This is a genomic window from Devosia sp. LjRoot16, from assembly GCF_964252795.1.
Classification (GTDB): Bacteria; Pseudomonadota; Alphaproteobacteria; order Rhizobiales; family Devosiaceae; genus Devosia_A.
In genome coordinates, this window is sequence record NZ_CAXUPH020000001.1 from 1,130,402 (window position 1) to 1,361,087 (window position 230,686).

197 protein-coding genes and 2 tRNA genes (2 of these 199 cut by a window edge) are annotated in these 230,686 nt (G+C 65.4%); 91 read left to right on the top strand and 108 right to left on the bottom strand.

The annotated features are described in order from the left end of the window. The 6 genes from ACSQ23_RS05295 to ACSQ23_RS05320 form a co-directional block, all read right to left on the bottom strand. Positions 1–920: the 5' portion of an FGGY-family carbohydrate kinase gene (locus ACSQ23_RS05295; RefSeq protein ID WP_436089977.1), read on the bottom strand. It extends 445 nt beyond the left edge of the window; only the first 920 of its 1,365 coding nucleotides appear in the window; its start codon is at positions 918–920; its stop codon lies beyond the left edge, outside the window. Then, the gene (locus ACSQ23_RS05300) at positions 917–1,909 is read right to left on the bottom strand and encodes an ABC transporter permease (protein ID WP_055873606.1); all 993 of its coding nucleotides are present in this window, start codon (positions 1,907–1,909) and stop codon (positions 917–919) included. Before ACSQ23_RS05300 ends, ACSQ23_RS05295 begins: the two co-directional genes overlap by 4 nt. Positions 1,910–2,054: 145 nt before the next feature. Further along, positions 2,055–3,062, bottom strand: a complete 1,008-nt coding sequence (locus ACSQ23_RS05305) for an ABC transporter permease (protein ID WP_244488388.1) — start codon at positions 3,060–3,062, stop codon at positions 2,055–2,057. Beyond that, positions 3,059–4,564, bottom strand: a complete 1,506-nt coding sequence (locus tag ACSQ23_RS05310) for a sugar ABC transporter ATP-binding protein (RefSeq protein WP_055994667.1) — start codon at positions 4,562–4,564, stop codon at positions 3,059–3,061. Before ACSQ23_RS05310 ends, ACSQ23_RS05305 begins: the two co-directional genes overlap by 4 nt. 232 nt (positions 4,565–4,796) lie before the next feature. Further along, positions 4,797–5,792: a rhamnose ABC transporter substrate-binding protein gene (rhaS, locus tag ACSQ23_RS05315; protein ID WP_055873612.1), complete on the bottom strand. Its 996-nt coding sequence runs from the start codon at positions 5,790–5,792 to the stop codon at positions 4,797–4,799. Positions 5,793–5,888: 96 nt separating this feature from the next. Beyond that, on the bottom strand, positions 5,889–6,689 hold the full coding sequence (locus ACSQ23_RS05320; RefSeq protein ID WP_055873616.1) for a DeoR/GlpR family DNA-binding transcription regulator: 801 nt from the start codon (positions 6,687–6,689) through the stop codon (positions 5,889–5,891). A gap of 170 nt (positions 6,690–6,859) precedes the next feature. Between ACSQ23_RS05320 and ACSQ23_RS05325 the strand changes: the two genes are divergently transcribed. Both ACSQ23_RS05325 and rhaI read left to right on the top strand, forming a co-directional pair. After that, entirely contained in the window at positions 6,860–8,959 is a 2,100-nt protein-coding gene (locus ACSQ23_RS05325) for a bifunctional rhamnulose-1-phosphate aldolase/short-chain dehydrogenase (RefSeq protein WP_436089978.1), read from the top strand. Positions 8,960–9,126: 167 nt separating this feature from the next. Continuing rightward, positions 9,127–10,419, top strand: a complete 1,293-nt coding sequence (gene rhaI, locus ACSQ23_RS05330) for an L-rhamnose catabolism isomerase (RefSeq protein WP_436089979.1) — start codon at positions 9,127–9,129, stop codon at positions 10,417–10,419. A gap of 157 nt (positions 10,420–10,576) precedes the next feature. On the opposite strand, the gene ACSQ23_RS05335 is transcribed toward rhaI, so the two are convergent. From ACSQ23_RS05335 to ACSQ23_RS05345, 3 genes are read right to left on the bottom strand one after another with little or no spacing between them, the layout of a single operon-like run. Beyond that, entirely contained in the window at positions 10,577–11,554 is a 978-nt protein-coding gene (locus ACSQ23_RS05335) for an aldo/keto reductase (protein WP_436089980.1), read from the bottom strand. A 13-nt stretch (positions 11,555–11,567) separates the two neighbouring features. Beyond that, the gene (locus ACSQ23_RS05340) at positions 11,568–12,551 is read right to left on the bottom strand and encodes an aldo/keto reductase (protein ID WP_436089981.1); all 984 of its coding nucleotides are present in this window, start codon (positions 12,549–12,551) and stop codon (positions 11,568–11,570) included. Continuing rightward, positions 12,548–12,697 (bottom strand): DUF1127 domain-containing protein, encoded by a 150-nt coding sequence (locus tag ACSQ23_RS05345; protein WP_162247897.1) that lies wholly within the window; start codon positions 12,695–12,697, stop codon positions 12,548–12,550. Before ACSQ23_RS05345 ends, ACSQ23_RS05340 begins: the two co-directional genes overlap by 4 nt. A 205-nt stretch (positions 12,698–12,902) precedes the next feature. On the opposite strand from ACSQ23_RS05345, the gene ACSQ23_RS05350 reads away from it, so the two are divergent. From ACSQ23_RS05350 to ACSQ23_RS05375, 6 genes are all read left to right on the top strand, one after another. Then, on the top strand, positions 12,903–13,790 hold the full coding sequence (locus tag ACSQ23_RS05350) for a LysR family transcriptional regulator (protein WP_055873626.1): 888 nt from the start codon (positions 12,903–12,905) through the stop codon (positions 13,788–13,790). A gap of 63 nt (positions 13,791–13,853) precedes the next feature. Then, positions 13,854–14,387 (top strand): hypothetical protein, encoded by a 534-nt coding sequence (locus tag ACSQ23_RS05355; protein ID WP_436089982.1) that lies wholly within the window; start codon positions 13,854–13,856, stop codon positions 14,385–14,387. Positions 14,388–14,756: 369 nt separating this feature from the next. Next, positions 14,757–15,926 (top strand): MFS transporter, encoded by a 1,170-nt coding sequence (locus ACSQ23_RS05360; protein ID WP_055873632.1) that lies wholly within the window; start codon positions 14,757–14,759, stop codon positions 15,924–15,926. Beyond that, entirely contained in the window at positions 15,926–17,110 is a 1,185-nt protein-coding gene (locus tag ACSQ23_RS05365; RefSeq protein ID WP_407065052.1) for an MFS transporter, read from the top strand. The genes ACSQ23_RS05360 and ACSQ23_RS05365 overlap by 1 nt, the downstream gene beginning before the upstream one ends. After that, positions 17,103–17,564, top strand: coding sequence for an MmcB family DNA repair protein (locus ACSQ23_RS05370; protein WP_069912371.1), 462 nt, complete (start codon positions 17,103–17,105; stop codon positions 17,562–17,564). Before ACSQ23_RS05365 ends, ACSQ23_RS05370 begins: the two co-directional genes overlap by 8 nt. Positions 17,565–17,603: 39 nt before the next feature. Next, positions 17,604–18,746, top strand: coding sequence for an MFS transporter (locus ACSQ23_RS05375; RefSeq protein ID WP_436089983.1), 1,143 nt, complete (start codon positions 17,604–17,606; stop codon positions 18,744–18,746). A 185-nt stretch (positions 18,747–18,931) separates the two neighbouring features. Here the strand turns inward: ACSQ23_RS05375 and ACSQ23_RS05380 are convergent, their stop codons facing one another. From ACSQ23_RS05380 to ACSQ23_RS05390, 3 genes are all read right to left on the bottom strand, one after another. Further along, positions 18,932–20,602 carry an MBL fold metallo-hydrolase RNA specificity domain-containing protein gene (locus ACSQ23_RS05380; protein WP_436089984.1) on the bottom strand — a complete coding sequence of 557 codons (1,671 nt, stop codon included), beginning with the start codon at positions 20,600–20,602 and terminating at the stop codon, positions 18,932–18,934. Between the two features lie 42 nt (positions 20,603–20,644). Further along, entirely contained in the window at positions 20,645–21,196 is a 552-nt protein-coding gene (locus tag ACSQ23_RS05385; RefSeq protein WP_055873645.1) for an ActR/PrrA/RegA family redox response regulator transcription factor, read from the bottom strand. Between the two features lie 227 nt (positions 21,197–21,423). Continuing rightward, positions 21,424–22,722, bottom strand: a complete 1,299-nt coding sequence (locus ACSQ23_RS05390; protein WP_055994644.1) for an ActS/PrrB/RegB family redox-sensitive histidine kinase — start codon at positions 22,720–22,722, stop codon at positions 21,424–21,426. Positions 22,723–22,866: 144 nt separating this feature from the next. Here ACSQ23_RS05390 and ACSQ23_RS05395 point away from each other — a divergent pair, with 144 nt between their 5' ends. Continuing rightward, positions 22,867–23,316 (top strand): DUF2852 domain-containing protein, encoded by a 450-nt coding sequence (locus ACSQ23_RS05395; protein ID WP_055994641.1) that lies wholly within the window; start codon positions 22,867–22,869, stop codon positions 23,314–23,316. Between the two features lie 142 nt (positions 23,317–23,458). Then, entirely contained in the window at positions 23,459–24,214 is a 756-nt protein-coding gene (locus ACSQ23_RS05400; RefSeq protein ID WP_436089985.1) for a M48 family metallopeptidase, read from the top strand. Between the two features lie 172 nt (positions 24,215–24,386). On the opposite strand, the gene lpdA is transcribed toward ACSQ23_RS05400, so the two are convergent. The 4 genes from lpdA to ACSQ23_RS05420 form a co-directional block, all read right to left on the bottom strand. Beyond that, the gene (lpdA, locus tag ACSQ23_RS05405) at positions 24,387–25,793 is read right to left on the bottom strand and encodes a dihydrolipoyl dehydrogenase (protein WP_055873660.1); all 1,407 of its coding nucleotides are present in this window, start codon (positions 25,791–25,793) and stop codon (positions 24,387–24,389) included. Positions 25,794–25,935: 142 nt separating this feature from the next. Then, the gene (locus ACSQ23_RS05410) at positions 25,936–26,439 is read right to left on the bottom strand and encodes a hypothetical protein (protein WP_436089986.1); all 504 of its coding nucleotides are present in this window, start codon (positions 26,437–26,439) and stop codon (positions 25,936–25,938) included. A gap of 52 nt (positions 26,440–26,491) precedes the next feature. Continuing rightward, the gene (locus tag ACSQ23_RS05415; RefSeq protein ID WP_055873667.1) at positions 26,492–27,250 is read right to left on the bottom strand and encodes an SDR family oxidoreductase; all 759 of its coding nucleotides are present in this window, start codon (positions 27,248–27,250) and stop codon (positions 26,492–26,494) included. A 99-nt stretch (positions 27,251–27,349) separates the two neighbouring features. Next, positions 27,350–29,527, bottom strand: a complete 2,178-nt coding sequence (locus tag ACSQ23_RS05420; protein WP_055873670.1) for a transglycosylase domain-containing protein — start codon at positions 29,525–29,527, stop codon at positions 27,350–27,352. A gap of 311 nt (positions 29,528–29,838) precedes the next feature. Between ACSQ23_RS05420 and ACSQ23_RS05425 the strand changes: the two genes are divergently transcribed. After that, positions 29,839–30,924, top strand: coding sequence for a MerR family transcriptional regulator (locus tag ACSQ23_RS05425; protein WP_055994632.1), 1,086 nt, complete (start codon positions 29,839–29,841; stop codon positions 30,922–30,924). A 23-nt stretch (positions 30,925–30,947) separates the two neighbouring features. Here ACSQ23_RS05425 and ACSQ23_RS05430 read toward each other — a convergent pair whose 3' ends face one another. Next, the gene (locus ACSQ23_RS05430) at positions 30,948–31,850 is read right to left on the bottom strand and encodes an AraC family transcriptional regulator (protein WP_055994629.1); all 903 of its coding nucleotides are present in this window, start codon (positions 31,848–31,850) and stop codon (positions 30,948–30,950) included. 188 nt (positions 31,851–32,038) lie between these two features. On the opposite strand from ACSQ23_RS05430, the gene ACSQ23_RS05435 reads away from it, so the two are divergent. From ACSQ23_RS05435 to ACSQ23_RS05445, 3 genes are all read left to right on the top strand, one after another. Further along, positions 32,039–32,173, top strand: a complete 135-nt coding sequence (locus tag ACSQ23_RS05435; protein ID WP_274532681.1) for a hypothetical protein — start codon at positions 32,039–32,041, stop codon at positions 32,171–32,173. A gap of 11 nt (positions 32,174–32,184) precedes the next feature. After that, positions 32,185–32,571, top strand: coding sequence for an Atu4866 domain-containing protein (locus tag ACSQ23_RS05440; protein WP_407065051.1), 387 nt, complete (start codon positions 32,185–32,187; stop codon positions 32,569–32,571). A gap of 218 nt (positions 32,572–32,789) precedes the next feature. After that, entirely contained in the window at positions 32,790–33,551 is a 762-nt protein-coding gene (locus ACSQ23_RS05445) for a nucleotidyltransferase domain-containing protein (RefSeq protein ID WP_436089987.1), read from the top strand. A 3-nt stretch (positions 33,552–33,554) separates the two neighbouring features. Here the strand turns inward: ACSQ23_RS05445 and ACSQ23_RS05450 are convergent, their stop codons facing one another. The 4 genes from ACSQ23_RS05450 to dnaN all read right to left on the bottom strand — a co-directional run bounded on the left by ACSQ23_RS05450 (position 33,555) and on the right by dnaN (position 38,918). Then, a complete protein-coding gene (locus tag ACSQ23_RS05450) occupies positions 33,555–33,890 on the bottom strand; it encodes a hypothetical protein (RefSeq protein ID WP_055994621.1) in 336 nt (111 codons plus the stop codon). Positions 33,891–33,950: 60 nt separating this feature from the next. Then, a complete protein-coding gene (gene gyrB / locus ACSQ23_RS05455; protein WP_055994617.1) occupies positions 33,951–36,407 on the bottom strand; it encodes a DNA topoisomerase (ATP-hydrolyzing) subunit B in 2,457 nt (818 codons plus the stop codon). A gap of 183 nt (positions 36,408–36,590) precedes the next feature. Continuing rightward, complete coding sequence (gene recF, locus ACSQ23_RS05460; RefSeq protein ID WP_436089988.1) at positions 36,591–37,715, bottom strand: DNA replication/repair protein RecF; 1,125 nt, start codon at positions 37,713–37,715, stop codon at positions 36,591–36,593. Positions 37,716–37,799: 84 nt separating this feature from the next. Then, a complete protein-coding gene (gene dnaN / locus ACSQ23_RS05465) occupies positions 37,800–38,918 on the bottom strand; it encodes a DNA polymerase III subunit beta (RefSeq protein WP_055873696.1) in 1,119 nt (372 codons plus the stop codon). A 219-nt stretch (positions 38,919–39,137) separates the two neighbouring features. Here dnaN and ACSQ23_RS05470 point away from each other — a divergent pair, with 219 nt between their 5' ends. Beyond that, complete coding sequence (locus ACSQ23_RS05470) at positions 39,138–40,202, top strand: S66 family peptidase (protein WP_436089989.1); 1,065 nt, start codon at positions 39,138–39,140, stop codon at positions 40,200–40,202. Positions 40,203–40,215: 13 nt separating this feature from the next. Here ACSQ23_RS05470 and ACSQ23_RS05475 read toward each other — a convergent pair whose 3' ends face one another. From ACSQ23_RS05475 to mutM, 4 genes are all read right to left on the bottom strand, one after another. Continuing rightward, positions 40,216–40,383, bottom strand: coding sequence for a hypothetical protein (locus ACSQ23_RS05475; protein ID WP_156384483.1), 168 nt, complete (start codon positions 40,381–40,383; stop codon positions 40,216–40,218). A gap of 130 nt (positions 40,384–40,513) precedes the next feature. Next, entirely contained in the window at positions 40,514–41,962 is a 1,449-nt protein-coding gene (dnaA, locus tag ACSQ23_RS05480; protein ID WP_055873702.1) for a chromosomal replication initiator protein DnaA, read from the bottom strand. An 880-nt stretch (positions 41,963–42,842) separates the two neighbouring features. Further along, positions 42,843–43,109 carry a 30S ribosomal protein S20 gene (rpsT, locus tag ACSQ23_RS05485; protein WP_055047341.1) on the bottom strand — a complete coding sequence of 89 codons (267 nt, stop codon included), beginning with the start codon at positions 43,107–43,109 and terminating at the stop codon, positions 42,843–42,845. A 150-nt stretch (positions 43,110–43,259) separates the two neighbouring features. Further along, positions 43,260–44,141, bottom strand: coding sequence for a bifunctional DNA-formamidopyrimidine glycosylase/DNA-(apurinic or apyrimidinic site) lyase (gene mutM / locus ACSQ23_RS05490; protein WP_055873705.1), 882 nt, complete (start codon positions 44,139–44,141; stop codon positions 43,260–43,262). Between the two features lie 181 nt (positions 44,142–44,322). Here mutM and ubiE point away from each other — a divergent pair, with 181 nt between their 5' ends. From ubiE to ACSQ23_RS05520, 6 genes are all read left to right on the top strand, one after another. After that, positions 44,323–45,078 carry a bifunctional demethylmenaquinone methyltransferase/2-methoxy-6-polyprenyl-1,4-benzoquinol methylase UbiE gene (ubiE, locus tag ACSQ23_RS05495; protein WP_055873708.1) on the top strand — a complete coding sequence of 252 codons (756 nt, stop codon included), beginning with the start codon at positions 44,323–44,325 and terminating at the stop codon, positions 45,076–45,078. A 4-nt stretch (positions 45,079–45,082) separates the two neighbouring features. Continuing rightward, entirely contained in the window at positions 45,083–46,621 is a 1,539-nt protein-coding gene (gene ubiB / locus ACSQ23_RS05500) for a 2-polyprenylphenol 6-hydroxylase (protein WP_436089990.1), read from the top strand. A gap of 173 nt (positions 46,622–46,794) precedes the next feature. Continuing rightward, on the top strand, positions 46,795–47,418 hold the full coding sequence (locus ACSQ23_RS05505) for a hypothetical protein (protein ID WP_055873714.1): 624 nt from the start codon (positions 46,795–46,797) through the stop codon (positions 47,416–47,418). Positions 47,419–47,420: 2 nt separating this feature from the next. Next, on the top strand, positions 47,421–47,879 hold the full coding sequence (gene dut / locus ACSQ23_RS05510; RefSeq protein WP_055994602.1) for a dUTP diphosphatase: 459 nt from the start codon (positions 47,421–47,423) through the stop codon (positions 47,877–47,879). After that, positions 47,833–48,585 (top strand): DUF2259 domain-containing protein, encoded by a 753-nt coding sequence (locus ACSQ23_RS05515; RefSeq protein ID WP_055994599.1) that lies wholly within the window; start codon positions 47,833–47,835, stop codon positions 48,583–48,585. The genes dut and ACSQ23_RS05515 overlap by 47 nt, the downstream gene beginning before the upstream one ends. Further along, on the top strand, positions 48,582–49,313 hold the full coding sequence (locus ACSQ23_RS05520) for a HesA/MoeB/ThiF family protein (RefSeq protein ID WP_055994597.1): 732 nt from the start codon (positions 48,582–48,584) through the stop codon (positions 49,311–49,313). The genes ACSQ23_RS05515 and ACSQ23_RS05520 overlap by 4 nt, the downstream gene beginning before the upstream one ends. 17 nt (positions 49,314–49,330) lie before the next feature. Here ACSQ23_RS05520 and ACSQ23_RS05525 read toward each other — a convergent pair whose 3' ends face one another. Continuing rightward, a complete protein-coding gene (locus tag ACSQ23_RS05525) occupies positions 49,331–50,260 on the bottom strand; it encodes a LysR family transcriptional regulator (RefSeq protein WP_055994594.1) in 930 nt (309 codons plus the stop codon). A gap of 223 nt (positions 50,261–50,483) precedes the next feature. Here ACSQ23_RS05525 and ACSQ23_RS05530 point away from each other — a divergent pair, with 223 nt between their 5' ends. Next, the gene (locus ACSQ23_RS05530) at positions 50,484–51,683 is read left to right on the top strand and encodes an MFS transporter (RefSeq protein ID WP_055994957.1); all 1,200 of its coding nucleotides are present in this window, start codon (positions 50,484–50,486) and stop codon (positions 51,681–51,683) included. Then, positions 51,680–52,111: a cyclophilin-like fold protein gene (locus ACSQ23_RS05535; RefSeq protein WP_200940404.1), complete on the top strand. Its 432-nt coding sequence runs from the start codon at positions 51,680–51,682 to the stop codon at positions 52,109–52,111. Before ACSQ23_RS05530 ends, ACSQ23_RS05535 begins: the two co-directional genes overlap by 4 nt. Positions 52,112–52,215: 104 nt before the next feature. Here ACSQ23_RS05535 and ACSQ23_RS05540 read toward each other — a convergent pair whose 3' ends face one another. From ACSQ23_RS05540 to ACSQ23_RS05565, 6 genes are all read right to left on the bottom strand, one after another. Next, on the bottom strand, positions 52,216–53,160 hold the full coding sequence (locus tag ACSQ23_RS05540; protein WP_055873729.1) for an ABC transporter permease: 945 nt from the start codon (positions 53,158–53,160) through the stop codon (positions 52,216–52,218). Continuing rightward, entirely contained in the window at positions 53,157–54,284 is a 1,128-nt protein-coding gene (locus ACSQ23_RS05545) for an ABC transporter permease (RefSeq protein WP_436089991.1), read from the bottom strand. Before ACSQ23_RS05545 ends, ACSQ23_RS05540 begins: the two co-directional genes overlap by 4 nt. Further along, a complete protein-coding gene (locus ACSQ23_RS05550; RefSeq protein ID WP_436089992.1) occupies positions 54,281–55,825 on the bottom strand; it encodes an ABC transporter ATP-binding protein in 1,545 nt (514 codons plus the stop codon). The genes ACSQ23_RS05545 and ACSQ23_RS05550 overlap by 4 nt, the downstream gene beginning before the upstream one ends. A gap of 65 nt (positions 55,826–55,890) precedes the next feature. Beyond that, on the bottom strand, positions 55,891–56,940 hold the full coding sequence (locus ACSQ23_RS05555; protein ID WP_055873738.1) for a BMP family lipoprotein: 1,050 nt from the start codon (positions 56,938–56,940) through the stop codon (positions 55,891–55,893). A 23-nt stretch (positions 56,941–56,963) separates the two neighbouring features. Then, positions 56,964–57,917 carry a nucleoside hydrolase gene (locus ACSQ23_RS05560; protein WP_436089993.1) on the bottom strand — a complete coding sequence of 318 codons (954 nt, stop codon included), beginning with the start codon at positions 57,915–57,917 and terminating at the stop codon, positions 56,964–56,966. Then, a complete protein-coding gene (locus ACSQ23_RS05565) occupies positions 57,914–59,239 on the bottom strand; it encodes an amidohydrolase family protein (protein WP_197421004.1) in 1,326 nt (441 codons plus the stop codon). Before ACSQ23_RS05565 ends, ACSQ23_RS05560 begins: the two co-directional genes overlap by 4 nt. A 134-nt stretch (positions 59,240–59,373) precedes the next feature. Between ACSQ23_RS05565 and ACSQ23_RS05570 the strand changes: the two genes are divergently transcribed. The 8 genes from ACSQ23_RS05570 (at position 59,374) to ACSQ23_RS05605 (ending at position 68,188) form a co-directional block, all read left to right on the top strand. Beyond that, a complete protein-coding gene (locus ACSQ23_RS05570; protein WP_436089994.1) occupies positions 59,374–60,330 on the top strand; it encodes a hypothetical protein in 957 nt (318 codons plus the stop codon). Next, a complete protein-coding gene (locus tag ACSQ23_RS05575) occupies positions 60,330–61,061 on the top strand; it encodes a creatininase family protein (RefSeq protein ID WP_055873747.1) in 732 nt (243 codons plus the stop codon). Before ACSQ23_RS05570 ends, ACSQ23_RS05575 begins: the two co-directional genes overlap by 1 nt. 235 nt (positions 61,062–61,296) lie before the next feature. Further along, a complete protein-coding gene (locus ACSQ23_RS05580; protein WP_436089995.1) occupies positions 61,297–63,162 on the top strand; it encodes an adenine deaminase in 1,866 nt (621 codons plus the stop codon). A gap of 270 nt (positions 63,163–63,432) precedes the next feature. Continuing rightward, positions 63,433–64,449, top strand: coding sequence for a LacI family DNA-binding transcriptional regulator (locus tag ACSQ23_RS05585; RefSeq protein WP_082527818.1), 1,017 nt, complete (start codon positions 63,433–63,435; stop codon positions 64,447–64,449). Then, positions 64,446–65,195 carry a glutamine amidotransferase gene (locus tag ACSQ23_RS05590; protein ID WP_436089996.1) on the top strand — a complete coding sequence of 250 codons (750 nt, stop codon included), beginning with the start codon at positions 64,446–64,448 and terminating at the stop codon, positions 65,193–65,195. Before ACSQ23_RS05585 ends, ACSQ23_RS05590 begins: the two co-directional genes overlap by 4 nt. Next, positions 65,192–65,782: an AAA family ATPase gene (locus tag ACSQ23_RS05595; RefSeq protein ID WP_436089997.1), complete on the top strand. Its 591-nt coding sequence runs from the start codon at positions 65,192–65,194 to the stop codon at positions 65,780–65,782. Before ACSQ23_RS05590 ends, ACSQ23_RS05595 begins: the two co-directional genes overlap by 4 nt. A gap of 115 nt (positions 65,783–65,897) precedes the next feature. Next, positions 65,898–66,830: a ribokinase gene (gene rbsK / locus ACSQ23_RS05600; protein ID WP_436089998.1), complete on the top strand. Its 933-nt coding sequence runs from the start codon at positions 65,898–65,900 to the stop codon at positions 66,828–66,830. Positions 66,831–66,937: 107 nt separating this feature from the next. Next, positions 66,938–68,188 (top strand): glycoside hydrolase family 27 protein, encoded by a 1,251-nt coding sequence (locus ACSQ23_RS05605; RefSeq protein ID WP_436089999.1) that lies wholly within the window; start codon positions 66,938–66,940, stop codon positions 68,186–68,188. Positions 68,189–68,453: 265 nt separating this feature from the next. On the opposite strand, the gene ACSQ23_RS05610 is transcribed toward ACSQ23_RS05605, so the two are convergent. The 3 genes from ACSQ23_RS05610 to ACSQ23_RS05620 are packed head-to-tail and all read right to left on the bottom strand — an operon-like array spanning position 68,454 to position 71,958. After that, complete coding sequence (locus tag ACSQ23_RS05610; protein WP_436090000.1) at positions 68,454–69,449, bottom strand: ABC transporter permease; 996 nt, start codon at positions 69,447–69,449, stop codon at positions 68,454–68,456. Further along, the gene (locus ACSQ23_RS05615) at positions 69,449–70,939 is read right to left on the bottom strand and encodes a sugar ABC transporter ATP-binding protein (protein ID WP_436090001.1); all 1,491 of its coding nucleotides are present in this window, start codon (positions 70,937–70,939) and stop codon (positions 69,449–69,451) included. The genes ACSQ23_RS05610 and ACSQ23_RS05615 overlap by 1 nt, the downstream gene beginning before the upstream one ends. 50 nt (positions 70,940–70,989) lie before the next feature. After that, entirely contained in the window at positions 70,990–71,958 is a 969-nt protein-coding gene (locus ACSQ23_RS05620; RefSeq protein WP_436090002.1) for a substrate-binding domain-containing protein, read from the bottom strand. A 281-nt stretch (positions 71,959–72,239) separates the two neighbouring features. Here ACSQ23_RS05620 and ACSQ23_RS05625 point away from each other — a divergent pair, with 281 nt between their 5' ends. Further along, complete coding sequence (locus ACSQ23_RS05625; RefSeq protein ID WP_436090003.1) at positions 72,240–73,259, top strand: GntR family transcriptional regulator; 1,020 nt, start codon at positions 72,240–72,242, stop codon at positions 73,257–73,259. Positions 73,260–73,409: 150 nt separating this feature from the next. Beyond that, positions 73,410–74,318, top strand: a complete 909-nt coding sequence (locus tag ACSQ23_RS05630; protein WP_436090004.1) for a glycosyltransferase family 2 protein — start codon at positions 73,410–73,412, stop codon at positions 74,316–74,318. Between the two features lie 46 nt (positions 74,319–74,364). Here ACSQ23_RS05630 and ACSQ23_RS05635 read toward each other — a convergent pair whose 3' ends face one another. The 4 genes from ACSQ23_RS05635 to ACSQ23_RS05650 form a co-directional block, all read right to left on the bottom strand. Continuing rightward, positions 74,365–75,609 (bottom strand): MFS transporter, encoded by a 1,245-nt coding sequence (locus ACSQ23_RS05635; protein ID WP_436090005.1) that lies wholly within the window; start codon positions 75,607–75,609, stop codon positions 74,365–74,367. A gap of 174 nt (positions 75,610–75,783) precedes the next feature. Further along, positions 75,784–76,125 carry a type II toxin-antitoxin system HicB family antitoxin gene (locus ACSQ23_RS05640; protein WP_436090006.1) on the bottom strand — a complete coding sequence of 114 codons (342 nt, stop codon included), beginning with the start codon at positions 76,123–76,125 and terminating at the stop codon, positions 75,784–75,786. Further along, on the bottom strand, positions 76,122–76,376 hold the full coding sequence (locus tag ACSQ23_RS05645) for a type II toxin-antitoxin system HicA family toxin (protein ID WP_436090007.1): 255 nt from the start codon (positions 76,374–76,376) through the stop codon (positions 76,122–76,124). The genes ACSQ23_RS05640 and ACSQ23_RS05645 overlap by 4 nt, the downstream gene beginning before the upstream one ends. A gap of 449 nt (positions 76,377–76,825) precedes the next feature. Further along, a complete protein-coding gene (locus ACSQ23_RS05650) occupies positions 76,826–77,095 on the bottom strand; it encodes a hypothetical protein (protein WP_436090008.1) in 270 nt (89 codons plus the stop codon). A 395-nt stretch (positions 77,096–77,490) separates the two neighbouring features. Here ACSQ23_RS05650 and ACSQ23_RS05655 point away from each other — a divergent pair, with 395 nt between their 5' ends. Beyond that, positions 77,491–80,478, top strand: a complete 2,988-nt coding sequence (locus tag ACSQ23_RS05655) for an AfsR/SARP family transcriptional regulator (protein ID WP_436090009.1) — start codon at positions 77,491–77,493, stop codon at positions 80,476–80,478. A gap of 151 nt (positions 80,479–80,629) precedes the next feature. On the opposite strand, the gene ACSQ23_RS05660 is transcribed toward ACSQ23_RS05655, so the two are convergent. Then, on the bottom strand, positions 80,630–81,619 hold the full coding sequence (locus ACSQ23_RS05660) for an AraC family transcriptional regulator (RefSeq protein WP_436090010.1): 990 nt from the start codon (positions 81,617–81,619) through the stop codon (positions 80,630–80,632). A gap of 76 nt (positions 81,620–81,695) precedes the next feature. Here ACSQ23_RS05660 and ACSQ23_RS05665 point away from each other — a divergent pair, with 76 nt between their 5' ends. Then, on the top strand, positions 81,696–82,757 hold the full coding sequence (locus ACSQ23_RS05665) for an SDR family oxidoreductase (protein WP_436090011.1): 1,062 nt from the start codon (positions 81,696–81,698) through the stop codon (positions 82,755–82,757). Positions 82,758–83,204: 447 nt separating this feature from the next. After that, the gene (locus ACSQ23_RS05670; protein WP_436090012.1) at positions 83,205–84,005 is read left to right on the top strand and encodes a class I SAM-dependent methyltransferase; all 801 of its coding nucleotides are present in this window, start codon (positions 83,205–83,207) and stop codon (positions 84,003–84,005) included. An 82-nt stretch (positions 84,006–84,087) separates the two neighbouring features. On the opposite strand, the gene ACSQ23_RS05675 is transcribed toward ACSQ23_RS05670, so the two are convergent. From ACSQ23_RS05675 to ACSQ23_RS05700, 6 genes are all read right to left on the bottom strand, one after another. Continuing rightward, positions 84,088–84,510 carry a cupin domain-containing protein gene (locus ACSQ23_RS05675; RefSeq protein ID WP_436090569.1) on the bottom strand — a complete coding sequence of 141 codons (423 nt, stop codon included), beginning with the start codon at positions 84,508–84,510 and terminating at the stop codon, positions 84,088–84,090. A gap of 234 nt (positions 84,511–84,744) precedes the next feature. Next, a complete protein-coding gene (locus ACSQ23_RS05680; protein ID WP_436090013.1) occupies positions 84,745–85,374 on the bottom strand; it encodes an NAD(P)-dependent oxidoreductase in 630 nt (209 codons plus the stop codon). A 38-nt stretch (positions 85,375–85,412) separates the two neighbouring features. Next, positions 85,413–85,616 carry a hypothetical protein gene (locus tag ACSQ23_RS05685; protein WP_436090014.1) on the bottom strand — a complete coding sequence of 68 codons (204 nt, stop codon included), beginning with the start codon at positions 85,614–85,616 and terminating at the stop codon, positions 85,413–85,415. Next, the gene (locus ACSQ23_RS05690) at positions 85,613–86,179 is read right to left on the bottom strand and encodes a DUF2269 family protein (RefSeq protein ID WP_436090015.1); all 567 of its coding nucleotides are present in this window, start codon (positions 86,177–86,179) and stop codon (positions 85,613–85,615) included. The genes ACSQ23_RS05685 and ACSQ23_RS05690 overlap by 4 nt, the downstream gene beginning before the upstream one ends. A 337-nt stretch (positions 86,180–86,516) precedes the next feature. Beyond that, positions 86,517–86,786: a hypothetical protein gene (locus ACSQ23_RS05695; protein WP_436090016.1), complete on the bottom strand. Its 270-nt coding sequence runs from the start codon at positions 86,784–86,786 to the stop codon at positions 86,517–86,519. 23 nt (positions 86,787–86,809) lie between these two features. After that, positions 86,810–87,328: a DUF924 family protein gene (locus tag ACSQ23_RS05700; protein WP_436090570.1), complete on the bottom strand. Its 519-nt coding sequence runs from the start codon at positions 87,326–87,328 to the stop codon at positions 86,810–86,812. Between the two features lie 347 nt (positions 87,329–87,675). Between ACSQ23_RS05700 and ACSQ23_RS05705 the strand changes: the two genes are divergently transcribed. Beyond that, the gene (locus tag ACSQ23_RS05705; protein WP_436090017.1) at positions 87,676–88,626 is read left to right on the top strand and encodes a LysR family transcriptional regulator; all 951 of its coding nucleotides are present in this window, start codon (positions 87,676–87,678) and stop codon (positions 88,624–88,626) included. 284 nt (positions 88,627–88,910) lie between these two features. Here the strand turns inward: ACSQ23_RS05705 and ACSQ23_RS05710 are convergent. Continuing rightward, positions 88,911–88,987, bottom strand: a tRNA-Pro gene (locus tag ACSQ23_RS05710). Positions 88,988–89,154: 167 nt separating this feature from the next. On the opposite strand from ACSQ23_RS05710, the gene ACSQ23_RS05715 reads away from it, so the two are divergent. Further along, positions 89,155–89,229: transfer RNA gene (locus ACSQ23_RS05715), tRNA-Gln, on the top strand. Positions 89,230–89,279: 50 nt separating this feature from the next. Here the strand turns inward: ACSQ23_RS05715 and ACSQ23_RS05720 are convergent. Beyond that, positions 89,280–90,140, bottom strand: a complete 861-nt coding sequence (locus ACSQ23_RS05720; protein WP_436090018.1) for an SDR family oxidoreductase — start codon at positions 90,138–90,140, stop codon at positions 89,280–89,282. Between the two features lie 127 nt (positions 90,141–90,267). Here ACSQ23_RS05720 and ACSQ23_RS05725 point away from each other — a divergent pair, with 127 nt between their 5' ends. Then, positions 90,268–90,672, top strand: a complete 405-nt coding sequence (locus tag ACSQ23_RS05725) for a winged helix-turn-helix transcriptional regulator (RefSeq protein WP_055873792.1) — start codon at positions 90,268–90,270, stop codon at positions 90,670–90,672. A 20-nt stretch (positions 90,673–90,692) separates the two neighbouring features. On the opposite strand, the gene ACSQ23_RS05730 is transcribed toward ACSQ23_RS05725, so the two are convergent. Continuing rightward, on the bottom strand, positions 90,693–92,189 hold the full coding sequence (locus tag ACSQ23_RS05730; RefSeq protein ID WP_055873794.1) for a CoA-acylating methylmalonate-semialdehyde dehydrogenase: 1,497 nt from the start codon (positions 92,187–92,189) through the stop codon (positions 90,693–90,695). A 92-nt stretch (positions 92,190–92,281) separates the two neighbouring features. Between ACSQ23_RS05730 and ACSQ23_RS05735 the strand changes: the two genes are divergently transcribed. From ACSQ23_RS05735 to ACSQ23_RS05780, 10 genes are all read left to right on the top strand, one after another. After that, the gene (locus ACSQ23_RS05735; RefSeq protein ID WP_055873796.1) at positions 92,282–93,163 is read left to right on the top strand and encodes a LysR family transcriptional regulator; all 882 of its coding nucleotides are present in this window, start codon (positions 92,282–92,284) and stop codon (positions 93,161–93,163) included. Positions 93,164–93,343: 180 nt separating this feature from the next. Then, on the top strand, positions 93,344–94,372 hold the full coding sequence (locus ACSQ23_RS05740) for a substrate-binding domain-containing protein (protein ID WP_055873799.1): 1,029 nt from the start codon (positions 93,344–93,346) through the stop codon (positions 94,370–94,372). Positions 94,373–94,427: 55 nt separating this feature from the next. Next, a complete protein-coding gene (locus tag ACSQ23_RS05745) occupies positions 94,428–95,939 on the top strand; it encodes a sugar ABC transporter ATP-binding protein (RefSeq protein WP_055873802.1) in 1,512 nt (503 codons plus the stop codon). A gap of 64 nt (positions 95,940–96,003) precedes the next feature. Continuing rightward, positions 96,004–96,927, top strand: a complete 924-nt coding sequence (locus ACSQ23_RS05750; protein WP_197421061.1) for an ABC transporter permease — start codon at positions 96,004–96,006, stop codon at positions 96,925–96,927. A gap of 25 nt (positions 96,928–96,952) precedes the next feature. Beyond that, positions 96,953–97,930 (top strand): sugar-binding transcriptional regulator, encoded by a 978-nt coding sequence (locus ACSQ23_RS05755; protein WP_436090019.1) that lies wholly within the window; start codon positions 96,953–96,955, stop codon positions 97,928–97,930. Next, positions 97,927–98,913 (top strand): aldo/keto reductase, encoded by a 987-nt coding sequence (locus ACSQ23_RS05760; RefSeq protein ID WP_436090020.1) that lies wholly within the window; start codon positions 97,927–97,929, stop codon positions 98,911–98,913. Before ACSQ23_RS05755 ends, ACSQ23_RS05760 begins: the two co-directional genes overlap by 4 nt. Then, on the top strand, positions 98,910–100,625 hold the full coding sequence (locus ACSQ23_RS05765) for a glycerol-3-phosphate dehydrogenase/oxidase (protein WP_436090021.1): 1,716 nt from the start codon (positions 98,910–98,912) through the stop codon (positions 100,623–100,625). The genes ACSQ23_RS05760 and ACSQ23_RS05765 overlap by 4 nt, the downstream gene beginning before the upstream one ends. Further along, on the top strand, positions 100,601–101,440 hold the full coding sequence (locus ACSQ23_RS05770; RefSeq protein WP_436090022.1) for a class I fructose-bisphosphate aldolase: 840 nt from the start codon (positions 100,601–100,603) through the stop codon (positions 101,438–101,440). Before ACSQ23_RS05765 ends, ACSQ23_RS05770 begins: the two co-directional genes overlap by 25 nt. Before the next feature lie 2 nt (positions 101,441–101,442). Next, positions 101,443–102,933, top strand: a complete 1,491-nt coding sequence (locus ACSQ23_RS05775; protein WP_436090023.1) for an FGGY-family carbohydrate kinase — start codon at positions 101,443–101,445, stop codon at positions 102,931–102,933. Continuing rightward, a complete protein-coding gene (locus ACSQ23_RS05780; protein ID WP_436090024.1) occupies positions 102,933–104,537 on the top strand; it encodes a GMC family oxidoreductase in 1,605 nt (534 codons plus the stop codon). Before ACSQ23_RS05775 ends, ACSQ23_RS05780 begins: the two co-directional genes overlap by 1 nt. A gap of 28 nt (positions 104,538–104,565) precedes the next feature. On the opposite strand, the gene ACSQ23_RS05785 is transcribed toward ACSQ23_RS05780, so the two are convergent. The 12 genes from ACSQ23_RS05785 to ACSQ23_RS05840 all read right to left on the bottom strand — a co-directional run bounded on the left by ACSQ23_RS05785 (position 104,566) and on the right by ACSQ23_RS05840 (position 147,493). Next, entirely contained in the window at positions 104,566–105,381 is an 816-nt protein-coding gene (locus tag ACSQ23_RS05785; RefSeq protein WP_436090025.1) for an efflux RND transporter periplasmic adaptor subunit, read from the bottom strand. 2 nt (positions 105,382–105,383) lie between these two features. Continuing rightward, the gene (locus tag ACSQ23_RS05790) at positions 105,384–107,378 is read right to left on the bottom strand and encodes a prepilin peptidase (RefSeq protein WP_436090026.1); all 1,995 of its coding nucleotides are present in this window, start codon (positions 107,376–107,378) and stop codon (positions 105,384–105,386) included. Next, the gene (locus ACSQ23_RS05795; RefSeq protein ID WP_436090027.1) at positions 107,371–109,515 is read right to left on the bottom strand and encodes a peptidase M50; all 2,145 of its coding nucleotides are present in this window, start codon (positions 109,513–109,515) and stop codon (positions 107,371–107,373) included. Before ACSQ23_RS05795 ends, ACSQ23_RS05790 begins: the two co-directional genes overlap by 8 nt. Before the next feature lie 7 nt (positions 109,516–109,522). Continuing rightward, positions 109,523–111,394: an efflux RND transporter periplasmic adaptor subunit gene (locus tag ACSQ23_RS05800; RefSeq protein ID WP_436090028.1), complete on the bottom strand. Its 1,872-nt coding sequence runs from the start codon at positions 111,392–111,394 to the stop codon at positions 109,523–109,525. A gap of 12 nt (positions 111,395–111,406) precedes the next feature. Next, complete coding sequence (locus tag ACSQ23_RS05805) at positions 111,407–111,709, bottom strand: DUF3467 domain-containing protein (RefSeq protein WP_055873839.1); 303 nt, start codon at positions 111,707–111,709, stop codon at positions 111,407–111,409. 99 nt (positions 111,710–111,808) lie between these two features. Next, complete coding sequence (locus ACSQ23_RS05810) at positions 111,809–113,137, bottom strand: outer membrane protein (RefSeq protein ID WP_436090029.1); 1,329 nt, start codon at positions 113,135–113,137, stop codon at positions 111,809–111,811. Between the two features lie 217 nt (positions 113,138–113,354). After that, a complete protein-coding gene (locus tag ACSQ23_RS05815; RefSeq protein WP_436090030.1) occupies positions 113,355–142,601 on the bottom strand; it encodes an LEPR-XLL domain-containing protein in 29,247 nt (9,748 codons plus the stop codon). Positions 142,602–142,921: 320 nt separating this feature from the next. Beyond that, the gene (locus ACSQ23_RS05820) at positions 142,922–143,689 is read right to left on the bottom strand and encodes a SapC family protein (RefSeq protein WP_436090031.1); all 768 of its coding nucleotides are present in this window, start codon (positions 143,687–143,689) and stop codon (positions 142,922–142,924) included. A gap of 165 nt (positions 143,690–143,854) precedes the next feature. After that, a complete protein-coding gene (locus ACSQ23_RS05825) occupies positions 143,855–144,760 on the bottom strand; it encodes a radical SAM protein (protein WP_055873852.1) in 906 nt (301 codons plus the stop codon). A 15-nt stretch (positions 144,761–144,775) separates the two neighbouring features. Further along, a complete protein-coding gene (locus ACSQ23_RS05830; protein WP_436090032.1) occupies positions 144,776–145,651 on the bottom strand; it encodes a hypothetical protein in 876 nt (291 codons plus the stop codon). Next, on the bottom strand, positions 145,638–146,453 hold the full coding sequence (locus ACSQ23_RS05835; protein ID WP_436090033.1) for a hypothetical protein: 816 nt from the start codon (positions 146,451–146,453) through the stop codon (positions 145,638–145,640). The genes ACSQ23_RS05830 and ACSQ23_RS05835 overlap by 14 nt, the downstream gene beginning before the upstream one ends. An 11-nt stretch (positions 146,454–146,464) precedes the next feature. Next, complete coding sequence (locus ACSQ23_RS05840) at positions 146,465–147,493, bottom strand: methyltransferase (RefSeq protein WP_436090034.1); 1,029 nt, start codon at positions 147,491–147,493, stop codon at positions 146,465–146,467. Positions 147,494–147,721: 228 nt separating this feature from the next. On the opposite strand from ACSQ23_RS05840, the gene ACSQ23_RS05845 reads away from it, so the two are divergent. Further along, entirely contained in the window at positions 147,722–148,237 is a 516-nt protein-coding gene (locus ACSQ23_RS05845; protein WP_055994490.1) for a tetratricopeptide repeat protein, read from the top strand. 77 nt (positions 148,238–148,314) lie between these two features. Here ACSQ23_RS05845 and ACSQ23_RS05850 read toward each other — a convergent pair whose 3' ends face one another. The 6 genes from ACSQ23_RS05850 to ACSQ23_RS05875 form a co-directional block, all read right to left on the bottom strand. After that, on the bottom strand, positions 148,315–148,551 hold the full coding sequence (locus tag ACSQ23_RS05850) for a hypothetical protein (RefSeq protein WP_055994487.1): 237 nt from the start codon (positions 148,549–148,551) through the stop codon (positions 148,315–148,317). Further along, on the bottom strand, positions 148,548–149,954 hold the full coding sequence (locus ACSQ23_RS05855) for a type II and III secretion system protein family protein (protein ID WP_436090035.1): 1,407 nt from the start codon (positions 149,952–149,954) through the stop codon (positions 148,548–148,550). The genes ACSQ23_RS05850 and ACSQ23_RS05855 overlap by 4 nt, the downstream gene beginning before the upstream one ends. A gap of 114 nt (positions 149,955–150,068) precedes the next feature. Further along, positions 150,069–151,157, bottom strand: coding sequence for a Flp pilus assembly protein CpaB (cpaB, locus tag ACSQ23_RS05860; protein ID WP_436090036.1), 1,089 nt, complete (start codon positions 151,155–151,157; stop codon positions 150,069–150,071). 187 nt (positions 151,158–151,344) lie between these two features. Continuing rightward, positions 151,345–152,700 (bottom strand): sensor histidine kinase, encoded by a 1,356-nt coding sequence (locus ACSQ23_RS05865; protein WP_436090037.1) that lies wholly within the window; start codon positions 152,698–152,700, stop codon positions 151,345–151,347. Continuing rightward, complete coding sequence (locus ACSQ23_RS05870) at positions 152,697–153,362, bottom strand: response regulator transcription factor (RefSeq protein WP_055873879.1); 666 nt, start codon at positions 153,360–153,362, stop codon at positions 152,697–152,699. The genes ACSQ23_RS05865 and ACSQ23_RS05870 overlap by 4 nt, the downstream gene beginning before the upstream one ends. A 7-nt stretch (positions 153,363–153,369) precedes the next feature. After that, positions 153,370–153,831 (bottom strand): PepSY domain-containing protein, encoded by a 462-nt coding sequence (locus ACSQ23_RS05875; protein ID WP_156384479.1) that lies wholly within the window; start codon positions 153,829–153,831, stop codon positions 153,370–153,372. 142 nt (positions 153,832–153,973) lie between these two features. Here ACSQ23_RS05875 and ACSQ23_RS05880 point away from each other — a divergent pair, with 142 nt between their 5' ends. Continuing rightward, positions 153,974–154,525 carry a hypothetical protein gene (locus ACSQ23_RS05880; RefSeq protein WP_436090038.1) on the top strand — a complete coding sequence of 184 codons (552 nt, stop codon included), beginning with the start codon at positions 153,974–153,976 and terminating at the stop codon, positions 154,523–154,525. A gap of 155 nt (positions 154,526–154,680) precedes the next feature. Here ACSQ23_RS05880 and ACSQ23_RS05885 read toward each other — a convergent pair whose 3' ends face one another. After that, positions 154,681–155,319, bottom strand: coding sequence for a biotin transporter BioY (locus tag ACSQ23_RS05885; protein ID WP_055873888.1), 639 nt, complete (start codon positions 155,317–155,319; stop codon positions 154,681–154,683). A 66-nt stretch (positions 155,320–155,385) separates the two neighbouring features. On the opposite strand from ACSQ23_RS05885, the gene ACSQ23_RS05890 reads away from it, so the two are divergent. Continuing rightward, positions 155,386–156,309, top strand: coding sequence for an MBL fold metallo-hydrolase (locus ACSQ23_RS05890; RefSeq protein WP_436090039.1), 924 nt, complete (start codon positions 155,386–155,388; stop codon positions 156,307–156,309). A gap of 138 nt (positions 156,310–156,447) precedes the next feature. Here ACSQ23_RS05890 and ACSQ23_RS05895 read toward each other — a convergent pair whose 3' ends face one another. The 4 genes from ACSQ23_RS05895 to pdxH form a co-directional block, all read right to left on the bottom strand. Next, positions 156,448–157,272, bottom strand: a complete 825-nt coding sequence (locus ACSQ23_RS05895) for a DUF1499 domain-containing protein (protein ID WP_436090040.1) — start codon at positions 157,270–157,272, stop codon at positions 156,448–156,450. Between the two features lie 238 nt (positions 157,273–157,510). After that, positions 157,511–158,623 (bottom strand): M48 family metallopeptidase, encoded by a 1,113-nt coding sequence (locus tag ACSQ23_RS05900; RefSeq protein ID WP_055873895.1) that lies wholly within the window; start codon positions 158,621–158,623, stop codon positions 157,511–157,513. Then, positions 158,623–159,789, bottom strand: coding sequence for a DUF898 family protein (locus ACSQ23_RS05905; RefSeq protein WP_436090041.1), 1,167 nt, complete (start codon positions 159,787–159,789; stop codon positions 158,623–158,625). Before ACSQ23_RS05905 ends, ACSQ23_RS05900 begins: the two co-directional genes overlap by 1 nt. Positions 159,790–159,889: 100 nt before the next feature. Next, entirely contained in the window at positions 159,890–160,525 is a 636-nt protein-coding gene (gene pdxH, locus ACSQ23_RS05910; protein WP_055873901.1) for a pyridoxamine 5'-phosphate oxidase, read from the bottom strand. A 109-nt stretch (positions 160,526–160,634) separates the two neighbouring features. Between pdxH and ACSQ23_RS05915 the strand changes: the two genes are divergently transcribed. Next, a complete protein-coding gene (locus ACSQ23_RS05915) occupies positions 160,635–161,591 on the top strand; it encodes a DnaJ C-terminal domain-containing protein (RefSeq protein ID WP_055873904.1) in 957 nt (318 codons plus the stop codon). A 177-nt stretch (positions 161,592–161,768) separates the two neighbouring features. On the opposite strand, the gene ACSQ23_RS05920 is transcribed toward ACSQ23_RS05915, so the two are convergent. After that, on the bottom strand, positions 161,769–162,698 hold the full coding sequence (locus tag ACSQ23_RS05920; protein WP_436090042.1) for an L-threonylcarbamoyladenylate synthase: 930 nt from the start codon (positions 162,696–162,698) through the stop codon (positions 161,769–161,771). 67 nt (positions 162,699–162,765) lie between these two features. Between ACSQ23_RS05920 and ACSQ23_RS05925 the strand changes: the two genes are divergently transcribed. From ACSQ23_RS05925 to ACSQ23_RS05940, 4 genes are all read left to right on the top strand, one after another. Continuing rightward, positions 162,766–163,695: a histone deacetylase family protein gene (locus ACSQ23_RS05925; protein ID WP_055873909.1), complete on the top strand. Its 930-nt coding sequence runs from the start codon at positions 162,766–162,768 to the stop codon at positions 163,693–163,695. Positions 163,696–163,721: 26 nt separating this feature from the next. Next, positions 163,722–163,976 carry an exodeoxyribonuclease VII small subunit gene (locus tag ACSQ23_RS05930; RefSeq protein ID WP_055873912.1) on the top strand — a complete coding sequence of 85 codons (255 nt, stop codon included), beginning with the start codon at positions 163,722–163,724 and terminating at the stop codon, positions 163,974–163,976. Between the two features lie 90 nt (positions 163,977–164,066). Then, positions 164,067–164,669, top strand: coding sequence for an SCO family protein (locus ACSQ23_RS05935; RefSeq protein ID WP_055873916.1), 603 nt, complete (start codon positions 164,067–164,069; stop codon positions 164,667–164,669). Then, on the top strand, positions 164,666–165,406 hold the full coding sequence (locus tag ACSQ23_RS05940) for a TlyA family RNA methyltransferase (RefSeq protein WP_436090043.1): 741 nt from the start codon (positions 164,666–164,668) through the stop codon (positions 165,404–165,406). The genes ACSQ23_RS05935 and ACSQ23_RS05940 overlap by 4 nt, the downstream gene beginning before the upstream one ends. 25 nt (positions 165,407–165,431) lie before the next feature. Here the strand turns inward: ACSQ23_RS05940 and ACSQ23_RS05945 are convergent, their stop codons facing one another. The 5 genes from ACSQ23_RS05945 to ACSQ23_RS05965 all read right to left on the bottom strand — a co-directional run bounded on the left by ACSQ23_RS05945 (position 165,432) and on the right by ACSQ23_RS05965 (position 169,825). Further along, positions 165,432–166,037 carry a hypothetical protein gene (locus tag ACSQ23_RS05945; protein ID WP_436090044.1) on the bottom strand — a complete coding sequence of 202 codons (606 nt, stop codon included), beginning with the start codon at positions 166,035–166,037 and terminating at the stop codon, positions 165,432–165,434. 271 nt (positions 166,038–166,308) lie between these two features. After that, positions 166,309–167,415, bottom strand: a complete 1,107-nt coding sequence (aroC, locus tag ACSQ23_RS05950; protein WP_055873928.1) for a chorismate synthase — start codon at positions 167,413–167,415, stop codon at positions 166,309–166,311. 345 nt (positions 167,416–167,760) lie between these two features. Beyond that, the gene (locus ACSQ23_RS05955) at positions 167,761–168,309 is read right to left on the bottom strand and encodes a GNAT family N-acetyltransferase (protein WP_436090045.1); all 549 of its coding nucleotides are present in this window, start codon (positions 168,307–168,309) and stop codon (positions 167,761–167,763) included. Positions 168,310–168,332: 23 nt separating this feature from the next. Beyond that, positions 168,333–168,962, bottom strand: coding sequence for a histidine phosphatase family protein (locus ACSQ23_RS05960; protein ID WP_055873932.1), 630 nt, complete (start codon positions 168,960–168,962; stop codon positions 168,333–168,335). A 50-nt stretch (positions 168,963–169,012) separates the two neighbouring features. Further along, positions 169,013–169,825, bottom strand: a complete 813-nt coding sequence (locus ACSQ23_RS05965) for an enoyl-ACP reductase FabI (RefSeq protein ID WP_436090046.1) — start codon at positions 169,823–169,825, stop codon at positions 169,013–169,015. A gap of 108 nt (positions 169,826–169,933) precedes the next feature. Between ACSQ23_RS05965 and ACSQ23_RS05970 the strand changes: the two genes are divergently transcribed. Continuing rightward, positions 169,934–171,349: an FAD-binding oxidoreductase gene (locus ACSQ23_RS05970; protein ID WP_055873938.1), complete on the top strand. Its 1,416-nt coding sequence runs from the start codon at positions 169,934–169,936 to the stop codon at positions 171,347–171,349. Positions 171,350–171,541: 192 nt separating this feature from the next. Here the strand turns inward: ACSQ23_RS05970 and ACSQ23_RS05975 are convergent, their stop codons facing one another. The 9 genes from ACSQ23_RS05975 to ACSQ23_RS06015 all read right to left on the bottom strand — a co-directional run bounded on the left by ACSQ23_RS05975 (position 171,542) and on the right by ACSQ23_RS06015 (position 180,336). After that, positions 171,542–172,960, bottom strand: a complete 1,419-nt coding sequence (locus tag ACSQ23_RS05975; protein ID WP_436090047.1) for an amidohydrolase family protein — start codon at positions 172,958–172,960, stop codon at positions 171,542–171,544. A 68-nt stretch (positions 172,961–173,028) separates the two neighbouring features. After that, positions 173,029–173,505, bottom strand: coding sequence for a hypothetical protein (locus ACSQ23_RS05980; RefSeq protein ID WP_055873941.1), 477 nt, complete (start codon positions 173,503–173,505; stop codon positions 173,029–173,031). Positions 173,506–173,554: 49 nt separating this feature from the next. Next, on the bottom strand, positions 173,555–173,869 hold the full coding sequence (locus ACSQ23_RS05985; RefSeq protein WP_055873942.1) for a hypothetical protein: 315 nt from the start codon (positions 173,867–173,869) through the stop codon (positions 173,555–173,557). Between the two features lie 8 nt (positions 173,870–173,877). Then, the gene (locus ACSQ23_RS05990) at positions 173,878–174,558 is read right to left on the bottom strand and encodes a L,D-transpeptidase (RefSeq protein ID WP_055873945.1); all 681 of its coding nucleotides are present in this window, start codon (positions 174,556–174,558) and stop codon (positions 173,878–173,880) included. Then, positions 174,555–175,469: an ABC transporter substrate-binding protein gene (locus ACSQ23_RS05995; RefSeq protein WP_436090048.1), complete on the bottom strand. Its 915-nt coding sequence runs from the start codon at positions 175,467–175,469 to the stop codon at positions 174,555–174,557. The genes ACSQ23_RS05990 and ACSQ23_RS05995 overlap by 4 nt, the downstream gene beginning before the upstream one ends. Positions 175,470–175,876: 407 nt before the next feature. After that, the gene (locus ACSQ23_RS06000) at positions 175,877–176,143 is read right to left on the bottom strand and encodes a helix-turn-helix domain-containing protein (protein ID WP_436090049.1); all 267 of its coding nucleotides are present in this window, start codon (positions 176,141–176,143) and stop codon (positions 175,877–175,879) included. Between the two features lie 22 nt (positions 176,144–176,165). Then, positions 176,166–177,197 (bottom strand): helix-turn-helix domain-containing protein, encoded by a 1,032-nt coding sequence (locus ACSQ23_RS06005; RefSeq protein ID WP_436090050.1) that lies wholly within the window; start codon positions 177,195–177,197, stop codon positions 176,166–176,168. Positions 177,198–177,645: 448 nt separating this feature from the next. Then, positions 177,646–178,881, bottom strand: a complete 1,236-nt coding sequence (gene arcA / locus ACSQ23_RS06010; protein WP_436090051.1) for an arginine deiminase — start codon at positions 178,879–178,881, stop codon at positions 177,646–177,648. Between the two features lie 18 nt (positions 178,882–178,899). Then, positions 178,900–180,336: a basic amino acid/polyamine antiporter gene (locus tag ACSQ23_RS06015; RefSeq protein WP_436090052.1), complete on the bottom strand. Its 1,437-nt coding sequence runs from the start codon at positions 180,334–180,336 to the stop codon at positions 178,900–178,902. 359 nt (positions 180,337–180,695) lie between these two features. Here ACSQ23_RS06015 and ACSQ23_RS06020 point away from each other — a divergent pair, with 359 nt between their 5' ends. The 6 genes from ACSQ23_RS06020 to ACSQ23_RS06045 all read left to right on the top strand — a co-directional run bounded on the left by ACSQ23_RS06020 (position 180,696) and on the right by ACSQ23_RS06045 (position 186,346). Beyond that, entirely contained in the window at positions 180,696–181,016 is a 321-nt protein-coding gene (locus ACSQ23_RS06020) for a hypothetical protein (protein WP_055873961.1), read from the top strand. Positions 181,017–181,119: 103 nt separating this feature from the next. Next, on the top strand, positions 181,120–181,533 hold the full coding sequence (locus tag ACSQ23_RS06025) for a hypothetical protein (protein ID WP_055994472.1): 414 nt from the start codon (positions 181,120–181,122) through the stop codon (positions 181,531–181,533). Between the two features lie 215 nt (positions 181,534–181,748). Then, complete coding sequence (locus tag ACSQ23_RS06030) at positions 181,749–182,726, top strand: helix-turn-helix domain-containing protein (RefSeq protein ID WP_436090053.1); 978 nt, start codon at positions 181,749–181,751, stop codon at positions 182,724–182,726. A 320-nt stretch (positions 182,727–183,046) separates the two neighbouring features. Further along, positions 183,047–184,072: a helix-turn-helix domain-containing protein gene (locus tag ACSQ23_RS06035; protein ID WP_436090054.1), complete on the top strand. Its 1,026-nt coding sequence runs from the start codon at positions 183,047–183,049 to the stop codon at positions 184,070–184,072. Between the two features lie 223 nt (positions 184,073–184,295). Then, positions 184,296–185,480, top strand: a complete 1,185-nt coding sequence (locus ACSQ23_RS06040) for a succinylglutamate desuccinylase/aspartoacylase family protein (protein WP_436090055.1) — start codon at positions 184,296–184,298, stop codon at positions 185,478–185,480. A gap of 308 nt (positions 185,481–185,788) precedes the next feature. After that, complete coding sequence (locus ACSQ23_RS06045; RefSeq protein WP_436090056.1) at positions 185,789–186,346, top strand: hemerythrin domain-containing protein; 558 nt, start codon at positions 185,789–185,791, stop codon at positions 186,344–186,346. Here ACSQ23_RS06045 and ACSQ23_RS06050 read toward each other — a convergent pair. Further along, positions 186,343–187,098: an SOS response-associated peptidase gene (locus ACSQ23_RS06050; protein ID WP_055873979.1), complete on the bottom strand. Its 756-nt coding sequence runs from the start codon at positions 187,096–187,098 to the stop codon at positions 186,343–186,345. The two genes, ACSQ23_RS06045 and ACSQ23_RS06050, sit on opposite strands and share 4 nt — an antisense overlap. 67 nt (positions 187,099–187,165) lie before the next feature. Between ACSQ23_RS06050 and ACSQ23_RS06055 the strand changes: the two genes are divergently transcribed. The 3 genes from ACSQ23_RS06055 to ACSQ23_RS06065 all read left to right on the top strand — a co-directional run bounded on the left by ACSQ23_RS06055 (position 187,166) and on the right by ACSQ23_RS06065 (position 188,415). Next, entirely contained in the window at positions 187,166–187,570 is a 405-nt protein-coding gene (locus ACSQ23_RS06055; protein ID WP_436090057.1) for an NUDIX hydrolase, read from the top strand. Positions 187,571–187,602: 32 nt separating this feature from the next. Further along, positions 187,603–187,974 (top strand): TIGR02301 family protein, encoded by a 372-nt coding sequence (locus ACSQ23_RS06060; RefSeq protein WP_055873986.1) that lies wholly within the window; start codon positions 187,603–187,605, stop codon positions 187,972–187,974. A 159-nt stretch (positions 187,975–188,133) separates the two neighbouring features. After that, on the top strand, positions 188,134–188,415 hold the full coding sequence (locus ACSQ23_RS06065) for a hypothetical protein (RefSeq protein ID WP_055873989.1): 282 nt from the start codon (positions 188,134–188,136) through the stop codon (positions 188,413–188,415). A 276-nt stretch (positions 188,416–188,691) separates the two neighbouring features. On the opposite strand, the gene ACSQ23_RS06070 is transcribed toward ACSQ23_RS06065, so the two are convergent. Beyond that, a complete protein-coding gene (locus ACSQ23_RS06070; protein WP_436090058.1) occupies positions 188,692–190,014 on the bottom strand; it encodes a dihydroorotase in 1,323 nt (440 codons plus the stop codon). A 45-nt stretch (positions 190,015–190,059) separates the two neighbouring features. On the opposite strand from ACSQ23_RS06070, the gene ygfZ reads away from it, so the two are divergent. From ygfZ to ACSQ23_RS06085, 3 genes are all read left to right on the top strand, one after another. After that, positions 190,060–190,878: a CAF17-like 4Fe-4S cluster assembly/insertion protein YgfZ gene (ygfZ, locus tag ACSQ23_RS06075; protein WP_055873995.1), complete on the top strand. Its 819-nt coding sequence runs from the start codon at positions 190,060–190,062 to the stop codon at positions 190,876–190,878. A 168-nt stretch (positions 190,879–191,046) separates the two neighbouring features. Next, positions 191,047–191,658: an HD domain-containing protein gene (locus ACSQ23_RS06080; protein WP_055875912.1), complete on the top strand. Its 612-nt coding sequence runs from the start codon at positions 191,047–191,049 to the stop codon at positions 191,656–191,658. Positions 191,659–191,771: 113 nt separating this feature from the next. Next, entirely contained in the window at positions 191,772–192,287 is a 516-nt protein-coding gene (locus tag ACSQ23_RS06085; RefSeq protein ID WP_436090059.1) for a hypothetical protein, read from the top strand. A 242-nt stretch (positions 192,288–192,529) separates the two neighbouring features. On the opposite strand, the gene ACSQ23_RS06090 is transcribed toward ACSQ23_RS06085, so the two are convergent. Continuing rightward, on the bottom strand, positions 192,530–193,735 hold the full coding sequence (locus ACSQ23_RS06090) for a penicillin-binding protein activator (RefSeq protein WP_197421010.1): 1,206 nt from the start codon (positions 193,733–193,735) through the stop codon (positions 192,530–192,532). Positions 193,736–193,859: 124 nt separating this feature from the next. On the opposite strand from ACSQ23_RS06090, the gene rsmI reads away from it, so the two are divergent. Genes rsmI through ACSQ23_RS06115 form a run of 5 tightly spaced genes read left to right on the top strand, consistent with a single transcriptional unit; the run spans position 193,860 to position 197,381 of the window. Beyond that, positions 193,860–194,744, top strand: coding sequence for a 16S rRNA (cytidine(1402)-2'-O)-methyltransferase (gene rsmI, locus ACSQ23_RS06095; RefSeq protein ID WP_436090060.1), 885 nt, complete (start codon positions 193,860–193,862; stop codon positions 194,742–194,744). Continuing rightward, on the top strand, positions 194,745–195,104 hold the full coding sequence (locus ACSQ23_RS06100) for a hypothetical protein (protein ID WP_436090061.1): 360 nt from the start codon (positions 194,745–194,747) through the stop codon (positions 195,102–195,104). Continuing rightward, positions 195,094–195,459 (top strand): YraN family protein, encoded by a 366-nt coding sequence (locus tag ACSQ23_RS06105; RefSeq protein WP_436090062.1) that lies wholly within the window; start codon positions 195,094–195,096, stop codon positions 195,457–195,459. The genes ACSQ23_RS06100 and ACSQ23_RS06105 overlap by 11 nt, the downstream gene beginning before the upstream one ends. Positions 195,460–195,501: 42 nt before the next feature. Then, positions 195,502–196,446 (top strand): glutathione synthase, encoded by a 945-nt coding sequence (gene gshB / locus ACSQ23_RS06110; protein ID WP_436090063.1) that lies wholly within the window; start codon positions 195,502–195,504, stop codon positions 196,444–196,446. Between the two features lie 5 nt (positions 196,447–196,451). Next, positions 196,452–197,381 carry a serine hydrolase domain-containing protein gene (locus tag ACSQ23_RS06115; RefSeq protein ID WP_436090064.1) on the top strand — a complete coding sequence of 310 codons (930 nt, stop codon included), beginning with the start codon at positions 196,452–196,454 and terminating at the stop codon, positions 197,379–197,381. Here ACSQ23_RS06115 and ACSQ23_RS06120 read toward each other — a convergent pair whose 3' ends face one another. Next, positions 197,382–198,077, bottom strand: a complete 696-nt coding sequence (locus tag ACSQ23_RS06120) for a DUF930 domain-containing protein (RefSeq protein WP_436090065.1) — start codon at positions 198,075–198,077, stop codon at positions 197,382–197,384. 115 nt (positions 198,078–198,192) lie between these two features. On the opposite strand from ACSQ23_RS06120, the gene ACSQ23_RS06125 reads away from it, so the two are divergent. After that, positions 198,193–198,837 carry a MarC family protein gene (locus ACSQ23_RS06125; protein ID WP_436090066.1) on the top strand — a complete coding sequence of 215 codons (645 nt, stop codon included), beginning with the start codon at positions 198,193–198,195 and terminating at the stop codon, positions 198,835–198,837. Positions 198,838–199,184: 347 nt separating this feature from the next. Here ACSQ23_RS06125 and ACSQ23_RS06130 read toward each other — a convergent pair whose 3' ends face one another. Further along, positions 199,185–200,015, bottom strand: a complete 831-nt coding sequence (locus ACSQ23_RS06130) for a GH25 family lysozyme (RefSeq protein WP_055874025.1) — start codon at positions 200,013–200,015, stop codon at positions 199,185–199,187. Positions 200,016–200,181: 166 nt separating this feature from the next. Here ACSQ23_RS06130 and ACSQ23_RS06135 point away from each other — a divergent pair, with 166 nt between their 5' ends. The 3 genes from ACSQ23_RS06135 to ACSQ23_RS06145 all read left to right on the top strand — a co-directional run bounded on the left by ACSQ23_RS06135 (position 200,182) and on the right by ACSQ23_RS06145 (position 202,408). Continuing rightward, positions 200,182–201,039, top strand: a complete 858-nt coding sequence (locus ACSQ23_RS06135) for a glycosyltransferase family 2 protein (protein WP_436090067.1) — start codon at positions 200,182–200,184, stop codon at positions 201,037–201,039. Positions 201,040–201,299: 260 nt separating this feature from the next. Then, positions 201,300–201,815 (top strand): hypothetical protein, encoded by a 516-nt coding sequence (locus ACSQ23_RS06140; protein WP_055994435.1) that lies wholly within the window; start codon positions 201,300–201,302, stop codon positions 201,813–201,815. Positions 201,816–201,895: 80 nt separating this feature from the next. After that, positions 201,896–202,408 carry a GNAT family N-acetyltransferase gene (locus ACSQ23_RS06145; protein WP_055994433.1) on the top strand — a complete coding sequence of 171 codons (513 nt, stop codon included), beginning with the start codon at positions 201,896–201,898 and terminating at the stop codon, positions 202,406–202,408. On the opposite strand, the gene ACSQ23_RS06150 is transcribed toward ACSQ23_RS06145, so the two are convergent. The 3 genes from ACSQ23_RS06150 to ACSQ23_RS06160 form a co-directional block, all read right to left on the bottom strand. Further along, on the bottom strand, positions 202,362–202,763 hold the full coding sequence (locus ACSQ23_RS06150) for a winged helix-turn-helix transcriptional regulator (RefSeq protein WP_055994430.1): 402 nt from the start codon (positions 202,761–202,763) through the stop codon (positions 202,362–202,364). The two genes, ACSQ23_RS06145 and ACSQ23_RS06150, sit on opposite strands and share 47 nt — an antisense overlap. 108 nt (positions 202,764–202,871) lie before the next feature. Next, positions 202,872–203,276: a GFA family protein gene (locus ACSQ23_RS06155; protein WP_055994427.1), complete on the bottom strand. Its 405-nt coding sequence runs from the start codon at positions 203,274–203,276 to the stop codon at positions 202,872–202,874. Positions 203,277–203,379: 103 nt separating this feature from the next. Beyond that, entirely contained in the window at positions 203,380–204,276 is an 897-nt protein-coding gene (locus tag ACSQ23_RS06160; RefSeq protein WP_200940403.1) for a LysR substrate-binding domain-containing protein, read from the bottom strand. Positions 204,277–204,327: 51 nt separating this feature from the next. On the opposite strand from ACSQ23_RS06160, the gene ACSQ23_RS06165 reads away from it, so the two are divergent. Continuing rightward, positions 204,328–205,086, top strand: coding sequence for a glutathione S-transferase family protein (locus ACSQ23_RS06165; RefSeq protein WP_436090068.1), 759 nt, complete (start codon positions 204,328–204,330; stop codon positions 205,084–205,086). Between the two features lie 295 nt (positions 205,087–205,381). Here ACSQ23_RS06165 and ACSQ23_RS06170 read toward each other — a convergent pair whose 3' ends face one another. The 6 genes from ACSQ23_RS06170 to ACSQ23_RS06195 all read right to left on the bottom strand — a co-directional run bounded on the left by ACSQ23_RS06170 (position 205,382) and on the right by ACSQ23_RS06195 (position 211,481). Continuing rightward, complete coding sequence (locus tag ACSQ23_RS06170; RefSeq protein ID WP_436090069.1) at positions 205,382–206,278, bottom strand: NAD-dependent epimerase/dehydratase family protein; 897 nt, start codon at positions 206,276–206,278, stop codon at positions 205,382–205,384. A gap of 128 nt (positions 206,279–206,406) precedes the next feature. Continuing rightward, positions 206,407–206,874, bottom strand: a complete 468-nt coding sequence (locus ACSQ23_RS06175) for a VOC family protein (protein WP_436090070.1) — start codon at positions 206,872–206,874, stop codon at positions 206,407–206,409. A gap of 186 nt (positions 206,875–207,060) precedes the next feature. Next, positions 207,061–208,308: an ABC transporter substrate-binding protein gene (locus ACSQ23_RS06180; RefSeq protein ID WP_436090071.1), complete on the bottom strand. Its 1,248-nt coding sequence runs from the start codon at positions 208,306–208,308 to the stop codon at positions 207,061–207,063. Positions 208,309–208,596: 288 nt separating this feature from the next. After that, positions 208,597–209,694, bottom strand: a complete 1,098-nt coding sequence (locus ACSQ23_RS06185; protein ID WP_436090072.1) for an ABC transporter ATP-binding protein — start codon at positions 209,692–209,694, stop codon at positions 208,597–208,599. Between the two features lie 6 nt (positions 209,695–209,700). Continuing rightward, on the bottom strand, positions 209,701–210,618 hold the full coding sequence (locus tag ACSQ23_RS06190; RefSeq protein ID WP_436090073.1) for a carbohydrate ABC transporter permease: 918 nt from the start codon (positions 210,616–210,618) through the stop codon (positions 209,701–209,703). After that, a complete protein-coding gene (locus ACSQ23_RS06195) occupies positions 210,615–211,481 on the bottom strand; it encodes a carbohydrate ABC transporter permease (RefSeq protein WP_244488384.1) in 867 nt (288 codons plus the stop codon). Before ACSQ23_RS06195 ends, ACSQ23_RS06190 begins: the two co-directional genes overlap by 4 nt. A 413-nt stretch (positions 211,482–211,894) precedes the next feature. On the opposite strand from ACSQ23_RS06195, the gene ACSQ23_RS06200 reads away from it, so the two are divergent. The 4 genes from ACSQ23_RS06200 (at position 211,895) to ACSQ23_RS06215 (ending at position 216,067) form a co-directional block, all read left to right on the top strand. After that, on the top strand, positions 211,895–212,341 hold the full coding sequence (locus ACSQ23_RS06200) for a VOC family protein (protein WP_055874056.1): 447 nt from the start codon (positions 211,895–211,897) through the stop codon (positions 212,339–212,341). Positions 212,342–212,473: 132 nt separating this feature from the next. Continuing rightward, the gene (locus tag ACSQ23_RS06205) at positions 212,474–213,466 is read left to right on the top strand and encodes a LacI family DNA-binding transcriptional regulator (protein ID WP_244488383.1); all 993 of its coding nucleotides are present in this window, start codon (positions 212,474–212,476) and stop codon (positions 213,464–213,466) included. Between the two features lie 12 nt (positions 213,467–213,478). Further along, positions 213,479–214,435, top strand: a complete 957-nt coding sequence (locus ACSQ23_RS06210; RefSeq protein WP_055994422.1) for an aldo/keto reductase — start codon at positions 213,479–213,481, stop codon at positions 214,433–214,435. 111 nt (positions 214,436–214,546) lie between these two features. Then, complete coding sequence (locus ACSQ23_RS06215; RefSeq protein ID WP_055994420.1) at positions 214,547–216,067, top strand: YifB family Mg chelatase-like AAA ATPase; 1,521 nt, start codon at positions 214,547–214,549, stop codon at positions 216,065–216,067. Positions 216,068–216,204: 137 nt separating this feature from the next. Here ACSQ23_RS06215 and ACSQ23_RS06220 read toward each other — a convergent pair whose 3' ends face one another. Next, positions 216,205–217,107, bottom strand: a complete 903-nt coding sequence (locus ACSQ23_RS06220) for a LysR substrate-binding domain-containing protein (protein ID WP_055994417.1) — start codon at positions 217,105–217,107, stop codon at positions 216,205–216,207. Positions 217,108–217,248: 141 nt separating this feature from the next. Here ACSQ23_RS06220 and ACSQ23_RS06225 point away from each other — a divergent pair, with 141 nt between their 5' ends. The 6 genes from ACSQ23_RS06225 (at position 217,249) to ACSQ23_RS06250 (ending at position 222,408) form a co-directional block, all read left to right on the top strand. Further along, positions 217,249–217,581, top strand: coding sequence for a nuclear transport factor 2 family protein (locus ACSQ23_RS06225; protein ID WP_436090074.1), 333 nt, complete (start codon positions 217,249–217,251; stop codon positions 217,579–217,581). Further along, on the top strand, positions 217,578–218,357 hold the full coding sequence (locus ACSQ23_RS06230; protein WP_436090075.1) for an SDR family oxidoreductase: 780 nt from the start codon (positions 217,578–217,580) through the stop codon (positions 218,355–218,357). Before ACSQ23_RS06225 ends, ACSQ23_RS06230 begins: the two co-directional genes overlap by 4 nt. 259 nt (positions 218,358–218,616) lie before the next feature. After that, positions 218,617–219,231 carry a TetR/AcrR family transcriptional regulator gene (locus ACSQ23_RS06235; RefSeq protein ID WP_436090076.1) on the top strand — a complete coding sequence of 205 codons (615 nt, stop codon included), beginning with the start codon at positions 218,617–218,619 and terminating at the stop codon, positions 219,229–219,231. Positions 219,232–219,354: 123 nt separating this feature from the next. Continuing rightward, the gene (locus ACSQ23_RS06240) at positions 219,355–219,942 is read left to right on the top strand and encodes a hypothetical protein (protein ID WP_436090077.1); all 588 of its coding nucleotides are present in this window, start codon (positions 219,355–219,357) and stop codon (positions 219,940–219,942) included. A 12-nt stretch (positions 219,943–219,954) separates the two neighbouring features. Further along, positions 219,955–221,304: a Dyp-type peroxidase gene (locus tag ACSQ23_RS06245; RefSeq protein ID WP_436090078.1), complete on the top strand. Its 1,350-nt coding sequence runs from the start codon at positions 219,955–219,957 to the stop codon at positions 221,302–221,304. Positions 221,305–221,313: 9 nt separating this feature from the next. Then, positions 221,314–222,408 (top strand): catalase family protein, encoded by a 1,095-nt coding sequence (locus tag ACSQ23_RS06250; protein ID WP_436090079.1) that lies wholly within the window; start codon positions 221,314–221,316, stop codon positions 222,406–222,408. Positions 222,409–222,570: 162 nt separating this feature from the next. Here ACSQ23_RS06250 and ACSQ23_RS06255 read toward each other — a convergent pair whose 3' ends face one another. The 5 genes from ACSQ23_RS06255 to ACSQ23_RS06275 all read right to left on the bottom strand — a co-directional run bounded on the left by ACSQ23_RS06255 (position 222,571) and on the right by ACSQ23_RS06275 (position 228,688). After that, positions 222,571–224,247, bottom strand: coding sequence for a glycoside hydrolase family 32 protein (locus ACSQ23_RS06255; protein ID WP_436090080.1), 1,677 nt, complete (start codon positions 224,245–224,247; stop codon positions 222,571–222,573). Beyond that, on the bottom strand, positions 224,244–225,656 hold the full coding sequence (locus ACSQ23_RS06260; protein WP_436090571.1) for a NosD domain-containing protein: 1,413 nt from the start codon (positions 225,654–225,656) through the stop codon (positions 224,244–224,246). Before ACSQ23_RS06260 ends, ACSQ23_RS06255 begins: the two co-directional genes overlap by 4 nt. A gap of 13 nt (positions 225,657–225,669) precedes the next feature. Next, positions 225,670–226,506: a carbohydrate ABC transporter permease gene (locus ACSQ23_RS06265; RefSeq protein WP_436090081.1), complete on the bottom strand. Its 837-nt coding sequence runs from the start codon at positions 226,504–226,506 to the stop codon at positions 225,670–225,672. Further along, positions 226,499–227,377: a carbohydrate ABC transporter permease gene (locus ACSQ23_RS06270; RefSeq protein ID WP_436090082.1), complete on the bottom strand. Its 879-nt coding sequence runs from the start codon at positions 227,375–227,377 to the stop codon at positions 226,499–226,501. The genes ACSQ23_RS06265 and ACSQ23_RS06270 overlap by 8 nt, the downstream gene beginning before the upstream one ends. Positions 227,378–227,446: 69 nt before the next feature. Beyond that, positions 227,447–228,688, bottom strand: coding sequence for an ABC transporter substrate-binding protein (locus ACSQ23_RS06275; RefSeq protein ID WP_436090083.1), 1,242 nt, complete (start codon positions 228,686–228,688; stop codon positions 227,447–227,449). A 173-nt stretch (positions 228,689–228,861) separates the two neighbouring features. Here ACSQ23_RS06275 and ACSQ23_RS06280 point away from each other — a divergent pair, with 173 nt between their 5' ends. Next, positions 228,862–229,920 (top strand): LacI family DNA-binding transcriptional regulator, encoded by a 1,059-nt coding sequence (locus tag ACSQ23_RS06280; RefSeq protein WP_436090084.1) that lies wholly within the window; start codon positions 228,862–228,864, stop codon positions 229,918–229,920. Positions 229,921–230,105: 185 nt separating this feature from the next. Here ACSQ23_RS06280 and ACSQ23_RS06285 read toward each other — a convergent pair whose 3' ends face one another. Beyond that, positions 230,106–230,686, bottom strand: partial view of a LacI family DNA-binding transcriptional regulator gene (locus ACSQ23_RS06285; RefSeq protein ID WP_436090085.1) — the 3' portion only. It continues 448 nt past the right edge of the window; 581 of the gene's 1,029 nt are visible here — the last part of the coding sequence; its start codon lies beyond the right edge, outside the window; its stop codon occupies positions 230,106–230,108.

Sequence of the window (230,686 nt, forward strand, 5' to 3'; positions counted from 1 at the left end):
CGCGGCGTGGTCAGCATCTCGAATTCGCGTCCGCCCATGAAGCGCGCCGACGGCACCGGACGGCCCAGCGCATCGATATTGGCGAGGCAGTCGCGCTTGAGGTCGAGATTGTCGATGTCGCCGCCGGGCGAAGCGACGATCACCCAGGTGCCGGTCGAGACCAGCCCGAATGGCGGATCGCGCTCGAGGATGTGCGGCAGCAGCGAAGCGTTGGAATCGTGGATGCCAGAATAGACCGGCAGCGGGCGTTTGAGCCCCAGTGCCGCCGTCACTTCGGGCAAGGTCACGCCGAGCACGTCGGAGGCCGGCCGCACCTCGGCGAACTTTTCGAGCCACCCCTGTTTCATCACCAGCGACGAATAGAGGTTGGTGGTGAAATCCCACAGGTCAGTGTGGCAGCCGAGCGAGGTGATCTCCTCGGCGGCGACGCCGGTCAGCCGGAACGACCAGTATTGCGGATAGGTCAGGATCCAGCGGGTGCGGGCGAACTCGGCGGGGAAGGCCCGCGCCTGCCAGAACAGCTGCGCTCCGACATTGAGCCCGCCGGGCAGCCGCGGGGTGAAGCTCTCGGAGAAATCCGGACGGGCCCGGTCGTACTCACCCCAGAACTGGTCGGGACCGGCGAACTCGTAATCGAGCACCGGCAGCGACAGTTCGCCATCGGCGTCGAGCAGCGCCGCCGAGGCGCCATGGGTGGTGACGCTGATGGCATCGAGCGGGAACTCGGCGTTGAGCTCGCGCAATGCGCCGATGACGAAGTCCCAGAGGCCGTCGATGTCGAAATGCGGATACTTGCCGTCGCGCAGCACAGTATTCGGCCGCTTGCGCACAGCGATCTCGGTGCGGCTGTCGAGATCGACGACCGCCACTTTCGCATTGGACTTGCCAATGTCGATGACCCCGACGGTGCTGACGGTCACTTGCGAACCATCCGGTAGACGATGGGCAGGGCGATCACCACGATGAGCAACAGTCCGATAAAGATCGACATGACGATACCGGGGACATTCAAGAGCCCGAGGCCGAAGGTGACAAGCCCCATGATGAAGGCGGCGATCACCACGCCGACGATCGAACCGGCGCCGCCAAGGATGGAGACGCCACCCAGTACAACCATGGTGATGACCTCGAGTTCCCAGCCCTGGGCGATCGACGGACGGGTGGAGCCGAGGCGGCTGGTCAGCAGCACCGAGGCGATGCCGGCCATCAGCCCGGTCAGACAGAACAGCACGAACTTGACGCGCTCGACGCGGACGCCGGAGAACTGGGCGGCGGTCGCATTGTTGCCGATGACGAAGATGCGGCGGCCGAAGCTCGTCCGGTGCAGCGCCACGTAGTAGATGGCGGCCGCTGCGATAAAGAGCACGAACTCGAACGACACCACCCACCAGACATAGCCCTGGCCGAAAAAGGCGAAGCTTTCGGGGTAGCCCTTGAAGGCCTGGTCGCCCAGGACGATGAAGCTGATGCCGCGGAACAGGCTCATCGTGCCGATGGTGACGACGATCGAAGGCAACCCCAGCCGGGTGACGAGGAAGCCGTTAAAGGCACCGCAGGCGAGCCCCGTGCCGATGCCGATGGCGACAAGCCCCGGCGTATCGATGCCGAACTGCAGCGCAAAGCCCATCGCCGTCGAGGCCAGTGCGATGATTGCCGCGACCGACAGATCGATCTCGCCCGAGATGATCAGCAGCGCCATGGCGAGCGCGATCAGCGCCTTCTCGGTGAAGTTGAAGGTCGCATCGCTGAGCGACCAGGGCGACAGGAAATAGGGCGAAGCCAGCGAGTTGACGATAAAGATCGCCACCGCGACGACGAGCAGCAGACTGGGCCAGCTGAACAGCGCCGAGCGCAGCGGATTGTCGAGCCGATCCGGAACGTGGCGGGTGGTGGGGGTCTGGTCGTTCATTTCAGGAAATCCAAGGGGCCAGCCCCAAACGCGGTGTCATTCCCGCGAAAGCGGGAAACTCTGTTTTCGCGCGCGCCGAGGGTCCGGTAAACGGAGGTTCCCGCTTTCGCGGGAATGACCCGGTGGGTGGCAAGCGAGCAGTGCATCATGCTGCGCCTCCCTCCGCCCGCTTCAGAATGATGCGGCCGGTCTTCTTGCCGGCGCGGGCGTTGAGGATGACGGCGAGGATGATCGCGGCGCCCGAAATGGCCATCTGCCAGAACGGTGAGACACCGATCACCGGCAAAGCCGAGCTGATGACGCCGAGGAACAGCGCCCCGAGCAGTGCACTGCCGACCGTACCGACGCCACCGGCGATCGAGACGCCGCCGATAACGCAGGCGGCGATCACCTGCAGCTCATAGCCCACTGCCGTTTCGGAGGAGGCGATGACGTAACGCGACACCCAGAGGTAGCCGCAGAGCCCGGCGACGAGCCCCGAGATACAGAAGGCGATGAACTTGGTGCGCCCCACGTTGATGCCGGCATAGACCGAGGCGGTCGGGTTGACGCCAATGGCGTAGATCGAGCGGCCGATCGGTGTGCGGGTCATCAGCACATAGAATGCGGCGGCAATGAGCACCGCGGACCAGCTGAGCAGCGGTAGGCCGAGCAGTTCAAGGCGGGTGATGGAAATGAAGTCAGGCGTCATCTCGGCGGCGTTCACCCACTGCCCGCCAGCGACCAGAAAGGTGGTGCCGCGATAGATGGTGAGGGTGCCCAGCGTTACGACGATCGCCGGGATATCGAGCTTCCAGACGAGGAAGCCGTTGATGGCGCCGAGCGCCAGCCCGAGCAGCGGCGCCGCGACGATCAGCAGCGGCACCGGGATCCACGGCATGGTGGAATTGAGCAGGGCGATGACCATGCCCGAGAGCGCCACGTTGGCGGCAATCGACAGGTCGATCGAGCGGGTCAGGATCACCACCATCTGGCCGAGCGCCAGGATCATCAGGATGGCGGTGTTGTTGAAGATATCGGCAAGATTGGCCGGAGCAGCAAAGCTCGGGGCGCGGGTGGCGATGGCGCCGATCATCACGGCGATGCCGATGGCGAGCCAGAACTCGCGAAGACGCAGCACGCGCGGCGCGAGCGCAAAGATGTTGCGCATCATGCCGCCACCTCATGGGCGCCGATGGCGCGCTTGACCAGGCCGTCGGCGGTCAGGTCCCGGTTGTCGAGCACGGCGTCGATGCGGCCGGCGCGCATCACCACGACGCGGTCGGACATGCCCATCACTTCGGGCAGTTCGGACGAGACCATGATCACCGCCAGCCCCTCGGCCACCAGTTCGGCCATGAAGGCGTGGACGGCGGCCTTGGAGCCGATATCGATGCCCTTGGTCGGCTCGTCGAGGATGATCACCTTGGGTTGCGTCGCCAGCCACTTGGCGATCACCACCTTCTGCTGGTTGCCGCCCGACAGCGTGCCGGCGTTCTGGCTCAGCGAGGCGGCGCGCAGGTCGAGCCGCTCGGTATATTTTCGGGTCAGCGCAAACTCCTCGGCCATCCGCAGAAAGCCCTGGCGCGACGTCTTCTTGAGCGAGGGCAGCGAGACGTTCTGGACGATCGGCAGGTCGACCACGACGCCCTGCTTGCCGCGCTCCTCGGGCACATAGACGATGCCCGCTGCGATGGCGTCGGCGGGTGAGCGCGGCTCGAACGGCGCGCCGTCGAGCGTCATCGCGCCACGTGACGTCCGGGTCAGCCCGAAGATCGCCTGCATCACCTCGGAGCGGCCGGCGCCGACGAGGCCGTAAAAGCCGAGGATCTCGCCGCGCCGGAGCTCGAAGCCGATATCGTCGAACTCGGTGGGGTGGCTCAGGCCATCGAGCTTCAGCACCGTGTCGCCGATGGCCGGAGCCCGCTGGGGGAAGATGTGATCGACCGAGCGGCCGACCATCATGCGGATAATGTCGTTCTGCGGCGTCTCGCCGATCAGGCCCTTGCCGACCATCTCGCCGTCGCGGAACACGGTGAAGCGGTCGGCGATGCGGTAGATCTCGTCGAACTTGTGGCTGATGAACAGCACGGCCTTGCCGTCCTCCTTCAAGAGCTCGATGAGGACGAACAGGTCCTCGATCTCCTTGTGGGAGAGCGCCGCAGTCGGCTCGTCCATGATCACCACTTCGGCGTCGATCGACATAGCGCGGGCGACCGCGACGAGGTGCTTGTTGGCGATCGACAGGTCGCGCAACCGGGCCTCGGCATCGATGTGGCCGGCGCCCATGTCGGAGAGCACGCGGCGGGCATTGCTGCGCATCAGCGTCCAGTCGATGGTGCCGAAGCGGGTTTTTGGCGCATGGCCCAGGTAGATGTTCTCGGCAACGCTCAGATCGTCGAACAGCACGGTTTCCTGGTGGATGGCGGTGATGCCGAGCTCGAACGCCTTGTGGGCGGAGCTGAGGCTTACCGGCTTGCCGTCGAGCACGATCTCGCCGGCATCGGGCTGGTAGATGCCGGTGAGGACTTTCACCAGCGTCGACTTGCCGGCGCCGTTCTCGCCGATCAGCGCGGTCACCTCTCCCGGATAGAGCTCGAGGCTCACCTCATGCAGCGCCCGCACGCCGGGAAAGGACTTGGTGACGCCGGAAAGGGTGAGCTTGGGTTGGGACATGCTTGTCATTCTACTTGGTAAGGCACCACGTGGCGCCACCACACCAGCTGTCATCCCTGCGAAAGCAGGGACCCAACTCCGCGGCGAGGGCCTTGCCCTCGTCCGCCAGCTGGGTGCGGGCGGTGACATGGGTCCCTGCTTTCGCAGGGATGACAGCCCGTGGGCTGGGTGAGACCGGGGCCCCAATGTAGAAGCCCGGCGACCAGAGCCGCCGGGCCTATTCATCCTCGGATCAATAGATCTTCGAGAACTCTTCAATGTTCGACTTGTCGAACTGGAACGGCGCGGCCATGGCGGCCGAGTTGGTGTCGTCCAGGGTGATCGAGCCGACGCGGCCGATCGAGATGGTGGCGCCGGGCTTGGCTTCGGCCTTCTTGGTCGCGAGCTGGTAGGCGATCTGCACGGCCGAGTAGCCGAGGTCGATCGGGTTCCACAGCGCCACGGCCTGCGAAGCGCCGTTGTCGATGAACTGCTTGAACTCGGACGGGAGCGCCAGGCCAGTGACGTTGATCTTGCCGATCAGGTTGTCATCGGTCACCACCTGCGCGGCGGCAACGACGCCGACGGTGGTCGGGGCGATGATCGCCTTGAGGTTCGGGTAGGAGGCGATCAGGCCCTTGGCTTCGTTGGTGGATTTCACCGAGTCGTCGTCGCCGTAGACGGTGGCGACGAGGTTGATCTTGGGGAACTTCTCGGGCAGCACTTTCTTGGCCGCTTCGATCCAGGCGTTCTGGTTGGTCGCGGTGGAGGAGGCCGACAGGATCGCCACATCGCCGCCATCCGGCAGATAGTCGGCGGCCAGCTTGATGATGGTCTCGCCGATCAGGTTGGTGTCGGACGGGTTGAGGTGCACCGAACGGCCCTCAGGCGCGACGCCCGAATCCCAGCTGATCACGGTGATGCCGCGTTCCATCGCCTTCTTCAGTGCCGGAACCAGTGCATCCGGATCGTTGGCCGAAATCGCGATGGCGTTGACGTTCTGGGCGATCAGCGAGTTGATGATCTCGATCTGGCCTTCGGCGGTCGCCGTGGTCGGGCCGGTATAGATCACCTCGACATCGCCGAGTTCCTTGGCAGCTTCCTGGGCGCCCTTGTTGGCGGCATCGAAAAAGCCGTTGCCGAGCGACTTCACGACGAGCGCGATCTTGGTCTGGGCCATGGCGGCCGGAGCACTCAGCAGCACGGCGGTCAGCGCCGTGGCAGCTGCCAGTTTCTTCAACAGGCTCATTGTATTCCTCCCTGAGTGGTTCGTGGTCGTTTAGTTGGCGCTCTCGAACCGGAAAGGTCCTGCGACCTTCCTGACAGCGCTTCTATTGCCAGCCGGTCACGCGACCGACTGGGACTTCTGCTCTGCGGCCTCCACCACGGTGAGCATGACGCCCGCCTTTTCCAGCATGGCGCGATCCTCGTCGCGGATGCCGTTATCGGTGATGACTGAGTGGATGCGATCGAGTCCGCACAGAATGAGGCTCGAGCGGCCGGAGAATTTCGAGCTGTCGGCGAGGACGATCAGTTCCTCGGCCTGGTTGATCAGCGCCAGTTCGGACTGCACCACCATCGGATCGGCCTCCATCAGGCCGTGCGCGCCCAGACCCTGGCAGCCGATGAACATGCGCTTGGCATAAAAGTGCGAGGCGACCACGCCGCCGAACGGCGACAGGATGACGTTCTGCTCGCGATAGATGGTGCCGCCGGGGATGACCACCGAGTTGCGAGAATTGTGGATCAGGAACTCGGCAATGCCAAAGCTGTTGGTGAACACCGAAAGCCGGCGGCCGGTCAGGTAGTGCACCATCTGGTAGGTGGTGGTGCCGCCATTGATGATGATCGGCTCACCATCCTTGCAGAGCTCGGCGGCGGCGCGGGCGATGGCACGCTTCTGGGCGATATTAATGGTTTCGTTGACCGAGAACGGCCGACCCATCAGCCCGCCCTGCTCGGGCGGATTGATCGCCTCGGCGCCGCCGCGCACCCGGCGCAGGCGGCCCTCGACATGCAGCGCGGCGATATCGCGGCGGATCGTCGCCTCGGACGTGCCGGTGATCTCGACCAGCTCGGCGACAGTCGCCAGCGGCCGCGCCTGGACAGCGGCAAGGATCACCCTGTGGCGTTCGGTTTCGTGCATTTGCTCTCCCTGGATCGACTCATTTTCACCAAAATCTGTCAGTGTCAATCAGATCATGCGACTTTCGTGGCGATGCTGACGGTTTCTGATGGTTTCTGATTGACAGCGGCAAGCTACGGGAGCTAGTCCCGTGCTCAATAACTGCCATACATCTCTACGGGAGGGGTCCAATGTCCAGCACCGCGCCAGCGCGCCTTCAAAACCTTTGGGACGACGCCAAGGCGGCCGGCATGAGCGAGCCCGAACGGCTGGTCTACCGCTCCAATATCCTCGGCTCGGACAAGCGCGTTACCAACTATGGCGGCGGCAATACCTCGTCGAAGATCTTCCAGAAGGACCCGCTGAGCGGGCAAGACGTCGAAGTGCTGTGGGTGAAGGGCTCGGGCGGCGACTCCGCCTCGATCAAGCTCGACGGTTTCGCCACGCTCTATATGGATAAGCTGCGCGCGTTGAAGGGCCTCTATCGCGGCCTCGCGCATGAAGACGAGATGGTCGGCTACCTGCCGCACGCGACGTTCAACCTCAACCCGCGCGCCGCCTCGATCGATACGCCGCTGCACGCCTATGTGCCGCACGCCTTCGTAGACCACATGCATCCTGACGCCATCATCGCCATTGCGGCGAGCAGGGATTCGAAGGCGCTGACCCAGGAAATCTTCGGCGACGAGATCGGCTGGCTGCCGTGGAAGCGGCCGGGCTTCGAGCTCGGGCTGTGGCTGGAAAAGTTCTGCCTCGACAACCCCGGGGCCAAGGGCGTGATCCTCGAGAGCCACGGGCTCTTCACCTGGGGCGACACCCCCCGGGAGTGCTACGAGCAGACCATCAACACCATCAACAAGGCGATCGCCTGGTTTGAGGTGAAGACCGCGGGCAAGCCGGCCTTTGGCGGGCAGGCGGTGGCGCCGCTGCCGGCCGAGGAGCGCCGGGCCATCGCGGCGCGGCTGATGCCGAAAATCCGCGGGTTGATCTCCAACGAATTCAAGATGCTCGGGCATTTCGACGACAGCGCCGCGGTGCTGGAGTTCGTCGGATCGCGCGACTTGCGGCCGCTGGCGGCATTGGGCACCTCCTGCCCCGACCATTTCCTGCGCACCAAGATCCGGCCGCTGGTGATCGAGTTCGATCCGACCAAGCCCGATATCGACGCCGTGGTTGCCGGCCTCGAACAGGCGACGGCGGATTACCGCGCCGACTACGCGGGCTACTACAACCGGTGCAAGCACCCGGACAGCCCCGCCATCCGCGACGCCAATGCGGTGGTCTACCTGATGCCGGGCGTCGGCATGTTCACCTTCGCCAAGGACAAGGCGACCGCCCGCATTTCGGGTGAGTTCTACGTCAACGCCATCAACGTGATGCGCGGCTCGTCAGCGGTCTCCACCTACCAGGGGCTCCCGGAGCAGGAAGCCTTCGACATCGAGTACTGGCTGCTCGAGGAAGCCAAGCTCCTGCGCATGCCGAAGCCGAAATCACTGGCCGGCCACATCGCGCTGGTCACCGGCGGGGCCGGCGGCATCGGCAAGGCCACGGCAGTGCGGCTGTTGCGCGAAGGTGCCTGTGTCGTGCTCGCCGACATCGACGAAGCGGCGCTCGCCTCGGCCAGCGAGGAACTCGGCAAGGCGTTCGGCAAGGACGTGGTCCGGCCGGTCAACCTCAACGTCACCAGCGAAGCGGCGGTCATTTCGGGCTTTGCCCACACCGCGGTGGAGTTCGGCGGCATCGATATCCTCGTTTCCAATGCCGGGCTCGCCAGCTCCGCGCCGATCGAGGAGACGACGCTCGAGCTCTGGAACAAGAACATGGACATCCTGTCGACGGGCTATTTCCTCGTCAGCCGGGAAGCCTTCCGGATGTTCCGCGCGCAGAAGATCGGCGGCAACGTGGTGTTCGTGGCATCGAAGAACGGCCTCGCCGCTTCGCCCAACGCCGCGGCCTACTGCACCGCCAAGGCCGCCGAAATCCACCTCGCCCGCTGCCTGGCGCTGGAAGGCGCGGCCGAGCAGATCCGCGTCAATGTGGTGAACCCGGATGCGGTGCTGCGCGGCTCGAAGATCTGGGCCGGCGAGTGGCTGGAACAGCGCGCCTCGACTTACAAGACCGACAAGGAGGGGCTCGAGGAAATGTATCGCCAGCGCTCCATGCTGAAGCTGAGCGTCTTCCCCGAGGACATCGCCGAGGCGATCTACTTCTTCGCCTCCGACATGTCGGCCAAATCCACCGGCAACATCATCAACGTCGACGCGGGCAACGCGCAGTCGTTCACACGGTAACAGCCTAGCGGGGGGGCGCCCCTCACCCCGACCCTCTCCCCAGAGGGGCGAGGGGGCGATGGGGCCGCGCGTTCGACGGCTGAAGTAACGAAGGCCGGCGCCACATGGTCCCCTCGCCCCTCTGGGGAGAGGGACAGGGTGAGGGGCGCCAAGGGAGGAGAACTCGAATGACCGACCAACTCATCGACCAGTCCGTGGTCGACCAGACCAACGAGGCCAACCGCAAGGCGTTGGATGCCGACTACGCGCATCTGGGCGAGCAACTCAGCCGGCGCGGCATCGACATCGACGCCATCCTGAAGAAAGTTTCGGCCTATACCGTTGCCGTCCCTTCCTGGGGTGTCGGTACCGGCGGCACGCGCTTTGCGAAATTCCCTGGCACCGGTGAGCCGCGCGACATCTTCGACAAGCTCGAGGATTGCTCGGTGATCAACCAGTTGACCCGCGCCACGCCGAACGTGTCGCTGCATATTCCGTGGGACAAGGCCGATCCGAACCGGCTGAAGCAGGCGGCCTCGCGCTTTGGGCTGGGGTTCGACGCGATGAACTCCAACACCTTCTCGGACGCGCCGGGCCAGCAGCACTCCTACCGTTTCGGCTCGCTCGCCAACTACGCCAAAGAGACGCGCCAGCAGGCGATCGAGCACAATCTCGAATGCATCGAGATCGGCCAGACCATCGGCTCGAAGGCGCTGACGGTGTGGATCGGCGACGGCTCGAACTTCCCCGGCCAGGTCAATTTCACCAAGGTGTTCGAGTACTACCTCGATGCGATGAAGGCGATCTATGCGGACCTTCCCGCCGACTGGAAGCTCTTCACCGAGCACAAGATGTATGAGCCGGCGTTCTATTCGACGGTGGTGCAGGACTGGGGCACCAACTACCTGATCGCCACCGAACTCGGTGCCAAGGCGCAGTGCCTCGTCGACCTCGGGCACCATGCGCCCAACGTCAATATCGAGATGATCGTCGCCCGGCTGATCCAGTTCAAGAAGCTGGGCGGCTTCCATTTCAACGACAGCAAATATGGCGACGACGACCTCGATACCGGCTCGATCGACCCGTACCGGCTGTTCCTGGTGTTCAACGAACTGGTCGATGCCGAGCTCCGCAAGGCCGACGGGTTCGAGCCGGCCCATATGCTGGACCAGAGCCACAACGTCACCGACCCGATCGAGTCGCTGATCCGCTCGGCCAACGAGGTGCGGCGCGCCTATGCGCTGGCGCTGCTGGTCGACCGCAAGGCGCTCGAGGGCTACCAGCAGTCGGACGACGCACTGATGGCGTCGGAAACGCTGAAGCTGGCGTTCCGCACCGATGTGGAACCGATCCTCGCCAAGGCCCGGCTCGACGCCAACGGCGCCATCGACCCGATCGCCGCCTACCGCAAGGCCGGCTACCGCCAGCGCGTTGCAGCGGTGCGTCCGGCTGTAGCGGCGGGTGGTGGCGGGATCGTGTGATCACTCGGGGGTCCGGTGGCTGTGGACCCCCCACCCCTGTCCCCTCCCCGCAAGCAAGGGAAGGGAGACCTCACACTGACATCGCGACTATCGTCCTCCTCCCCGCTGCGGGGAGGGGTTAGGGGTGGGGGTCAGCCCGCACCGGCCCGTCGATCGACTAGGCCAGCACCTCCCGCAATCCCAGCGCCTCGATCGCCTTGAGCTGCTCAGCCTCCAGTGGCCCCGCGCGCTCGGCATCCAGCGCATCCGACAGCTCGTCGCGGTTCTTCACCCCCAGCACCAGCGTCTCGACGCCGGCCATCCCCAACGCGTAGCGATAGGCGATGATTGCCGGGTCCTCGCCCCATTTGGCGCAGAGGGAGCGGTACGGAGCGGCGAGCCGGAAATCCTCGGTGTCGCGATCATGCAGCGACTTACGGTCGAAGTTGCGGGTCAGCGCCCCGGCCTGCACCGCACGGATCGCCATCACCCCGACGCCGTTGAGATGCGCCGCGGCGATGATTTCGCGGGCTCGAGAGGGCGTCGAGAAGCTGATCAGCCCACCCGGACTGTCGAGGAGGTTCGCCACTGCCTGCACGGCGTGCGGGCGCGGCGCCAGGGTCAGCACGTCGAGAATGGTCGCCGGCACGCTCACCCCGGTTATCCCCCAGCCACCGATCAGCCCGTCGCGCTGCAATTGCTGGAACGCCGGCACCACCGCATCGCGATAGCTCGACCAGGTGCTGGCGATTTCGCTGCGCCGCTCGTTCTCCAAGGGATAAACGAAATCATCGGGGCAGATCTGGTTGTGGAGGAAGAACAGGTCGACCTGTTCGAGCCGCATCGCCCTGAGGCTCTGTTCCAGCGAGGCGCGGAGGCGGCGGTAGACCTGCTCGTCGGGCAGCGTGCCGATGCCGCATTTGGTGGTGACCTTGACGCCGCTGGGCAGGCGCCCCGCGAAGGCTTCGCCGATCAGCGCCTCGCACACCTTGTAGCCGGGCGCCGCGTCGATCACGTCGATGCCTTCGTCAACCGCCATGTGCAACGTGGCGATGCCCTCGTCGCGGCTGGTCTCGCCCCAGACCTGGCCGATGCCACCACCGCCGAGCGTCAGGCAACTGACCTCGCCGATGCTACCGAACTGTCGCTTTTCCATCTGCAGCCTCCTCTCAGGCAAGTTCACGCGCCAGCAGCGCGTCGATTTCGGCCATCGCGGCCATGGGAAGCGGGCCCTTGTCGAGTGCCCCCAGATTATCGCGGATCTGCGCCTCGGTTTTGAAGCCGGGGATCGGGATGGTCTGCGGCGAGCGGGCCAGCACCCAGCCGAGCGCCCCCTGCGCCACACTCCTCCCGCCACTGGTCAGCACGTCGCGAATGGCGTCGAGCTTTTTGAGCGACTCCGCCGAGGGACGCCCATCCTTGAAGTCACGCACCCAGCTGTGGCCGGCGCCGCGCACGTCGTCGGTCGAGACCTGCGACTCCCGCGTGAACTTGCCGGTCAAAAACCCCATGGCGAGGGGCGAGCGGATCAGGTTGGGCAGACGGTAGCGATCGCAGAGCGCCACCATTTCAGGCCCGTCGCGGAACACATCGAGGCCCTGCTGCACGGCCTTGAAGTGCGGGTAATGCAGCACGCGGGACACCGCCGCGGCATCGTCGGTGCTCCAGCCCCAGGCGGCGATGTCGCCCGCGTCGGCGCGGCGCTCGAGCGCCGGCGCCAGCCGGTCCATCGCCTCGGCCGAGGCATCGCCGACATGCAACTGATAAAGGTCGATGCGATCGCGTTTGAGGCGTTTGAGCGAGGCGCTGAGCGCCTCTTCCATATAGGCGGGCGTGACGTTGGTGCCGGTCAGTTCGCGCTTTTCCCGATCGTGGGTGAAGCCGAACTTGCTGGCGATCACCACGTCGGCGCGGTTGCCGAAGGCCTCGCCCAGCACCTCCTCGCTATGGCCGGTGCCATAGGCATCGGCAGTATCGAACAGGCGGGCGCCGAGTTCATGGGCAAGGGCCAACGCCTTGAGCGACTGCGCATCGTCGATCTCACCCCAGCCATCCTGCCGGCCGTCCATCTTGAACGGCCCGCCGATGGCCCAGCAGCCGATACCGACGCGGGGAACCTCCTGCCCGTCCCACAGGCGTAGCGTCACGCTCATTTCTCACCTGTGCGGGCGCTGTGGGTGATGCATTGGCGCTCGATGCCGAGATCAGCCAACAGGTGATCGTCGAGCTGCTTCAGCCGCTGGATGTCGCGGCGGAGGCGCGACCATTCGGTGAGGCGTCGGGTCAGGGTTCTGAACATTTTCGGTCTCCTTTCAACAACGCAAAGCGACATCGGCTCCGCTCCAGCTAAGAAGCGGACATTCCCTGCGATGGCGCTGTGCTTGATGGAGCGGCGCGGCGGCCAAGTCGTTGACCAGAAAGCGTGCTCCGAACGACCCATACTTGCCCACTCGAGGCTTGAAGCGATACAAGCAAGTCCGCAACGTGCTTTGCAGGAATGAAAGATGAGCGTCGGCGACACCATCTCCTGGGATGACCTGCGGCTGTTCCTCGACGTGGCGCGGCTTGGCGGCCTCAGCGCCGCGACCAGCACCACGGGGCTCAGCGCCGCGACGCTGGGCCGACGGGTCACGGCACTCGAACAGCAGATCGGCGAGCCGTTGTTCATCCGGCGGCAGACCGGCTACCAGCTCACTCCGGCCGGGGAAGAACTGCTGGCCCGAGCCGAGGATGTCGAGGCGGCGATGCGGGCGCTGACCCGCTGGCGCGACGGCTCGGTGGGCGAGCAGATCGTCCGCATCTCGGCCGGCACCTGGACCTCGGCCTTCCTCGCCCGGCACATCGGCGAGCTCTGGCACGTCGACGACAATATCCGGATCGAGTTCGCCACCGCTTATGCCAAGCTCGATATCGGCCGGCGGGCCGCCGATATCGGGGTGCGCTCGGAGCGGCCGCTCGACCCCAACCTCGCCGGCCGGCAGATCGGCCGGGTGGCGCATGCGCTCTATTCCGGCCTCAACCTGATCAACGGCATTGCGGCCGGATTGTTCGTCGGGGTGACCGGCGAGGCCGCCAATGTCGCCTCGGCCCGCTGGCTGATGGCACATCACGGCGATCGCATTAGCGTGCGCGGCAACGATGTGCAGAGCGTGCGCGAACTGGTGGCGGCCGGCGCCGGGCTCGGGGTGTTTCCCTGCTTTGCCGGCGACAGCGACGCCCGGCTGGTGCGGGTGGCGATGCCGATCACCGAACTCGAAACCGAGCAATGGCTGGTGACGCACCATGAGGACCGCCACCGCCCGGAGGTCCGGCTGGTCGCCGACCGCATCGCCACCTTGATGCGCGAGCACGGGCCGCTGTTCCGCGGCGAGCGCCGCCGGCCGCCCTCTTAACCTCGTCGCAAGCGCTCCCCGGCGATAATGCAGCCGGGAATGCAATCGTCTGGAGTGCCTTGAATGCGGGCCTGCGCCTATGTGGTCGGCCGCCCGGATGGTCCGGGGGCAGCGCTGACGGATCTGGCGCGCGGGTTGGGCTTCCCGATCGTCCAGAGTTATGCCGGCATCGCCAGCGCCGAAAACCAGGCGCAGCAGACGCCGCTGCTGTTCTTCCTGTTCGCCGCCGTCGACGAGGTGAGCGGGCTCAAAACCGTCGCCGATGCGATCCGCTTCTCGCCCAGCCGCCGTATCCGCTTCTCGCCGATGGTCTACTTTTCCGAGAGCCCGCTGGTCGAAGCGATCAGGACCTGCGTCGAGATGGGGTTCGACGACGTGCTGACCCTGCCGTTCACCCAGCAGCGGGTGGCGAGCCGGCTGGAGCGGCTGGTCGACCACACCCAGGTCTACTTCGAGACCGCCACCTATCTCGGCCCCGATCGCGGCGCGCAGCAGACGCATGGCCGCTCCGGCATGCAATATCGCCGCCTGGAGATCATCCGCTCGCCGGCACGCGGGGTGAGCGTGATGCGCGACGAGATGCAGGTGGCGGTGTAGTCGCTGGAAAATCCCACGGCCACCGGCGTCATTCCCGCGAAGGCGGGAACCTAGTGGGATGTCACTCATCGCACTACGTCCCGTCCGTGTTTGACACCCGGCAGCGCCCGAAACTCGGTGTCATCCCAGCGAAAGCTGGGACCCAACTCACAGCCCGCGCAAGTGGATGGATGGGTCCCAGCTTTCGCTGGGATGACAGCCGGTGGGTGGGCACGATCGTAACTTATCGCCTTTGCGCCTGCGGGGGATGACGCCGGCAAGCTGGCTGCGTATCCAGGCCCACCAATGCTCCCCATCACAAACCCCGCCTTGCCCCTTTGAACCGATTTTACTAGGGTCGCGGCGTTTCCTACCCGCGAGTTCCCCACAATGAGATTCGGTATCGAGTTGCCGCCGCAGCAGCGGGTGTATGGCGGCTTCTTCATCTATTCGTTCTGCATGGGGAGCCTGCCGCCGCGCCTGCCTGATATCCAGCACGCCATGGGGATCGAGGAAGGGGCGCTCGGCCTCGGGCTGATCGGGGCGGCATTGGGCACGCTGATCTCGCTGAGCTTTGCCGGGGCGCTGCTCGACCGCTTCGGCTATCGCCGCGCCATCCTGACGCTGATCCCGTTGCTGGCGCTGGGCTATGCGCTCGCCTCGTTCGCCACCGGGCCGCTGGCCTTCTTCCTCCTCCTCGTGCCGGTCGGCCTGGTCATCGGCGGCATCGAGATCATCCTCAACCTCGAGGCGGATCGGACCGAGCACATGATCGGGCGCCGCATCATGAACCGCTCGCATGCCTTCTGGAGTTTTGGCTTCTTTTCGGCCGGCATCGTCAGCGCCGGGATCGCGCAGACCGGGCTCAGCGTGCAGCTGCATCTCTTACTGATGATCCCCGTCGTCATCCTCGGGGTGGCGCTGCTGCTCGGCCGCTTCACCCCTGCGCCGCACCGCACCGGCGCCTCGACCGAGGAAGCGCCGCGCTTTGCCGCGCCGACCCTTGCCATAATGGTGCTGGTGGCGGTGACGCTCTCGGCCATGATCATGGAAGGCGCCGGCATCGACTGGTCGGCGATTTACATGCGGGACGAGTTCCAGGTGTCGCCGTTCCTTGCCGGGTTCGCGGTGGCGCTCGGCGCCTTCACCCAGGCGGTGACGCGGTTCTTCGCCGATCCGTTCGTCGAGCGCTACAGCCCGACGCTGGTGTCGCGCGTGCTGCTCAGCGTGCTCGGGGTCGGCGCGGTGATCGTGTTCTTCTCGCCCGTCGACTGGCTGTCGCTGGTCGGCTTCGGGCTGATGGGGGTGGGCACCTCGGTGATCTTCCCGCTCGCCATGTCGGCGGCGGCGCAGCGCACCGATCGCCCGGCGGCAACCAATGTGGCCTCCTTGGCGCAGATTTCGTTCGTTGCCTTCCTCCTCGGGCCGCCGCTTCTGGGTTATGTTGCCGAACATTTCGGCATCCGCTGGTCGTTCGGTATCGGCATCCCGCTGGTTATTTTGAGCCTGGTTTTCGCCGGGGCGCTGGGCGCCAAGCCGATCCGGCATGAGGTTGATTGATGTTTAGTCTGAAGCCGCATCAGCGGGTCTATGGGATTTTCTTCATCTTCGCGCTGTCGATGGGGGCGCTGTTAAGCCGCCTGCCGGACCTGCAGCGCTCGCTCAACCTCACCGAAAGCCAGCTCGGCCTGACGCTGATCGCCATGTCGATCGGCGCCTTGTTCGGCCTCACCTTCTCGAGCCCCTTGATCGAGAAGTACGGCGCCCGCACCACGGCGTTCGTCACGGTGTTCGGCGCTTCAATCATGTACGCGATCGTGCCATGGATCCCCTCGGCGATCCTCTTACTGCCGGTGTTCTTCATCGCCGGATTGTTCGCCGGGGCGCTCGAGATCAACGTCAACCTCGAGACCGACCGGCACGAGGCCCAACTCGGCACCCGGATCATGAGCCGGGCGCACGGCATGTGGAGCCTCGGCTTCTTCGTCACTGCGTTCATCGCGGCCGGCGTGCGGCAGGCCGGCATCTCGGTGCACATGCACACCTTCGTCGCCCTGGTGGTGGTAGTGATCGCCGGCACCTTCGTCTTCTCCAAGATCGAGAACGCTCCAGCGCGCGCCGACAGCCACGAGGGCAAGATGCCGCTCGTCGCTTTCCCCACCATCGGGCTGTTGCCGCTCTGCCTGATCGGCGCCGCGCCGCTCCTCGTCGAAGGCGCCGGCATCGACTGGTCGGCGATCTATATGCGCGACGTGTTCGACGTGGCGCCGTTCATCGGCGGGCTGTCGATCACCATCTTCTCGCTGTTCATGGCGCTGGCCCGGCTGTTCATGGACCCGGTGGTGGAGCGCTACAGCCCGCGCGTCGTCGCCGGCGCGCTGCTCGGCATCGCCGCGCTGGGGTTGATCATCGTCGGCTTTGCGCCGCACCCCTATGTGGCGCTGTTCGGCTTCATGCTGATGGGGCTCGGCTGTTCGTCGGTCTATCCGCTGGCCGTCTCTGCGGCGGCACAGCGCACCGACCGGCCGGCCTCGGTCAATGTCGCTTCGCTCGGGCAGATGACGTTCGTCGTGTTCTTCCTCGGGCCGCCGCTGCTCGGCTTCGTCGCCCAGAGCTACGGCATTCGCATGTCGTATTTCGTCTGCGTGCCGCTGATCATCGCGGCGCTGCTGGTGATCCGGGCGCTGTCGGCCAAGCCGACGCCGCTCATCACCGAGCCGGAGCCTGCCACGCCCCATGGCTGAGCTGCCGCCGATCGTCGATCTCCGGCAATCGCCGACGGCGCTTCGGGTGCAACGCGGGGTGATGCGGTTCCTGCGCAACGCCCATGATTTCTGCTGCTACGCCGAGGTGCCGCTCAGCAACGGGCGGCGCGCCGACGTGCTGGCGGTGGGGCCCAAGGGTGAGATCTGGATCGTCGAGATCAAGTCCTCACTGGTCGACTTCCAGGTCGACCGCAAGTGGCCGAACTACAAGGAATTCTGCGACCGCTTCTTTTTCGCCAAGCCGCCCGAGCTCGACCCCGACATCTTCCCGCAAAGCGAGGGCCTGATGGTCGGCGACGGGCACGATGCGGCGATCCTCCGCATGGCTGAGGAGACGCCGCTGCCGCCGGCCCGGCGCAAGGCCATGCTGCTGAAACTCACCCGCCTCGGCGCCGATCGCATCCACGTGCTGATGGACCCCAATGACCTCTGAGCGCCTGGCTCCCAGCGCTTCCCACCGATTGCACCACCCGTGACCCTGCCGCCGCCGATCGTCATCGTGTTCTTCCTGCATGCACTGGCGCAGGGCGGCATGTTCAGCCGGATCCCCGACATGCAGCTGGCACTCGGGCTGAACGAGGCGCAGCTCGGCATCGCGCTACTGGGGCAGCCGGCCGGGGCCATCGTCGCGTTCCTGTTCGCCAGCCAGGTGGTCGAGCGGTTCGGCACCCGGGTGATCATCCTTACGACGATTCCGCTCCTCGGGCTGGTGCTGGTCGGTATCGCTTTGGCGCCGAGCCTTGTCGTCATGTGGTTCGGCTTCGCGGTGTTCGGCGTGGTCTTTGCGCTCAGCAACGTCTCGATCAATGTCGAGGCCGACCGGGTGGAAGCCGCGTCGGGCCGGCGGCTGATGAACACCTGCCACGGCATCTGGAGCATCGGGCTGCTCACCGCCTCGCTGATCGGCACGGCAATGCGCGGCGCCAATATCGCGCCGGCGCTGCACTTCGCCCTGGTGCTCGTACCGGTGCTGGTCGGGATGGCGCTGTTCGCCTGGCCGATGCAGGCGGCGCCGGCGCGGCCGCACAGCGCCACGACCAGGGGCTTCCGCATCACGCTACCGACGTCGATGACGCTGCTGCTGCTCGGTTATGCCATTGGCGCCTCGCTGCTCGAAGGGGGCCTCCGCAACTGGTCGGTGATCTTCATGCGCGACAGTTTCGTCGCCCCCGACTGGGTCGATACGCTGACGCTGCCGGCCTTCATGACGGCGCAGTCGATCGGCCGGCTGCTCGCCGACCGCGCCGTGCACCGCTGGGGCCCGGTGGCGCTGGCGCGCGGGCTGACGGTGGTGGCCCTGGTCGGGCTGCTGCTGGTGGTGTTCTCGCCCAACCTGATCGTGGCGCTCTGCGGCTTCACGCTGATCGGCTTCGGGGTCTGCGTGTCGTTCCCGCTCTCGGCCTCGGCAGCGGCGCGACTCGGCGATCGGCCGGCCTCGGAGAATGTCGCGGCGCTGACCATGAGCCAGCAATTGCTGCTGCTCGGCGCCCCGGCGCTGCTGGGCTGGATCGCCGACGTGGCGTCGATCCGCATCACCTTCGCCGTGCTGCTACCGCCGCTGCTGCTGGCGTTCTACCTGGCGCGGTATCTGGCGCCGCGGAAGGCGGATGCTTGACGGCAGCTCCTGAGCGTGGGGCCACCCCCACCCTCATTCCCTCCCCACAAGGGGACGCGGTGGCGCCCCGCGGGGAGGGAAGCCGATCGAGTCCGTCGAAACCATCAGTCGTCTCTCCCTCCCCTTGATGGGGAGGGATCAAGGGTGGGGTGGGGCAGCCCACTCAGGCCGTACTGCCAGGCCGCCTACTCGCCGCTCGGCTCGCCGTGCAGCACCGGGGCGCTGCCGGCCTGCGTCTTCATCGGCAGCGGCGGGGTCACCGGGCCGGTGCCGGCCAGCGTCGCTTTCAGCGAGTCCATCACCGCGACGCGCCAGGCATCGTTGGGCGCATCCTGGAGCTGGTGGCTCAGATCGATGATGAAGCTGGCATAGGCATTGTGCCAGTCGGCCGTAACCTGCGTCATGTCGATGCGTCGCTCGGCCGGTTTCTCCACCCCGCCAATACCCTCGGCCCTCAGCTCGAAGGCATCATCGAGCAGCGGCATCAGCACCTGGTCGCCGGCGAGGCCATCATCGTGCATCAGCGCGGCGCGCAGGGCCTTGCGCTCCTCGTCCTCGCCATGGGTCAGGAACACCGCGCCATGCGCCGGCAGGCGCCTGGTGACCCAGGCGACGAGCTCGGAGTGGTCGGCATGCGCCGAGTAGTTGCCAAGCGAGCGCACGTGCGCTCGCACCGGCACCAGTTCGGAATGGATGCGCACTTCCTTGGCGCCCGACTGGATGATCTGGCCGAGCGTGCCCGGCGCCTGGTAGCCGACGAACAGCACGGTGGCATTGGCGCGCGGCAAGTTGTTCCTCAGATGGTGCTTGATGCGACCGGCATCGGCCATGCCGGAGGCCGACATGATGATGGCGCCGCCGCGAATCGAGTTGATCGCCTTGCTCTCATCGACGCTCTCGACGATGCGGAAGCGGGAATCGTTGAACAGCTCGTCGGCGCTCAGTTCGACATCATCGAACATCGAAGCGTATTTGCGATAGACGCCGGTGACTTTGGAGGCGAGCGGGCTATCGAGGAAGACGAGGCTGGGGCTGATCTCACCGGTCTTGATCAGATAGCCGATGTCATGCAGCAGCTCCTGGCTGCGCTCGACGGCGAAGGTCGGGATCACCAGGTTGCCGCCGCGGGCGAGCGCGGTGTTGATCTCGGTCTTCAGCGCTTCCTGGCGCTGCTTGAGGGTATAGTCCTCGCGCTCGCGGCCGCCATAGGTCGATTCCGAGAGGATGTAGTCGTAGCCGGCCGGCGCATCGGGCGCCTCCCAGAACACTTTTACGTCCGGCCCGAGATCGCCGGAGAACAGGATGCGGATGGGCTTACCGTTGCTGTCCTCGACCTCCACTTCGATCGAGGCCGAGCCGAGGATGTGGCCGGCATTCCAGTAGCGCGCGCGCACGCCGGGGCCGGGGGTAATCCATTCCTCGTATTTGAGGCCCTTGGTGAGCTTCAGCGCCTCGTTGGCATCTTCCATGATGTAGAGCGGCTGGAACGGCTCTTCGGCGCGGCGGCTGCGCTTCTTGGTCTCGCGGTCGGCCTCGCTCTCCTGGATGCCGGCGGCATCGGGGAGCAGATATTCGAGCAGTCCGTTGGTCGGCTCGGTGGCCCAGATGGGCTTGCGGTAGCCCAGATGGGTCAACCGCGGCAGCAGGCCCGCATGGTCGATGTGCGCATGCGTCAGGAGCAGGAAATCGATCGCCTTGGGATCGAACGGGAACGGCTTGTAATTGAGATCGCGGACGGTCTTGTTGCCCTGGAACATGCCGCAATCGACGAGGAACTGCCCTTTGGGGTGCACCACGCGATAGCACGAGCCGGTCACGGTGCCCGACGCCCCGTGGAAGTGTAGCGTGACGGTCATCGTGGCCTCCCAGGCGGACTATCTGATCTCAGTGTGACGGGCTTATTTCGGCGCGCGCTTGGCGAGAATGCGCTGCAGCGTGCGGCGATGCATGTTGAGCCGGCGCGCCGTCTCCGAGACATTGCGGTCGCAGAGCTCATAGACCCGCTGGATGTGCTCCCAGCGCACCCGGTCGGCCGACATCGGGTTTTCCGGCGGCTCGGGTGGCTTGTTGCCGGTGGCGAGCAGCGCGTTGATCACATCCTCGGCGTCGGCCGGCTTACTCAGGTAATCCACCGCGCCGAGCTTCACCGCGGTCACCGCGGTGGCGATATTGCCGTAGCCGGTGAGGACCACCGCACGGGCATCGCCGCGCTTCTGGTGCAAAGCCGCGACCACGTCGAGGCCGTTGCCATCCTCGAGCCGCAGGTCGACCACGGCATAGGCGGGGGGCGCTTCGGAGACGGCGGCGAGGCCGCCGGCCACGGTGTCGGCAATGCGGACATCGAAGCCGCGTTTCTGCATGGCCCGCTCGAGGCGGGTCAGGAAGGTCTTGTCGTCATCGACCAGAAGCAGGGTACGGTCGGCCGCAAGGAGTTCATCGACTGTGCTCATCGCCGCCTCATGTAGGGTCTTTTGGGCAAAAGGTCAAAATATGGGCAGGGTGGAACGATGCTCGCTCTGCTCCCCTCCCCCTTGAGGGGTGGGGCTGGGGTGGGGGTGGTGAGGCGGGCACGGTGCTGACCGCATCACCCCCTCCCTCAATCCCTCCCCTCCTAGCGGACGCGGTAGCGCCGCGGGGGAGGGAAGCAGACGGTGTGGGGTGCAGACCAAGTGGTACCTCACACCTGCTCGATGGCGGCCCGCGGCCAGATCAAACGCACCCGGGCATGGCCATCGGCCGCCTCGTTCTCGAAGCTGAGCTTGGCGCCGGTGCGCTCCAGCAGGGTTTTGGAGATGAAGATGCCGAGCCCCAGCCCGCCCGGCTCGCCATCGTCGGCGTTACGCGGCCTGGTGGTGAGATAGGGTTCGCCCAGCCGGGTGATGAGATCGGTGGGAAAGCCCGGACCATCGTCGGTGATCGTGACGGTCAGCGCCTGCTTATCCCAGCTGGCCTCGACCAGCACGGCGCGCTGGGCAAACTGCGCGGCGTTGTCGATGAGATTGCCGAGCCCATAGAGCAGCCCGGCATTGCGGCGGATCACCGGCTCGCTGCCATTGCCCGCGCCGGTCCGCACCGAGATCACCTTGCCGCCGCCTTCGAGGGGCTTCACCACCTCGGCGAGCAGCGCTGAAACCGGCACGGCGGCGAACGGGTCGCCCGGCGTATCGCGCAGGCTCCTCAGTTTACCGAGGATTTCGCGGCAGCGCGCCGCCTGCGACATGATCAGCTCGATATCCTCGCGCACCGGCCCTTCCGGCACCTCATCGCGAATCTCGCGTGCCGCCAGCGCAATGGTCGAAAGCGGGGTGCCGAGCTCATGCGCCGCTGCTGCCGCGAGGCCATCGAGGGCGCTCAGCTGCTCATGCCGCGACAGCGCCAGTTCGGTCGCGGCCAGCGCATCGGCGAGCTGGCGCGCCTCGTGCGCCACCCGATTGGTATAGGCAGCGATGAAAATGGTGCCGCAAAGGATCGAGACCCAGATGCCGATGACATAGACGCGGTCGAAGACAATGCGGGCATCGGGGTCCCAGGGCAGGTCCATGTGATAGACCGAGAGCAGCGAGGCGAGCGCGATGGCGAGCGTTGCGAGGATCACCGTCGAGCGCTGCGGCAGGGTCGTCGCCGACACCGAAACGGGCGCCAGGAGCAGCAGCGAGAACGGGTTCTGCAACCCGCCGGTCAGCGCCAGCAGCGCCGCCAGCTGGCAGAGATCGAAACTCAGATGCACCGTCGCGACCCTCGCGGTGGTGCGATAGCCCTCGCCGAGCCGGAAGATCACCCACAGGTTGAGCAGCACCGACAGGCCGATCAGCATCAGGCACTCGGTCAAGGGCAGCGGAAAGTTGAGCCCGAACTGCACGAACAGCACACCGACGGTCTGCCCGACAATCGCCAGCCAGCGCAGCCCGACCAGCGTCGCCAGCCTGAGGGGCCGCCAATTGCCCGGCAGGATTGCCGAGGTGTCCGCCAATGCCATGGAATCATCCTTTCCGGGCACGTGATTTCGGCCCGCATGGGAAGTCTAGCATGGCATTTCAAGGGCAAAAAAGCGTGAGCGAAACGCTTGACCCCCAGTCTGGTGGGACCACATCGGAGCTGTTCGTGACTGGGAGAAAGTCCAATGCACACTGCGATTATCAAACCGCAATGGGGCCCGCTGACCATCGCTTTGATGGTCCTGGGCTTCGTCCTCTGGTGGCCGATCGGCCTCGCCATTCTCGCCTACATCCTGTGGGGCGAAATGTTCGGCGGCTCGGCGGAAAAGGCTCAGGGGTTCGTCAACCGATCCCGCAGCTGGGCCGAAAACTGCGGTCCCCGCGCCAACGGGTTCCGTCACCACGGCTTCCGCAACTCGAGCGGCAATGCCGCCTTCGACGACTACCGCGCCGAGCAGCTCAAGCGCCTCGAAGAGGAACGCCGCCGGCTCGATGAAGAGATCAACGCCTTCCATGAGTACATGCGTAACCTCCGCATGGCCAAGGATCGCGAAGAGTTCGACCGCTTCATGCGCGACAAGAATGGCAGCCGCCCGAACTATGGCGGCGACCAGAATAACGGGACCAACGTCTGACGTTTCATGTGGACGTGACCGACCTCGCAAGGCTGTCGCAAGCCTTGCCGGTCACGCTGCAGGTCCCATGCCCCTCCTCCTGACGACTACGCCCCTTTCGAGGGGCGTTTTTTTGTCGTCAGCGTTTCACCTCGAATCGGTGATGATCAGCCGTATGAACTTCCTGTTCCCCGCCAAGGCGCCGAAAGTGCCGGCCGCGACCAGCCTTGTCATCGACGGCGAGCCGGTCGAGATCACGGTGAAGGTGAGCCCGCGGGCCAAGAGCTACCGGCTGACCGTGCCGCATCACGGCAACCCGGTGCTGACATTGCCGAGGACCGGCCGCTGGCCCGAGGCCGAAGGCTTCCTCAACCGGCATCGCGGCTGGCTGGCGGCGCGGCTGAAGCGCAGCGCCCCGCGCACCGCCTTCGCCGACGGCGAAGTGCTGCCGCTGCGCGGCGTGCCGCATCGCATCCATGCGACGGGCCGGCTGCGCGGCCGGGTCGAGGTGTCGGAGATCGATGGCGAACTGTCGCTGCTGGTGCCCGGCGAAGCCGCGCATATCCCGCGCCGGCTGACCGAATGGCTGAAGGCCGAGGCGCAGCGCGACCTCGCCGAACGCTCGGACATCCATGCGGCGACGCTTGGGGTGGAAGTCAAATCGGTGTCGATGCGCAGCCAGGCGACCCGCTGGGGCTCGTGCTCGTCGTCAGGGCGGCTCAACTACAACTGGCGGCTGATCCTCGCCCCGCCCTTCGTCCTCGACTACGTGGCGGCGCACGAAGTGGCGCACCTCGTCCACATGAACCACTCGCCGAACTTCTGGAAGGCGGTCGAGAAAGCCCTGCCCGACATGACCAAAGGCAAGGCCTGGCTCAAGGCGCATGGCAAGGTGCTGATGGGGTATGGGCTGGAGTAGGGGTGGGACACACGCCCGCAAGCCCGGTGGCTGTGGACCCCCACCCTTGATCCCTCCCCGCAAGGGGGAGGGAGACGCAAACTGAAATGCTGGTGAGAGGGTCTCCCTCCCCCTTGCGGGGAGGGGACAGGGGTGGGGGGCAGCCCGCACCGGCCTGACGAATTAGCCTCGATCAAATATGAATCGCGCCGTCGCCGCACATCAAGGCGGCTTCCTTCACTGCCTCCGACAGGGTCGGGTGCGCGTGGGTGGTGCGGCCGAGGTCCTCGGCGGAGCCGGAGAACTCCATCAGGACGACGATCTCGTGGATCATCTCACCGGCGTTCTTGGCGATGATCTGGGCGCCGAGCACCCGGTCGGTGGCGACATCGGCGAGGATCTTCACATAGCCCTGCGTCGCCAGCATCGCCTTGGCGCGGCCATTGGCGGTGAAGGGGAACTTGCCGGCCTTGTACTCGATGCCGGCGGCCTTCAGCTCGTCCTCGGACTTGCCGACCCAGGCGACTTCGGGGCTGGTGTACATCACCGAGGGAATGGTGCCGTAGTTCACGTGCGGCTGCTGGCCGGCGATGATCTCGGCCACCGCGTGGCCTTCGTCCATCGCCTTGTGCGCCAGCATGGCGCCCGCCACCACATCGCCGATGGCATAGATGCCCGGCACGTTGGTCTTGAACTGCGCATCGGTGCGGACCCGGCCGCGCTCATCGAGCGCCACGCCGGCGCCCTCGAGCCCGAGCCCTTCGGTGAAGGGCTTGCGGCCCACCGCCACCAGCACCGCATCGGCTTCGGCGAAGCTCGCCTCGCCACCGCCTGCCGGCTCGAGCCGGGCGCGGACCGAACCGTCACCCTGCTTCTCGATCGCCGTCACCTTGGTCGAGAGCTTGAACTCCATGCCCTGCTTCTGCAGGTTCCGCTGGGTCTGGCGCGCCGCCTCGCTGTCGAGGCCGGGGAGGATCCGGTCGAGGAACTCGACCACCTGCACCTTGGAACCGAGCCGGCCCCAGACCGAGCCGAGCTCCAGGCCGATGATACCGCCGCCGATCACCAGCAGGCGCTTGGGCACTTCCTGGAACGCCAGCGCGCCGGTCGAGGACACCACCTTGTTCTCGTCGATCTCGATGCCCGGCAGGCTGATCGGCACCGAGCCGGTGGCGATCAGGATGTTCTTGGTTTCGATGGTGGTGGGCGCGCCGCTTTCCGGCGTCACCAGCACCTTGCCCTCGGCCGGGATCGAGCCGGTGCCGCGGAAGGTAGTGATCTTGTTCTTCTTGAACAGGAACTCGATGCCCGAGACGTTGGCGGTGACGGTGTCGTCCTTGTGCGCCAGCATCTGCTTGAGGTTCAGTTGCGGCGTCACGTCGATGCCGAACTGGCGGAACTGGTGGCCGGCTTCCTCGAACAGCTCCGAAGCATGCAGCAGCGCTTTACTTGGAATGCAGCCGATGTTGAGGCAGGTACCGCCGAAGGTCGGCCACTTCTCGACCACCGCGACCTTCATGCCGAGCTGGGCCGCCCGGATTGCCGCGACGTATCCACCCGGGCCGGAGCCGATTACGGTGAGGTCGAAAGTGTCCGCCATGATGTCTCCGAGAGGCTCAAACGGCGCCTGAGGAGTGGCGCCCGCGCTGCCGATATAGGACTGCCAAACGGGTTAAACTACCCGCCGTTAGGAGGGAACCCCTGTCGCGAGAGAGCCATGCGAAATGCGCATGATTCCGACGCTACTTGGCGCAGGCGGCGAGGGTGAAGGTATCGAGCACGTTGCGCTCGTCTGCGAAGGCGTCCTGCCTGAGCAGTGAGTACCAGACGTTGACGGCGAACTGCGGCAAGAGTACCTGGCGCGGCGCCATTTGCGCCGCGAGCCCGATCTCGGCGTCATGCGGATATTCCTCGATGCCGTCGCCGCCGAGCGCGTAGACCACACCTTCCCAGAAGCCGCATTGCTCGCCGTCGGCACCGGTGCAGTCGAGCCCTACCACGCCATTCGGCTGGCCGAAGCCGTTGGGCAGGTAGATGGCGCCGTCGAACTTCGCCGTGACACCGTCTATGGCGATGCTGAAGGCGGCGATCTGGTTGACCGCCGCGTCCTCCGGCAGCGCCGTGAAGCGCAGGCTGACGTCGCCTCCGGGCTGCTCGTAAATGGCGTGGGAGATCGGACACTCGATGGCGAGCGCCGGTGCGGCAGAGAAGGCTACGACGAGTACCGCGGCAAGTCGTTTCAGCATTCGCTGCCCCCATTGTTCGACCTGAGACGCCCGCGGCATGCCGATCCTTGGGTCAGGGCGCTGCTGCCCGTCCGCCGGTTACCGCGAGGGTCGTGCCGGTGACATAGGCCGCATCGTCGGAGAGCAGCCACAGGATGGCGCTGGCCACCTCCTCGGCGGTACCGACGCGGCCGAGCGGCACGCTGGGCGCCAGCTGCTGCGCCCGGTCGGGCACGCCGCCAGTGGCGTGGAATTCGGTGTCGATCACTCCGGGCCGGACACCGTTGACGCGGATGCCCTCCGCCGCCACTTCGAGGGCGAGGCCGACGGTGAAAGTATCGATGGCGCCTTTACTCGCCGCATAGTCGACATAGACACCGGGCGCCCCGAGCTTGGCGGCGGCCGAGCTGACATTGACGATGCCGCCGCCTTTGCCGCCGTGCCTGGTGGACATCCGCCTGACCGCGGCGCCGGCGCAGAGGATCGAGCCGGTGACGTTGACCGCGAAGATGCGGGCGATCCGTTCGGCATCCATCGCATCGACGCGTGAGGAGGTGGCGATGGTGCCGGCATTGTTCACCAGACCAGCTACGGGGCCCAGGCGGTCGGCGGCGCGGAAGATGTGCTCGACATCCTCGGCGATGCTGACATCGCCGCGCACCGCCACCGCTTCGCCGCCGCGCGAATGGATCTGGGCGCACACCGCCTCGGCGGCCGCGACATTGCCGGCATAGTTCACCACCACGCCATAGCCGCGCGCTGCGGCCAGCAGGCATACGGCCGCCCCGATGCCGCGGCTGCCGCCGGTGACGACAAGTACTTTATCGGACATGAGGTCCCTCCCTTGGGAGGCGACTGTACGGCGCGGGCCGCGAATGCAAAAGGCGGAACCTCATGTCCCGCCTCGCAACTTTGGGTAGATGTCGTCCGGTCAGTTGCCGCCGAAGATGTCGCCCAGCAGGTCGACCAGGGTCCGGCGCGGGCGCTCGGCCTGCGGCTGTTCCATCGGCTGCAGCGGTTGCTGCTCGAGCCCAGGCTGGGTCATGGCGCCCGGCAGTTCGGCCACCGGAATGCCTTCGTGGGCCTTGGTCATGAACTGGCTCCAGATCTCGACCGGCACGTTGCCGCCCGAGAGCTTGGTGCCGACGTCGTCGTCGTTGCCGAGCCAGACGCCGGCCACCATGCGCGAGGTATAGCCGACGAACAGCGCGTCGCGGGCCTTCTGGCTGGTGCCGGTCTTGCCGGCCATCGGCCAGCCATTGAGCTGGGCCCGCTTGCCGGTGCCGATCTCGACTGCGGCATGCAGCATGTCGTTCATCTCGGCGACGATATTGGGCTCGATCACCCGGCCCGGACCGGCGGCCACCGCATCGTATAGCACCTTGCCGTCGGCGGTTTCGATGCGGGTGATGACATTGGCGATGACGCCGATGCCGCCATTGGCGAACGGCGCATAGGCCGCGGTCAATTCGAGCAGCGAGACTTCCTGGGTGCCGAGGGCAATCGAGGGCACCGCCTGCAACGGCGAGGAAATGCCCATGCGCATCGCAGCTTCCACCACCTTGTCGGGGCCGACATCGTTGGCGAGCAGCGCCGAGACGGTGTTGCGCGACAGCGCCAGCGCCTGGCGCAGCGTCATGTCGCCGCCATACTTGCCGTCGGCGTTGGAGGGCTGCCAGCCATTGATATCGATCGGGCCGTCGGTGGCGATGGTGTCGGGGGTGTAGCCCTTCTCCATGCCGGCGAGATAGACGAACGGCTTGAAGGTCGAGCCGGGCTGGCGGCGCGCCGTGACGGCGCGGTTGTACTGGCTCGCCTGGTAATCGACGCCGCCGACCAGCGCCCGCACCGAGCCATCGACATCCATGGCGACGAGGGCGCCCTGGGTGAAGGCCTTGTCCTTGCCGTACTTGGCGACGGCTTCCTTGACCACGAACTCGGCCTCCTTCTGGAGATCCCAGTTGATGGTGGTGTGGACGATCACGTCCTGCTTCACTTCGCCCAGATAGGCGGTCATCAGGCTTTCGACCCAGTCGGCGACATAGGATTCGCCGCCCACCACCTTGGTGCGCACCGTCTGGTTGGGGTCGATCGCCGCAGCCTTGCTCTCAGCCGGGGTGATGTAGCCTTCCTTGGCCATGGCGGCGAGCACCAGGCCCTGGCGGGTCTTCACCGCATCGGCATTGCCCTTGGGGTTGAGCCGCGAGGGTGCCTGCAGCGAGCCGGCGAGCATCGCCGCTTCACCGAGCGACAGGTTGCGCGCCGATTTGCCGAAATAGCGCTGCGACGCAGCCTCGATGCCGTAGGACTCGTGGCCGAAGAACATGCGGTTGAGGTAGAGGTCGAGGATATCGTCCTTGGAATAGTTCTGCTCCAGCCACACGGCGAGCAGAGCTTCCTGCACCTTGCGGCCGAGCGTCTGGTCGGGGGTGAGGAAGAGGTTCTTGGCCACCTGCTGGGTGATGGTCGAGGCGCCGCGGGTCACTTCACCCGCCTGCACGCTTTCGAGCGCCACCGAGACGAGGCCAACCACGTCGATGCCGAAATGGTCGTAGAAGCGCCGGTCTTCGATGGCGACGAAGGCAGCCGGTACATAATAGGGCAGTTCGCGCAGCGACACGGCCTCGCCGCCGGTCTTGCCGCGGTTGGAAATCAGCTGCCCATTGGCGGCGACGATGCGGATATTGGCGGCCCGGTCGGGCACCTTCCAGGTGTCGGCCGAAGGCAGCTGCACGGCGTAGTAGACCACCACCGCACCGGCGGCGAGGGCGCCCCAGATGCCGAGGATGAACAGCCACGAGATCAGCTTCCAGATGATCCCGAACAGCGTCAGCGGGCGGCGTTCACGCCGGCCGCGGGTCTTTTTCTGTTTGGGAGCACGGCCGCGTGGCGCCTTGCCCTTGGGCGCGCGTCCACCGCGTTCGCTGCGCTCGTCGTCGACATGGATGTCGCCGTCCGAAAAGCCCGGCTCGATCCGGGCGCCGCGCGCCAGCTTCTTGGCCGGCGCCGATCGCTCCGAACGCGTGCCCTTTTTGGGCGTGGCGCCGACGCGATCATCAGGCGAGACGTGAAAATCCATAAACAGGGCCCCGGCATTCTTCTTGCGCATGGCGTATGTCCGGCGGCCGGTTCCCTAGGAGGGGCGGCATGCGGACGCCATCGGGCATCCGACCGTCTCGCCAAGCCCAAGCCAACCCGGAAGAACCCGGGCCTTCGACCAGCGCGGTCCCCTTGGCTATCCAAGTTAAATGTGGCCGGTTTATGTGGGCTTAAGCGGGCTGACGAAGTGGTGTTGCGGGTGAGAGACAGCTACGCGGTCCCGGCTCCCCGAGATCGGAACGCTAGGGATCCGCCGCACCAACAAATCGCTTGAGCCGCCCCTTACGTCATACCGTAAGACGATACCGGAGGGAGCCGCCGATGGATAACCAGCAGCAGAGCGAAGCCTGGCTGAGCGCCGCCGAATGCGCGCAGCGGATCGGCTTGAGCGTTCGGGCACTCCGCCACTACGAGCGCCATGGCCTGGTCACACCGCGGCGAACCGACAAGCAATGGCGGCTCTACGGTCCGGAGGACATCACCCGACTCAATGAGGTGCTCGCCCTCAAGGGCCTGGGCCTCAGTCTGTCGAGCATCGCGGCCCTGTTGCGTGGGCACACAACGGACCTGGGCAGAACGCTCACCCTGCAGGACGACGCGTTGCGCGCAGCGCGCGGACGGGCTGAACGCGGCCTCGCACTGATTGAGGCGCTGCGCTCGAAGATCACCGCAGGCATCCCCGTATCGATCGATGACCTCACGCGATTGGCAAAGGAGACCAAGATGACGGACAGCACGAACGACACAGTGGCCTGGCGCCGATACGAGCAGAATCGTCCGCGTACCGAGGTCGCGATCGATACCTCGCTCTATGACGACTATGCCGGTTACTACCGGCTCGAGGAGGGACAGTTCTACGTCGTATCCCATCGAGATGGCCGGATCTTTACCCGGGTCGTCGGCCAGTCGGATATCGAGATCTTTCCGGAAAGCCCGACCCTGTTCTTCATGAAGGTCCTGCCGGTGCAGGTGAGCTTTGTTCGCGATCCTGACGGAGTGGTTCGCAGCCTCGTTCATCACCAGAACGGTGCTGAAATACCGGCCCGGCGGGTCGACGCCGAGCCGGTCAGGCAAGCCGAGGAACAGCTGCAAAAACGGATCCGCGACAAGGTCGCGGCGCCCGACAGTGAGGCCATCCTGCGCCGGACCATCGCCGAGCACATGCGCGGCGAGCCGGATTTCGACAACATGGCGCCGCCGCTGGCGGCGCTGGCCCGGGAACAGAAGGACACGGTCCGGGCCATGCTCGACGCCGCCGGACCGCTGCAGGCGCTTACCTTCAAGGGCGTCGGACAGGCAGGTTTCGACGTCTATCACGTGCGCTTTGAGAACGCCGAGATGGAATGGGGGTTTGCCCTGGCCGACGATGGGAAACTGGGTGGCCTGTACCTGCGACCCTGGCCCTAAGCGCGACCGCTCCGCTTGCGAGATCAGCCGGCCGACAGCAGGTCGCCGGCTTTCAGCCGGGCGACGTCGCGCAGTGGCGGGGCGCCGAAGGTGCGGGCATATTCGCGGCTGAACTGGCTCGGGCTGTCATAGCCGACGCGGTGCCCGGCGGTCGCCGCATCGAGCGCCTCGGACAGCATCAGCCGGCGGGCCTCCTGCAGCCGCAGCTGCTTCTGATATTGCAGCGGGCTCATCGCCGTCACCGCCTTGAAATGCAGGTGCAGCGCCGAAGGACTCATCCGCGCTTCGGCCGCCACCGTCTCGATGGCGAAGCCGTCGCGATAGTTGAGCTTGATCCAGCCGATGGCGCGGTTGACCTGCTGCAACCGGCTCTCGGCCAGCGCAATCTGCTGCAGCTTGGTCGCCTGGTCGGAGCGCAGCAGCCGATAGAGGATCTCGCGCTTCACCATCGGGCCGAGCACCGCGAGATCCTCGGGCCGCTCGAGCAGCTTCACCAGCCGGATCGCCGCATCGAGCAGCTCGGGCATGATCGGGCTCACCGTGACGCTCGGCTCGGCCTCGGCGGCCGCCGCGGCGGTGACGCCGCCGACCTCGATCAGCAGCGCGCCGATCTCGGCCGCATCGAGCTCGAGCTTCATGCAGAGATAGGGCGCCTCCGGCGTCGCCTCGACCACCTGGCCGATGACCGGGGTATCCACCGAGACGACGAGGACGTTCGCTGCGTCATAGTTGAGCACGCGGTCGCCGGCGATCACCCGCTTCCTGCCCTGCGCCACGATGCAGAGCGCCGGGTGGTGTACGGCATGCATCGGCTCGGACGGATGCGAGATCCGCACCAGCGACAGGCCCTCGATCGGCGTTGCCTGAATACCATCGGCGCTTGCGAACTGTGCAATCAGGTCCCTGAGCTCATCCATGCGATCCATGGCCAATTCCTTCGTTCTCTTGTGCAGCCTACATAGCAGTTCGCGCGGGCGAGTCACGTCCGATCACGGAGTTTTGGAGGATTGTGCAATCACTCTGGAGGATCGGTCTACCGCCTCCACGGTGCTGTGCGCGATATAGCTGTCACCGCCAGACGCCACAAAGTCGGCGGCAGAAAGCGAGGACCCAAATGAACATCGATCTTTCCAACATCGCCCGGCGCCTGCAGCCCGCGGCCATCCTCGCCATCACCAGCAAGCTCTTGAAGCCGGTGAACACCCAGCCGCGCCGGCCACGCCGCGAGCGGCGGAGCATGAATGGCTAAGGGGCAACTGGTTGCGATGCTGGCCGGCGTGGCGCTGGTCGCCGCGCTCGCCTTCGTCGCCGGCACCACGCTCGGCCTGCGCTAGCGCTTTCGGGACTTTTTCTGTCCGAAATCTAAAGCGAGCCGACCACCTCCTCCAGCACGGAGATACACCAATGGGTACCAGACACGATTACACCGGCCTCTGGGTCACCGAAGACGGCGAGATCCGCCAGGCCCTCCTGCCCAACGGCCGCTACATCGAGGCGCGCGGCCACCTCGACGTGGCCTACCAGGGCAACTACCAGATCGTCGGCAACCACATCGAATACCAGGACGACACCGGCTTTGCGGCCGACGGCGACTTCATTGCCGGGGTGCTGCACCACGCCGGCATGGTGATGTACGCCCGCGACTGAACTTGGCGGCGGGGCCTTTGACGGCTTCGCCGGCCTCGACTAGGCTATGGCGCATGCACATGAACCGGCCAGCTTCGACCACCTCTACCACCACCGCATCGCGGCGGTCGGTTGGCGCATGAACTAGCCCGTTCATCTGACTGCGCAGACCAACCCCGCCCGGATACGAGCGGGGTTTTTCTTTGTCCCGGCGTATCCCGACCCAAGGAGACACCGCCGTGAACGAGCAGAACAACATCGCCAGCCACGCACTCGCCGCAGCCGAGGTGGCTCTGGCCAGCCGATTCGCCGGAGCCGCCTGCGCCTTCGTCGCCGGATCGATCATGCGGGCCGAAGGCACCATCGGCTCCGACATCGACCTCGTCGTGCTGTTCCCGCGCCTCGAGCGGGCCTGGCGGGAATCGTTTGTCGCCGACGATTTTCCGATCGAGGCGTTCGTCCACGATCCGGAGACACTTGCCTATTACCTCGACAAGGATATCGAGAGCGGCCGTCCGATCATGCTCGACATGGTGACCTCAGGCGTGGTCATCGGACCGCAGCGCACGCTGGCCGAGCCGATCCGGGCCACTGCGGCACGAGCTCTCGCCGCGGGGCCTCGCCCGCTGGATGGGCCCGCCTACGACACGATGCGCTACATGGCCAGCGACCTGATCGATGACCTGAGGGGGCGGCGGCCGCCAGCGGAAATCGCGGCCATTGCCGCGCAGCTTCATCCGCGGCTGATCGATCTGATGCTGCTTGGGCGAGGCGCATGGACGGGCGCGGGCAAATGGGGCCCACGGCTGCTGCGGCGGCTCGACGGCCAGCTCGCGGACCGTTTCGATGCGGCGTTCCGGACTGCGGCTCTTGGGGATGGCGCTGCGCTGATGGCGCTGGCCGAGGCGGAACTCGGCCGGCACGGTGGTCATTGCTTCGATGGTTACAAACAGCAGGCGCCGCTGGACGCGCGCATCCCGAGCGGCACGCGAGACCAGTGAACCCTATTTCTGGTCCCAGCCGACGATCACGCCGTCTTCCAGCGTGACCTTGTCGCGGTAACGGTTGGCGGCGACCGGACGGTATTTGAAGACCTGCTTGATCTTGGTCTTCATCACCTTTTCCTCGATCGAGGCCGGCTCGCCCCAGCTGTCGCGCAGCTGCTCGGCGGTCATCCCCTGCCAGATGGTTTTGCTCATCAGCGCATCGGCCAGCTTCTCGTCGCCGCCGTATTTCTCGAGCAGCCGACTGTAGCGGCTGCGTTTGGCCAGCGCGAAGGCGGCGAAACCCAGCACGGCAACAGCCACGACGATCAGGATGCCCGCGACGACCCATTCCATCGCAAGTTTCCTATGGGAGCGTGATCAGGACAGGAGGGCGATGCAACGCAGCGTCCTCCCTTACACGTCGAGGTTGGCGACGCTCAGCGCGTTGTCCTGGATGAAGTCGCGACGCGGTTCGACCAGGTCGCCCATCAGGTTGGAGAACAGCCGGTCGTGATCGTCGCTTTCCTTGATCTGCACCTGCAGCAGGGTGCGGACGTTCGGATCGAGTGTCGTCTCCCACAGCTGGCCGGGGTTCATTTCGCCCAGGCCCTTATAGCGCTGCAGCGAGATGCCCTTGCGGCCGACGGTGTTGATGGCGCCGAACAGCGAGGACGGGCCGTAAATGTCGAAACTCTGATCCTTGCGAGTGAGCTTGGCGACACCGCCATAGAGGTCGGAGAGCTTATCGACCGTGGCGCGGACCTTGCGGGCATCGGCGCTAGCCAGCAGCTGGGCATCGATGGCGTGGCTTTCGGTGACGCCACGGATGGTGCGGGTGAAGATCAGCCCGCCCTGGCCATCGGACACACCGCTCCAGCCGCGCTCGACCTCGTCGGCAAGCCGGTCGAGCCGGCGCACCACGCGTTCGATCACCGTCGCGGTACGGGCCGGATCGAGCAGCGCCTCGGCATCGAGGCCACCAACGATCGCCGCCTGTTCGATCAGCGAGCGGTTGTAGCGGGTGTTCACCCCCTCGATGGCGTGCACGATTTCGCGCGCCTGGCGGACGATCGAGAGCAGGTCCTCGCCGGCATGCTCGACCCCGTCCCGGGTCTTCAGTACGGCGTCGTCGGTGCCGGTGCCGATCAGGTAATCCTCGAGGGCCCGTTCGTCCTTGAGGTACTGCTCGGATGAGCCGCGCTTGATCTTATAGAGCGGCGGCTGGGCGATGTAGATGTGGCCGCGGTCGATCAGCTCGCGCATCTGCCGGTAGAAGAAGGTCAGCAGCAGGGTGCGGATATGGGCGCCGTCGACGTCGGCGTCCGTCATGATGATGATCTTGTGGTAGCGCAGCTTGTCCGGGTTGAACTCTTCGCGGCCGATCGAGGTGCCGAGCGCCATCACCAGATTGCCGATCTGCTCGGAGCCCAGCATGCGGTCGAAGCGAGCCCGCTCGACGTTGAGGATCTTGCCGCGCAGCGGCAGCACGGCCTGGGTGTAGCGGTCGCGACCCTGCGAGGCGGAGCCACCGGCGGAATCACCCTCGACGAGGAAGATTTCCGACTTGGCGGGATCCTTCTCCGAGCAATCCTTGAGCTTGCCGGCGAGGAAGTTTACGTCGAGCGCCGACTTGCGGCGGGTGAGTTCGCGCGCCTTGCGGGCGGCTTCACGCGCCGCGGCGGCTTCCGCCACCTTGCCGACCACCGATTTGGCCTCGCCCGGGTGTTCTTCCAGCCACTGCTGCAGCTTGTCGTTGACGCCGTTCTCGACCACCGGACGGACTTCGGACGAGACCAGCTTGTCCTTGGTCTGGCTCGAGAATTTCGGATCCGGCACCTTTACCGAGAGCACGCAGGTCAGCCCTTCGCGGATGTCGTCACCCGAGACCTCGACCTTCTCGCGCTTCAGGATGCCGCTCTCCTCGGCATATTTGGTGACCTGCCGGGTCAGCGCCGCACGCAGGCCCGCCAGGTGCGTGCCGCCATCGCGCTGCGGGATGTTGTTGGTGAAGCACAGCACGTTCTCGTGGTAGCTGTCGTTCCACCACATCGCCACTTCGACGGTGATGCCGTCCCGCTCCGACGCCAGCATGATCGGCGCACTGATCAGCGGGGTCTTGGCGTTATCGAGATAGCGCACGAAGGCCTCGAGACCGCCTTCATAGTGGAGCTCGATCTCCACCGGCTCGGGATGGCGCAGGTCCTTGAGGATGATGCGGACGCCGGAATTGAGGAAGGCGAGCTCGCGCAGCCGGTGCTCCAGCGTCTTGAAGTCGAACTCCACCATGGTGAAGGTTTCGGTCGAGGGCAGGAAGGTGACCAGCGTGCCCGAACGGCCTTCATAGGTGCCCGGCTGGTGGTTGGGCACATAGGTGCCGACCTGCTGCAGCGGCGCCACCGCGTTGCCGTGCGAGAACTCCATCTCGTGGATCTCGCCGTCGCGACGGATATTGAGCTTCAGCGACACCGACAGCGCGTTGACCACCGAAACGCCGACGCCGTGCAGGCCACCCGACACCTTGTAGGAGTTCTGGTCGAACTTCCCGCCGGCATGCAGCTGGGTCATGATGACCTCGGCGGCCGAGACGCCCTCTTCGGCGTGGATACCGGTGGGGATGCCGCGGCCATTGTCGTTGACCGAGACCGAGCCTTCGGCATTGAGCGTCACGGTCACGAGGTCGGCATGGCCTGCCAGCGCCTCGTCGATGGCGTTATCGACCACCTCATAGACCATGTGATGCAGGCCCGAGCCGTCATCGGTGTCACCGATATACATGCCAGGGCGTTTGCGCACCGCATCGAGGCCCTTCAGGACCTTGATGGAATCGGCGCCATATTCGTTCGGATCGGAGGGGGTCTCGGAGGTGCTCAAGGGGGTCCCGAATCAGGTCAGCAGGTCCGCTGGAATCGGTCTAGCGGATCGGGTGCTCATACCCAAGGGAAATGGCTATTTTTAGCCCGTTTTACAAGGCTTAGGGCTGGGTTGTGGATGGGTTCGGTGGGCAGGCCGCCTGGTTAGGCCGGTGGCTGTGGCCCCCCACCGGCCCGTCGACAGTCACGGCTCCCGACTGAGCCGTCCGTCCTTGACGATCACCCGCTGTGCGGCATCGGCCAGCGCCTCGAACAGCATGGGGTCGGTGCCGGTCATGAAACACTGGGTGCCGAGGCCGTCGAGCGCGGCGAACAGGGCGGCGCGGCGGCCGGGATCGAGATGCGCCGCCACCTCGTCGAGCAGCAGGAACGGCGCAATGCCGGCCGAGCGCTTGACCAGCCGGGCATGGGCGAGGATCAGCCCGATCAGCAGCGCCTTCTGCTCGCCCGTGGAGCCGAGCGCCGCCGGCATAGCCTTTTGCGCGTGGCGCACTTCTAGGTCGATGCGATGCGGGCCAACCAGGGTGCGCCCCGCGGCGCGATCGAGGTTGCGGTTCGAACGCCACAGTGCCCTCAGGTCCGCTTCGAGCGAGGCCGATGACTGGGCCTCGTGCCGGTCCTCGAACAGCGGCGTCAGCGCCAGCTGGGCCGCGGGAAAGTTGGCCTCGTCGACCCCCGCCGCGATCAGCGCCTGCAACTCGCCGAGGCTGTCGGTGCGCGCGAAATGTACGGCCGCCGCCGCAGCCGCCATCTGCGCTTCGACGGCATCGATCCAGATCGGGTCGGCATCCTCGTCGAGCAGCCGGTTGCGCTGCCGCATGGTCTTTTCGAAGTCCGACACCTGAGCCGAGTGGCCGGGGATGAGCGTCGTCACCAGCCGGTCGAGGAAGCGCCGGCGCTCGCTGGCCGGGCCGGTGAACAGCCCATCCATCGCCGGGGTCAGCCAGAGCACGCGCAGGTAGGCGCTCATCTCCTCGATGGTGCGGGCGTTGGCGCCATTGATGCGCACCCGTCGGCCGCCTTCCGGGCCACCGGCGCCGGTGCCGATATCGACCGGCCCTTGCGGCGTTTCGACCGTCGCCGCCACCGCCCAGAGCCCATCCGAGCCCTGCGCCGCCACCTCTTCGAATGGCGCGCCACGCAGGCCGCGACCGGGCGAAAGCAGCGAAACGGCTTCCATGAGGTTGGTCTTGCCCGCGCCGTTCGAGCCGACCAGCACCAGGTGCCGCCCGTCGAGATCGAGCGCCGCCGACGCATAGTTGCGGAAGTGGGAGAGACGAAGTCGGGAGATGTGGCGGGAGGGATGCATCAGCGAATAGTGAGTAGCGAATAGCGAACAGGGAAAGAACCCCCTATTCGCTACTCGTTATTGGCTGTTCGCTCGGCGCGCCGCCTACACCCGCATCGGCATCAGCACATAGAGCGCCTTGGCGTCGCCATCCTCACGCACCAAGGTGGGCGAGCCGGCGTCGTTGAACAGGAACACGGCGTTTTCCGAGCGGATCTGGCTGATGATGTCGAGCAGATAGCGGGCGTTGAAGCCGATTTCGAAGCTCTCGGGCTCGAACTCGACGGCCAGCTCTTCGCTGGCCGTGCCATGGTCTGGGTTGGTGACGGATAGCTCGAGCTGGCCCTCCTTCATCGACAGCTTCACCGCCTTGCCGCCGCGATCGGACGCGATGGTCGAGACGCGATCCACCGCCGTGGCGAAGGTCTGCTTGTCGACGTTCATCTGCTTGTCGTTGTTCTTGGGCGTCACCCGGTCGTAGTCGGGGAAGGTGCCCTCGATCAGCTTCGAAAGCAGCACCACGCCGCCGAGGGTAAAGCGGATCTTGGTGTCGGAGAGTTCGACCTCGACCTCGCCTTCGGCGCCTTCGAGGAGCTTTTGCACTTCCGACACGGTCTTTTTCGGCACGATGATGCCCGGCATGCCCTTGGCGCCATCCGGCGCATCGGACTCGGCGCGTGCCATGCGGTGGCCGTCGGTGGCGACGGCGCGCAGCGTCGGGGTGCCGCCGACATCCAGCATGTGCATGTAGATGCCGTTGAGATAGTAGCGCGTCTCCTCGTTGGAGATGGCGAACTGGGTGCGTTCGATCAGTTCGCGCAGGATCGGCGCGGCAACCGGGAAGGTATGGGTGAAGGTGCCGGACTTCAGGTCCGGGAAGCTGTCGGGCGACAGGCACGCCAGGTGGAAGCGCGAGCGGCCGGAGGTCACCAGCAGCTGCTCGGTGCCCTCGTTCTCGAGCCGCACTTCGGCGCCGTCCGAGAGCTTCCTGACAATTTCATAGAGGGTGTGTGCGGGCACCGTGGTGGTGCCGGCCTGGCCGACCATCGCCGGCACGCTCTCGGTGACCTCGATGTCGAGGTCGGTGGCGCGCAGGTCGAGCTTGCCGTCGGAGGCCTTGAGCAGCACGTTGGCGAGGATGGGGTAAGTATTGCGGCGCTCCACCACCCGGTGGACGTGCCCCAGCGACTTGAGCAGATGGTTGCGCTCGAGAGTGACTTTCATAAACCCAAAACCCCTACCCCAGACAGTCCGTGCCCGGCCAAAATCCGGTCAAAACCATGCGGAAACCGGGCTGCGACATTACAATTCAAGGGACAAAAGGCAAGGGACAGGCCGAAGCGTGGTGTCGCGTTCCACGGAAATCCCGTCCGGCCGGTCGAAGTGATGGCCCACGGCGCCACGAGAAGCTATCAGAACCCTCAAGAAACGGCAGGAACCCAAATGACTGGTGACCACAAGGGAGCGCTGATCAAGCCCCGCCGGCTCGGGGCCGGAGACCGGATCGCGGCGGTCAGTCCGTCCTGGGGTGGTCCCGGAGCCGTTCCCGCGCGCTATGCGGCCGGCAAGCGCCAGTTCGAACAAAGCTTCGGCATCGAGCTGGTTGAGATGGCGCACACGCTGGCGCCGGCCGACTGGGTGCGGGCCAACCCGAAGGCCCGGGCCGAGGACCTGATGGCGGCCTTCGCCGATCCTGATATTGCGGGGATCGTCGCCAGCATCGGCGGCGACGACGCCATCCGGCTGGTCCCCTATCTCGACCTCGAGGTGATCCGTCGCAACCCCAAGGTGTTCATCGGCTTTTCCGATACCACGAGCCTCCACCTCGCCTGCTATGCCGCCGGCGTCACCTCGTTCTACGGCCCCAGCCTGATGGCAGGCTTTGCCGAGAATGGCGGCATGCATCGCTTCACTGCCGAGGGGGTGCGCAAGGCGCTGTTCGAAGTCGAGCCGATCGGCCTCGTCACCCCGAATGAAGAGGGCTGGAGCGCCGAGCGGACCGACTGGAACGACCCGGCCGTGCAGGCGCAACCTCGCCGACTGCACCCGGCCGACCCGCCACGCCTGCTGCAGGGCAGCGGCATCGCATCGGGCCGGCTGCTCGGCGGCTGCGCGGAAGTGCTGGAGATGGCGAAGGGCACCGCCTGGTGGCCGCCGCTCGGCGCCTGGGATGGGGCGATGCTGTTTTATGAAACGTCCGAGGATGCACCTGACCCCGGCTTCATCCGCTACTGGCTGCGTAACTTCGCGGCGCAGGGCATCCTGGGGCGGCTCAGCGGCATGCTGCTGGCGCGCCCCGACCCCGGCAATGACGCGACCTATGGCGCCCGGCTCGAAGCCGCGGTCATCGAGACGCTGGCTGAGGAAGGGCTCGCTGAGTTGCCGGTGCTGTCGGGCCTCGATTTCGGCCACACCCAGCCGATGCTGACCTTGCCCTACGGCGCCATGGCCCAGATCGACTGCGCGGCCGCAACGCTCACGATCAGCGAATCCGGGGTCACGCCGTAGGGTGGGGTGGTGCTCACCGATCGCCGTTGAGGGCCCGTTCCATGGCCTCAAGGCGCCGTTCGGCATCTTCGGCATCGAGGCGCACCAACATCTCGTGCCAGGCCCGGTCAGGCGGCAGCGGCTGGGGTTCGGGACGCGCCCCGAGATCGAGGCGCTTCAGACCTTTTCTGATCCGCAGCAACAGCCGCGGAGTTCTACGCGATGTCGGCAACGCTACTAACCTACTAAGAGACCCTACTGGGTCGAAACTCAAATAGCCGCCGGATGGTTCAGCCGGCGGCGCCCTCTCCCGCAGGAGAGGGCCTCAAATCTCATTCTTCGAGCATGCGCTTCAACAGTTCGATCTCCTGCGCCAGCTCGCCGTCGTCCTTGATCATCTGCTCGACCTTGCGGACCGAGTGCAGCACGGTGGTGTGGTCGCGACCGCCGAAGCGCCGGCCGATTTCCGGCAGCGAGCGCGAGGTCAGGGCCTTGGCCAGATACATGGCGATCTGGCGCGGGCGGACCACGTCGCGCGAACGGCGCGAGGAGAGCAGGTCGTTGCGCGGCACCTTGTAGTGGCGCGACACGATGCGAAGGATATCCTCGATGCGGACGCGGCGGGCATCGCGCTGGCGCACCAGGTCGGCCAGCGTGCGCTCGGCCAGCGCCACGGTGATCGGCTCCTTGGTCAGCTGGTTGGCGGCCAGGAGGCGGTTTACCGCCCCGTCGAGGTCGCGGCCGTGGCTCACCACGACGCGCGCCACATAGTCCAGTACCGCCGGGGCGAAATGCGCATCGGAGAAGCGGGAGACCGCCTGCTCGGCGCGCCGGGTGACGATGGCGCGGCGGAGGTCGAGGTCGAACGAATTGATCGGCACCACCAGCCCGCCTGAGAGGCGCGAGCGGACGCGCTCGTCGAGCATTTCGAGGTCGCGCGGCGGCGCATCGCCGGCCACCACTACCTGCTTGGCGCCGGTCAGGAGCGTCCCCAGCGTATGGCCGAACTCGGTGGCGGATTTGCCCTGCAGGAACTGCATGTCGTCGATCAGCAGCAGGTCGACGCGGCGGAGCCACTCCTTGAAGCCGAGCGCCGACTGGCGCTGCACGGCAGTGATGAAGTGGTACATGAAATGGTCGGCCGTCAGGTAGACGATGTTCCGACCCGGCTCGGCCGCCCCGGCGGCCCAGGCGATGGCGTTGAGCAGGTGGGATTTGCCCAGGCCCACGCTCGAATGGATGTAGATCGGGTTGAAGCTGACGGTGTTGTTGGCAGCTGCATGCGCCACCTGTTTGGCCACCTGCAGCGCCATCTCGTTGGCGGAGCCGACAACGAAGCTGTCGAAGGTCATCTTGGGATCGAGCGCCGAGCCCGAGAGCGCGTCGCCGCGCGGCGACGGCACAGCCGCCACCGGCTCACGCACGGTGCGCGGGGTCGCCGGAATGGCGGGCACCTCGGTCTCGACAGCCTCAGTCGCCGCCTCGGCCTGATGCAGGCGCGGCCGGGCCTGGCCGTTGACGCGCACGGTGAAATGCAGACGGGCGAGGCCGGCGGCCTCGGAGCGGAACGCCTCGAGAATCTTCTCGGCGTAGTTGGATTGGACCCAGGACGACAGGAACCGGGTGGGGACGCTCAGATGGGCAAGATCGTCGACGATCTCTTCGAGCTCCAGCCGGGCGAACCAGGAATTGAACACATCCTCGCCGACGGCGGCCTTGAGCCGGGCGCGGACCCGCTGGAACAGTTCGTTCGAACCGAGTGGCTGGCCGTCCTTGCCCATCATTACTATTCCCCCCTTGTCGCCGCCCTGCCCCTTTCCGTTACCTCTATCCGATACCCAATCGGCACGACCCGCCGCCGCGTTCATCGCCATCGTGTGTGACCCCAAATCCTGTTCTATGCTGCCCCGTATGGGCACAGCGCCGCCAACCTAGCTGCCCGTTTTTCGGACAGACCTGTCCTGCCCGCGAACTTCGCCGCGGTTCAGTCTAACCAAACTTTCAATTGAGCCGAGCCGCTGATCGCGCCCGGGCTACCGCAACGTCTTACGATCCCGCAAGACCAGAACTAATACTAATCAAACCAGACTACGAATGGAGTTTCCCCAAGACTGCCGGCTGCGTCCATACCGCCTCAGCCACGATCTCAAAGTTCAGCATTCCTGCCAGTCATGTCGTCTCATTACTCGGTTCTGGCGCCGGGTGTTCCTGAGCGACGAGAGGCATCTTAGAGGGGCGGAATTTTCCAATCAACGGGGGTTTTTCACCAAGAGGGGGTTGACTCTCACCCTTTGCAAAAACCTTTCCGCGGCACTTTGTCCGGGTCGAAATCCAAGGCGCTGTGACTCAAGGGGGAATCGGGGTTTCGTGAGATTTTCGGCGCTTCCGCACTAAGTGGTTGCACCACCTCAATTGCGGCAATTCATTCCTGACAGGCAGATGAAATTCTGATGACGGACCTCGGCAAAGTCCCGGAAACGCAGGGCTTTCCAAAGGGGAAAACTCTTCACCCAGGTGTCGCAAAGCTGTCACACTGGGCGCGCCCATTCCCGGGACGTCCCGAGGAAGCCATCAAAACAGAAAAGCTCCCCGGAGGGAGCCCTTCACATTCACAAAGCTGTCGTCAAACCATCTTGACGATGGTTCGAACTCGGCGGCCGATCAGGCCTGCAGAGCCTTCACGCGGGAGTTGAGGCGGCTCACCTTGCGGGCGGCCACGTTGGCGTGGACGATGCCCTTCTGCGAGGCGCGGACGATCTCGGGCTCGGCGGCCTTGAGAGCGGCGACGGCAACCGCGTGGTCACCGGCAGTGATGGCTTCCTCGACCTTACGGACGAAGGTGCGCATGCGCGAGCGGCGCGACTTGTTCACTTCGGTGCGGGCCGCGATCTTGCGCGTGGCCTTCTTGGCGGAAGCAGTATTGGCCATCAATTCCTCTTTGGCGCTCAACCCGCTGGCCCAGCCGAGGCCGGTTTTCCAGGGGCGATGAAATGAAATCGGCGGCATCTCGGGCCGCCAAGTTGGGCGCTGTATAGTCGCGACGACCGGGGACGTCAACTGGAATCCCCGGCAGCCGGGCTAGTGCTGGCATACCGGGCAGAAGAAGGTCGAGCGACCCGACTGCACGATGCGCTTGATCACCCCGCGACAGCCCGGCGTCGGGCATGGCTCGTTCTCGCGATCATAGACGGCGAAGCGGTGCTGGAAATAGCCCGAATTGCCATCGGCATTGCGAAAGTCCCTGAGCGTCGAGCCGCCGGCATCGATCGCCTCGATCAACACGGTGCGCACGCCATCCGCCAGGTCTTCGAGGCGCTTGCTCGGTTTTCCCGATTTCAGCACCAGCGTCCGCGCCTCGATGTCGGGCCGGATATGGGCGCGGTGCAACGCCTCGCTGACATAGATGTTGCCCAGGCCCGCGACGACGCGCTGGTCGAGCAGCGCCGCCTTCATCGGGGCTTTCTTGCCGGCAAAGCGCTCCGCCATCTCGGCGGCGTTGAAGGCATTGGACAGCGGCTCGGGCCCCAGCCCCTCGAGATAGGGGCTATCGGCTTCGTGCTCATAGAGGTCGACGAAGCCGAAGCGGCGGGCGTCGTTGTAGATGAGCTTCATCGTGCCGTGCTCGGGATGGGTGAGCTCCAGCACCAGGTGGTCGTGCTTCCGGTCCTCGTCGGGCTCATAATAGCGCGACGGTTCCTTGAACTTGAAATCCTCGAAGCGATAGGCGCCGGTCATGCCCAGGTGGCTGAGCCAGGTTTTGCCGTTCGACAGCCGGAACAGCAAGTACTTGGCCCGCCGCCCGGTGCTCTCGATAGTGGCGCCTTCGAGCGCTCCCTTGAACCCCTCGGGGAACGGAAAGCGCAGGTCCTTGCGGTTGAGCGTCACCTTGTCGATATGCGCGCCGGTCACATAGGGCTCGAGCCCGCGGCGGACGGTTTCGACCTCTGGCAATTCGGGCATCAGGGGATTCCTTTCGAGCGCAGTATGTGGCCGCCCTGAATAACCGAAACAAGCGTCACCTGATGTCAGTGTTCGCTTTGACCCGGCAATCTTCACAGGGGCCCGCGCAACCATGCGCCCGTTTCCCGCATGGCAAGCCTCCGCCCCATCCGCTATAACGCCGGCAATCCGGAGACAGAGCATGGGCGAGACCACGCATTTCGGCGAACAGACGGTCGCCCTCGACGACAAGCAGGGCCTCGTCAACGAGGTGTTCCACCGCGTCGCCGATCGCTACGACCTGATGAACGACCTGATGAGCGGCGGCGTGCACCGCGTCTGGAAAGACGCCATGGTGGCGCGACTGGCGCCGCCCAAGCAGGGCAGCGTGCCCTACCGCGTGCTCGATATGGCCGGCGGCACCGGCGACATTGCCGAGCGCATCGTCAACGCCTCGGTCGGCTATGCCGAGGTCACGGTTTCCGACATCAATGCCGACATGCTCAGGGTCGGCGAGGAGCGTTCGCACAAGTGGCGCTTCCCGGCCCAGGTGAAGTTCGTCGAAGCCAATGCCGAAGACCTGCCGTTCGAAGACGAGAGCTTCGACGCCTATACCATCGCCTTCGGCATCCGGAACGTGCCGCGCATCGCCCTGGCGCTGAAGGAAGCGCAGCGCGTCTTGAAGCGCGGCGGGCGGTTCCTCTGCCTCGAGTTCAGCCAGGTCGATACCCCGGTGCTGTCGGAGGTCTACAAGGCGTTTTCCGACCGGGTGATCCCGCCGATCGGCCGGGCGGTGACCGGCGACGCGCAGCCCTACCAGTACCTGGTGGAATCGATCCGCAAGTTCCCCACCCCCGAGCATTTTTCGAAGATGATTGCCGATGCCGGGTTCAGGCGCGTCACCCACACGCCGTTCACCGGCAATATTGCGGCGCTGCACGCGGCCTGGAAGCTCTGACACCATGGGGCTCGCTGCCTATCTCCGCCTGGCCCGGGCCGGCTTCGTGTTGGCGCGCGAAGGCGCGCTGTCGATCTTCGATAACGATGCGCTGCCGCCGGTGATGCAGGCCGGGGTGCGCTTTGGCCGGCTGTTCGAACGCGGCGAGGTGAAGCGCTCCGGCCGGGTCGAGCGGCTGACCCGCGCGCTCAACCGGCTCGGCCCCACCTATGTAAAGCTCGGCCAGACGCTCGCCACCCGCCCCGATATCGTCGGCGCGGAGGTCGCCGCCGATCTCGCGGTGCTGCAGGACAAGATGGACCCGTTCGACGACAAGCTCGTCCCGGGGCTGCTCGCGGAAGCCCTGGGCGCACGGGCCGAAGAGTTCACCGATTTCTCGGCGCCGGTCGCCGCCGCTTCCATTGCCCAGGTGCACAAGGCCACCCTCACCGATGAGGACGGCCGGCGCACCGTGGCCGTGAAGATCCTCAGACCCGGCATCCGCGAGCGCTTCCGCGCCGATATCGAGAGCCAGTATGCCGGCGCAAAACTCGCCGAGACGCTGGTGCCCAAGCTGAAGCGGCTGCGGCCGGTCGACGTGGTGGCGACGCTCGACCGCTCGGCCCGCATCGAACTCGACCTTCGGCTCGAGGCGGCGGCGATCTCGGAGTTCTACGAGAACATCAAGGACGATACCGGCTTCGTCATCCCCAAGGTGATGTGGGATTTTACCTCCGATACCGTGCTCACCACCACCTGGGTCGACGGCATCCCGATCCGCGACAACGCGGCGCTCGATGCGGCGGGTGTCGATCGCAAGGCGCTGGCGAAGAACCTCCTGCAATCCTTCCTCCGCCACACCGTGCGCGACGGCTTCTTTCACGCCGACCTGCACCCGGGGAACCTGTTCGCCGACCCCAAAACGCAGAACATCGTTGCTGTCGATTTCGGCATCATGGGCCGCATCACCCGGCGCGAGCGGCGCTTTCTCGCCGACATCCTCTACGGTTTCATCACCCGCAATTACCGGCTGATCGCCGAGCGGCATTTCGAGATCGGCTATGTGCCGCGCAGCCAGTCGATCGACGAGTTCGCGCTGGCGCTGCGCGCCATCGGCGAGCCGCAGCATGGCCGGCGCGTTTCCGACATCTCGATGGCGAAGGTGCTGGGGCAGCTGTTTGCCACCACCGAGCTGTTCGAGATGCAGACCCGCCCGGAGCTGATCCTCCTCCAAAAATCCATGGTGCTGGTCGAAGGCGTGGCGCGGGCGCTCGACCCGGAGCTCGATATCTGGACCATCTCGGAGCCGATCGTCGGCGACTGGGTGCGCCGTTCGGCCGGGCCGCTCGGCCGGCTCGAGGAACTGAAGGATCACTTCGACACCGTGGTGACGACGCTGGGCCGGCTGCCGGCCATCGCCAGCAAGGCCGAGACCGCGCTCGACGACTATGAACGTGACAAGAATTCGCCCGATCGCAAGTTCAACCGCTTCATGCTGGTCAGCGGATTCTGGCTCGCGGCGGCGGTCCTCCTGGTCGCCTTGTGGCGGCTTCTCGGGCTGTGATTTACCACGCCCCTTCCGGGAAGAGGCAGAGCCCGGTGGGGGTAGACGGCCGGTGAACGACGGTTCATCAAGCGTTCATCACTGGGGCAATACCGAGGCGGCATGAGCTTGCGGCGCTTGGGACCGGCTCCTACAACGGGGGCGATGCGGCGGGCGATGTTGAGGAGAATTTCATGACCCTGAAGACCATTTCCCGGCTGGCCGGCATCGTGCTGCTGAGCGCCGGGCTTGCCGGTTGCATGGACGTTACGGCCGAAATCGACGTGCTGAGCGAGACTACCGGTAAGACCACCACCGTCATGACGGTGGGCTCCGAGTTCTATCCAATGATCAAGCAGATGGCCGAGGCCGGCGGCGAGAAGGCCGATTCGTCCGATGCGTTCTGCAAGGAAGAAGGCGACGTGCTGACCGAGAATGCGGATGGCAGCGGCACCTGTACCTCGATCAAGGAAGGCGACCTCACCACGCTGACCGCCGATAGTGACGGCCCGAACTCCGACACCAGCATCACCGTGGTGAGCCCGGGCGTGGTGCGCGTGGCCTTCAAGACCAACGAGATGACCAGCCAGATCAGTGAAGGCGCCGGTGGTGAACAGGATGCCCAGACCAAGGCGATGATGAAGACCTATTTCGAGGGTCACACCGCCACCATCCGCATCAAGGGCAAGCGCATCACCGAGACCAACATGACCAAGGTCGGCGACAACACCGCCGAGATGGTGCTGAACTTCACCGAACTGCTCGACGGCAACGCCAACCTGCCCGAAGAGCTGTTCGCGATCGTCGATACCCGCTGACCATGACGGATCGGGTCACAGTCGATTTCATCTGGCTCGATCACGGCCGGGGCCTCGAGCCCCCGCGGCAACAGAGCGCGGGCGCGGCAGGAGTGGATCTCCTCGCCGCGCTCGGCGCTTCCGAGACCGTCATCATCGAGGCAGGCAAACGGGCGCTGGTGCCAACGGGCATGGCAATCGCGCTTCCCACCGGCTACGAGGCGCAGGTGCGGCCGCGTTCCGGCCTCGCCGCCAAGCACGGCGTTACCGTGCTCAATACGCCCGGCACGATCGATGCCGACTATCGCGGAGAGATCAAAGTCATCCTGATCAATCACGGCGACGCCCCATTCACCATCCAGCGTGGCGACCGCATCGCCCAGATGGTGGTGGCGCCGGTTTCGCGCATAGATTTCGAACTCAGGGAGAGCCTCGATGCGACTGAGCGTGGTGCAGGCGGTTTCGGTTCGACTGGTCGCTAGCTTTCTGGTTCTGATGGCCGCCCCGGCGTTTGCCGGCGACGCCGCCGATTTTGCCGCACTCGGGTTTTCCGCCGATGGCCGCTACCTCGCCTACGAGGAATTCGGCGTCCAGGACGGCTCGGGCTTTCCCTATTCCAACATCTTCATCCTCGACGTCGCCGAGGACAAATGGGCCGGCGGCTCGCCGTTCCGAGTGCGGCTCGAGGAAGAGCAGCCCGGTCTTGCCGGGGTGCGCGCCAAATCGGCAGCTGCCGCCGCGGCAGCACTCGCCAAGCTCGAGATCACCGAGCCGGCGGTGTTCGCCGCGATGCATGCCGACGCGGAGCCGGTCGAGGATCGCAAGGTCATCAGGTTCGGGACGCCCGGCTTCGGGCTCTCGGAACCGGACGATACCGCGACGCTCAGCCTCACGACCTTCCCCTCGACCTCCACGGTTCGCTGCGTCGAGGATTTCGGCTTCGAGCCGCCGGTGGGCTTTGCCCTGACGTTCGAGCCCTCCGACCGCATGGCGACGCAGATGTATCGTGACGAATCCGTCCCCGCGTCGCGCAACTGCACTGTCGACTACCAGCTGAGCGCCGTGGTCGCGCCGGTCAACTGGGCGTGGCGAAACCTGACGCCGGTCGCCATCGTCTCGGTGTTCTCGCGTGGCTTCGAGGGTCCCGACCGGCGCTTCATTGCCGTGCCGATCGTGAACCGTCCATGACGGACGCTGCCGCGGCTGCGCTCAGCCCCGAGGAAATCAAGCGCTATGCGCGCCACATCGTGCTGCGCGGGGTCGGCGGCGATGGCCAGCAGAAGCTGAAAGCGGCCCGCGTGCTGGTGATCGGCGCCGGTGGGCTGGGGAGCCCGCTGATCGCCTACCTGGCGGCGGCGGGGGTGGGGACGCTCGGGGTGGTCGACCATGACACGGTGTCGCTCTCCAACCTGCAGCGCCAGATGATCCATCAGAGCATCGGCATCGGCACGCCCAAGGCCGAGAGCGCCGGGACATTCGTTGCCGGGCTCAATGCGCATGTCGAATACATCCCGCATATCGAGCGCATCAACTCGGAGAACGCGGCGCGGCTGCTCGCCGGCTACGACATGGTGATCGACGGCACCGACAATTTCGGCACCCGCCAGACCGTCGCCGAAGCCGCCGAGGCGGCGAAGCTCCCGCTGGTCTCGGGGGCCGTCTCGATGTTCGACGGCCAGGTCACGGTGTTCATGCCGGATGGCAAGCAGTTCCGCGACCTCTACCCCGATACGCCTGATGAAGCCGACCTGCCGTCCTGCGAAGTGGTCGGCGTCATCGGCGCCGTCACCGGCGTCATCGGCACGCTGATGGCGATGGAAGCGATCAAGCTGATCACCGGCGTGGGCGAGCCGCTGGTCGGCCGGCTGCTGCTCTATGATGGGCGGGCCGCAAGGTTCACTGAATTGAACTATTAAGGCCCCACGCTCGATGCTCATCCCCCTGCAGCGGAGATGGGGGCGGCACTTCCTTCACCCCGCACGCGCAGCGCCTCCACCACCACCGAAAATGCCGGCGAGTTCTGGCGGCGGCTGGGGTAATAAAGGTAGTAGCCGGCGAACATTGGCGACCAGTCGTCGAGCACCTGGACCAGCCGGCCCGAGGCGATGTGCGCCTCGACCAGGTTTTCCGGCAGGTAAGCGATACCGTAGCCGCCGATCGCCGCATCGATCTGCGCGTAAGACGTGTTGAAGATGAGCTGTCCGTCCACCCGGACCCGCAGCTCGCGGCCGTCTCGCGCGAATTCCCAGGCATAGAGCCCGCCCGAGCGGATCTGCCGCTGGTTGATGCAGATGTGGTTGACCAGCTCCTGCGGATGCTGCGGCGGCGGCCGCCGCGCGAAATAATCCGGCGAGCCGACGGCGACGAGCCGCCAATCCGGCCCAATGCGCACCGCGATCATATCCTTGTCGAGACTTTCGCCCAGCCGCACACCCGCATCGAACCGTTCCTCGACGATATTGCGAAAGCCGTTATCGCTGTTGAGCTCGAGCCGGATATCCGGATAGTCACGCATCAGCTGCCTGAGCTTAGGCCACACCACACTTTCCAGCGCGTGGTCGGAGAGGGTGATCCGTATCGTCCCGGACGGCTTGTCGCGGATCGCCATCAAGGCGTCGATATCGGTTTCCAGCCCCTCGATGCGTGGCGCCAGCGCTTCAAGCAGCCGCTCGCCGGCTTCGGTGGGGGCGACGGAGCGGGTGGTGCGAGTCAGGAGGCGAAGGCCCAGCCGCGCCTCGAGCTGCTTGATCGCCTGACTCAGCGTCGGCTGCGAGGTGCCGAGCCGGGCTGCCGCCCGGGTGAAACTCCGCTCCTCGGCCACCGCCAGGAACCACAGCATGTCGGTCAGGTCGCGCCGTTGCATCGGATCATCTCCGCTCGATTGATATCAAGAGCCGATAAGTCCAAGACAATTACAGCGGATAATCGGCGAAGTCAGCGGGGACTATGTTCCCTGCATGCCGAAACCCGATCACCAACCGATGACCCACGAAGCGTTCTGGGAACGCGCCTTGACCGGCGGGGTCGGCGCCCAGTTCGACTGGCTGGCCGCGGCCACGGTGCTCGCCCCGATCAAGAGCTCATCCATGCCAGCGCCAACGGACGACCTTACCCTGCCCCGCTCCCGCACGTCCTGGGGGGCAGTGGTTTGCATGTCGCTGCTCACCTTCGTGCTCATCGCCTCGGAATTCATGCCGGTGAGCCTGCTCACCCCGATCGCTGCGGACCTCCTGATCACCGAAGGGCAGGCTGGCCAGGCCATCGCCGTCTCCGGCTTCTTTGCGGTGCTGACCAGCCTGTTCGGTAACAGCCTGTTGTCGCGGCTCGATCGCCGCACGGTAGTGCTCGGCTACACCGTGGTGCTGATCGCCTCCGGGCTGGCAGTGACCTTCGCGCCCGATTACCTGGTGTTCATGCTCGGGCGCGCTTTGGTCGGGGTGGCCATCGGCGGCTTCTGGTCGCTCTCGACGGCCATCCTCGCCCGGCTGTCGATGCCCGCTGACCTGCCCAAGGCGCTCGCCATGCTGCAGGGCGGCACCGCCTTCGCCGCGGTCATCGCCGCCCCACTCGGCAGCTTTCTCGGTGGGCTGGTGGGCTGGCGCGGCGCCTTCGCCATTGTCGTGCCGATCGGGCTTTTGGGCCTTATCTGGCAGTGGCTGGTGCTGCCGCGCCTCGCCCCCGACCGGCAAGTTTCGCCACGGCGCATGCTCGGCCTGCTCCGCACCCCAGTCGTCGCGGTCGGCATGGCCGCCACGGCGCTGGCCTTCATGGGCCAGTTCGCGCTCTCCACGTACTTGCGGCCTTTCCTCGAACTGGTGACCGGCCTCGACGTCAACGCGCTGTCGCTGGTGATGCTCGGCCTCGGCCTCGGCGGCCTCCTCGGCACGGCGCTTGCCGGCTACCTGATGCGCACGCACCTGAAGCTGGTGCTCGTCGCAGTGCCGGGTCTCCTTGCCGTGTTAGCCGTGCTGTTGATCCCGCTGGGGCATATCGCGGGGCTCACCGCGGCGTTGCTCGTTCTCTGGGGCGTCCTGACCACCCCGATCCCCGTCGCCTGGGGGACCTGGATGACCCGGGTCATGCCGCACGAGCTCGAGGCCGGCGGCGGCTTGCAGGTGGCGCTGGTCCAGGTGGCCATTACGCTCGGAGCCTTCGGTGGCGGCCTGCTGTTCGACACCGAGGGATGGTGGGCGCCCTTCGTCCTCGCGGCGCTGCTGTTGGCCGCCGCGACGGCGCTGGCGGCGCGGGCCGCGTCCAATCCACAACTCGCCGGCGAGGTGGCATGATGCGGCGGCGCGAAGTGCTTCGCGGACTGATGCTCGGTGCGGCGTTGCCGGGCGTCAGCCAGGGGCAGGAAGGTGGGGCGATGAGAATTCATATTGCATTCGACGACCAGCGTTTCACCGCGAGCCTCGAGGACAACGCCTCGGCCCGCGAATTCGCCGCCATGCTGCCGCTCGACCTGACGATGTCGGATTTCGGCGGCAACGAGAAGATCTCCTACCTGCCGGAGAAACTCACCGCGCTGGTGCGCGGCCCGGTCCCGGACGCCGCCCCAGGAGACCTTTGCTACTACGTGCCGTGGGGCAACCTGGCGTTCTTCCACGGTAGATACGAAAGTACCCGCGACCTGGTCCGGCTTGGCCGGTTGGAGGGGAGCGTGGGGCCACTGCTGGTGCGCGGGGAGTTTGCGGTGCGGATCGAGGGGGTGTGAGCGGGCACGGTGGCTCCGCACGCCCCCCTCTCTGGCGAAAACTAAGGACTTAGCTGCGCTAAGCCCAAGTTTTCGCTTGAGGGCATCGCGCTTCGGCGCGCCGCCTACTTCACCCCACGCAAAGCCAGCGCCCGCTGGGCCCGGATCGAGAACAGCACCAGTGCGGCGATGGTCACGACGAACGGGATCATGCGGATGAGTTCGGCCGGGATGTCGTTGAAGAGGCCCGGCATCACCACCGCCAGCGCCTCGAAGGCGCCGAACAGCAGCGCGGCGAGCAGCGCTCCGACCGGGTGGCGGGCGCCGAGCAGCACCGCGCCGAGCGCGATAAAGCCGCGGCCGGCGGTCATGTCGCGGGTGAAGCCGACATAGTTGAACATGGCGAGCTGCGCACCGCCGAGGCCGGCCAGCGCGCCCGAGACGATGAGGCTCCAGGTGCGGATCTTGTTGACCGGGATGCCGGCCGCTTCCGGCGCCGCCGGATACTCACCGACGCCGCGCAGCCACAGGCCCCAGGGCGTGCGGTAGAGGAAGTACCAGACCGCAAAGACCAGGAAGGCCGCGAGCCAGCTCAGCACCGAGTGGCCGGAGAGGAACGACTTGAGCACCGGGCCGATGCCGGGGATGGCGCTGAGGAAGCTGAGGTCGACCGCCGGAACGGCCTTGCTCTGGAGATTGATCGAGGTGCCCTTGTCGCCACCGGTAGCGATGGCCAGTGCGAACACCGTGCCGCCGGCCGCGAGGATGTTGATGGCGAAGCCGACAAGGATGATGTCGGCCTTCAGGCGGAAGGCGAAGAACGCCATGATCAGCCCGAGCAGCGCCCCGGCGCCGAGCCCGGCGGCGACCGCGACGTACCACGGGGCATAGACCGAGACGATCACCGCGGTGAGGCAGCCGATCAGCATCATGCCCTCGAGCGCCACGTTCAGCGCCCCGCCGAGATCGGCGATGAGGCCGCCCAGCGTCGCCAGCAGCAAAGGCGTCGTGGTGCGGATGATGGTGACGAAGAAGGTGGCCGAAAAGACAGTGATGAGCAGTTCCATCATTTGGCGGCACCCCCGACGGCAGCAGGCGCAACTGATGGCGACGGGCTGCGCTTCAACAGCCTGGTGATGAAGTTGAGCGAGAAGGACGACGAGACCAAGAGGATGATGATCGCGGTGACGACGCCGATCACCTCGGCCGGCACGTCGGTGCGGATGTTCATCAGTTGCGCGCCCTGCCTGAGATAACCGTAGAACAGCGCGACAACCGGCACCGCCAACGGCCGGCTGCGGGCGACGATGGCGACGAGGATGCCCTCGAAGGCGAGGCCGCCTTCGAACAGCACCGTCAGCTTGCCATAGCCCTGGCCCTGCACGAACATCGAGCCGAGCAGGCCGCCCAGCGCGCCGGAGGCGGTCATCGCCGAGACCATGATGAAGGTCGCCTTGATGCCCGAGTATTCGGCGAAGCGTGCGTTATGGCCAACCAGCCGGAGCTTCAGGCCCCAGCTGGTGCGATAGAGCGCGAACCACACCACCAGCACCGCGACCAGCGCGAAGACGAGGCCGAGATCAAGCCGGGTGACGTTGAGCCCCTCGAGCTTGATCAGTTGCGGGAACATGGCGCTGTCAGGGAAATCATTGGTGGTCAGCACCCCCGCCTGCGGCTTGGGCAGGCTGGTGCGGACGAGGAAATTGCACACCTCGATGGCGATGTAGTTCAGCATCAGCGAGGAGACGATCTCGTTGGCGCCGAGCTTGGCCTTGGCGATGCCGGGCAGGAACCCGTAGATGGCGCCGGCCAGCATGGCGGCGGTGATGCCCAGGGGAATGCCGGCCCAGCTGGCGCCGAGCGGCGACAGCGCCACGTAGCTGGCGGCCAGGGCGCCGATATAGACCTGCCCCTGCACCCCCATGGCGAACTGCCGGGCCTGGAACACCAGCGAGAAGGCGAGCCCGGTGATGGTGAGCTTGGCGACATCGTCGAGCCACAGCCCGATAGTGCGCGGCTTTGAGGCCGGGGCGGTGAGCAGCTGGGTGATAGCGTCAAGCGGCGCTTTGGAGGTGAGCAGCACGACGATGAAGGTGACCAGCAGCGCAATCGCCAGGGCGCCGACGGCGCGGCCGACTTCGCGGCGGATGGTCTTGAAACGGGAGTTGCGGTCGATGGCGGGAATGTTGCTCATTTGAGGGCCGCCTGCATTTCGTCTGCCGTCTGGGTCGAAAGCCCGAGCATGTAAGTGCCGAGCGTTTCGGGGGTGAGGTCGGGAGTATTGAGGAAGGCGGCAACGATCTTGCCGCGATAGAGCACCAGCAGCCGGTCGCTGAGCGCCAGCAATTCGCTGAGGTCGGCCGAGCTCAACAGCACCGCGGCGCCCTTGTCGCGGGCATCGGTGATGGTGCGCCAGATGAACTGCGTGGCGCCGAGGTCAACGCCGCGGGTGGGCTGGTTGACGAGGAGCAGTTTCGGCTGCTCGCTCAGTTCGCGCGCCACCACCACCTTCTGCATGTTGCCGCCCGAGAGCGTGCCCACGGCCGAGCCGGGCCCGCCGACGCGGATCGAGAACTGCTCGATCAGCCGCAGCGCGTTGGCCTTGATCGCCTTGAGGTCGAGCAGGCCACCACGCACATAACGGCTGTCATTGAGCCGGGTGGCGACGAGGTTCTCGGCCACGGTCGAGCCGGTGGAGAGCCCCTCGGCGATGCGATCCTCGGGAATCGAAGCGAGGCCGAGGCCGCGCCGTTGCAGTACGGTCAGCGGGCCGGCGTTCTGGTTGGCGACGACGATGTCGCCGGCCGCCACATGCCGCAGCCCGGCGATGGCCTCGAGCGTCTCGGCCTGCCCGTTGCCCTCGACGCCCACCAGCCCGACGATCTCGCCGGCATAGACGTTGAGGTCGAGCCCAGCGACCACTTCAGTGCCGCGCGCATTGACGATGCGGAGGCCACTGACCGACGCGACCCGCTCGGTCTGCTCGGTCGGCTTGCGCTCGACCCGGAGGCTCACTTCGCGCCCCACCATCATGGCGGCGAGGCTTTTCTCGGTGACCTCTTTGGTCTTGACCTGTCCGACCGTCTTGCCCTGCCGCATCACGGTGATGGAGTTCGAGATCTCCAGCACTTCGGGCAGTTTGTGGGCGATGAAGATCACCGTCTTGCCCTGCGCCACCAGCGAGCGGATGGCGACGAACAGCTCCTGCACTTCCTGCGGCGCCAGCACGGCCGTGGGCTCGTCGAGGATCAGGATGCGGGCATTGCGGTAGAGCGCCTTGAGGATCTCGACACGCTGCTGCTGGCCGACGGGGAGCGAGCCCACGGGCGGCAGCGGATCGACCTTCAGGCGGAACTTGTCGCTGAGCGCCTGCACCTCGGCGATCGCCTTGTTGCGATCGAGCCGGATGCCGGCCCGGGGCTCGGAACCGAGCACCACGTTCTCGTAGACGGAAAAACTCGGAACCAGCGAAAAGTGCTGGAACACCATGCCGATGCCGGCATCGATGGCTTCGCGTGGCTTCGAAAAATGCACCTGCTTGTTGTCGAGCAGGAGCGTACCGGCATTGGGCTGTTCGATGCCGAACAGGATCTTCATCAGGGTGGATTTGCCCGCGCCGTTCTCGCCGACCACGGCGTGAACCTCGCCCGGCTCGATGACGAGGTTCACCCCGTCATTGGCCACAACCCCGCCGGGATAGGTCTTGCCGATCCCGATTGCTTCCAGAAGCGCCATGCTGCCCCGCTCTGCGCACCGTCAAAACAAAGTGGGCCCCGCGTTTTGCCGCGGGGCCCGTCAGATTACTTCATATCGGTGGCGACTTCGATCTCGCCAGCGATGATCTTGGCTTCGATGGCGTCGACTTCGGCGCGCACGTCAGCCGGCACGAGCTTCTCGTACCAGGCGTTCTTGGCGATGCCGACGGCGCCGTCCTTGATGCCGAGCAGCTGGCGCGAGCCATAGGGGGCGGAGCCATCGATGGTCTGGCCGAGCGCCAGGTACAGCGAGTGGCCGACTTTCTTCAGCACCGAGGTGAAGATCACATCGGCCTGGGCCGGGTCGGAGGTGGCAAAGATGGTGGCCTGGTCGCTATCGACGCCGACGGCGAGCTTGCCCGAATCCTTGACCGCCTGGAGCGAGCCGATACCGGTGCCGCCGGCGATCGGGAACACCACGTCAGCGCCCTGGTTGATCTGGGCGAGCGCGATTTCCTTGCCCTTGGCAGGGTCGTTGAACGAACCGGCCACGGCGTTGAGGATGTTGATCGAGGGGTTGGCCGCCTTGGCGCCCTGGTCGAAACCAGTCTTGAAGTCGGTGACGGTCGGGAATTCCATGCCGATGATGGTGCCCAGCGTTGCCGACTTCGAGATCTTGGCGGCGGCGTAGCCGGCGAGATAACCCGCGGCGGCCGTGGTGTACTGCACGCCGAGCACGTTCTTGCACTCGCAGGCGCTGTAGTCGGGCGAATCGTCGAAATCGATGAACTTCACGTCCGGATATTCCGGCGACAGCTCAGCGATGTAGCCGGTCATGTCGAAGGTGCCGGCGATGATCACGTCGTAGCCCGAGTCAGCGGCATCGGCGAGGCCGGCCTGCCACTTGGAACGGTCATAGCCCAGCTCGATGATCTTAACGGTCACCGGCAGCTCGGCCTCGGCCGTCTTCATGCCCTCGGCGGCGTCATCGAAGAAGCTCTTGTCACCGAGCGTGCCGTGCAGCACCAGCGCGACTTTGAGCGGGTTGTCCTTGGTGTATTCCTGGGCGGCGGCGGGGATCGCCGTCGACATCATCATCGAGGCGGCGAGCAGAGTACCTGCTGCGGCCTTGGCCAAAGTCGAGATCAGAGACATGCGCACTCCTGTTTGCGTTTGTTCTAATGCTTGGGGGAATAGGCGGCGGATACGGCGTAGAGCGCGTCGACCTTTGCGACGTCGACCTCCTCGACGAACGTAATCTTGGGGGTGCCGAGGCGCCCGGACGGATCGACCAGCGTCATGCCGCGGGTGATCCCCGGGGCGAGCGCCACGCTCGACGATGCCTCGATCGACTTGGTGACCATCGAGGGATCGAGCACCACGGCGGCAGCCAGCGGGTCGACATAGAGGAAGCGATCGGGCAGGCCACGGCGGATACCGTTCTCGCGGGCATGCTTCTGCAGCGCCTCGTTGAAAGTCTTGAACGGCGAGGCCGGGATCCCGGCAAACAGCGCGTCGAGCTTCTCGCCCACCATGAAGTGGGTGAGGCACGGCTCCCAGGGGATGACAACCGTCTCGATGCCGGCGGTCAGCACCACATGGGCGCCCTCGGGGTCGGCATAGATGTTGAACTCGGCGGCCGGCGTGGTGTTGCCGCGGCCATAGACATTGCCGCCCATGATGGTGAGCGTGCCGATGCCGTCGACGATCGAGGGGTCGAGGCGAAGCGCCAGCGCCAGATTGGTCAGGGGACCGATCATCAGGATGTCGGCCTTCTCGCCCTTGGCTTTGGCCGCATTGAAGGTGCGGATCAGAATGCCGATCCCATCGTCGGAGGCATGGGTTTCCTGGCTCACGGGACGCGGCGCGCCGCCGAGGCCATCGTCGCCATGCACGTATTTGGCATCGATGACCGGCTGGGTCAGCGGGCGATCGGCGCCGCGATGCACCGGAATCGAAACACCGAGCTGGGCGCAGGTGGCGAGGAGATTGGTGGTTGCCTGGTCACGGCCGACATTACCGAACACCGTGGTGATCAGGTCCGGCACCTTGCCGTTGGCGACCAGCAGAATAAGCGCCTGGGCGTCGTCGACGCCGCCGTCGCTGTCAAAAATGAAAGTACGTTTGGTCAAGCTACTGCTTTCTTGTTCTTGGCGTCCGTCTTGGCTTGCTGGACGCGGTTCCAGAACTCGGCGTAAGTCGCCGAGTAAGCCTGTCGGATGTCGGCAAAGGGCCGGCGCGTCAAGCTGCGGTTCTGCACCAATTGCTCTCCACCCACCCAAAGGTGGCGCAGATCGCGCCCGCTGCCCGAATAGACCAGCAGGGTTTCGGGATCCGGCGTCTCGGAATAACCAGCGCCGCTGAGGTCGAACGCTGCAATGTCGGCGGCCTTGCCGACTTCGAGGCTGCCGATCTCGTGCTCGAGACCGAGCGCCTTCGCCCCTTCGATGGTCGCCATGCGCACGAGGTCGCGGCTCGACAGCGGCTGCGCCACGCCTTCGCGATGGCTGGCAACCAGGCCCGCGACGCGCATCTCGGAGACCATGTCGTAGGAATTGTTGGCCGCGACATTGTCAGTGCCGAGCGCCACGGTGACCCCGGCGGCCCTCAGATCCACCGCCGGGCAGATGCCTGCGCGGCCCGACCGCAGCCCGGCCGAGGCGTTGTAGGACACCGAGGCGTGCGGGGCGCGGGCGAACACCGCGATATCCTCATCGCTGAGGTCGATGCAGTGCGCCGCATGGATGCGGCCTTTGAAGAAGCCGAGCTGCTCGAGCGCCACCGCCGCCGTGGTGCCGTAGCGACGCTCAGTCTCCTCGTTGTCCTCCGGACCGCAGGCCATATGGAGGTGGAGGCCGACGCCGTATTTGTTGGCGACCGCCACTTCCTCGACCAAGAGGGCCTCGGTGTTATCGACATAAGGGGCGTGCGGGCCGAACCATGGGATGATGCGGCCATCGGCCGAGCGCTGCTGCTCGAGGAAGGCGGTGGCTTTCGCCAGCTCCTCCGCGCCGCGCCGCTCGTCGCCCAGCTGCACGATGCCGTAGGCGATGACGGCGCGCAGCCCTGCGTCTTTCACCGCGTCGGCGATCTCCTCGGCGAAGAAATACTGGTCGCAGAAAGTGGTGGTGCCCGAAAGCGCCATCTCGGCGCAGCTCAGCGTCACCGCAGGCCCGACATCGGAGGCGACGAGCGATAGTTCAGGCTCGCGGATCGAGTTGTACCAGCCCGCCATGGTGAGCAGGCTCTGGCCTTCCGAGCGGCCGCGGAACAGCACCATTACCGAGTGGGTATGGGCATTCACCAGGCCCGGCATGACGAGGTGTCCGGTCAGGTCGAACACCTCGTCGAAGCCGGACGGGTTGGGAGTGCCGTCGCGAGGTCCTACACCGCTGATCCGACCGTCGCGGATGGCGACGAAGCCACCCTCGAACACCCGATTTTCAGCGTCCACGGAAAGAACCGTCGCCCCGTGGATAAGCGTTGAACCCATTTGACCCCCGTCCGGTAAACCGGTTTACATGACGATCTAACGACACTCAAAAGCCGCTTGTCAAATGCAATCGCGGCAGGACACAGGCACCTGAAGTGAGCCTCAATCCGTTCCAGGCGGACCCCGACATCGCCGCCCGATTTGACCGCCAGAGTGCTGAAATCGGCGACAGGCTCAGCGCAGAAATCACGAGGCTGGTGGCAGCAAAAGCCCGCCGACCGGAAGATAATCTGGGCAGCATCGTGCTCGCCGCCGAAGTGACGATACTGCGCCAAAGCTTCGGGCTCGGCAGCGTCGAGGAGTTGATGCTTCTGGCGCTGGCCCCGGCACGGGGGATCGCAAGGCCGCCGATTTCAAACTTCTTCGTCGGTGCAGTGGGGCTGGAACGCGAAACCGGCAACCTGATCCTGGGCGGCAATGTCGAATTCCCCGGCACGCATCTGGGCTTCACCATCCACGGCGAGGGGTTCGTGTTCACCCGCGCCGCCTCGCGCGGCACCACGGTCGAAACCATCGCCATCGGGGAAGCGCATCCCTGCGCCCATTGCCGGCAGTACATTTCGGAGTTTGCCGGCAGCCGCGAGCTGACACTGATCGACCCGCTCGGGCATCGGCTGAGCATGGCGCAGCTCTATCCGTGGCCGTTCGACCCGGACTATCTGGGCGAGCGCGGCGCCATCGCCGGCGCCTACGACGCGACGCTCAACCTCACCGCCAATGACTGGCCCACGACCATCGCCGACCGGCTGCTCGATGCCGGCCGCCGCGCCCATGCGCCCTACAGCAAATGCCCGGGCGCCGTGGTGCTGGCGCTCAATGACGGGCAAATTATCTCGGGCTTCTCGGTGGAGAGCGTTGCGTTCAATCCGACCATGGGCCCCTTGCAGGCGGCGATCATCAACCTTATCGCCCACGGCTACGAGGCATCCGACATCGCCGAGGCGGCGCTGGGGACACGCCTCGGTGGCAATGTCGACTATGCGCTTGGTGTGACGGAGCTCTTCGGCAAGCTTGCTCCTCGTGCGCCGTTGTCAATCGTAGGGTGGGCTTGATGCTCGATACTCAAAGCGCCAGTTGGGAAGACGTCTCCGCCGCCATTGCCCGGGGGCTGATCGCCGTGCTGCCGGTGGGCGCAGTGGAGCAGCATGGCGCGCACCTGCCGCTCCTCACCGACACGGTGCTGGCGAGCGGCGTCGCCCAGCGCATCGCCGAGGGTTTTGGCGGGCTGCTGCTACCGGCCATCGCCTATGGCGATGCCTGGACGGCGGAAGACTGGGCCGGAACGCTGTCGCTGTCGCCCGAAACGCTGCGCGCCACGATCACCGATATCGGCCGCGGACTGCAGCGCATGGGGGTGAAAGGGCTGATCACCGTCAACGGGCATTTCGGCAACCGCGAACCGATCAATCTCGCGGCGCGGGCGTTGAGCGAAGCGGGTTTTCCGGTGCTGCATCTCGACTATCCCAGGCTCGAAGCGCTGGCCGCCGAGCTGATGGAGAGCGAGCCGGCCGGGCCGGGCTTTTACCACGCCGACGAGGTGGAGACCTCGATGATGCTGGCGCTGGCGCCCGAGACCGTGCGCATGGAGCGCGCCGCACCGGAATATCCAGAGTTCCCGGAGCTGTTCGGCGCCGAGCCGATGAAACTCTCGGCCTTCAACAGATCGGGCGTCTTCGGCGACCCGCGACCGGCTACGGCGCAGAAGGGTGAAGAGCTGATCGCGGGGATCGCGGCGGAGTCGCTGCGATTGATCGGGATCTGGAAGAAGAAGTACGGAATTTGAGCCCAACTGAAGCAGACGGCCCCCTCCCTCGCCATTCGAGCATGGCTCTCATGGCCTTCTCGCCTCAAATCGCTCCACTGGAGCGATTTGCCCTACGGGACGGCTCGAAGTCCGCCATGAAGGGGGAGGTGAAGAGTCGAGGCTGCGGCTCGATCGTGCCAAACACGCTGGCGGGGCACCTCCCCCTTCATGAGGGAGGATGGGAGGGGGCCGTCTCTATCAATAGGATATCTCTATGACCTCCCTCCCCGACGACCTCCTCATCACCGCCGCCGACGAAGTCAAAATCCGGCAGGACCTGCTGCTGGTGGCGTTGGGCAAGCGCCCGGCCGACCGCTCGGTGCGGGTCGGCAAGCTCCTCGACGTCCATTCGCGCACCTGGATGCACGACCAGGAGATCGTCATGCGCGGCAAGCGCATCGCCTGGGTCGGGCCGACGGGCGAGTACCAGGGGCAGGTCAAGGAGCGTTTCCACGAGCCGAAGCTCGCCGCAGTGCCCGGCTTCGGCGAGGTGCACAAGCATATCGAGAGCTCGCACCTGACGCCGGAATGGGAAGCGGCCTTGGTGATGCCGCGCGGCAATACCTGGACCTGCGAGGCGAGCCACGAATTCTCCAATGTCGATGGCCCGCACAACCTCGAATTCTGGCTGACGGCGCGGCAAGCGGGCTCGCCGCTGAAGGTTTTCCCGCAGCCCGGCTCGGCCGTGCCGCCCACAGCGTACGAGTGGGGCGGTGGGTATTTCGGCCATGACGAGCAGGCAAAGTTTATGGCCGCCAGCCCGATGGTCACCGGGCTCGACGAGGTGATGGACTGGCCGGCGGTGTGGAACCCGGAAAACCCCTCGCACCAACGGCTATGGGGGATGATCGAGGCGACTTTCGCGGCGCGTGGCGTGGTCGAAGGCCACGGCGCGGGCCTCCGCACGCTCGGCGAAATCAACGCCTTCGCCGCGGCCGGCCTCGCCTCCGACCATGAGATGATGACGGCCGACGAGGCCTGGGACAAGCTCAGGCACGGCCTGTTCATCGAGATCCGCATCCACTCGATGACCGAGATCGTCACCGGGCTGCTGCAGAAGGGACTGGTCGACTGGAGCCAGGTCGCCTTCGCCACCGACGACCGCAGCGCCACGCTGACGCTCGAGACCGGCGCCACCGACCACAATATCCGCACCGCCATCGCCGCGGGCCTGCCGGCCGAGATCGCCATCCAGTGCGCGACGATCAACCCGGCGCGGCACATGCGACTCACGCCCTGGGTCGGCTCGATCTCGCCTGGGCGGTTCGCCGACATGGTGCTGCTCGGCGATGTCTCGTCGCTGAAGATCGCCAAGGTCTGGGCCGATGGGGCGCAGATTTCGGAAGGCACGAAGTTCATCGGCAAGGTGCCGGATATCGCCTGGCCGGAATGGGCAACGCGAACCATCAATATCCAGCGCGAGATCACCGCCGGGGACTTTGCCATCAAGGCGGCGCCGGGGCGGAAGACCATGCAGTCGGCGGTGATCCGACCGTTCCACTGGCATCCGGAGTTCTACACCATGGAGCTGCCGGTCGTGGACGGCGAGGTGCAGCGGCTCGAAAGCGAGAACCTCACCAAGTTCGCCATCGTCGATCGCTTCTCCGGTGAGGGGAAAGTGGCGAAGATGTTCTGGCGCGGCTGCGGCCCCCGCGATCCGGACACCGCCGTCGCCTGCTCGGTGGCGCACGACAAACACAATATCTGGACCTGTGGTTCATCGGACGCCGCCATGGCGCTGGCGGTCAACACGCTGCGGGAGACACAGGGCGGCTGGGCGCTGGTGCACAAGGGCAAGGTCACGGCAACGGTGCGGTTCGAGATCGGCGGGCTGATGAGTAAGCGCCCGGCAGCAGAGCTCGACGCCGACATGCAGGCTCTCTACCGCGCCGCAGAAGCGGTCGACTGGATGTACGAGCCGACCTTCCGGCCGCGCTGGAACCCGGGCTTTCCGGAACGGCTGATGTTCGCGACGCTCACCTGCGCGCCCTGGACCTGGGTGCTGGTGGCGCCCTCGCCGCTGGCGCCGGACGGCTTCGTCAACGTCTCGACCGGCGAGGTGCATCCGGTGGTTTGGTAGTCCGGCGTCCACCGGCCGCGAGCTCCCCTCCCCCTTGAGGGGAGGGGTGGGGGTGGGGGTGGGGGTCCATCGGTGATCACCGCCCCACCCCCTCCCTCAATCCCTCCCCTCCTAGCGGACGCGTAGCGCCGCGGGGGGAGGGAGGCGATCACACCGTCCTTCGGCGAAAGCGGAGATGGCAGAGGACAACAAACGCAGGGAATCCGGTTACGAAACCGCTTTACTAAAGCGTTTGCATCGATCTAGCTTACCTGTGCGAGTGGGGGTGCAATGGCAACAATCCATGATGTGGCGCAGGATGCCGGGGTGTCGCCGACAACGGTGTCCCGGTACTTGAACAATCGTATCGAGTTGCCGCCCTCGACGGCGGGGCGGATCGATGCGGCGATCGCCAAGCTCGACTACCGGCCGAACCTCCTCGCCAAACGCCTCTCCACCGGCAAGACCGAGGCGGTCGGCCTGGTGACGCCGGAAATCCGTGAGCCGTTCTTCGCCGAGCTCGCCTCAGCCTTCGAGGACGAGGCGGACCGGCACGGCTACACCGTGTTCATGAGCTCGACCCGCTCGGACCGCGACCGCGAGATCGCCTCGCTGGAGCGGCTGCACGACCGCCATATCGATGGCCTGGTGATGATGACCAACACCCCCGATGATGGGACGCTCGCCAACCTGATCGGCAAGCGGAAGAACGTCGTCATCGTCGACGAGGACATCCCGGGCGTCAGCGTGCCGCGGCTGTTCGTCGAGAACACCGAGGGGGCGCATACGGCGACCCGCCACCTGATCGAAGCCGGCCACCGGCGCATCGCCTATCTCGGCGGCCCGCATGGCCTGTTGACGGTGACCGAGCGGCGCGAGGGGTTTCTGCTGGCGATGAACGAGGCCGGCATCGCGGTGCGGCCGGAATATGTCGCGATGGGCAGCTTCGCACCGGAACTGGCGCGCGCCGCGACGCGAAAGTTCCTCGAGCTGCCGCTGCCGCCGACCGCTATTTTTGCCTCTTCCGATTACCTCGCCATCGGCGCCGTGATGGGGCTCAAGGAGGCCGGGGTGAGCGTCCCCGACGACATCTCGCTGATCGGCTTCGACGACATGCCGTTCGGCGCGCTGCTGACGCCGCCGCTGACCGCCATCCGTCAGCCGGTCGAGCAGCTCGGCCGCCAGGGCTTTTTGACGTTGCTGGCGTTGCTCAACGGCGAGGCGCCGCCGCTGCTGACGCGGCTGCCGGTCGAACTCATTGTGCGCCAGTCGGTCGGCGCACCCACTCAGAAGGACTTTACAGCGTGAGCAAGCGCGTACTGATTGCCGGGGAATCCTGGGTCACCCATTCGATCCACACCAAGGGTTTCGACAGCTTCACCACCACCGAATACAACGAGGGCGTCCGCTGGCTGAAGGCGGCGCTCGAGGGCGGCGGTTGGGAGGTGACGTTCCTCCCCAACCACCTCGCCGCCCGCGATTTCCCGCAGACCGCCGAGGCGCTCGCCGCCTATGACGTGGTGATGCTGTCGGACATCGGCGCCAACACGCTGCTGCTCCACCCCGACACGTTCGTGCGCTCGGTACCGCTGCCCAACCGGCTGACCGCCATCAAGGACTACGTGCTCAATGGCGGGGGCCTCGTGATGATCGGCGGCTACCTGACCTTCCAGGGCATCGACGCCAAGGGGCAATATGCCGGCACGGCGATCGAAGAGGTGCTGCCGGTGACGCTTTCCCGTCATGACGACCGCCGGGAGAACCCGCAGGGCGTCGTCGCCCATGTCGGCGACCCCGGCCATCCGATCACCAAGGGGATTGCGGGCGAGTGGCCGGCGCTGCTCGGCTATAACGAAGTGGCGGCCAAGCCCGATGCCGAAGTGCTGGTGCGGGTCGGCGGCGATCCGCTGATCGCGGTGGCCGAGTTCGGCAAAGGCCGCTCCGCCGTGTTCACCTCCGATTGCGGGCCGCACTGGGCCCCGCCGCCCTTCGTCGACTGGGCCGGCTATGCGCCCTTGTGGAACAACATCGCCAACTGGGTGAGCGGCAAATGACCGATGCGACCAAGGTCAAGCAGGCGCCCGACCCGTGGCAGCGCACCACCACCGAAAACGGCTTTCCCGCCGACGAGGTGATTTCGGCGCTGCAGAAATCCATCCGCCGCGGCCTCACTGAGAATGCCGTGCTGCTCGGCTGGGAGATGTACCTCACCAGCCCCGAGCTCGAGCAGAAGCTGTGGGATCGGCTGGCGGTGATATCCGTCGAAGATGTCGGCTTCGGCAACCTCGATGCGCCGGTGCTGGTCGATACGCTCTATCGCACCCACCAGCGCTTCGACCGGCCGACGCATGACCGGTTTCTGTTCGCGGCGCACGCCATCCGCGTGCTCGCCTCGGGCAAGAAGGACCGCACCACCGACGACATGGTCAACTGGGCCAAGCACGCCATGGCTTTCGGCGAACGCCTGCCGGAGATTCCGGATTTCGCCGTCGACATGCATACCGGCCGCGGCGAGGCGATGGGGCGGGACTACCTTTACTTCATGACCGAAGCCAGCAAGGTTTCCCCCGAGATCGAGAACAAGGACCAGACCTATCGCGACTGGATCCTTGCGGCGTTGAAGGCGGGCAAGCTCAGCTAGGGCGGTCCGTTATGAGTATCAGGTGGGAGGAGATGCATTGCGCTCTCCCCATCCTCGGTGTCATCCCAGCGAGTTCTGGGCAACGGTGCGGCACAGCACTGGATAGGGAGGAATCATGCGCGCACCTGTTGCAGTGCTCGGGATTTTCGTGGCGGATCTGGCGTTCCGGGCGCCGCGGCTGCCGCTGATGGGCGAGACCATTCTCGGCCAGGGTTTCAAGGACGGGCCGGGCGGCAAGGGCTCGAACCAGGCGATCGCCGCGGCGCGGGCCGGCGGCGACGCGCGGATGATCACCCGGATCGGCCGCGACACCTTTGGCGACATGGCGCAGAAGGCCTGGGCGGCCGACGGCATCGACATTTCGGCGGTGGCGATTGACGACCAGCTGCCCACCGGCGCGGCCTTCATCTTCGTTTCCACCGAGACCGGCAATAACGCCATCATCGTCGAGAGCGGCGCGGCGGCAAAGCTGTCGCCGGCCGACGTGGCGGCGGCCGAGAGCGTGATCCGCGGCAGCAAGGTGCTGATCACCCAGTTCGAGCAACCGGTCGAAACGGCGATCGCCGGGCTGTCGCTGGCCCGCCAGCACGGGGTGATCACCATCCTCAACCCGGCCCCGGCGCTGCCGGTGGACGACGCGATCTACGCGCTCTGCGACTATGTCACGCCGAACGAAACCGAGGCGGCAACGCTGACCGGATTGCGGGTCGAGACCGAAGCCGATGCGCTGGCCGCTGCCAGGGAGTTCGTCCGCCGCGGCGCGAAGAATGCGCTGATCACCCTGGGCGAGAAGGGCGCACTGCTCCATGGCGAAGCCGGCACGCACATGGTGCCGGCCTTCAAGGTGGAGAAGGTGGTCGAGACCACCGGCGCCGGCGACGCCTTCAATGGCGGCTTCGCCGTGGCGCTGGCCGAGGGCCAATCGCCGGTCGATGCCATCCGCTTCGGCTGCGCCACCGCCGGCCTCTCAGTGCAGAAACCCGGCACCGCACCGTCGATGCCTGTTCGAGCCGAGATCGAGGCGATGCTGGCAGGCGCGGGCTCCTGAAATCGGGCAAATGCTTTCGGGTTCGCCCGGTCGGCGGTGGCGACGCTTGACGTCGCAGCCGGCTGGGGGTTGGCGTCGCGGTCTCAGTAACTGGATCGACGCCAACCATGACCATTCTCGCCCCGACCCCGCCGATGGGCTGGAACAGCTGGAACAGCTTTGCCACCACGATCACCGAGGCGCAGGCGCTCGAGACCGCAGCGATCATGGCCGAGAAGCTGCTGCCCTTCGGCTATAACGTCTTCACCGTCGACATCCAGTGGTACGAGCCGGAAGCCCGGAGCTACAACTACAACACCAAGCCGGTGCCGACGATGGACGGGTTTGGGCGGGTCACGCCGGCGCTGAACCGCTTCCCCTCGGCTGCCAACGGGGTTGGCTTCGCCGAGCTGGCGCGGCAGGTGCATGGGCTGGGACTGCAATTCGGCATCCACATCATGCGCGGCATCCCGCGGCTGGCGGTCGAGCAGAACCTGCCCGTCCTCGGCACAACGGTGCGAGCCGCCGATATCGCCGACACCTCCAGCATCTGCAGCTGGAACCCCGACATGTACGGCGTCGATATGCAGAAGCCCGGGGCGCAGGCCTATTATGACAGCATATTTGCGCTCTACGCCGAGTGGGGCGTCGACTTCATCAAGATGGACGACATGAGCCGTCCCTACGATGCGCACGCTGCCGAGATCGAGGCGGCGCACGATGCCATCGTGAAGACCGGCCGGCCGATGGTGCTATCGCTGTCGCCGGGCGAGACGCCGGTGATCCGGGCCGAACATGTGCGCGAGTACGCGCAGCTGTGGCGGATCAGTGATGATTTCTGGGACGAGTGGGCGATGCTCGAGGCGCAGTTCGTGCGGCTGGAGAACTGGAACCCGTGGCGCCGCCCCGGCGCCTGGCCGGATGCCGATATGCTGCCGCTCGGCCGGCTGGCGCTCGGCGACCGCGACACGCGCTTCACCCCCGCAGAGCAGCGGACGGTGATGACGCTCTGGGCCATTGCCCGCTCGCCGCTGATCATGGGCGGCGACCTGCGCCACCTCGATGCCCCAACCCTGGCGTTGCTGACCAACCGCGAGGTGCTGGCGGTCAACCAGTCGAGCACCGACAACCAGCCGCATTTCGTCATGGACGGTACCCGGGTGTGGACGGCGCGGGCTACGAACGGCGATGCCTATCTGGCGCTGTTCAACACCGGCAAGGCGGAGCGCGAGGTCGGCTTCAAACTTGCGCCACTTGGCATCGACAGCGCCGAGGTAACGGACCTGTGGACGGGGCGGCCGCTCGGCCGGCACGCCGGCAGCTTCGTCGCGACGTTGCCGAGCCATGGCGCCGGGTTGTATCGGCTGAGGGCATCCTAGGCTGTCACAGGTGCTTCCTGGGGATTGCCGCTGCTTTGATGCAGGCCCTTCGGCGAACTTGCCACCAAACAGCGCCCCGAACTCGGTGTCATCCCTGCGAAAGCAGGAACCCAACTCGCCACAGCGCAAGCGGATAGATGGGTCCCAGCTTTCGCTGGGATGACAGCCGGTGGGTGGGCACGACCATAACTACAACAGTAACCTGGCGCATATGGGCCTGCGCCAGGATGACATCGGAACCTTGGGTGCCGCTGGTGGCAGACACTCAGCGCTTGATGCCGCGCTCCAGCACCTGGTTGAGCAGCACGGCGGCGAGGATGGTGGCGCCGGAGACGACGAGTCGCCAATACTCGGAGACGTTCATCAGCACCATGCCGTTGTTGATGCAGCCGAGGAACAACACGCCCAGCAGGGTGCCCCAGATACGGCCCTTGCCACCGAAGAGGCTGGTGCCGCCGATGATCACCGCCGCGATGACGTTGAGCTCCATGCCGGTGGCAGCAGTGCCGTTGCCCGAGCCGATCTGGCTGGCGATCAGCATGCCGCTGAGCGCCGTAAGGCCGCCGGTAATGGCGAGGGCCAAAGTCTTGGTACCGTAGACGTCAATCCCTGACAGACGCGAGGCCTCGGCATTGCCGCCGACGGCGTAAACGGCGCGGCCGAAGCTCGTATATTTCATCAGCACATGCATGGCAGCGAACACCGCCAGAAAGAAGAACACCGGGGTCGGCGCGCCACCGACATTGCCGGCGCCGAAGAAGTTGAAGCCCTTGGGAAAGCTGGTGATCGGAAAGCCGCCCGAGATGAGGTTGGCGATGCCGCGCAGCCCCGCCAGCATGGCCAGCGTGGTGATGAAGCTCGGCACGTTGAACCATTGCCGCATCTTGCCGGTGAACACCCCGCAGCCGATGCCGACGGCGATGGCAGCCAGCGCGCCGATAGCGACCGCCGGCCAGGGGCCGATGCTGTCGGTGAGAGCGCCGCAGGTCCAGCCGAGGATGCAGCCGGCCAGCGCCGCACCGGCGCCGACCGAGAGATCGATCTCGCCGGCAATGATCACCGCGGTCATGCCGAAGGCGATGATCCCCAGCATCGAGACGGCGCGCAGCACATTGAGCAGGTTTGGCAGGCTGGCAAAGCCCGGCGCGGCGACGACCAGCACGAGGATCAGGGCGACGAGGATCAGCTCCATGACGAAGTAGCGCAGCATGGTGAGGCTGAGGCCGCCTCGCGGCGTGGTACGTTCGGCGTCGGCGCTCATCAGGGATGTCCCTCCATGCAGAGCTGGTAGAGTTCGGTAAGGTTGGTGGTCTCGGGCGTCACTTCGGCGACGAGGCGACCGTGATTCAGCACGAGGATGCGGTCTGCGACATCGAGCAGTTCCTCGAGTTCGCTGGACACAAAGATCGAAGAGAGGCCCGCGTCGGCCTCAGCCCACATGATCTCGAAGATCTGCTGCTTGGCCTGGAGATCGACGCCGCGGCTCGGCTCATCGAAGAACATTACCCTGGGCGCAGTGTTGAGCCAGTTGCCGATCACCACCTTCTGCTGGTTGCCGCCCGAGAGGGTCGACACCGGCAGCCGCGGATCGGCCACCTTGATGCCGAGATTGCGGATCTGGCGGGTGACCGACGGGGTTTCGCGGGCGCGATTGGTGAAACCGGCGCGGGCAATGCGATCGAGGCTGGCGAGGATCAGGTTGTCGTGGATGGCGGTCATCTGCACCAGCCCGACTTCCTTGCGGTTTTCGGGGGTATAGCCGAGCCCCAGCGCCTTCATGCGCTTAGGGGTCGGCCGCTCGACACGCTGGCCGGCAAAGCTGATCTCGCCACCCTCGAGCGGATCGGCGCCGAAGATGGCGCGCAGCACCTCGGTGCGACCGGCGCCGAGCAGGCCGGCCATCCCCAGCACTTCGCCGGGATAGAGCTCGAACGAGATGTCGGTGAAAGCCGGGGCCCGGCTGAGGTGACGAACCGAAAGGACCGGCGCCGCGCGATTGACCGCCCGGCGGGCGGGGCGCGAGGCTTTCGCCACGTCGCCGAACATCATCTCGACGATCTTGGCTGGCGTCGCATCTGATATCTCGATGGTGCCGACATAGTGGCCGTCGCGGACCACGGTGCAGGTATCGGCCAGCTCGAACAGCTCGTTCATCCGGTGGGTGATGTAGATCACCGTCACGCCGCGCGCCTTGAGCCGGCGCACCAGATCGAACAGGTGCTGGACCTCGCGCGCCGCCAGCGCCGAGGTCGGCTCATCGAGGATCAGCACCGATGGGGCAAAGCTCATCGCCTTGACGATTTCGACCATCTGCTGCTGGCCGAGGCTCAGGGTCTCGACCAGCCGGCGCGGTTCGATCTCGAGCTCCATTTCGGTGAGCAGCGCCGCCGCCCGCTTGTGCAGCTCGGCCCAATCGACGAAGCGGCCACGCTTGGGCAGCCGACCCAGAAAGATGTTCTCGCCCACCGACAGCGAGGGCACCAGTGACAGCTCCTGGTGCACGGTGACGATGCCGGCGGCAAAGGCTTCAGAGGGTGTTGCAAAGCTCACCTCGTGGCCATTCACCGACATCGTGCCGGAGGTCGGCTGCACCGCGCCGGCGAGGATTTTGATGGCGGTGGATTTGCCGGAACCGTTGCGCCCCATCAGAGCATGCACGCGGCCGGGCGCAAAGGCATGCGAGAAATGCGACAGCGCCAGCGTGCCGTCATAGGCCTTGCTGACGTCGCGGAATTCGATGGCGCCGCGCATCTGAAGCTCCCGAAAAGAGCCGCCGGCGCCGAAGCACCGGCGGCGACGTCTTACTGCTTCACGCTCGCCGCATAGGCTTTGACCGCCTCGAGGTCGTAGCGGGAAAGCGCCAGCGGCGGGATGTCGTAGGCCTTTTCGGTGGCCTCGCCCTTGGCGGCGGCGAGCGCCACGTCGGTGGCTTTCTTGCCCATCTCGAAGGGCTGCTGCGCCGTGGTGGCGATCAGCACATTGTCTTCATCGAGCAGGAACCCGGCCAGCTGCTCCGAGCCATCGGTGCCGAACACGAACACCTTGCCCTGGAGGCCCGCAGCGCGCACCGCCTGCACGGCGCCGACGGTGCCGCCTTCGTTGGCGGCATAGATCACCTGCAGCCCGGGATTGGCGGTGAGGATGTCGGTGGCGACGGTCACGGCATTCTCGGCGAGCCAGGCATCCTGCGTCGCGACGATGTCGAGTTCGGCGCCGGCCTTGGCCTTTTCGAGGAAGCCATTGGTGCGGTCGTCACTCATCTGCTGCAGCTGCGAGCGGAAGCCGAGCAGCGCCACCTTGGCCTTGCCGCCGAAAGTCTCGGTGATGAAGCGGGCCGCCGCCTCGCCGGTGAAGCGGCCGATATCGAGCTGGCTGGTGCCGATATCGGCGACCTGGAAATCGGAATTGATCGAGGTGCCGTAGAGCACCACTTTGACGCCGGCGTCACGGGCGCGCTCCAGCGCCGGGATCGAGGCATCGCCATTGAGCGGGGCGAGGACGATCGCCTTGGCGCCGCGGGCGATGAAGGTGTCGACCAGCTCGGCTTCCTTTTCGAGCTTGTTCTCGGAATTGCCCTGCAACAGCGTCGCGCCGCCATCCTTGGCGCTCTGCTCCATGCCGAGCTGGATGCCGCGGAAGAACTGATCCTGCTGGAAGATCATGCCGCCGATCACCGTCTCCTGCGCCAAGGCGCCGCCAGCATAAAGGCCAGCGCCGGACAAAAGGGTAGCGAGGCCGGCCGAGGCCAGCACCAAACGTGCGAACTTCATCGAAACTCTCCTCCGGCGTCCGGGGGAACGCCATGTCACGGCCGGCAAGGCGGCCGCCTCCCTCGTCGCTTCCTCCAGCGACGGCAACACTCTTGCAAATCGCTGCGACGAGAGTCAATGCATATTGCATGCAGAGTGCGTCACGATAGAATGGTGCGCGCGAAGCAATGCAGCGCGCTGCCCAAAGCGCGATGGTGGGCGGGGATCGGCGACTTATGGATATCGCAAGCAGTTGCCGGAAATATGCGATCTTCAGCGCCGACTGACAGAGGGGCACCCAAATGGTAGAACGACGCCCGATGTCGCCCAAGCCCGAAGCGCCGCTGTACCAGACCATCTATACGGTGCTCCGTGAGCACCTCGAAGCGGGGGCGTTTCCGGCCGGGCTGGTGCTCGGCGAGGCCAATGTGGCGCGGGCCTTCAAGGCGAGCCGCATCCCGGCCGCCGCCGCGCTGAAGCGGCTGAGCGACGAAGGGCTGATCGGCAGTTTTGCCGGACGCGGCTTCATTGCCCGCGGCGGCGAGACGGCGCCAAAACCGCTGCGGCTCGAGCTCAGCGAAGCGGGCCTGGTGCTGCCCGCGGCGCTGGAGGCCGACGGCTCGCCGCGCAATATCGGGCTGAAGATTTATCCCGAGGTCGAGCACGCCGTAGCCGCCAGCCTCGCCTATGGCCGGTTCATGCTGAACGAATCGGCGCTGGCCGAGCATTACGGGGTCAGCCGGACCATCGCGCACGAAGTGCTGACCCGGCTGGCCCGCACCGGCATTATCGTCCAGGAGGCCAACCAGCGCTGGTATGCCGGGCCGCTGACCGCCGAATCGATCCGCGAGCATTACGAGATGCGCTGGATCCTCGAGCCGGTAGCGCTGCGCCAGGCGTTTCCGAAATTCACCGAGGCGGAGCTGACCGCCCGCCGCGACCGGGTGATGCGGGCGCAGGGTGGCGATCGCGGCATCATGGAGCTCGAGGGGATCGAGCAGGACCTGCACATCGACACCGTAGCACGCTGCAATAACCGGCAGCTGCTGCAGGCGGTGCAGCGCAGCCAGCTGCTGCTGATCGCCACGCACGCCACCTTCCGCAGCCACCGCACCGGCACCGAAATCTCCACCATGCTGGAGGAGCACCGGAACATCTACGACCTGCTGCTCGACGGCGATCTCGACAGCGCCTGCCGCATGCTGGAGACGCATCTCCACCGCTCGATGCACCCCAATATCGAGATGATCGCCCGGCTCGGCCCGATGCCGGAGGCGGCGCGGCTGCCCTACCTGACGCCGGTGGACCGCGGCGCAAGCTGAGGCAAGCCGCATTGGATGTATCGTCCAGTAACGGATGTCGCGGTAAGCGGCCCGACGCCCCCGGACATTTGCACCCCAGCATCGTGGACAGAATCAGCGACTGCTGGTCCACATCTGGCACAATAGTACCGCCCGGACGCCTCGCCTTCGATGATCAACCAACAGGCATACATCTACGACCGGAGCCTCAGGGGGACCTCGAGTCGAGTCACGCCCGACCGCCTGATTGCCACCACGGGCAGCACGACGGGGCCGCTGGTTTCATGCCTTATGGTAACGCGGGGCGATGTTGCCCGGGTCCGCGCCTCGATCGGCTATTTCAGGAGGCAGACTTATCGTAACAAAGAGCTGATCGTCGTCTGCGGCACGACGACTGCCGCGCTGCAGCATCTCGTCGAGCAGAGCGGAGCCGATGTGCGTCTCGTCCCCGCTGACCGGCAACTGTCGCTCGGACTGCTCAGAAACGTCAGCGTAGATCAGGCGCGGGGCGAGATCGTCTGCGTGTGGGACGATGACGATATCTATGGTGTCCATCGCCTTGAGCGTGGCGTCGGGGCGCTGCTGCAGGCCAGGGCCGATGCCGTCTTCCTGCGGCAACTATGCCTGTGGTCGCCCCACGAGAGGCTGCTGAGACTGTCGAATACGCGCGTCTGGGAGGGCTCGATGATCGCCTTCAAGAACGTGCTGCCCCGCTATCCGGATGCTGCCCGGGGTGAAGATACGGCGCTGGTCGAGGCAATGCTCCAGGCGCGCTCGTTGGCGCTGATGGATGACCCGCTATCCTACTGTTACTGCATCCACGGCCAGAACACCTCCGGCGCGCCACTCTTCCAGGGCATTTTCAACGATGCGAGTCTCAAGTTCAGCTATGGCAGGGCGCTCGCGGCGTTCTCGGCGCTCCTCGCGTTTGACGAGCACCCGGCTTTCGGCGAGCCGGACCGCAAGCTGCTCGCCGAGAACGCCGGCGATGTCGGCCAGTTGCGGCGACTGGAGACCTATGTGGGCGTCAACCAGTTCCTGCGGCGCCTGCGCTACCGCTTCAAACGCCGTGCGGCATAGCGGCCGGCCGTGCTCGTGGGCCGATGAAGCCCGCCTCACCGCAGCGCTAGGCCGACGCGTCGGTCGGCATCGAAGCGCCGCGAAAACGGGAGAACAGCAGCACCGTCCCGGTCCCCAGCATCGTCGCTCCGGCAATGGCCAGCGCCGTGCGGTCGCCGAACTGCAGGGCCAACCAGCCGCCGAACGGGGCGGCCAGTGCGATGAGGCCCCAGTTGATCGAACGGATGGTGGTGTTCATTCGCCCCCGCAACCGCGAGGGCGTCACGGCGTTGCGGAAACTCATCTCGAGCGGGCCGCGCAAGCCGAAGCCGACGCCGTAAACGAGCTGCGCCGCGATGAGCGCATAGAGCGCGAGCCCCGATTGTGGCGCTGCCGCCACCAGCAGCCACCCCGCCCCGGTCAGGTAATCGCAGAAGAGGATGGCCTTGCCAGTCCCGAGCACCCTCGCCGCCCACTCCGCCAATCCGGCCCCCAGCATGCCGGCCAACCCCGCCACTCCCAGGGTCAATCCGACGGCGCCGGCATCGAGCCCGAGCTTGGTCGCATGGAAGATGTAGACCGTGCCGGCGATCGCATTGGCGATGAACCAGGCATGGAGGCAAAGCGCGTAGGGTGCGAGGAAGGGGTGCCGGTAGACCCAGGCAATCCCCTCCCTGAGATCGGCGCCGACCGAAGCTGGCGCCCGCTGCTCGGATGGCTGCGGATCCGGAACGCCGGCGAGCAGCACTGCCGAGGCGGCGTAGGTGAAAGCGTTGATCAGCATGGTGACCGGGGCCCCGACCACCCCCGCCAGCAGGCCGGCGAGCAAGGGCCCCAGCGTCTGCGCGGCGGTGTAGGTCTGGGTCATGACCACGCTCCCCGAGGCCAGGAGGTTCGGCGGCAACAGGTCGGCGGTGAACGACTGATGCGCCCCGCCCTGCAGCACCGCCGCGGTGCCGAGCAGGAACACCAGCACCGCCAGCCCCAGTGGCGAGAGCGCCCCCAGGATGCCGAGCCCGGCGATCGCCAGCAGCAAAAGGCAACTTGCAATATCGGTGGCGATCAGCAGCTTCCTGCGCCGCACCCGATCGACGATCACCCCCGCCGCCAGGCCGAACAGCAGCGAGGGCAGCCACTGCGCCGACCGGACCCAGCCGATCTCCAGCTGATCGGCGTCGAGGGCGTGGATCAGCAACAGTTGCAGCGACAGACCGAAAATGAACGTCCCGAACGTCGACAGCCCGTCCGCAAGCCACAGGCGCACGAAGCCGGGATAGCGCAGCAACTGACCAAATGAGGACCGCTCAACCATAAGGCGCCTGTCTCACGTACGCCTGGCCACCGTGTCGCATTCATCGTGATCGCCGCAAGGGGGTGTCTCCGGCGGGCAAAGCGGACGCCTTCGCACGCAGAGTCAGAGGTCGTGCCACGCCGTCAATTCTACATCGTGGAGACGGCGTGGCACGGTTGAGCCGGCCCAGCTAGATCACATTAAGACCCTGGACGCAGCCTCCGCCAAAACTTCCTCGCTCCACTGGTTCAGGCTCTTGCCCGACAACTCAGCGGCGATCGAAACTCTCGCGTGAACCGTGGCGTCCACGCGAAGCATCATGTTGCCCGAGAACGGCTTCTGCGGGTCTTTCCCAACCTTCGCGCAGGTCTCCAAATAGTCGTCCACCGCCTCATGGAACGCTTTGGTCAGATCAGCGACCGTATCCGCGTGAAAGCCGACCACGTCGCGGATGCCGGCAACGTGGCCGACGAACAACCCATCCTCCGCATCGAACTCCACTCGCGCGCTATAGCCCTTGTGGCTCATTGCCTTCATGGCTTCACTCCAATCTGCGTTAAGAACTCCCGCGCGTCCTTCACTTGATACCGCTTCGCTTCCTTTTCGGGGTGCGGGCGGTGAAAGCTGGCCACGTGGGTCTTGAACACGAAGCGGACGCGAGACCCGTTGCCTTCGACAACCTCGCAGCCGACTGCCACCAGCAGGCTTTCGATAGCAGCCCACTCGATAGTCCCCGAAACCGGGTCCGTGAAAATTGCTGCCAGCGTCTTGCGCTGCTTGCCGTTCATGCAATCAGAATATGCAAGCACGACGGGAAATACAATGAGAACGATTGCAAAAAATGCAATCACCTCATCTGCAATATGAGATCGGAAATGAAGGGCTGGTAGACAGCATTTTGGTTCAACTCTCGGGCTGTTGCCCGGCCGCTGACCAGATCTCGTTCATCCCTTATGAGGGAGGGAACGAGCCGGAGCCTGCCCCCAGGGTTGAGCGACATCGACCGTTCGGGCGGCGCCGAGGTCGGAGCGACCGTCGCCACGCCGACCCAGAGGTCGCGCAGTAATCACCTTTCAATGGTGCGTTGCGTCCGGTTGTGCGCGTGAGTCGTAGCGCCGTAACGCTCGCCTCACGGCCTGCGACATAGCCTGAAACTCGGCCAGGTCCCTGTTGCGCCGGGCCTGCAGCCGGCCGCTTGAAGCCACCCAAGCGCCGGCTGCGTCACCAAAGCGCTCCCCTATCGCGACGGTGCCGGGACGGCAAACGGCGTTGCGACCGATCCATCGTGATAGAGCAGCACGCGCTCTTCATCGCCGTCGGGGGTGAGATACGAAACCTCCGCGAAGATGTTTTCCGGCTCACCTAACAGGTAGAGCCTGGTCCGCATCACCCTTTCGGCCGCCGCTATGGGGTGGGCGGCAATGGCCCGCACCGGTTTGTCGAAAGCAATTCCGCCACGCCCACCGATATATCGCGCCACCTGGAAGGCGAACTGAACATCACCCATCTATGCCTCCCCGCGAACGCAGGATTGCTGTGCGATAGCCTTGGGTACCGTGCACACGCGGCCAGAATTGAAACTCATGGTGCCTACCTCCTTCCGTCGCGACAGTTGGCCAGGGACGATGAGGCAGATCCGCTGATACGCGCATGCGCTGCACCGTTCCCGGCGAGGCCTGGAAAGACTCTGACCAAGCCAGGATAGTCGCGTCGCGAGCTGTGGCCCGCCAGCGGCGCAAGCAATGCCACTCTTCAGGCTTCACGCCAGAACGGCATCGGGCATTAAAGGTATGGCTCAGACGTAATGGCCACGTGATCCCGGCATGCGAGTAACGTGATTTGCTCGTGATTTTCTGTCTGCTACGGTTCACCTAGTCGATAGAACAGTGAGCGAAACGGGCCGTGACCTCGCCCCATCTGTATCTCAACCTCCTGGGCCCGTTCGAAGCACGGTTGCAAGACGGAGGCGTGGTCGAGCTCAGGCTCAAGACGGCGCGTCTCATACTGGCATGGCTGGCGCTCCGTCCAAGGCAAAGCGGCAGCCGCGAAGAGATTGCGGCTTTGCTGTGGAGCGAGCGAAGCGAGGCCCAGGCGCACCAGAGCCTGCGCCAGACCCTGGCCGTGCTTCGGCGGTCCCTCAATGCAGAGGCCAGCGAGGTGCTCAAGGTCGACCGTGAGAAGCTGAGCTTTGCCTCGGGCATGGTGCAGTCCGACGTCGCATTGCTTGAGGTCGAGGCCGATAGCCCCGTTGCGGACCTGGAGCAGGCGGTGGCTCAGTACAAGGGGGAATTCCTCGAGGGATTGAACGTTCGCGATCCTCTTGGCCAGCAATGGCTCGAGGCCCGGCGCGCCGAACTCCGGGCGATCGCGACCAAACGCTTCGAATGGCTGCTTGGTGCCTACGAACGGACGGCACGCCACAAGGATGCCGAACCCATCGCCTCCCGCCTGGTCGAGATCGACCCGCTCGCCGAACCGGGGCATCGCGCCTTGATCCGGGCGCACCTCGCCGCAGGTGAGCGGGCCCTCGCCGTTCGGCAATACCAGCGTTGTCGCGATATCCTCTTGCGCGAACTGTCCGTCGAGCCGGCCGCCGAGACGAAGGCATTGCTGCGGCTGGCGGCCGACCCGGCGCCATACCACCTGGATGCCGCGCCGACGGTGCGAGACCAGTCCCTCGGCCGGACGCAACAAACGCATAACCTGCCGCGTCAGATGACCTCGCTGGTCGGTCGCGACGGCGAGGTGGAGGAGGTTCTCGCCCGCCTCCGCCGATACCGGCTGGTGACGCTCACCGGACCGGGTGGCGCGGGTAAGACCCGCATGGCCGTTGAAACCGGCTTCCGGCTCGCCGGGGGATATGCGGACGGGGTTTGGCTGGTCGAACTGGCTTCGATTGCCGATCCACAATTGGTTGGAGAAGCGCTGTGTGGTGCGTTGGGGGTGCCCGTGGCCGGCGATCGGCCAGCCATCGAGAGCGCAATCGCCCATTTGCAGCAGCGAGACGTGCTGCTCATTCTCGACAACTGCGAGCACCTGGTCACAGCCTCGGCAAGGCTCGTCGAGATGCTGCTGGGCGCCTGCCCGTCGGTTTCGATCCTCGTGACCAGCCGCGAGAGCCTGGCGGTTTCCGGTGAGAGCCAATATCGGGTGCCGAGCCTCGCCTATCCGGCCCGCTCGGAGGCAATAAGCCCGGCTGTCGCGGTCGCTCACAGCGCCGTGCAATTGTTCGTCGATCGCGCCGCCGCCATGATCGACGGGTTCGTGCTTGATGAGGGCAATGCGCCCGCTATCGCCAGCATCTGCAAACAGGTCGACGGCATCCCCCTGGCCATCGAGCTGGCGGTCGGGCGTCTCAAGATGATGGGTCCCGATTGGCTGGCCAGCAATCTCGGCGCGTCGTTCATGACGCTGCGTCGGTCGACGAGGGCCGGCCCGCGACATCACCAGACGCTGCGCGCCATGCTCGACTGGAGCTACGATCTGCTGCAGGCCGAAGAACAGGCGCTGCTGCGCCGGCTTGCGGTTTTCGCCGGCGGCTGCTCGCTGGCATCGGCGATGCGGGTCGCCAGCGGCGAGCCGATAGCCGAGGATGAGGTGTTCGACCTGTTATCCTCGCTGGTGGAAAAGTCGCTGGTGGCAGTGGATCTGACGGAGGCCGAGCCGCGTTATCGGCTGCTCGAGACGACGCGCAGATATGCCCTGGAGAAGCAAGGCGAGACTGGCGAGCCGGGTCGGCAGCGAGAGCTCGCGGCCTATCTGATTGATCGATTTACCGAGGCCCGGGAGACCTGGCCCAGGACGCCGACCGTCACCTGGTTGGGTCGATATGAACCGGAACTCGACAATGTGCGTGCCTCGCTCGAATGGGCCTTTGGAGCTGAAGGCGAGGCCAAGCTCGGTGTTCAGCTTGCCGCGCTAAGCATCCGGCTCTGGGATGAGCTTTCGCTGTTCCGGGAACGCGAGCGCTGGAGCGAGGCGGCGATGCTCCAGATCGACAAAGCTACCCCGCCCGAAATCGCCGCGCGCCTCTATCTGTCGAGGACATCCAACAGCGCGCACGGCGATCATTCCGGCTTTTCCTTTGCCGATCAGGCGGTGCAGCTGTTCCGGTCCGCCGGCCGCGATCTCGAGCTCGGCGAAGCCCTGGCCCGCGCCGGGGCCGCGCTGCTGACCATGGAGACAATCGGACAAGCGCTGCCGTATCTGGAGGATGCCCTGAAGGTGCTTGAGCCGCTTGGCCCCACTAAGCCATTGTCGAGTTGCCTCCGCTCGAAAGGCGTGGCGGCATATCTGGGTGGTGACGTCGCGGCGGCTCGAACCTTGATCGGCAGATCCATGGCCGTGTGCAGGAGCGTCGGCGATTCCCGTGGTGTCGCAAGCGCGCAGATCGCGCTCGCAGAAATGGACTTCATTGCCGGCGACGTGGCGAATGCCATCGATGGGATCCGACGCATGCTCGGCGGCCCGGACCACAACCGCCGGCAGGCGACCCTGGGCCTCAGCAACCTCGCCTCATACCTGCTGTCGGATGGCAAGACGGAACTGGCGCGCCAGGCGGCAAGCGAGAGCTTGCGAGAGGCGAGAGCGCTCGGCTGGCCGGCAGCAATCGTTCGTGCCGGGGAACACCTGGCACTGGTGGCCGCCCTCGAAGGAGAAGCGGAGCTCGCCGCCCGGCTGCTGGGGTTTACCGAGGCCTTCTATGCCAAAGGCAGCGCCAGCCGGGAGTGGACCGAACAGGTCACCCACCAACGCCTGGTGGCCGAACTGTCCAAACGGCTACCGCCGCCACGCCTGAACGCAGCTATGCAGGAAGGCGCCGGCTGGGGCGAGCAACAGGCGATAGAGGCAGCGGTCATCGTGGGCCAGGGGTCGCGTGCGGAGAGTTAGGCGGGCCGGACACTGGGCTCTTCATCGGCGCTTACAACCAAGCTCCTGCGCGCCCAGCAGAGCGGACAGTCACCAGAGTCCGCTTCTGGCCCCAAGCGGTCGTTGGCGCGCCAGCGCGTCGACCCCCAGGGTGGGCCTGGCTGGCTCCGGATTATGTCCAGCCGAGGCCAACTTCGGCGGCCGGAGGATCGAGCGACGACGAAGCGGACGGCTGGTCCGATCGCCGGAAGGTCTTTGGCGACCTCCCAGTGACGCGCTTAAAGGCGTTGCTGAATGCACTCTCCGACGCATAACCCAGCCTCTGCGCTATGCTGGCCATCGGGGTGGCCGTTTCGCGCAGGGCCTGCTCGGCCAGGCGCATACGCCAGTCAGTAAGATAGGTTAGGGGCGGAACGCCGGCGGTTTCCCTGAAATGAGAGGCGAACGTCGTTCTGGACATGCCGCAAGCGCGGGCAAGCTCCTCGAGACCCCACGGACGATCGGGCGACCCGTGCATTAGTCGAAGGGCAGGAGCTATCCGCGCATCAGCGAGGGCGCGTAGCCATCCGGCGGCCATTGGGCCTCCCGATTTCAGATGCGCTCGCAGAATATGGATGAAGAGCAGCTGGGTGAGCTGCGTCGAGGCAAGCTGTCCGCCGGGTCTAGCGTCGGCGCGCTCGATGACCAGCTGCGAGAACAATGCCCGGAAAGCAACGGCCTCGGGGGATGTCGCTCGGATGTGGATCCAAGCCGGAAGAACATTCCTCACGAGCGATGCTTGCGCCGGATCGAATAGCACGTGCCCACCGAAATGCTCGAACGCGCTGCCGTCGCCAATCACGGCAGTGGTGCGACCGGCACCGGAGAAGAGTGTCACTGCGTCCACAGGTGTCACGCTCGGTGCGCTGCTCAGGACGAATGGACGCTGCTCAGCAAGCAGTCCTACGTCGCCCGTCTCGAATTTGACTGCCTCGCCTCTGTCTTCGACGCGGGCCCAGCACTCCCCTCTAACGACACCAAAGAACTTGACTTTGTCGCGCGCCGGAAAGCGGATTGCCCAAGGACCGCCCGCGGTGAAGCCGCCGGTTACTGTAGGTTCCGCTTTGATCAGTCTCAAAACGTCGGAAAGGGGATCGATCTCCATTTCCGTACTATCGCGCATGAATAGCGCACTTTCAATTATTCAACGTACGGTAGCGCGGCATTATTTTGCTCCTCATGGAAAACGGAGCCGACAAATGAACGAACTCGTCCTGGTCACCGGCGGCACTGGCTTTATTGCCCAGCACTGCATGCTGTCCCTCTTGGCGGCGGGCTACCGCATCAAGACGACGGTGCGCGACCTCTCACGGGATGAAGAAGTCCGCCGCAACCTGAAGACCGGCGGCGCCGAACCCGGCGAGCGGCTCTCGTTTGTGCACGCCGACCTCGCCTCGGATGAGGGCTGGAACGAGGCCACACGAGACTGCACCTATGTGTTCCACGGCGCCTCGCCCACCCCGTCCGGCAACCACCAGACAGAAGACGACTGGGTGCGGCCGGCCGTTGACGGCAACCTGCGGGTACTTCGCGCAGCGCGCGCCGCCAACGTGAAGCGTGTGGTTCTCACCTCCGCGTTCGGTGCGATCGGCCTCGGCTACAAAACCCTCGACCGCCCCTTCGTCGAAACCGACTGGAGCGATCTCAGCGGCAACGTCGCACCCTACCAAAAATCGAAGACGCTCGCAGAGCGTGCCTCATGGGATTTTATCGCAGCGGAAGGGCAAGGAATGCAGCTCGCGGCGGTGAATCCCACCATGGTGCTCGGTCCGGCTCTGGGGCCGGACTATTCTCACTCAATCCGGACCATCAAGGAGATGATGGACGGACAGCCGGGCTATCCCAGGATCAAGAGCTGTGTCGTCGATGTGCGTGATGTGGCGGACCTTCATCTGCGGGCTATGACCGATCCGGCGGCAAACGGCGAACGCTTCCTAGCAACCTCGGGCGACAGCCTCTTTCTGGCCGAGATCGCGAAGATCCTGAAAGAGAACATGGGAGCAGCAGGCGCCAAAATTTCTACGAACCAGATCCCCGACGTGGTCATCAAGACCATGGCCCTCACCAATGCAGCAATGAAGGGCCTGGTGCCGCTCCTCGGTGTCAAACTGGACGCGAGCGGGGAAAAGGCGCAGCGCCTTCTGGGTTGGAAACCGCGCGCGCCGAAAGAAGCCATCCTAGCGACCGGCGAGAGTCTCGTCCGGCTGGGCCTTGTCGGTTCACAATACAGCCGCGGCACCGGGGTCGCAGCGGGACGCTAGGGTCATTGAGCCAGGGGCGGCCAGCCGGCTGTTGGCAGCCCTTCGAGCGCTTCACCGGCGTCCAGATTGACTAACTTCGAAGAGCGCGCCTTGCCTTTTCGAAGGCGAGACCGTCCGCACCCCTCGCCCCGCGCCTGCCTTAGGTGGAGCGACGGCAGTATGTGACCCTGTCGTCACTAGGTCCGCTTCTGGCGCGGAGCAGACCCGTATCCCGCCGATTTCACCAGTCGATGGCCGTTTGAATAATGGTCTACAACCTTAACACGTCACCGCCGCCCGCATGTAAAGTATGGTGCAAGCATTTCCGGGCTTCTCGCGCGTTCGATCCGGGCGTTCCGGCGTACACAACCGTGCTGATTTCGGCGCGCCGGACCATCGCGTCTTGGCGCGCTGGGCCTCGTGTTCTAGGTTGTCCAACTCGTTCCAGGCCATTCCGGGAGTGCTAAGATGGCGTCCACATTCACCGTGCACGAGGCGTCCGGGTATGAGCAACTCATGGGGCGATGGAGTCGCAAGCTGGCACCCGCATTCGTCGAGTTTGCGGGGCTCGCTGCCGGCGAGAAGCTGCTCGACGTCGGGTGTGGTACGGGCAGCCTGACATTTGAACTCGCCACACGAAGCGAGCCCGTCGAGATCCGAGCCATCGACTACGCTCCGGCATTCGTCGAGGCCGCGCGGCAGGCTAATACCGATCCGCGGGTCACGATCGAACAGGCGGACGCTACTGCATTGCCCTTTGGGGATCGGACATTTGATCGTGCGATGGCGATGCTGGTATTGCACTTTGTCCCGGATACGCCGCTGGCAATCAGAGAAATGCGCCGAGTCGTCAGGCCAGGCGGCGTCGTGGCGGCGGTGGTGTGGGACCATCTGGGTGGCATGTCCGGGATGCGTATGATCGTGGACACCATCGCAATGCTGTCGGAAGGTGGGCGCCAGCTTCGCAACCGCTATGTCTTCCAGCCAATGATGCAGCCTGGCGAAATGAAACGAGCCTTCGTCGACCAAGGACTGGACAACGTGGCGGAGGAACAGCTGATGGTCCGCATGGACTACCGCGACTTCAATGACCTGTGGGCGCCCATAGCTGCCGGCGAAGGACCGCTTGGCAAGTTTGTTGGCCAACTCGAAGCAGAGGAGCTCAATAGAGCAACCGCCGCAGTTCGAGATGCATACGAAAGCGGGAGACCTGACGGCCCGCGTTCGTTCGCCAGTTTGGCGTGGGCCTGCCGCGGGATTGTTCCGTAACCGGCGGCACTTCGGCGGTCCCACCCTCGATCGCGCGACACGGGTTTCTCCTTTTGGCGCTTGGGGACGGTGGGGCGCCCCGTCAAGGGGAGGTTGCTTGAACCCCCCGAGCATCCAGATGCGGGAGCAGCAGAACGCTTTCCTGCTCGTTGGGATCTGTTCGGGCAACTATGGCGGAAGCCGGTGACGCGGTCAGGTTGGCCGGTAGGTGCGGCACCCCTGCAGGGATGTAGAACAGATCCCCGGCGTCGGCTGCGATGTGGTGTTCCAGCTGTTCCCCGTACCAGGCGTCAATCCGACCCGAAAGCACGTAGATCGCCGTCTCGTGGTGTTCGTGGAGGTGTGGTTTGGCGCGGGCACCCGGCGGCATAGTCAGCACGTGCATGCAGATTGCCTGCGCACCCACTGTTTCCTTGGATATGCCATGCAGGTAGGTCAGGTCCTGCTTCCCCTGGTAGGTCGAACCAGCGCGAATGAGCTGGCAGGTAGGGCTCGCCTCATTCATTCGAATTTCCTTTATTGAAGGTTGTGGAAGGAGCGCCGGCGCCTGCGGCGGAAGCTTTTCCGGCGGGTTGCTGCGGTGAATCGTCATGATTAGACTCCTTTTGATCTTTTGTGCCCGACCAGCAATTCAGCGCCGCGCCCCGTTTGGCGACCTCGATCAGTTCTCTCACGCTAACTGCCGACTCTACGCCGCCGCGACGCTGATCGGTTTCCACGTCAGAGGCGGTCAGAACGCCTAATACGCGAGCGCGGGGAGTTTGCCCTTGAACGGTGAATCGATGAGTTGCTTGAGCATGAAGTCGGCGACGTCTGCGCTTGAAATGCGCGTGCCACCGTTCGGCAGGCCGTCGCGGACGACGCGATAGTTCCTGGTGCGGGGCCCATCTGTGAGCGCCATCGGCCGGACCGCGGTCCAGTCGAGGGTCGATCGCTGTAGGTACCGCAGCGCGAGACGGTGGTCGGCGAGCGTGTGGCGGATGCCGAGGCGTACGGCCCACACGAGTAGCGCGGTCAGGGGATGATGCGAGCTTTCGGACAAGACGCCGAAATTTGAGAGGACGATGAGCCGGCTGACGTCGGCGCTGCTCATGGCCTCTATGAGATTGGTGGTCGCGGTCGAATAGAGTTGCGTCGGCCCACGGCGATGGTCGCTACCCAAGGCACTGATGACAGCGTCGTGGCCCGCGACTGCCTTGCGGACATCGGCATCGTTCGTCGCATCGCCCTGTGCCAAGGTGAGGTGCTCATGGATTGGCAATGACGATGGATTGCGTGCGAATGCCGTCACGTGATGACCTGCATCGAGCGCCTGCTCGACAGCAAGACGTCCAACACCTCGGCTCGCGCCGATGATCAGGATGTTCATGGGAAGGGTCCTTTGGTAGGTCTGGTTATGTCGCTCGCTCAGCCGGCGTACCCGCCCTCGTCGCGAAACTCGCGGTCGAAATCGAGGTTCGCGGCGAACCATTCCGTGGGTCCGGCTTGCCACCAATATCGGATAACGGCGATGGCCTCGGCCGGCACTGCTACCGGATCCGGTGCAGGATCGATGTTCTGTTCCAATGTCGGAATCTCGGTGTGCTGGAGAAGTCGGGCTATTGTGGTCATGGTCTGTGTTCCTCAAGCGCATGAGGTGATGGTGCGGCGAGCGCGCGGGGCACAAGAACCAAGACGGCGACCAGGGCGATTGCGCCCAGGCCGGCGAGGATCGGCCAATCGTCGAGGGTCGGCTTCAGCACCATGTCGATGACGACCAAGACGAGGATCGTGCCGTCGAACGACGCCGCAAGAAGTACCTGACGGGCGAGCCGAACTGCGTCCGCGGACCGTCCCGCCGCGCGGAGCGCAAGGATGCGCTCGATGCGCGGCCCGAGAACAGTTGCGCCGAGAACTATGACGGCGGCGATGCCACACAAACCAATCAGCACCCAGAGGTCCAGCCAGTGGTCGCCAAGCCAGGTCATGCCCAGGCCGAAGGCGAGGGTCGCCAAGGAGGGGGGCACGAAGATGCGCTGGGCACACCATTTGAGCTGCGCGATCGTGTCCAGCAGTTGCTCGTCGCTACGGCTTCGAGCGGCCATCATACCGAGCGCGGTGCCAAGGAGGCCGCCGCCCACCCATGCGGTTGCGGACAAGACGTGAAGCGTCTTGAGAACAGAAAAGAGGTCCATATCTACCTCCACCGTGCGGAGGGTGCGATGGGGCGAAGCACGGCCTCGCGGGGGTCGTCGTGGACGACCAACAGCGCGCCCTGGCCGCGTTCTTGGCTACTGGAGAAGTAGTGGCGCGGCGGGGCGGCGCGCGCGTCCCTTGTCCGTTGACGATTGGTCATGAGCTCCTCGTTTGTGGAGTGCGGCGAACGTCCGCTTGTGGCGCGAGGCAGACCTCGTTCGAGAGCAACGATGTTAGAAGCGCCGGGTCGAGGCCCGCGCCCTCTGTGCTGACTCGGGCGCACGCGTTGGAAAGGTCCCGGGCATTCGCTCGGGGCCCTTTTCGTTCAAGGCTTGGCTAGGGCGTTACCACCGCGTGGAGCGGCTGGAACGTCACCTTGGGATGAATGCCCGCCGGCAGGTTGGGGGCAACGTGGGCTGCAAAGAACTGCGCCGAATTCTCCCTGGCCTCCCACACCTCGATCACGCGCCAACCGGTTTCGGTCTGGTGCGCGCTGTGCATCAGGAAGCCGGGCGCGCTCTTCATCGCCTCCGAGACGGCCTTGAGCGTTGCTTCGTAACCGCCCGGCGTCTGGCCGGCGATTTCGGCGATCATCATGATGGCCATGTTGTTACTCCGTGTCGGTAATTTCAGCCGGCGAAGCCGCCGGCATCGAGAAAGGCCTGCTCCTCGTCAGTGGTAGGTCGGCCGAGGATGGCGTTGCGGTGCGGGAAGCGCCCGAAGCGCTGGATGATCTCGCGGTGGTGCTGCGCTCGGACCGAATGGGGCGGGCCGAGGTGCCAACTGAGTCGCACCGAGCGGTCCTGGTCGACCATGTCCTCCGAGTGTGCGAAGGGCAGATAGAAAAACACGCGCAGCGCTGCTTCCACCGCGAGGTCGTATCCCCAGTCAACTGCCGCGGTCGCCACGTATCGCGCGAGGGGGTCGGTGGTGTACATGCACGGCGTGCCACGGAAGGCGTTGCGCGGGAATTGGTCGAGCAACAGTACCAGGGCAAGTGCGCCATAGGGGGCATCTGCCCAGTCGGCCAGCTCATCGCGCGCGGCCATCTCGTGCAGGCCGAGGAAGCGGGATCGAAACCGTTCGTCGAAGGCTGTGTCCTTGGCGAACCAAAGTCCGGGCCCGGATTCCTTCCAGAACCCGACCATCGCGGCCGCGTCACCAGGAATATCCGGGTATGGCCGGGTGGCGACGTCCGCGGGGGTTTTTCTCAGCGCGAGCGCTTGGCGGAAGGCCATCATCCTGAGAACCCTCCGTTGCGGAGGAACAATTCCACGTCTGCGAGCGCTTCCTGCTTGGCTGGCTTGCGTGCAGGGCGGCGAGGCCGCTTGGGAGCGGCGGCGTCGGGACGGGAGACATAGTCTCGCGTCGCTATGCGATCGCCGATAAGCATCAGGTTCTTGTACATTCGATAGATTCCAGTTGATCGCCCAACCCGCGGTCGTCTGATTGCCAGATTGCCGTATTCTGAAGCCAGTGATATGATTTCAGCATTATGCTGCACGAAATTGATCTCTCTCGTATCGATCTGAACCTGCTGGTGCTTTTCGAGGTCGTTCTCGATGAACTCAACGTGGGGCGAGCTGCTCTTCGCCTCAATCTGTCGCCCTCGGCGGTCAGTCACGGGCTCGGCCGGCTGCGTTCGCAGCTCAACGATCCGTTGTTCCTGAAGACGCCGAAGGGTGTCGTCGCCACCGAGCGGGCGCTGGCTTTGGCTGAGCCGGTGGCCGATATCCTGGCGCGCGTGCGACGCGTCATGGCCACGGCCGAGCCGTTCGATCCCCTGACTTCACGACGCCGTTTCATCATAGGGTCGCCGGACGGCAGCGCCATCGTGCCGCTGCCGATGCTGCTCGCCGACCTCGCGGCCAAGGGGCCGGGCATCGATATTGGCACACGCCAGCTCATGCCCGACCCCGCACAGCTACGGCCGTGGGATCCGGTGTTCGAGGAACTGGACGCCCGGCGCGTCGATATCGCCGCGGTCACCTTTGGTGAGGTGCCGTCGCGCTTCGTGGCGCGAACGCTCTACACCGACGAATTCGTCGTCGTTGCGCGCAAGGGGCATCCGTTCCTTGCAGAGCCCACGCTCGACGCCTATTGCGCCGCCAACCACGTCGTCGTCTCGGGTCGCGCCGACCCCGCGAGCTACACCGGCGAAGTTCTGGCATCGCTCGGGCGGTCACGCCGTGTGCAACTTACCGTACCGCTTTTCGTCGTGGCGCTGGCTACGATCGCGGAGTCGGATCTCATCGGCTCCATGCCCAAGCGACTGGTCGCGAGTCTCTCCGATCGCTTCGGGCTGGCCAGTGCACCCCTGCCGTTCGACCATGGGCGGCCCAGCCAGGTGAGCCTGGTCGTGCCGCGCGTAGCGCTGATGGATGCCGGACTCGCCTGGCTCGTCGGCCGCATCGAGCAGCTCGTGATGGAAACTGTCGTCGTGTGACCGTTGCTAGGCGATTCCAGCCTCGCCCTACAGATGTGCAGAGCCGGCGCCCGACAGCTTTCTCAGCGACCGCTTGTGGCGCTAAGCGGACCTAACGACGGGCGAAACAGTCTGACGTTGGCGCTGCTTCTGAGATTACCCCCTCCGCGGCACTCTCGGATGTTCTGGCGAATGCAAGAAACTGCCAACGACGGTCGACGACACGCTAGCTTCTGATTGCCGAGCCCGTCCGGCAAACCCGTCGCCAACGAAAAACCCCGGCCTCGCGGGAGGCCGGGGTTGATTGGTCGGAGTAGAGTGATTCGAACACTCGACCCCCTGCTCCCGAAGCAGGTGCGCTACCAGGCTGCGCTATACTCCGTCAGATTGCCTCTGGACCCGTGGTGCCGAACTCCGGGACGGTGCGGCGGGCGGCCAGTGGCTAACGAGGCGCGTTATAGACTCGGTCCCGAGGCAACTCAAGCGCCTAACTGCGGCGATTTCCGATTGGTTGCGTCGGTATTGTGAAGCGTGTAGGAACGCGCGCGTTGGGGCGTCGCCAAGTGGTAAGGCAGCGGTTTTTGGTACCGCCATTCCTAGGTTCGAATCCTAGCGCCCCAGCCAGTCCAACGGAAGTGAGCAAGATGAGCGGCTTGACCCTTGTTTTGCGGTCCTCAGTTCACCGATGGCTTGAAACGCTCTGACACCAGGTCGCGGAGCTCCCGCGGCGGTCGCCCGGCCAGCTTCTCGATGTCCCCCGTGACGATGTCGAGGGCGCCATCGGCGAAGATGCTCTGGATGCTGACTACGGCGTTGGCGACGAAATCGGGAAGGCCAGCCTCGATCATTCCGGCGCGAAGCGTCTCGGCCGGGACCGTGATGTAGCCGAGGGGCTTGCCCATCACCTCCGAGATGAGGGCAGCCCGCTCAGCCCCGGTATAGCTGCGTGAACCCGTGGCGTTGTAGATGGCGCCGGCGTGGCCGTCGCCTATGAGGATGCCGGCTGCCGCTGCCGCGATGTCGTCGCGCGAGACGAATGCAACGCGATTCTCGGCGATGCCGGCGAGGGCGCCCTGCGCTGCCGACGTCTGCACTTCGTCGAGGAGGCTTTCCGCGTAATAGTTCATCCGCAGCACGGTCCACTTCGGCGCCGTCTTGATCAGCTCCTGCTCACCCCGCCAGTAGGATGCTCCAATGGCGGGCTCCTCCTCCTCGCGCGTCCCCGCGGCGGACATCAGCACGATGTGCTTCACTCCGGCTGCGACCGCCCCGCGGATGCCGGCGATATTCTGGTCGCCCCGCATGCCCGGACGCATATCGCTGGTCGGGATGAGCAGCAGACGGTCGAGGCCTGCATAGGCCTTGGCCAGAGTCTCCGGCCGGTCGTAGTCGCCCAGCCGGCCTTCCACCCCTGCCGGCGCCTGCTCGGGCGTCCGCGATATGGCGATGAGCCTGTGTGCCGGAGCGCGGGCCTGTAGCTCGCGCAGAACTGCCTGGCCGAGCTTGCCGCTCGCGCCGCCTACACCGATATTCATGCTGGAACCTTCCGTTACGAACCTTTAGTGCGTAGCGATATGATGGTAACCGGAACATCGCGCAAGAACGGTCAGAACTGATCGTCACGATCACGGGTGACCGTACCTGGCGGCCAAGGAGAGCCAAATGTCCAAGCCGAACCTGCAGCCGGTCGAGATCGACTACGCGGCCGAAGGCGCGGCCAACTGCAAGGCCCTGGGACAAATCCTGGACCGGGTCGGAGACAAGTGGACGATCATGGTGGTGGGCGTACTGTCCGGCGGCACCATGCGGTTCAATGCCCTGCAGCGGGCGATACCGGGTGTCTCCCATCGAATGCTGGCGATGACACTTCGCGGGCTGGAACGCGACGGACTGGTCAAACGCACTTCGTTTGCGACCATTCCGCCGCGCGTCGACTACGAACTGACAGAGCGCGGCCACTCGCTGCACGTGCCACTGTTGACCCTGGCAGCCTGGGCAAGGTCGCAGCAGAGCGGCATAGCCGCATCCCGGCAGCAATACGACGTGCAGGCAGAGCAAGCCGATTGAGGACGGGGCGGAGCGTCCACTCACGCCATGGTCGGCATCTGATACTGCGCGCCGTTGCGGATGCCGGAGGGCCAGCGGGCGGTGACCGTCTTGGTGCGGGTCCAGAAGCGGATCGAATCGGTGCCGTGCTGGTTGAGATCGCCGAAGGATGAGGCCTTCCAGCCGCCGAACGAGTGGTAGGCGAGCGGCACCGGGACCGGCACATTGATGCCGACCATGCCGATATTGATGCGCGAGGCGAAGTCGCGGGCGGTGTCGCCGTCGCGGGTGAAGATGGCGACGCCGTTGCCATAGGCGTGGCGCATGGGCAGGCCGAGGGCTTGCTCGTAATTGTCGGCGCGGACCACCGAGAGCACCGGGCCGAAGATTTCTTCGCGGTAGATATCCATCTCCTCGGTGACGTGGTCGAACAGCGTCGGGCCGACGAAAAAGCCGTCCTCGTAGCCCTGCAGACGGAAGCCGCGGCCATCGACCGCCAACTCGGCGCCCTGCGCGATGCCGCTTTCGATGTAGCCGAGGACGCGCTGCTGCGCTTCGCGGGTGACGAGCGGTCCCATCTCGGAGGCCGGGTCGCTGGCTGGACCAACGCGCAGCGCTTCGATCCGTGGCTTCAGCGCGGCGACCAGGCGGTCGCCGGTGTCGCGGCCGACCGGGACGGCGACGGATACGGCCATGCAGCGCTCGCCGGCTGAACCATAGCCGGCCCCCATCAGGGCGTCGGCGGCCTTGTCCATGTCGGCGTCGGGCATGACGATCATGTGGTTCTTGGCGCCGCCAAAGGCCTGCACCCGCTTGCCGCCGGCGGCCGCCTGCGTATAGACGTAACGAGCGATCGGGGTCGAGCCGACAAAGCTGACGCCCGCGATATCGGGATGCGCGAGCACCGCATCGACCGCCGCCTTGCCGCCGTTGACGACATTGAGAACGCCCGGAGGCAGACCGGCTTCGAGCAGCAGCTCGGCGAGCCGCAACGGTACCGACGGGGCACGCTCGGAGGGCTTGAGGATGAAGGCGTTGCCGGCGGCGATGGCCGGGGCGAACATCCAGAGCGGGATCATGGCGGGGAAGTTGAACGGGGTGATGCCGGCGCCCACTCCAAGCGGCTGGCGCATCGAGTACATGTCGATGCCCGGGCCCGCGCCTTCGGTGAACTCGCCCTTCAGCAGGTGAGGCACGCCGGCGACGAACTCGGCGACCTCCATGCCGCGGAGAATGTCGCCCCTCGCGTCCTCGATGGTCTTGCCGTGCTCGAACGACAGCAGTTCGGCAAGGGCATGCATCTCACGGTTGAGCAGCGCCACGTAGTTGAAGAACACCCGCGCCCGGCGCTGCGGGTTGGTCGCCGCCCATATCGGTTGTGCCGCCACGGCGCTGGCGACCGCAGCGTCGATTTCGGCGGCTCCGGCCAGCGCGACACGCGCCGTGATCTCACCGGTGGCCGGATTGAAGACCTCGGTGAACGCCGCCGCGCGGCCTGGGACGTGGTTGCCGGCGATGAAATGACCGATGGTGCGCATGGATCCTCCTTGTTGCCAGGCGGTCATCGCTCTACGCTTGGTGCGCAGCAACCTCCAAGATTCCACATCCGTTGTGCAAGGACTCACCTTCGATGAACTGGGACGACGTCCGGGTGTTTCTCGCCGTGGTGCGCAACGGGCAGCTGCTTGGGGCGGCGCGGGCGCTCGGGATCAACCACGCCACGGCGGCGCGCCGGATCGATGCGCTGGAGGCAGCGCTGTCCACCACGCTGCTGGTGCGGCGGACCAACGGCACCAGCCTCTCGGCCGAAGGCGAAAAATTCCTGCCCTTCGCGGAGCGCATGGAAAGCGAGATGCTGGGAGCCCAGGAGGCGGTGGCGGCGCGTGACCTGGCGCTGAGCGGCACCGTCCGCATCGGCGCGCCGGATGGCTTCGGCGTCGGCTACCTGGCGCCACGGCTCGGGGCGCTGGCAGAGAAGCACCGGGGACTGCGGCTCGAGCTGGTGCCGGTGCCGCGCACCTTCTCGCTGTCGCGCCGGGAGGCCGACATCGCGGTGACGCTGGAGCTGCCGCGTGAAGGCCGGCTCAAGGCACGAAAGCTGGTGGACTATACCCTCGGGCTCTATGCCTCGGCGGCTTACCTCGCCAACCGCCCGGCCCCGGCAACGGCGGAGGAGCTGGGCCAGCATCGGCTGGTCGGCTATGTCGACGACCTGATCTTTTCGCCGGCGCTCGACTATACCACCGAGGTGCTGAAGGGCTGGACTTCGGACCTTTCAGTGTCGTCGGCCCTCGGCCAGTTCGAGGCGGTACGCGCCGGCGCGGGCATCGGCATCCTCCACAGCTTCATGGCGCGACGCGACGCCACGCTCCACCGCGTGCTGCCGGAGATCGTGCTGCAGCGCGCCTATTGGCTGGTGGTGCATGAAGACCTCAGGGCGCTCAGGCGGGTGGCGGTGGTGGCCGATTACCTCGCCGGGATCGTTGCCGCGGACCGGGCGATTTTCAGCTGATCCGCCGATCATTCTTGCAATAAATTTCAATCACTGAATTATCTTGACGGTCAATCGAGGCCTGCGCAATGGTCGCGACGCCACGGGTTCGGAGGAGCCCCGGCTTCCAGTTATCGACCACCGGCCAGCGGGCCGGCGGCACCAAACCGTTGGAGCTGGCTTCGGCCAGAGGGAGGAAACTTGCGCAAAATTCTGAGCACGCTCGCGATCGCAGCGGCTGCCCCGGTCCTGATGGCCGGGTACGCCACTGCCGAAACCGCCAACCCGTTCAAGTGCGAGCCGGGTGAGAAATACGTGATGAACGTCATGGTCTCGGGGGTCGAGTACTGGTTCCCGGTCTACGAGATGTTCAAGCAGGCCGGCCAGCAGTTCGGCTGCGAGACCGCCTATACCGGGACGCCCGAATACGACGTCAACAAGCAGATCGCCAGCTTCGACCAGGCGCTGGCGCAGAACCCGGCCGGCATCCTGGTGCACCCGATGAACTCCGACCCGTTCATCGAGCCGATCAACCGCGCCGTGGACCAGGGCACGGCAGTCGTGACCTTCGCGGCGGATTCGCCGAACTCGAAGCGCGTCAGCTTCATCACCTCCGACAACCTCGCCGAGGGGACCTATGCGGCTGACGCGGTGGCCGAGGCCATGGGTGGCAAGGGCGAATACGCCGTGCTCGAAAATCCCGGCCAGGACAATCACGACAAGCGCGTCGCGGCGTTCATCGCTCGCATGGAAGCCAAGTGGCCCGATATGAAGCTGGTCGGCCGCGCCGCATCCAACCAGGATCCGACCAAGGCGTACCAGGCGGTGCTGAGCCTGATCCAGGCCAACCCGGAACTCGGCGCGGTGTTCATGCCGGAAGCCAATTCGGCGATCGGCGCGGCGCAGGCCAGCAAGGAGAATGGCAGCAAGGTCCGCGTCATGCTGGCCGACGTCAACGCCAACATCCTCGACATGATCAAGGCTGGCGAGATCTTCGGCTCGGTGAACCCCAACCAGGGCATGCAGGGCTATATGGGCTTCATGCTGCTGTGGCTGGCCAACCACCCCGACCTGATCGACCCGATGAACGATACCGCCCGCTCGGGCAAGAACGGCATGGCCGTGCCGTTCGTCGACAATGGCTTCTCGATCGTCACCGCCGAAAACGCCGACGACTTCTATTGGGACAAGTACCTGAAGCGCCGCGGCACCAAGGGCATCGAAGAATAACAGGCGACACCCGGGGCGCCTGCGGGCGCCCCGGCACCATCCCAAGGAGGACGATATGAGTGGCGGCAACGTCCTCGAAATCCGCAAGATTTCCAAGCATTTCGGCGCCGTGCAGGCGCTGGCCGAAGTCGACTTCACGCTCGAGCGCGGCGAGATCCACGCGCTCTGCGGCGAGAATGGCGCCGGCAAATCGACGCTGATGAACATTGTCGCCGGCATCCTCGCCCCGTCGAGCGGCGAAATCCGGCTCGAGGGCCTGCCGGTCCACATCGGCTCGCCGGCTGAGGCGCAGCGCCTCGGCATCGGGCTGGTGCACCAGGAGATCGCGCTCTGTAAGGACGCGACGGTGGCCGAGAACATCCTGATGGCGGCGACCAACGCCCGCCGCGCCCCGCTGATGAACTTCGCCGAGCTCAACCGCACCGCCCAGAAGGTAATGAACCGGCTGGCGCCGATCCCGGTGACGCGGCGGGTTGGCGCACTGTCCATTTCCAATCAGCAACTGGTCGAGATCGCCAAGGCGCTGACGCTCGATTGCCGGGTGCTGATCTTCGACGAGCCGACCGCCGCGCTGACCGAAGCCGAGACGCAGGCGCTGTTCGGCATTATCCGCGGGCTCAAACAGCGCGGCATCTCGATCATCTACATCTCGCACCGCATGGCCGAAATCTTCGCGCTGTGCGATCGGGTCACGGTCTTCCGCGACGGGCGGTACGTCTCGACCGACCGCATCGCCGAGGTGACGCCGGACCACGTGGTGCGCCGCATGGTCGGCCGCGAGATTACCCAGCTCTATCCCAATAAGCTCGCCGGGGAGCCCGGCGCACCGCTGCTCGAAGTCGAGCGGCTCAGCGATGGTGCGCAGTTCAACGACGTGTCCTTCACGCTCAGGCGCGGCGAAATCCTTGGGCTCGGCGGCCTGATCGGCGCCGGTCGGACGGAGATTGCGCTCGGCGTCTGCGGGCTCGCACCGACCACCCAGGGCAGCATCCGCGTCGACGGCAAGGCGGTCGCCATTGCCGACTACACCGACGCGATCCGAGCGGGCATCGTCTACCTGTCGGAAGACCGCAAGCACTCGGGCGTGTTCCTCGACCTGTCGATCGCCGCGAACGTCTCGGCGCTCGACTTGAGGAAGCTGACGCGGAACGGGCTGGTCGATCGGCGGCTCGAGCTGACGCAGGCGATTACCCTCTGCACCCGCTTGGGGGTGAAGATGGGCGCCATCGGCGACCCGGTTTCATCGCTCTCGGGCGGCAACCAGCAGAAGGTGGCGATCGCCAAACAGCTGTCGGTGAAGCCGCGGGTGATCATCATGGACGAGCCCACACGCGGCATCGACGTGGGCGCCAAATCCGAGATCCACAAGCTGCTGCGCGAGCTGGCGGCGGATGGGGTCGGCATCATCGTCATCTCGTCGGAGCTGCCCGAACTGCTCGGCATCAGCGACCGGGTGATCGTCATCCGCGGCGGCCGGATTGCCGGCGAAGTCACTGGAGCAATGACCGAGGAAGCGGTGATCCGCCTCGCCTCGGGTGTAGGAGGGAATTTCGCCGATGTCGCTTAGCAAACAGGAAGAGCTGGTGGTTCCCGCGGTGCGGTCCGGGCTGTCGCTGGGGCGGTTCGGCGCGATGCGCGAGGCCGGCCTCATCGTCATCATCCTCGCGCTCTGCGTGGCGATGAGCTTTGCCTCACCGCACTTCGCCACGTGGGGAAACCTCCGCGCTATGCTGATGAGCTTTTCGATCGAGGGCATCGTCGTGGTCGGCATGACGGTACTGCTGATCGTGGGCGGCATCGATCTCGCGGTCGGCTCGGTGGTCTGCTTCGCCATGGTGGTCGGCGGCTCGATGTTCCTGATGGGGCTCGACCCCTGGACGGCGAGCCTCATCGCCATCGCCGCCAGCGCCCTGGTCGGCGCCGGCATGGGCTTTTTCGTTACCGTCGTCGGGCTCAACCACTTCATCACCTCGCTCGCTGCGATGGTGATCGTCCGCGGCCTCTGCCTCGTCATCACCAAGGGCACGCCGCTGTCGCTGTTCACCCTGCCGCCCGAGTTCAAGGCGATCGGCCAGGGCGAGTTCCAGGGCGTGCCCTACGTGATCATCATCTTCGTCGCGATCGTCGTGCTGTTCGATTTCCTGCTGCGCCGCGCCACGGCATTCCGCAAGGTGTTCTACACCGGCTCGAACGAGAAGGCGGCCGAGTATTCCGGCATCCGCACCCGCCAGGTGAAGTTCTGGGTGACGGTGCTGTGCTCGACGCTCGCCGGCCTCGCCGGGGTCATCTACATGAGCCGGTTCGGCGCGGCGACGCCGACCTTCGGCGTCGGCATGGAGCTCAACATCATCGCCGCGGCGGTGATCGGGGGCGCCTCGCTGACCGGCGGCGCCGGCACCATCTTCGGCGCCATCCTTGGCATCGCACTGCTCTCGGTGGTGACCTCGTCGCTGATCCTGCTCGATGTGTCGGTCTATTGGCAGGACATGATCAAGGGCTGCATCCTGTTGGCTGCCGTCTCGATCGATCATTTCCTCAACCGCCGGAAATCCTGACCTCCCGGCGAGAGAAAGTACTCCCATGGCCCCCAGTTCCACCCGCGACGACATCGCCGCAGCCCGCCAGATGCATCAGGCGCTCGTCATGCACTTCGTCGAAGGCCAGACCCAGGCGGAGATCGCGACAGTCCTCGGCATCAGCCATGCCACCGTCAACCGGCTGATCAAGCGCGGCCGGGCGCTCGGGCTGGTCGAGATCAAGATCAAATCGCCGATCGAGCACCTGGTGGGCATCGAGGAACAGCTCTGCGCCATTGGCGGCATCAGCCGGGCCCTCGTCGCGCCGACAGTGTCGGACAATCCGCAGACGACGTTGCAGAGCGTCGGCACCGTGGCGGCGAACCTGGTGCTCGACCTGATCAAGGACGGCGACCGGCTCTGCGTCACCGGCGGCAAGGGTTTGAGCGCGCTGATTGCCGGGATCAAGCCACCCCGCCGCTATGATGTCGAGGTGGTGCCGGCGACCGGGCTGGTGCAGGGCAAGCACTATACCGACGTCAACCACATCGCGACGACGCTGGCCGACAAGCTGGGCGGCCGCGCCTATCAGATGCACGCGCCGTTGTTCGCCGACAGCGAGGCGGAGCGCAGCATGGTGATGAGCATGCGCTCGGTGGGCGAGGTGTTGCGGCGGGCCCGCGAGGCGGACCTCGCGATCGTCGGCATCGGCTCGATCCTAAGCGACGATTCCAGCTATTACGACCTGCTCCCCACCTCGTCGGACGACCGGCGGGATATCGAGCGCTCGGGTGCGGCGGGCGAACTGCTGGCCCACCTGATCGACGCCGAGGGCCGGCTTGCCGACTACGCGCCCAACCGCAACCTCGTGGCGCTGACGCTCGAAGAGCTGGCCGGCATCCCGCACGCCATCGGCGTCGCCAGCGGCCCTAACAAGGCCGCGCCGATCCTCGCCGCCATGCGCGGCAACCATCTCGACACGCTGGTGACCGACGAGGCCACCGCCCGCAGCGTCATTGCACTTTCCGAGGCCCGTTCGTGACTCAATTGACTCGCCTGATCGGCCGCTCCGGCATTTCTGCATCGGCCGTCGGCCTTGGTACCTGGGCCATCGGGGGCTGGATGTGGGGCGGCACCGACGAAGCCGCCGCCATCAAGGCGATCGAAGCCTCGATCGATGCCGGCATTTCGCTGATCGATACCGCCCCGGCTTACGGCCTCGGCCGCAGCGAGGAGCTGGTCGGCGCGGCGATCCGCGGCAAGCGCGACCAGGTGGTGATCGCCACCAAATGCGGGCTCAACTGGCGGCACGGCAAGGGCAACCACTTCTTCGACGAAGCCGGCAAGCCGGTGCACCGCTATCTCGGGGCCGACGGCATCGCCTGGGAGGTCGAGCAGAGCCTCAAGCGGCTCGGTACCGACCATATCGACCTCTACATCACCCATTGGCAGGACCCGACGACGCCGGTCGCCGAGACGATGGCGGCACTGCTCGAGCTGAAACAGGCCGGCAAGATCCGGGCGATCGGGGCGAGCAATCTCGATGCTGCGGAGCTTTCGAGTTACGTGGCCGCCGGGCAGCTCGACGCGATCCAGGAGCGATACTCGATGCTCGATCGCGGCATCGAGCAGACGCTGTTGCCGATCGCGACACGGCATGAGGTCGCGACGCTCAGCTATTCCTCGCTGGCGCTGGGGCTGCTCACCGGCACAGTGTCGGCAGAGCGCCAGTTCACCGGCGACGACCAGCGCCGCGACGACCCGCGCTTTTCGGTCGAGAACCGGCGCCATGCGCAGGGTTTTGCGGCCGAGATCGCGCCGCTCGCGGCGGCGAGAAACGCCAGCGTGGCGCAGCTGGTGATCGCCTGGACGCTGCAGCAGCCCGGCATCACGTTTGCGCTCTGTGGGGCGCGCAACCCGGCGCAGGCGATCGACAATGCGCGCGCCGGTGAACTGGTGCTCGGCAGCGACGAGCTGACAGTCATCGACCGGGCGGCAACAGCACACCTCGTGGCCATCGCATGAACCGGGCGGACGGCATCGCGCGCCTCAAGGCCCGGCCGGCGATGTCGGTGCTGGTGATCGGCGGCGGCATCAACGGCATCTCGGTCTATCGCGAACTCGCCCTCAACGGCGTCGACGTGGTGCTGGCCGAAAAATCCGACTTCTGTTCGGGAGCGAGCGCCGCGCTGTCGCGCATGGTGCATGGCGGGCTGCGCTATCTGGAGAATGGCGAGTTCAAGCTGGTGCGCGAGAGCCTCTTAGAGCGCGACCGCTTGCTGAAGAACGCGCCGCATTTCGTCGCGCCGCTGCCGACCACGGTGCCGATCTTTGATACGTTTTCGGGGCTGCTCAACGGCGCCTTCCGCTTCCTCGGCCTGACCCGGCAACCGGCCCGGCGCGGCGCGGTGGTGATCAAAGCCGGGCTGACGCTCTATGACCTGTTCACCGGCGGCCGGCGCGCCCTGCCCGCGCATGAGTTCCGCTCGCGCGGCGCGACGCTGAAGCGCTGGCCGGCGCTCAACCCGGCGGTCACGGCATCGGCCACCTATTTCGACGCCTGGGTCAGCCGGCCGGAGCGGCTCGGCATCGAGATGCTGCGCGATGCGGCGGGTGACAATGCCATCGCGCTCAACCACGCGGAGATTGCCCGCGAGGGTGGCGGGCTCGTGCTGCGTGACCGCATCGACGGCGCGAGCGTGCCGATAGCGCCACAGCTGATCATCAACGCCACCGGCGGCTGGATCGACCTCACCAATGCCGCCATCGGCGCCAGCAACGCCCCGATGCTGGGCGGTACCAAGGGCTCGCACCTGGTGATCGCCAATGCCGAGCTCACCCAGGCGCTCGACGGGCACATGGTCTATTACGAGAACGAGGACGGCCGGATCTGCATCGTCTTTCCCTATCTCGGCAATGTGCTGGTCGGCTCGACCGACATTCGCGTCGACGATCCGGACAGCGTGCGCTGCGACGATGACGAGCGCGACTACATCCTCGCTTCGCTGGCGCAGGTGTTCCCGACCATCCGCATTGCGCATGACGAGATCGTCTTCCGCTTTGCCGGCGTGCGTCCGCTGCCGGCCAGCGCCGACAGCGTTACCGGGCGCATCCCGCGCGATCATTTCTGCCAGATGGTCGAGGGCGCGATCCCGACACTCTGCATGATCGGCGGCAAGTGGACCACCTTCCGCTCCTTCGGCGCGCTGGCCGCCGATATGGTGCTCGAGCGCCTGGGGCTGGTCCGCACTGCCGATACCGAGGACCTGCCGATCGGTGGCGGTCGCGACTTTCCGGCCGATCCCGGCGCGTGGTCGGCGATGGTGGCCGCTGACACCGGCGTTGCGCCTGGCCGCGTCGCGCAACTCATGGAGCGCTACGGCACCGGCGCGAGGCCGGTGGCCGCCGAGATCGGCAGCGGCAGCGACCAGCCCATCCCGGGCACCGGCTACTCGCGCCGCGAGATCGACCACCTGATCCGCACCGAGCAGGTGGAGACGCTCTGCGACCTGCTGCTGCGCCGCACCACCATCGCCATTACCGGGGCGCTGTCGATGGCCGCCATCGACGCGACGCTGGCGCAGCTGGGCCAGTCGAAGGGTTGGGATACCGCCCGGCGCGCAGCAGCCCGCGCCGCATGCCTCGCCGAGCTCGCCGAACGGCATGGGCTCGACGACGCCACCCTCATTTCTCGCAATCCAGGGACCGCCGAATGGCAAACCACAAAGTCCGCATGAACCGACTGTTCGGCCAGGGCCGCTGCCTCGATGTCGCCATCGACCATGGGGTGTGCAACGAGCCGAGCTTCCTCGACGGGCTCGAGGATATGCCAGCCGTCGTCGCCGCCCTCGTCAAGGCGGGGCCGGACGCCATCCAGATGAACTACGGCCAGGCCGACCTGCTGCAGGAGGTGCCGGGTAAGCAGAAGCCGGCGCTGGTGATGCGGCTCGACATGGGCAACCCCTACAACAAGCAGCGGCACCGCTCGATGTGGGCGCTGTTGCAGAACGAGGCGGAGCCGTTGATCGGCGCGCTGCAGCTGGATGCCGCGTGCGTGGTGGTGAACCTCTTCATGCTGCCCGACGAACCGGACCTGTTCCGCCAATGCGTCGCCAACATTTCGCGGGTGCGCGCCGACTGCGAAAAATACGGCATGCCGCTGATGATCGAGCCGCTGGTGATGCAGGGCAATTCCGAGCGCGGCGGCTACATGGTGGATGGCGACGCCGAAAAGATCGTGACGCTGACCCGGCTCGCCCGCGAAATGGGCGCCGATATCGTCAAGGCCGACCCGACCAACAATGCCGAGGACTTCCACTGGGTGGTCGAGGCGGCACGCTGCCCGGTGCTGGTGCGCGGCGGCGGCAAAGAGGACCTTCGCGCCGTGTTCGACAAGTCCGCTGCGCTGATGCGGCAGGGCGCCCTCGGCATGGTCTATGGCCGCAACATCTACCAGCACGCCAACCCGGCCGCCGTGGTGCGCGGGCTGATGGCCATCATCCACGACAACGCCAGCGGCGCCGAGGCCTGGGCGCGCTACCAGCAGGGCTGACCATGACCGACTATCTCCTCGGCCTTGATGCCGGCAACACCGTCATCAAGGCGATCCTGTTTGATACCACCGGACGCGAGCTCGCCGTCGCGGCGCTCGACGGCCAATCGTCGATGCCGGCGCCGGGCCAGGTCGAACGCGACCTCGACGAACTCTGGCGCAACGCCATCACGGTGATCCAGAGCTGCATCGAGAAGTCAGGCGTCGATGCGCGGGATATCCGCGCCGTCGGTTGCGCCGGGCACGGTAACGGGCTCTATGCGCTCGACCGTGCCGGCAAGCCGCTGCTCGGCATCCAGTCGCTCGATACCCGCGCGGCCGGCCTCGCCGGTGAGTGGCATGCTGCCGGGGTCGGCGACCGGGTGCTGCCGATTGCCCGGCAGAAGCCCTGGGGGGCGCAGACGCCGACGCTGCTCGCCTGGATCAAGCGGCATCGCCCCGACCTCTACGCCGAGATCGGCACGGTGCTGCTGTGCAAGGATTTTGTCGTCGGCCGGCTGACCGGCGCCCGCGTCACCGACACGACCGACATGAGCGGCTGCGGGCTCTTGGCCATTCCGTCGCGCCGCTACTCGGCCGAGCTGTTGGCGGCTTATGGGCTCGAGGACGCGCTGCCGCTGCTGCCCGAAGTGCTGGAGAGCAGCGACATCGCGGGCCGCGTCACCGAGGACGTGGCGGCGCTCACCGGCCTCGCTGCCGGCACACCGGTGGTCGCCGGGTTGTTCGACGTGGTGGCGAGCGCCGTGGGTTCGGGGGTGACCGCGACCGGCGCCGCCTCGATCATCGCCGGCACCTGGAGCATCAACCAGGTGATCTGCGATGCGCCGGTCGATGATGGCAGGGTGTTCATGCAGTCGAGCTTCGATCGCAGCCGCTGGCTCGCCATCGAATCGAGCGCCACCTCCGCCGCCAACCTCGAATGGATCGTGCACCAGTTCATGCACGACGAAGACAGGCCGTTCGACAAGGCGGGCGAGCTGGTGGCGTCGGTCGACGCGGCGGCCGATGTGCCGATCTACCACCCCTACCTCTATGGCGCGCCGTGGGACGGCAACGCTCGCGCCGGCTTTTACGGCATCGCCGGCTGGCACACCAAGGCGGACCTGATGCGGGCGCTGTTCGAGGGCGTGGCCTTCGGGCATCGCGGCCATGTCGAGGTGCTGCGGCGCGCCGGGATCGGCATCCGCGATGTGACGCTGTCGGGTGGCGGCTCGCGCAGCGCTGTGTGGCCACAGATGTTCGCCGATATCCTCGAGTTGCCGGTGACGGTGGCGCGCGGACGCGAGACCGGAGCGCTTGGCGCGGCGATCGCGGCGGCGACCGGGGTGGGCCTGTTCCACGACTATGCGGAGGGCGCCCGGGCGATGACCGCACCGGCAAAGCAGTTTGCGCCCGACCGGGAAAGCGGCTCGCATTATGCCCGCCGTTATGGCCTCTATGAGCAGCTGGCGCGCGCGATGCAGCCGGTATGGGCGGAAATGGGCCGGCAGTAGTGACTGAGAGTTTTGGGACCTTCGACTATATCATCGTCGGCGCAGGTTCGGCTGGGTGCGTGCTGGCCAACCGGCTGAGCGTCAACCCGCGTAACCGTGTGCTCTTACTCGAGGCGGGTGGCAGCGACCGCTACCACTGGGTCGATATCCCGATCGGCTATCTCTACACGATGGGCAACCCGCGTACCGACTGGATGATGCGGACCGAGCCGGAGCCTGGGCTCAACGGCCGTTCGCTCAACTATCCGCGCGGCAAGCTGCTGGGCGGCTGCTCATCGATCAACGGCATGATCTATATGCGCGGCCAGGCCGCCGACTATGACGGCTGGCGACAGATGGGCAATGCCGGCTGGGGCTGGGACGATGTGCTGCCCTACTTCCTGAAATCCGAGGACCACCATGGTGGCAGCTCGGCGCAGCATGGTGGCGGCGGCGAATGGCGGGTGGAGCAGCAGCGGCTGAGCTGGCCGATCCTCGATGCGTTCCAGGCGGCGGCCGAGGAGCTCGGCATTCCGCGGGTCACCGACTTTAATGCCGGCGACAATTTCGGCTCGGGCTATTTCGAGGTGAACCAGCGCGCCGGCGTGCGCTGGAATACTTCGAAGGCCTTCCTGCGCCCGGCGGTGAAACGGCCCAATCTTCAGGTGCTGACCGGCGCCGAGACCGAGGCCATCCTGCTCAACGGCAGCAAGGCCACCGGCGTGCGCTTCCGCCACCGCGGACGGCTGGTCGAGGCGACGGCCGGGCGCGAGGTGATCCTGTCAGCCGGGGCGATCAACTCGCCCAAGCTGCTCGAGCTCTCCGGCATTGGCCGGCCCGAGGTGCTGGGGCGGCTCGGCATCGCGGTGCGCCACCAGCTCAATGGGGTGGGCGAGAACCTGCAGGACCACCTGCAGATCCGCACCGTGTTCAAGGTGAAGCACGCGAAGACGCTGAACGGGCGCTACCATAACCTCGTCAGCCGCGCCGGCATGGGGCTCGAATATGCGCTCAGGCGCTCGGGTCCCCTGTCGATGGCGCCGAGCCAGCTCGGCATCTTCGCGCGCTCGAACCCGCGCCTGGCGACCCCCGACCTCGAGTATCACGTGCAGCCGCTGTCGACCGACCGGCTGGGTGAGCCGCTGCACCGCTTCGAGGCGGTGACGGTGTCGGTATGCAACCTCCGCCCCGAGAGTCGCGGCACCGTGCACATGGAGAGCCCGGAGCCAGCGGCGGCGGCAAAGATCCGGCCCAACTACCTCGCCACCGAGAACGACCGGCTGGTCGCCGCCAACTCGATCCGCCACGCGCGGACGCTGATGCGGACCCGGGCCGTCGCTCAGTTCGAGCCGGAAGAGTTCCTGCCCGGCCCCGGGTTCGAGGACGATGCCGACCTCGCGAGGAAAGCCGGCGACATCGCGACGACGATCTTCCACCCGGTCGGCACCTGCCGGATGGGCGATGACGCCATGGCGGTGGTCGACAGCCAATTGCGGGTCCGCGGCCTTGCGGGGTTGCGGGTCGTCGATGCCTCGATCATGCCGACGATCGTCTCGGGCAATACCAACTCACCGGTGATCATGATCGCCGAGAAGGCCGCCGACAGCATCCTCGCCCGGAACTGATCAGGGCGACAACGTTGTTGCGCCGGGCTCAGCTGTCCCCGAGATCGAGCCGGCAGCGTTGCCCGCCGGGGATGGTGCTGCCGGGGTTGGGCAGTTCGACGCGAACACCGAAAGTGTTGGATGCCGTGTCGAAGACCGAGTCGACGACGATGATCCGGCCCTTGAGCTTGACCGGTTCCGGACGGTCGATCTCCACCGCGACGTCGGCGCCGAGCTTAGTGCTCGCCCACAATTCGGTGGGCAGATAGGCATCGACCAATAGCGGATCGGTCTGGACGATGGTGGCGATGATCGAGTCCTGGCGGACGAATTCGCCGACCTGGGTATCGATCGAGGTGACGACGCCAGCGATCGGCGCGTGAATGGTCATCCGATCCAGCATGGCCCGTTGTCGCACCAGCTCCTGCGCGGCCAGTTCGGCCTTGCGCTCTTCCCCGGCGAGATCGAGCCGGGTGATCTCCACTGCCGCCTCGAGCTCATCGATCCGCGAGCGGGTGACCGAGCCGGACTCGAGCAGGGCGCGGGAACGCTCCAGCGTTGCCAGCGCCACGTCGAGCCGCTGACGTTGCGCCGCGATCGCCTCGCCGGCGTCGGCTTCGGTTTCGGCAAGGCGGACATTGGCCTCCTCGACGGAGGATTCGAGCCGCGCTACCGGCTGGCCGGCTTCCACCGGGTCGCCGCGCCGCACCTTCATCTCGGCGAGGAGCCCGGTGACCGGGCTGCCGAGCTTGACCGTGCGCGCCGGGCTCGCCACGCAATCGAACAGACCTGCCGTGCTTTCCTGCGCCACGACCGGGGCCGCGAGGGTGAAACCGAGCAACAGGCAGAGAGCGGCGGGCCGCATGCTTATTCTCCACGTCCTGAGAAGGCGAGGGTCTTGGCCTGTTGCGCGTCGCTGCGCAAGAGCGACCGCCGCATGCCGGCATGGGTGCGCTCGAGACGCAGCTGGGCCAGGTTGATGCAGAACGCCGCGCCGCGCGAACCGAGCACCGCCAAAACGCCGCGCGCCATGCCGGCCAGCCACTTGCCGCCGCCATCGACGAGGATCGGATCCTCGACCGACAGGATCGGCTCGAACCGGCCACGTTGCCCCTGGCGGCCGCTGCGCCCGGCCAACTGCCGGTCGATGCGGCGCGCTTCGTGCCGCTCGATCATCACCACATGCAGGCCGCCCAATTCCTCGACGCCGGGGCCGAGCTTGATGTCGGTCCCCCGCCCCGCCATGTTGGTGGCGATGGTGATGGCGCCGCGATTGCCGGCCCCAGCGATGATCTCGGCTTCGGTTGCATCCTGCCGGGCGTTGAGCACCTGATGCGGCAGGCCCGCCTCCCCGAGGCGCTTGCCGGCTTCGATCGAAGAGGCGACCGACCGCGTGCCGATCAGCACCGGGGCGCCGCGCTCATGCAGTTGGCGAACCCGCTCGATGACGGCCTGCCAGTGGCGCTCGGCCGAACCATGGACGCTGGCGGGCACCGTCACCCGCTGGAGCTTGCGGTGGGTGGGGATGGGGACGACGTCGAGACCATAGACCAGCTTCAGTTCGCCGGCGACCTGGCTTGCCGTGCCGGTGAGCCCGCCCAGATACTGGTAGCGGCGGAAGAAGCGCTGGTAGGTCATGCGGGCGAGCGTCCGCCGCGCTGCGCTCGGCTCCAGCCCTTCCTTGATCTCGACCAGCTGGTGCAGACCGTCGCTCCAGCTGCGGTCGGGCATGGCGCGGCCGGTATGCTCGTCGATGATCACCACCTTCTTCTCGCGCACCATGTAGTGGTGGTCGCGATGGAACAGCCGGATGGCCGAGATCGCCTGGCGGATCAGCTCTTCGCGCCGGATCACGCCGCGCCACTGCTCACCGCGCCCCTGGGCGAAATCGGCAATGGTCTCGCGGCCGGAGGGCGTCAGGCCGACGCGATGCTCGAGCGCCACCACCTCGTAATCGCGCCCCTGCTGCAGCAGCTCGGCCAGCCTGAGCGCTTCCTGGGCCGCGGCAAGGTCGAATGGCAGTGGGGCACTTTCCGAGATGATCAACGGGGTGCGCGCTTCGTCGACCAGCACGCTGTCCGCCTCGTCGACAATGGCAGCGACGAGGCCGCGCATCCGGAGCTTCTTCTGCCGGGTGTCTTCGCCTCGCAACGCCTCGAAGCGCAGCCGCGTGTCGCCGTCGTCATCGCCGAGCACCAGCCGGTCGCGCAGCGCGTCGAAGGTCAGTTCCTTGTTGGTGCAGTAGACGATGTCGGAGGCATAGGCGGCCTGCCGCTCGGCCAGCTGCTGGCCGGAAACGACGATCCCGAGCGTAAAGCCGAGCCGGCTGAACAATGGCTGGCCGAGTTCGGCATCACGCTCAGCGAGATAATCGTTGACGGTGACCACATGCACGGGCCGCCCGGCAAGGGCGGTGAGGGCCGCGGCCATCGCGGCGGTCATGGTCTTGCCCTCGCCGGTGGCCATTTCGGCGATGTGCCCGGCCATCAGCGTCGCCGCCCCGAGGAGCTGCACATCATAGGCGCGATTGCCGAGGGTGCGTTGCGTCACCTCGCGGATCAGCGCCAGCGCCTCGGCGCGCAGCGGCATCTTCTCGACGCCATGGCGCCGGAGGCGCATCGACACATCGCGGGCCGCCCGGTCGAGAGCCGCGTCATCGAGAGCGGTGAATCGCCGCTCCAACTTGCCGGCGACCCGCACGGCATGCTGCAGCGCCAGCAGGTGGCGGCGAGCGAAGGGCAGGCTGAGGCGCGCGAGCAGCGCATGGGCGTGCTTATCGAGCCCCTTGCGCTCCGGCGGCAGCACCACCGGATAGGGCTTCAGCGCCGGCAGCGCGAAGCTCGAGGCGGGCGCGTCAGGCACCGAACACCCGCAACAGCGTCTGCCGTATGGCGCGCTGCAGCCTCTGGTAGGCCGGCTCGGCGCCATGGTCGAAGCGCACATAGGCGCGCGCGCCATAGGCGAGGAGGCCCTCGGGGCGCCTGGTCGTGACGTCGATCACGAACAGCCGTTCGAGCGCCACGGGCGTGCCGTCGGCGCTGTGGGTGACGGCGATATCGCCGCCGGCCCGCGCGGCGAGGGCGAGGCTGGGCAGGTCGTTCTGCCCGGTCGGCACTTCGCGGGTGACGCTGCCCGGCAACGCCGCGCCCGGATCGAAGGAATAGCGCACCTCGACCCCATCGGTGCGCGCCCGCACCAGATCGACCTCGGATTGCGGGATCACCACGCGCACGATCGGGTCTTCCGAGCTCACCACATAGCCCAGCAGTTCGCCCTGGCGGACATAGCGACCGACAAGGTTGGGGCCAACAGCGATGAACCGCCCGCCGGCCCGGGCGGCAACCAGCAGCGCCGCCTCGCGCGTGTCGAGATCACGGCGCTGCGCCTCGACGTGGTCGCGTTGCTGCAGCGTCTCGGCTGCCTGCACACGATCGGTGAACTGCAGGGCCTCGTAGCGCAGGCTGAGCTCGGCGAGACGCGCGTCGATCACGGCGCGCCGGGCCGCGATGCCGGCATCCTCGAGCTGCAGCAGCGGCGCGCCGGCGGCGACGCTCGCCCCATCGGCGGCCATGAACTCGGTGACGATCCCGGCCGTACCGGCCCGCACTTCGTCCTCGCCCGGCAGCCAGACGACGCCCTGCGCCACCGTTGCATAGGGCAGCGGCAACAGCCCGACCAGGATCACGCACAAAGCCAGCGCCGCGCCGCTCACCGTCAGGGCGCGCCGCCGCTTGTTGTGCAGGGCAGGCGACGAGAACAGGTAGCCCAGCATCTTGGCCGCCGGGATCACGAATGTGGTGGAGAGCGTGAGGATCGCCAGCAGCACGCCGATGAAGAACAGCTGGGTGGCGATGAGCAGCGCAATGCCGAGGCTCAAGACGATGCGATAGATGAAGGCGAGGATGGCATAAAAGAACAGCCAGACCCGCTCCGAGGGCTCATGCGAGGGGTTCTCGGTCTGGGTCAGCCCGAAGGCATAGCGCTGCACCAGGTAGCCGACATAGCGATTGGCCCGGGTGGCGAGATTGGGGATCTCCAGCCAATCCATGAACACGTAATAGCCGTCGAAGCGGAGCAGCGGGTTGCCGTTGAACAAGAGCGTCGAGACGCCGCCGATCAGCATGACGCTGAAGGCGATTTCGCGCGCCAGCCCGGGCTCGGCGCTGGCCCAGAAGATCGCCGCGAGCGCGGCGAGGCCGAACTCGACCATGATGCCGGCGCCGCTGACCACGATGCGCTGCCACTTGCTGGCGAAGGCCGTGGCAGCGGTGGCATCGACATAGGGCGCCGGCACGAGGATCAGCAGCATCAGGCCGAACTCGTGCACATGGCCACCGAACACCTTGGCGGCATAGGCGTGCCCGGCTTCGTGCAGCGCCTTCACCACCGGGTAGGCGAGGGCGATCATCGCCAGGTTCCCGGCGCTCATCAGCTGACCGCCGGCGGCGGCCTGCAGCGCGCCCCAGTTGAGCGCGACGACGACGAGGCCTGAAATCACCAGTGCGATCCAGGCGAGGAGGCCGTAGACGGTGAAGATCGGCCGCACCAGCCAGGCGGTGGCTTCGAGGAAGCGGTCCGGATCCCATAGCGGCATGCGCAACGCCAAGGGGTTCTTCAGCCGCGACATGACGTTGCTGCGCGCGGTCTTGGCGGAACGCTCCGCCAGCTCGGTGAAATCCGGCGGCAGTTCGGTCTGCAGCAGGTCGGCGGCGTGCAGCTGCGAGAGCAGCAGGATCATCTCATCCTGGGTCGGTGGGTCGTCGCCGGCCTTCTGGCCCACCATGTCCCAGATCTGTTCCATGCTGCGCCGGCCATCCATCAGCGCCACAGCCAGGTTGGCCGCGGACGACAGCCGATGGAACTTGCCGTTCTGCTGGTCCTCGAGCACGTACCAGATGCGGCGCCGGAAGCGCTGCCGGTGGATGCGCGCCTGGCCGCGCAGCCGCGGCTGCAAGCCACTGACGCGATACCACGAGGAGCTGAACAGCGACTGGGCCATGGCGCGCCTACGGCACCAGCCGCCACCAGACGAGGCCCATCCAGTCGAGGAAGGGCCTGAGCCAGATGGCGATCACCGGCCGGCGATCGATCGCCACCCGGGCCACGCCGGTCATGCCGGGGCGGAGCCGGGAAAGATCGCCCGATATGGTGGCCTCGACCCGGAAGCCGACGCCGCCGGCGTGTTCCAGCGCCACCGGGGTGATCCGATCGATGACGATCGGGATGGGTTCTTCGGGCAGCGAGGCAAACACCGCCTCGCCGGGCTGGCCGACCGTGAGCTCACCGATATCGCGTTCGCCGACGGTCACCACGACGCGATATCCCGAGAGCGGCGAGAGTTCGAACAGTGTCTCGCCGCGCCCGACCGAGGCGCCGATCCGCTGGCTGAGGTCCCCGCGCACCACCAGCCCATCGAATGGCGCGATCAGCCGGGTGCGGGCGATCTGCTCGTCGATCAGGCGGATCTGCGCGTCGGCCTGCTCGATCTGGGTTTTGACGATGTTGATATTGGCCGGCTGCCGTGAGGCCAGCGCCCGGTCATATTCGAACTGATGCTGCTGGCGCTCGGTGACCCAGCGCAGCCGTTCGAGGCTGAGCTCGCGATCCTCGAGGCTGGCGAGTTCCTGCCCGGCCTTGACCAGGTCGCCGGCGCGGGCGGATGCGGTCTGCACGTAGCCATCATAGGCGGAGACCACGGCGCGCCGTTCGGCCGGCTCGAGCTGCGCGTCGGCGACGACATGGAACGTATCGGTCCAGAACGACAGCACCGCCACCACGATGAGCGCTAGGAGCGCCACCACTTTGCGGCCCAGGTGCCCGGGGCCGAGCAGCCTCTGCAGTTGCTGGGTCAGGCTGTCCCAGGCTTTGACCACCAGCCAGCGGTCATTGCGGCGCTTCTCGGTCAGCACCGGGCCGAGGGCGGCCGCCACGACGCTGAGCAGGCGCACCGTCTCCTCGTCGAACGGCTGCTCGATCGGACGCTCGAAGCAGATGGCGCCGGCAAAGCTGTCGACTACCAGCAGCGGCACGGTGAGGATGTTGCCGCCCTTGTGCGCGGCGGCGAGCGCGGCATGCGCCGTGGTGAACACCACGTCCTCGGGGGCCGGCGGGTAACGCAGGATCGACTTCTGGTCGATGGCCTCGTCCATCGCGCCGCCGATCTGCTGCACCAGCTGGATGCGGGTGGAGAAGGTCGAGGTGTGCGAGATGGCGGCGACGCGGGTACGACCCCAGCGCACAAAGCCGAGGCTGACGCGCGAGCAACCGAAGCGCAGCGCCATTTCGGTCACCGCCGCCAGCGCCGCGGTGCGGAAATCGCCCCGGTCGACCACGGTGGCGAGCAGCTCGAGCGTGGCGCGCGACCGGTCGCGCTCCCCGCGCAGGTCCGCATCGCCATCGCGCTGGAAATACTCACGCAGCCAGGCGATGCTCCATTGCAGCTGGCGCATCTGCCGCGCCGGCGCCTCGGCATCGTCATCATCGACGCTCAGCGCCACCACGGCGACGGCAACGGGCTTGCCGCCGGCCTCCACCGGCTGGGCAATGACCCGGCGCGATCGCGCGCCGCGACCAGCCTGGCGCAATACCGGACGCTGCTCGGCAACCGCCAGGGCGGCGAGGCTTTCGAGATCGGCAATCGCCGCGTTGGCCGGCCACATCGCCAGTGGCTTCAGACCGCCGGCCGCGATCTCGAACACGGCGCTCGAACGCACGCCAGCCAGTTGCTGCGCCTGCAGGGCCAGGAAGGCGGCGGCGAAGCCCTGCGGCTCGTCCGAGCCCAGCAGCTGCCGCCAGAGCGCGCCGTCAGAGGAACCGGCAGGCCGCGTGACGATTTCGGCCTCGTCCCGATCCTCCAGCGCCTGGCGTCTGTCGCTCATGACATGTTGTGCTTATTCGACCTCGAGCGTGCCGTAGCGGCGCTCGTGCTCGCGCAGGACATTGGCGAGAATGGTCGAGAGGCGCTTGGCGGCAAGCGGGGTCAGGATGATGCGGTTGGACAGCTCCACCGTGACCTGCCCACCGGACTCGGCGTTCCAGGTGCGGTTGGTGCCGAAGAAGATATCCACCTGCTCGCGGGTGCCCTGCACGTTCACCACGTTGGCGAACTGCGTCTGCATGGCGTCTTCGCGCCACACCACCCCAGCCTTGGCCGCATCAGCCGGAGCTGCCTCAGGGGTCGGCTTCCTCGCCATGTCTCATCCTCCACGCGCAAAGTGCCGGAGGCTAACATCTCGCGACGAAGCCGTCTCGTCCCGGCGATGTCAAAGGGTTACCGGCGGCGTACCCGCCGGTCAGAAGTGGTACTTCAGTGTCACCTTGCCGGTGAGCAGGGTGGGCCACAGGTCGACCTGATCGCCCTGGGTATTTTCTGTCATGAGCGGGCTGGTCGCCTTGGTATAGTTCCCCTCGACGCCAAGCGTGACCTGATCGGCGATCGCCGTCTCGACACCGAGGCCAAGCTGGACAGCGGGCAACAGCGTGCTGGCGCCGCCGTTCAGGGCAAAGAACTCCTCGTCGGCGTGGGTGTTGATGCCGGCGATGCCCGCCTTGGCATAGACCAGCGTCGACGGGTTGGTCTTGTAGCCCAGGCGCGCGCCGGCGCTGATCACCGTATCCACCGTCGCGAACTCGGTGGGCGCGTCCACGACGGGTGAGTTGCCCGCTGCATCGTCAAACACCAGCGGGGTGTAGTCCAGGTTGGCCATCGCCCCGATGACCCAGCCATTGCCGATGTCGAAGTCGTAACCGAGACCGACGCCGATCCCCACGCCCTCGCTCCAGAACGGGCCGACGTCGGCCCCGGGGACATAGACATCGCGCTCCATGCTGGCGGCGACCGCCAGGGCGGAGACCGAAACGTTCGGGCCGGTGAAGTCGAAATCGATCTGGGTGGGATCCTCGACCATGTGGCCGAGTCCGTCGTCGAAGCGGAACTTGAGGCCGGCCGTGACCGCGAGGTAGCGCGGCAGGAATGACGTATCGTTCGAGACGAGATATTCATCGAACGCGCTGAAGTAGCGCACGTCCACCGTTGCGCTGAGCAGGTCGGTCAGTCGTGTCTCGGCGCCCACGCCGACAACGAGCCCAGATGCGCGTCCTGTTTCATCGTCGAGGCCGGCGAAGGCCGAGAAGCCCGCCGAGCCGAAGCCGAGTACGCCATAGACCTGTGTCCCAGGCGCGACGAGGTAGCCGAGTTTGCCGGTCAGCGAGAGTGTGTCCTGGAAGCGGTACAGATCGGCCCCAAGCGCATCCTCGTAGGGCGAGAATGCTGCGTTGAACAGGTCGTAGCGTAGCTCAATGCCACCGACCAGGTTGGAACCGAGCATGGTGTCCCAACCAAATGCGATGCCCGCCGTCAGACTGGGTTTCGAAAACTGGTAAAGCTCGGGCGGATCGACATCCGGATCGTAATCCACGCCGATGATGGTCGGCCCGAGATGGGCGCCGACATAGAAGCCGGTAGACGAACCCACCACCGGGAGCACCGCGATCGGCGTCTCCTCGATGATCAGGTCGGCGGCAAAGGCCGGCAATGCGGTCGTCGCGAGCAGCGCGCCAAGTAAAGTTCCAGTCAATATCCGCATAGTATCGCCCCCAACACCCGCAATGGCGGCGATCATCGCAGCATGACGCCGGACTCAGCAAGCCCCGATACAGTCATATTCACCTGAACGGGCCGGACCTTGGTCGGCGTGGCACAGCTGCAACACCCCACCCGGAGCTCCCCGGGTGGGGCCCGGAGCGCCTTCCGGAAAAGCTGCAGACTTTCCGGTTCGAAGGCGCGACCAAATCAAAGACCTGGAGTATTTCACCGATTCAACGAAACGGTGAAATACTCTAGTCGTCAAGCGGGATGAAGCCGCCGGTTTCGTCATCGAACACCAGCGCCCCGGACCGCCCCAGCACCGGCGGCAACAGATCGAAATCACCGGTCAGGATGTTGTAGAGCCAGTGATCGAGATCACTCCGCTCGTCCAGATCGTCCTCGTCATTGGCTTCAATCACGATGTTGCTGGTCTTCAGCAGCGTGATCAGATCAGCCGGGAGCGGCCGGGCCGAGTGGTACTTGGCATCGACCGCGCGGGTCGCGAGGTTGATCGGCTCGAACGCCGGCGCAGTGACGCTGGGCACGAAGACGAACGGCTCGCGTACCGGCGGACGGACCTTGGCTTCGATGGTCTTCTGCACGGCGCCGCCGGCCAGCGTGGGCGTGGTGACCGCGGCGGCATTGTTGCCGAACAGCAGGCCGGTGGCCGCCGCCCGGTTCACGTCCTTGGCCAGCCCGTCGAACATCGGCGAGAGCCAGCTGCGTCCGAGGATCGTGCTGTTGGCGCTGGCGTCGACCGTCTGCTTGATTGCGTCCCTGGCTCCGGCGGTCTGCACAACCTTGTCGCGGGAACGGTCGTATCCCAGCGTGTTGTTGCCGGCACCGCCACCGACCGTGTCATAGCCATTGCCGCCCGACACCGTGTCATCGCCGAGGCCACCATCAACGGTGTCGTCGCCCTGCAGGCCGAACAGCACGTCATTGCCGGCATCGCCATAAATCTTGTCGGTGTCGATATTGTAGATCGACTTGAGGTTGACGTCGGCGACGCCGGTGCGGTGCAGCTTGCCCAGGATCCCCCAGTCATAGCTGTAACGCAGGGTAGAGGACTGGCTGGCGCCAGGCTCGCCGATCGGCAGCACGCGGATGGCGCTGCCGACGCCGGCAGCGCCGGCCCCGTTGACCACCGGCATGACGTAGGAATTGTCGCCGATGACGATGTCGTTGCCGTCGTTGCCGTTGATGATGTCGGCGTTGAGCCGGATATGGTCCATGTCCGGCTTCTTGCCCTGACGCGGATCGGCCAGGTCGGTCAGCCAGCTGTGGATCGAGCCATTCGACGACCAGTCGGTCTGTTTGCCGCGGCTGAGCGTCGTCTGCACGCCGAAGGCATTGGCGAGCGCCGTGGCGCTGCCGATATTGCCCATGTAGAGGGCGTCGATGGTCTTGAGGAACGAGTCCTGGATCTTGTCGGCGATGGATTTGGCCTGGGTCGCCGTATAGCCCTGGAACACGGCGGGTACCTCGAGCAGGCCGGTATCACCGATGATCACGTCGTCCTCGGCGCCACCGCGCATCTCATCGTTGCCGATGCGCAGCTTGTAGACGATCTGGTTGCCGTAAAGCCATGTAGCCCCTGAATTTGCCGAGGCATTGATGGTGTGGTCGACACGCAGGTGCGCATCGAGCGCGGTGGTCAGGGTCTGGTCCTGCGTCTTCAGCGCTGCATCGATCGCCGCCTTGGCCGCCGCCGTATAGGTCTTGGTCGGGGTCGGGCGGGTCAGCATGATCGACGGGATGGTGGTGACGCCGTGGTCGCCGACCAGCATGTCGATGCCGGCACCACCATCGATGAGGTCGTTGCCGATCTCAAGCGTGTGGGTCGCCGGGCGGAGCACCGCGTTCTTGGAGTTGTAGTTGCCCTGGATACCGTTTTTGGTCACGTAATCGGCGATCACCTTGGTGCCTGCGGCATGCACCACATAGGACAGGTCGGCGAACGCCCGCTGCAGGCGGAACACCTGGGCGTTCATGGCGAGAACCGCGGCCTGATCGTTGGCGCCATCGAGCACCAGCATGCGGGCCGGCACCACGACGGTGCCGCTATCGCCGAACACCGTGTCGTTGCCGCCGTCGCCGTAGATCTCGTCCTTGCCGATGGTGACCACGGTGTGCGGCCCGCCGGTATTGGCGTTCTCGGCGAAGGCCAGCGAGGAGAGGTTGGTCAAGAGGTTCTGCATCGTCACCGAGAGACCTGCGAGGTTCTCGTCGATGGTTGCAAAGCCGGTGCCCTGGTCGGCACGGATGCGCCCATCGTCGCCGAAGATCGTATCGGCGCCGTCGCCGCCATGGATGATGTCATCACCATAGATGTCGGACGCGCCGGTGGCGTCGCCCTGCACCGCGGCAAGGATCGAGAAGGCTGCGTTGCCGGAGCCCACCTTGAGCTTGTTGCGGCCCGCCATGTCGCCGGCAAAGCCGTCGGCATAGGGGTAGACGTCGAGCTGCGGCTGGTACGGCGTAAGCTCGCTCGGCAGCAGGTTCACCGCCGGGACGACCACTTCGCCGAACAGCGGCAGCGCCAGGCCGAGCGCGGCGTCGGCCGCGATCACCCGGTAGGCGTTGACGATGCCCGGCAGGTCGGTGGCGAAGGCGGCGTTGTTGCTGGCGCGATCGCCGAAGATGACGTCGTTGCCGGCATCACCGTTGAGCGTATCGTTGCCGCGCTGGCCGAACAGGATGTCGTCGCCGTCATTGCCGTTGATGGTGTCATTATAGGCCGGCTCGAGCGATACCCCGATGGCGACCGTCTGCCCGGCGCCGTTGGTGGTGACATCGACCCCGTCGGCGGTGCGCCCGCCGACCAGCAGGGCGTCGTAGCCGAGGAGCTTGCCAGCCGTCGTGGCGTCGATGCCAGCGAGGTTCGAGCGCAGCTCGAACAGCCCCGCGACAACAGCCACCTCCTCTAGCACCACGTCGCGATGCCAGGTGCCGTTGGAGTTGAGCACGGCCGAGCCATCGGCGTTGAGGGCCCGCAGGATCTGGCCCTCGTCGCCGAGGATCAGGTCATTGTCGGCACCGCCCTGGATAGCGTCGGCGCCGAGACCGCCGACGATCTCGTCGACTCCGGCCTCGCCGTAGATGAAGTCGTTGCCGCGCTGGCCGTTGATGCGGTCCTCGCCGTCACCGCCATAGAGCGTGTCGTTGCCGCCGATCTTGTCGGCATGGTCGAACAGCACGAACTCGCGCATGAGCGCCGGCGTCCGGCCGGTGATGGGCGGGTTGAGCTTGAAGATGTAGTTCTTCCAGCTGGTGCCGCCGGTGATGGTGTGGCCGATGACGCCGTTGTCACCGAGGATGACGTCTTCGCCGGTATCGCCGTAGATGGTGTCGTTGCCGTCGCTGCCACCGACCACGTTGTGGCCGCCGACCAGGTCGTCGTCGCCGTCGCCGCCGTGGATCTCGTCGTCACCCTGCTGGCCATAGGCCATGTCATTGCCGGCCTCGGCCCATATCTTGTCGGCGCCACCGCCATCGGCAGCACCAGAGTAGATGGAAATCACCAGCTGGTTGACCGGGTTGGCAATATCGAACAGCGCGTGATCGCCGAACACCCGGTCATCACCGGCGCCGGAGTAGATGGTGTCGGCGCCTGTGCCGCCGATGACGATGTCGTTGGAGGCGTTGGTCCTGATGGTGTCGTTGCCGCCCGCATTGGGCGCGATCGAGAAGGCGCGCGTCAACGTCATGACGCCGGCAATATCGGTGAACTCGACCTTGGCATTGTCGCCGAAGACGATGTCGCTGCCCGCGCCGGTGGTGATGGTGTCGCCGTCGGCGCCACCGATCGAGACGTGGTCGCCGTCACCGGTCTCAATCGTATCGGCGCCGCCGGTCGATGGGTCGATGGCATAGGCGGTCTTCAGCGCGCCATTGACGAACTCGGCATAGCCGTTGTCGCCGAACAGCACCGAATTGCCGGTCCCGACCTTGAGGGAGTCGCCGTCGGCGCCACCGAACACCAGGTTCTTGCCCGAGCCGGCAACGATCGTGTCCTTGCCGCCGACGCTGGGCGCGATCGAGTAGGCGACCTGCACCACGCCGTCGACGAACTCGGCATGGCCGCCATCGCCGAACAGCGTGCTGTTGCCGGTGCCGTTGGCGATGTCATCGCCCGCCGCGCCACCGAAGATCACTGCATTGCCATTGCCGGCGCGGATTTTGTCGATGCCGCCAAGGTCGGGCTGCAGCGAGAAGGCCATCGTCGCCTTGTTGTTGAGGAACTTGGCGTAGCCGCTGTCACCGAAGACGACGCTGGTGCCATCCTTGACGTCGATGTCGTCCCCGGCGCCGCCACCGATCACGGTGTTGAAGCCGTTGCCGACCTTGATGATATCGGCCCCGTCATAAATGGTGTTCTCACTGACCAGCGCCACCAGCAAGCCGTTCTCGAAGTTGGCGACGCCATTGTCGCCCACCACAACGCTGTTGCCATTACCGGCGGTGATCTTGTCGGCGCCCGAGCCGCCCATCAGGATGTGATCGCCATCGACGATGGTGATCTCGTCATTGCCGTAGTGCTCGGGCGCGATGGTCTGCACCACCTGCGCGACGCCCAGGCTCGAATAGAGCGCCAGGCCGTTATCGCCGAGGATCGTGCTGGTGCCGGTACCGGCGGTGATGATGTCGCCGCCTGCGCCGCCCATGACGATGTTCTTGCCGGCGCCGGCGCGGATGGTGTCCTTGCCGCCCTTGTTGGTCGCGGTGGTCTCGACGCGGAAGGCGATGCCGGCCGCAAAGAACGCCGCGCCATTGTCGCCGAGGATGGTGTCGGCCTCGTCGCCCGAGGTGATATCGTCCTCGTCGGCGCCGCCAATCACGATGTTCTTGCCGGCGCTGGTGGTGATCACGTCCTTGCCGCCATCATCGACGAAGCTGGAGATGATCGACTTCACCTGCGCGTTCGCGTCGAAGACGATCCAGCCATTGTCGCCCAGCACCACGTCGCCGGCACTGCCGGGGGTGGGTGCCGCAGCCTCTGCGACGACTTCGATGAAGTCACCGGCCGAGCCGCCGACCACGACGTTGCGGAGGTTCCCCACCACGGCCGCGCCGATATAGGTCTTGATGGTGTCGATGCCGCCATGCAGCGGGTCGGTGCTTTCGATCTCAGTGGGCTTGCCGTTGAGGAACTTGGCGATGCCATTGTCGCCGAACAGAATATCCGTCCCGCCGGTGCCGGTGACCTGGTCGGCCCCGCTGCCGCCGAAGACGATGTTCTTGCCCTTCTTGGCATCGATGATGTCGTCGCCACCCACCGTCGGATTGGTGGTGCGAACGGCGATGACGGCGCGCTCGCTCATCATGTTGAGCACGCCCTCGGTGAGAGCAGTGGTGGTCCCGTCGATGACGCCAGCCTGGGTGATGAGGCCGTGGTCGCCGATGATCACGTCATTGGTGTCGCTGCCGGTGATGGTGTCGGCACCGGCGGAGGTTGCCTTGTCGTCGATGATCACCGTGCGCAACGCATAGTTCACGTCGAAGGCGCTGTCGCCGATGATCCAGTTGCTGCCGAGGCCGCCGGTGATCTGGTCGTTGCCGGTACCGCCGGCGATGAAGCTGGTCTTCGCGCCGCCCTTGAGCGTGTCGACACCAGCGCCGCCATCGATCACCACGATGCCATTGGCTTCGGTCGCATCGATGATGTCATTGCCGTATTCGGTGAACTGGTAGGCGGTACCGTTCGGCGCGCCGGGCAGCGCGCTGTAGCGCAGGCCGTTGGCCGAGGTGTCACCAAACAGCACCAGCGGACCGCGGACCAGCGACGCGCCACCGGCGTCGACATCCGCATCCACAGTAATGGTGTCGGACTTGCCGCCACCATGGATGACGGTGAGCGTCGCTTCGTTGGTGCTCTTGATGGTGAAGGTGTCGGCGCCGTTGCCGAGCAGCACTTCGACGACGCCCATGTTTCCATAGGTGATGCCGCGGGCGAAGCTCTGCGTGGTGCCGTCACCCATGTCCACGACGAGCGGACCGGAGGGCATGTTGAGGCCGGAGATGTGATCGAGGCTGAGCTGACCGGTTTGGTTGGCCTGCACCGTGTCGGCAAACACCACCAGCTGGTCGAGATCCGGCACGTTGTCGTCGACGATATCGCGCACCACCACCGGGTTGGTTTCGCCTGGCAGCACCACGGCGCGGGTGATCGAGCGGTTGGTCGGTCCGACGCCGCCTTCGATGAACAGCGGTCCCTGGATGGCGACCAGGTCATGCGGCTGCTGCGAGAACACCTTGATGTTCTGGGTCGAGTCGAGGCCCGCAGCGTTGTATTCGAGCGTGACGGTAACCGGCTGGTTCCAGTTCGCCGCAGTGAAGCGGACGTAGTAACCTTGCGCGTCCTGCAGCACGTCAGCGCTCAGCACGGGCTTGGCCTTGCCGGTGACGAGAATGTTGACGCGCACCCAGGGGTTAGGCTCCTCGGGCGTCGGCAGCGGCGGCGCCGTCAGCACCACCTGGTAGGTGTCGGTCTGGCCGGCCTGCGACACAACGGTCGAGCCGTCGGTTTCGATGATCTCGACACCCGGGGTGTTGGTATCCACCACCTCGACGCGCACGCGAGCGGTGTCGACGCTGGCGTAAACGCCGCCCACGAGGCTGCTCGTCACGGTGTGAGTGACGTCGGACACATAGCGGTTGTTGTTGCCGTCGTTGAGCGCGGTGACAGTGATCGTCTGCTCGGCGCTCCACAGCAGGATGCCCTGCCCGACATCGGCGGCGAGGCCGAACTTGAGCGTCGTGGTCGAAGCGGTGAGCCCGGTGCCGGTGGTCAACGTCACCGTCACGACCTCGCCAGCTGCCGGCGGCTTGCTCAGCTTGATCTTGTAGGTATCCCCGGCGAGGTCATTCTCGAATACCTGGGTGTTGCCACCCGTCTCGGTGATGAGCACGGCCGGCTTGTCGTCGTCCTGCACGCGCACCGCGACGTTCGGGATCAGGAAGTTCTGGTAGTCCGCGCCGGTGCTGATCACCGAGTGCGAGATCACCACCGTGCTCTCGCCTTCATGGGCGCCGTCGGAGTCCGCCTTCACGTAGATGGTCGCGCCGGCGGCATAGTTGGCGCCGGTAAAGGCGACGGTGACGGATTCCGAGAAGGTGATGCCGTCGAGCGAGACCAGCACGGTCTTGCCCGGGCCGCCCGGACGGGCAGTGAGCATGGCCGAAGCCTGGGCCGCCGAAATGGTCACGAACACGGTGGCGACAGGCGCCGTCGGCAAGGTCAGCGTGTAGCTGTCGACGGCCGCCAGGCCGCCGTCTTCGAGCACATCGAGCCCGTTGCCCACATTGAGCGCCACGGTATTGGTCGAGGTTCCGGTGGCGGTGAGATCGAGCCCGCGCACGAACAGACCATTATAGCGCGGGTCAGAGCTCTGGACGGTATGAGTGACCGAGCCCTCGTCGCCCTGGTTGTCGGCAACCACCGTCTTGGTCACATCGCCAGCGACGTTGAAGGTATCCGAGCCGAGCCCGCCAATAAGCGTGGTGACGACGTCGGCCGCGGTCGAAAGCACGTAGAAGGTGTCGTTGCCTTCGAGGCCGTCGACTTCCATCGCCTCGGCATTGCTGATCCGGACCGTCAGGCCGGCGCCATAGACGCCGTCCTTGGTGATGACGAAGTTGTCGGCGAGTTCGGTACCGAGCACGACGATCTTGTCGAAGCCGGCGCCGCCGTCGATATCGACCGGGGCGTTGACGTTGTACTGGATGATATCGTCGCCGGTGCCGCCGTTGAGCTTGACGTTCGCCGCGCCGGCGAGCGCAAAGGCGCGGATGATGAACTCGTCGTTGCCGTCCTCGCCCTCGAGCCGCAGATCGGCCTTGTTGGAGTAGACCACGAACTGGTCGTTGCCGACGCCGCCATAAAGCACTGCCGGCAGGCTGATGCCCTTGGACAGATAGGCATCGAAGCTGAGCTTTACGGTCTCGAAGCGGTCCTCGACCGATTCGATCGCTGCCGCATCGCGCGGCGTAGCGAAGACCTGCCCGACCTGGAAGCGGTCGTTGCCGACGCCGCCGTCGACGGTCATGATCGCCGAGGTGTCGTCGAAGTAGAACTCGTCGTCGCCGTTGTTGCCGTTGAGGATGACCCGGCCGTTGATGTCGGCGGTGTAGTTGATCCGCTCGAACGCGTCGGCGTAGGTGTCGGCGCCGGTGCGGTGCATATTGGCGATCATGTTCCTGCGCATCAGGAACACATCGGCCACAGCCGTGCCCTCGACGCGCAGCACATCGCCGGCATCAAGCTTGCTGCCGGTATCGACCACGTTGATGACGTAGTCCGAGGTCGTGCCCTGAACGTTGACGACCGTGAGGTCACTGCCGTCCTGGCCGTCGATGGTCAGCTCGTCGCGCAGTTCGCGGCCCGTGCCGTCCTTGCCGAAGACGCCGTCGGCATCGACAACGCCCTGGTAGGTGGTCATCGACGGCAGCTGGTCGACGGTGACGGTGTCGTTGCCGGCGCCGCCGAAAACGAAGGTGTTGCCGTTGAGCGCCTCGAGGTCGAACAGGACGGAATCGTCCTGGGCACCGCCGGTGATCGTGATGGTCGGAGCGGTGAAAATGCCCTTGAGGTCGGCCGTGCCGCCTTCCGCATCAGGGTCGGAGCCAGAGACCTGGTAGTCGACCTTGATGACGATCTGTGTCGCCGCCTTGATGACCGCGGCGGGCTTGGCGAGCAGCGGATCGGCTGAAACAACCGGCCCCTCGACCAGGAGGTCGTCGCCGGCCAGCAGGCGGACTTCGCTGGTGGTGGATTGCACCGTCACACCGGCCTTGACGGTGATGTCGTCGGGCAGCGCGTCCTCGCCGCCATTTGCCTCGTTGTCGTCCTCGGCCCAGATCTCAACGACACCGCTGGCTGTGGTGTTCTCTTTGACGATGACGGGGCTCGAGGCCTTGATATAGACGGCGCCCTTCAAGGCGTTGACGCCGTTGTTGTTGACGTTGACGTCGCCGACGACCAGTTCGCCGAGATTGGCGACATAGGTGCTGCCATTGAGCGCGGTGCCTTCGAGGTTACCAACCTCGGTGACGATCGACTTGCTGGCGCTGCCGATATTCTGATTGGCCGACAGGAATGTGCGGCGCGATACGATATTGCGCTTGTCGGTCTCGGTGTCGGCGCGCGCATTGAGGATGCTGCCGGTCATCGCCACGATGAAGGCGAGCGGCTGCGTGCTCCCCGAGTCAGCGGTTGGCGTTCCCACCTGGTCGAGGTTGAGGTCGCCGGTGGTCTCGGCGAGGTAGATGCTCTCGAGATCGGTGAAGGCGCGGACTTTGCCGGCAGCCTGATTCGAGCTGTCGATATCGAGTTCGTTGCCGGCCTGGCCGATGGCGATGCGGGCAGACAAGCTGACCGAGTTGCCGATGATATCGGCGCCGAGCTGCGTGCCCTGCGCGTTGTACTCGGCGTCGAGGATCGAGCCGAGCTCGGCGCCGAGATACACGTTGCCGGCGGTCGAGGTAATCTTGCGCACGTTGAAGTTGCGCTCGACCGCATTGAGCGAGATGTCGCCCGCTGCGGTGGCGATCACCGTGCCGGTGGTGTCTGCGTTGGTGGCGACGCCGCTGTAGGCGCCGGTCACCACGATCTCGACGGCGTCGGTGGCGGTGCCGATGCTGCCGCCGGCGGTGAGCGAGATATGGTTGGCTCGGATCTTCTCGCCGTCCGTACCGAGCGCATCGAGGATCGAGCCGAGCGTGGTGGAGAGGTAGACATCGCCCGAACGCGAGTAGATCGCTTCGACATACATGTTGGAGGTCGGCGCGGTGATGCGCACGTCCTCGGTGGCACGGGCGATGAGGCTGCCGCCCGCCGACATCTCGACGGTCACGGCATTGCTCTCGCCAATGCCGCCATCGCCGGCTTCGAGCACGATATCGAGGGCCTTGAAGTTCACTCCGCTGCCGCTCAGTGCGTTGACGATCGAGGCACTGGATTTCAGCCGGATCGTGCCGGCGGCGCCGGCCTCGATCTTGTCGACCTTCACCTGCTGCTCGGAGCCCAGGTAGATCGAGCCGCCGGCCTTGGCGTTGATCACGCCATCGATCGCCACATCGACGTCGTCACGCTGCGCGACGATGACATGGGTGATGACGCCACTGGCCGCCGCGAGCGGATCGAGCACCGCGTTGGCGATGGTAACAGTCCGGTTGGCCTCGACGCCAAGCTGCGGCTTGGCTTCCGCGACCCCAGCAGCGGCTTTGCCCACCAGGGTGATCGTCGCGCCGTCGATCGCCGCGATCTGGTAGTAGCCGCCCTTGGTGGTGGCGTTGGTGGTCTCGCCGCCGACATAGATGTAGTCGTTGACGCTGTAGCCGGTCCACGAGCCCGAAAGGCGCGTGATCGTGCCCTTGCCGAGTGCGTTGTTGCCGAAGCTGACAGCAAGACCCTGCTCGACCTTTTTGGCGAACACGATGTCCTGCCGCTCGGCCGAGGCGATGGCGACGCGCTCATCCTCGGTCAGCGAGGCCGGCGTGGCGCCCAGAGTGATCACCAGCGCGTCGGCGACCTTGCCGATATTCTTGTTGGCGTCGATGGTCAGGTTGCCGGCAGTATCGACATTGTTGGCCTCGATCACCGTTTCGGTGTCGGTGACCGGCTTGAAGATGCCCGAGCCAAAGGCGAACAGCAGTTCGTCCTCGGTCCAGACTTTCACGCCAGCGGTCAGGTCGGCCTTCACCGTGCCAACGGCGAACAGGTACTTGTAGTTCGGCCCGGTCTTGTCCCAGGTCTGCGCCGTTTCCCCGAGCCTGCCGAACATCTTGTGCAGGTCGTGGTAGTCGTTGGTCTGCCGGAGTTGTTCCGCGCTGACGCCGGTCGCGATGAACGCGGTGACATAGGCGTCGAGGGCCGCATCCTTCAGCGGAGTGGCAAGGTTGGCATTCTTGAACAGCGCTTCGGTCCGCAGCTGGTTCTGCAGGGCGGTCAGCGCGGCGCCGGTGATGGTGATCGACCCGGCGGTGTTGGGCTGCGCCGTCCGGTAGGCCCAATACTGCTGATAGGCCGCATCGATATCGGTGCGCTGAGTATCGCCATAGCCTTCGTAGACAACCTTAAGCGCCAGATATTGTTGGGTACGCGATGCCTCAAGGGTGGCGATCTGGCTGGCTGCGTCCGTCGGATTGGGGTAGAGGCCCTGGAAATAGGCGACCTCGAGCGCGGTCAGCTTGACGGAGGTGCCGTTGAACTGACCCTTCATCTGCCAATAGGCCTGATACTCCTGCCGCTTCCAGCTCTCATAGCCGGTGAGCGTGTCCGAGATCTTCTCGTTGACGCCGGTGCCGACGGTGAGCTGCAGGTCCTTCCACATGCCGGCGAGCAGCTGCTCGCGGCTGCGCAGGTCTTTCTGCACGGTGAAATCGGCGTCGGTCAGCGAGCCGGCATCCACCTTGATGTAGACGTTGCCCTGGGTCTCGGCGGCGATCAGGCGAAGGTCGCCGGCGGTCTCGCGCACCGCTACGTCGCCCACCGCCTTGATGGTGACGCGGTGTTCGGCGAGCGCTCCGGAGTTGATCTGCAGCGGCCGTGCCGCACCGTTGCCGATGCCGCCGACGGCGCCATCCGGCAGGCCCTGGTCCTGCGAGACATAGCGGTCGGCAATCAGGTCGATCGAATTGCCGGTGACGAGGCCGTTGGCGAACACCCCGGCTGCGGTTTCGGCGGCGACGATACCCGCCTGCGCCACCAGCACCACGTCGCCCTGCGACGCGGTCACCGAGACCACCGACATGTCGCCCGAGATTTCGTTGAGGTAGACGCCGCCGGTCCGCGACGTGGCGGTCAGCTGGGCAAAGGTGTCGGTCTTGAAATAGCCCGGGGGATACTTGTCCACCAGGTCGATGTTGATCGGCTTTATGTTGGTGAGCGTGCCGCCGGTTTCCCCGACATTGGCCATGTTGTCGGCGCCGATATCGTTCTTGGCGTCGAGCTCGATGCGCACGCCCTGCACCACGGATTGTGCGTGCGAGGTGTCGATGCTGCCCTCGGAGGTGATCTTGGTGAGGCCGGTCTCGTTGAGGATGCCGCCTTCGATGATCACATTGCCGGTGCCGTTCGAGTCGATCTCGACCCGCGCCTCTTCATAACCGGTGAAGCGGATGGTGACCGGACGGTCGGCTTCGATGGTGTGCCGGCCGTTGGTCTGGTCGGTCGACAGGATATCTTCCTGCTTGCGGTAGTCCTTGGTGCCGTACCAGTGGCTGATCGTCGGCAGGTCCTTGTAGAACCGCTGTTCGTCCAGGTTGAACTCGTCGGACTCATAGGTGTGGACGGCGTCCGCATCGGTGGCGCTCGCGGCGTCGACGGTGTCACGGTAAAAGAAGATCGAGTTGTCGATCAGCGAGGGCCCCTCGATGACGGTGATTACCGATGGCAACGCGTCGAAGGCGTCCGGGGAGAACGCATCGATGCCCAGCCACTTCGAGGTGGTGTAGACGCTGGTGTCCTTGGTCTCGACGACCTTGCCGACCGTCCAGCCGAAGCGCCAGCCTTCCTGCGGCTTGTAGGTGAAAGTCTCGCGATAGGGTCCATCCACACCCGCCACATGGTTGGTGGTGGCCACGCTGGCGGCGATCTCTTCATACGCGCGCTTGCCGGGAGCAGCGGCGCTGGAGCCCGGAGTGGTCTCCAGCTTGAACTGGCTCTCGCGGACCGTGACGGTGCCGTCGTCGTTCACCTGATACCAGGTCTGCTTGTAGCCGTCGGCATTGGTCGCCTTGGCCTTGTCGTTGAGCCGGATGGTACCGGCGCCACGATCGCGCACGTCGAGCTGCCTGATCACCACGTCATAATTGGTGTCGTTGACCACCTTGACGTGGACGTAGCCGCCCAGCGCCTCGATGATGCCGTTGCCGGTATTGAGCAGGTTGCCGGTGATGGTGATCGAGCCGCCAGGAACGCGGAATTCCTCGATGACGATCTTCTTGGTCTCGACGTCCCAGTAGGCGTTGAACGCGCCGGTGCTGGCGCTCTTCAGCAGCACCTGCTTGGTGGTCGGCTTGCCTTTCTCGATCAGGGCGATCTCGTTGATCGTCGCCTGGTTGAGGTTGAGGACATAATCCTCCTTGCCGCTGGTGATCACCCCGTTGAGGTCGATGAACTCGGCGGTGATCGACACCCGGTTGGCGGTGATGCCCGGCTTGGGCGGCTGCGCCACGAGGTTGGTGCCGGCGGCCGGCGAGGTAATGTCACCGACGCCACCATCGGTGGAGATGGCCTTCCAGTCCTCGTAGGGGTTGCCGCCCGAGTGGTAGACGCTGCCCGGCGGCAGGTCGATCAGCACATAGCCCTGGGTCCTGAGGTCGACGGAATTGGCGTCGATCTCGGCATTGATGGTGATGTCGCCCGAGCCGATCGAGTTGTCGATGATCACATCGCTGGTGATCGCGTCGATGGCGCCCGACACGGTAATCCCCGGCCAGGGCTGGTCGGTGCTGCTGCGCTGCCAGCTGTTCTTGATCAGAATGCTGGCATCGGTGCGGATGCCGGGCGTGAGCGTGATGTCGAAATTGGCGTCGCCGGCGACCCAAGTGTGGTCGAAGCCGGTGTCGTCCTTGTTGTTCTTGGTCGCGACGTTGCTGGCGTTGGCCGTGTCGATCTTGCCGTTGGCCACGGCTTCGCTGGTCGAGGCCGAGATCTCGTTCTGCAGGCCGTTGAGGAACACGCCGCCATTGTTCTCGGGGATGGTGATCCCCTTGATGTCGAGGAAGGCCTGGGTCTTGTTCTCGATGCTGACCGACACGTCGCCGGGCGCATCGAGCGTACCATCGCCCTGCAGGACATCGGCCATGACGTGAATCCGGCCGGCCGAAGCGAAGATCGGGTCGACGACAATCGTCAGCACTTCGCGAAGCACCGGGATGACGACCTGCTGGTTGGTGACCGGGTCGATCGCGACGATGACATTGCCGTTATCGTCCCGCGGCGGTTCCGCGAGACCGAGGAAGATGAGTTCGCGGGTCAGGCGCTTGATCTCGCCCTGCCAGAAGGCGCGCACCACGGCGTCGTCGCGATACTTGTCGTATTCGACGCGCGCCTTGACCAGCTCGTCGACGTAGTTCGATGTGAGCTGCTTTTTGACCAGCTTCACCGTGACGGTGTCGATCGCCGAGCCGTCCGCACCCTTTGCGGTGATCACCGCCGTGGGGTTGGCCTGCGTTCCGCCGACCGACTCGATCACCACGTTGACGACGCGGTTAAGGCCGGTGCGGATGGTGCCGTCCACGTTGACGACGGAATCCACCTCCGAGCCGCCATTGCTGGTGAAGGTCTCGGCGCCGCCCAGCGCGCTGTTGATGCCGTCGCTGACGGCGGTGGCCCAGTTCCGGCTCTTGCCCTGCGAGATGATATTGGCGAGCGCGAAGGTGTCGGCCAGGACGTCGACATTGCCACCCGACAGCACCGTCGCACCGTCCATTACGTCGATGCGGTTGGTGATGAACAGCAGGCTGTCGTTGCGCACCTTATCGAGCGGAATGACGCTGCCGGCTAGCGTGTCGGCATAGGTCGCGAGCTTGTAGCTGTCGCGGGTGAAGCTCTCGTCCATGCCGGTCAGCATGCGGACGTGGCGCAGCGCCTTGATCTCGGCGCCCCCGCCGATGGTGATGTTGTGGACCGGATTGATCTCGAGCACGCTCTGCGCCGCCGAGGCGGTGAGGAAGCCGTAGTTGTCGACGCTGACCTTGATGGTGGCGTCGACTTCACTGTTCGAGGCGAGGCGAACGTCGCCGGTCGAGCTGATCTTGATGTTTGAGTTGCTGGTCGTTGCCGGGTTGGTGCCGATCTGCACCGTGCCGACGACACCGTTGCCATTGTCGTCGTCGTCGCCCGCGTCATCCTTGGTGTCGAGCGTGCTCGAGGCGCCGATGCCGGAGATCACGCCACCGCCCTTATAGGCGACGGTGTCGGCATAGAAGATGTCGTTGAAGGTCGAGAGCGAAATGCCACCGGCATCGGGCGAGGCGTTCTGCACCGTCAGCGTGACGTTGTCTTCGACAATGGTCAGCGTCCTGAGCGACAGGTCGGTGCGGATATCGGAGCCGGCGATGCTGATAGCGCCGGCCGAGATGCCGTCGACATTGGTGCCGATATCCGCCTTGGTGAAGTGATTGACAGCGGAGGCCGAGATGCTGGCGGCCCTGATATCGGCGCTGTTGGCGAAGCGCGCCGTGCTGTTGGCATTGACGTCGTTGGTCGCCGAGGTGCCGTTGCCCGAGATCACACCGAACGAGCTGGTCTTGATCTCGTTATTGGCGAGGGTGTTCTGGTCGGAGGCCAGCCGCAGCGCACCGGTGGCGCCGGTTGATGCATTGGCAAGCAGGGTGATCTGGGCGTTGGTGCCGATCCTCGCTTCCGAGGCGACGTTCGCCACGGTGTCGGCCTCGCCCGAGGCGATACCGACGAGACCGCCGGCGCCGGGACTGGCCGACGAGGCGTTGTCGTCATTGCCGTTGGCACGAACCACCAGATCGCCGGCGGTGATGCTGATGCCGTTGGCAACTTCTGCCTTGGTGCTCGAGGTGGACGTTGCCGTCGCCTTGGTGGCGCCGGCGGCGACGAGGCCGAAAGCGGCGCTGTCGGAGGCGGCGCGCTGCCGGTTGTCGCCGCGCGCCGTAGCGGCGACGGTGCCGGAAGCGACGATCGAGGTGCCGGCGCCGAGCAGCGCCGAGATGGCGCCGATATGGTCGGCGTTGGTGACGGTGGCGTCGGCGCCGATCAGCGCCCCGACAATGCCCTGCGACGAGGCATAGGCCGTATTGGCCGTGGCGGAGGCACGCGCCTCCTCGGCCTGCAGCGTCAGGTCGCGAACGGCGAAACTGGTGTTGGTCGTTTCGGTCTTCGAGAGCACATCGACATCGACATCGGCCTTGGAAACGCCGACGGCGAGGACGCCGCCGGTGGCCGCCTCGGTCTCCGCACTGGCGGATGGCGTCGCGGTGGCGCGCAGCGTTACATCACGAGCGTCAATGCTTGAGGTGCCGAACGTGCGGGCAGTGTTGTCGATATCGATATCGGTATCGGCATCGAGGCCCGAGACCGCAAGGCTGAACAGCCCGGCGGCCACGGTGAGCGCGCGATTGACCGCGGTCGTCGTGACATCGGTGTCGGCGGTGATTTCGATATCGCCGTTCACATTGAGGGTGCTGTGGTTGATATAGGCGTCGGTCACGGCGACCACGTTGTTGGTGGTCTTGGCGCCGCCGCCGGCCAAGGTCGGGCCGATGCTGAGGTTGACCGCCACCGAAGCGAGTTCGGCCGTGGCATCGAGCGTAATATCGCTGGTTGCACCGATCTCGACCTTACCGGTCGCGAGCTGGAACTGCAGCGGGTCGGGCGTCGCCACCACCCCGTCCTTGAGACGATTGAAATAGCCCAGGGCGTCCTTGGCCACCGTGCCGGTGACCACCACGGCGCCAGCGTCCGCAATATAGGCCTTTACAGTCGACTTGCTGAAGTTCTCGGCCACGGTCACAGCGATCGATGCCGCGCCGCCATAGACGCCGGCCGCGCCAGCGATCGACGCGGCGCCCGCATAGGCTTCCATGTCGATGGTGTCGTCGGCGGCGATGCTGAGGTCACCGGCCGTGATGCCGGCGCCATCGCCGGAGATATAGGCCGAGGTTTCCACCCCGACGTGGTTGCTGGTTTCCGAGCCGGCGCCGGCCGCCGCGACGCCAACGCCGCCGGCGGCGATCGCCACAGAGCCAGAGATCACCTTGGCATCAATGGTTTCGCTGGAGGTGGCTTCGAGCGACAGTTCGCCGAAGCTCTCGACTTCGGTATCCTCGAGATACGCCTTGACGACGATCGGATCGTAAGTCGGAGCGAGGTCGGCGCCGTTGGTGACGTAGCCGATATTGTTACGGGCAATGCCGACGCCGATCGAGGCCGCAACGCCGACGCCGCCAAAGGCCGCCGATCCCGCAACCGCGAGGACCTGGGCGTCAATGTCGGAGGTACTGTCGGCTGTAACGTCGATATCGCCGCCGGCATCGAGCACGCTGTCCGCGGCATAGGCGGTGGCGCTGCCGAGCACGGTGTTGAGCGCCACCGCGCCGCCACCGGAAACCGAGACGCCGACGGCGCCACCGCTGATGGCGACAGCCGCCGCTGCGGACGTGGCTTCGATGGTGTTGTCGAGCGTGGCCGAGATCTGGATCGTCCCAGGCGTCGCTGCGGCGGGCGGATTGGAGCCGCTCGGCCGGTCAACGATGTCGGTCACCGAGATATCGGCGTCGGTCGCATAGGCGCTGACGCCACCGTCGATGGTGTTCTTGGCGATGGCGATACCGACGCTGACCCCGACGCCGGTGGCGCCAATGCCGACGGCAAGTGAAGCTGCGCCGGCCAGCGCCTCGATATCGGAGGTGTTTTCGGCGGTGATGCTGACACTGGCCGCATCGATCTCCGCCTTGGTGGCGGCGGTATTGCCGACTGCAGCCTTGCCCGAGATATAGGCGCTAGTTTCGACGGCGATGAGGTTCTCGACGTAAACGCCCGCAGCGGAGACACCCACGCCAACCGAGCCGCCGGCCAGGGCGCCGGCCGCGGCGACCACCGTCGCATCGATGGTCTGGTCGGAGATGGCGCTCACATCGACCGCGCCGGTCGCGGTGACCTTGGACTGGTCGATGAAAGCCTTGACCTCGGCCGTGCTGGTGAGCTCCGCGGTGGTCAGCGGATCTTCGGTGTCGATGAGTTCCTGGTAGGTGAGTCCGCCATCGTCCCAATCGCCGATGGTGTTGAGGGCGACCGAAATGCCGATGCCGACGCCGACACCGGTAGCGCCGGCGGCGACCGAAACGGCAACCGCGGCGATCTCCGCATCGATCTTGGAGGTGGAATCGGCCTCGACCAGCACGCTGCCGGTGACGTCGACGCTGGCCACGCTGGCGATCGAGGCGACCACGTCGCCACCGATCTTGTTCTGCGCCGCGGCACCCGCGCCGCTGACGGCGACGCCGACGCTGCCGAAGCCGGCACCGAAGGATGCCGCATAGGCCTTGGCGTTGATCTTCGCATCGCGCTTGGCGTTGACCGACAGGTTCCCCGAATTGGTCTTGAGCTGCGCCACGCCGGCCGCCGAAGCGGTGACGCCGGCACTGATCTCGTTGAGCGCCACGGCGATGCCGAGCGCGATGCCGGCACCGGTCGAGCCGACCGCCAGCGCCACCGAGGCGGCGCCGGTCAGCACTTCGATATCGGACTTGTCCTCGGCGGAAACCTTGATCGAGTCGCCGATGATGTCGGAGGTCGCGCCGTCGATCAGCGCCGAGGTCGCGACGGTGATGGCATTGTGAGTGCCCGCGCCGGCGCCGCCGAGCGCCACGCCCACCGAGCCGCCGATACCGATGGCCATCGAGGCCGCAACAACGGTGGCGTCGATCTTGCCTTCGGAAAGCGCGGTGACTTCGACCGCCCCACCCGAGGTGACATCGCTGCTGCTGATATGAGCCTTGACCTGCGCCTGTGTTGCCGCGGCGCCGGTGATCAGGTTCTCGGCGACCGAGACACCGAAGCCGACCGCAACGCCGTTGGAACCGCCGATGCCTACCGCGAACGCCGCGGCAATGATCGTGGCGTCGATATCTTGCTTCGAATGCGCATCAACCAGCACGCCGCCATCGACGGTGATGGTCGAGGTCAGAATGGTGGCGAGCACATCGGTGGCGATGACGTTGCTGGCCCCGGCGCCGCCGCCGCTGACCGACACGCCGTTGCTCGGGCTGCCGCTGAGGGTGAATGCCGCCGCCGCCGCAGTCGCGGAGATTTTGGAAAGGTCCTCGGCCTTGACCGAGACCCCGCCGGTGCCGGTGACCGTGGTATCCTCGACATGGGCCTTGGTGGTGCCTTTGATGTCGTTGAGCGCCACGCCGGCTGCAATCGACACCGCGACCGAGCTGCCGCCCGAAAGCGCTGCGGTGACGCTGCCTGCTGCCGCAATCGCTGTGATGGTGTTGTTGCTGACGGCGCCGACCTCGAGGCCGTCGGTGCCGAGTGTGACGGTCGATGCGCCGGTGGCGCCACCATCGACGGTGGCGGTCGTATCGGCGGCGATGCGGTTTTCAACGATCGCACCGGCGATGCCGAACTGCTTGGCATTGGATGACGACGCACCGATCGCCACGGCCGCGGCCGCGACGGTAGCGTCGATGGTCGCCGTCGAGCTGCCGTCGACCTTGACCTTCTTGCCCGACACCGTCGAGTTGCGGACGCTCGCCTCGGTCTTCAGCGGCGTGGCGGTGCCGACCTGGGTGATCGAACCGGTATAGCCGATATAGTTGAACGCCAGCGCCGCGCCGATGGCGACGCCGTTCGAGGCGCCACCAAAGCTGCCGGACACCGCGACAGCAGCCGCCAGCACTTTGGCGTCGATGTCGGCGGCGTTCCCGGCATGCACTTGCACGGTACCGGCCGGAGCAGAAACGTCGGAATCGAGGATCGTTGCTTCGGCGCTGCCGAGCAGCGCGTTATTGGAGATGGCGGCGCCGCCGCTGACGCTGGTCGTGGCGCCGCTGAGCGCTACCGCCCCGGCGACCGCGGCCGCAGCGGCCATGCTCTCGATCGTGCTCGCCTGGTCGGCGCTGACCGTCACCGAGCCGGCATCGAAATCGTCGACATCGTCGATCGCCGCGTCGATGTCGGCGCGGATGATGTTGCGCGACACCACGAGGCTGATGGCGAAGCTCTTGGTGCCACCGCCGGTGAACAAGTCAGCCGCCAGCGCGATCACCGGCTGCACAACCTCGGAAGTGATGTTGGCGGTGTTGTCGGCATCGACCACCACGTCGCCGTCGGCATAGACCTGACTCGAGTTGCTGATGGTGGCGTTGACCGTCGAGGTGACCCGGTTCAGCGCGATAACGGCGCCGACGCTGATGGCGTTGCCGCCACCACCGCGCAGGGTGCGCACGAAGTTCGAGATTTCGGCGTTGATGGCCTGGTCGCCATGCGCCTCGACATTGAGGTCGCCGCTGGCATCGATCGTGGTGTTGTCGATGAGCGCCGTGGTGGCGACCGGCGGTGCCCCCTGGATGGTATCGACGAGGTCGGTGCCGACCAGCGCATCGACGGTGTTGAACAGGAAGTTCTGGTTCTGCACGCCCACCGAGTTGAAGGCGAGCGTCACCCCGACCGAAGTCTGCTTGGAGATGGTGTCGGCATCGAGCGTGGCGTCGATGGTCGAGGTGTTGTTGGCGATGACCGAGACGTTGTCGGCAGAGGTGACGGTGCTGCCGAGCAGCTTGGCGCTGGTGGTGCCCAGCACATTGTTGGTCGAGATCACGGCGTTGATCGCTACCGAGCTCGACTTGGCATTGGTGCCGCCGGTCACCTCGACGCGCGCCGTGAGGTCGGCGTCGATCAGGCCGGTCTTTTCGGACTTGATGTCGAGGTCGCCGGTCAGCGTCAGCTTGGTGCCGGTGACCAACGCATCGGCGTTACCCTCGACCAGGTTGAGGATGGCCATGGCGCCAACGCCGGTGGCCTTGCCGCCGGCGAGGTTGGAGGTCAGGGAGTTGATGAGCTCGACGCCCTTCGAAACGCTGAACTCGGAGAAGGCAGCGTTGGTAGTGATGTCACCGCTGAGGTCGATCGCGACTCCATCGGGGCCGGAATACTTGAAAATCTTGCCTTGGTCGGCTGCAACAGAATAGTCATCGCCGATATAGATCAGGTCCCCGTTGTTGAGCGTCTGCGTGCCCGACTTGGTGGTGTATTTGTAGCTCTCGATCAGCGACTGGATGACGTTGGTGGCAATGCTGATGCCGTAGTCGTTGCTGATCTTGGCGATCGCCTTGATATTGCCGACCGCGAGAATCTCGCCGTCGTCGCTGGCCTTCACCGTGACGTCGTCGGCCTCGATGACCGCCGCCGTATCCGCGCTGTTGTCGATCGTTGCGGTTGCGCCGCCCGCCACCTTGTTGCTGGCGATGATGAAGCCCAGCGCCTTGCCATCGGTGCCGGCGATCGAAGTGGTCGACGAGGTCGCCTCGTTGCTGACTTCGGCGTCGATGATGGCGGTGTTGTCGGCGGTGACGCTGAGGTCGCCGGAGATGTCGATGGTGCTCGAGGTGATCTTGGCGCTGGCGATCGCCGGATTCTTGCCGTTGAAAGCGTCGGCGGCGAGGAAATCGTCGCCGAGGATCGCATCGATGCCGTTGAACAGGACGTTCTGGGTGTTCCAGCCGACCGAGTTGAACGCCATCACCACGCCGGCGGTATTGCCGCCGCTGGTCGAAGCCGCGGCAAGCGTCTTGGCGTTGATCTGGGCGTCGTTCACTGCATCGACTGCGACATTGCCCTGGCCGGTGACGGTCGAATTGACGATCTCGGCTACGGCGCTGGACTGCACGAGGTTGGTCGCCAGCGTGCCGTTGATCGCCAGCACCGTGTCCTTGGCCGGCTTGGTGGTGCCGTCCTTGCCCGGCTTGGGGTTGGGCGCAAACGAGACGTTGGAGGGCAGCGAGCTGCCGCCGATGGCCGCAATGGCGCTGTCGGCGATAGCGCGCAGGGTCGCCGTCTCTTCGGCGCTGACGGTCACGTTGCCGGCGCCGCCTTCAACCTCGGCATTGTTGATGCTGGCGCTGGCCCCGCCGCGCACGTCGTTGAGCACGACCAGCGCGCCGATCGACTTGGCCGGCGCCGCCGACAGGTTGAGGTCGTGCAGCAGGATCTCGGTGACCGGATCCTTCTTCCAGTAGTTGAGGTCGGTGAAGTCGAGCTTGGTCAGGTCGGTATTCTGGCCGCTCGCGGCGGTGCCCATGTAGGTGTAGATGGCGCCGGCGTCGCCGCCGATCAGCTTGAAGTTGGCCGAGGTGGCGAAATTGAAGGTGTCGACATCAGGGATGGTGAACGGCGCACTGCCGACATACAGGTACTTGAGGCCGGCATCTTCGCCGGCCGCCGGCTCGAGCTGGATGACCTCGCCGGCGTTGATCGCCACATTGGTCGGCGGAGTGCCGAATGACATGTCGATCGTCGGATCGCCATAGGCGTCGTCGAGGCGGATGCGGTCGCCGTACTTGAGGCCGCGGATCTTGGTGCCAGCCGGATCGGGCTGGGTGTCGTAGTCCGCCCCCATCACATCGTTGAGGGTCTCCTGGATGATGCCGACGCCGGCGTCATTGGTGACCGAGGTTTCCGCCACCAGCTTGGTATTGGAATAGATGCCGCTCTGGTCCTTCGCCGTGACGGCGACACCCTGGCCCGCGGTGATGTCCTTACCGGTCGCGGTCTTGGCGTTCTTGATCGTGGCGGTCGCCTTGCCGCTGACCTTGTTGCCCGACAGCACGACGCCATAGGCAGCGCCCGACGCGCCATAGAGCGCCGAGGTGGTGGTCTGCGCGGTGTTGGAGACGGTCGAGTTGATCTGCGCCGTATTGACGGCGGCGACAGTGATCTTGCCGTCGGCATTGACCGTGCCGCCATCGATGGTCGCCGTCGCGTCGGCACCGATATTGCCGCCGAAGCCGAGGTCGGAAATATAGTTGGCGCCGACCAGCGTATCGATGGTGTTGAACAGGATGTTCTGCGGGGCCCAGCCCACCGAGTTGAAGGCGAGCGTGACGCCCACCGCGGTCGCACCGGAAGCGGCGGAGGCGTAATTCCGCGCGTCGATCGCCGCGTTGTTGGTGGCGAGTACGTCGACATCGCCGGCAGCGGTGATGGTCGAGGCCTCGAGCGAGGCCGCGGCCTTGCCGAGCACGACATTGGTGACGATCTGGCCGGAAGCCCCGAGCACCTTGCCCGAGCCGTCGATGCCACTGCCGCCCGAGGCGGAGACCGTGTTGGTGGAATAGGCCCAGATCTGCGAGGTGTTGGTCGCCTCGACGACCACGTCGCCGGGATCCGCCCCGAAGCCATCGGCATCGACTACGGCGTTGACGATCTTGGCGGTCGCGTCGCCCTTGACTTCGTTATAGGCGACTGACAGCCCGATCGCCTTGGCATTGGTGGCAACGATGTTGCCGATTTCAGGGAAGAAGATGTCTTCGTAGTCGGCGGTGCGCAGCTGCTTCCAGAGCAAGGCGTCGCCATAGTTGATCAGCGCCAGGTCGGTCGGCGCCAGGTCGGGCTCACCGATATACTCGTAGATTTCGCCGGCATTCACGTCGAGCTTCAGCCACAGCGCGGTGTTGGTGAGAACGATGCCGGTATTCTCGGTGATCGGCGTGGTGCCGAGATAGCGGTAGATCTCCCCGCCTTTCTCGACGATGTCGCCCTGGATCAAGTTGACGGCGGCGCCAGCGCCCAGCGTATCGAGATCGACCTCGCCATTGAGATAGGCCAGCGAGACGCGAACCTTGTCGCCCTTCTCGATGGTCTGGGTGCCCGACTGGCTGGTGTAATCATAGTCGCCGGCGCCGAGGCGGCCGGCGACGCCGGTCACCAGCTGCTGCACGGCTGCCAGGGTGTTCGACGGCAGCGCCGACGCGACCACCTTGATGTTGGCCGAAATGCTGGCTTCGTTGTCGGCGGCAACGCGAACCGACTCGTCCGCCTCGACCTGCTTGTTGACGGCACCGGTGTTGTCGATGATCGCATCGGCGCCGGCACTGATCTTGTTCATGGCGAGCAGTGCGCCCACCGCCAGGCCCTTGGCGCCCTGCTTGGCAACGACGCCGAACGGGTTCGACCATTCTTGCTTGGCTTCGTTGCCGGTGACCGCAGTGATGCGGGCCGAGTTCTCGGCGGTAACGCTGATCGAGCCCGCGACGTCGATGTCCGAATTGACGATCGAGGAGGTGGTCGAGAACGCCTGCTCGTTACCGAGCGCCGTCGCCACCGTCGGTGAGCCGATGATCAGATCGACCGCGTCGAGGAAGAGGTTCTGCGGTTTCCAGCCGACCGAGTTGAAGGCGATCACCGCGTTGACCACCTTGCCGCCGGCGCTCATCTCGCTGAGCGCGGTGGATTCGATGGTCGCCGCGTTGGTGCCGCGGACGGTCAGATCGTTGCCGACGCCCGTCCCCTTGCTGATGGTCGAGCCGTTGACCGTCGCGAGGGTGGCGCCCAGGATGCTGTTGGACACCGAGACCGCGCCGAACGCCTTGGAGGCGTTGCCGTCGGTGACGTTCTCGGAACTGATGACGCTGATATCGGTCGCCTTGATCGTCGCGATCTGGTCGGCGGTGACGTCGATCTTGCCGGTCGAGGCAATGGTCGAGCTTTCGATTGCCGCCGTCACATAGGCGTCGACCTGGTTGCGCGCGAAAATGCCGCCCTTGGCAGCGCTACCGGTCTTCAGCGGGTCCTTGAATTCCTTGCCCTTGGCCTTGCTGGTCGCCTTGGCCTGCCCCATCTTGGCGCTGACCAGGGTCTGGGCGAAGGCCGGCGAGATTATGTCGTCGGTGGTCAGCTGCTTCCACAGGCCGAAATCGGTGAAGTCGGCCTCGGCCAGATCGATCTGATCGGTGGCCGTGCCCATATACTGGTAGACGTCGCCAGCCTTGCCGGTGGTTACCTTCCAGCGGCCCGTGTTGCTGAAGGTCTCAGTCTGCAGGGCACCCAGCGAGGTGATGGTGTCGAGGCCGGCGTATTCGTAGACGACGCCGCCCTTCTGGACCCGGTCGCCGGCCTTGATTTCGATAGTGTTGGGCTGCAGCAGCTCATCGAGATTGATCTCGGCGTGGACCAGTACCTTATCGCCGAAGGTCAGCTTTTCCGCCGAACCGTAGAACCCCGGCCTGCCGGATTTGGTGGTGTACTTGTAGTCGTCGACCACAGCGCTGACGACATCGCTGAGCACGTCGGCGCCATAGGTCGTCGCCGTGGTGTTGTCCGCACCGACATTGGTCAGCGTGTCGATAATGGCGGAATTAACCGCCCGCACCGTGACCGTCGCGCCGGCAACGGTGGAGGCCGCGTTGATCCTGGCGGTGGCGCTGTTGGAGATCTTGTTGCCGGCGATAGCCAGGGCCAGCGACGACGACTTGGTCTGGGCGATCGCCTGGAACGCGGCCGATGCGCGGTTATCCAGCACCGCGGTGATGAGACCCGACGACAATGCCTCGACCAGCACGTCGGCCGAAGACTGCACGTTCGAGTTGGTGATGCGCGCCTCGACGTCGTAGACGGTTTGCTGGCGCAGGGCCACGGTCTGGCCCGTGTCGGCGTCATCAACAAAGTCGCCCAGCAAGGTCTCGACGGAATTGAACAGCAGGTTGCCGCGCGCCCAGCCGATGGTGTTGTTGGCGATTTGCAGCGCCTGCATCTTGGAGGCGCCCTCACCGGTCGAGACCGCCGAGTTCTCCGCCGTGATGGTGGCGGAGTTATCCGCCCGCACCGACACCGAGCCGATCTTGGCGTTTGCGGCGCCCAGCTGTGCATCGACGATCTGCGCCGAGGTGGCGCCCTGGATCAGGTTGGTCGAGATGATGGCGCTCTGCGCGCCGGTCTTGCCGCCCTTCAGCAGCTTCTTGAGGATGGTGCCCTTGACGCCCTTGGGCGCGAACTTCTTGAGCAGCGAATCCTCGTTGAACGTGCCGCCGCCCTGCACCTCGTTATAGACATCGGCATTGGCGGTGATCTCACCGATCGACTTGGCGTCGACCGAGACGGTATTGGCGTTGACCACGGCGTTGGTGAGCAGCGCCGTGGCGCCGCCACGCAGGTCGTTGAGCACGATGACCTGGCCGGTGGCCTTAGCGCCGACCGAGCGAATGTTGTACTGGTCGGTGAAGATCGAGTAGTCGAGGTCGGGTTTCCACAGGCCCTTGTCGGTGAAATCGACCATGGAGAGGTCGAGCACCAGCTGATCGGCACCCAGATAGGTGTAGGTGTCGCCGGCCTCGCCCTTGATCGCCTGCCAGGTGTTCACATCGCCGAAATTCGGCCCGCCGGATTTCCAGTTGGTGACGGTGAGCGGATCGGAGCCGATATACTTGTAGAGCTTGCCGGAGTTGCCGACCTCGGAAACCAGCAGGATCTGGTCCTTGGTGATCGTCAGCGGCGTCTTCTTGGAGGTGACCAGGTCGTAATCGAGGCCGACGGTCGTGCCGTAGGCAACCGGAGCAGTGGTGATACCGTCGGTCAGCACGCGGTCGGCATCGAGCGTGATGCCGCGGTTGTTCAGCGACGTGCCGGTGACCGCTTCCTCGATGGTATCGGCGAGCCCGTACTCGAAGAAGCGCTCGAGCGCATGCAGCCCGCCATCGGTACTGGAGATCGCGGTGCCGGTCAGCTTGACGTTGGAATTGATCCGCGTCTCGTCGTCGGCATTGACGATCAGAGCCCCGCCGGCGGTGATCGCCTTGTCGGTGGCCCCGCCATCAATTACCGCGGCAGCGAGCCGGTTGATCTGGTTGTTGGCCAGCGCAACGCCAAGAACCTTGGCGTTGGCCTTCAGAACGCCGACATCGTTGGTCTGCTTGGACGAACTGGAAACCGTGGTGTTGGCGGTGCCCTTCGAGAGCGCGACCGCCGAAATGGCGCCTGCAGCCGAGACCACCGCGTCGGTGATCGACGCCTTGACCTGGACCTCGGTGGGAGATTGGAAGAACTCGGTGCCGAGGATCGCGTCGAGCGTTGCCTTCTGGAAGGCCAGCGTGTTGCCGGAGAGGGTCGGTCCCTGACCGATATCCCAGCCGACGATGTTCATCGCCTCCATGCGCGCCGCTGACGCAGCGCCGCCCTTCAGCATCTTCAACAGCTTGGCGCCCGAGATGCCACGGCCTTCCATGTTCAGGTAGATGGAGGCATCGAGGAAACTGTCGTCGGTCGCCTTGACCAGCACATCGCTGCCGGCGCCGGTGGTGGTGAGCGTGCCGCCGCTGATCGTCGCCGTGGTCGAGCCGTTCACCACGTTGGCGACGAGAATGCCGGCCATCACCTTCTTGGCGGTGATCGCATCCAGCGGGTCGACCTCGGGCGCTTCCTCCATCGGGATCGATTCGGAGAAGGCGGTGATGGTGGTGATGTTCAACGCCTCGACGGTGACGTCGCCGGCCGACACGATGGTCGAGGCGTTGATCGCCGCGGTCGTGTCTTTCTGAATCTGGTTGATGATCGCCACGCGGGCGATGTGCTTCTTGATCGCCGGGTCGGGTGCGTCACCATTGGCGTCGAGAGGCGGCAGGAAGGGCATGGCGAGCGCCGTGACCGATGAGCGATCGATGGCCGAAACGCTGACGCCGCCGCTGCCGGCGCGTACGTCGCTGGCATCGAGCCTGGCCGAGGTCGTGCCGAACACCTCGTTGTCGGAATCGAGGCTGGTGGCCGAGTAGCCGGTGTTGCTGGTGGCCGAGAGCGACAGCCTGCCGACGGCGGTGGCGGGCGAGCCGCCATCGATCTTGATGCCGCGGAGCGTCGCGGTGGTAACTTCGGTCGCCTCGTTGGTGACCGAACCCATCTGGTTGGAAACGATCTCGTTGCGCACGTCGCCGGCGCTGTTGGCGCTGACGGCTATGGCGTTGGTGGCCCGCAGGGCGTTGGGCAGCACCCCGGGTACCGCTGTAGGCGCAGGCGTGCCGACCATCACCGTGGTATTGCGGTTGATCAAGGTGTCGGAGTCGATCGCCGAGAACACCACGATGGTCGCGAGCTTGGGCTTGAAGGCGTCGATCTCGGTCTGGATGATGTCGCGAACGATGGTCTGGTCATCGGCCGCGATGGCAATAGTGCCCGCGCCGCTGGTCGCCGTCACCACAGCGCTCGCCGCAACCGTGACATTGGTGATGCTGGTGACATTGACGTCGGCATCGACATTGTTGGTGTCGATGATCCCGGCACCACCAGTGTTGTAGGCAGTGGCGATTTGGGTGGCGAAGCTATCCATCATCATTTGGATATCTTCCAGCGCCACCAGGCCCGCCTCGATCGCGCTGGTGAAGGCAGCATCGAACGAAGAAATGGTCGGGCGCGGCACCGGATTGGTGGCGAGCTGGTCGTCCGATTCATTGTACAGCTGCCCGTCCTCCCCCCGGTACAGGTCGGGGTAGAGGATCGCGTCGATCATGCCGGGCGGCAGGACGATCTTTCCCGGCGCCGCTGTCAGCGAGAAGATCGAGGTCGGGAAGGTGACCTCGGCCAGACCGAGCATGTTCGGAATCGGCACCTCGGTCAGCATGATGTCGACATCGACATCAGCGTTGGCGCCGATACTGACGGCCTGACCGCTGACAGTGCCGTTGATGGTCACCGTCGAGGTGTTGTTGAGCGTCGTCGAAATGGTCTTCAGCGCCGCATTGGCCATGCCGTGCGAGCGCACCTTATTGGCCGCGACCGACGCCACGATCACCGAATCGGCGGTGATGCTGCCATTGACCTGCACGGTCGCCAGCGTAGTGCGCGTGACGCTCAGGGTTGCGGCGTTGCCGTCGCCATCGGGGTTGGCGCCCGCCGCGTCGAGCGAGACGCGCGACCAGTCGATGGCCTTGATGGTGACGGCGTCGGCGACGACATCGGCGCCCGCCTGGATGGTGACGTTCTCGGCGCTCAGCCCGAGCGAACCGCCGACCGTGACGTCGCCGGCGACGAGGACCTGCTCGCCCGCGTCAACCATCAGCGAGAAGGCGGCATTGGAGGGCAGCGAACTGATGGTGGTGACGTTGGCCAGGTCGCCCAGGTAGAGCCAGACGGGAGTTGTGGCGGAAGTGTCGTAGTTGCTGCCGTCGATCACCGCGCGCACCACATCGGCGCCACTGGCGATGATCGAGACGTTCTTGTTGGACGCGCCCGAGACGATGTTCCGCATGTCGACGACGTTGATGCCGCCGCCGACTGTGAACGGCTCCATGTTCTCGAAGGTCAGGGTCGAGTCGTTGCTGAGCCCGACCGAGCCCGAACCGTTGGCGCCGAGCCTGCCGGTGCCGCCGACGGCGCTGACGCCGGAATAGATAACGGTATCGTTCCCACCAAAGCCGCCATCCACGACGCCGCTGAGCTTGCCGGCGGCAGCGAAGGTAAAGGTATCGGCGTTGCCGTCGGAGCCCTCGAGGTTCTCGACGCCGATAAAGGTCAGGTCGGCCGCCTGGCCGTTGACGGAGCCGGCCTCGTTGCCGCTGATCAACCATGCGGTTGCGTCGGAGGTGTCATAGATCAGCCGGTCCGCCCCGCCGCCACCAGTGAAGGTGATCGACGGCACCAGCGTATTGGAGCCGAACGAATCCTCGTCGATTCGCAGCGTATCGTTGCCGGAGCCGCCAATGATGTTGATGCTGCCGCCTGGCGCGTTGATCTCATCCAGATCACCGAAGGCCAGCACCTTGCCACCGCTCTTCTGGTCGAGAATCTCGACCCGGCGCACGGTAACGGTGGTGGGACCGACGACTTTTTCTTCCTCGATCAGCCGGACCAGCAGGTCATGGTCCTGGGCGACCGGGTCGCTGGCAAAACTGACGCTGAGGTCGGCATTCAGCAGCAGGCGCGGTTCGAGCGAATCAAAAACCAGGCGGACGCGCTCGGCGAGTTGCCGATCCGACCTCGATCGACGCAGGAGTCGCTTCAGCCTGTCCTGCAGCGCGCTGGCCAGTTTCACCCGGCGCTGCGAAGTGGGACGCCCGAAGAGACCTTCGGATCTGAAAGGATAGGCCATCATGACTCCTGTCCGGCACGCCATGGCGCACCGACGGATGTTGCAATGCTAGTTACGCACTACGTCACCAGGATGCCCGCCAACGCGCGGGCATCCTTGCCGTCGCCTATCCGAGCCACAAACGGAACTCGGCCGTCCCGCGGGCGCCCCCGCGGGTTCTAGAGCGCCACCGTTTCGTCGAAACGGTGCGATGCTCTAGCCTTTGCCTGTCACGCTTTCGAACCGGAAAAGTCTGCAACTTTTCCTGAAAGCGCTTTGGTTCGCTACGGCGCGACCGGCTCTGGGGCGGTCGCCGCACTGGGTTCGGCCTGCGCCACGCCGAGCCGCCCGGCAGTTGCCTGCAAGTTCCGCAGCGATTGCAGGTGGAGGTAGATGACTTCCAGGTCGTCGGAACCGAACAGCACCGCGAGCTGCTCGGAGGTAATCGCCTTGAGCCGGTCGCGGCTCACCACTTCGAAGCCCGACAGCATCATGCTGCGGCCATCGGGGAGGGTGAACTGCGCCTGCATCGGTTCGAGCAGATTGAACTGGCGCAGGCGCGCACACAGGTCCTTGGTGCGCTGGAACTGCACCTGGTAGGCCTGGAGGAAGCCGAGCACGCTCTTCAGGTACTGGGTCTGCTCGCCGTCGGCGTCGAACAGCCGCTCGCCGCGCCCGTCATTGTTGGCGCCTTCGAACGACTCATCGATGCACAGGGTGAAGTTCTGCCCCTCATCGCTCGAGGAGAACACGAAGGGGTAACGCCGCAGGAAGGCCGGGACGTACTTGCCCAGCCACTTGCCCTTGCCGTCGATGAAAAGGTTCTCGTTCTCACGTATCCCAAGCAGCACCGCCGGGATGACGTCTTCGCCACTGCCGGCGAATACGATCGCCATCTCGTTGGCGACCTGCGAAAACTCGGCCACCATCAGCGGCACCGAGTTCACATTCGCCGCGAAACTGAAATCGTTCCCGGTCTTGACCGCCAAATTAGCGTGACGGCCGCGATTGACCGGCGTAGCGGTCTCGTAGATCAATAACTGTTTGGCCAAGTATGCGCCCCCTCGGCGTTGGCCAAAACGTTCCGGTTCCCTCCGGGCCGACCAACCCGCAATGCCTAGCAACGCGCCATGACATATTCAACTGTCGCTGACGAACTAGTGTAAATAATGCGGGGCGCAGTGATAAAAGCGCACCGGGATAAAATTAACGGGTGGTTAATTCGCCGACGCATAGGGGGCGAGGTCACCCGCCATGTCGCCAAAACGCGCGATATAGGCCTCTGTCAGCCCCAGGCAGGCCTTGGATGCGCAACGTTCCCGGTGCGGGCAGCGATAGAAGCCGTTCTTGTCGAACTCGATCCAGAAGTCGGGATCGATCAGCAGCGCCGCCTGGCCATTGTCCAGCCGCCAGTCGTCCTGGCCCAGGAGGCATTGCGGGACGTTCTTGATCTCCACGGCGATGCCGCGCGCGTCGGCCCGCTCGCAAGCCTGCCTGAGGTAGGGCACGATCAACCGATAGTCGGCCAGCAGCAGCTTGTCGTCGGTCCGGCTCATCGGGAAGTAGTGCCAGAATTCCATCTGGCTGAGCGCCCCGATGCCCTGGAGTGCGTCGACCACGTCGGGGAGCAGGCGGTAACTGCGCTCGGTGACCACCGTGTTGGTGATGATCGCCGTGCCGGGGAAGCTCGAGACGATCTCCATCCCCCGAATCATCTTGTCGAACGAGCCCTTGATCGTGGTGATGCCGTCATGGGTCGCCGCATCGCTGCCAGCGACCGAGACGAAGAACTCGTTGACCCCTGCCTCGATCAGCTGTTCGGCGTAGCCGGGGCGGCTCAGATGCATGCCATGCGTCTGGATGCGGATGTGCTCGAAGCCGGCGGCCCGGGCGCGCCGCGCCAGATCGGGAAGATCGCGCCGTAGGGTGATCTCCGAGCCGGTCATGACGAGGCCGCTATATTGCCGGGTCTCCTCGTTGCGACGCAGCACGTGATCGAAGGCGTCGTCCGAGACCGGCTGCAGCCGGTCCATCGTCCCCTCAATCATGCAGTGGACGCAACGCAGATTGCACCGGAACTCCAGTGTCGCCGACACGTAGCTGGCGTTGTCGTAGCGTCCCATGCCGTTTCACGCCCTTCAGGCGAAGCCATAGACCGCGGTCTTTGCGACCTCCAGCCTGCCCTCCACCATCGCATAGTCGACGCCCAGATCGAAATAGAGATGCTCGAGACGGTTGAGATGGGCTTGCACGAAGCTCACCAGCGGTGCCGGATAGGCGTGATCGACAATGAAACCCGCCATCTGCGCCGCCCGGACGCGCGAATAATAGATGCCGTCGGAGTGCCGCTTGTTGGCGATCACCGTGACTACCCCGAGCTTGTGCGGATCGAGCAGCAGGTCGGCGACGCCCTCGGCAGCATCGAGGCGCGCCGAGGTGACGAGCTTGCGGCGCAGGGCGGCCGCATCGTCGCGCGTGTGGAAGAAGTGGTAGAGGTTGGCGAACTCCAGCCCGTCGGCCGTCAGCCGATAGGAGAGGCCCGATGAGAGATCGCTGCTGGGGTTGCCGAAATAGAGATTGACCTCGTCGATCGGCCGGCGAACCTCCAGCCCCTGCGGCTCGATGTCGATCGAGAACATGAAGTAGGGGCGCTCGTCCGGGATCGACAGCCGGCTCGGCGCGAATGGCGCGAGGCAAGCAAGCACCCGCTGCAGCGACACCCGCCGCTCGGCCCGCGCATAGTCGTAGAAATAGAGCTCATAGCTCAGCCGCCCGCCGGCCCGCTTGATGCCCCAGACGATCTGGCCCCTGCCAAGCTCGTGCTGCAAGGCACGGATCACCGCGAGCAGCCTTCCCCCCGCGGGATCCAGTTGCGCCGCGGCCCACAGCACGGCTTCGCTGCGCAGCCCTCTCGCGGTCGGCGCCAGCGGCTCGTAGGGCCAGAGGCAGAAATCGGCCAGCTGGTCGCCGGCCTCGGTCGCGAGCGAGGTGGGGAGGGGCTCAGCGATGGTCATGCTTGCTGGCTGCGTAGTAGAGCGTGACGAACTCGGCCCCGGTCGCGTCGCGCCCGATGGCAATGTGCCCAAGCATGGTCCCTGCCCCGTCAGCAAGGATCTGCGGCGCTGCGGCGGGAAGGTCAAAGGCCTCGCACAGCGCCTCCAATGCCCGGCGGTGGCGCGCCAATGGCGTATCGACCCGGTAGAGGTTGATGTCGAACGACCGGCGCGGCGTGTCCTCGTCCTCGACCAGCATCACATCGACGCGTCCCCGGGGGGTGATCAGTTCCGACAGCACCCGATCGGTGAACGCAGCCGAGACGTCCCCGACATCCCTGGCGAAGCTCTTGCGCAGGGCCTCACGCGCCTCGACCCCGTTGGTGGGGTAGGCGAGGTGCCGATAGCGCGAGAAATGGGTCTCGCCCCCCGGTCGCCATTTCGCCGACAGAAAGATCGTATCGTCCGGGATGTCCGAGCGTTCGGAGCGCCCCAGCTCGTACTCGACATAGAGTTTGAACAGCGGCGGATCGATACCATCGCAGCCAAGGTGCACGGTGATGACCCGGTCCCACGACGCCAACAGGCGCTCGGTCGCTGCCGGATCGCATTCGAGCGCCAGGGCGATGTCGCGAAAGCGGCGGCGCGGATCGGGCCCCAGCACCTCCGGCTGGCAGGTCACGAGGAAGCGGTCGGCCGATTGCCGCCCCGGCCAGAGTTTGGTCGAGCGCTCGGTAACACGCGGACCGCGGAGCGCCTCGACGAAGCGCCGCATATCAGCGGCAGTCGGCCGGCCGTCCAGCAATGCGACACCCTCAGCCATCGTTTCCCCGATCAGACCGCCGGCTTGCGCGCGGCAATCACCTGGAACGGCATATCCAGCACCACGTTGCGCACCGTCTCGACGACGAAGCCCTGCGCTTCGAGCAGCTTGGCATATGCCGAGGCCGGCCGGAAGAAGGGCAGGAACACCAGGTTGGCCAGCATCGAGAAGGGCATCGGCTGGTCCAGCGCCAGCTCGGGGGCGCGCTCGACGATCAGCAGCCGCCCGCCGGGATAGAGCGCCTCACGCGCGGCGCCGATGAAGCGCCCCGCCATGTCTTCGGGCCAATCATGCAGCACCGACTTGAACACGACGGTATCGACCGGCCCGGGGAGCCGCCCGGCGCGAATATCGCGCGGCGCGAATGTCACCCGCTCGGCGCCCTGCCGATTGGCAATATTGAGCGCTCCGAGCTGGCAGACCGCCGGCAGGTCGACCACTGTGGCGCTCAGTTGCGGGTGGATTGCCACGAGGTGCAGGGCGAACTCGCCGCTATTGCCACCGACGTCGAGCAGCTGTCGCGCGGTCTCGAGCCCCAGCATCGGGCTGAGGAGCGGGCCCTCGTACCTGGTCAGCGCAGTGGTGTAGCCGACCCAGCGCGCGGTTGCCGCCAGATGCTCTGGCGACGTCGTCAGCGCCCGGGAATAGTCAAACAGACGAAACACTTCGGCCTGCTGGACGAACGCCCCCGGGTCGGCAAGCAGCAGCGCAAAGCGCTCGTGCACATCCTTGGCGATCGCCAGGAGGAACCAGAGCCGCGCTTCGAGGAGGTCGCGCGCCTCAAGCACCTGTCGGAAGCGCGCGGTCAGGCCGATGGAACTCGCCCCTTCGACCACCCCACTCGCTTTGAGCTGTCCCAGGAGCAGCGCCAATCCCGTCGGGGTCAGCTCGCCGGCACTCGGTAAGGCGCGAGGCTCCAGCACGCGATCGGCAAGCAGGTCGATCCAGCCGAGCGCCAAGGCGCGCTCCAGAGCCCGCGCCCCCAGTTCGGATGCCAGGATCGCATCGATACCCCGAAAGGGTTCGGCCGCCTCGCCCATGTCTCCCTCACTCCCCCGCGCGCCGCAACCTACTGCAGAGACAGCCTGTCATTCACGACATTCTTGATGGCGACCCCGCATCCACCGCCCATCATTGTGCGGTAACGTACCGTTAAGCCTGATTGGCGGCGCATGGCGCACATTTACCAAGCGTAATCCCTGCTGCGCCTAGCGTTGCCCCACAGATCAGGTCCGCAGAAGCGGGCCTCTCGATGGGGGCATTGAGAAATGAACGGGATCGGCGGGTTGTTTCGCCATGGGCTGCTGGCTGCAGCCATCGTCGCGCTGCCGCTCAGCGGCTGCAGCTCGGCGGGAATGAGCGCCTTCGGCAGCAACAAGCTCGCCGTCGCCGAGATCTCTAATATCGAGACCTACACCGCCGAAGGCGCGCTGACCGAGGCCCGGGCGCATTTCCGCAACGACAATTTCGGCTACTCGGCGGCGTTCTACAAACGCGCGGTCGAACTGGCGCCCAACAAGGCCGAAGGCTATGTCGGGCTCAGCGCCTCGTACGACCGCCTCGGCCGGTTCGACCTGTCGGACCGGGTTTACGCTTCGCTCTACCAGATGACCGGCGGCACGGCGCAGTACTACAACAATGTCGGCTATTCCTACCTGCTGCGCGGCAGCCTCAGCGAGGCGCTGAAGAGCTTCCGCAAGGCGCAGAAGATCGAGCCCGACAACCTGGTGGTCGCCAACAATATCCAGATCCTGGAGCGCGCCGCGGCGGACTCCCGCGCCTGATCCGACGCGCGGCGAAAGTCAAAGGGCGGAGGTCTGTTCGACCCCGCCCCTAGCGTTTCCTGCGTCTGGAGTTGCCGCTACTCTTCGACCGGCGCCACGATGACCGAACCGTTCTTGCCCAATCCCTTGGTGGAATACATCGAAGCCTTGGTCGGGTTGGTGGTTTCACGCGCGAGGTTGGCCTTTACCGCGTCGCCGGCGGCGTAGCCGACCCGATCGGTACGCTGCCGGTAGTCATAGGCGCAGCCGACCAGCGCCGAACACACGGCAAGCATGGCCACGGCCCGCACCGCGTTGAGGAGCAGCGGGGTCAACTGCCGCTCCTGAGGTCGATGATGTAGCCGTAGGGCCCGACCACACCGTTGCCGGTCTGAAAGCTCTTCAGCATCTTGGGCGTCACTTCCATCTGGCCGAGGGCGAAGAACTCGAGGTCATTGGCGGGCTGGGTGGCATCGAGCGGCGTCGCGGCGATCTGGCCGGGAACGCTCGGCTGCACCAGGCGCGGCGTGACGATCACCACCAGCTCGGTATCGTGCTTCTGGAAGCTCGACGACTTGAACAGCGAGCCCAGGATCGGCACGTCGCCGAGCCAGGGCAGCTGGTTCTGGTTGAGGTTGGTATTGCTCTGCAGCAGCCCCGCCACCGAGAAGCTCTGCCCATCGCGCAGTTCCACCGTGGCATCGAGGTTGCGGGTGTTGAACACCGGATCGCCGGCCGAGGTGAAGCCGTTGATGCCGCTGACTTCCGGGGTCAGGTGGATCTGGATGCGGTCGTCGTCCAGCACCACCGGCTGGAACACCAGGCGCACGCCGAAATCGCGATAGGTGATCGTCGCATTGCCGTTCTGATCTGGTGTGCGGATCGGAACCTGGCCGCCGGCAAGGAAACTCGCACTGACGCCGGAGAGCGTCGTCAGGTTCGGCTCCGCCAGGGTCCGCACCAGGTGTTTGCTCTCGAGTGCCTTGATGGTGGCACTGAGATTGATGCCGCCGCCGGTCGAGATGATGTTGGTGACGAAGCTGGCGAAGGAGTTGGTGACCGGGTCGTTCGGGCCGCCCTTGATGCTGGTCGAGACGCCACCGATGCCGCCGCTCCACTGGATCCCGAGTTCGCGCCCGGCGTCGCGCTGGGCCTCGATGATGCGGACTTCGAGATTGACCTGCTGGCCACCGCTGATCGTCATGGTGTTGATGATCGCCGGGCTGCCGTACTGGGCGACGATATCGAGCACTTTCTGCATGGTGACCGCGTCGGTGACCGAGCCGCCGAGCCGGACGCGGCCGTTGACCGAGCTGACCTTGACATTGGAGCTGGGAATGGCGTCGCGGATGGAGCGCGCGATATCGGAGGTATCGACGCCGACTTCGACCGCCAGCAATCCGACCGGCGCGCCATCGGCCGAGAACAGGTTGACGGTGGTGGTGCCGAAGCTCTTGCCGACGAGGTAAAGCGATTTGTCGGTGATCGGCTGCGCGTCGGCGATGGCGGGGTCGGCGGAGACGATCTTGCCCACGGCGTCGGAGATGACGACGGTCACCGCCTGCGAGGCCGGCAGCTTGATGCGCATCACCGAGGTGGTCTTGAGGTCGTAGTTGACCGTCTGGGCCAGCGCCGGAAACAGCCCCGCGCCGAGCGCCGCAAGCAGCACCACCACGCCAAGTGCTGCCCTAAGTGACTGGGACAGCAGCGTTCTGCCAAAGTCCCGGTATGCCGTCATGGTGTACATCTGTGCTAACGTTCTCAAGCAACCGGGAAAGTTCTAGCAGGGCCGGGTCAACGGCGATTTAACGGGAGTTGTCGATCCGGCCGCGGAGCGGGCGCCTGCCGATTGTCATCTGGTCCAGAACGGGCTCGAAACGCGGATCGCCTGGTTGGCGCTGCGGTCTTCGGGCTTGGCCGCTTCGGAGCTGTCGACATAGGGGCGCAGCACCAGGGCCAGGCGGCCCGAGCTCGAGGCGTTGATGATCACCTCGGACTGGCCGGGATCGAGCTGCAGGGTGGCGATGGCCTCGTCGGCAAAGATCTCGGCCCGTGGATTCTCGGGGTCGGCTGCCGCGCCGGTGGTGCCGGTTTCGCCCAGCCGGGTGTTGATCGCCAGCACCCGCACGTTGCGGAGGATGGTGTCCGAAATCTGCGGGCCCGCCTCGCCCATGCTGCGGGTCAGCACCACGTCGACCCGGTCGTTCGGGACGATGAAGCCACCGGAGGCCGAGGAGGCGGATACCATGACCGACACGCCGCGCGTGCCGCTGTCGAGCACGGCCGACAGGTAGCCGTCGCTCTCGAGCGCCAGCTTGTCGGCGCGGATCGGCTCGCCGGGGAAGAACTCGAAGCGCGCCATGGCGCCGCTCATCTCGGTAACGGCGTCGGGCATGGCGTCGGTGGTGATGTACTCGGGCCGCACCGCGCCTGCAGGCCAATCCACCCACTCAACCGATTCCGGGGTCAGCCGCTGGCCGAGACCGAGGCCGGTTTTGGCGGCGAGGACGCGCACCCGCGCTTCCTGCACCACCTCTGTCACCGCCTCGGCGACCGGCTGGGCCACTGGCTGGTTGGTCTGGGTGGTCAGGTAGGCAGCGAGGCCGCCGGCGATCAGCGCCACGGCCAGCAGAGCGATACGGGAGGGGGGAACCTTCCAGCGCCAGCCGGTGCTCGGCGGCGGCGCCACGGGCTTGCGGCGATCACCGCCCTTGCGGCGATCGGTATTGGTAACGACGGTCTGCAGCGCTTCGGAGCGCCAGGCGTCGAGGTTGCGCCGTTCGGCCTGGGTCGGCGGCGGCGTCCAGGTCACCTCGGCGAGCACCTTGTCCAACACGGCCGGATCCGCCTTCTGCGCCGCGGTACGCGGCAGTTCGGGGCGCAAGGCCTCCTGGATTTCGCCATCATCCTTGAAAGCGACCGTTTGCGTACGCCGTAGCACGAGTTCCTCGCTGAGCGGCCAGCCCGTGCTGGCACTACCGGCATTCGGCCGGCCCGTACTGATCTACGCGAAAAGGCTCACGGCTTCGTTCCAAAGCGCACAGACTTCGAAGGAGGTTGGAAACGCGGGGTTAACTCTGACCGCCGGTGCGGGCTGCCCACAGCCACCGGCGGCCGCGATCGGCGCTCTAAGCCAGCGGCAGCCGGACCGTCGCGGCGAGGCCGCCTTCGGCGGCGCGGGCGAAATGCACCGTGCCAGCGTTGAGCGCCACCACTTCCAGCGCGATGGCCAGCCCGAGGCCCGAACCGCGCCGGCTTTCATCATGGCGCTGGCCGCGCACGCCGAGCCGGGCGATCTGCTCCTCGGTGAGGCCGGGCCCATCGTCGGCGATGGTAAGCTCGGCAACGTCACCATCGCGCCGGCCCTCGACGCGTACCCGCGACTTGCCCCATTTGGCGGCATTCTCAAGGATCACGCCCACCAGCTCCATCAGGTCGTGCCGATCGATATCGACCTTGAGCTCGGAGGAGAGTTGCACCTGCCAGTCGAGCTCCTCGCCCTCCTGGGTGCGGCTCAGCACGGCGATGGTCCGATCGACCGCCTCGTTCAACGACGCGCTGAGCTGGTGGGCCCGGGTGCGCATCCTCAGCCGCGACAGGCGCAGCTGATATTCGACGCGATCGTCCATCTCGCCGACGATTTCATCGACCTGTGCGCCGGCCTCGGCATGGCCGGTGGTCTGCATATGGGCCGCGAGGTTGCGCAGCACCGACAGCGGGGTCTTCAGCCCGTGCGCCAGGTCCGCGGCGCGGGCGCGGGCGAACTCCATGGATTTCTGCTGCTGGCTCAGCAACTCGTTCACTTCGCCGACCAGCGGCAGAACTTCCGCCGGGTAGCGCGGCGGCAGCTTCTGCGCCTCGCCGCGCCGCACCGCCCCGATGCCCTCACGCAGGTGTTCGAGTGGTTTCAAACCGAGCTGCACCTGCAGCCAGGCGGCGAGGATCAGCGCCACGCCAAGCACCACCAGCGCCAGCATCAGGTCGCCACCGAAGCGGCGGATCGACTCGTCGAGCAAGGCTCGGTCCTCGGCCAGGGTGACGCGGAAAACTCTCGGCCCGGCGTCGGTCGAGAAACTGACCTCGCGCACCATGGCGGACAGCGATTGCGCGCCCGGTCCGGCAAGGGTGCCGAAGCGCTCGGCGCCATCCGGCGCTGCCGCCCCCCGGGTTTCCAGCACGTGGTCGCCCAGCGACCGGGAACGCCAGGAATCCTCGGATCCCGAGGTTTCGACCTGCCAGTAGATGCCGGAGAGCGGGGTGCCATAGCGCGGATCGGGCAGCGCATCGCCGGGCACCGGCTCCTCGGCCAGCGGGTCGATCTGGGCCACCAGCCGGTTGAGGCTGGCAGTCAGCCCGTCGCGCATCGAGCGCTCGACATTGGCAGTGAACATCCAGCCGATGGCGAAACCGGCGACCAGCAGTGCGAGGATGATCCACAGCGCCGCGCCGCCCAGCAGGCGCAGGCGCAGCGAGCGCGGATTCATTCCTCGAGCGTCCCCATATAGTAGCCAAAACCGCGACGGGTCTTGATGATCTCGGTGCCGAGCCGGCGCCGCACCCGACCGACCAGCACTTCGATCGAGTTGGACTCGCGCTCGAAATCCTGCGCGTAGAGGTGCTCGGTGATCTCCATTTGCGACACCACCCGGCCGCGCTGATGCGCCAGATAGGCGAACAGCCGGTATTCCTGCGGGCTCAGGCTGATCGGGATGCCGTCGCGGGTCACCTGCATGGCACGGGTATCGAGCACCAGATCGTCGATCTCCACCCGCGACGAGGCAAAGCCACCGGAGCGGCGGACGATGGCGCGGATGCGCGCCACCACTTCCTCGATGCGGAAGGGTTTGACCACATAGTCGTCGGCGCCGGCCTCGATGCCTTCGACCCGTTCCTCCCAATGCCCCCGCGCCGTAAGGATCAGCACGGGGCCGCTGCGGCCGGCCTTGCGCCAGCGTTTCAGGATGGTGAGGCCGTCCAGCGTCGGCAGCCCCAGGTCGAGGATGATGGCGTCGAACTCCTCGGTGTCGCCGCGATACCAGGCCTCCTCGCCATCGGATTCGACCTCGGCAACAAAGCCGGCCGCCTGCAGGGCGGCAGCAAGGGCCTCGGCGATGCGCCGATCGTCTTCGGCAACCAGTACGCGCATGTGACGCTCAGTTCAGATCAAGATATTCACCCGTCTGGGCCAGGAAATACAGCTCGCTCACGTCGCCGGATTTACCCAGCGCCTTGATTTCATACAGCAGTACATCTTGCAGCGACACTAACTGCGCATCGATGATCTCGCCGTCGGTGAGGAGCTGGGCGCGCAGCATGATGTCTTCCATCGGCAAGGCCCTGCCGCTGCGAACCGCCTGCAGCGCCGCCTTTTGTCCGAGCGGTTGGCCGGCAGTCTCGAGATCGAGGCCCAGCCCGCTCCCCCCCGAGCCGCCAAGGTTGAGGTCGACGCCGAGCCCGCTGTCGTCGCCGCCGAGGTCGACGTCCACGCCCAGCCCCTCATCGCCGCCGACGCCGACATCGACACTGCCGAGGCCGCCCAGGTCGAGCCCAAGGTCGATCTGCGCCCACGCGGCCGATGGGAGCAACAGGCCCGCAAGACAGACGAGCGCGGGCAACAGGCGATGATTCGACCGGATAGGGAGCATGCTCGGCAGAATACGTTCTCGACCCTGACCATTGCCTGACAACGATCTCATGAACGTGTCAGGGCGAATCCCGGAAGCTCCTCGACGCACTAACTGCAACGGAGCCAACATCATGAAAACTCAAACCCTTGCCGCAGCTCTTGCCTGCCTCTGCGTCCTCAGCGCGCCCGCCCTGGCGCTCGACATCGGTGCCGGCGTCTCACTCGGCGGCAACGCTTCGGCTGGCGAAAGCGGCCTGTCGCTCGGAGTCGCGACCGATATCGACGCTACGGCCAGTCTCGGACTCGACGGCCTCGGGACTGAAGATAGCACGGCTGGCAGCCTCACCGCCAATGCCTCCGCGGCTGCGTCCTTAACGGCCGGTGATGAGCTGGGTGTGGTGATCTCGCTGATCGAGAGCAGCCAGTGGACCGAAACCAGCCTCGCCAGCCTCACCGATATCGACGCCACCACCTACGATATCAGTGGCTGGATCAATGCCGAGAACGCCACTGCGCTGGACCTCGCGCTCAGCGGCAATGCCGACGAGATCGACGACCTGCAGCTTGCGCTCAGTTCCAACGTGGCGCTCGACGCCTGGCTCGAGGCCAACAACACCTCGGCCGAGGAAGTGATCGCCATCGGCGTGGCGGCTGACGGGTCGCTGGCGGTGTTCACCAACTAAAGATCTTTGATTTGGTCGCGCTTTCGATCCCCGGATCAAGTCCGAGGAGGAAAAGTCTACAACTTTTCCTGAAAGCGCTCAGGCGCTACGGGGCGCTGACAAAGAGAAAGGGCCGGTCAACTGACCGGCCCTTTTTACAATTTCTGGCGAGGCGTTCAGGCCTTTTTGGGCAGCAGCTTCCAGATCCCGACGACGCTGACCGCCGCGAAGGCCATCTTCAGCACGTCCCACAGGATGAACGGAGCCACGGCGCCGTTCCAGGCGGTACCGATGAGGTTGGTGGCATCGAGCCAGCCGGGCAGCGTGGCGCCGGACTGGACGATCACATTGGCGACGACCAGCAGCCAGGTGAAGCCGAAAGCGAACAGCACCGCGTCGGCGAGGAGCATCGCGCCGAACAGCAGCACGATGCGGCCGGAAGCGCCCAGATCGGCGGCACGGCCGATGATGTAGGCCATCGGCAGGTAGCCGAGAATGAAGCCGAAGGACGGGCGCATGATGTAGTCGAGGCCGCCGCCGGTGGCAAAGACCGGCAGGCCCGAGAGGCCCTGGACGATGTAGAGCGCCACGGTGGCGACGCCGATGCGCCAGCCGAAGCCGGCAGCGAGGGCGGCGACCGCCATGGTCTGCAGCGTCACCGGGATCGGCATCACCGGCACCGAGATCTTGGCCGACAGCGCCAGCACCAGCGAGCCAAGCACCACAGTGACGAGGTTTGCCACGAGGCGAGCCGACTGCGACTTGGGCGAAAGCACGCCGAGAACCGTGTTCGGCGTGGTGAGCGTCAAGGCCATTGCCAATCCTTCATCAACAGGAGCATTTCTAGCGCCGATTACTAGTCGCTCGCCTGGGAGAGCGCAATGGCTGGCCAGCCGCCGGCGCTGAGCTTCAACACGACGTTCGACGCAGCGACCGGCCACCCCGTGACGGCGGCTCCGGGCCTCGTCCGCATCACCGCTCCCAATGCCGGCCCCTACACCTTCAAAGGCACCAACAGCTTCATCGTCGGCCATGACCGGGTGGCGGTGATCGACCCTGGCCCGGATGACGGCGCGCACCTGATGGCGCTGACCAGCGCCATCGCCGGTCGCCCGGTGGAGGCGATCATCCTCACCCACACCCATATCGACCATTCGGCGCTGGTCCCGAAGCTGAAAGCGGCTACCGGCGCCCCGGTCTGGTCCGGCGGCAAGCATCGGCTCAGCCGGGCGCGGCGGTTGTTCGAGGTCAATGCGGTCGGCGGCGAAAGCGACTGGGGCCTCGTGCCGGATCGGGTGCTGCAGGATGGCGAACACGTCGCGATCGACGGCATCACCCTCGAGGTGATCGCCACCCCCGGGCATTGCGCCAACCACCTCGCCCTCGGGATCGCCGGCACGCCCTGGCTGCTGACCGGCGATCACATCATGGGCTGGAACTCGACCCTCGTTTCCGTGCCCGACGGCTCGATGGCCGACTACCTGCACTCGCTCGAAAAGGTGATCGGCCTCGGCTATGGGCACTACGCGCCGGCCCATGGCGGCAGCATCGAGGATGGGCCCGACTATGCCCGGGCGCTGCTGGCACACCGGCAGGAGCGCAACCGGCAGGTGGTCGCGGCGGTGAACGGCGGAGCCCGCAAGATTGGCGACCTGCTGGCGCCGATCTATCCACAGCTGGCCCTGCCGCTGCATGGGGCGGCGTTGATGACGCTGAAGGCGCATGTCGAGTACCTGGTCGATCGCGGCCTGATCGGCGCCACCTACGGCCCGTTCGGCACGACGCTGTTTCCGTCCCGCGCGTAAGCAAGGGCGTCATCGTTGCGGTGAACGACCGCCAAACTTCCCACCTCCCCGATGTCATCCCAGCGAGTTTGGTCGAGCTGCGGTGGCAAAATTGCGCAGCCCGCCAGCGCGTTCGATGATTTGTGGTACTCGGCCCGCCTACTCGGCGTCATCATCCGGCTCGCCTTCGGCGGGCGGCGGCGGGGTTTCGGTGTCGGGCGCTGCCGGCGCCTGCGGCGCATCGCGCAGCGTCAGGGTGATCTTCTGGTCGAGCGCGAGGAGGAATTCCTCGATCCGCTTGCCGTTCTCGCCGAAATCGTGGAAGCCGCCGAGCGGCACCGAGCGCATGTCGATGACCGAGCCCTGCGCCGTACCGGTCACCCGGATCGCCACCTCGTCGCGCCAGCCGAACAGCGTCACCGCAATGGCGTTGATCTGGCCGATATCGAGCGCCGTCGGCGGGGCGCGGCGGGTGCGCACATCCCAGCCGCGGGCCTCGACCAGATCGTCGACAATGGCGAACATCTCGGTGGCATCGATGGGGTAGGTACGGGCCTGGACGTTGGGGAAGGTGGCGGCGATCTCGGCCCGCAGCGGTGCGCTGGTGGGCGCGACGCGCACCGGCGAGAGCAGCGGCAGCGGGTCGGCGATATCGGTCGTCACCTCGTTGACCATCGGGTAGCGCATCGCCTCATAGCCGAGATAGGCAAAGGGCAAGAGGCAGACGATGCCGAAGAACAGGCCCCAGCCGGCCTTGCTCCAGCCCTGGTCGCCGGTCATCCACAGCCGTCCGAAAGCGCCCAGCGCCAGGAAGATGGCCAGCGCCGCTACTCCCGCCGCCACCGCTTCGATGACAGCGAAATCGGAACTGGTGATCAGCTGTTCGCGGTGCAGCAGCACCGGGATGATGGTCAGCGGCAGCGCCAGGCTGCCGAAGCGCCGGGCCCAGATTGCCCATTTCGAGGTGCGGATGAGAATGCGCATCGTGCCGGCCGGAACTGCAACAGAGCTAAGGGATAAGCACGGCGGGGCGCTTCGTGCAAAGCCTCGCAGAAGAAAGTTGTTGAGGGCGGCCGCTCAGAGCATCCCACCGCTTCGTTGAAATCGGTGAAATGCCAGAGCGTTTCAAAGAAGCGCTCGAGGTCTTTGACTTGGTCGCGCTTTCGAGGTGGAAAAGTCCGCAATCCCCGCCTTCGCGGGGACAGGCTCTTCCTGAAGTGCTCTAGCACATCGCCTTGATCGCCTGCCATTCGGCCTCGGAGAAGGCCGGGCGGGTGGTAGTGGGCGCAACCTCGAACGCTTCGAGCGCAGCCCGCCGCTCGTCGGTCAAGGGATGGGTGTTGAGCAAAGCCAGCGTGCGGCTCATCGTGTTATCTGCCGCGATCCGCTCGAGCAGGGTCGCCAGCGCCAGCGGCGAAAAGCCGAGGCGGTTGCCGGCAGCGCCGGCAAAGGCGTCGGCCTCATGTTCCGCCTCGCGCGAGAAGCGGCTGTCGATCAGCGTCGCGCCGGCAGCCGCCGCGACCGACAGGTTGGTCATGTCGCCGAGCACGAAGCCGACCAGCAGGCCCGTCGCCGAGCTCTCGATCAGCATCTCCATGCCGTGCCGGTGGACCACGTGACCCAGCTCATGCGCGAGGACGCCGGCGAACTCATCGGCGGTTTCGGTCCGCTCGAGCAGCCCGGAGAAATAGTACACTTGGCCGCCGGGCAACGCGAAGGCGTTGGTCAGCGGCGAGCGGACCACCGTCACCCTGGGGGTGAAGGGCGAACCGGTTTCCGCCATCACACTGGCAGCGAAGCGGTCGATGGCCCGGTTCGCCTGACTGAACTCCGAACCGCAAGCCTGGAAACCGACGCCGTTGCTCAGCATGCCCTCGATCTGCATCCGAGCCCCCTCGCCGAGCCGGGTCTCCCAGGTCGGCGGCACCAGCGGGGTGACACTGTCAGCCAGCACGGGGACCCCGAACACGTAGGCGGCGATCACCGAGGCAAGCGCCGCCACGGCGATCCCGAGGACGCGCCGCTGTTGCCCACGCTCGAGCTGCGCGCGCCGGCCGAGGCCGGGGATGGCTTCGCGCAACGCCGTGTTCCACTCGCCGGCCGGTACACGCAGGCGCGCGCCATAGGGCCGGCCGGTGGCACCGAGCCGCAATTCATCGCCGAGCCCGGTCACCTCGAACAGCGCGTCGACCGGCCAGCGGTCGATCTCTTCGCGGGTGTCGCGATCGGCAATGATGAGCTCTGCCGGCGCGGCATCGCGGGTCAACGCGAAGGTGACGTAGCGGCGGGCCGCCACAAGCCCGTCATAGTAGCGTCCGACCGGCTCCATCTCCATCAGAACGACCCCACGTTGAGCGCATCGGCGAGACCCTCGCCGGCCAGCGCCTTGTCTTCGTCGCCGGCCCGGACGGTGCTGAGGCTCTCGAGGCCGGTGATGGTGGCGCCGCGAGCCACCAGCATCCAGTAGCCGCAATCGAGATACACCTCGGCCATCAGGCCCAGCGTCGCGAGGCTCACCAGATAGCCGCCAAGCGCCAGCGCCACGCCGATCCACCCAGCCCGGGCGATGCCGGCGAGCGAGGTGAAATCGAACTGGCCCTGTACCACCAGGGTGACGAGGAAGCCGACGAGGCCGATGATGACGAATGCCACCACCAGCATGCCGGAATAGGCCGCGAACTGCAGCGCCAGGGCGCGCGCCTTGATCTCGACGCGGAGGCGCGCTGCGCCCAGATGCACCTCGGAGAACATCCGGCTGCTCTCGCGGGCACGATAGTAAAAGAAACAGGCAAAACCGACGGGAATCGCCAGCAGCAACAGGATCGCCGTCTCCGGGCCTGAGGCCACAAACCGGATCGACACGGCGACAGCGCTTACTGCGGCGACCGCATAGGCGCGGTAGAACGGGCCGGCAATGGTGCGCCAGCTGCCGGTGAAGCTGAACTGCCGATCACCGTACCAGGTGTTGCTGTAGCGGTAGCGCCAGAGGTCGGCGGACATGAACGGGTAGGCGAGCCCGGCGGTGACGACGACCAGCAGCGACCACAGGAATTGCCGCGTCGCATAGACCCAGGCATTGCCCTTCTGGTCGAAGCGGATGCCGCGCCACAGCGTGCGCGACAGCCGGAAGTCGCGCCCGCGATAGCTGGCATAGCCGAACAGGAACCAGAACAACGTCGCGACGATGCCATAGCCGACCATCACTACAGCCCCGACCTGGGTCGAGAGGTAGAAGAAGACGATGTAGAGCGGCAGGAAGACCGCCAGCGCGATCAGAAAGCCGATCAGCAGCTGCAACGGCGTGCCGGTGTATTCGAGAGCATCGCCGTCGATGCTGGTGTTGTGCCAGTAGAACTGGCGCTTCACGGTGGTGACCCAGAAGCGATAGAGGCCGAGGGTCGGGAACATCAGGAGGTAGCCGCGGACCAGCCGCCAGAACAGTTCGGCGCGCGTACCGGTGAACTTGGCCGGGACGCGACTGATCCTCGCATCACCAAACATTGTTGTAATACTGGCCACGCCACCCCCCCCAACGCGCCCGGCATGTTGCGATAATCGTGGCGTTATTGGCAAGCACCGGGCAATTGCCGGCGCTCAGTATTTACGGGTAGAGCCGCTGCCGGCTCCAGGCGCCATCCGGCAGGGCGCGGGTGAAGCGCACCCGATCGTGCAGGCGGTTGGCGCCATCCTGCCAGAATTCCATCACCTGCGGGATGACCCGGAAGCCCGACCAGTAGGTCGGCCGATTCACTGGCTCGTCTTCGCGAAAACTCTTCTTCAGGGTCTCGACCCGCTCGAGCAGGGCATAGCGGTTGGCGAGCGGCCGTGACTGCTTGGACGCATGGGCGCCGATCTGGCTGACCCGGGCACGCGTCGCGAAATAGGCGTCGGCCTCCTTGTCGGCGACCACTTCCACCGGCCCACGCACCCGGATCTGCCGGCGCAGCGTCTTCCAGTGCATGACGAAGGCGGCCTTCGGATGCGCCAGCAGCTCGCGGCCCTTGTCGCTCTCGAAATTGGTGAAAAAACAGAAGCCTCTGCTATCGCGCTGGTTGAGCAGCACCATGCGCACATCCGGCAGACCGTCGGCATCGACGCTCGCCAGCGCCATGGCGTGCGGATCGTTGGGTTCGCTTTCCTGAGCCGCGGCGAACCACTCCTCGAACAGCGAGCAGGGATCGATCGGCGCAGTATCGGAATCGTCGAACAGCCGCTCGGTAAGTGTCGTTGCCGGCATGGTTTTACCCTCGTGACGCGCCAGTCTGGACAAGCCCGGAGCGCATGGCCATATAGGATGGCGCGGGCCGCGAAAGCAAATCCCAACCCGCCCCGAATTGAAGGAACCCATGCGCGACCCGTATACCGTGCTCGGGGTGCCGAGGTCCGTCACCGAAAAAGACCTCAAGTCCGCCTATCGCAAGCTCGCCAAGGCGCATCACCCCGACCAGAACCAGGACGACCCGAAGGCCCACGCGAAGTTCGCCGAGGTCTCGTCGGCCTATGATTTTCTCAGCGACAAGGACAAGCGCGCCAGCTACGACCGCGGCGAGATCGACGCCGACGGCAACCCCCGCTTTGCCGGCTTCAGCCGTGGCGCGGGCGGCGGCGCACGCCCCGGTGCAGGGGCCGGCGCAGGCGGCTTTTCGGCCGAGGACATCCTCAAGGAATTCATGTCCGGCTTCGGCGGCCAGCAGCGCGGGCCGACGCGCGGCGCCGGCGGCAGCCAGAGCTGGGATCCGTTCACCGGTGCATCGAGCGGCGGCTTCCAGGGCGGCCGCACCACCGGGATGGGCGGCGAAGACATCAACGCTACTGTCACGGTGACGCTCGAGGAAGCGCAGGCCGCCGGCAGCGTGCCGCTGCGCATGCCGACCGGCAAGGTGCTGAACGTCAAGCTTCCCGAAAAGGTCGAGGAAGGCCAGCAGATCCGGCTCAAGGGCCAGGGCCACCCATCGCCGTATGGCGGCGCGCCGGGCGATGCCATCGTCACGGTGAAGTTCGAACGGCACAAGCAGTTCCGCCGCGATGGTGCGGACCTGCGCGTCGATGTGCCGATCACGCTCTATGAGGCGGTGCTGGGCGGCAAGGTGCGCGTCCCCACTCTCGATGGCTCAGCCGAACTGAACCTGCCGCCCTCGGTCAACACGGCCAAGGCGCTGCGGCTCAAGGGCAAGGGCCTGCACGGCGCTGGCGACCTCTATGCGACGCTCAGGGTGGTGCTGCCCGAACAGGGCGACCCCGACCTCGAAAGCCTGATGCGCTTCTGGCGCGACCAGAAGCCATACAAGGTGCGGGACAACTAGAGGCACTTCGCGGACGGACGAGATGATCCGCCGTCTCGCTTACTTCACCGGGTCATTCCCGCGAAAGCGGGAACCTCTGTTTTCTTGGCCGTGGCACCATCGCAAACGGAGGTCCCCGCTTTCGCGGGGATGACTCAGTGGGTGGGGCACCTCCACAGACACAACTTGAGTGACGCGTCAGCCTCGCGGCGCCGCGGCCCGTTTCAGCCGATCGTTGATCGCTTCGCCGAGCCCCCTACGCGGGATCGGCGCTACGGCGATCCGCGTGGCGCCTTCATCGAGCTGGTGCAGCATGGCAAACAGGTTGCGGGCGGCCTCGCGCAGGTCGCCGCTCGGCGACAGGTTGGCGCCATCAGGACCGGGTCCGAAGCCGAGCCAGGTCTCCCCCGCCTCCGCCCGCTCGGCATCGAGGCGCAGGGTGGCGTTTGGCGCGTAGTGGCTCGCCAGCATGCCGGGCGCGGCAATTGCCGCATCGTGTCTCGCCACCGCCACCGGCCGGCCGATTGCCGCCTCGACCTCGTCGCGCGGCAGGGCGCCGGCGCGCAGCTGCGTCACCACGTCACCCTCCACCGCCAGGATGGTCGACTCCACCCCGGCCTGTGAGGCGCCACCTTCGAGCACTGGCACGGCGCCGTTGAAGGAACGCTCGACCTGCGCGGCGGTGGTCGGCGACAGCTTGCCGGAGCGATTGGCAGAGGGTGCGGCCAGTGGCCGGCCGGCAGCGCGGATCAGCTCCAGAGCCAGCGGATGGTTCGGGATGCGGATGCCAACAGTATCGAGACCCGCGGTGACCAGGTCGGAAAGCCCGGCTTCCGGGCGCTTCGGCAGTACCAGGGTGAGCGGACCGGGCCAGAATTCCGCGAGCTTGTGGGCCATCGGGCTGAAGCTCACGAAGCGCTCGGCCATGGCGAGATCGGCGACGTGGACGATCAGCGGATTGAAGCGCGGCCGCCCCTTGGTCTCATAAATCTTCAGCACCGCATCGGAATTGGTCGCGTCGGCGCCCAGCCCATAGACCGTCTCAGTAGGGAAGGCGACGAGCTCGCCGGCGCGCAGTCGCGCTGCGAGCTCGGGCAGATCGGAGTGGGAATGAACGGCGCTGGCCATGGCGCGAGGTTTGACAAGCTGGTGAGCACAACGTCAAGCTATTGGCGCAGCGACAGTTCCCGAGCCCATGGCCACTCTTCTCGTCTCCCAGCCCAATTTCGAAAGCCACGCCACCCCAACCGGGCACCCCGAACGGCCCGATCGCATCCGGGCGGTCGAGGAGGCGCTGAGCGCCGACCGCTTCGCGCGGCTGGTCCGCCGCGAGGCGCCGTCGGGCGACCTGACGCTGGCCGAGCTGGTGCATGACGCCAACTACCTGAGCATCCTCACCCGGGCCAGGCCGGCCGAAGGGATCGGCCAGATCGACGAGGACACCTTCATCTCGTCGCGCTCGCTCGAGGCGGCGTCGACGGCGCTCGGCGGCGGGCTCGCGGCGCTCGAAGCGGTGGCGCTGGGCGAAGTGCGTAACGCCTTCTGCGCCGTCCGCCCGCCCGGACACCACGCCGAGATCGACCGGCCGATGGGCTTCTGCCTGATCAACTCGATCGGCGTGGTGGCGCGCGAGGCGCAGCGCAAGTTCGGGGCCGAGCGGGTGGCGATCGTCGATTTCGACGTCCACCACGGCAATGGCACCGAGGACATCTTCAAGGCCGATCCGACGGTATTTTACGCCTCGAGCCACCAGATGCCGCTCTATCCCGGTACCGGCTCGCCGAGCTTTACCGGCGTCGGCAATATCTGCAACGCCGCGCTTCAGGCGGGCAGCGGCGGGGCGGAGATGCGCGCCGCGTATACCGAGCGGATCCTGCCGGCGCTGGAGGCGTTCCGGCCGGATTTCCTGCTGGTCTCCGCCGGCTTCGACGCCGACTATCGCGATCCGCTGGCCGGACTCAACTGGCACCCCGAGGATTTTGCCTGGGTCACCGAGCGGCTGGTGGATGTGGCCGAGCGGCTGTGCGAGGGACGGCTGGTTTCCATGCTGGAAGGTGGCTACGACCGACACGGGCTCGCCACCGGCGCCGCCGCGCATGTTGAAATGTTGATGGCCACCAGCTAGCAACGAGGCCCATCGAAGGAACTGCCATGTCCGATTCCCCCGCCACCGCCGACGATATCAAGCTGATGAGCTTCGAGGCGGCGTTGCGCGAACTCGAGGGCATTGTCGGCAAGCTCGAAAGCGGCCAGGCGCCGCTGGCCGAGTCGATCGCCATCTATGAGCGCGGCGAGGCGTTGAAGGCGCATTGCGAGGCACTGCTGAAGCAGGCCGAGATGCGGATCGAAAAGATCACCCTGCGCAACGGCCAGCCCACCGGTACCGAGCCGCTCGACCCGCAATAAGCCTTCACGCCTCGGTGAGTGCGCGACAATGACACGCGCCAGGCTGTGCCGGCTGGCGCTATAAGGCGCCAACTCATCTGGGCAGGAACCATGGCCGACACTTCCTCACCGGCGCTGGCGCGCTTCCGCATCATCCTCTGGACGCTGGTCGTAGTGGCCGCGCTCGGCGCCACGGCTTTGTTCATCTTCCGGCCGCCCTCGGCGCCGCTCGGGGTGACCGGCAAGCCGTTCACCATGGAATCGACGCTTGGCGGCGCCTTCACCGAGGCGAGCCTCAAGGGCACGCCGAGCCTGGTGTTCTTCGGCTATACGCACTGTCCCGATGTCTGCCCGACCACGCTGGCGGAATCGACAGTCTGGAAGCAGGAGCTGGGGCTCGGCAACGAGCAGCTCCGCACCATCTTCGTCACGGTCGATCCCAAGCGCGACACCAAACAGGTGTTGGCCGACTATCTGAGCCCGTTCCCCGGCACCATCGGCCTTGTCGGCTCCGACGAGCAGACGACGGCGGTCAAGGCGTCGTTCGGCGCGGCTTCCGAGACCACCGAACCTGACGCGGATGGCTTCTACCTGGTCAATCACACTGCCTCGGTGTTCCTGATCAACAAGGACGGCAATTTCGAAGGCACTATCGCCTATGGCGAGGGCAAGGAAGCCGCTATCGCCAAGATCAAGAAGCTCATCGCCTCGTGAGCGATCGCATCCGCCTCGACCAGGCGCTCGAGGCTCGGGGACTGTTGCCCAGCCGGGCTCGGGCGCGTGACGCGATCCTGCGTGGCACGGTGACGGTCAACGGCGTCGTCGCCAGCAAACCCAACCAGCAGGTCGCGGCAGATGACAGCATCACTCTCGACGACCCCGCCGCGCGCTATGTGTCGCGCGCGGCGCTGAAGTTGGTGGCCGGCCTCGAGGTCGGCGGCATCGAGCCGGCCGGACGCGTCTGCCTCGATCTCGGCGCCTCGACCGGCGGTTTCACCCAGGTGCTGCTCGAACGTGGGGCGGCGAAGGTCTATGCCGTCGATGTCGGGCACGACCAGCTGCATGAGCGGGTGAAAGCGGACCGGCGGGTCGTCTCGCTCGAGGGCGTCAACGGCCGCGACCTGACGGTCGAGCTGATCCCCGAGCCGATCGAGCTGCTGGTCTGCGACATCAGCTTCGTTTCGATCCTCAAAGTGATCGATCCGGCCCTGGCGCTTGCTGCTCCGCAGGCCGAGGTGGTGATCCTGATCAAACCGCAGTTCGAGGTCGGCCGCGAGAATATCGGCAGGGGCGGCATCGTCAGCGACGAAACCGCGATCGCCGCGGCGGTCGAGCGGGTCATCGCGCATTTCACTGCCGCCGGGTGGGAGCGCCGGTTCACCGTCGCTTCGCCGATTGCCGGCGGCGATGGCAATCGTGAGGTGGTCGCCGGCTTCCGCCGCCGGGACTAGGGCGCCTCACATTGTGGCAAAGCCGTCAGACAGCGTGCTGTCCGAACAACTTGGCCATGAAATGCGTGTGCGGCGCCGCCCGCGCCTTGAAGCGGTGGCCGCGGACCTCGCGATCCAGCACCCTGACGCCCCGCCGTGGATCGCGCTCGAGCACCAACCTGGTGTGCGGCGAGATGCCGAGCCGCAATTCCGCACCGCGGTCGAGCCGGCGCCGGTCAGGGCCAAGGTAATCCTTGGTCTCGATATAGACCTGCTCGCGCAACTGATCGGCCAGCCGCTCGGCCAGCTCGTCGCGCCGCGCAGGCAGGCTGATGACATCGTCGAAACCGAAGCGGACATAGCGCACCACGGTCTCGGCCGCCCGGTCGGTGGTGAACAGGATGATCGGCGAGTAGCAAAGCTGCGAGGTTCGCTCCGCACGGATAGCAGAGATGGTGTCGACCAGTTCCTCGTCCCGCATGCGGTAATCGAGGAAGAAATAGGTGATCGACGTTGCCGAGCGGCCGGCATATGCGGGGTTGCCGAGGCCACAGACCACCTCGCCGAAGCCGAGCTGATGCGCCACGGTTTCGAGCGCCAGACTATCACGCAGATTAGCGGCCATGACGTAAGCGCGGCAGGACTCGAACATCTGATAACCCTCAGCTGTGTTAGTGTGACCGCTTAGTCATCTCGCGCTTACCCGTAGAAATAATCCAGCAAGAGCAATGGCTTACGGCCTATGCTCACAGCAGGCGCCTTGCCGCAGAGGCGGTCAATGCGCACTAGCGCGTGTTCCGCGCCGACAATTTTCGCAATTCTAAGGGTCAGCCCGCGGGGCCCTGCCAGCGAGCCCCGAGCAGCTCAGTGTGAATTGTCGCGCTTTCGAACCGGAAAAGTCTGCAACTTTTCCTGAAAGCGCTCTAGTAGCCGATGCCGCCCTCGCGGCCGGTCTGGCCCCGATGGCGCAGGAAATGGTCGGCCAGCACCACCGCCATCATCGCTTCGCCGATCGGCACGGCCCGGATGCCGACGCAGGGATCGTGCCGGCCCTTGGTGATGACCTCGGTGTTTTCGTTATGCGTCGTCACCGTCTGGCGCGGTGTGATGATCGAGGAGGTCGGCTTCACCGCGAAGCGGCAGACGATCGGATCGCCGTTGGAAATGCCGCCCAGGATGCCGCCTGCCTTGTTCGAGGTGAAATACGGCCCGGCATTGCCGGCCCGCATCTCGTCGGCATTCTCGATGCCGGTGAGTTCGGCCGCCTCGAAGCCGGCGCCGATCTCGACGGCCTTGACCGCATTGATCGACATCATCGCCGAGGCGAGGTCGGCACTGAGCTTGCCGTAGATCGGGGCGCCCCAGCCGGGCGGCACGCCTTCGGCCACCACTTCGATCACCGCACCGACCGAGTTGCCGGCCTTGCGAATGCCATCGAGGTAGACTTCCCACTCCTTGGCGGCGACCGGGTCGGCGCAGAAGAACGGGTTGTTGTCCACCTCGGCCCAGTCGAAGCGCGCATAGTCGATCTTGTGCGGGCCGATCTGCACGAGGCTCGCGCGTACCGTGACATTGGGGATCACCAGCCGGGCCACCGCGCCGGCGGCGACGCGCGCCGCGGTTTCGCGCGCCGAGGCGCGGCCCGAGCCCTTGTAGTCGCGGATGCCGTATTTCTGGTGATAGGTGAAGTCAGCGTGGCCGGGACGATACTTGTCCTTGATCTCCGAATAATCCTTGGAGCGCTGGTCGGTGTTCTCGATCATGAGCGAGATCGGCGTGCCGGTGGTTTTCAGCTGGCCGTCGCGCTCGTCCTCGAAGGCGCCGGAGAGGATCCGCACCTGATCGTCCTCGCGCCGCTGCGTGGTGAAGCGCGACTGGCCGGGCTTGCGCCGATCGAGATCGCGCTGAATCACCTCGGCCGAGATCGGCAGCCCCGGCGGGCAGCCATCGACCACCACGCCCAGCGCCGGCCCATGGCTTTCGCCCCAGGTGGTGAAACGGAACAGGTGGCCGAAGGTATTGAAGCTCATGAGAATGCCCCGAAGACTGCCGCGGTTCTAGGGGCACGCGGCGAGACGGTCAATCGAGCCAGTTCTCGACCGGGTCATTCGAGCGGGGTGCGGGGGTCTGGCGGCAGCGAACTGTCATCGACATCCGGGAACTCGCGAAAGGCTTCCCACTCGCTGAACAGCTCGGCGAACGTCCTGGGTGGCGCCGTTCCCGGGCGAATTCGACAGGGATGCGCACGGCCTGATTGCGACCGTTGCGGAAAATGCTGGTGGTACGAAGCTGCCGCTGTGTCACGGCCACCCCCTTTGGCATATGCCAAGACATCCCCCATCAGCTCCGGACTTCAACCGGAACCGAGACTCCCTTCAGTCGCCCTGCCTGCCGACGAGCGTCTTGCTCAGCACAACACTGCGATAGTTGGTGTGTTGCCACTGGGTACGCTCGATGAAGCGGTAGCCGAGGCGCGTGTACCACTCGACGAGGTGCACTGCCGGTTCCGCTGTATCGAGCGCCAGTTCCCGGGCGCCGGAGGCAGCGGCGCGGTCTTCGACATCGGCAATGAGCCGGCGTCCGAGGCCTTGGCTCTGGAGCTCGGGCTCGACCGCGAACTGGCCGAACGAGGCGACGTCGGATCGATCGTACCAGGGGCTGCCATTGGTGCGGGAAGCATCGCGGAACAGGATGGTGCCGCAGATCACCCCATCGGCGACGGCGACGAAGCACTCGCCCGATGCGATACGCTTCTCGGTGACCTCGGCACTCTGATGCGTCGCCCAGAAGCGCAGCCCCATCGCGGCGAGGTGCGCATAGGCGCGGTGCAGCAGCTCGGTCAGCTCAGCCGCCGAGTCGGTGTCGAGCCAGGGCCGGATCGCGATGGCGGCCAGGGGTGGCGGATCGTCCCCGGTGCTCTTCAACGTGGCCTCCCAAGCTCGTCCGCTCAGTCGTCCCAGCTGTGACCAGCCGGATAGACGACGCTCTTGCCGTCGATGAAATGCACCACCGAATCTTGCGGCGGGAACCAGTTCACTGCGCGCTCGGCCGGAAAATCCTCGATCAGGCGGCGCAAAATCCTGAGGATCCCGCCATGCGCCACGATGATCGCCGGCGCTTTGAGCGTGTCGGTGGCAAAGCTCAAGATGCGCTGCGCCACATCCTCATAGCTCTCGCCCGAGGGCGGGCGGAAATTCCAGAAGCTGGCGTCGCGCTCGCCGGCGATCGCCATCTCGCCGGAACTGAGCTCGGTGTGGAGCCGGCCTTCGTAAATGCCGAACGATACCTCGACCAGCCGCTGGTCGAAGACCACCTCGGGCAGCGGCACAGAGAAGGCCGAACGGACGCGGGCCATGGTCTCGCGAGTGCGGCCGAGTGGCGAAGCGTGCCAGGTGAAATCGGCCGGGCTGCGACCGGCCCGCTCGAGGATCTGCACCAAGAGCTTACCGTTGAGATCGGCCTGGCCGCGGCCGATATCGTTGAGCGGGATGTCCTTGGACCCCTGGTAGCGCCCCTCGGCGTTCCAGTCGGTTTCGCCGTGACGGATGAAATAGAGTTCAGGCCAGGTGATGGACATATCGACGCTCGGAAACGAAAGGGGCCGCCTTGCGGCAGCCCCGGGATAAATCAGGCGGTGGGCGCAGTGGCGTCGGCTTCATCGTCGACATGCATGCCGATGATGTTGAAGCCGCAATCGACATACTGCACCTGGCCGGTGACGCCGGAGGCGAGATCGCTGAGCAGGTAGAGCGCGGCCGAGCCGACTTCTTCCTGGGTGACGTTGCGCTTCAGCGGCGCCGCCTTCTCCTGGAAGTGCAGCATGGTGCGGAGCCCCGAGATGCCGGAGGCCGCCAGGGTCTTGATGGCGCCGGCCGAGATGGCGTTGACGCGGATGTTCTGCGGGCCGAGGTCATGCGCGAGGTAGCGCACCGAGGCCTCGAGTGCGGCCTTGGCGACGCCCATGACATTGTAGTTCGGCACGTATTTTTCGGCGCCGTAATAGGTCAGCGTCAGCAGCGAGCTACCGGGGTTCAGCATCGCCTCGGCGCGCTTGGCGACGGCGGTGAACGAATAGACCGAGATGTTCATGGTGAGCGCGAAGTTCTCGGCGCTGGTGTTGATGTAGCGGCCCTCGAGCTCGTCCTTGTTGGAAAAGCCGATGGCATGGACGAGGAAATCCATCGTCCCCCACTTGTCCTTGAGCACCCGGAAGGTCTCGTCCATCGCCGCGTCGTTCGACACGTCGCACTCGACCAGCGTGGTGACGCCGATCTCGGCGGCGAGCGGCTCGACGCGCTTCTTCAGCGCCTCCCCCTGGTAGGAGAAGGCGATCTCGGCGCCATGGTCGGCGAGGGCCTTGGCGATGCCCCAGGCGATCGAGCGGTTGTTCGCCACGCCCATGATCAGGCCCTTTTTGCCGGCCATCAGCCCCTGCGCCATCGTCGTGCTCCGTCTTCATTGTCTCGTTGGCGCCGCTTGTCGCATAGCGACCGGTAGCGGGCAAGTTCGCCCTTGCGCCAACCCCGCTCAGGTCTATCTTCCCCCGCCATGACCACGCTCACTGCCAAAGATATCGTCCGCGCCCTGAAGCCGCTGGTCGGCGATGGCGGCGCGCTGCTCGCCGATCCCGCGGAGATGACGAGTTACCTGACTGAGCCGCGCAAGCGCTTCCACGTGCCGGCAGTGGCGGTAGCGCTGCCGGGGAGCGTCGCGGCGCTGCAGGCGATCTGCCGCTGGGCCAACCAGCATCGGGTGCCGCTGGTGCCACAGAGCGGCAATACCGGTCTGGTCGGCGGCCAGGTGCCGCTCAGCGGCAATGAGGTGATCGTCAACCTCTCCCGCATCAACCGGGTGCGCGAAGTCAATGCCGCAGCCGGGCACATGACGGTGGAAGCCGGGCTGATCCTCGAAGAAGCGCATAAGGTGGCGGAAGCCGCGGGGGCGATTTTCCCGCTGTGGCTGGCGTCGCAGGGCTCGGCCCGTATTGGTGGCGTCTTGAGCTCCAATGCCGGCGGCGTGCAGGTGCTGGCCTATGGCAATGCCCGCGAGCTGACGCTGGGGGTCGAGGCGGTGCTGGCCGACGGGCGGCTCTACAACGGGCTCAACGCGCTGAAGAAGGACAATACCGGCTACGACCTCAAGGACCTGCTGGTCGGGGCCGAAGGCACGCTCGGCTTCATTACCGCGGCGACAGTAAAGCTGTTCCCGATCCCCGAGGCACAGGAAACGGCGCTGATCAATGTGGCCGATCCCGGCGTGGCGCTGCAGTTGTTCTACCTCTTGCGCGAGCGTGCCGGCTCGCGGCTCACCGCGTTCGAGCTGATGAACCGGTTCGGCATCGACCTGCAGCTGAAATATGGCCTGTTGCCGCGCGACCCGACCGCCAGCCTGTCGCCCTGGTATGTGCTGGCCGAAGTGAACCGGATGAAAGGCGGTGCGCCCGGCGCATTGCAGGCGGCGCTCGAACAAGCGCTCGGCAGCGGCCTCGTCGCCGATGCGGTGGTCGCCGAGTCGGAGGCCGATCGCACCTTGATGTGGGCGGCGCGCGAGCAGATGAGCGAGGTGCAATCGAAGGAAGGCGCCTCGATCAAGCACGATGTCTCGGTGCCGATCGGCGCCGTGCCGCAGCTGATCGCCGAGGGCAGCGCCGCAGTGGAGCGCGCTATCCCCGGTGTGCGGCCCTGCCCGTTCGGCCACATGGGCGACGGCAACATCCATTTCAACTTCAGCCAGCCCGCCGGCGCCGACTCCAAGGCTTTCATGGCGCGCGAGGCCGACGCCAACGCGGCCGTCTATGAAGTGGTGCGCAAGCTCGGCGGTTCGGTGTCGGCCGAGCACGGCATCGGGCAGCTGAAATCCGCCCTGCTGCGGCAGGTGAAGGACCCGGTGGCGCTCGAGATGATGCAGGCGATCAAGGCGGCGCTCGACCCCAACGGAATCCTCAACCCGGGCAAGGTGCTTTAGCTAGCTGGAGCGACGGAGCGAAGCCATCGACGGCGAGCTCCCCTCCCTCAATCCCCCCTCCTGGCGAACGCGGTAACGCCGCGGGGGGAGGGAAGCGACGACTGCCAGCAAGGTCGAGCTGGCACGCCTCAAGGCCAGCGATGCAAAAGAGGTGCCCTGCCCCCCAGGTCGGGCGAGGGCACCGAGTAGCGGCTAGTTGGTGGGGAGTGTATTCTTGTAGATCTTGCCGTCCTTCATGATCACCACGAAGTTCGCCGGGTTGGCCACGAGGTTGATGTTGGCGATCGGATCGCCCTCGACCAGCAGCAGGTCAGCGAGTGCCCCTTCCTCGACAACGCCGAGTTTGCCCGGATAGGGGTTGCGTAACCCGGTCAGCTGCAGCAATTCGCCGTTGGTGCCGGTCGCCATGGCCAGGGCCTCGGCCGGCGTATACCAGCGCGTCAGCAGCGTGAGCATATGTCCCTGCAATTGCGCCATCGCCGGAGAGAACAGGATGTCCGTGCCGAAGGCGGTCTTGATACCGTACTGCTTGGCCCAGCCATAGATGCGGTCGGTGCCGGTGATCACCTGCCGCAGCCGCGCGCGGCTGTCCTCAGGAAGCGTGACGCCCTCCTCGAAGCTCTCGTCGAATGGCTGGGTCGAAAGCCAGATGCCCTTCTCGGCCATCGCCTTGGCGTCCGCCTCGTTCATCAGATGGCCGTGCTCAATCACCTTCACCCCCACCGACAGCGCTCGCTCGATCGCTTCGGGGGTATAGGCGTGGACGGTGACGTAGGTGCCCCAGTTGCTCGCCGCCTCAACCGCGGCCGTCAGTTCGTCGGCCGTGAAGGTCGATGCATCGAGCGGGCTGAACGGCGACGCGACACCGCCGCCTGCCGTCAGCTTGACCTGCGAAGCGCCCAGCATCAACTGCTCGCGCGCCCGCATGCGCACCTCGTCCGGACTGTCGGCGATCATCGCCACGCCCAGTTCTTCCATGCGGGTCAGCTCACCCGGCCGGCGCGGCAGCTCCCACTGGTGACGGAAATCGCCATGGCCGCTGGTAACGCTGATGATAGCGCCCGATGGATAGATCCGGGGGCCATCGATGAGCCCCTCGTCGATGGCCCGCTTCAGGGAGAAGACCGGACCGCCCACGTCGCGTACGGTAGTGAAGCCACGCATCAGGGTGGCCCTGGCCTCGTCCGCCGCCAGCAGCGTGGTGTAGCCGGCATCGTTGTTGAGGCCCTCCTCGGGGGTCGAGCGGATAAGCATGGCGTGCCAATGCGCATCGATCAGCCCGGGCATCAGCGTGCGACCAGCACCCTCGATCACACTGGCGCCATTCGCTTCGATCGGAGCGGCGGAGATGGCAGCGATCTTGCCGTCTTCGACCAGCACGTTGGTCGGCTCCGTCAGTGCATCAGCCTTGCCGTCGAAAACCCTTACATTCTCGAACAGCACGCTGCTGCTCGCCGCGTCCTGCGCGAAGGCGGTGCCCAAGCCAAGAACGAGGGTGACAAACAGACCAGCTCCTGCCAGCGGCGCTCGCAGTTTCGCGCTCGTCCGGGGCTGGAACGGCTTCCGAGCCGTGAGGCTTGGGGGGGTATTTGACGCTCTGGACACTTGCATCTCTCCGTCGTGTTGGTTCCGGCACTTCAGGCGGGCATGGAGCCCGTAGGCTCCGTGCCCGCCGATGGTCAGTTGCGAGTGGCGGTGAAGGTGCGAGGTCTCTCGCCGCGCACCGTCGGGTGATAGGTGCAACGCAGGGTACGGATGCGCGGCGACTGGCCGACGATGACGCGTCCGATGGTCCCCAGCAGGCCGCCGTAGTTCCGGCAATCCATCGAAGCCCGTTCCCAGGCGCGCCCGCGATTGCAGGAGGCGCGCTGCAGGTCGACGATGATGTCACGCCCAGAGGTACGCCAGGTCAGGCGGCCGTCGCAGCTCACGCCGCCGCCGCGGACTTGATAGGTTCCGCGCCGTTCCAGGCAGAACGTCAGCCGGTACGGGCCATAGAGGTTCTGGTTGGCACGGAAGCAGCCGCTTACGGGAACACCCACCGGATGATCGGGGACCATCACCAGCGGTGCAACGTCCTGGGCGAGCACGGCCGGCGACTGCAACGCTGCAAGCACCAGGACAGCGCTGAGCAGCAATTTCATGAAGCGATACATTGTCTTGTTCCTCCTTGTTGAGCACCTTCACGGTCGTCTGACGGCGCGCTCAGGTGCGAGCGAGTGACTGGATGCTGCCATTCTGGTCGATGACGCAAAGTGCCTGCCCGGTTGGCAGCTTGACCTCCACTTCAAACGCCGTTCCGGTGGCGCTCGGCCGCGACGCGGTCGGCAGGACGCCATCGGCCGGAACGCCGAAACGGCTGGCTGCCTCGCTGGCGCACAGCAGTTGCAGATCAGCCGGCGCCGTCAGCGCGCTGGAGCGGATGGTGGCGGCCGGCGGTGTGGTCGAGGCGCAGGCCGCGGCGGCAAGCAGCAGCGCCGGAATGCCGATACCCCTGAACAGGAATGCAAATGCTGCCATGTGACCTCCTAGACGCCGCGATAGAGGGCCGCGCCGGACATGAGAACGACAACCTTCGCCCCCACGGCGACTCGGGAGTAGAGATCGGTCACGTCGTCGTTGTTGAGCCGGATGCAGCCGGACGAGATGTTGAGCCCGATAGACCAGGGTTCGGCTGTCCCGTGGATGCGGTAAATGGTGTCCTTGCCGCCCTCGTAGAGGTACATGGCGCGGGCACCCAGCGGGTTGTCGGGGCCGCCCGGCATGCCATTGGCCCACTGTGCAGACTTCGGATCACGCGCAATCATCTCAGGGGGCGGCGTCCAGGTCGGCCACTCGACCATCCGGCCTATGGCGACGATGCCCGCCCAGCCGAAACCGTCGCGTCCCACCCCGATGCCGTAGCGGATCGCCTGAAACTCCGGCTGCACCAGGTAGAGGAAGTGCCGGTCCCCATCGATGATGACGGTGCCAGGTTTCTCGGCGGTCCTGAACGGAACCAGCTGTCGCTTGAATTCCTCCGGCACTGAGCCATAAGCCGCATAGTATTGCTGGGCCCGGCGCGGATCATAATCGATCCACTTCTTCCGCTTCGCATCGTAGATCTGCGAGTAGATGGCCTGTGCCTGCGCCGGCGCACCAATCAAGCCCGCCGCCAGACCTGCCAGGCCGAGTTCGAGCAACCGGCGCCGTGACGGGCCAACACTCATTCGAACCACCCGTCTATTCGGGCGCGGTGCTCGGCGAGCCACTCATGCGCGGCAGCCTCCGGCGACTTGCGTTCGACCTGCAAGGCGTAGCTCATCCCGGCTATGTCCTCGGCTTCAAACTGGATCCTGCCGAGGATGTCGGCCACTGCCGGGAGCTCGGTTTTGAGTCTGGTCGCGAAGGCGATCGACAACGAGGACACATCCCAAGCCGTCTCGGCCCGCGAGTGTTCCAGCCAGTCGGGGTCGCCGGCCGGCGCGACAAGCTGCCATGCCGCAGCGTCGAACGCCGGTTCCGCCAGCATGACCACATCGTGCAGGACGAACACGTGGTGCGGCGAATAGCAGTAGAACACCAGCGGTTGCGCCAGGGCGACGCTTGCGTCGACCGCCGCCATTGCCATGTCTTCCGGCGCTTGCAGCAGTTGCATGGTCTGGTCATAGCCGGCACTTCTGGCCCTGACCCGCTCCACCTGGGTCGAGAACCAGGAGGCATCGCCGATCCAGAGTTCGCCCCTGCCGTCGTCGTCGCTATCGAAGGCGGCGGCGATATCGGGGTTGGTGAGGTCCGAGACGGCCTTGATGCCGGTTTGATCTATGGCCGCCCGCGTGGCGCAAATGCCTTGCTTGCCGGTGACTGAGCGTGTGCTGACGGTCACGGCAGCCCCAGCCCGACTGACAGCGGCATCGAGGTTTGGCGACCATAATTCGGGGTAGACGTCTATGTCGCCCCGGGCGATCGAGGTCAGCAGGCCGACGGAGCCCCGTTCGACATAGACAGGCGTGACCCCGGTCCGCTCGGCCAGTACTTGACCGATGACGTAGGCGCTGACCTTGGCGGAGGGCCAGGCGGTGATGCCGACCACGATCTCCTGGGCGGCAGCCACCCCGGTCGAGCAGGTGATGAGCGCCATCAGCACAAGAGCGCCCATGCGCCCTCCGACCGATGATCGCAGGCACCGGTGCGGTTGGTCCGCGTTGCTCATGGCGGCCCCGCTTCGGGGGCGACGGCCTATCGAAATGCACACCGACAACTGCCCACCCGCCCAACGCTAGCCACACGACAGGCGCCACCGCGACCTTGGCCGGGAAAGGTGGAAGCAGCGCCGCATCCTTCGTCGAACGCTACTGTCCGTTGCGAGCGGAAGAGAATAGCCCTCCGTCCCAATCCTGTGCTGTCGGTCCAAGGCGTTAGTCAGCATCGGCAAGCTCCCCCTGCCGCAGGCGTAGTTCGGCCAGATCCGCACCCCATGAGACAAAGCGCACACGCGGCCGAGAGCGGCCCAATGCTGCGACGTCAGGGCCGTGAGATCGTCGCGTGTCAGGCCAGCGCGGCGAAGATTTCGGCCAGGCTGGAGATAGCGCCCGCCGATGCCTTGTGCGGGCTGAGCGCGGGAACCCGCTCGGAGCGGGCCTCGGTGGGGCTGTAGCCAAACTGATGTTTGAACGCCCGGCTGAACTCGGAAGGGTCGTCGAAGCCCAGCTCGCGTGCAATGGCGTAGACTGGCCGGGTATCGCCTGGCGTCGACAATGCCCGGTGCGCGGATGTATCGCGCCACTCCGTGGCTCGGGCAGATCCCTGGCGCATCCCGATCGGGTTGCCGACGGCCCTAGGAAACGGCTCTGATGACTTCGGCCAGATTGGATGCCGCACCGGCCTGCGCCTTGTGCGGGTGCGGCGCCGGAACCCACTCGGAACGCGCTTCGGAGGGGCTGTAACCGAACTGGTGCTTGAAGGCCCGGCTGAACTCGGAAGGGTCATCGAAGCCCCGCTCGCGCGCGATCGCGTAGACCGGCCGGGTATCGCTCGCAGTTGACAGCGCGCGGTGCGCATCCAGCAGCCGCGCCGATCGAATATATCGCGCCACCCCACCCAGAGGTTCAAACAGGCGGTACAGCGAGCTTCGCGACATCCCCAGATAGCGGCAGAGTTCCCTCGTATCGAGGCGCGGCTGAAGCAGGTTGTCACGGATGAACTGCTTTGCCCGCTCTATTTGCGTCGCCTGGATAGCGGGCATGGCCTGCTCCATCGCACTTCGGCTGGGAGCCGCACAGGCGACGATCATATTGCGAGTGGCGTCGACCAACATGGGCAGTTGGTCCACATCCAGCAGTGGCAACTGCCGGTACAGCGATCGCAGATAATCTACCAGCAACCTGCCAGGACCAGCCGGAAGGTTGGTTCCATGCAACCGATCGAGTTCTGATGCGTGGGGATGGCAGAGGTCGCGCGGAACGACGAGAAACAAGACATCGATGTCGCTATTGGAGCCGCGGTCATCCCGGTGCAGCGCCCGAACCTGACAACGACCAGCTCCCGCCACGGCGGCCCCTCCATCAGCAACGATGGTGCCGCTCGAGGGCGCGCATAAGGTCCAATGATCGAACCCATCGGCCCGAAGCAAACGATCATCGCGCGCGAAAATACTCGCCTGCGTCGTCGCGCGGGCCAGCACCAGGGAGCCCAGGTTCCAGGCGGTGATCCGACCCAGAAAACCCAGTTCTCGCGGGCGTCGAGGCTCAATCGACAGAAATGGCACAATCGATTGCCACGCTTCCGCCTGCAGGTTCGACGCAATATCCGCCGTCGTAAAGGCGTGCCGCGGAACATGCGCCGTGAGATTCGTGATCGCCTGGTTCATTGCTGCACTCTTGCCGCACAAGTAGTATTCAGCGATTGCAGAATGCACGAGCGGCGAGCCGACGGCAAGTGAGCGCGTGTTCGCCGACTTTATCTACATTTTCAAATGTACACTTTCGCACAATCGCATTTGATCTATTTGACTGTTGTGGTTCGTTCGCCGTGCAACGGAACGACCTAGCATTATCGAGAACCGCGAGCGCCCGGATGTGCATGGAATCCCGCCTATTGACGGTGGATCCCATTCTTCGTTCGTTTCCCGGAGCCGCGGAGGCTGTTACCGGACTAGTTGAGCGGGTCGGTCCCGTTGCTTGGGGCCGGAGGTTGCTGCCTGGTGTTCAGAGCGGGCCTCACGCCGATAGCCCCAGTTTGGTCGCCACCAAACGTTCGCAAGCGTCTGGGCGCCACTCGCGCCGACGGTTCGCACGGCAGCCGGCAAGCAACTCGCGTCAGTAGTCGACTGCATCGCGGATGATCGGACAGGTCATGCAGTGGCCGCCGCCACGCCCGCGGCCCAGTTCGGCGCCGGCGATGGTGATCACCTCGATGCCGGCCTTGCGCAGCAGCGTGTTGGCATAGGTGTTGCGGTCGTAGGCGAAAACGACGCCGGGCGAGACGCAGACGAGGTTGGCCCCTGAGTCCCACTGCGTGCGCTCGCGGGTGTAGTCATTTCCGCCGGTCTCCACGACGCGAAGCTCCTTGAGGCCGAGGGCCTCGCGCACCGTCTCGACGAGCCCCTTGTCCTTGCTGAGCTCGATACCGCCCTTGCCGTCCGGTCGGTAGGAGAAGCACTCGATCTTGTCGACGATATCGGGGTAAATCAGCACGCAGTCGCGGTCGGCGAAGGTGAAGACCGTGTCGAGGTGCATGGCGGCGCGGAGCTTGGGCATGGCGGCGATGATCACGCGCTCGACAGCCCCCTGATCGAACAGCGCCTGAGCCAACTGGGCGATGGCTTGCCGCGAAGTGCGCTCGCTCATGCCGATCAGCACGTTGCCCTTGCCGATGGGCATGACGTCCCCGCCTTCGAGCGTCGACAGGCCCCAATCCTTGGTCGGATCGCCCCACCACACATTGACCTGGCCGGCGAAATCGGGATGGAAGCGATAAATCGACGAGGTGAGGATCGTCTCTTCCTTGCGGGCCGGCCAGTAGAGCGGGTTCAGCGTCACCCCGCCATAGATCCAGCAGGTGGTGTCGCGCGTGTAGAGCGTGTTGGGGAGCGGCGGCAGCAGGTATTCGTTGACGCCAGCAGCATCGCGGACCAGCTCCATCATGCCGCCGCCATGAGTGTCGGGGAATTCATAAGTGGAGAGGCCGCCGATCAACGTCTCGGCCAACTGCCGACTCGAGAGGCCCTCGAGATAGGAACGGACCTCGTCGACGAGGTCCGGGCCAACCTGATTGGCCGTGACCTGGTTGTCGAGAATCCATTTCCTCGCGTCTGGAAGCGCCACTGTCTGTTCGAGCAGATTGTGCATCTCGACCACATCGACACCACGATCGCGCAGCTTGTTGATGAAATCGAAGTGGTCACGCTTGGCGACATCGACCCAGAGCACGTCGTCGAACAGCAGGTCATCGCAGTTGGAGGGCGTCAATCTCTGGTGCGCCTTGCCGGGTGCGCAAACCATGACTTTGCGCAACTGGCCGACTTCGGAATGCACGCCGAAGGAGGTTTGCATGATTGAAGTTCCTCGATCTCAGGGGGTGATGATGCCGGTGACCAGGCCGTAGATCCCGATGGCAGCAGCCACAACGGTGACCCCGAACACACCCAGTTCAACCGGCGTGAACAGCCGGGCCTGCTGTTCGCGGCGGGCCCAGATGTAGAGAATGATGGTGCCGGGAACGAACAGCACAGCCACCAGCAGGACGTACTTGAGCCCCGCGGCCACGAACATGAACAGCGTGTAGAGCACGGCCAGCCAGGCAATGACCTGATCGCGCAGCCGCTCGCGCGACCCGGCCTCGTAGCCGTCGCCACGCCGGGCGATCAGTACGCCGTAGCCGGCGACGAGCAGGTAGGGCAGCAGCGCGGTAACGCTCGTCATGTCGAGCATGAAGTTGAATGCATCGCGCGAGAAGTAGGTCGAGACGACGAACAGCGAGACGACGATGTTGGTCAACCACAAGGCATTGGCAGGAACGCCGTTGGCGTTCTGCGCCGCAAACAGTTTGGGCATGTCCTTCGACTTGGCAGCGGCGAACATCACCTCGGCGCAAATCAGCGACCAGGCGAGGTAGGCGCCAAGCACCGAGATCAGCACGCCGATGGAAATGAACACCGCCCCCCACTGTCCGACGACGAGCTCGAGCGCACCGGCCAACGACGGATTGGCGACGCCGGCGATGGCGGCCCGGGGAGCCGTGGCGTAGGGAAACAACGTCACGGCGACCATCAGCCCGGTCACCGCCACAAAGCCCAGGATGGTTGCCGTTCCGACGTCGGCGCGCTTTTTGGCGAAGCGCGAGTAGACGCTTGCGCCTTCGATTCCGAGAAACACGAAGATGGTGATGAGCATGGTGTCACGCACCTGCGCGACAAGGCTCTTTTCAGGCATACCGACACCGCCGAAGAAATTCTCGGCGAACTGGTCGAAGTTGAAGAAGACGATGAACAGCAGGATCGCCACGATGATCGGCACGATCTTGGCGATGGTGACGATGGTGTTGATGAAGGTCGCCTGCTCGACACCGCGCAGGATCATGAAGTGGAACGACCAGATGCCGATCAACGAGACGACGATCGCAATGACGCTGCTGCCGTCACCAAAGATCTCGGGAAAGAAGCGGCCAAGCGTCGAGCCGATCAGCACCCAGTAGAAGACGTTGCCGAGGCAGCTGCCGAGCCAGTAACCGAAGGCCGAGAGGAACCCCATATAGTCGCCGAAGCCGGCCTTGGCGTAGGCGAATACGCCGGAATCGATGTCGGGGCGCTTCTCGGCAAGCGCCTGGAAAACCCGGGCGAGCATGTACATGCCGGTGCCGGCGATAAGCCAGGCGATGATGGCGCCGAAGGGCCCCGTGGCGGTGGCAAATCGTCCAGGCAGGTTGAATATCCCCGCCCCCACCATCGACCCGACGACCATCGCCGTGAGTGCCGCGAGCGACAGCTTGCCCTTGTTGACGTCGGCCAATGGTACCCCCTGGAGCCGCGGTGCGGCGCAAACGGAGTTGCGCTCGACCTATCGAGGCTTGGACAATACCGCCGCGCAGCAGCGCGAGAATGGGCCCGCGTCCCAACGCTGATCGTTTCGTCCCAAGATCGTCGGTTCGCGTCGCGCCAGCTGACCGCCCGGCCCGGGGTCTCCTCGAGTTCACATCGAGCGGTGCAAGCCGAGCGAAGTTCGAGACGCCATCGCAAGGAATGGGACGCCACCCCAATTACCCGGCGACACCGTTGGCGCTAGGGATGTTCTGTCGTCGATTTTTGGAACCCCGACGCTGGGAGCAGTCTACTTGCGGCATCCTGCGACCGCCCTGTTCGGAGGCTATCATGTTGAGAAATCCAGCCATCGCGGCGATCAGTATCCTGATGATTGCAAGTCTCGAGCAGTCGGCGTCGGGCGCGTCGATCGGCGTGGGCAACCCTTACCCTGTCAGCACCTACACCTGCGAGGACGGGACGCGCCTGGCGGTCCGCCTCCTGGGTGATCGCGCCTCGGTATCGGTCGACGATGCGGCCGAGGTGGAACTGCCCGCCATGGGGCTGGACGGCACGACCTATTCGAACGGCAGGCTGACGCTGACCATCATCCAGGGGCGGCTGATGTGGGGCGTCGGCAGGGCCGCGCCGTCGGCGTGCACGGGTGGCTGAGCATCGCACCAACGCCCAGCGTCCTATCGCGCCGCGCGTTGCTCGCCGACGGCGTGACACCGTCAGGATCGACCACAACCATCTCTAGCTATCGGGTGAACAAATGGCAGCACGACAAGGCGGTTACGCCTCGATCTACATTATCTGTGCAGTCGTGATCGGGGTACTGGTCGGCCTGCTCTTCGGTGCGCTGTTCGACACGGTCATTGCCGAGCGGCGCAGCCTCGCCGTGCTCGCGGCACTGGCTGCCATCGCGGTCGAACTGTGGGCGCGCCGCTACGTTGCCAAGGTGTTCCCGCAGGTGGCGGTGCCCGCCGGTTCGCCCTCACTGATCTTCATATCGGTGGTGATCGCCCTCGCCGGTGGGCTGGCGACGCACGACCTGGGGCTGATCTGGAACGTGCTGAATGGCCCCGTGCTCGGGTTCTTCTCGGGCCTGTTCGCCGCGCTGATGGCGTCGGTCCTGACGGTCCTGAAGGCTGCCGAGCAGCAGCCCGGCGCCGCTCGGAGACCTTGATCCGGCCGGTTGACCAAGCGATCCCTCGTCGCGTCGAGCCTGGCCGCAGCACAGCGGACGTGCCAAGGCCACCCGAATCGCCAGGACTGAGGCGCTTCTCCCCGGTTGCGGGTGGCGATATGCTGGGCGAGTTGGGATGCCGAAAAGGCAGCTTGCGCTGAGCAGCCTGTCCTGTCGGGTTTCTCCCACGCGGGGTGACACTTGTGGGGCCACGAATGTTGGAGGCGCCGAACTGGTACGCGCGCAAGTACAACTCCGTCGTGGCGCGCTCCCGCGAAACCGACCCCGATGCCGAGTTCCATATTCAGCAGATCGGTGCGCGAACGCATGCATCGCGCATGGCGACAATCGACTATGCCGATGCCTTCGTACTCGACCTGCGAGACAAGGGCGGCATTGCAATGTCAGGAGCGATCGGTGACGACGCGCTGACGGCGGTGTTCATCTGGGGGGAAGGCACGACCTTCAACGGGCAGCCAAGCCAAATCCCCCAACTGCGGATCCTGGGTCCGGGCACAGAATTCAAGCTCGAGATGCCCGGCAGCTATCGCCTCATGCGGATCGGTCTGCGCGGCGCGACGCTCGATGCGCTGTGCGCCGGGTCGCCCGAACGGCATCGTCCAGGCTGGTTGATGCCCGGGGTGCGTGAGCAACCTTTCGCTCCGGCCGCCGAACTTGAGCTTCAGCACAAGTTGCTGCGAACGGCAGGATACGCGGAAGTTGCCGCGCAGCGCGGCTATGACCTCAGCGCCGGCTTGGCGGTCGCGGCCAGCGAGGCAGGTGCCGCGCTCGCGCTCATGCTCTCCCACGCGGAGCACCCGCTCACGCGCCCGCTCAACTCAAACGAACGGCGCGCTGTCGTTGACGCAACCCTCGCCATCCTGGAGGCCAGGCCGCACCTTCCGGTTTCGATCAGTACGGTGTGCACAGTGCTGGGCGTTGGCGAACGAATGCTCGAGCGCGCATTTCAGGATCACCTGGGGCTCAGCCCTCGCGCCTACGAGCGGCAGAGGCGGTTGCGGGCCGCGCACGGCCTCATCCTGACCGACGGCGATCGCCTCTCGATCACCGAAATCGCCATGAGTTTCGGTTTCTGGCACCTTGGCCGTTTTGCCGGAGCTTACGCCGCACTGTTCGGATGCTCGCCCAGTGAAACACGGCGACGCATCTGGGCGAGAATGCCGCCTGATTGATCGACGCCGACCCATGAGCGGCTCAGGCACGACGCGGCGGTGCGCGCCCTGATCAGCAATAGCGTGCCGCGCGTCGGCTCCTTCGGGACTGCCAACCCAAACTCGTCCTGCGCCTCGATGGCGCGGATGGTGGTCATTCCACGTGTCGGAAAGCGGATAGAGATTGGTCGGCGCGTGGAGGACTCTGGCGATGCGACCTCATTGACGCCGCTCGTTGCGAGGCAACCCAGCACCCAGGCGCCCATGAGATCTGCAAGCAAGCGGCAGGCGACCAGGCGGTGGTGAAATATCGCTCGGCCTGCCAACAGAGGACGGCCTTGTTGTTCGATCTCGCTCCAGTTGCTGCGCTGCCTTCAACCAACAGACCGCTCGAGAGCGATCGGCTACCGTGCTCCATCGAGATGGACACAGCTGCCGCGCCCCCCGCCGAGCAGTTCGAGCTCTTCCGCAGCTGGTACGCCGGCTTAGCCGAGGTCAAGCCAGCCCAACTCGCTCCCCGGTCGTTTCTGGCGCGCCAAAGGGCGTGGAGCTTTGGGCGATCGACCTTGATTTACCTGAGCACGCCTGAGGTCTCGTTTGCCTGGCAGAACTTGCGGCGCCCAACGATAGACAGTTGGTGCCTGCACCTGACGCTGCCACGCACCCAGCACCGGAGCGGCTCGAGGATTGATGCCTTGAGCTTGCACTCGCTCGCGGACCCGTTCGCGGGACGATCAGAAACGAGCGACCACCTTGCCCTGTTCGTGCCGCGCAACCTGCAAACCATCCAATCCTCTCGCATCGTGCTTCGAGATCAGGCCAAGCGTTTTCTGATGGAATATTTGACTCTGCTGTTTCGTTCGCTTCCCGGTCTGAGGAGCACCGACGTGGCGCATATCGGCGAAGCGAGCACCAGCCTGCTCGCCGCATGCCTGGCGCCGACCCGGGATCATGCCGCCGAAGCGCAGCGCCCGATCGAGGCCGCAATAATGAGTCGAGCTTGTCGGATCATCAGGGAGCACCTGGCAAATCCGGCGTTGACGCCAAGCTTGATCTGCCGCGAGATCGGTGTTTCCCGCTCCAGGTTGTACCGGATTTTCGAACCAATCGGGGGCGTTTCGACGCATATCCGGCGCGAGCGTCTGCGAAAGACCCGCGATGCGTTGGAGAATAGTTCCGATCGACGACCGATCTCCATCATTGCCGAGCAGTGGGGCTTTTGGGACGCTTCCGCGTACAGCCGCATGTTCAAGAAGGAGTTCGGCGTTTCGCCCAGCGAGGCGCGTGCTGGTGGCTTGCGCGGTGTCGTGTCGGCGCGACCGACTGATGCGTCAACCCTCCGCGAGCTTCTATTCAGCAACTACTAGTTGTCCAGGGCAAGCCTGAGGTCGGATGAGGCCGAGACTCACGAGCGGTGCCAAGCCAGCCCGCATAGTCGCTGCCGGGTGCCGGCGGATGTGCCGAGAGTCCAAGAAGTTGTCCGTCCGTCTCCAAATGCAGACGGGCAGGTCGAAGGGCTTTCGGAGCTTCGGTGCTTCGCTCTAAATGCGTCGGACTTTGCGTGATCTTTGTAAGAGAAGGATCGGAACTATGACCAACAGGCGCAATGACGAGATTGATCGGCGCGACTTCATGCTCGCATCGGTGGGCGCACTTGGCGCGGCGGCGCTGATCGCGGGAACGGCCCAGGCGCAGGACGCAGGCGCCAAGCCGGAGACCTCCGGCGCAGCTGGCACCGCGTTCACCGGCGATATCATCGATGGCAAGCAGGTGATCACGGCGCTCGATATTTCCGATCTCGAGCCCGGCAAGCACAGCTTCTATTTCCGCGGCGCGCAGATGCCCACGGGGCAGCACTGGTACGTCTCGGTGATGGTGGCCAAGGGTGCGGCACCAGGGAAGCGGCTTGGTTTGATCAGTGGTGTCCACGGCGATGAAATGAGCCCGATACACACCCTGCAAACGGTGATGAACCAGCTCGACCCGGCACAGATGTCCGGCTCGGTGATCGCCGTGTTCGACCTGTCGCGTCCGGCGGTGGAGGCAATGTCGCGGCGCTGGCACAGTTCGGGCCGTGGCATGGACCTTATCGACATCAACCGGGCGTTTCCGGGCAACGAGAATGCTCCGGAAGCCTCGACCCGGCACGCGGGCCTGGTGTTCAACCGGCTGTTGCGGCCGAACCTCGACTATGGACTGGATTTCCACACTGCCGCGACCGCGATGGACGCCACGGCCTTCCACCTGGCGCGGATGGATCAGCCCGATGTCCGAGCGATGGCGGAACTGTTCCCGATCGACCAGATCTTCGACAATTTCGGTGAGGTCGGCCTGCTCGCCAATGCGCTGATCGACGCCGGCATTCCGGCCCTCACCCCGGAGATCGGAAAGCCCCGAGTATTCGACCATGCGATGATCGAGCTGTTCGTCGAAGGCACGCTGAACGTGCTCAAGCACCACGGCATCATCACCGGGCCAATGGGGCGGACCGGGGCGGATTCCGGCGTTTTCATCGCCGACGGCATGCTGCCGATCCTGACCACACATGGCGGCTTTGTCGAACTGCTGGTGGAACTCAACGAGGTGGTGGTCGAAGGGCAGAAAGTCGCGATCCAGCGCAACACATTCGGGGAGGTCGTTGCCGAGTACACCACGCCGCGTGGCGGCGAAGTCGGAGCACGCCGCACCGACGCGACGGCGGAAGAAGGCACCCCGATCGTCTTCATTGTGTTCGACAGCGCCACCCCGGTCGGCGGCGATGCCATCGTCGAGTAACCGTCCGCCCCGTCTTCAACGCCGCGACAGGCAGAGAGACTCGGGCTGGGCCCGGCCTGCGCTCATACGCGGTAGGTTACGATCGTGCCCACCCACCGGCTGTCATCCCTGCGAAAGCAGGGATGACAGCAAGTTTGGGGCGCTGCCGGGTGGCAAGTTCGCCGATAGGCGCTGCATGAGGGCAGTAGGTATCCTCTAACTTTGCGAATATGGGCCTGCGCCGGGGTGACACCTTATGACGGGCTGTTTCCTGAGGCACTTTTGGGTGCCTTGTTGACGGCTCACGCCAGGCGTCCCATCTGACGGCCATGTTGCTCGATATCGGATTTCTCGACGACGCCACCCGGCCCGCGCCCATCAGGCTCGAAGGCCTGACCGAGGCGCAGCGCGCGCCCGGACTGCACCTCAAGGAGGTGCACGATCACCTGCGCGACAACATGAAGACGCTGGCGGTGCTGATCGATCGTGCCGCCGCGGGCGAGGTTGGCGCCAAAACCGCGACCGACGAGGCGGCCGGCCTCGCCATGGTCGCCAACTACCGCCGCTTCGGCAACCTCTGCGGCCAGCACTGCAACATCGTCAATGTCCACCACTCGATCGAGGACGAGGCGGTTTTCCCGGCCATTGCCGCGCAGGGCGCCGGCTTCAAGGCGATCGCCGACCGGCTACGGGCCGAGCACGTGGTGGTGCACCAGTTGCTGGTGCGGCTGATCGATACGCTTGGCGAACTCGCTGCCGCCCCCGGTCCAGGCCGCTTCGCCGATACGCTCGAGATCTACCGGGCCCTCGAGCGGGTGCTGCTCAGCCATCTCGGCTACGAGGAAGAGGCGATCGGCGACGCACTGGGCTATTTCGAGCTGTTCTAGAACAGGTCGAGCTGCCCGCTGCCGCCGGCGGCGACTTTCTTCTTGGGCTTTGCTGCCGCTGCCGCTTCGGCCTCCGCCTCTTCGGGGCTGATCGGGCGGATCAGCTCGGGGCCGTCGGCGTCGGCGCGGCCGACCGCCTTGCCCACCGGATGGTATTTCAGCGATCCCGGCGGCAACGGCAAAGCCAGCTGGCGGGCGGCGGCGATATCGAAATCGCGGGTATTGAGCCACATGTCGACGGCGTCGCCGGTCAGCATCGCCGGCATCCGGTCATAGACCGAGCTGATCTCGAGATTGGGCTCGACGGTGACGATGCAGGCGGTATCGATCTCCTCGCCGTTCGGGCCCGCCCAGTTCGAATAGAGCCCGGCGAAGATCATGGGGGAATCGTCCTCCATGGTGATGTAGTAGGGCTGACGCTTGCCATCCGGCCCCTTCATCCATTCATAGTAGCCCGAGGCCGGCACGATGCAGCGCGAGTGGCGCACCGCGTCGCGGAAGGACGGCTTTTCCGCCATGGTTTCGGCCCGGGCGTTGATCAACAGCGAGAACTCGCGCGGATCCTTCACCCAGTTCGGCACGAACCCCCAGCGCACCAGCTGGATGGTACGGCGCCCCGACTGCTCCCAGACTACGGCGATCGGCTGGGTCGGGGTGATGTTGTAGCGCGGCGGAAAATCGATCTGGTTGAGCAGGTTGAACAGCTCGACCAGCATCTCTGGCGGCAGGGTGGTGGCGTAACGACCGCACATTGAGGGCTCTCCTTCACCGCTTAGTTAGTTACTTGCCGCGGCGAGGACAAACCACAATCATCGGGTTATGCCCGAGTCCCGACAGCCTCCCAATGCCGCCAGCGTCGCCCTGATCGATCGCGACAAGGTGCTGCTGATCCAGCGCGCCAGAAAGCCGTATTTCGGCATGTGGAGCCTGCCGGGCGGACGGCTCGAGGCGGGCGAAACACCCGAGCAGGCGGCCGAGCGCGAGATCTTGGAAGAGGTAGGTCTCAGCGTCTGGCGGCTGCACCCGATCAAGCGGATGTTGCTCGGCGAGGGACGCTTCGTGCTGCAGGTCTATGCCACCGAGGCGTTCGAGGGCGAGATCGTCGCCTCCGACGAAGTCAGCGCCTGGCGCTGGGTGCGGCTCGACGAGATCGGCGGCATGCACACGACGCCCGACCTCGGCGAGGTGGTGGCCGGCGCGTTCCGGGTCTTCGATCGCAGTTGAGGCAGCCCGGCGTTTCACATAAAGGTCAAGCCATGCGCCTCCGCCCGCTTTGCTTTGCTCTGATTGCCCTGCTGCTGGCGGCGGCGCCGGCGCGCGCCATCGATCCGCCCTACCAGGCCGAGATGGAGCGGCTCTCCGAGATCCTCGGCAGCCTCTATTTCCTCAATCCACTGTGCAAGCCCAGCGCCAGCTCCGACTGGCGCGGCGAAATGGCCGACCTGATCGCGCTCGACGAACCGGACGACGACCGCAAGCAACGGCTGACCGGCGCCTTCAACTCCGGCTACGAGGCATATGCGCGGCTCTATCGAGTGTGCACGGTGTCGGCGGAGCAGGCGATGTCGCGCCTGCTGGTCGAAGCCGAGAAAACCGCCCGCGATATCCATTCGCGCTACGCCGAATAGCGCCTGGCGCCCTAGTTTTTTTGTCGCGCTTTCGAGGGAGAAAAGTCTCACAACTTTTCCTGAAGCGCGCTGCCGGTTAACAATAATTGCAGAGTGCATATTAACCTTTTGGAGACGGATGGGGCGCGCCGTCGGTCGGGTCGTGCTAGGGCCGAGACTATGAAACTCTCGAAGACCCTCAAGGGCGACAATGGCAGCATCGAGCGTCTCGCCGAGGCGGAGCGCGAAGAGCGCCAGGTGGCGCTCGAGTACATCGCCGAGGCCTGGAACACTGCCGAGGATGACGGCATCGCCACGCAGGCGCTGGCGCATGCTTCGCTGTTCGCCGCGATCACCTCGCTGGTCGAGCACCATGGAGAGACGGCGATCGCCGAGCTGATCGCCACCCTGCCCGACCGTATCCAGGCCGGCGAATACAGCCTCAGCCGCTCGCTGCAGTGACGTTCGCGAGGGCCCGGCACCACGGTGCGGGGATGGTGCCAACGCCCCGACGGGGTCGCGCCGGCGCACGGACGACGCTCCGCAAGTTCCTCAAACTCGGTGTCATCCCAGCGAAAGCTGGGACCCATTCATCCACTTGCGCTGCGATGTCGGACGAGGGCAGAGCCCTCGCCGGGGGTTGGGTCCCTGCTTTCGCGGGGATGACACCCTGTGGGTGGGCTCGCCCGTATGCATCTGTGGGCTCCGCGCCGAGATGACGACGGCAGGAGCGTCCGCCTAAAGCGCTTCCAGAAACCGCATCGGCTGGCCGATGCTCGGGGTCAGCAGCTCGCCCTGCCACATCACTTTGTTGCCGCGCACGATCGTCCCCACCGGCCAGCCGGTGACGGTCACGCCATCATAGGGCGTCCAGCCGGCGCGGCTTTTCACCCAAGCGTTGGTGATGGTTTCTCGCCGCTTCAGGTCGACCACCGTCAGGTCGGCATCATAACCCACGGCGATCCGGCCCTTATTGGCGATGCCGAACAGACGGTTCGGCCCGTGGCTCGACATATCGACGAAGCGTTCGAGGCTCATCCGCCCGGCATTGATGTGATCGAGCATGATCGGCACCAGCGTCTGCACGCCGGTCATTCCGGAATGCGACTGCGGGTAGGGATGGTCCTTTTCCTCGCGGGTGTGCGGTGCATGGTCAGAGCCGAGCACGTCGGCAACGCCATTGTGCACCCCGGCCCAGATGCCGTCGCGATGCGCCTTGTCGCGCACCGGCGGGTTCATCTGCGCGTAGGTGCCGAGGCGGGTATAGGCGGTCTCATCCAGCGTCAGGTGGTGCGGGGTCACTTCGACGCTCGCCACGTCCTTGTGTGCGGCCAGAAACACCATCTCCTCGGCGGTCGAGATATGGAGGATGTGGACGCGCTTGCCGGTCTTGCGCGCCAGGGCCACCAGCCGGCGGGTCGAGAGCAGCGCCGCCTCGGGGTCGCGCCACACCGGGTGCGAGCTGGGATCGCCGGGAACGCGCAGGGGTTTGCGCTCCTCGAGCCGATACTCGTCCTCGGAGTGGAAGGCCGCGCGGCGGGAGATGGCGGTGAGGATCGCCTCGACCCCATCATCGTCGGGCACCAGCAGCGAGCCGGTGGACGACCCCATGAACACCTTCACCCCGGCGCAGCCGGGCAGCCGCTCGAGTTCGGGCAACTGCGCCACGTTGTCGTGGGTGCCGCCGATATAGAAGGCGAAATCGCAATGCATGCGGCGGGTGCCGAGGCGGATCTTTTCCTCAAAGGTTTCGCGCGTGGTGGTCAGCGGGTTGGTGTTGGGCATCTCGAACACCCCGGTGACGCCGCCCATCACCGCCGAGAGCGAACCGGATTCGAGATCTTCCTTATGGGTCAGACCCGGCTCGCGGAAATGCACCTGGGTATCGATGACGCCGGGGAGGACATGGAGGCCGGTACAGTCGATCGCTTCGCCAGCCGACGCCGCGCCGAGATCACCCAGCGCGACGATGCGCCCGTCGCTGACCGCGATGTCGGTCTGGTGCACCCCGTCATGGTTCACCACGGTGCCGTTCTTGAAGATCGTCTCGTACTGCGCCATGTCTCTAGTCCGCCTGCCTTTCGGCGGGTGTAGCGGAACCATCCCATGCCCACAATCCTCCGTCCGTCCCGTGCCGCCTTCCGGTTTTCCGGTCCCGAGGCGCAGAAACTGCTGTTCGACGTGGTGACCGGGCGATTGCTGGCCGAACCGGGTCCCGCCGTGTGGTGGGCGCTGCTGTCGCCACAGGGCAAGGTGCAGGCCGAGGGGCTGAGCGGCTGGGCCGAGGACGCCTTCTGGCTCGATGTCGATGCCTCGGTGGCCGATGCGTTTTTGAAGAAGATGAAGCTCTACCGGCTGCGTGCCCAGGTAGAGATCGACGACCTCAGGCAAACACACGCGGTGGGCTGGAGCTTTGACGGCTGGGCCGAGGGGATCGTCCATGCCGACCCGCGCGGGCTCGGCGAACGGGTCATCGCCGAGACTACCGCCACGACCGGCTGGCTGCCGGCCGACGACAGGTTCGCGGCGCATCGGATCAGCGCCGGCATTCCGGAAGAGGGCCCGGATTTCGGCATCGACCAGAACTTTGCCCACGATATCGGGCTCGACCTGCTCGACGGCATCGACTTCATCAAGGGCTGCTATATCGGCCAGGAAGTGGTGAGCCGAATGAAGCACCGCGGCACCGCCCGCCGCCGCCCGGTGATCGTTACTGGCATCGATGCCCCGGCCGGCACGGCGGTGGTTGCAGGCGGGCGCGATGCCGGCCCGATCGGCGAGGTGGTTGATGGTCGCGCCGTCGCCATTCTGCGGCTCGACCGCATTACCGATCCCGCTGCTGTGACCGTCGACGGCAAGCCGGTTACGGTAACCCTGCCGCCCTGGGCCAACTATCAGTTCGGCGAAACGTCGGCCGAGGACTAGAGCAGGATTGCGTTTCGTTGAATCGCACTCCTGCTCCAAGTCGTTTGTTTTGCCGCGAGATCGAACCGGAAAGGTCTGCAACCTTTCCTGATCTCGCTCTAGCCATCCAACTCGCGAATCAGCCCCGTTCCCACTACGTTCCCTTGCTTCGGAACACGGGGAACGATGATGGCGCGTGGCAAGGAGCGGGCGTGGCAGCGTATGCTGTCGGGCAGGCGACTCGATATCCTCGATCCGTCGCCGCTTGATGTCGAACTGAGCGACATCGCGCATGGCCTCGCCCGCGTCGCTCGCTGGAACGGCCAGACCATCGGCGACTATCCGTTCTCGGTGGCGCAGCATTCGGTGCTGGTGCTGGAGCTCTATCGCGCGCTGAACCGCGATGCCGAGCCGCGCGCCCTGCTCTACGCGGTGCTGCATGATGCGCCCGAATATGTGATGGGCGACATCATCTCGCCGTTCAAGGCGGCGATGGGCGGCAATTACAAGGAGGTGGAGAACCGGCTGCTCGGCGCGGTCTATCTCCGCTTCTCTTTGCCGGCGACGCCACCGGCGGCGCTGCAGAAGCAGATCAAGCGCGCCGACCGCGAGGCGGCTTTCCTCGAGGCGACGCACCTTGCCGGGTTCGAGGCGGAGGAGGCCCGCCGCTATTTCGGCGAGCCGACATTCCCGGTGTTCGAATTCGAGCCGTTCGAAAAGCTGATCCGCCCGTGGCCCACCCGCGAGGCCTATGACCGCTTTGTCGAGGTCGTCGAAAAGCTGGCCGCCGAGCTGCCCTGAGGGCCGGTCCGGCGGATTGCCCTGGTTAAATTTACCTTAATCACTGTTCCATTTTGACACGCCTTCCGGCGTCATGGTTGATGGTTGGTTAACAAACCGACCGGAGAACGGCCATGGACGCGACCAAGACGATCATGCTTGGGGGAGCAATCGGACTGGGGGCGGCATTGCTGCTGTCGCTGCCGAACGTCCTGCCGCGGGCAGTGGCGGAAGAAGAGCCGATGAAGACGCTGCTCAGCACGCCCAACGAGGTATGGCCGCCGGCCTTCGACCCCGACCGGCTGATGCGCTGGAGCTACTATGTTCAGCCGGGCGTTTCCGTCGAGCCGATCCGGGAAACCGTGGTCCGCAAGATCGGCTACGGGCACAGCACCTTCGTCAATGTCATGGAAACGGCGACCGGCGTCTATTCCACCGACGGGCTTGCCAGTCCGCATATCCAGTATCCCGGGATCATCAAGGAACCCAGGCCGTCGCCAACGGCGCTCCTGTGGTACTGGAGCGGCCGCCAGTGGGTGGCGAGCGCGCCTGATGGAGCCGACTCGTTCATCTCGATCATCCCGCTCGATGGCCTGCCGACCAGCGAGGACGGCAACTGCGTGACGCTCAAGGACAGCGTTTATTGCTGAGCATCCTCACCGTTGGCTGCGTCGGCAGCCGTCCCTTCTCCCCTCAGGGGAGAAGGTGGCCGAAGGTCGGTTGAGGGGTGAGGCGGCCCAACGCGCGCTCACTGAGACGCTGAACCCCTCACCCAAGTTCCGCTAGGGACCTTACGGTCCTAGCTCCACTACCCTCTCCCCTGAGGGGAGAGGGGTCGACTGCCACTCTGGCACGGCCCGCCCCCGAGCTGGCGATAGAACGTCGCACCGAGCTAAAGCTTAGCGCCCTCGGCGACGCTGGCAGCGCCGATCGACACCTGCTTGATCACCAGCGCGTATTCGCTTCGCCCATCGGGCAGGAAGCGGAACACGCCGTCGCGGCCGTTAAAGCCGGCCGGCAGGGTCAGCTGCGCCCGATCGTATTTCGGCGTGCCATTGGCGAGCGAGCCGGCATTGGCGAGGATGGTCGCGGTATAGGCGATGGTGGCGAACTTGTGCGGCGCCGAGCCGAACTTGGCCTGGTACTCGGGCAATAACGCGTTATAGCCAGTGTCATCGATCGCCGGGAAGATCGCCCCGGCCAGCGTCGTGGTGTTGAGGATCGACGGGTCGCCATCCCAGTCGGCCGAGCCGATGAGCTGCACCTTACCCGGCGCGATGCCGGCCTCGTTGAGGAGGTTGGCAAAGCTCGGCGCCGTCGCCCGGTCGGGGATGAACAACGCATCGATCTGCCCCGCCTGCAGCATCGGCACCAGTTGGGTGACGACGTTGCGGGCTTCCTCTTCCGAGGAGAAATTGTAGACGGCGCGGGCATTGAGCCCGAGGTCGGCAGTCGCCTGGCGGAAGGCGCCTTCCTGGATGCGGCCAAAATCGGTGGTCGGGAACACGCCGGCAAAAGCCTTCTTGCCAAGCTTTTTGGCATAGCCCATCGAGCGCTTCACTTCGCTCTCGGGCAGGATGTTGAGCAGGTAGACACCGGGCGAGGCGGCGCCGGAATTATTGGAGAAGCCGATCACCGGCACGCCGGCGGCCTTCGCCACCTGGCCCGCCGCCGTCACCTGGTCGGCGCGCAGCGGCCCGAGAATCAGGCTCGCGCCTTCGCTCAGCGCCTGCTGCGCCGCCTGCGTGGCGCCGCTGGCGGTGGCGCCGGTATCCTTCAGCACCACGGTGATGTTCTCACCGATATTGGGGTTGGTCTCGACGAAGCTGATCGCCAGTTCCGAGGCATTGGCCATCGAGGTGCCGACGCCGGCGAGGTTGGGATCGCCCGACAGCGGCAGCAACAGCGCCACCCGCACCGGCCCTTTGCCGAAGGTCTTGCCGGTGGCGAGCGGCTGCGACGCGCCGCCGCTTGTGCCGCCACCCGGTCCGAAGTTGAAGTTGCCGGCCGAACAGGCCGACAGCAGCGCCGCCGTGGCAAGGCCGAGGCCCATAAACCTGAGCCCAGTCAGCACGCCCGCGCTACCAGCAATTCTCACTTGCCCAACCTTTATCGAGTCCCGCACTGTGGCGCGCGAGGCGCCACTCCAAGGGTGGTCTATACAGAATCGAGCCCGGCTCATAAAGACCGAGCTTAACCTGGGTTTAACTTTCGGGGGTGGCGTGGACGATCGCCAGAAGAGCTATTTCATTGCTGGGACTGAGTTTCCGGCGCCGCCGCTGGCGGCGGGGCTCTATGTGGTCGCTACCCCGATCGGCAACCTCAAGGACATCACGCTGCGCGCCCTCGAGACGCTGGCGGCTGCCGACCTGGTGCTGTGCGAGGATACCCGTCACTCAGCCACCCTGCTCGATCACTACGGCATCCGCACCCCGCGCAAGTCGCTGCACGAGCACAATGAGCGGGCCCGGATCGGCGAGGTGATCGCTTCGATCGAGGCCGGCCGCGCCATCGCGCAGATTTCCGATGCCGGCACGCCGCTGCTCTCCGATCCCGGCTTTCCGCTGGTCCGCGCGGTGCGCGAGGCGAACCTGCCGGTATTCGCCAACCCCGGCGCATCGGCGCTGCTCGCGGCGCTCGCCAGTGCGGGCCTCCCCACCGATGCCTTCGGCTTTGTCGGGTTCCTGCCCGCCAAATCGGGCGCCCGGGCCAATGCGCTCGCGGCGCTGAAGGCGCGTGCCGATACGCTGGTGTTCTACGAATCGCCGCGCCGCCTCGGCGACAGCCTCGCGGCGATGGCGGAAGCGTTGGGCGATCGGCCCGCCGCCGTGGCGCTCGAACTCACCAAGCGCTTCGAGCGAGTCGAACGCGGCACGCTCAGCGAACTCGCCATGCATTTCGGCGCGGGCGACACCAAGGGCGAGGCAGTGATCTTGGTCGGCGGCGCCGAGGGAGTGGTGGTCGAAGCCGCCGACTGGCAGGCGGCCCTCGACGAAGCGCTGGCAGCCGGACCGCTGCGCGCCGCCGTCGACGACATCACCGCCCGCTTCGGCCTGAAGCGCAAGGAGGTGTACGATGCGGCTCTTGCCAAGAAGGCAGAAGATTGAATGGCCTCACGCAGGTACTTCGTCGAGTATACGGACGCACCAAGCGTCGACCTCGATCGAAGGGTGGTACATTTCAACCGCCGCCGGGACCCGCCCCGCGCCCATTTGACAGCGATCGACACGGACCGCCTAGGGCTGAAAGTCGGCGGCCGATACCGATGCCGGGCCACATTGGTCTACGGCGACGGCAGCGAGATCGCGGTCGAAACGACCATGGAGGTATTCGAGTTCGACACCGAACCCGGCTTTCCTCCGTATGCGATCACCCTCGCGATCACCCCAATGCTTGATGCGAGTGAGGACTTTGAGCGACTGATACTGACCGAGTTCGTTCCGGAGAGCGACTTCGGTGAGGAGTGAGCGTCGCCTTGCCGCCGAGCTGTTCGGTCGACGGGGCGAAGACCTCGCGGCGTGGTATCTGCGGTTCAAGGGCTATCGCATCGTTGCGACGCGGGTGAAGACGCCGGTGGGCGAGATCGACCTAATCGCAAGCCGCTTCGGCACTACCGCCTTCATCGAGGTGAAGGCCCGGCAGCACCGCAGCGAAGAGGCCGTGGCGCTCGAGGCGGTCAACACCAGCCGCATTTCACGCGCCGCGCAGTACTATGTTGCGCGCCACCCCGCCCTCGCCGAAACGCCGCTCCGCTTCGACGTGATTTTCCTTGCGCCCGGCACCTGGCCGCGCCATGTGAAGAACTCTTTTCAGGGCGAGTGAGGCACTCCGTCCCGGTGGGTGTTTGAGCGTCGGAGCGTGACCGTGACTTTGAAAATCGCCGTGCAGATGGACCCCATCGCTTCGATCAATCCCAAGGGGGATTCGACCTTCGCGCTGATGCTCGAGGCGCAGGCGCGCCAGCACAAGGTCGACTATTACGTGCCGCAGACCCTGGCGCTGCGCGACAACCGGGTCTCGGCCGAGGTGGCGCCGATCACCCTGTTCGACAAGCCGAAGGGCGAGCATTACGCGCTGGGCGAATTCGCCCGCGTCGACCTCGCGGCTTACGATGTGGTGCTGATGCGGCAGGATCCGCCGTTCGACATGAACTACATCACGCTCAGCCACCTTCTGGAGCGCATCCACCCGAAAACCTTCGTGGTGAACCCGCCGGCGGCAGTGCGAAACGCGCCGGAAAAGATCCTCGTCACCGAATTCCCCGAGCTGATGCCGCCGACGTTGGTGACGCGCGATCGCGGGCTGATCCATGCGTTCCGCAAGGAGCACGGCAACATCATCGTCAAGCCGCTCTACGGCAATGGCGGCGCCGGAGTGTTCCTGATCCAGGAGGCCGACCAGAACCTCAACTCGCTGATCGAACTGTTCGAGCAGAGCTTTCGCGAGCCGTTCATGGTGCAGAAGTACCTGCCTGATGTGCGCAAGGGCGACAAGCGCATCATCCTCGTCGATGGCGAGCCGGTGGCCGGGCTCAACCGCATTCCGGCCGAGGGCGAAGCGCGCTCCAACATGCATGTCGGCGGCCGCCCGGAGCTGTCGCCGCTCACCGAACGCGAGCGCGAGATCTGCGCCACCATCGGGCCGGCGCTGAAAGAGCGCGACATGATCTTTGTCGGCATCGATGTGATCGGCGACTACCTCACCGAGATCAACGTCACCTCGCCCACCGGCATCCGCGAGATCAAGCGCTTCGGCGGGCCGGATATCGCGGTGCTGATCTGGGACGCCATCGAGAAGCGGCGGGCCTAGCGCCGATGACCCCGCTCGCGACGCTGGTCGAGCGAGCGGGTTTTGCTCCCGGCACGCCGTTGGCGGTGGCCCGGGTCGCGGGCGACGCCGTCGAGGATTGCGTTGCGGGCGTCTGGCCTAACGGACAGCCGGTGACGCCGACCGACCGCTTCTATGGCGCCAGCCTCGCCAAGCAGGTCACCGGCGCGGCGCTGGCGTTGCTGGTACGCGACGGCCGGGTCGATCCGGATCGGCCAGTCTCCGACACTGTCGGCGGCCTGCCGCAGTGGTCGACACGTGTCACGCCGCGCCAGCTCGCCCATCACACCAGCGGCTTGCCGCCGGCCGGTGCGCTCGAAGCCCAGATGACTGGCGACTGGACCGAGGCGCTGGCGTTCGAAGCGCTGAACGATCTCGCCGAGCTGCCCGCATCGCCGGGCGCCGCTTATCGCTACTCCAACCTCGGCTATGTGCTGCTCGCCCGCGTCATCGCAAACGCCGGCGAGATGCCGTTCACCCAGTTCGCCGCGACGCGGCTGTTCGAGCCGCTCGGCCTCGACGGCATCGGCTTTCCCGACCACCCCGTCGGGCAACCGCAACTCCCGCTGCTTGGCGCGAGCCTGCCGCTCACCCACGGCGATGGCGGCCTGTGGTCCACTGCCCGCGACTTTGCACGATGGCTGCAGCAGCAGAACCACGACACCCTGGGCATTGCCGACCTCGTCACCACCGCCGGCCAGCTCAATGACGGCAGCTCCGTCGATTACGGCTGGGGCCTCGGGCTACGGGAATATCGCGACGAGGCGCTGCTGATCCATGGCGGCGAATGGCAGGGCGCCGCGGCAAAGGCGGTGCGCAGCCCGGCACTGGGGATTGCGGTCGTCGGCATGGCGGCAGGCGCTGAGTTCGAGACGCTGAACCGGCTGGTCAGCGCGGTGCTCGAGGATATCGCCTGATCACTCGTCGCTCTCGGCCGCAGTGAGGTAGTGTTCCTCCCACTTGTCGTGCGGGATGAAGCCGCCGACCGAAAACTCGAAGCGCTCCACCGCCGAGTAGTCGGCCGTAGCGACGCAGCTGAACTTCACCTCGTACCATTCGCGCCGGCTGCGGAAGGCGCCACCATCGGCGATCAGCGCGCCATCGCGCGTCGCCATGTCGGCCATGGCATAGGCGACGACGGTGTCGGGATCGAACTCCGGTCGGGCGCGACGGATCTGTTCGATCGCCTCGATACTGCACAGCTGCACCAGCCGCTCGCTGCCATCGAGCGTCGTCATCGCCGCCCGCAGCTTGGCGCTTTCAGGTTCGGCCAGCAGGCTGCCGGCAAAGAACTCGGTGGCGCGGATGGTGCCACCGGGGGCCGCTTTGGCTGCGGGCGTCGTGGCGCTGGAACCGGGCGAGGCCGTCGTCGGTGCGGCAGGCGCGGCAGCCGGGGGCGTCTGCGGTGGTGCGGTGAGCGCGGCGAACTGCGCCGCGGTCATCAGCTCCACGGCGATGGCCGGGGGTGGCAGCGGTTCTGGCTTGTCCTTGTTCGGTCCGAGCAGCAGCAGGCCAAACAGTGCAGCGTGAAAACCAAGGGATATGGCCGTGCTCCACGCCGATCGCTGCATCGGCGGCACATCGATCGGGCTGTCGTCTAGGGTGATGGACATGGCGGTGTCCAGTCAGTCGGGCGGCTTTGCGGCTGATTTGCGGAGCTGTGGCGAGGCGGGATGAAATCCTTGCCACCCTCTCGCCTTTCGGCGCCGGCTCAGCCATTGTCCGGCCATGCCGATCGACACGTTCCTGCTTGCGCTGACCACCTTTTTCGCCACCCTCGGGCCGGCGGACCTGCTGGTCGTCTATGCGGCGCTGACACAGAAGAACACCCAGGCCGAGCGGCGCGCCATGGCGCTGCGCGGCACCATCATCGCGGCAGTGATCCTGTTATTCTTCGCGGTGTTCGGCGAGGTGCTGCTGCGGCTGTTCGGCATCACGCTGCCGGCATTGCGCATCGCCGGCGGCATCCTGTTGCTGTTGATCTCGATCGACATGGTGTTCGCCCGGCATTCCGGCGGCACCGGCACGACGCCCGAAGAAGAGAACGAAGCGCAGAGCCGCGCCGACATTTCGGTATTCCCGCTGGCGACACCGCTGCTCGCCGGCCCCGGCGCCATCAGCGCGGTGATCCTGCTCACCACCGGCTCGGGCGGCTTCAACCTCGAATGGGTGGTGGTCGTGCTGGCGCTGCTGGCAATCCTCTTGCTCTGCTACGTGGTGATGCTGGTCGCCATCCCGATCCAGCGGCTGCTCGGCATTACCGGCCTTGCGGTGGTCAGCCGCGTCGTCGGCGTACTGCTCGCGGCGCTGGCGGTGCAGTTCCTGCTCGACGGGCTGAAATCCAGCGGATTGATCCCGGGTCTCGCGGGCTAAAAGCAAAGGCCGCGGCGGATGCCACGGCCTTCACCAAACTCACACTGCAAGTCGCCCGGTTACTTCTTCTTGGCCGGTGCGGCGGTGGCGGGGGTCATCCCGGCCGTTGCCAGCACTTTCGGCTTTTCCTTCTTGGGCTTCTTGGCTTCCTTGTTGGATCTGATCTGACCTTTGGCCATCGGCATCCCCTTCCATTGTTGGCCGGCAGCAACTCCGGCAAATCACTACGTGAGGCTAGAACCAAGGCAGAATCCTGACAAGATCACTGCCCTGGTCGAGTCTTTGATTTGTCGCGCTTTCGAACCGGAAAAGTCTGCAACTTGTCCTGAAAGCGCTCCGGCGCACCACTACTTGTGGCTCTGGCAGCGGCCTTGCGGCCCCAGCCGGTCGACGGCGCGCGGATCGCAACCGGTGAGCAGGAACGTCACCCAATCGCCCTCGCTGCCGTAAAAGGCGTTGCGGTCGACCTCGGTGCGAATACCCGACATGGTGCCGGTCTGCGTCCACTGCCAGAAGATCCACGGCCGATCGCCATACTTGGTGTGCGGCTCGGCGGCGGTCGAGCGCAGCCAGAACGAGGAGTCGAAGTGCTCACCGGCGAGGATGTCGTTGTAGAAATTCATGTCGGTATAGATGATCGGCACCTTGCCGGTGTGCCGCTCCATCTCGGCCAGCATGACCCGCACCTTTTCCAGCACATCGGTGCGGTTGAACTTGTTCTTGCAGCTCGACTGGTTGTTCCATTCGAGATCGAGCACCGGCGGCAGCGCGTCGGGATCGTTGGGCACCATGCGCTTGAACCAGGCGGCCTGCTGCGAGGCGAGGCTGCACCAGGTCATGAAATGGTAGGCGCCACGCGCCATGCCGGCCGCCTGCGCGCCACGCCAGTTATCGTAGAAATTGGGGTCGATGTAGTCCTTGCCCTCGGTTGACTTAATGTAGACGAAGTGCACGCCGCCACCGCGCGCCGCGTTGAAATCGATACGGCCCTGGTAGCGCGCCACGTCGAGCCCCTGGATCGGCAGGCCCCAGGCCCGGCGTACCCCGTCATGCGGGTCATTGTCGCCGGGGATGCCGCGATAGTCATGCGTGGGCGAGCGCCCGCAAGCGGCAAGCAGCAGGGTCAGCCCGACCAGCAGCAGGGTTTTGGCAAACGGGAAGGCGGGCGCGGCAAACATGCTGGACGTCTGGCTTTCGGACGGAGTTCTGAAGCCTTTGAATCAACATGGCGCGCTTAACGAAACCTTGCGCTAACCCTTTGTTATTCCAGCATGGTTAACGCGGGGGCTGGATTCAAGCCCGCCGATTGGATAGCTTCGTGCAGCAATCGGTCGGGGGCCAGAATTGCCGGCAAGTGTCGCCATTGTGGTCGAGTGGGAGAACGCGCTGCTGGCCGACGCCGCGCGGGCGCGCCGGATGCTGTCGACGCTCGGTAAGCAGGCGCAGGCCTATGCCCGCTCGCACAACACGCGCTTCGAACTGCTGATCGCCTATGACCCGGATGAAATCGACGTCGCCGTGCCCCGCTCGTGCGTCGATGACGAGCTCGATCCGACCAACTGGCCGGGAGAGATCCGGTACATCGCCGCTCGCGGGCTGCATTATTATGAGCAGAAGACTCTTGGCGCCGCATCGAGCGACGCTGAAACGGTCATCTTCCTCGACAGCGACGTGATCCCGGATGCCGGCTGGCTCGGCCACCTGCTCGACGCGATGGACCGGGCAGAGGTGCAGGTGGTCGGCGGCCACACCTACCTCGCCGCGGAACACCTGCTCGACCGCCTGTTCTCGGGCTTCTGGTTCTTCGAGCCCAACCCCAAGCGCAGCGGCGTCAATCCGGCTGGCCATTTCTACGCCAACAACGTCGCCTTCAAGCGCGGGCTGCTCGAGCGCTACGGCTTCGATCGCGCCGACAGCTATCGCGGGCAATGCGTCGAGCTGGCGCGGCGCCTCAGAGCCGACGGAGTACCGATCTGGCGAGCCGCCGAGGCCGCGGTCAGTCATCCGGCGCCCGACGGCCTGCGACACGCCTTCTTCCGCGCTGTCTGCCAGGGCCACGACAACGTCTATTGGCGACGCCGGCGCCCGCTGGGCTGGCTGCACGCCAGCCCGCTCGGCGGCGCCGTCCGGCTACTGCGCAGCATCGGCAAGACTGGAACGACGGTGCTGTCGCGGGCTCGTCCGCTGGGCTCGACCCACTGACGGCGATCGGCTCGTTCGCTTTTGGCGCAGGTTTTGCTTTGGTGATCTACGGCTCGGAGATCGTCGCTTACGTCGCCCCGGGGCTGATCAGAAACCACGTTCGAATGTAGGCTGATGGCCCTTGGCTGAGTGGCAAGCGGCACCTCGGTTGCGGGGGTGGTGGGCTTTCGCGTATCCGGGCCACCCGTTTCCGCTCCGGCATAGTTGTTGTATTACGGCGCCCGCCAGCGCTAGATATTCGACATTGTGAGGGGGTCGCGATGCGCTTTATTTTGAAACTGCTTCTGGCGGCGGTCGCCATGTCCGTGCTGTTCGCGGCTCCAAGCCACGCCGGAGAGGCCGAAACTGCCCTGCTACGCTCGTATATCGGAAACTGGAGCGGCAGCAGCGTTCTGCGTGGCGGAGACCAGCCCGAGGCCTTTACTTGCCGCCTGAAAGTGACCCAGGGCAGACTGATCAAGATCAACTACGCCGGGCGCTGCAGCCTGGTGAACATGAACCTGTCCGTATCGGGTACGATCTTTTTCAACGACAAGGCGAACCGCTACGAAGCGACGATGCGCTCCAACGTTGGCCTCTCGGCCGCCGCGGTGGGGGCCAAGCAAGGCAACAGCATCACCTTCAAACTGAGTGAGAAGCAGAGCGACCGGGTCGGCACGCCCATCCAGATCAACTCGGTCCTCGAACTCAGCGGCAAGCAGATTACCGTCGACTTCTCGGTCGAACTCAATCGATCCGGACAAACGCTGACGACGACCGTGCCTTTCCAGCGGTAGTGAATTGCCTGCCGCGTCTCGAACGGTAACGTCGTTGCCGAGGTGAGATTCGCCGGTAACGGGGGAGCACTTCAGCCGAAATGACCCCGCGTCTGGTTCTGAGGCCGAGCAGCGCCGGCGATGCCGAGCGGGCCTTCGAGATCCGCTCCGAATGGGAGGTGGCGCGCATGCTGAGCAAGGCGACCTACCCGCCGGATTCGCGGGCGCTCAGCGACTGGTTCGCCGATCACCCGCGCCAATGGGCAGCCGGGGAGGCCTATCGCTTTGTCGTCGAACACGAGGCGCGGTTCGTCGGCCTCGTCGATATCGACGGCATCAGCGACGCAGAGGGCAAACTCGGCTACTGGTTCGACCGACGCGTCTGGGGCCGCGGGTTTGCAAGCGAGGCGGCATCAGCAGTGGTTCGCTTCGCCTTTGCCGAGGTCGGGCTCAGGCAGCTGCGGGCCGGGCACGCAGCCGACAACCCCGCATCGGCCAGGGTGCTGCTCAAACTGGGCTTCGAACCGCTGGATGCAGTCGAACTGATGTCGCACTCGCGTGGTGAGCTTATCCAGCAGCGGCGCTATGTGCTGGACCGGCCAAACGCCGGCTGAGGTCGTCGCCTTGCCCGATCTCGCCGAGGGCAAGCATGCGGTGTTCCTGGGCCTTGCCCCAGCGGGACATGACGCCCACGGCTTCGTTGAGGCTCCTGCCCCAGGGTGTCACCACATACTCGACGTGCTTGACCGCGCTACCGTGGTGTTCCGTGCGGAGGATCAGCCCGTCGGCGACCATTTCGGTCAGCTGGGCGTTGAGAACCTTTTCGCTGATGCCGGCTATGCCGCGGCGCAACTCGCCGAAACGCCGGGGCTGCTCGTTGATTTCCCACAGAATGGCAGTTTTCCATTTACCGCCGATCGCGTTGAGGGCGGTGCCGAAGCCGCAGGAATCGGCGGGATGTCGCTGCATGGCGAACTCCAGACTGGGTAGGGTGCGAAGCGTGGCGGGGGACGTGGTAGGGCGGTCGACCGAAGTCAACCGCCCGGCACCGGTCCGACGGCGAGGGGCGCGAACCGCTCAGCCGGTGACCGGCACGGACAGGTTCAGCCAATGGTGCTTGCGCGAGGCGAAATACAGCATGACCGGGGCAGGGAAAGCCTGATCGCCGAAGCAGCCGGCCGAAACCGAGATGCGGTCGCCCAGTGCCTCGCCCTGCTGGTAGACGAGGGTACCGCAATCGGGACACCTCACATGCTCGATCCAGCGACCTGGACCTTCGCTGCGGTGCCAGCTGAGGGTGCTTCCGTTCCGCGCGACCACGGCGCTTGCTTCAAACATGGCGCGATAGGCGAAGGCCGAGCCGGTGATCCTCTGGCACTCCCGACAGGCGCAGGCATAGGTTCTGATCGGTTCGCCGCGCAGCTCGATCCGCAACTGCCCGCAAGCGCAGCGGGCCGTTCGGGTGGCCGACTTGTCCGCCATGGTGCATCTCCTCAAGACTTGGCGGCACGCTAGTTGGCGGAGGAGAGCGCTGTAAATTACGCACCTTGAGGTGCGTGCCTGAGGGGCTATCTGGGCCCGCCCCTCAACGGGACGCAATGTCAGCCAGCCACCGGGTGACCTCATCGAGCAGCCAGGTGCGCAACTTGCCGATCGCGGCGAGGCGGCGGCTTGAGGTCGGCCAGACCAGATAGTGAGCATGTACGTCGACGATCTCGTGCGTCCAGAGGCGGCGCAACCGGCCTGAGCGGAGTTCATCCTCGACGATGGAGCGCCGCGCCAGGAGTATCCCCCGTCCGGCGAGGGCGGCCTCTGCCGCCAACAAAGTGTCCGAAAACAACACGCCTGCCTGCGGCTCGACGAGATCGAGCCCGGCGGCCTGGAACCAGGGGGTCCACGGTTGGACCGACTGCCGCAGCAGCACGCAGTCCGCCAGATCCGCGGGCAGTGCCGGCAGGTTGCCGCCGCAATAGTCGGGGCTCGCTACAGGAAACACCACCTCGTCCATCAGATACTCGGCAGCCATGCCCGGCCAGGCGCCGCCACCATAGCGGATGGCGGCATCGATCCCGTCACTGGCGTCCAGCCGGGCGAGCGTGGCGGATGTCTCGATCTCGAGCTCAATTTCGGGGTGGAGGCGCGCGAAGGCGTCGAGCCGCGGCATGAGCCACCTTGCGGCGAAAGCCGGGAGGGTGCTGATGACCAGCCGCTCGCGCCTCTCTGCCGCGCTGCCATGGTCGGTTCGCCGCGGCATCTGGTCGAAAGCCCGGTCGAGCAGGGTCAGGCCCTGTCGTATCTGCAACGCCAGCGCCTGCGATATGGCGTTTGGTTCAACACCTGTTGCCGTGCGGACGAACAGTGGGTGCCCCAGGCGCTGTTCCAGTGCCCGGATATGCTGGCTCACCGCCCCCTGGGACAAGGCGAGTTCGGTAGCGGCCGTGGTGAAACAGCGGAGCCGCACCGCGGCTTCGAGGGCACGCATCGTCTGAATGCTGGGAAGCCGCTTTCCGACCATCGGCCATTAGTATCACTAATGGCTGCGGTGGCAAAACAATGGTTTGAGCTTGGAGGCGGGTTCATCGACCCTTGGCTGGAGATCGAACGCAAGCGGCCCCAGGGGCGCGAAGGCATGCAAACAATGTACCAGCTGTTCTACTCCCCGGGCGCCTGCTCGATGGCCGTCCATATCATTCTCGAACAGGTGGGAGCCGAGTTCGAACTGTTCGCGGTATCGGTCGCCAACCGCGACACGCAGGGCGAGCCATACCTCTCGATTAATCCCAAGGGCCGCGTCCCGGCGCTGCGCATTCCCGGCGAAGCGAGGGTCCTCACCGAGCTCCCGGCGATCCTTCGCTACCTGGCGAGCCGCTATCCGGAGCACGCACTTGGCCAGGCGGGGGATCCATTGCTCGAGGCGCGTATCACCGAGTGGCTGGCCTGGCTCAGCGGCTGGGTGCACAGCGTAGGCTATGGGCTGATCTGGCGGCCGGAGCGGTTCGACCCGGATCCCCGGCATGCCGCAGCGCTGGCGGCGCAGGGAAACCGGATCGTCGAGGCTGCCAGTCAGGACATCGAACGGGCCCTTGCCGACACCCCCACGTGGAGCGTCGGGGAGCGCTTCTCGATCGTCGACCCGTTTTTGCTGGTGCTGTATCGATGGGGCAGCTCGATCGGCTTTTCGATGCGAGATCGCTACCCGGCCTGGACCAGGCATGCACAGCTGACGCTGCAGCGGCCCGCGGTGCAGCGAGCCATGGCGCGCGAAGGTCTCTCGCTGCCGGCCGAGGTGTGAAACTTCCAGCGCTAGCAGACCTCCTGCTGAGCAGGTCGCGAGTGAGGAATGGTCAAGCCCAGTTCGTAACCTGCTGCGGCCAGCCTGCACAGCCGGCTGAAATGGAGCGCCTCCTAGTAGCCCGCCGACCGCAGACAGACGTCCATGGCAAGCGCTGCGTACTGATAGTCGGTCGACGCCACTCTAGGCAGATTACAATACTGGCTTGAGTGTGCATCAGGGCGCCGCTGGCCCGCCCAGCCGCTGGCGTCTCCCATGAGGGCAGGACCGCCTGGTGATCTGGCACCTGGGCGGTTCAGGCCCTTGGGAGATACTTGCGCCAGTTGTGCTGTTCCTTGAACCCGAGAATGGTGCGGATCTTGCGGTTCGAGAGGGGGGCTTCGCGCTCGCCCATCGGGCGTGTGATCGGCGTGTTCGGCGCGTACTTGCGCAATATGGTCTCTGTCGGCTCGTTGGCGACGATCTCGTCATTGACCGCGTTGAAGACCTGAAACCCCAACCCATCCTTGCCAATGCAGAGATCGACGATCTGGCCGAGGTCGCGCGCGTCGATATAGCTCCAGGCATTGCGTTTGCGCGATGGTGGATTGGCGAGATAACCGGGGAAGTTCGCGTAGTCTTCTGGCGACATCACGTTGCCGATGCGCAGGGCGTAGATGTCGGCGCCGGTGCGCGCGGCAAAGGCGCGCGCGGTCTTCTCGTTGACCAGCTTGGAAAGGCCATAGCTGTCCATCGGGTCGATGTCGTAGTCTTCCTCGAGCGGGAACGAGTGGTAGTCCCGGTCGCCTTCTGCAAAGCATACGCCATAGGTGGTCTCGCTCGAAGCGATGACGATCTTCCTGATCCCGAGCTTGGTCGCAGCCTCGATCACATTGTACGTCGAAACGACATTGGCCTTGAACGTCTCGTTGTCGGGCTGCAGCAGCACACGGGGAACAGCACCGAAGTGAACGACGGCATCGACCGGAGCTGGCCCCCTTCCGGTCCTGAAGCCATCGAAGTCGAAATGCATCGAAAGCGCGTTGAACACCTGGCCGCTATCCGTGAGATCGGCGTTGAGCGTGTTGACGCCTTCGATGTCGAGCGGCTTGAGGTCCAGGTTGAAGACGCTGTGACCCTGGGCAAGAAGATAGGCAACGGCATGCCGCCCGGCCTTCCCACTGCCGCCGGTGAATACTATGCGTTTGCTCACTTGGTTTCCTTGCAGCTGCAGCCCGCGGGGTCATCGGCTGATCGGCCTTCCCACTCGGACGATGATGTAGTCTTCCAGCAACGCCGCGGCCAAACCTGTTGCTAGAGCGCTTTCAGCGGTGAAATGCCCTAGATGGGACGGGACAGCGTGGTGGCCCGGCCCGTGTCGCGGAAGGTGTTGATCGCAGCATACTGATCGCAGCTGGGAGCCATCTCCATGATTTCGATCCGATTGCCGTCAGGATCGACAATCCACATGCCGCGATTGCCGTCCACACCCCGTCTGGTGGGATCAAGCGGCGAAACGAGAGGAACGCCGACGCTCGCCAGGTGCGCGGCTGTGTCCTCGATGTTCGGCGTGGTCAGGCAGAGGTGATTGAGGCCGGCGGCCTGCTGGTCACCGGCGCGGCCGGTGCCCCCCGGCAGCAGCTCGATATAGAGCTCATCGGTGATGCGCAGGTAGACGATCCAGGTGCGGCCGTCGGCTTGGGTCAGGCGCAAGAATTCGGGAAAGCCGAGTTTGGCATAGAAGTCGATCGAGGCCTGAAGATCGTTGGTCTTGAGGTTGACGTGACCGAGGCTGGTGAAAGGCTGCACGTTGTTCTCCAAATCTTGGGGCGCGAGGCTCAGGCCGCCTTACGCATCGGGTAGGCCACACAGGCGAAGCGCCGGCTGCCGGGGCCCAGCTGTTGACGCTGGCCGGCGGACCTTGGGGCGCCGGAGCGCCGGTCGAAACAGGGAGGACCGGCAGGGAGTTGGGAGTTCTCCCCGCCGGCCCCGCGGTCAGTTGAACGTCAGGTCGTACGCGTCCTTGAGGGCAGCGACGGCATCGTCCGTCGTCTGATTCTTGTCACTCCAGAAGTTGTACATCGCCGTCCAGATGCCGTTGTTCCAGTCGCCGGTGATGACGTTGAAGGGGTTCTTCACCGCGCCGTCTGGCTTGTTCATGGCGTCCATGGCCACCTGGTTGCAAGCATCGCGGAACTCGGTCGGAGCGTCGGCACGCGGGCTGGTCGAACCCTTCTGCTGATTGGCCTTGGCCGAGACGATCGGGTCGACGAAGGCAGCGACGAGGTCGAGTTCGGCCTTGTCCTTTTCCGGCGGCTGGCCGCCGAGGATGCCCATGGCGTCGGAGGTCACCGGAACGGCGAGCGCGCCGGGAATGACTTCACAGCCGAAGTCGACCCCCGGGACCTTGCCGGCGGCGAGCCATTCGCCCTTCATCCAGTCGCCCATGATGTGGAACAGGGCCTGGCCGGCGATCACCGTATTGGTGGTCTCGTTCCAGGGACGATTCTCGCTTTCGGGGGTGGCTTCGTTGGAGAAGGCCCGTACGACTTCGATGGCCTTGCGCACTTCGGGCGTATCGAAGGCGGTCGGGTCGGGGGTTTCCGAATAGATGCGGTCGTAGATGTCCGGCCCGGCTATGGCAGCGACCATGGCATGGAACAGATATCCGACCTGGAAGGCTTGCCCACCGACGGCGGCAGGCACGAAGCCAGCGGCTTTGACTTTGGGGAAGTCGGCGATCATGTCGTCGACGCTCTTCCAGGCTGTCGGATCGACACCGGCTTTTTTGGCGACGTCCATGTTCCAGTAGACCATGCCGTCGATGTGGAGGAAGAGCGGCACCTTCACCATCTTGCCGTCGACCGTGGAGAGTTCCTGCACGATCGGGAAGAAATTGTCGGCCGCGCCGATTTGCTTGTAGTAGTCGGTCAGGTCTCGCTCGAGGCCGAGACCGGCGAGGTCGCGGAAGATATGCGGATCGGAGGTGACGAAGGCGTTCGGCGGATCGCCACCAGTCACCATGTTGACGATGGAGACGTTAACGCCGGAGTTGTGCGGAATCGCCAGATCCTTCCAGGTGTGGCCCTTTTCGTTAAGGGCAGCCTGGAGGATGTTGAGGGCCGCGACTTCGGCCTTGGACGACCAGCCGTGATAGACGATCAATTCTTCGGCGGTGGCAGCGAGCGGCGCGGCGCTGAGCAGCAGTGTGGCTGCCATGGTCGCCAATGATTTCATACGCATTCGTGTCTCTCCCTTTTGGCTCGCCTTCGGCGAGTCGACGTTTCACGTCCCTGTCTTGCGGCAGGGCCTGCCGGAAGATCCGGCCATCGGTCACGCCCAAGCCCTTCATCAGAACGGCCGCTGACACGGCTCCCCTTCCTCCAAGGCTCGCGTGCGGTCCGCCCGTTACCCCGGAAGAACCTGGGTAGGCCGGGCCGGTGAGCCCGGGCATTGGCGTCCCATTACCTTTCGGCGGGTCGCCGCATCGATCACCGCCACCCTCAACAAGATCGGGGTGCGATGCTCGACCTAGAGTCGGCGCCCGCTCTGGGCGTCGAAGACGTGCAGCTTCCCCTGCGGGAAGGAAATGTTGACCGTATCGCCCTGCTTGAAGCGGCCGATCTGCTCGGGGTCGACACGGGTGGCGATCAGGCCCTCGCCGAATTTGAGATAGGCGGTGGCGTCGCTGCCGGTTTTTTCGCTGTGCTGGACGGGCAGCGAGAAATTTCCAGCAGGATCGGTCACGGCCGCGTCGGGCTCGCCGAAATGTTCCGGGCGCAAGCCGATGACGACGCTCTGGCCATCGCGCGGCGAGGTGAGAAAACCATAGTGGCTGACGTCGAGGTCGACGCCGGCGGCGCGCGCGGCAACCCTGCCGCCGGCCACCGAAAGGGTGGCGGGGCGCAGATTCATGGCGGGTGAGCCGATGAAGCCGGCGACGAACAGATTTGCCGGGCGGCCGTAGATCTCGTCGGGCGTTCCGAACTGCTGGATGACGCCGGCATCCATGACGGCGATGCGCGTCGCCATGGTCATGGCCTCGATCTGGTCGTGCGTCACGTAGACGATGGTCGACCTAAGCTCGTCATGGAGTTTTTTGATCTCGAGCCGCATCTCGGTGCGCAGCTTTGCATCAAGATTGGAGAGCGGTTCGTCGAAGAGGAACACGCCGACCTTCTTGACCAGCGCCCGGCCGATGGCGACGCGTTGGCGCTGGCCGCCCGAGAGTTGGGCCGGCTTGCGATCGAGCAGCGGCTCGATCTGCAACAAGCGGGCGGCCCAGGCGATGCGTTGCTCGATCTCGGCAGCTGGCAGCTTGTGAGCAGCCAAGCCAAACTTCAAGTTTCCGCGCACGGTCTTGGTGGGATAGAGCGCGTAGGACTGGAAGACCATGGCGAGACCACGGTCCTTGGGGTCGAGGTCGGTGACGTCGCGGTCGCCGATGGTAATCCGGCCCGCAGTGACGTCGAGCAGCCCGGCCAGCAGATTGAGCAGGGTGGTCTTGCCGCAACCCGAGGGGCCGAGCAGCACAAGGAACTCGCCGTCGTCGATGGCCAGATCGAGGTTCTTGAGAACCGTCAGCTTTCCGTAGCTCTTGATGATGTCTTCGAAGATGACCCGTGGCATGCCCGCTTACCCCTTGATTGCGCCGGCAGTGATGCCTTGGACGAAGAACTTGCCGAGAATGAAGTAGATGACGAGGGGCGGAATGGCGGTGAGCAGCGCTGCCGCCATGTTCTCGTTGTAGGCCGCCTCGCCGGTGGTGGTGATGACCACATTGGCGAGTACGACACTCATCGGCTGGGTACCGAGGCCGCCAAAGGTCAGGCCGAGCAGGAAGTCGTTCCAGATCGAAGTGACCTGCAGGATCAAAACGACGATGAAGATGTTGCCGCTCATGGGCACGATGATCTCGCCGAAGACGCGCCAGAAGGAGCCGGAGTCCATCATCGCGGCGCTCATGATCTCCTGCGGAATGCCCTTGTAGTAGTTGCGGAAGACCAGCGTCAGGAAGGGCATGGAGAGCACCGCGTGGATGATGGCGATGCCCCAGATGGTGCCGTAGACCTTGAGGCCCGAGCTCAGAATGATGAGCGGGATCATGATGATCTGGAACGGCACGAAAGCGCAGATGAAGAGGATGAAAAGAAAGGTGCCGGCCCAGCGCACCTTCCACAGCGCCAGCGCGTAGCCGGTGATCGACGACAGCGTCAGCGACAGCACCAGGCTGGGGAAAAGGATCGCCACCGAGTTCCAGAAGCCGACCTTGAGACCCTCGCAGCGGATGCCGGAGCAGGCATGATCCCAGGCGTTGACCCAGGGCTCGAAGGTGATGGGCGAGGGCAGCGAGAAGATCGCGCCTTCGCGGATCTGTTCCATCGTCTTGAAGGAGGTGGTGACGATGACATAGAGCGGCACGCAGAAGAAGGCAGCGCAGATGCTCAGGAAAACCAGGATGGCGATTGAGCGCCCCGAGATTCCCTTACGCTTGCGGGGGAACCGCGGCGCGGCCTCGACGCGGGCGTCGCCCGATAGGAGACCCGTGCTCATGACGTCCTCGCCCGTTCGCGCCAGGCGGTGAGCAGCACCAGCGGCAGGAAGATCAGCGCCGTGATGCCCAGCATCAGAGCGGCGGCGGCGGAGGCATAGGCGAGGTTGGACTTCACCCAGTAGGCGTTGATGGTGAAGTAGCCCGGCACCCAGGTGGCCTGCCCCGGCCCGCCATTGGTCATGGCCACGACGATGTCGTAGGCCTTGACCACGCCCAGCGAGAGCAGAATTGCGCAGGTGAGGAAGGTAAACTTCATCATCGGGATGATGATCTCGGCGTAGAGCCGCCAGAAGCTGACCCCATCGAGACGGGCAGCGCTCCAGATCTCGGTGTTGATGGATTTGAGGCCCGAGAGCATCAGCGCCATGTAGAAGCCGGCCCCCTGCCAGACCGAGGCGAGGATGATGCCATACATGGCGGTCTCGGGCTTGGAGAGCCAATCGAAGCTGATGAAGGTGAGGCCGATGGAATGCAGCGCACCCTGCAGGCCAAAGCTGGGGTTGAACATCCAGCGCCACGCCACGCCGGTGACGATCAGCGAGACCGCCAGCGGATAGAGGAACACCGTCCGGAAAAAGCCCTCGCCGCGCTTCTCGCGATCGATCAGGGCAGCAAGAATGAACCCGAAGACGATGGCCAGAAAACTGCCGATGCCGAGCACCAGCATGTTCTTGAGCGCAATGGTCCAGCCTTTGTCCTTGAACAGCCGTTCGTATTGGCGGGCCCAGTCGGAAAAATCGATGCCGTAGGTAGCAAAAGCCTTTGATGAGGTGAACGAGACATAGATCGTCCACAGGATCGAACCGATGAAGGCGACGACCGTTATCGCCACCGCCGGTGTCAGCGCGAGCTGCGGCGACATTCGGCTCCACCGAAAGGCCATGCTTCCCTCCCTGCAGCGCCACCCGGCCTCTGGACCGTGGTGCCGCCTCCCTGACCGCTGAGGTCGTATTATCGCTAATCTAGATACGCGCTGCCGATCTCGTCAATGGTCAATAATCTGAGGAGAGTAGGTTCCCTCGGGTGGGAACGATCGTGGCGCACGACGAAACTTGGCGACATGCGCCGGAACAATCACCTTGAATATTAAGTAATATCAATATCTTACCCGTACGTTCCTCTGAAGGGCCGACACGAGAGCGGTCTGGCGGCGAAGAAATGCTGATTGACAGGCCCCCATGGTTTGGATGATCCATTCGTATTAGCGTTCATACAAATTGCGCGGACGATCGGTTTCAGCCGGATCGACAAAGTCGCTTGAGGGGGAGAAAAATCATGCACGGAATCAATGGCGTCGGCCATGTGGCGATCAAGGTCACCGACCTCGATCGCTCGCTCGACTACTACATCAACAAGCTCGGCTTTCCCGAGATGCTGCGGCTCCACAAGGACGACGGAAGCGTCTGGCTGGTCTATCTGCGGATCACCGACGCACAATATCTCGAAGTTTTCCCGGGAGCCGAAAACGATCGTGCACCGGGCTGGAACGCCAACGGCATGAACCATATGTGCCTTACCGTTGAGAACATCGACGATACGCTGGCGCAAGTGGCGGCCGCTGGGCTCGAGCTGCTGTTGCCGCTCAAGACAGCGATCGACGGCAACCGGCAGGCTTGGCTGGAAGACCCGGACGGCAACCGGATCGAACTGATGGAGATGGCCGAGGACAGCCTGCAGCTTCAGGCGATCCGCCGGCTGCAGGAAACGGGAGCGATCGCCTGATCGCGATGTCCGTTCCCATGGACGATCGAGCCACGGTGACCAGCGCGACACCGGCATGCTATCGGTGTTGCATAGCGACGGGCGAAGTATCGCCGGTGCAAGAATCGGGTGCCGAACTTGGGTAAGGGGATCGTGCGGTTACGTGACATTGCTGCGCGCACCGGGTTTTCACTGAACACCGTGTCTCTGGCGCTGCGCAACAGCGAGCGAATTCCCGTCGAAACCCGGAACAAGATCCAGTCGGCGGCGCTTGAGCTGCGCTACGTTCCCAACCACGTGGCGCAGTCGCTGGTGAGCCGAGCGACCCGCACCATTGGCCTGGTGCTGACCGACATTCTCAACCCGACGCTGACGCAGACCGCCCAGTCGGTCGAGATCGCGCTGGCGGAGAGGGGTTACGGCACGCTGTTCGCCACCTCGAACAACACGCTCGAGGAGGAAATCCGGGTCGTCGACATGTTCCGCTCCCGCCAGGTGGATGGCATCCTGATCTACCCGGCGCGGCATCGCGACCTCGAACACCTCAGGCCGTTACGCAGCGCCAATTTTCCGCTCGTCCTGCTGATTGCCGATCCTGACGCTGGCATTGACGGGGTAAGCGTCAACGATCGCAGCGGCGGCTACCAGGCGACGCGCTACCTGATCGGCCGGGGCCACAAGCGGATCGGCTTTCTCGACGCCTCGCATGCCAATGGCAATGACGAAAAGCTCGAAGGCTATCAGCAGGCCCTGCTGGAGGCCGGCATCGGCGTCGATGCGGAGCTGATCGCGCCGACCAATGGCCACTATGCGCGGCACGGCTATTTCGCGCTCGACATGCTCATGAACGGGCCGAAGCGGCCGACCGCGGTGCTGACCGACAACGACTCGCTGGCGTTGGGGGCGCTGCGCTGGTGCCACAAGCAGGGCGTGCGCATTCCCGACGACCTCGCCATCATGGGTTATGACAACATCGCCTTCACCGAATTCGGAGAGCCGCCGCTGTCGACGGTGAACTACGACGCCCAGGCCGTCTCGCAAATGGCCGTCGATCGCCTGATGCACCTGATCGCCGCTGGCGAGAAACTACCGCCGCCGCGGGTTACCTTGATCGATCCCGAGCTCATCATTCGCGAAAGTACCTGACCGATCGTGACGATGCTCTCGCCCGCCCTCCGCCCTGCCCCGCTCGCCAATAATCCGTTGCCCCTGCTGCCGATTGCGCAAGGCGGCTCGTGGTACGCTAAAGACGCGACGGACACCGATCTGCTCGGCGCACTGCATGCCGCCTATCTGGCGGGAATACGGCACTTTGATACCGCCGCGGGCTACGGCAACGGCAGGTCGGAAACTCTGCTCGGCCAGTTCCTTGAGGGCAAGCGGGAGAGTGTCTTTCTCGCATCCAAGTCGCACACAGATGACCTGACGGCAGCCGCCGCAATTGCCGAAGTCGAAGGCAGCCTCAACAGGCTCAGTGTGGACTTCATCGACCTCTACTACATTCACTGGCCCCGTGCCGGCAGGGACATGCGCCCGGTCATGGAAGGTCTCGAAACCGCACGCGCTCAGGGCAAGATCGGTGCTGTCGGGGTGAGCAACTTCAGCGTTGCGCAAATGGAGCAGGTTTCTGAGGTCGGCAGCATCGAAGTCCATCAACTGGGCTACAACCTGCTGTGGCGGTATGCTGAAGCTGAAGCAATTCCGTACTGCCTCGCCCACGATATCGCCGTGGTGGCCTACAGCCCGCTGGGTCATGGGATCCTTACCGGCAAGTTCGGCCGCGATCCGGGTCTGATTGCCGGTGACCAGCGTCACTCGATCCTGCCATTCAGGGCTGACATCTGGCCGCATGTGCATGCCGGCGTGGAGCAAATGAAGCGGCTCGCCGCCGAGCTCGACCTGCCGCTTTCGACCCTCTCGATCCGCTGGATCCTCGGCCAGGTCGGCGTCAATTCGGTCGTCGCCGGAGGCCGGACGAGGGAGCAGGTGGCAAGCAACGCGGCGGCACTCGAGGCGGCAATCCCGGCCACGGCGTTCGAAGAGCTTGCCGATATCAGCGATGCGATCATGGCGCACATCCCGGACGCCGGAAATCTCTTCAACCACTATCCGTAGGCACTGTGGCGGCCAGCGGGACCCCCGTCATCGCCGATCTGTTCCCTAAATGTTCTTGCTTCGCCCGCAGACCTCCTGCTAGCGTGCCGCGCGGATGTTGGGGGCATAACGATGGTCACGCGGGTCGCCACCGTGGCGTTTCAGGGGATCGAGGCGGTGCCGGTGGATGTGCAGGTGCAGATTGCGCCTGGCCTGCCAAAATTCTTCCTCGTCGGGCTGCCGGACAAGGCGGTGAAGGAATCGGGCGAGCGGGTGCGGGCGGCGCTCTATGCCTCGGGCCTCAGCCTGCCGCCCAAGCGCATCACCGTGAACCTCGCCCCGGCGGACCTGCCCAAGGAGGGCAGCCATTACGACCTGCCGATTGCGCTCGGGCTGATGGCGGCGATCGGCGCCATCCCGTCCGATGCGCTCGAAGGCTACCTGGCGCTCGGGGAACTCGGGCTCGACGGCCAGCTCGCCCCGACCGCCGGAGTGCTGCCGGCAGCGATCGCCGCACTGTCGCGCGACATGGGCATCATCTGCGCCGAGGCCTCGGGGCCGGAGGCGGCATGGGCCGGTGAGGACCTCGAGATCGTCGCGCCACCAACGCTGTTGGCGCTGGTCAACCATCTCGGTGGCTTTCAGCTCTGCAGCCGCCCTGTGGCGCGGCGGCGGGCCGAGCCGGCCGGGCTGCCCGATCTCAGCGAAGTGCGCGGCCAGCAGGTGGCGCGCCGGGCGCTGGAAGTCGCGGCGGCGGGTGGCCATAACCTGCTGATGATCGGCCCGCCCGGCGCCGGAAAGTCCATGCTGGCGGCGCGGCTGCCCTCGATCCTGCCGCCGCTCAACCCGCGCGAACTGCTCGATGTGTCGATGATCCAGTCGATTGCCGGCGAACTGGCAGGCGGCGCGCTCAGCGATCGCCGGCCGTTCCGCGCCCCGCATCATTCGGCCTCGATGGCGGCGCTGGTCGGCGGCGGCCTGAAGGTCCGGCCGGGGGAAGCCAGCCTCGCCCATAACGGCGTGCTGTTCCTCGACGAGTTGCCGGAGTTCTCGCCCTCGGTGCTCGACAGCCTGCGCCAGCCGCTCGAAGCGGGCGAGACGGTGATCGCCCGCGCCAACGCGCATGTCAGCTTTCCTGCCCGCTTCCAGCTGATTGCGGCGATGAACCCCTGCAAATGCGGGCTCGCCGGCACACCCGGCCATGTCTGCAAGCGCGGCGACCAATGTGCGCTCGACTACCAGGGTCGGGTCTCCGGGCCGTTCCTCGATCGCATCGATCTGCGCATCGACGTGCCCGCTGTCTCGGCCGCCGAGATGATCGGCCCGGCGACGGCCGAACCCTCCGCCGCCGTCGCCGCCCGCGTCGAAACGGCGCGCGAGCGGCAGCGCCAGCGCTACATCGAAGCCGGCCACCCCGATGTCTTCACCAACGCCGCCGCCGGCCCGTCGCTGATCGAAAAGCTGGTCAATCCCGACAAGGACAGCCAGACCTTGCTGCTGCAGGCCTCGGAGCGCTTCAACCTCTCGGCCCGCGCCTACCACCGGGTGCTGAAAGTGGCGCGCACCCTCGCCGACCTCGCCGGCGCCGACAAGGTTACCCGCCCGCATCTGGCCGAGGCGTTGAGCTACCGGCTGAACCTGGCCCTGGGGTAGGTTGAGCGCATCACGGTAGCCTGGCGCTGTCGGACCTGCCCTAGCCAGCAGCCGCTACGACCCGGCGATCGCGCGAGTGCTGTTTCGCTGGCGGCACGGCCGCTTCTGGCCCGAAGCGGCCATTGCTCCAGGAGCGACTAACTATTGGCAGATGCGAACTCTCTCGCGGCACGCATGAAGGCGCTGAAGGCTGCGGGAGGATTCTTTCGGCCCGGATAATACAGCGCCAGCGGAGCCAACGGAGGGGTCCAATCCTCGAGGACGCGCACCAAGCGCCCGGCCCCAATGTCATCGCGCACGTCCGCTTCCATCACATAGCCCAGCCCAATACCGTTCTGCGCGGCTATCTTAACAAGGCTCGACTCGTCGAGGGTAATTGCGCCCTGCACGTCGATCTGAACCGCGCTCCCATCCTTTTCAAATCGCCACCGAAACAGGGCGTTATTGGGAAGACGCGAACGGATGCACCTGAACCGATAGAGGTCCGCCGGGACCAATGGCCTGCCATGTGTCCGGAGAAAATCTGGTGACGCGACGACAGCGTTGCTGCGCTCTCGGCCGAGCGGCAAGGCTATCATGTCGCTGGGCACCAAATCTGCTGGCCTCAGGCCCAGGTCGAAGCCGGCAGCAACTATATCTACCAGTCGTCCTTCGGTAACCAGATCGATATGCACCCGAGGATATTGCCGCAGGAACAATAGGATGAGGGGTGCCATCACTTCTCTGGCGGCCGACGCGAATGCATTGATGCGCAAGGTACCGGTCGGCGTCTCCTGGAGCGACTGAGCGGCCAGCATGGCGTCGTGGATATCTGTCATCGCAGGCCCAACCCGCTCGACAAAAGTCTTCCCCGCGTCGGTGAGCGAAACGCTGCGCGTCGTTCGGTTGAACAGGCGAATGCCGAGGCGCTGTTCAAGCTTGGCGATGGCATTGCTCAGGGCCGTCGTGGACATGCCGAGCTCAAGCGCTGCGGCTCTAAAGGAGCCTTGGCGGGCAATGCTGAGAACGGCGTCGAGGTCGGCAAGCACAGATCGCGTCATTGTCCCGATTTTCGAAATTCCTCATCCCTATTTGTCCCTGTTATCGGGGCATTAGTCCAGCCCTAGATTATCCCCGCCGGGCCCAAAAGGGATCGGCCTCGCAGCCGGCAAGGCTGCACAGACCGAGCTGGAGAGCTGAAAATGACTGTTAAGCTGCCCAAGGCCATTGAGGCCTATTTTGCTGCCGACCGTGACGGAGGCCCTGACGAACTCGCCGCTTCCTTCACCGAAAACGCCAAGGTCAAGGATGTCGGCGAAACCATCGTCGGCCACGAAGCCATCCGGCAGTGGAAGATCGGCTACAGCGGAAAATTCGGTCCCACCACCATCGAGCCGTTCTTCATCACCACTCAGAACGACAAGATCCAGGTGATGGCTCATGTCGCCGGTGACTTCCCAGGCAGCCCGGTCGATCTGAAGTACTTCTTCGTCCTCGCCGGCGACAAGGTTGCTGAGCTGGAAATCACGGTATGACCCCGTTCCTCACATTGCAGGGGCGACGGGCGCTTATCACCGGGGGTACTTTGGGCGCCGGCGCCGCAACGGTGGCGCTCTTCCGGGAGCTAGGCGCGCACGTTCTGACAACAGCGCGACACGAGCCGGCGGATCTTGACGGTGAAGCGTTCGTCGCCGCCGATCTGACCACCCAAGCCGGGGTAAAGGCTGTCATCGATGCGGTGGATGGTGAGCTTGGTGGGCTCGACATCCTCGTCAACGTTCTGGGTGGCTCGTCCGCGCCATCGGGTGGTTTCGTCGCGTTGGACGATGTTGAATGGAACAAGGAGTTCGACCTCAACTTCTTTCCCGCTGTCAGGCTCGATCGCGCTCTGATCCCCAGCATGATCGCCCAGGGCAGTGGCGTCGTCATCCATGTGACCTCGATCCAGAACCGCCTGCCGCTACCGGAGGCGACGACGGCCTACGCGTCGGCCAAGGCTGCGCTCAATACCTATAGCAAGAGCCTTTCCAAGGAAGTCTCGCCCAAGGGCGTGCGAGTGGTACGGGTTTCGCCCGGCTGGATCTCCAGCCCGAATGCCAGTGGTCTCGCACTCCGAATCGCCGAAGAAGCCGGCATCGGCTACGACGAGGCAGTGCAGGTGATTATGAACTCGCTCGGCGGTATCCCGCTGGGACGACCGGCCGAGCCGAAAGAGGTTGCCGACCTGATCGCATTTCTGGCGTCGGATCGCGCAACGTCCATAACCGGGACCGAGCATGTGATCGACGGCGGGACTGTTCCGACAACGTAGTCAGCCGATACGCAGACTCTGAATTATCAACTACCGTTACCACTACGCCGTGAGGTGAAGCCTCACGGTCGCCCTTCCCGAGCCCCGCGCCTAAGAGCGCTTCCACGGGAAGCCGAGAACGATGCGCATCAATGTCATTGAACCCGAGTGGCTACCAATCTCGGTCTTGAAAAAGAGTAGGCCGTTTCGAGCAGAATCGTCGTAGCGGCTCAGCGAAGCGTAAGTTTACGTTTGTAAATGAACGTGCCATATTGCTTGGATGAACGAGCTAATTTCCGGAAAAGAAGGCGATCCCAGGTTCCAGCGGTCGCGCGCGAGTATCATCGGCGCAGTGACGAGCCTGATGGGGGAACTGCCGATCGAGCAGTTGTCCATCACTCGCGTCGTCGAGACTGCCGGTGTGACCCGCCCCACTTTCTACCAGCATTTTCCTGACGTTCTGTCGGCCGCCCAGGAGGCGGCGTTTGTCCGGCTCGCCGAGGCCTTCCCGGGACCTCGCGAGCCTCGCGCCGCGGCCAGGTTGCGCGACGGTGAACTGCATCGGCGCATCGTCGCTCAGGCAAGTCCGGTCTTTGTGCATCTCGCCGAGCACCGGCCCTTCTATCAGCGGGTGCTCGCGGCAGCAGCGGGCGTCACGTTCTTTGACAGGCTCATCGCATTCGTGGCGTCCCGCATGTTGCCGGAAACCCTCGATGCCGGCGAACGCGCCCATAGGTTCCAGGAGGACCTGACGACCGTCATGGCTGCGGGGGTGACCTGGTTGGTGGTGCGGTGGGTGTCGAGCGAGGTGCTTCAGCCCTCGTCGGCAGCGCACATGGCGACGCAAGTGGCTGATATTGCTCTCGCATTGCGACCAGGATCCGGTCCGGAATAGCCGGTATGCAGATCGGTGCATCAACGGCACTTGATTTACAAACGTAAAATAGATATGTCTTGCCCAGTAGCGCTGAGCTACGCCCGAACCAGGGAGGTCATGATGACCAAGTCGGAGCAAGATATGACCCTTAGTGCCTTCCCCGCCGCCATTCGCCAGAGGATCGATGAGGCGATCAGCGATGCCTCCGTCGCCCTTAAGCTGTTCGTTGCCAAGCGCCTCGCCGACCCTGCGATGGTGGCATCGCATCGCGTGACCAAGGCCGGACGTATCGGCCTCAAGAGCGGGCAGGTGTCGGAACTGACCCTGATCGCGCCGCTGAAGCAGGGTGGTGCGGAGCGCCTCAAGAAGTTCTGGGCGCTGATCGACCAGAACCTCTATGGCGCCGGGCAGGTCGGCACGCTGCACAACATGCGCTTCGTCTTTCTCGAGGATGACACCAAGCTGCTGTTCGCCACGGCCTATGACGGCGCGTGGGATCCCTACATCGACGATTTCGCGACACTCATCCCAGAGATGATGGACTACATCTTCGGCAACATCGAAGGCTGGCCGGGCATCCACTCGCCCGACGTCAAGGCTTTCATCGAGCGCTACCAGATTCCAGCCGCGGCCTGGTTCGTCGCCGATCCCGACATCACGGTCGCCGAGGCCGACCGCCTGCAGCGTCAGGACAAGGCGGTTCGCAACTTCCTCGGCAACCTCAACTGAGCGGGCACTGAGATGGTGTTCGAGGGGATCAAGGCCTGGTTCGGCGTCGACATCGAGTTCGACAAGGTCCAGGCCGCCATCGTGCGCATGCGTCCAGAACCCTATTTCGGGACGCATGCGCTGCTCGAAATTCGGGATGCACGCGGCGGTCGCGAGGTGCTGAGACGGCTCGCCGAACGGGTGACTTCGGCGGCCGACTGGGACAAGCCACGCGCGGCGTGGACCTCCCTGGCCATCACCCATCCCGGCCTCGTTGCGCTGGGAGTTCCCGAGGCATCGCTCGCCAGCTTCCCGGAGAATTTCCGCGAGGGCATGGCCAAGCGGGCGGGAGCTCTGAGGGACGGGGGCCCCAACTCGCCCTCCAACTGGGAGCAGCCGTTCGGCACCGGCAGGGTGCATCTGGGGCTGTCGGTCTATGCCGACAGCGAGTCCGCCTGGCATTCAGAAGTCGCCGCCTACGAGGAAAAGCTCGCCGAAGTCAGCGGGATCGAGGTGTTGGGCCGCCAGGATTTCGGCGCTCAGCCGGACAGCGTCAACGCCTTCGGCTACAAGGACGGGTTCACCCAGCCCAAAGTGCAGGGCAGCGGCGTTTCCGGCTTTCCCGGCGATGGGCGCGAGATCAAGGCCGGCGAGTTCATCTTCGGATACCCGTCGGAAACCGGCCGCCCCGTCTTCATGCCGGCCCCCGATGAGCTTGGACGCAACGGGACGTTCCTTGTGTTCCGCAAGTACCACTCGCACGTCGCAGCGTTCAATCGCTTCATCCATGCCAATGCCAGGACGGAGGGGGAACGCGAACTGCTCGCGGCCAAGATTGTCGGACGCTGGAGGAGCGGCGCGCCACTGGCATTGGCGCCTGAAAAGGACAACCCTGCAATCGGGCAAGACCCCAGGCGCAACAACGACTTCACATACGCTGACGACCCACAGGGGCTCAAAACCCCGCTCAGTTCGCACGTCCGGCGCATGAATCCGCGCGACACCAAGCTCAAGGTTCTGAGCGATGTGAACATCCGCCGCGTGATCCGCCGCAGTACCACGTACGGCACGCATCTGGACAAGGATGCGCTAATCGATGACCGGCAGCCCCGCGGCCTCGACTATCTCGCCATCGGAGTCCGCGCCATCGACACGCTCGAGTTCCTGCAGAGCGAGTGGATCAACTCGGGCAACTTCATGGGCGTGGGGCAGGAGAAGGATCCGATGATCGGTCTCCAAGGCAAGGACGGCACCTTCACCGTGCCCGGCGTCCCACCCCGCTACCTGCGCGGTATCGAGACCTTCAACACGCTGCTCGGCGGCGAGTACTTCTTCATGCCGAGCATTCCGGCGATCCGCTGGCTCGGCGATCTCAAGAACTAGGAGGCCAGGATGGCCGATCAATACGTACGCTACTCTCCCTCGCTCGAGCGCAAGGAGCCGGACGAGGACGCGATGATCGCGCGCATCGTCGAGGCAATGTCCAGGGCTAATGTCGAGGTCTACAAGAAGCATCGGCATGGTCTGCGGGACGCGCACGCCAAGAGTTACGCCGTGCTGGCTGGCGAGTTGCGCATCCACGAGGGGCTGCCGGAACACCTGCGGCAAGGGTTGTTCGCCGTGCCGCGCACCTATCCGGTGATCGTGCGCCTCTCGAGCGCTCCCGGGGACATCCGGCCCGACTGGCTGCTCGCTCACTTCGGCATGGCCATCAAGGTACTCGGCGTGGAAGGCCAGCGCGCGATCGGGGATGGTCTGGACACGCAGGATTTCCTCCTCGTCAACTCACCAACCCTGCCGTTCGGAACCGTCAGCGAGTACTTCAAGCTGCAGAAGGCGCTCGAGCAGCAGCCGACCAAGACGGACGATGAGCTTGCCTCGATCGGCAGGAAGGCGCGTCTGGCCGCCAAGGTGCTCAAGGCGCTGGGCCGCCCATTGCCGGCGTCGGTCGAGATCCTTTCACCGGAGAATGCCCATCCGCTCGGCGCGACCTTCCACTCGATGGCCGCTCTGCGATTCGGGGACTATGTCGGCAAGTTTAGCGTGGCACCGCTTTCCGACAATGTGCGTGCTTTGACGGGCCATGAAGTCGATCACGCCGGCCGGCCCAGTTCGCCGGTCCGCGACTTGCTGGAGGAGTTCTTCGCGCACAACTCGGCTGACTTCGCCCTGCGCGTGCAGTTGTGCGCGGACATCGACCGGATGCCGATCGAGGATGCCTCGGTGCTATGGCGCGAGGACCTCTCGCCTCATCAGACGGTGGCGACCCTTCACCTTGCACCGCAGAACGCCGCGAGTGACGCGCGCCGCATCTACGCCGATGATGTGATGTCCTATGCGCCCTGGCACGCCCTGGAGGCGCATCGGCCACTCGGAGCGATCATGCGGTCCCGCAGACGGGCATATCCAGCCTCGAGCGACTTCCGCCATAGCGTGAACAATGTCGAGGCGGCTGAACCGCGCTCGCTCAGCGACCTGCCGGCCTGAAATGAGGGTTCTAGCCGGGAGCCTGGCTCTGCCAGTAGGCGAGCTCGGTCGAAAGGACGATTGGAGTCCCGGAGAGCGCAGCCAAGCAGTCTAGACGAGCCGTCCGGGGTCGTCTGGCGCGTTCGTGCGGGATGAGGGCGGTAGGCCACAGCTGCCCATGGCTCAGGGTAGTTGAACCGCTCGCCGCTCGCACACGGTGAATTGGGCGAGCGATGTGACTTCAACCCGGTCCGGGGCGATGTTGGTGTAGCCGCGCCGCGTGCCGCAGACGGCCCCGTAGTCGGCGAAGATCTCAACGATGCCGCGGTCGTAGACGATGCGGAGATCGGTGGCCGACCCACACGTGGCCTCGTAGCGGATCTTCCCGTCATCCCCAGCCAGTCGAACCGCAAGGCGACCGCCCGATACCGATAGCTCGAAGCAGAGGGCGCCGCTCTCCGTCGCGACGATGCTGGTGCCGTCGAGGTTGCCATCCAGGCGGAGCTCGAACGGCGCGTCCCGCAGCAGGACGCTCCCATCCGGCTCCTGGGCCAGGGGATGAGCCTGCCAGGCGCTATCCAGCTCGGTCACCGGGTGCATGCACAGCCGCCCGGAGCCATCGAGGCTGAGTTCGCGCGGCAGCGACATCTCGCCCGAATAGGGCGAGCCGGCAGGCTTGCGGGATTCCCAGTTGAACAGCCAGGCCAAGGCGATCTGTCGGCCCTCGGCCTCAAAACTCTGCATGGCGTAAAAGTCGGTGCCGAAGTCGAGGACCTGCAAGTCGTCGGCATCAGGCACGAAACGATCGCCCTTGAACTCACCAACCCGGGCGAACAACAGGTTATGACGGCCCGTCGCCGGTTCGGTGTAGCCGACAAAGCCCATGACCATCACCCACTTGCCAGCAAGCGGGAAGAAATCCGGGCACTCGACCGCCCGGGCGCCGTTCTCGCGGTAGTGGGCGGGGGCCCGATAGAGCGGGCCCAGATAGCTCCAGTCGCTGAGGTTGTCGGAGCCGTAGAGCAGCACTGCGGGATCACCGTGCAGCGCTGCGCCGAGCACCATGCGGTAGGCGCCCGCCGCCTCGTCCCACCAGACTTTGGGGTCGCGGAAATCGTGCTCGACGCCATCGGGACGCAGCGTAAGCACCGTCTCGGAGCCGGTGGCGTGGAGGAGGACATCCCGCCCCGGCCGGACCAGCTTCTGCACCTCGCGATAGCCCGCGAACAGGTCATAGGCCGGCAGGCGCTCGGTGTAAAAGAACATGCGGCTGCCGTTGCGGTCGGCAAATGCCGAGCCGGAGAAAGCGCCGCCGCTGGCTCCGAGCCGCCAGAGGTTCTGCTCGGGGTGGAGGAACACCGGCAGGTGGGTCCAGTTGAACAGGTCGGTGCTGACCGCGTGTCCCCAGTGCATCGGGCCCCAATCGGTGCCGGCAGGGTGAAACTGATAGAACAGGTGCCAGGTCTCGCCGATCTTGCAGAGGCCGTTCGGGTCGTTCATCCACTGGCGGGGTGGCGAGAAATGCATGATCGGCCGCTCCGGATCGGACCGCATCGAGGCACCGATCTCAGCCTTGGTGCTGAGCGTCAGCCCGGCGTCGTCGAACTCCCAGAGGGTGATGCCGGCCTCGGCGACATCAGCCGGATCGTAGCCATAAGCCCAGAGGATCGCCTCGGGCCTCTGCCATTCGACGCTGACGCTGCCGGCCTCGCGGTGCTGGTAACTGAAGAAATCCGGGTGGCCGGAGAATGCCGGGACCTGCCACAGCACGGCATCGGCCTCAGAAATGCGGATGGACCCCGGCCCGCGCGCCCAGCATTCGAGCCGGTAGCCGGCGGGGAGGCTGACGGAGGATTTCAACTGTCGATCCGAGAGCTGTCTTGCGCTCCGGCCTGCCCCGGCACCGGCGTGCCGCGAAAGGCGTTGACCGACTTATCGATCAGCACCTCAATGTCGCTGCCGGAATCGAGGATGGTGTTCCCGGTGGAGGCCGGTTCGACCTGCACGGCGACCACCTCGAGGGCAGTGAGGTTCCTGGTTGAGAGGATGGCCTCGACCTGCGTCGCAAAGCAGTCGCTGTTGGGCGCGTCGTTGGCCGTGGCCCGCTCGGTCGTCGCCACGATGTGGTTGTTGGCGACATAGTTGCCGGTGCCCGAGACGATCCGGATAATCACCGGTTTCTCGTTGGCGGGCTTCAGGAACCGGGTGTCGATCGAGGCCGAGATATGGTTGGCGATGACCGAATTGTTGTCGCCGCTCAGATGCAGCAGGCCGAACTGATCATCCAGCCCATTGTCATACCGCGTCATCGGCGCCCAAGGCTCGTGATCGCGCAGCAGGTGATTTGAGGCGACGAGGTTCTCCGAGCAATTGCCGGAGAAGACCAGCATTCCCGGATAGAACGAATGCAGCCGGTTGCCGGTAATGGACGAGCGGACCACTCCCGAGAATTCGATGCTGCTGCGGCCGCGGGGGAAGACGTTGTTGCCGGAGACCAGCAGGCCACCGAAATTCTCGGCATAGATCGAGTGTCCGGCATAGCCGGCGCCGATCAGGTTGTTGGAGATCTTCGAGGCCTGCCCCATGCCCTTGAGCTCGATGCAGTTGCCGCATTCGGCGATGAAGTTGTTGTCGATGGTCGAGGCGTCAGCATGATGGGAGACGACGCCATGCTCCAGGTAGACCAGCCCCATGCCGGTGATGCGAAACGAGTCATTGGCGCTGGCGATGTGAATGCCGGTCTTGCCGTTGCGGTAGGAATTCTCCGCGTCGCCGTTCGAGGCATCGGTGAAATGCAGGCCATCGATGCAGAAGTCGGCAAACTCGACCGAACTGATGCGAGGATTGCCGGCGCGCTGCACCAGGAATGCCGCACCGGCAGCTCCGTCGCCGGCTGGCCCGACGAGATCGACGAGGACACGGCTGCCCCCCGGCCAGATTTCGTGCCACTGCTCGAGCTCAGGCCTAGGCGTGTTGAAACGGATGCTCGACGAGGTGAAGCCATGCCCCGATCCGACGATCCGCAGAAAGCTGATGTCGATGCGGACTTGCGTGCGCAGCCGGAAGTCGCCGGGCGGGATGTAGATCACGGCACCGGGCTTGCCACCGTCGTTGACATCGGGCGCCGCCTGCCGCCGCTTGATATCGGCGATGATGCTGTTGATCACAGCGCCGATATCCTCGTGCGGATTGCCGGCTGGCCACTCGGTAACGCTGTAGACGTTAGCGCTGGGCCCGCCATGCCCTTTGCTGAGCTTGTCGAGTTCGATGCTTGCCACGGGACTAGCCTTTCACGGCGCCGAAGGTCAGCCCGCCGACAATCTGCTTTTGCAGCACGAGGGTGACGAGGATGACGGGGAGGGAATAGAGCACGGCGGCAGCGGTCATCGGCCCCCAGGCGAGGCCATAGACGGAGTTGAACTCCGCGATGACGATCGGCGCTGTCTTGCTGCTCTCGGAAGTCAGCAGCAGGGCGTAGAGAAACTCGTTCCAGCTGGCGATGAAGCTGAACAGCGCGGTGATGGCGAGGCCGCTCGGCATCACCGGCAGGACGATGTGCCAGAAGGCGCCAAAACGGGTGCAGCCATCCACCCGCGCCGCTTCCTCAAGTTCCTTCGGCACGCCATCGAAGAAGGCGGCCATCAGCAGCATGGCGAGGGGAACAGCGGTGGAGGTGTGGGCGAGGACCAGACCGATGGTGGTGTCCAGCAAGCCCAGCGTCTTCATGATCTGGAACAGCGGCACGCCCAGCGACACCGCCGGCACCATGCGGGTGATAAGCGCAAACAGCATGAACAGCATGGTGATGCGACGGCGATAGAGCGCCGAGACATAGGCGGCGGGCACCGCGATCACGAGCGACAGCAGCGTCGTTAGGACCGCGACGATGGCGGAGTTGAGGAAGGCTTCGGGCAGCCCGACGGTCCCGATGACGCTGGTGAAATTCTCGAGGGACAGCCGTTGCGGGAGGAAGGATGGCGGAATCTGCTGGACGTCGGCCGCCGGCTTCAATGCCGTCGAGACGAGGTAGAGGTAGGGCAGCGCATAGGACAGCACCAGCAGCAGCGCCACCGCATGGATGATGAGCTTCGTGAGATCGATGGGGGCGCGATCAGCCACGGTCAGCTCTCCAGATCTTCCAGTAGGCGAGGCCGGCGATTCCGATCATCACCAGCAGAAACAGCGTTGCGGTGGCCGAGGCCTGGCCGAGATCGCCGTAGCGCACCATGCGCTGGTAGATGTTCATCGACAGCACTTCGCTCTGCTGGCGCGGCCCGCCCTGGGTCTGGATCCAGATCAGGTCGAAGGTCTTGAGGGCATCGATGCCGCGGACCACCACAACCACCGCCAGCACCGGGCGCAGCATCGGCAGGGTGATGTACCAGAACCGGTTGATGGCGTTGGTGCCATCGATCCGCGCTGCCTCGAGCACGTCGCGCGGGATGTTCATCAGGCCGGCATAGCTGACCAGGGCGACGAACGAGGTGGTCAGCCAGATATCGGCGGCCGCCACCGAGTAGATGACGATGTCGGTGTCGGACAGCCACTTGATGGCGCCGGGGTCAGGGATGATGCCGAGCGCGGCGAGCCCGTAGTTGAGGATGCCGATATTGCCGACGAGGAGAAATCTCCAGAGCAGGCCGGCGACGATCGGTGAAATCATCAGCGGCAGGGCGAAAATGGTACGGTGCCAATGCGAATGCCTGGCGATCGCGGCAAACAGCAGTGCCGCGCCGAGGCCGAACACCAGCTCGAAGACCAGGGCGAAGGCCGAGTATTTGAGCGTCCTGACGGCGGACTCGAGGATCCGCCTCGACGTCAGGGCCTCGACATAGTTCGCCAGCCCGACAAAGACGCGGCTCGCCGGATCGATCAGTTTGACGTCGAAGAACGAATTGTAGACCAGCAGCGCCACCGGGTAGACCACGAGGAGCCCCAGGAACAGCATGGCTGGCATCAGCATAAGCAGCACGAACCTGCGTTCGGTCATGCTCCCTCCCCCGTTGATCAGTTGGGACCGAGGCGGATCGCCGCCCCGGTCCCGAGAGTTCCTGGATGCTTATTGGCCGAGGATATCTCGGGCGGTGGCCGCCGCATCCTGCAGCAGTTCCGCGACGTTGTCCTGGCATTCGAGGGCGCCCTGGAAGGCGGGCATCACGGCTTCATCGACCAGTTCCTGGTAGTGCTCGTTGATCGGCCGGCCCTTGGTTGCCGGCGCCGACAGCGTCGCCAGCAACGGCCCGAAATGCTCGTAGCCGGGCTTGTCGGTGTAGCTGGCATAGGCCGAGTTGGTGGCAGCGAGCCCGAGCGGCGCCTCGATGCCCAGCCCGTTGTGGGCAATGGCAAAAGCGATGAACTGCCGCGCCGCGTCCTTATGCTGGGAGGTCGATGGAATGACGTTATACCAGGGGCCGGGGATACCGGCGATGCCGGCCGGGCCGCCGATCATCGGCGCGACGCCGACCTTGCCGGCGATCTTGCTGTCTTCCGGCGTCATCTTGTAGGCGTGGGCCCAGAACTTCATCATGGCGGTCTGGCCCTGGTAGAACAGGTTCTGGGCCTCGCCCCAGTTGATTTCGAGCGCATTGTCAGGCGCTGATTTATCTTCGCAGAGCGGCGCCCGGTAATTCTGAAGCGCGTCGAGATGGGCCTGGTTGTCGAGGATGACCTGACCCGCGTCATCGAGGATCACCCCGGGCGAGCCGGCCTGCAGCACCTCGGCCATCCATTCTTCGGAGGTCGCGCCGATCACGTCGGTGCCGAACATGCCGTCCCTGGTGAAGAACTTGGCCATGTCGCGCCACTGCTGCCAGTTGGCCGGCGGAACCAGGTCGTAGCCATATTGCGTTTTGAAGGCCGCCTGGTTGGCCGGGTCTTCCCACAGGTCTTTGCGGTAGAAGACGATCTCGGCGTTGGCCCAGGCGGGCATGGCGATCAGCTTGCCGCCGACAGTGGCGTCGGCAAGCAGGGCCGGCGGAATGTCGGCCTTCACGGCATCGGTGAACAGATCGCTCAGATCCTCGACATGCGAGGCGAAGGCGGCGTTCCAGACCACGTCGATGGTCGCAACGTCGTAGTTCGAGGTCCCCGAAGCGATCTCGGCGGTCAGCTTGTCGAACACGCCCTGATAGGGCACCTCGACGAAGTTGACCTCAATGCCGGTTTCCTTGGTGAAGGCCTCGGCAGCGGCCTGCTGCAGCGAATGGCCACCACCTTCAACCAGGACGGTGATGGCTTCGGCCTGCGCCGCGGAAGTTGCGAGGCAAAGCGCGGCGACCGCGCCGAATAGCGTCTTGTTCATGTCCCCTCCTCAAATTTGGGCTCACGGAGAACGACCCGGAGCAGTCGGACCATAGGCAGCAATGTCGACGTCGTCAATTGAAATGACATCGTCGACATCGCGGATGTCGACGTTGTCGGTTGCGGCTCACTTGCCGCGCCGTTAGAGTTGCCGGCGCTTGTGGGGGAGAACGAATGGTCAGCATCAAGGATGTCGCTCGGGTAGCCGGCGTCTCGGACAAGACCGTGTCCCGCGTGGTCAACGGTGAGCCGAACGTCACCGCCGACACGATCGAGAAGGTGCAGCTGGCAATTGCCGATCTCGGCTACATCCCGAACCTCGCGGCGCGCAGCATCCGCTCGAACCGCACCAACATCATCGGCATCATCACCGACTTCATTTCGACGACGCCGTACTCGGGCGATATCGTCCGGGGCGTGCAGGATTGGGCCGGCGCCAATGGCCGCACCGTGCTGCTGGCCAATACCGATGGCGACCCGGCGCGGGAAGCCAATGTCTGGCGCACCTTCAAGGCGCACCGCATCGACGGCGTGCTCTATGTCGCGATGTATCACCGTGTCGTGGTGCCGGCGGCAGGCGAGGTGTCGATCCCGACGGTGCTGGTCAACTCGCATCCCGAAGACGGCTATGTCTATCCATCGATCGAGCCGGATGATTTCGGCGGGTCCTATGCCCTCACGGAGCACCTGATCGCGCTTGGACATCGCCGCATCGGCTACATCCGGCTGAACCCCCTGTTGCTGGGCGCCAATCAGCGGCTCGACGCCTTCTTTGCGGCGGCACAGGCAGCAGGCATCGCGGAAAGTGACCTGGTCATCCGGCTGGGGATGGAGGGGCCGGTCGGCCGCGAGACCAACTACGTCTATCGGGAGGCCCTCGATATCCTGTCGATGCCCGATCGTCCGACGGCGCTGGTCTGCGGCAATGATGAGATGGCGCTGCAGGCCTACCTGGCCGCGCTGTCCCTCGGCCTGCGCGTGCCCGACGACATTACCATTGTCGGCTTTGACGATTTCCGCACGGTGTCGCTCGGCCTCAAACCCGAGCTGACCACGGTGGCCCTACCCTATTACGACCTGGGCTGGCAGGGCGCCGACATGCTGGACCAGCTGGTGCACGGCAAGGGCAGCGAAACGGAGCGGCGGGTCCTCAAATGCCCGGTGGTGGCGCGGCGATCCAGTGCCCAGGCCAGAGAGATGCAGATCGCTGACGCGGCAGGCACTGGTGGTTGAGCACAGCATCGGCTGACCGCGTCTGGCTTTCTCGAACCCGTGCCTCCCCCGGTCTTCCTGCAAAGCGCCGATGGCGGCATTCACATAACCTGCTGAGGTTGCGTCAGTTGCAATTTGGCCCAGAGCGGACCTCCTCGTCCAGCCAAGGAGCCGCGAGTTACGTCGGTTTGAGCCAATGTGCCCGTTCATCCGTCAAGGGTGCTGCTGCGACGTACAACCAACCGAGGCTGCAGTAGAATCTGTTCGGTTTCGATCCGCCCCTCGAACCTTTCGACGAGCAACCTCGCAGCATGCGTGCCGATCTGCTCGCCCGACTGATCGACACTCGTCAGGCTGTTTTGATCGAGTGCGCAGTAGACGGTGTTGTCGTGGCCGACGATGGCCAGGTCCTCCGGAACGCGAAGCCCATTTGACCGCGCGTGGCTGATCGCTTCGAAGGCCACGGCATCGCACCAGCAGAAGAGGGCCTGTGGCCGGCTCTCGAGCAGCTTCTCCATGCCGCCATATATCCCTCTTGGGGTCTGTTCGGTGCGGGCGATATTGATGTAGGCGGAGAGCCCCTGAGCCTCCATCTCGTGCCGGTAGCCACTTTCACGCATCCGCATCGCTGTGGGATGTTCAAGGCTCAGCATGGCGATGCGCTCGGCGCCCTGCTTTGCCAGATGCTGCACGACCAATCGTCCGCTTTGCTCGTCATTGTTGTTTACGGTGTCGAAGGTGGTCTCGACGAGAGGCCGATTGCCGATGGCGACAGCTGGAATACGGC

Coding starts and splice junctions, on each gene's coding strand:
- ACSQ23_RS06130 (WP_055874025.1), bottom strand. CDS start 200,015: ATGTTTGCCGCGCCCGCCTTCCCGTTTGCCAAAACCCTGCTGCTGGTC.
- rhaI (WP_436089979.1), top strand. CDS start 9,127: ATGACCGACCAACTCATCGACCAGTCCGTGGTCGACCAGACCAACGAG.
- ACSQ23_RS05675 (WP_436090569.1), bottom strand. CDS start 84,510: ATGAATGAGGCGAGCCCTACCTGCCAGCTCATTCGCGCTGGTTCGACC.
- ACSQ23_RS05435 (WP_274532681.1), top strand. CDS start 32,039: ATGAACATCGATCTTTCCAACATCGCCCGGCGCCTGCAGCCCGCGGCC.
- ACSQ23_RS06060 (WP_055873986.1), top strand. CDS start 187,603: ATGCGCCTCCGCCCGCTTTGCTTTGCTCTGATTGCCCTGCTGCTGGCG.
- ACSQ23_RS05730 (WP_055873794.1), bottom strand. CDS start 92,189: ATGCGCACCATCGGTCATTTCATCGCCGGCAACCACGTCCCAGGCCGC.
- ACSQ23_RS05755 (WP_436090019.1), top strand. CDS start 96,953: ATGGCCCCCAGTTCCACCCGCGACGACATCGCCGCAGCCCGCCAGATG.
- ACSQ23_RS06160 (WP_200940403.1), bottom strand. CDS start 204,276: ATGCGTGCCCTCGAAGCCGCGGTGCGGCTCCGCTGTTTCACCACGGCC.
- ACSQ23_RS05335 (WP_436089980.1), bottom strand. CDS start 11,554: ATGGAAAAGCGACAGTTCGGTAGCATCGGCGAGGTCAGTTGCCTGACG.
- ACSQ23_RS05550 (WP_436089992.1), bottom strand. CDS start 55,825: ATGGCGCTTCTGGAAGCAATCGGGATCGGCAAGACCTATCCCGGCGGG.
- ACSQ23_RS05965 (WP_436090046.1), bottom strand. CDS start 169,825: ATGGCGCAGGGGCTGATGGCCGGCAAAAAGGGCCTGATCATGGGCGTG.
- ACSQ23_RS06120 (WP_436090065.1), bottom strand. CDS start 198,077: ATGTCCATCACCCTAGACGACAGCCCGATCGATGTGCCGCCGATGCAG.
- ACSQ23_RS05835 (WP_436090033.1), bottom strand. CDS start 146,453: ATGGCTGAGGGTGTCGCATTGCTGGACGGCCGGCCGACTGCCGCTGAT.
- ACSQ23_RS05805 (WP_055873839.1), bottom strand. CDS start 111,709: ATGGCGAGGAAGCCGACCCCTGAGGCAGCTCCGGCTGATGCGGCCAAG.
- ACSQ23_RS05385 (WP_055873645.1), bottom strand. CDS start 21,196: ATGAGCACAGTCGATGAACTCCTTGCGGCCGACCGTACCCTGCTTCTG.
- ACSQ23_RS05410 (WP_436089986.1), bottom strand. CDS start 26,439: ATGCTGAAACGACTTGCCGCGGTACTCGTCGTAGCCTTCTCTGCCGCA.
- ACSQ23_RS05605 (WP_436089999.1), top strand. CDS start 66,938: ATGACCATTCTCGCCCCGACCCCGCCGATGGGCTGGAACAGCTGGAAC.
- ACSQ23_RS06085 (WP_436090059.1), top strand. CDS start 191,772: ATGGACGCGACCAAGACGATCATGCTTGGGGGAGCAATCGGACTGGGG.
- ACSQ23_RS05515 (WP_055994599.1), top strand. CDS start 47,833: ATGCGACTGAGCGTGGTGCAGGCGGTTTCGGTTCGACTGGTCGCTAGC.
- ACSQ23_RS06140 (WP_055994435.1), top strand. CDS start 201,300: ATGCGCTTTATTTTGAAACTGCTTCTGGCGGCGGTCGCCATGTCCGTG.
- ACSQ23_RS06210 (WP_055994422.1), top strand. CDS start 213,479: ATGCTCTCGCCCGCCCTCCGCCCTGCCCCGCTCGCCAATAATCCGTTG.
- ACSQ23_RS05905 (WP_436090041.1), bottom strand. CDS start 159,789: ATGTTTGGTGATGCGAGGATCAGTCGCGTCCCGGCCAAGTTCACCGGT.
- ACSQ23_RS05325 (WP_436089978.1), top strand. CDS start 6,860: ATGTCCAGCACCGCGCCAGCGCGCCTTCAAAACCTTTGGGACGACGCC.
- ACSQ23_RS05615 (WP_436090001.1), bottom strand. CDS start 70,939: ATGCGCGGCGCCATCGAATTCCGCGACGTCAGCAAGGCCTATGACGGC.
- ACSQ23_RS06020 (WP_055873961.1), top strand. CDS start 180,696: ATGTTGAGAAATCCAGCCATCGCGGCGATCAGTATCCTGATGATTGCA.
- ACSQ23_RS05625 (WP_436090003.1), top strand. CDS start 72,240: ATGGTAGAACGACGCCCGATGTCGCCCAAGCCCGAAGCGCCGCTGTAC.
- ACSQ23_RS05660 (WP_436090010.1), bottom strand. CDS start 81,619: ATGCGCGATAGTACGGAAATGGAGATCGATCCCCTTTCCGACGTTTTG.
- ACSQ23_RS06070 (WP_436090058.1), bottom strand. CDS start 190,014: ATGGCGCAGTACGAGACGATCTTCAAGAACGGCACCGTGGTGAACCAT.
- rhaS (WP_055873612.1), bottom strand. CDS start 5,792: ATGAGCCTGTTGAAGAAACTGGCAGCTGCCACGGCGCTGACCGCCGTG.
- dnaN (WP_055873696.1), bottom strand. CDS start 38,918: ATGAAAGTCACTCTCGAGCGCAACCATCTGCTCAAGTCGCTGGGGCAC.
- ACSQ23_RS06245 (WP_436090078.1), top strand. CDS start 219,955: ATGGTGTTCGAGGGGATCAAGGCCTGGTTCGGCGTCGACATCGAGTTC.
- ACSQ23_RS06055 (WP_436090057.1), top strand. CDS start 187,166: ATGCCCGAGTCCCGACAGCCTCCCAATGCCGCCAGCGTCGCCCTGATC.
- ACSQ23_RS05430 (WP_055994629.1), bottom strand. CDS start 31,850: ATGGATCGCATGGATGAGCTCAGGGACCTGATTGCACAGTTCGCAAGC.
- ACSQ23_RS06030 (WP_436090053.1), top strand. CDS start 181,749: ATGTTGGAGGCGCCGAACTGGTACGCGCGCAAGTACAACTCCGTCGTG.
- ACSQ23_RS05540 (WP_055873729.1), bottom strand. CDS start 53,160: ATGATGGAACTGCTCATCACTGTCTTTTCGGCCACCTTCTTCGTCACC.
- ACSQ23_RS06150 (WP_055994430.1), bottom strand. CDS start 202,763: ATGCAGCGACATCCCGCCGATTCCTGCGGCTTCGGCACCGCCCTCAAC.
- ACSQ23_RS05825 (WP_055873852.1), bottom strand. CDS start 144,760: ATGGGACGCTACGACAACGCCAGCTACGTGTCGGCGACACTGGAGTTC.
- ACSQ23_RS05890 (WP_436090039.1), top strand. CDS start 155,386: ATGGCTGGCCAGCCGCCGGCGCTGAGCTTCAACACGACGTTCGACGCA.
- ACSQ23_RS05960 (WP_055873932.1), bottom strand. CDS start 168,962: ATGTCCATCACCTGGCCTGAACTCTATTTCATCCGTCACGGCGAAACC.
- ygfZ (WP_055873995.1), top strand. CDS start 190,060: ATGCCCACAATCCTCCGTCCGTCCCGTGCCGCCTTCCGGTTTTCCGGT.
- ACSQ23_RS06280 (WP_436090084.1), top strand. CDS start 228,862: ATGGTCAGCATCAAGGATGTCGCTCGGGTAGCCGGCGTCTCGGACAAG.
- ACSQ23_RS05750 (WP_197421061.1), top strand. CDS start 96,004: ATGCGCGAGGCCGGCCTCATCGTCATCATCCTCGCGCTCTGCGTGGCG.
- ACSQ23_RS05650 (WP_436090008.1), bottom strand. CDS start 77,095: ATGGGTGATGTTCAGTTCGCCTTCCAGGTGGCGCGATATATCGGTGGG.
- ACSQ23_RS05725 (WP_055873792.1), top strand. CDS start 90,268: ATGTCCAAGCCGAACCTGCAGCCGGTCGAGATCGACTACGCGGCCGAA.
- ACSQ23_RS05885 (WP_055873888.1), bottom strand. CDS start 155,319: ATGGCCTTGACGCTCACCACGCCGAACACGGTTCTCGGCGTGCTTTCG.
- ACSQ23_RS05320 (WP_055873616.1), bottom strand. CDS start 6,689: ATGCACGAAACCGAACGCCACAGGGTGATCCTTGCCGCTGTCCAGGCG.
- ACSQ23_RS05845 (WP_055994490.1), top strand. CDS start 147,722: ATGAACGGGATCGGCGGGTTGTTTCGCCATGGGCTGCTGGCTGCAGCC.
- ACSQ23_RS05745 (WP_055873802.1), top strand. CDS start 94,428: ATGAGTGGCGGCAACGTCCTCGAAATCCGCAAGATTTCCAAGCATTTC.
- ACSQ23_RS06115 (WP_436090064.1), top strand. CDS start 196,452: ATGACCCCGCTCGCGACGCTGGTCGAGCGAGCGGGTTTTGCTCCCGGC.
- ACSQ23_RS05720 (WP_436090018.1), bottom strand. CDS start 90,140: ATGAATATCGGTGTAGGCGGCGCGAGCGGCAAGCTCGGCCAGGCAGTT.
- lpdA (WP_055873660.1), bottom strand. CDS start 25,793: ATGGCGGACACTTTCGACCTCACCGTAATCGGCTCCGGCCCGGGTGGA.
- ACSQ23_RS05525 (WP_055994594.1), bottom strand. CDS start 50,260: ATGCAACGGCGCGACCTGACCGACATGCTGTGGTTCCTGGCGGTGGCC.
- ACSQ23_RS05695 (WP_436090016.1), bottom strand. CDS start 86,786: ATGGCCATCATGATGATCGCCGAAATCGCCGGCCAGACGCCGGGCGGT.
- ACSQ23_RS05610 (WP_436090000.1), bottom strand. CDS start 69,449: ATGAGCGCCGACGCCGAACGTACCACGCCGCGAGGCGGCCTCAGCCTC.
- ACSQ23_RS05530 (WP_055994957.1), top strand. CDS start 50,484: ATGCCAGCGCCAACGGACGACCTTACCCTGCCCCGCTCCCGCACGTCC.
- ACSQ23_RS05795 (WP_436090027.1), bottom strand. CDS start 109,515: ATGGCCCAGTCGCTGTTCAGCTCCTCGTGGTATCGCGTCAGTGGCTTG.
- ACSQ23_RS05645 (WP_436090007.1), bottom strand. CDS start 76,376: ATGAACGGCAAGCAGCGCAAGACGCTGGCAGCAATTTTCACGGACCCG.
- dnaA (WP_055873702.1), bottom strand. CDS start 41,962: ATGGGCAAGGACGGCCAGCCACTCGGTTCGAACGAACTGTTCCAGCGG.
- ACSQ23_RS05390 (WP_055994644.1), bottom strand. CDS start 22,722: ATGGCATTGGCGGACACCTCGGCAATCCTGCCGGGCAATTGGCGGCCC.
- ACSQ23_RS05930 (WP_055873912.1), top strand. CDS start 163,722: ATGTCCGATTCCCCCGCCACCGCCGACGATATCAAGCTGATGAGCTTC.
- ACSQ23_RS05585 (WP_082527818.1), top strand. CDS start 63,433: ATGGCAACAATCCATGATGTGGCGCAGGATGCCGGGGTGTCGCCGACA.
- ACSQ23_RS05935 (WP_055873916.1), top strand. CDS start 164,067: ATGGCCGACACTTCCTCACCGGCGCTGGCGCGCTTCCGCATCATCCTC.
- ACSQ23_RS05595 (WP_436089997.1), top strand. CDS start 65,192: ATGACCGATGCGACCAAGGTCAAGCAGGCGCCCGACCCGTGGCAGCGC.
- ACSQ23_RS05300 (WP_055873606.1), bottom strand. CDS start 1,909: ATGAACGACCAGACCCCCACCACCCGCCACGTTCCGGATCGGCTCGAC.
- ACSQ23_RS05620 (WP_436090002.1), bottom strand. CDS start 71,958: ATGAAGTTCGCACGTTTGGTGCTGGCCTCGGCCGGCCTCGCTACCCTT.
- aroC (WP_055873928.1), bottom strand. CDS start 167,415: ATGAGCTTCAATACCTTCGGCCACCTGTTCCGTTTCACCACCTGGGGC.
- ACSQ23_RS06000 (WP_436090049.1), bottom strand. CDS start 176,143: ATGCGCCAGGGATCTGCCCGAGCCACGGAGTGGCGCGATACATCCGCG.
- ACSQ23_RS06215 (WP_055994420.1), top strand. CDS start 214,547: ATGGTCACGCGGGTCGCCACCGTGGCGTTTCAGGGGATCGAGGCGGTG.
- mutM (WP_055873705.1), bottom strand. CDS start 44,141: ATGCCCGAATTGCCAGAGGTCGAAACCGTCCGCCGCGGGCTCGAGCCC.
- ACSQ23_RS06025 (WP_055994472.1), top strand. CDS start 181,120: ATGGCAGCACGACAAGGCGGTTACGCCTCGATCTACATTATCTGTGCA.
- ACSQ23_RS05735 (WP_055873796.1), top strand. CDS start 92,282: ATGAACTGGGACGACGTCCGGGTGTTTCTCGCCGTGGTGCGCAACGGG.
- ACSQ23_RS05705 (WP_436090017.1), top strand. CDS start 87,676: ATGCTGCACGAAATTGATCTCTCTCGTATCGATCTGAACCTGCTGGTG.
- ACSQ23_RS05575 (WP_055873747.1), top strand. CDS start 60,330: ATGCTCGATACTCAAAGCGCCAGTTGGGAAGACGTCTCCGCCGCCATT.
- ACSQ23_RS05665 (WP_436090011.1), top strand. CDS start 81,696: ATGAACGAACTCGTCCTGGTCACCGGCGGCACTGGCTTTATTGCCCAG.
- arcA (WP_436090051.1), bottom strand. CDS start 178,881: ATGCAAACCTCCTTCGGCGTGCATTCCGAAGTCGGCCAGTTGCGCAAA.
- ACSQ23_RS06190 (WP_436090073.1), bottom strand. CDS start 210,618: ATGAGCACGGGTCTCCTATCGGGCGACGCCCGCGTCGAGGCCGCGCCG.
- ACSQ23_RS05800 (WP_436090028.1), bottom strand. CDS start 111,394: ATGAGCGACAGACGCCAGGCGCTGGAGGATCGGGACGAGGCCGAAATC.
- ACSQ23_RS05355 (WP_436089982.1), top strand. CDS start 13,854: ATGCGGGCCTGCGCCTATGTGGTCGGCCGCCCGGATGGTCCGGGGGCA.
- ACSQ23_RS06195 (WP_244488384.1), bottom strand. CDS start 211,481: ATGTCGCCGCAGCTCGCGCTGACACCGGCGGTGGCGATAACGGTCGTC.
- ACSQ23_RS05685 (WP_436090014.1), bottom strand. CDS start 85,616: ATGACCACAATAGCCCGACTTCTCCAGCACACCGAGATTCCGACATTG.
- ACSQ23_RS05630 (WP_436090004.1), top strand. CDS start 73,410: ATGATCAACCAACAGGCATACATCTACGACCGGAGCCTCAGGGGGACC.
- ACSQ23_RS05555 (WP_055873738.1), bottom strand. CDS start 56,940: ATGTCTCTGATCTCGACTTTGGCCAAGGCCGCAGCAGGTACTCTGCTC.
- ACSQ23_RS05415 (WP_055873667.1), bottom strand. CDS start 27,250: ATGTCCGATAAAGTACTTGTCGTCACCGGCGGCAGCCGCGGCATCGGG.
- ACSQ23_RS05520 (WP_055994597.1), top strand. CDS start 48,582: ATGACGGACGCTGCCGCGGCTGCGCTCAGCCCCGAGGAAATCAAGCGC.
- ACSQ23_RS06165 (WP_436090068.1), top strand. CDS start 204,328: ATGGCTGCGGTGGCAAAACAATGGTTTGAGCTTGGAGGCGGGTTCATC.
- ACSQ23_RS05680 (WP_436090013.1), bottom strand. CDS start 85,374: ATGAACATCCTGATCATCGGCGCGAGCCGAGGTGTTGGACGTCTTGCT.
- ACSQ23_RS05970 (WP_055873938.1), top strand. CDS start 169,934: ATGACCACGCTCACTGCCAAAGATATCGTCCGCGCCCTGAAGCCGCTG.
- ACSQ23_RS05775 (WP_436090023.1), top strand. CDS start 101,443: ATGACCGACTATCTCCTCGGCCTTGATGCCGGCAACACCGTCATCAAG.
- ACSQ23_RS05305 (WP_244488388.1), bottom strand. CDS start 3,062: ATGATGCGCAACATCTTTGCGCTCGCGCCGCGCGTGCTGCGTCTTCGC.
- ACSQ23_RS05470 (WP_436089989.1), top strand. CDS start 39,138: ATGACTGGTGACCACAAGGGAGCGCTGATCAAGCCCCGCCGGCTCGGG.
- ACSQ23_RS05855 (WP_436090035.1), bottom strand. CDS start 149,954: ATGACGGCATACCGGGACTTTGGCAGAACGCTGCTGTCCCAGTCACTT.
- dut (WP_055994602.1), top strand. CDS start 47,421: ATGACGGATCGGGTCACAGTCGATTTCATCTGGCTCGATCACGGCCGG.
- ACSQ23_RS06145 (WP_055994433.1), top strand. CDS start 201,896: ATGACCCCGCGTCTGGTTCTGAGGCCGAGCAGCGCCGGCGATGCCGAG.
- ACSQ23_RS06250 (WP_436090079.1), top strand. CDS start 221,314: ATGGCCGATCAATACGTACGCTACTCTCCCTCGCTCGAGCGCAAGGAG.
- ACSQ23_RS06270 (WP_436090082.1), bottom strand. CDS start 227,377: ATGACCGAACGCAGGTTCGTGCTGCTTATGCTGATGCCAGCCATGCTG.
- ACSQ23_RS05545 (WP_436089991.1), bottom strand. CDS start 54,284: ATGAGCAACATTCCCGCCATCGACCGCAACTCCCGTTTCAAGACCATC.
- ACSQ23_RS05900 (WP_055873895.1), bottom strand. CDS start 158,623: ATGGAGATGGAGCCGGTCGGACGCTACTATGACGGGCTTGTGGCGGCC.
- ACSQ23_RS05945 (WP_436090044.1), bottom strand. CDS start 166,037: ATGTTCGAGTCCTGCCGCGCTTACGTCATGGCCGCTAATCTGCGTGAT.
- ACSQ23_RS06155 (WP_055994427.1), bottom strand. CDS start 203,276: ATGGCGGACAAGTCGGCCACCCGAACGGCCCGCTGCGCTTGCGGGCAG.
- ACSQ23_RS05345 (WP_162247897.1), bottom strand. CDS start 12,697: ATGTTCAGAACCCTGACCCGACGCCTCACCGAATGGTCGCGCCTCCGC.
- ACSQ23_RS05425 (WP_055994632.1), top strand. CDS start 29,839: ATGGATAACCAGCAGCAGAGCGAAGCCTGGCTGAGCGCCGCCGAATGC.
- ACSQ23_RS05865 (WP_436090037.1), bottom strand. CDS start 152,700: ATGAATCCGCGCTCGCTGCGCCTGCGCCTGCTGGGCGGCGCGGCGCTG.
- ACSQ23_RS05690 (WP_436090015.1), bottom strand. CDS start 86,179: ATGGACCTCTTTTCTGTTCTCAAGACGCTTCACGTCTTGTCCGCAACC.
- ACSQ23_RS06040 (WP_436090055.1), top strand. CDS start 184,296: ATGACCAACAGGCGCAATGACGAGATTGATCGGCGCGACTTCATGCTC.
- ACSQ23_RS05700 (WP_436090570.1), bottom strand. CDS start 87,328: ATGGTCGGGTTCTGGAAGGAATCCGGGCCCGGACTTTGGTTCGCCAAG.
- ACSQ23_RS05400 (WP_436089985.1), top strand. CDS start 23,459: ATGATCAGCCGTATGAACTTCCTGTTCCCCGCCAAGGCGCCGAAAGTG.
- recF (WP_436089988.1), bottom strand. CDS start 37,715: ATGCATCCCTCCCGCCACATCTCCCGACTTCGTCTCTCCCACTTCCGC.
- ACSQ23_RS05640 (WP_436090006.1), bottom strand. CDS start 76,125: ATGAAGGCAATGAGCCACAAGGGCTATAGCGCGCGAGTGGAGTTCGAT.
- pdxH (WP_055873901.1), bottom strand. CDS start 160,525: ATGCCGGCAACGACACTTACCGAGCGGCTGTTCGACGATTCCGATACT.
- ACSQ23_RS05350 (WP_055873626.1), top strand. CDS start 12,903: ATGAGCGTCGGCGACACCATCTCCTGGGATGACCTGCGGCTGTTCCTC.
- ACSQ23_RS06065 (WP_055873989.1), top strand. CDS start 188,134: ATGAAACTCTCGAAGACCCTCAAGGGCGACAATGGCAGCATCGAGCGT.
- ubiB (WP_436089990.1), top strand. CDS start 45,083: ATGGGGCTCGCTGCCTATCTCCGCCTGGCCCGGGCCGGCTTCGTGTTG.
- ACSQ23_RS05360 (WP_055873632.1), top strand. CDS start 14,757: ATGAGATTCGGTATCGAGTTGCCGCCGCAGCAGCGGGTGTATGGCGGC.
- ACSQ23_RS06235 (WP_436090076.1), top strand. CDS start 218,617: ATGAACGAGCTAATTTCCGGAAAAGAAGGCGATCCCAGGTTCCAGCGG.
- rbsK (WP_436089998.1), top strand. CDS start 65,898: ATGCGCGCACCTGTTGCAGTGCTCGGGATTTTCGTGGCGGATCTGGCG.
- ACSQ23_RS06225 (WP_436090074.1), top strand. CDS start 217,249: ATGACTGTTAAGCTGCCCAAGGCCATTGAGGCCTATTTTGCTGCCGAC.
- ACSQ23_RS06240 (WP_436090077.1), top strand. CDS start 219,355: ATGACCCTTAGTGCCTTCCCCGCCGCCATTCGCCAGAGGATCGATGAG.
- ACSQ23_RS06045 (WP_436090056.1), top strand. CDS start 185,789: ATGTTGCTCGATATCGGATTTCTCGACGACGCCACCCGGCCCGCGCCC.
- ACSQ23_RS05995 (WP_436090048.1), bottom strand. CDS start 175,469: ATGGCGCTCATCACCTGCTCGACCGGGGTGGCTGCCGCCCAGGAGATC.
- ACSQ23_RS06100 (WP_436090061.1), top strand. CDS start 194,745: ATGGCCTCACGCAGGTACTTCGTCGAGTATACGGACGCACCAAGCGTC.
- ACSQ23_RS05880 (WP_436090038.1), top strand. CDS start 153,974: ATGAAAACTCAAACCCTTGCCGCAGCTCTTGCCTGCCTCTGCGTCCTC.
- ACSQ23_RS05635 (WP_436090005.1), bottom strand. CDS start 75,609: ATGGTTGAGCGGTCCTCATTTGGTCAGTTGCTGCGCTATCCCGGCTTC.
- ACSQ23_RS05770 (WP_436090022.1), top strand. CDS start 100,601: ATGGCAAACCACAAAGTCCGCATGAACCGACTGTTCGGCCAGGGCCGC.
- ACSQ23_RS05420 (WP_055873670.1), bottom strand. CDS start 29,527: ATGCGCAAGAAGAATGCCGGGGCCCTGTTTATGGATTTTCACGTCTCG.
- ACSQ23_RS05340 (WP_436089981.1), bottom strand. CDS start 12,551: ATGAGCGTGACGCTACGCCTGTGGGACGGGCAGGAGGTTCCCCGCGTC.
- ACSQ23_RS06220 (WP_055994417.1), bottom strand. CDS start 217,107: ATGACGCGATCTGTGCTTGCCGACCTCGACGCCGTTCTCAGCATTGCC.
- ACSQ23_RS06185 (WP_436090072.1), bottom strand. CDS start 209,694: ATGCCACGGGTCATCTTCGAAGACATCATCAAGAGCTACGGAAAGCTG.
- ACSQ23_RS05670 (WP_436090012.1), top strand. CDS start 83,205: ATGGCGTCCACATTCACCGTGCACGAGGCGTCCGGGTATGAGCAACTC.
- ACSQ23_RS05840 (WP_436090034.1), bottom strand. CDS start 147,493: ATGGGCGAGGCGGCCGAACCCTTTCGGGGTATCGATGCGATCCTGGCA.
- ACSQ23_RS05870 (WP_055873879.1), bottom strand. CDS start 153,362: ATGCGCGTACTGGTTGCCGAAGACGATCGGCGCATCGCCGAGGCCCTT.
- ACSQ23_RS05920 (WP_436090042.1), bottom strand. CDS start 162,698: ATGGCCAGCGCCGTTCATTCCCACTCCGATCTGCCCGAGCTCGCAGCG.
- ACSQ23_RS05380 (WP_436089984.1), bottom strand. CDS start 20,602: ATGACCGTCACGCTACACTTCCACGGGGCGTCGGGCACCGTGACCGGC.
- ACSQ23_RS06080 (WP_055875912.1), top strand. CDS start 191,047: ATGGCGCGTGGCAAGGAGCGGGCGTGGCAGCGTATGCTGTCGGGCAGG.
- ACSQ23_RS05395 (WP_055994641.1), top strand. CDS start 22,867: ATGCACACTGCGATTATCAAACCGCAATGGGGCCCGCTGACCATCGCT.
- ACSQ23_RS05915 (WP_055873904.1), top strand. CDS start 160,635: ATGCGCGACCCGTATACCGTGCTCGGGGTGCCGAGGTCCGTCACCGAA.
- ACSQ23_RS05980 (WP_055873941.1), bottom strand. CDS start 173,505: ATGTATCGCTTCATGAAATTGCTGCTCAGCGCTGTCCTGGTGCTTGCA.
- ACSQ23_RS05925 (WP_055873909.1), top strand. CDS start 162,766: ATGGCCACTCTTCTCGTCTCCCAGCCCAATTTCGAAAGCCACGCCACC.
- ACSQ23_RS05990 (WP_055873945.1), bottom strand. CDS start 174,558: ATGAGTGTTGGCCCGTCACGGCGCCGGTTGCTCGAACTCGGCCTGGCA.
- ACSQ23_RS06200 (WP_055874056.1), top strand. CDS start 211,895: ATGCACGGAATCAATGGCGTCGGCCATGTGGCGATCAAGGTCACCGAC.
- ACSQ23_RS05785 (WP_436090025.1), bottom strand. CDS start 105,381: ATGCGGCCCGCCGCTCTCTGCCTGTTGCTCGGTTTCACCCTCGCGGCC.
- rpsT (WP_055047341.1), bottom strand. CDS start 43,109: ATGGCCAATACTGCTTCCGCCAAGAAGGCCACGCGCAAGATCGCGGCC.
- ACSQ23_RS06125 (WP_436090066.1), top strand. CDS start 198,193: ATGCCGATCGACACGTTCCTGCTTGCGCTGACCACCTTTTTCGCCACC.
- ACSQ23_RS06275 (WP_436090083.1), bottom strand. CDS start 228,688: ATGAACAAGACGCTATTCGGCGCGGTCGCCGCGCTTTGCCTCGCAACT.
- ACSQ23_RS06005 (WP_436090050.1), bottom strand. CDS start 177,197: ATGAACCAGGCGATCACGAATCTCACGGCGCATGTTCCGCGGCACGCC.
- ACSQ23_RS06180 (WP_436090071.1), bottom strand. CDS start 208,308: ATGCGTATGAAATCATTGGCGACCATGGCAGCCACACTGCTGCTCAGC.
- ACSQ23_RS05975 (WP_436090047.1), bottom strand. CDS start 172,960: ATGCAAGTGTCCAGAGCGTCAAATACCCCCCCAAGCCTCACGGCTCGG.
- ACSQ23_RS05505 (WP_055873714.1), top strand. CDS start 46,795: ATGACCCTGAAGACCATTTCCCGGCTGGCCGGCATCGTGCTGCTGAGC.
- ACSQ23_RS05370 (WP_069912371.1), top strand. CDS start 17,103: ATGGCTGAGCTGCCGCCGATCGTCGATCTCCGGCAATCGCCGACGGCG.
- ACSQ23_RS05365 (WP_407065052.1), top strand. CDS start 15,926: ATGTTTAGTCTGAAGCCGCATCAGCGGGTCTATGGGATTTTCTTCATC.
- ACSQ23_RS06050 (WP_055873979.1), bottom strand. CDS start 187,098: ATGTGCGGTCGTTACGCCACCACCCTGCCGCCAGAGATGCTGGTCGAG.
- ACSQ23_RS05830 (WP_436090032.1), bottom strand. CDS start 145,651: ATGACCATCGCTGAGCCCCTCCCCACCTCGCTCGCGACCGAGGCCGGC.
- ACSQ23_RS05810 (WP_436090029.1), bottom strand. CDS start 113,137: ATGATCGCCGCCATTGCGGGTGTTGGGGGCGATACTATGCGGATATTG.
- ACSQ23_RS05985 (WP_055873942.1), bottom strand. CDS start 173,869: ATGGCAGCATTTGCATTCCTGTTCAGGGGTATCGGCATTCCGGCGCTG.
- ACSQ23_RS05535 (WP_200940404.1), top strand. CDS start 51,680: ATGATGCGGCGGCGCGAAGTGCTTCGCGGACTGATGCTCGGTGCGGCG.
- ACSQ23_RS05310 (WP_055994667.1), bottom strand. CDS start 4,564: ATGTCCCAACCCAAGCTCACCCTTTCCGGCGTCACCAAGTCCTTTCCC.
- ACSQ23_RS05895 (WP_436090040.1), bottom strand. CDS start 157,272: ATGCGCATTCTCATCCGCACCTCGAAATGGGCAATCTGGGCCCGGCGC.
- ACSQ23_RS05765 (WP_436090021.1), top strand. CDS start 98,910: ATGAACCGGGCGGACGGCATCGCGCGCCTCAAGGCCCGGCCGGCGATG.
- ACSQ23_RS06230 (WP_436090075.1), top strand. CDS start 217,578: ATGACCCCGTTCCTCACATTGCAGGGGCGACGGGCGCTTATCACCGGG.
- ubiE (WP_055873708.1), top strand. CDS start 44,323: ATGGGCGAGACCACGCATTTCGGCGAACAGACGGTCGCCCTCGACGAC.
- ACSQ23_RS05580 (WP_436089995.1), top strand. CDS start 61,297: ATGACCTCCCTCCCCGACGACCTCCTCATCACCGCCGCCGACGAAGTC.
- ACSQ23_RS05450 (WP_055994621.1), bottom strand. CDS start 33,890: ATGGAATGGGTCGTCGCGGGCATCCTGATCGTCGTGGCTGTTGCCGTG.